Genomic DNA, 230,686 nt, shown 5'->3' with positions numbered 1-230,686 from the left:
TTTCAGAAAATCCTTTGCGGATTTCGGGCGGTGCTGTAGCGATGAAGCGTATTGGAGTGCATCCCGAGAAGTGTGAAACGGTTTTCGGAACAAGATGTGCGTTGAACAAATAGATAGAGCTTTCCAACGACCCAAAATAAACTGGGAATGCTCTATAATACAGGCGGTAATCCCCTATGACGTCTTCCCTCGATAATCTTTTTGGTTCAACGGCAGCAAAGCCGGACGGTTCGGAAGTGCTTGCAGCACTGACCAAAGCCGCAAGTGAGCGCATTCTGATTCTCGACGGGGCCATGGGTACGCAGATCCAGGGCCTGGGCTTTCACGAAGAGCATTTTCGCGGTGAGCGTTTCGGTTCCTGCGATTGCCAGCTTCAGGGCAACAACGATCTTCTCACACTAACCCAGCCAAAGGCGATTGAAGAAATTCATTATGCCTATGCTATGGCCGGGGCCGACATTCTCGAAACCAACACATTCTCATCGACGACCATCGCGCAGGCCGATTACGGTATGGAAGATGCCGTCTATGAGCTGAACCGTGATGGCGCGCGCCTAGCCCGTCGCGCAGCAATCCGTGCGCAACAGAAAGATGGTCGCCGCCGCTTTGTTGCAGGTGCGTTGGGGCCAACAAACCGTACCGCTTCGCTGTCGCCGGATGTCAACAATCCCGGTTATCGTGCCGTCACATTTGACGATCTGCGCATTGCCTATGCCGACCAGATCCGCGGGCTGATCGATGGTGGCTCCGACATTATTCTCATTGAGACGATCTTCGATACGCTGAACGCCAAGGCAGCTGTCTTTGCGGCTGAAGAAGTGTTCATTGAGAAGGGCGTGCATCTGCCGGTGATGATTTCCGGCACGATCACCGATCTTTCGGGCCGCACGCTTTCTGGTCAGACGCCAACGGCGTTCTGGTATTCGCTGCGCCATGCCAAGCCTTTCACCATCGGGCTCAATTGCGCGCTCGGTGCCAATGCAATGCGCGAACATCTCGCGGAAATCGCTGGCATTGCCGATACATTTGTCTGCGCCTATCCGAATGCTGGCCTGCCAAACGAGTTCGGCCAGTATGACGAAAGCCCGGAAGCTATGGCAGCCCAAATCGAGGACTTTGCACGCGAAGGCCTCGTCAATGTGGTGGGCGGTTGCTGTGGTTCGACGCCGGAGCATATCCGTGCAATAGCCGCTGCTGTCGCCAAGCATCCACCGCGCAAGCCGGTCAAGGTGCCGCCGCTGATGCGTCTGTCGGGCCTTGAGCCATTCACGCTGACCAAGGATATTCCTTTCGTCAATGTCGGCGAACGGACGAACGTTACCGGCTCCGCCCGTTTCCGTAAGCTCATTAAGGCTGGCGATTATTCGACAGCGCTTGATGTGGCGCGTGATCAGGTGGAAAACGGCGCACAGATCATCGACATCAACATGGATGAAGGTCTGATCGACAGCCAGAAGATCATGGTTGAATATCTCAACCTGATCGCGGCAGAGCCGGATATCGCGCGCGTTCCGGTAATGATCGACAGCTCCAAGTGGGACGTGATCGAAGCTGGCCTGAAATGCGTTCAGGGCAAGCCGATCGTCAACTCGATTTCGCTCAAAGAAGGCGAAGAAGCCTTCCTGCATCATGCGCGTCTGGTGCGTGCCTATGGTGCTGCAGTTGTCATCATGGCATTTGACGAAACGGGACAGGCCGACACGGAAGAGCGCAAGGTCGAAATCTGTACCCGCGCTTACAAGATTCTGACCGAGCAGGTTGGCTTCCCGCCGGAAGACATCATCTTCGATCCGAATGTCTTTGCGGTCGCGACCGGCATTGACGAGCATAATAATTACGGTGTCGATTTCATCGAAGCCACGCGCAAGATCACCGAAACACTGCCGCACGTCCATATTTCGGGCGGGGTATCAAACCTGTCCTTCTCGTTCCGCGGTAATGAGCCGGTGCGCGAAGCGATGCACGCTGTCTTCCTTTATCATGCCATTCAGGTTGGCATGGATATGGGTATCGTCAATGCCGGCCAGCTGGCGGTCTATGACACGATTGATCCAGAACTGCGTGAAGCCTGCGAAGATGTGGTGCTGAACCGTCGCGATGATGCGACCGAACGGCTGCTCGAAATTGCAGAACGTTTCCGTGACAGCGGCACCAAGGAAGCCAAGGCGCAGGATCTGAGCTGGCGCGAATGGCCGGTTGAAAAGCGGCTTGCTCATGCGCTGGTCAACGGCATTACTGAATATATCGAAGCAGATACCGAAGAAGCGCGTCAGGCGGCTGCGCGTCCGCTGCATGTCATCGAAGGCCCGCTGATGGCTGGTATGAATGTGGTGGGTGATCTGTTCGGCTCAGGTAAAATGTTCTTGCCGCAGGTGGTCAAGTCCGCCCGCGTGATGAAGCAGGCTGTTGCTGTGCTTCTGCCCTACATGGAAGAAGAAAAGCGCCAGAACGGCGGTGAAGGTCGCCAGAGTGCCGGTAAGGTACTGATGGCCACTGTGAAGGGCGACGTTCACGACATCGGCAAAAACATTGTCGGCGTGGTTCTCGCCTGTAACAATTACGAGATCATCGATCTTGGCGTGATGGTGCCGACGCAGAAAATTCTCGATACGGCACGCGCTGAAAATGTCGATGTTATCGGCCTCTCCGGCCTCATCACACCATCGCTCGATGAGATGGTGCATGTGGCTGCTGAAATGGAGCGTGAAGGCTTCAACGTGCCGCTGCTGATCGGTGGCGCTACGACCAGCCGTGTGCATACTGCGGTGAAAATCCATCCGCGTTATGAGCAGGGACAGGCGGTCTACGTGATCGATGCCAGCCGTGCGGTGGGTGTTGTTTCCAATCTGTTGTCGCCTGAAAACAAGGGCGCTTATGTTGATGGCATCCGTGAGGAATATGCCAAGGTTGCGGCGGCTCACGCCCGCAATGAGGCAGAAAAGAAGCGTCTGCCATTGGCTCGTGCGCGTGAAAATGCCCACAAGCTGGACTGGGACGCCTACATACCACCAAAGCCGACATTCCTTGGCACCAAAACATTCGAGAACTACGATCTCGCAGAGATTGCGCGCTATATCGACTGGACGCCATTCTTCCAGACATGGGAGATGAAGGGCCGTTACCCGGCTATTCTTGAAGATGAAAAGCAGGGTGAGGCAGCGCGTCAGCTTTGGGCGGATGCGCAGGCTATGCTCACAAAGATCATCGATGAGAAGTGGTTTGCGCCGCGTGGCATAATCGGCTTCTGGCCTGCCAATACGGTGGGCGACGATATTCGTCTCTTCACCGATGAAAGCCGCAAGGAAGAACTCGCAACTTTCTTCACGCTGCGTCAGCAATTGTCCAAGCGTGATGGTCGTCCGAATGTCGCTATGTCCGATTTTGTTGCGCCAGCCGATAGCGGCAAGCAGGACTATGTCGGTGGCTTCGTCGTCACGGCGGGTATCGAGGAAGTGGCAATTGCCGAACGTTTCGAGCGGGCCAATGACGATTACTCGTCCATTCTCGTGAAGGCACTGGCTGACCGCTTCGCAGAAGCCTTTGCCGAACTGATGCATCAGCGCGTTCGCAACGAGTTCTGGGGCTATGCGCCGGGCGAGGAGCTTACGAATGACGATCTGATCCACGAGCGTTATGCAGGTATCCGTCCGGCACCGGGTTATCCGGCGCAGCCTGACCACACCGAAAAGAAGACCTTGTTCGAACTACTGGATGCTACAGCGCAAACCGGCGTCGAATTGACGGAAAGCTATTCCATGTGGCCGGGTTCGTCCGTGTCTGGCCTTTATATCGGCCATCCGGAAAGCTATTATTTCGGCGTTGCCAAGGTCGAGCGTGATCAGGTCGAAGATTACGCGAACCGCAAGGGCATGAGCGTTGAGGAGGTCGAGCGCTGGCTTGGGCCGATCCTCAACTACATTCCCGGTCAGGCACCGGAGCCGGTTGAAGCTGCTGCATAAATAGTTGCTAAATTACGCTCATATAAAAGCCTCGCATTGCGGGGCTTTTATACTTAATTTACTAAAATTATATTCAATATGAATAAGTATGTGTTTTGTAAAAAGGCCGGATTATCCTGAAATCATTATCGGTGGATGCCCCTGGAATCATGTGTTATGTAATACAGGTGGCTCACGGTTTGGTGGTCGATGATTTGAATTCCCGGATTCCGGCGCCATAGAATCCTTCAAAGTTTATATTTGTTTTTCTGGCAATGTACTGATGCCGGAGTGTGCCTGATTGCTGCGGTTTTCAGAGTAAATATTGCTTCATAGGAACAATGTTGGGATTTATGCAATGAAATGGGAAGATTTATACGAACGAATACAAATATCCGACAACGCAGATAATTCATTTGAACACGTTTGTTCTTATGCGGAAGCAATCGGGTTTCAGTATGTTTCCTACGTTATGTGTGTGCCCTCATTGAACAGTGTCGCGCGGTGGTTGCGTTTTGAAACATTGCCGGAAGGCTGGCGGGAGCATTATGCCGCAAAAAAATATGCCGAAATCGACCCAATCCTTAAGCGCGGGATGAACAGCATAGATCCGCTCGTTTGGTCGGCACGACAGTTTGCCGATGCTCCGCAAATATGGGCGGACGCACAAGGCTTTGGCTTGAGGGCAGGTATTTCTCAGCCGTGCTGGGCCGCGCAGGGTGTCTTTGGCGTACTCACATTCCTTCGCGATAAACCAGCTTTGTCAGATGGCGAAGTTTCGATGCTGCGTCGGCAGTTGCAGATTGTGACCAACCTTCTGCATCTTGCTATGTACGAGCATCTTGATGTTCCGAGCATCAATTGTGTGGCAGAGGTTAATCTCACAGCGCGTGAACGCGAAATCCTGCGCTGGACCAGCGAAGGCAAGACTGCCGAGATCATTGGCACAATTCTCAATATCTCGACCCGGACGGTGAATTTCCATATCAGCAACGTCCTCACCAAACTCGTTGCGGTCAACAAGGTGCAGGCCGTCGCCAAGGCGCGTACTTTCGGCCTTCTTTAGCGCCGATCATTTCTTCGACGGTATGTCTCGAAGGATGCTCCAGCTCTTGTTAGACAAAAGTTTTACCCCTGCAAATTTAGCTTAATACCACAATTTTAGTAGTATTTTCCGTAACTTGGGCGAAAGTCGGGCTTTTCGATTTGGCGCAAGTTTCTTCCTCCATCTGGCTTAAAACAGGCAAGTTTTCGCTCAAGCGTTTCGCAATACGCGATAGCATACTTTTCCTTTTGCCCTGCCTTTCATGACAATGCGCGTCATAGCAAACCAGCGATTTAGCCAGTTGAGCTGGCCTCCCGGAGATATCGACGTGCATCATGCATCCCTGAACAAGAACCTGACGCATCTTCAGCGTCTGGAAGCAGAAGCAATTCATATTTTCCGCGAAGTTGCCGCGACCTTCTCCAACCCGGTTATGCTGTATTCGGTGGGTAAAGATTCCTCTGTCATGCTGCATCTGGCGATGAAGGCGTTTTATCCGGCTCCTCCGCCATTTCCGTTCCTGCATGTCGATACGACCTGGAAGTTCCGCGAGATGATCGAGTTTCGCGATGCGCAGGCCCGCGAAAAGGGCTTTGAGCTGCTGGTTCACATTAATGAAGACGGCGTGCGCGATGGGGTTGGTCCATTCACGCATGGCTCAAACGTCCATACCCATGTTATGAAGACCGTCGGTCTCCGGCAGGCGCTTGATAAATACAAGTTTGATGCCGCCTTTGGCGGTGCGCGTCGCGACGAGGAAAAATCCCGCGCCAAGGAACGCATTTTTTCATTCCGCAATGCTCAGCACGGCTGGGACCCGAAGAACCAGCGCCCGGAAATGTGGAAGGTCTATAATACACGCGTTGCAGCCGGTGAATCGATCCGTGTCTTCCCGCTTTCCAACTGGACCGAACTCGATATCTGGCAGTATATCCTGCAGGAAAATATCCCGATTGTGCCACTCTATTTTGCCGCTCCTCGTCCGGTGGTGGAGCGCGACGGCATGTTGATCAAACTCGATGATGACCGCATGACGTTGCGTCCCGGTGAAAAGGTGGAGGAACGACTGGTGCGCTTCCGCACACTGGGCTGCTACCCGCTGACGGGTGCCATTGAGTCAAGCGCCACAAATCTCTCCGATATTGTCGAAGAAATGCTGATCGCCCGCACCTCCGAGCGGCAGGGCCGTGCCATTGACCGTGATGAAGCGGGCTCGATGGAAAAGAAGAAGCGTGAGGGCTATTTCTGATGAACGCCGTATTGAAGCCCTCTGTAACAAGTGCAGCCGTCAGCGATTTTCTCGCCGATCAGGAACGCAAGACGCTGCTCCGCTTTCTCACCTGCGGTTCGGTCGATGATGGCAAGTCCACGCTGATCGGGCGACTTCTCTATGACACAAAGCTGATCTTTGAGGATCAGCTGGCGACGCTGAAGAACGACAGCCGCAAATTCGGAACCACGGATGACGATTTTGACTTCGCGTTGCTGGTCGATGGTCTAGAAGCCGAACGCGAGCAGGGCATTACTATCGATGTGGCCTATCGCTTCTTCTCAACCCCACGCCGCAAGTTCATCGTGGCCGACACGCCGGGCCATGCGCAATATACGCGCAACATGGCGACAGGTGCTTCGACGGCCGATCTTGCGGTGGTGCTGATCGACGCGCGGCAGGGCGTGCTGACACAGACCCGCCGCCATAGCTTCATCGCTTCGCTGTTGGGCATCCGGCACATTGTCGTGGCCGTCAACAAGATCGATCTGGTTGATTTCTCAAAAGATGCTTTTGATCGTATTGTTGCTGATTATATGAGCTTCGCCAAAGATTTGGGCTTTGCCAGCATTCAAGCAATCCCGCTGTCGGCCCGCTTTGGCGATAATGTCAGTAGCCCCTCATCGCGCATCGGCTGGTATGAAGGCCCCTATCTGCTGGAACATTTGGAAACAGTGCGTCTTGAAGCGGATAGTATCGGCAAACCGTTCCGCTTCCCGGTACAATATGTGAACCGTCCAAACCTCGATTTCCGTGGTTTTGCAGGCACGGTTGCCTCAGGGTCGATTGCTGAAGGCGATACGGTCGTGGTCGCAAAGTCGGGCAAACAATCGAAAGTTAAGCGCATCGCTACCTATGATGGCGACCTGGCCCGCGCAACCGAGGGGCAGGCGGTGACGCTGGTTCTCGAAGACGAGATCGAGGTCTCTCGTGGCAACATGCTGGTGGGTGCAGAGGCGCGCCCGGAAGTGGCGGATCGGTTCAGCGCCAATATTGTATGGTTTGGTGAAGATGCCTTGCAGCCGGGGCGCTCCTATCTGCTGCGCACCGAAACCGACCAGACGCCGGTGACGATCAGCGAGATTAAATATCGCACTGACGTCAATACTTTTGCGCGGGAAGAAGCGACACGGCTCGACCTCAATGAAGTTGGTCTCTGCCATCTTCAGACAGCGGACCAGATCGTTTTCGATCCCTATTCGGACAATCGCGTGACGGGTGCTTTCGTGCTGATTGATCGGCTCACCAATGCAACGGTGGGTGCTGGCATGATCGATCAGGCACTGCGTCAGGCAACGAATGTGCACTTGCAGGCTTTCGATCTCGACAAACAGGCGCGGGCTGCGCAGAAATTCCAGAAGCCGGCTGTGCTTTGGTTCACGGGCCTGTCCGCCTCGGGGAAATCCACCATCGCCAATCGGCTTGAACAGCGGCTTCATGCGCTTGGCAAGCACACCTATCTGCTGGATGGCGATAATGTCCGTCATGGCCTTAACAGTGATCTTGGTTTCTCGGATGAAGACCGTGCCGAGAATATCCGTCGCGTTGGCGAGGTAGCGGGTCTTATGGCCGATGCCGGGCTGATTGCGCTGGTCTCGTTCATTTCGCCGTTCCGTTCCGAACGCGATCGCGTGCGGTCGCGTTTGCCGGAGGGTGAATTCATCGAAATCTTCGTCGATACGCCGATTGAGGAATGCATGGCGCGTGATCCAAAGGGGCTTTATGCGCAGGCTCTACGTGGTGAGATTAAGGCTTTCACAGGCATAGACTCACCCTATGAAGCACCGCTTTCGCCGGAGCTGCATCTCAACACCGCAGGTCGCGACATTGACGAACTCGTCGCGGAAGTGGAAAAGTATCTGGCCGAGCGCGGTATTATCGGCAGCTATGGCAGTGATTCCTGGTCGATTTGAGAAATGACAACAGCAGCCTTCCCTAAAGCCGATCCGAACGGCAAAGCTTTGCTGAGCCTTCTCGAGGATGCAGCCCTTGAGGCTGGTCGCGTCATTATCAAACATTACACGGATGGTTGTGCGGTCCATTCCAAGAAGGATCAATCGCCGGTAACGGAAGCGGATCAGGCGGCAGAAGCGATTATCCTTTCTGCTCTTGCATCGGTTGCACCGGATATTCCGGTGGTGGCCGAGGAAGAAGCGGCCGCAGGCCGTCTGCCTGCACATCTGGGCTGGAAATTCTTTCTGATCGATCCGCTTGATGGTACGCGCGAGTTTCTGCTGCGTAATGGCGATTTCACGGTGAATATCGCACTTATTGAGGATGGAGTGCCGGTGCTGGGCCTTGTCTATGCGCCTGTGCGCAACCTGCTTTATGTGGGGAGCCGTGAGGGTGCACAGGAAGTAGCAACATCTGCCGACCATCAGATTATAAGCAGGCGCCCGATTGCCGCTCGCATTGCACCACCTGAAAAGGTTGTGGTGTGCAGTCGGTCCCATCTGACATCTGAAACCGAGGAGTTCCTGAAACTCAATCATAGTGGCAAATGCGTGTCTGTAGGTTCATCGCTCAAATTTTGCATGATCGCACGTGGGGAGGCGGATCTCTACCCACGCTTTGGCCCGACAATGGAGTGGGATACGGCAGCAGGTGACGCAGTTCTGCGTGCAGCCGGTGGCATGACGACGACTTTCGACGGCAAGCCAATGATCTATGGCGCACGTTCTGACGGAACTGTGAAAGGCTTTGCCAACCCGGATTTCGTTGCGTTCGGTGCTGGGGAAGCGCCTGTTTTTGCGTGAAATAGGGACGCTTTCGCATAGATAAGCCAGCTAAACACACGATCTTACAAAATAGCTTAAAAAAAGCCGCTTGATCCCCTTGCGGCTTGAAAACAGCGGCGCTATAAGCCGCTCACAGCCGGACCACAGAGTCTCGGTTTTGATGGTCACGGAGCGTAGCGCAGCCTGGTAGCGCACCTGATTTGGGATCAGGGGGTCGGAGGTTCGAATCCTCTCGCTCCGACCATTTTCTCCCTTAAAATGATTGCTTAAATGGATTTTTCGAAGACGGACATTCGCATGAATTGGCCGTCATATTCTGCAATTTCGACCAGCCGTTGCCTGTCGAGAATTTCGACCTTGTAAGATCGAAACATCACCAGACCTTCCTCTCGAAGCTCACGCATCATCCGATTAAGGTGAATTGGCGTCAGGCCCAGTGCGTCTGCAAGCTGATACTGGGTCAGTGGGCAATAAAACGAGTCTGCATCACCCATTCCGCATGATTTAACGCGGTCAGACAGCTCCAGCAAAAGATGTGCAGTACGGACAAAAGCACTTCGGCAGCCAATATTTGTCAGATGTTCAATGAGCATGGAGCGTTGTCGTGAAAGCAGCTCAATGAAAATCATGCTCAGGCGCGGGATTTGCCAGATTGTTTCTTCGAGAGATGACAGTGGTATTTCATAAAGCGACATCGGGGTAATCGATTTGATCGTGTTGTAGCTGTAACCGTCGCCGGTTCTCAGTCCCACGAAATCGCACCGCATCGGAAAGTCTATAATTTGACGTTCCCCGCTCGACAGGTCTCGATAAACACAGCCCCATCCCGAACGAACCAGGTGGATACTCCTGATGCTGGCTCCCTGCTCAATAATCACTGCATCGGCGGGATAGCTACTCTCGGAAAGAACGAGAGATTGTAGGGACTGTTTTTCCTGCGCGTTTAATTTGGCCAGAATTGGAGGGGATTCCAATAAACTAACCAGGCCGTCGATCATCAGGGCGGTGGTGTTCTGATTACCACTATGCATTCGCTGCCTATGCCCAACGAAAGTTATAGACTCTATAACCTTCTGTTCCCGAAGTCGTTCTTATGGCGAGTACATTTTTTTATAAAGTGCTAACATAAGTTAATGACACGTTTATTTGATGATAGCAATATTTAGACCAGTGTTCATCGGGATTAGCAATAAAATTCCTAATAAACTAGCGCAGTTTTTGGCATGACTAGTGTTTTGTGTTGAATACAAACCTGAGTAACAGGGGATACTAAGCAATGTTGGAAATGAGAGAACGGTACTCATGGGCATCACCTAGCGGTGTGAGCGATGGATCTGCCATTGTGGCAAATGAACGGATGCAGGGCGGAGAATATGCAGCCGGATTGCCTTTACAGGATGAGCCTCATCTTATGCTTGTCTGTAAAAGCAATCTGGAGCGAGAGTGTATCTTTAACGGGCTCATGATGAATGGGCTTAAACTGCCCGTTGTAAGCTTCGCGTCAGTCGATAGAAACATGCCGCTGAATGGCGCTATTGTTGTGCTCATGCATATCGGTTCCAAACGTTTGGCAGATCCCTTCTTCTCGGATGAAGTGGAAGCGGCAATCAAGGCCTGGGCTCCGATCCCGTTGGTATTGCTGGCAGAGCGGGAGGAGTGGTCGCAGGTTTTGCGCGCGATGGAGATCGGTGCGCGTGGCTATATTCCAACATCAGTCGATATCAAGATCTGCGTTGAAGCCATTCATTTGGCACTTGCGGGTGGGATGTATGTGCCAGCGTCCATGCTGATGAAACCTCCTTCGGAGGACATGAGCGACGATGTACTGGGCGAACTGTTGACCATGCGCGAGATCGAAGTGGTTCATGCGATTCGGGTGGGGAAGTCGAACAAGATCATCGCTTTTGAACTTGGCATGAGCGAAGGCACAGTCAAAGCCCATGTTCATAATATTATGAGAAAGATAGGTGCAGCAAATCGCACCGAAGTCGCCTGTAAGCTTCACAAGATGTACGGCAATAAGTTCAGCGGAGAATAACGTAATCAGCATGCAAATATGTGATTTTTGGGATCTATGAAGCGTCGGACTGACATGATCAGCCGGCGCTTCATAGTTTTCAGGGCGCATAAAATGCACAGCCGGCGGCATATTCAGAAGAAAGGGTAGGGGCAGATTTTCACCTGCCCCTACAGAATGAGAGCGGGTATCCTTTGAGGGGACTCTCATTCTTTTCTGAGCGGAAGGACGCGGCGTAACGGTCTTCCGCTGCTGTCATCTGAGTTGGTTGAATAGTCTGTCGAGCCTTTGGAACGATGGTTTTCGCTCAACAGATATGTGATCCAACTCCATTCAGGGGCGAAGGCTAATGCTGCCGGACGACCCACCAGAGGTGGTGCCAAAGGCGGTGCCCGCTGAGCTGCCACCGAGAAACCCGGTTCCCGACTGCGCCATGGCCGCAGTCTGACCGCCGGAGCCGGAAGTGAAATAGCCCGAACCAATACCGGCGCTTGCGCCGTAATGGCCCATCTTGCCGCCAAGCCCGACGACTGTGCCTTTTCCTTCCGCCCAGCCTGTTGTTGCAGCCTGTCCTGCGGCAGTCGAACCTGCACCAAACGCGAAGCCGCCAGTTACGGCAGAACCTGCGCCACTGGCGCCCCCAAAACTACCATTCCAGTTGACCGTTTGTGCTGCAGCAGGCAAGGCGCCAGCCGCGAGAAGTGCAATAGATGCGATGATGATTTTCTTCACGATGAACTCCTCCTGTTCTGACAAAATCGGGTCAAACCCCTTCTGCCAGGCATATCCCGACGATATACCCCGCTACCCATTCGGTGACGGGTCATTGCATATGAGTAAAAGGCTGTATCGGCGATGTGTGTTCGCGTGGAGCAATCATTGGTTCGTGAATGAGCATCGGTTCAAAAGAGCTTCAAACCGATGCTTTAAGTCGCTCCAGATCTACATAATCGGTCCCGGACAATGCCAGGCCCGGCTATTGCCTTCTGTTGTACGCAGAACGCATCCTTTGGCGCGCAGTTGATCGGAACTCAAGCCAAGTGCCTTTGCCGAGTAAGTACGCTTGCGGCTGGCAATTGGTGGTGATGCCGTCGTTCCGGTTGAGCTTGCGGGGATTGCCGCTGGCTCTTCGTTGGAAACAGACGCCAAAAGCGGTGCCTGCCGTGTTTGCCGTTGTACCGATGCCGAACGGGCTGCAGCGCCCTGTGATGGACAGTAAACGCCCGTCGCATTCAGGGATGCTCTGACTTCCTTGTTGAGGCAGATCAGGTCCAGGGCGGCAGCATTTTGCCCCATTCCGAGAAGTGCTGCCGCATAGGCCCGCCGGTTGCATTCACGCATTTCATATGTTGTGCCAAAGCCCAGGCCCCAGCCTGTTGCGCCGACGCCGGCACTTGTTGAGCCTGCGCAGGAATGTACACCCGCTGCAACAAGTCCCGGCGCAAAGGCAGGTACCGTCGTTTTAATCTTACTTGGCGAGTCGGAGCCGCCTCCAACGGCGATGGCGGTAGCACCGGCCTGCGATGACGAGTTTGTATTGTTGTCCACATTCACAGTTTGAGCGAACGCACCCCCTCCGAAGAGGATAAATGCGCCAGATAAGCAAAGGATACCCAGTTTAGACATAGCCAACCCCTTCGACTTTTATTTCATTTCACATGCTTTGATTATGATAAGGGCGCCATTATCATTTATTTTGTTATTGCCATTTTGCGTGCAAAAAGGATTATTTCTATATTATTGAAAAATAAGATTCTTGAAATATAAATATTGCATGACGTTTTACGTACAATGTGTAAGGTTTTTGTTGTTGATAATCTATATTGTTATCGTTTGTATATTTCGATCTTTGAAACCATTTCCTTAGTTTTGCTTCTAAACCAAAGTTTATGGCATCTTGCTCAAGTTGAACACTCTCGGGCGTTAAATGTGAGATGGTGCAGCGCGCAATCCGGAAACTATGATGAAAATTGCTACATTGGATCAGTGCTTCTGGCTGTTTTGTCATCAAGCGGTTGCTTTCTCTTGCAAAACAGCGAAATTACGAAATTGTTGTTAGAATAATTCCATTGCCGGGAACAAAATGCAGCTTACCCCTCGTCACAACGCAATTCTGGATATCGCCCGCCGACAGGGGCAGGTTCTCGTCGATGATCTTGCGAGCGCGTTCGATGTAACGCCGCAGACTGTGCGCAAGGATCTCAACGATCTTTGCAAGGCGCGTCTGTTGCGCCGTATTCATGGCGGGGCGCTCTATCCGTCCGGTGTCGAAAACATGGAATATGAGGCGCGCCGCCGCATTGCTGCGCATGAAAAGGAACTAATCGGTCGGGCCGCGGCTGAAATGATCCCTGACGGTGCATCGCTGTTCATCAATATAGGCACGACAACTGAGGCCGTCAGTCATGCCCTTATCGACCATAACAACCTCATGGTCATCACCAACAACATCAATGTCGCCAATACCTTACGTGTCTATCCGGAAATCGAGGTCGTCATCGCTGGCGGTGTGGTACGCGCATCCGATGGCGGTATCGTGGGTGAAGCTGCCGTCGATTTCATCCGGCAGTTCAAGGTCGATTACGCAATCATCGGCGCATCGGCGATGGATGAGGATGGTGCGCTGCTCGATTTCGATTTCCGCGAAGTGAAAGTGGCACAGGCGATCATCGCCAATGCGCGCCACGTCATTCTCGTTACCGACTCAACCAAACTTGAACGGACCGCTCCTGTCCGCCTTGGCCATATCTCGCAGGTTCATACCTTTATTACCGACCGCTGCCCATCGCAGCAATTGCGTGAATTATGCCGCGAAAACGAGGTCGAACTGATTGAGACGGCTGAGGACGAACCGAACGAAAAGAAAGAATCATAGTTTCGTTTCATTTTCGTTTCACTTTCGTATGAAATGATTTATATTCGCTTTGGTGGTTGGAGAGGTCTTCAGGTTTAGCCATGGCGCAGCATAAAATTTTTGATATTTTCGTAATCGGTGGCGGCATCAATGGATGCGGCATTGCAAGAGACGCGGTTGGCCGTGGCTTTTCGGTCGGTCTTGCCGAGATGAACGATCTGGCAAGCGGCACCTCGTCGCGTGCCACCAAGCTTATACATGGCGGATTGCGTTATCTGGAGCATTACGAATTTCGTCTGGTGCGCGAAGCGCTGATGGAACGCGAGGTACTTTGGGCCAATGCCCCGCATCTGATTCATCCGATGCGCTTTGTGCTTCCCTTTCACAAAGGTGGCGTGCGCCCTGCCTGGCTGCTGCGTCTTGGCTTGTTCCTTTATGACCACCTCGGTGGCCGCAAGAAACTGCCAGCCACGCGCACGCTTGATATGCGTACCGATCCCTCGAGCGCACCGCTCAAGCCACTTTTTACAAAGGCTTTCGAGTATTCGGATTGCTGGGTGGACGATGCGCGCTTTACTGCGCTGACGGCGCGCGATGCTGCTGATCGTGGCGCGATGATCCGCACCCGCACCAAGGTTATCTCTGCCCGCCGTGACCATGAAGCATGGACGGTAACGCTCGAAAACGTCGATACAGGTCTGCGCGAAGAGTTTCGCTCGCGTCTCCTGGTCAATGCAGCCGGCCCATGGGCTGATAAGGTGCTGGAAGGTGTCGAAGGCGATCGTCAGCTACATAATGTGCGTCTGGTGCAAGGCAGCCATATCGTGGTGCGCAAAAAGTTCTCCGATCCGCGCTCCTATTTCTTCCAGAACAATGACGGGCGCATCATCTTCGCTATTCCTTACGAAGATGATTTTACGCTGATTGGCACCACCGACCAGGATTATAAGGGTGATCCCGCCAAGGTTGCGATCAGCGACAAGGAAACCGATTATCTCTGCGCTGCGGCAAGCGAATATTTCCGCGAGCCGGTGCGGATTGAAGATATTGTCTGGACCTATTCCGGCGTGCGTCCGCTTTATGATGACGGTGCAAGCAAGGCGCAGGAAGCAACCCGCGATTATGTGCTTAAAGAAGATGCGCCGCAGGGAGCTGCACCGCTCATCAATGTGTTTGGTGGTAAGCTGACCACCGCGCGCAGGCTGGCCGAGCATATGCTTGAGAAGATCGAGCATCATCTTGGCAAGAAAGGTGCTCCTTGGACCCATGCCGCGTCTCTGCCAGGTGGTGATTTTGAGGCAACGGCTTTTGACCGGGAACTGGAAAAGCTGAAAGCTGATTATCCGTTCTTGCCACACCTCCATGCCCGTCGCCTGTTCAAGCTCTATGGAACACGCGCACGCATTTTGCTGGGTAAATCCAAATGTTTGGAAGAGCTTGGACGACATTTGGGCAGCGATCTTTATGAGGTGGAAGTGCGCTATCTTATGGAGCATGAATGGGCACATACGGCAGAAGATATTCTCTGGCGCCGCACCAAGCTCGGCCTGCGCATGAATGCGATTGAAGTCTCTTCGCTTGAGACTTTCGTCCAACCTGCCAAAGTCGCGTAACGGCTCGCTTGCAACCGGTCCGATAAAAAGTCATTATCTTTCCAGTGGGCCGTTTCCAGCCTTTCTGGGAGGAAAACATGGGTGCGCCGCAAGACCGGATACACGCAGAACGTATCCATTCCGAGATTGAGACGGGAGGAGCCGCCCGCTCAGCGCTGGTTGCTTCATGGCGCCGTTCTGCGCGTCTTTATGGACTTGATCCCGCAGAAACAGGCTCCGTTCAAACGCTCTCTGATCATGAACTGCGAACCGCACGCCAGCGTATGGAACGGGTGATTAGCATTGCACAAGCCAGCATGGATCGCCTCTATATGGCGGTTGGGGGTGTTGGTTGTTGCGTGCTTTTGGCCGACAGCGAAGGCGTACCAGTCGAGCGTCGGGGGGCAGCAGGTGATGACGACACGTTTTACGATTGGGGTCTGTGGACGGGTGCCGTATGGAGCGAAGCGGTTGAAGGCACCAATGGCATCGGCACCTGCATTGCCGAGCAACGTGCGCTGACCATCCATCGCGACCAGCATTTTCATACACGCAATATTGGGCTTTCCTGCACAGTCGCGCCCATTCATGACCATCAGGGCCGCTTGATGGCGGCACTCGATGTCTCGTCTTGCCGCAGCGATCTGACCGAGGCCTTTGTACAGCTGATTTCGGTCGCGGTGATTGATGCCGCGCGCCGCATTGAGGCTGAGAATTTCCGGCAGGCATTTCCTGATGCGCGTATCGTATTGGCACCAAGTGCCGACCGTACCGGCGGAGCGCTGATTGCTGTCGACAAGGACGACCTTGTGATCGGTGCCACGCGTGCCGCACGCCTTTCGCTCGATCTGACTGATGAAGCACTTCTGACAGCCTTGCCTGCGGCTGATCTTCTCGGCTGGAACGCTGATCCGCGCGAGGATATGGCGGAGTCCGAGAGAGGCGTTATTCTGCGCGCCATTGCGCGCGTGGACGGCAATGTTTCGTCCGCTGCCAAGCTGCTGGGCATCAGCCGGGCCACGCTCCACCGCAAGCTCAACCGCCTCAAGATCATCCGGCCTAATTAAATATATCTCCCGAATTAGGGGCTAATTTTTGGGAAAAGACACGCGCTGCAAGCGGGCTTAAACTGGGTGGCGCGATAAAATCTGAATTCGGTTTTGCAAACTGTCTCATTATTGAGACACATTGATACTGCATACTATAAAGCGCTGGATGACTCCTCCCAAGAGCCGCGCCAAATTATGTTTGAAACGCCGTAGGAGCGGCGTTGTCTTTGGGAGGAATGTCATGAACAAAGTTGAATTTCATCGCTCCGTAAAGCCGGAGTTTGCCAAACGTTATGGCAATTTCATTGGCGGCAAATGGGTTGAACCTAAGTCTGGCCGCTATTTCGACAACACATCGCCGGTCAATGGTCAGGTGCTTTGCGAAGTCGCGCGTTCCGATGCGGCTGATGTCGATGCAGCACTTGATGCAGCCCATGCAGCGAAAGAAGCATGGGGCAAAACCAGCCCGGCAGAACGCGCTGTGATCCTCAACAAGATCGCAGACCGCATTGAAGAAAACCTGCCAAAGCTTGCTGCTGCTGAAACATGGGACAATGGCAAGCCAATCCGCGAAACAACTCATGCCGACCTGCCGCTGGCAATCGACCATTTCCGCTACTTTGCGGGTGCAATCCGCGCACAGGAAGGTGGCATTTCCGAAATCGATCACGACACGGTTGCCTATCACTTCCACGAGCCACTTGGCGTTGTTGGCCAGATCATCCCTTGGAACTTCCCGCTGCTGATGGCTGTGTGGAAGCTGGCACCAGCACTTGCCGCTGGTAACTGCGTGGTGCTGAAGCCTGCAGAACAGACACCTGCTTCCATTCTTGTTCTGATGGAAGTGATTGGCGATCTTTTGCCAGCAGGCGTCATCAACGTGGTCAATGGCTTTGGTCTTGAAGCAGGCAAGCCGCTGGCATCGAGCCCGCGCATTGCCAAGATCGCCTTTACCGGTGAAACGACGACGGGTCGTCTCATTATGCAATATGCCAGCCAGAACCTTATTCCAGTCACGCTGGAACTGGGCGGCAAGTCGCCAAATATCTTCTTCTCCGATGTGACGGCCGAAGATGACGATTTCTTCGACAAGGCTATCGAAGGCTTCGTCATGTTTGCGCTTAATCAGGGCGAAGTCTGTACCTGCCCGAGCCGTGCACTGGTCCATGAAAAGATCTACGACAAGTTCATGGAACGCGCATTGAAGCGCGTTGAGGCTATCGTTCAGGGCGATCCGCTTGATCCGGCAACCATGATCGGTGCGCAGGCATCCAGCGAGCAGCTCGAAAAAATTCTGAGCTATATCGATATCGGCAAGCAGGAAGGCGCGGAAGTGCTGACGGGCGGTGGGCGCAATGAGCTGGCCGGTGATCTGGCAGGTGGCTATTACGTCAAGCCGACAGTGTTCAAGGGCACCAACAAGATGCGGATTTTCCAGGAGGAAATCTTTGGTCCTGTTGTTTCGGTTACGACGTTTAAGGACGATGCCGAAGCGCTCTCGATTGCCAATGACACGCTTTATGGTCTGGGTGCCGGTGTGTGGACGCGTGACGGCACGCGCGCCTACCGCTTCGGTCGCGCCATTCAGGCCGGTCGTGTCTGGACCAATTGCTACCACGCCTATCCGGCCCATGCGGCGTTCGGTGGCTATAAGCAGTCGGGTATCGGTCGTGAAAACCACCTCAAGATGCTCGACCATTACCAGCAGACCAAGAACATGCTGGTGAGCTACAGCCCGAAGAAGCTCGGCTTCTTCTAAAAAACAGGGTGGTCCGTGGCTTTCGAGCCTCGGACTGCCGCTTTCCTTGCAGTTTCATCGATACAGTACGACCTCCATCGCACTTCCGATCAGAGGTCGTTCCCCCGCTGTTTCCTCCCAGGAAAGGGTCGGGTCGGCAGGACTTCGCGCCTGCCAATCCGGCCCATTACAGCGCATCCCAAAAAGTGCGAAGCGGTTTTTTGGGTAAGATGCGCGCAGGAAAAGTGCCGCATCCCAAAAAGTGCGAAGCGGTTTTTGGGTAAGATGCGCGTAAAACAGAAGGATGTTTTCGTAATGGCTAAAACAATGAAGGCTGCCGTGGTTCGCGAATTCGGCAAACCACTGACCATCGACGAAGTGCCTGTCCCAGTGCCCGGCGATGGCCAGATTCAGGTAGCAATTCAGGCTTCTGGCGTATGTCACACCGATCTCCACGCCGCCGAAGGCGACTGGCCGGTAAAACCCAATCCTCCATTCATCCCGGGTCACGAAGGCGTCGGTTTCGTTTCGGCAGTCGGTCGCGGCGTCAAGCATGTGAAAGAAGGCGACCGCGTTGGCATTCCTTGGCTCTACACGGCTTGCGGTCATTGCGTGCATTGCCTTGGTGGTTGGGAAACGCTTTGCGAAGAGCAGCAGAACACCGGCTATTCGGTGAATGGCGGCTTTGCCGATTTTGTAGTGGCTGATCCGAATTTCGTTGGCCACCTGCCAAAAAACATCGAGTTCAATGAAATTGCGCCCGTCCTTTGCGCAGGTGTGACGGTCTATAAGGGACTTAAGGTCACGGACACCAAACCGGGTGACTGGGTGGTGATTTCCGGCATCGGCGGCCTCGGTCATATGGCTGTGCAATATGCCAAGGCCATGGGGCTGAATGTTGCTGCCGTCGATATTGACGACAAGAAACTCGATCTCGCCCGCAAGCTTGGTGCGACAGTCACGGTCAATGCCAAGACGCATAATGATCCGGCAGCCTATATCAAGAAGGAAACTGACGGTGGCGCGCAGGGCGTGCTGGTGACGGCTGTGTCGCCGAAAGCCTTTGAACAGGCGATCGGCATGGCAGCACGCGGCGGGACGATTGCGCTGAACGGTCTTCCGGCTGGCGAGTTTCCGCTGTCGATCTTCAACATGGTGCTGAACGGCGTGACCGTGCGCGGTTCGATTGTCGGCACGCGTCTTGATCTGCAGGAGTCTCTTGATTTCGCAGCGGACGGCAAAGTTAAAGCAACGATCCGCACCGACAAGATCGACAATATCAATGCTATCTTTGACGAAATGCGCGCAGGCCAGATCGAAGGCCGTGTCGTGATGGACCTGACGCAGTAATCGGTCCATACTATTATTAGAGCCGCCGTAGTGATGCGGCGGCTGTTGCGATGGGAGGAGGAACCATGCCGCAAGTCGCTCAACAAGAGCAGGTTACTGCTACCGATGCAGCGCTGGAGCTGATCGCAGAATTGCAGGACGAGTACGGCCCGATCATGTTTCACCAGTCTGGCGGCTGCTGTGATGGCTCATCGCCGATGTGCTATCCGCAGGGAGATCTGCTGCTTTCTGATGCGGATGTGAAGCTGGGTGAAATCGGCGGTGCACCGTTCTATATCAGCGGTTCTCAGTATGAGGCCTGGAAACACACGGAACTCATCATTGATGTCGTGCCGGGGCGCGGCGGTATGTTCTCGCTCGATAATGGCCGCGAGAAGCGCTTTCTCACCCGTTCCAAGATATGTTCCATTTGAAGCATGTTTCCCAAAAGTGGATGCCGGTTTTGGGGATAAAGATAAGCGTAAGAACAATAGCTAAAGCACATCGCGCTTTAGAGCTTTGCGCTTTAGAGCAAAGCAGCTAGTAAATTATGCATATCACTGGGGAGAGAGTGCATAACGGCCATGGCCGCATCCAATAAGAGAGCGACGATCCATGATGTGGCGCGCCTGGCGGGCGTGTCGATCAAGACAGTTTCACGCGTTTACAATGACGAGCCGAATGTCCGCGATACGATCCGTGAGCGGGTGAAAGAGGCGGGTGCTGAATTACGCTATCGCCCCAATGCCGCGGCGCGCAATCTGGTCGAGCGCCGCTCGCATCTCATCGGATTATTCTTTGAAAATCCAAGCCACAGCTATGTCACGGAATTGCAGGTTGGGGCGCTGGATCGTCTGCGAGGCACGCGTTATCGACTGCTGATATTTCCAGTCGAGAACCGTGCGGATATTCGCGGATCGCTGATCGAAACGGCCCATGCTTCCGGCCTTGATGGCATTATCGTAACACCGCCCATGTCGGATGATCCCGAGATTCTGCAGGAGCTGATTGCGTCAGCCATGCCTTTTGCGCGTGTGGCGGGTGATTTCAATGTGCATCCGACTGACAGCGTTGCCATTGATGATGAGGCGGCCACGCTCGATCTGATGAAGTATCTGCTCGATATGGGGCATCGCCGGATTGCGATTGTGATCGGCGATCTGACCCACCGCTCGGCGCAGCAGCGTCTGGCAGGCTATCGCCGTATGCTTGATGAAGCGGGGATTGATCACAATCCCGATTATGAATTTGAAGGCGGCTTCAGCTTTTCAAGCGGTCTGGCTGCAGGCAGAAAACTGCTATCGCTGCAAAACAGGCCGACTGCCATTTTTGCGTCGAATGACGACATGGCGGCTGCTGTTCTGCAGATTGCCTATGATTACAAGATTGATGTGCCGGCCGAACTAACGGTTGTTGGCTTCGATGACAGTGCGATTGCCAGCATGGTGTCGCCACAGATTACGACGGTGCGTCAGCCAATCCGCGAAATGACGCGTGATGCCGTGGATATGCTGCTCCACCAGATTGATACCAACAACACATCGCCGTCGCGCCATATCGAATATAAACTGATTATCCGCCAGTCTTCGGGCAAGGTGTCTTCGGGCAAGGTGGCGGAATAAAGCATGTCTCCCAAAAGCGGGAACCCTGTTTTGAGTTAAAGACATACGTAAAAACATAAGTTTAAAACGGGGCCGGTATTTCCGGCCCCGTTTTATTTCTTACGATGGAAGAACGTCTTCCAGTCCTTTGGTCAGTTCCAAGGCCTGACGTTCAAACATGCGGCGATAGATGCCGCCCGGTTTGCGGATGAGCGCATCGTGATCACCTTCTTCAAGGATTTTGCCCTTGTCGAAGACCAGCAAGCGGTCAAGCGCGCGAACCGTTGAAAGCCGGTGTGCGATGACAAGCGTTGTACGACCGATCATCAGCCGTTCCATCGCCTGCTGGATCAGCACTTCCGATTCTGAATCAAGGCTCGATGTTGCCTCGTCAAGAATAAGAATTGGTGCATCAGCCAGAAATGCCCGGGCAATCGCCACACGCTGACGTTCACCACCCGAAAGCTTCACACCGCGTTCACCAACGAGCGTTGCATAACCCTTCGGCAGACGCATGATGAAGTCATGCGCACTGGCAAGCATGGCTGCATGTTCGATCTCTGCCTGTGTCGCACCGGGGCGAGCATAGGCGATGTTTTCGGCCAGCGTCCGGTGAAACAGGATTGGTTCCTGCTGCACGATAGCAATCTGCGATCTGAGCGAAGCCTGTGTGACTTCGGCAATGTTCTGTCCATCAATCTTGATGGCGCCGCCACTCACATCGTAGAGACGCTGGATGAGCTTGATGAAAGTCGTCTTGCCCGAACCCGAATGACCGACCAGACCAACCCGTTCACCGGCTTCAATCCTGACCGAGAAGTCGCGATAGAGAGCCGTGTCGTGACTGCCATAATGGAAGGTGACGTTCTCAAACGTGATCTCGCCATTTCCGATCTTGATCGCCTTCGCACCTTGCCTGTCGGCAATGCCGTAAGGCTCGGCCTCAATCTGAACCAGCTCCTCCATATCGTTGACCGAACGCTGCAGGTTGCGGATATGCATACCCACATCACGCAGATAGCCCTGCAACATGAAGAATGCCGTCAGAACGAAGGTGATATCACCCGCCGTTGCCTTGCCCTGACTCCAGAGGTAGAGCGCAAAAGCAATGACCACGCCGCGCATCACCAGCAGGTTTACACCCTGAATGAAGCCGTTCAGCGTGCCGATCAGCCATGTGCGGCGCGTACGCGAGCGCCACTTGGTGACGACCTTGGCAAGACGTCCATCTTCACGACCTTCCGCACCGAATGCCTTGACAACAGCGTTGCACGAAATGGCATCGGCCAAAGCGCCGCCCATACGTGTGTCCCAGCTGTTGGCAAGCGTTGCAGCGGGCGCAACAAAGCCCAGCGAAATCACAATCGTACAGACGATGAAAAGCACCGAGCCGATTGCAACCAGCAGGCCCATCATCGGCCAGTACCATGCGAGAAGTGCTACTGAGCCGAAAAGCATGAGGATAGACGGCAATAACGCAATCAGCAGCGTGTCATTGAGCAGGTCAAGCGCCCACATGCCGCGCGAAACCTTACGCACGGTCGATCCGGCAAAAGCATTTGCATGCCAGTCGGTCGAAAACCGCTGTAGCTTGCGAAACGAACTGGCTGCCATGTCACTCATGATCTTCAGCGTGAAGTCGGTGATGACATAGAAGGTCAGCTGACGCGTAATCAGCGCCAGTGCGCCCAGCGCAAGCAGGATAATCAGCGCGTGAATGGCAGCATCCCATGCGCCATCCTGACCGATCGAAAGCGCATCGACCAGCCGCCCTGAATAGAGTGGTGTGAGGACGTCTGCGGCCGTTGCAAGCAGCATGCTGATAATAATCAGCGTCAGCCGCAGAGGCTGACTTCGCCAGTGGCTGAAGGTGTAGCCGAGGACATTGCGGAAAGCAGGTCCCCGGAAATTGATACGAAACCGAGTCATATGAATAATACCAGGCCGCGCGAAGACGGATTCTGGTTCCTTTAAAATCATTTTCATTAAAAGCACGAAGCGGTTTTGCGTCGAACGATGTTTGAAAACGAAGACAAAACAAACAGCTGCTGAGAGCTGCGGCAAATTTGGAAGTTGTTAGGAATATGCCCTTTTAGGGAGGGCGATCAGGCCTTAGCCTGCAACACGGGCCAAAGACCTAAAGCTTGGATGCGCCCGCGTTAACACCGGGCACCGACGGAAATGGATAGACACGCATCTCATACCTCTTGCCAGTGTTTCAGATGGCTGCACAATAAATGAGCAAATCTATTTGCCAAGTGGCAAAATGCAGAAGTTTTATTTCAATCTATTGAGTGTGGCAAAAATGTCAGGCCACACATGTCTCCCAAAAGTGGGAACCGGTTTTGGAATAAGACATGCGTAAAGCAAAAAATTAAAGCGCTCTGCGCTTTAAAGTTTTTTAGGCCATGCGGCGAGCTTGCGCGAAAAATGCGAGATGGTTGCATGTAAAAGCATGGTGAAGGCGGCCAGCACGAACAGGCTTGCGAACATCAGATCGACCTTGGCGCGACCATTGGCGAGCAGCATCAGATAACCAAGACCTTTTGATGCTCCGACCCATTCGCCCACTACAGCCCCAATTGGTGCATAGACGGCAGCAAGACTTAACCCCGAAGCAAGCGACGGGAAAGCTGCGGGAATGCGTACACGAAACAGAATTTGCATGGGCTTGGCGCCAAGGTTTTCGGCGGCATTAATCAGCGTCTGATCCGTCCGTTGCATTCCATCCAGAAAGGTGGAGACGACCGGAAAGAAGATCATCAGAATGGTAACGGCAATTTTCGATGCCGGTCCATAGCCGAGCCAGAGTGTTAAGATCGGAGCGAGTGCAAATATCGGAATCGCCTGACTGAACACCATCACCGGCATGACAAGCCGTTGTGCGAGCGGCGACATCATCAGCCCTATGGCTGTGAGAACGCCAATGGCAGAGCCGAGAAACAGCCCGCCCAGCACCTCGCCAAATGTCACGACTGCATTATCGGCGATCAACTGTGCATTGGTGATGAGTGATTGCACGACGTCGAGCGGGCCGGGCAGGATGAAGCGCGGCATCTGCCAGATGCTCACCACAGCCTGCCAAAGTGCCAGCACAGCAAACGCCGACAGAAACCCGTCGGCGATGCGTTTTTTGCGCGAGCGAGGAGCGATGCGCGTCATGCTCCCTTAAGACCCCCCGAAATACCCATGCTCCAGAAGTTCGCTTCGAGCCTGCTTGCGGTTGCAAAAATCTGGCAGAGCTTTGGCCAGCGCGGGCTGTTTTCGAAATCCGTGCCGATGCGGTCTTTTGCAGCCTGATCAAAAAGCTTTCCAACCGTGTGGCACATCTCCTGATAGTCAGCGCCTGCATAGGTGTCGATCCACTCTTGATAGGGTGTGCCGGTATGTGCGGTGGCTGCCAGATTGACCCCGATTTCGCCATAGCCATGCGCGCAGGGAACAAGCGCGGTCAGCAGGTCGAGGAAATCGCCTGCCTGCCCGCAATCGAGTACGTAGCGCGTATAGGCGAGGTTTTCCGGCTCTTCTTTTGTGTTGTAAAGATCGTCTTCGGTTATGCCTTCGCGTGCGCAGATTCCGACATGCAGCGGCAGTTCTGTGACCGCCAGCCCATGCATAATCTCGGCGCAAAGTCGCGTTTCCTGCAAGCTCCCGGCCTTCACGACACCCAGCGCAAAGGCACGGGCATAGTGATGCAGATAGACGTAGTCCTGCCTGAGATAATGCAGGAACGCTGATTTCGGCAGCGTGCCATCGCCCAGTCCGCGCACAAATTCATGATCGATGTAGGGGGTCCAGTCATCAAGCGTTGCGGCACGCAGGCGGGTGAATAATTCGGATGAATAAAGCGTCTCACTCATGACTTGTCACTTCCTGCGTTGACGTCGATTGCAAATTTCTCGACAGGCAGGATCGAAGGCACGAGACCGTTATCCTTGAGATAGGTTTCGTAACGGCTCCAGCGTCCATAATCGAGGCTTGCGGGTGAGCGCGAGAAACGGGCAACCGTGTCTTTCCAGGCGCGCTGATTCAGCTCGTCTTTGAGTTCAGAACTGTAAGACGCGAACAGGTCGTAGCTTTGCTCTGGATGATTGACGATATATTGCGCGGCTTTTTCGGTGGCTGCCAGAAAGCGCGAAATCCGTTCTTTTTCGTTCGCATCCAGCTTGTTTGAGTTGGCGACATACACCAGCTCGTCATAGACCGGCACGCCCTCCTCCTCGACGAAGAAGCATTTGCCCGCAACCCCTTCAACCGCCATCTGGTTGAGCTCGACATTGCGATAGGCACCCATCACCGCATCAACCTGTTTCGACATCAGCGATGGTGCGAGCGAGAAGTTCACATTGATAAGTTCGACATCTGAAAGCTTTATGTCGTGGTTTTTGAGAATGGTGCCAAGTACCGTTTCTTCAACACCAGCGACCGAGAAGCCGATCTTCTTGCCTTTGAGATCGGCAATCGAATTGACCGAGCCATCGTCACGCACCATCAGGCAGTTGAGCGGAGAATCGACCAGAGTGCCGACACGGATCAGCGGAATATCGGCATGAACATCGAGATGCACCTGCTGCTGATAGGAAATTGCCAGATCAGCCTGTCCAGCCGCAACCATTTTGGGCGGCACAGAGGCGTCTGCGGGCGCGATGATTTCCACATCAAGACCCGCGTCCTTGAAGTAACCGAGCTTGTCGGCCACGATGATCGGCCCATGATCCGGGTTCACATACCAGTCGAGTATGAGTTTGAATTTATCGTTCGCCTGAGCTGCCTGAGCTGACATCAGGGCGAACGAAGCCGTGGCGCTGAAAAGCGCAGCAAAAACCAGTTTTTTCAATGTTTCCTCCGGTTAGAGCGCATCCCGAAAAGTGTGAAGCGGTTTTCGGACAAGATGCGCGTTAAAGCGAATATTAGGTCTACTTTACATAGGGGCGTGTAACTTCGATCCATTGCCGCACGCGGGCTTCCGGATCAGGATTGAGAGTGATGTCGGTGACGACGGATACAATGTCAGCTCCGGCTTTAAAGACACCCGGCGCGCGCTCCACATTCATGCCGCCAATGCCAACAAGCGGAATATCGCCTAGGGTGGCTTTCCATTGGCTGACCCGGTCCAGTCCTTGTTCATGCCATTTCATCTTTTTGAGAATGGTCGGATAGACAGGGCCGAGCGCGATATAGGCTGGCTTTAGCGCTAATGCGCGATCAAGTTCAGCCTCGTCATGGCTGGATACACCGAGCTTCACACCGCTCTCACGGATTGCATCGAGATCGGCTTCATCAAGGTCTTCCTGACCGAGATGTATGAAGTCGCAGCCTTCCTCAATCGCCAGTTTCCAGTAGTCATTGACGATGAGCTGGCAATCATATCGCGCGCAAATTTCGCGAGCTGCACGAATTTCTGCGCGCAGTTCAGCGTCGTTCTTATCCTTGATGCGCAGCTGCACGAGTTTGATGCCAAGCGGCACCATGCGCTCACACCAGCTGGCGCTGTCAAAGATCGGGTAGAACGGATCAAGGGCCATTACAAAAATGCCTTTCCGAGTAATGGAGTGGAGGGGGCAGCCATGTCGCGGGCTTCAATCGGATCGGCTTCATAGGCGATGCGGCCAGCTTCAACTGAAAGTGCAAAAGCGCGGGCGATAGCGGCTGGATCACCTGCTTTGGCAACGGCGGTGTTGATCAGCACGGCATCAAAGCCAAGTTCCATGGCGGTTGCAGCGTGCGATGGGACACCAATCCCGGCGTCGACGACCAGTGGAATATCGGGGAAATGCGCACGCATGGTTTTAAGCGCATAAGGATTGTTGAGGCCGCGACCTGAACCAATCGGCGCGCCCCATGGCATCAACACCTTGCAGCCTGCCTCAATCAGCTTTTCCGCAACCACCAGATCGTCATTCATATAGGGAAAGACCTCAAAACCCTCATCGCAGAGAATACGGGCTGCTTCGACCAGCCCGAAAGGATCGGGCTGCAACGTGTCGTGATCGCCGATGACTTCAAGCTTGATCCAGTTTGTGCCGAAAACGTCACGGGCCATTTTTGCCGTGGTGACTGCTTCGCGTGCGGTATGGCACCCGGCAGTATTGGGCAAAATCGAAACACCAAGATCCTTGATCAGTGTCCAAAAATCCTGACCGGCACGCATATTCCCGCTCTCGCGCCGCAGCGAAACCGTCACGATTTCCGACCTTGATGAGCGGACGCTGTCAGCAAGAATAGAGGGTGATGGATATTGCGCCGTTCCCAATAGTAGGCGGCTTTCAAATGTTTTTCCGTAAAATTCCAGCATCTTAGCCTCCCTGCATCGGCGCGAGCACTTCGATGCGGTCACCTTCACCGATGAGAGTTTCCTCGCGTTCATCGCCTGCAATGAATTCGCCATTGAGCGCGGTTGCCACCACGGCCTCATCAAGTTCGATTTCTGTAAGCAGAGCCAAAAGATTGGCGCTTTTGGTCTCAAAGACCTCGCCATTTAAAACGATGGTCATGCCAGGTTCTCCAGAAGTTCAGGTTGTTGTTCGGTCTCGGTTGCTGCCGCAACCGCCATGCGTGCAACCGCAGGCGAGAGCAGAAAGCCGTGTCGGTAAAGCCCGTTGACATAGATTGTTTGGCCGCGCTTGCGCACACGCGGCAGATTGTCGGGGAAGGCGGGGCGGGCATCGACGCCGGTTTCCAGAATTTCCGCCTCGCCAAATGCTGGATGCAGCGCATAGGCGGCGCTTAACATTTCCAGCGTCGAGCGAACGCTGATGCCGCCTCTCTCATCGCTTTCGATCATGGTTGCCCCGATCATATGAATGCCGTCACCGCGCGGCACGATGTAGAGCGGAATGCGCGGATGCAGCAGACGCACAGGGCGCGAAAGATTGATGTCGCGGGAGCGAACCACCAGCATTTCGCCCTTCACGCCGCGCAGATCCTGCAATTGATCGCGTGCTGCCAGACCGCGCGCATCGACGGTGATATCGGTGTCTATTTTTAAATCTTTCGCATCTTGCCCGAGATGAAAGACGACGCCTTGCTTTTGCAGGTTTTCGGCAAGTTCGATCAGTGTATTGCGTGGATTGAGGTGGCCTTCCTCAGTAAAAAAAAGCCCCTGCCGGAAACGGCCTGCAAGGTCCGGCTCCAGTGCATCAATCTGTTCGGAATCAATTGTGTCGAAGGCTTGCGTGCGACGGGCGAAGCGGCGCAGTTCAGTCGTATCGCGTGTGTGGGAAATGACGAGCGTGCCCTTGCGGTGGACCGTCGAAACATGTCGTTCCCACCAGCCAATCGCTTCTTGCCCCAGCCTTACGACGGGTTCTTCCGCACTCTCGCCTTCGCACCACGGGGCCAGCATTCCGCCTGCAAACCACGAACAGCTGTCGGAGCCGATTGCGGTGCTTTTGGCAATGACAGTGACGGCGTGGCCCTGGTCACTAAATTCTGCAGCGCAGGCAAGGCCTGCAACACCTGCGCCGATGATGGTGACGCGCATTATGCAATCTCCCACAAAGCGTGGAAATGATGCACGGGGCCGTGCCCGCTTCCGACCTGCAACGTGTTAGCGGACCGGATGGCCGCTTGCAGATAGCTGTGCGCTTCACGAAGGGATTGTTCCATCGAAAGCCCCTTGCCGAGACCCGCTGCAATTGCTGACGAAAGCGTGCAGCCAGTCCCATGGGTGTTCTGCGTGTAGATACGCGGCGCTTCCAGCTGGATCATCGGCAGATTGGCACGGATGAGAAGGTCGGTGCAGATGTCGCCCTCAGCGTGCCCGCCTTTCATCAGGACAGCCTTCGCGCCGAGCTTGAGCAAAGCGCGCCCTTGTTCTTCCGCCTCATTATTATTTCGCGCGATGGCACAATCGAGCAGGCAGGCAGCTTCCGGCCGGTTTGGTGTCAGAAGGCATGCAAGCGGGATCAGTTTTTCGCGCAATGTCGAGATTGCGGTTTCGCTCAAAAGCCTGTCGCCGGATTTCGCCACCATCACCGGATCAAGAACCACCGGCCCAGAGAAATGCCCAAGGCCTTTGGCGATTGTCTGAATGGTTTCCGGCACCGACACCATGCCGATCTTGACCGAAGCCACATTGAGATCGCTGAAGACTGCATCAATCTGTGCCGCAACGATTTCAGACGGAACATCGTGGACTGCTGTGACCGCTAATGTGTTCTGTGCGGTGATCGCTGTAATGACGCTTGCACCATAGACGTTCAGTGCTGAAAAGCTCTTTAGATCAGCCTGAATGCCAGCACCGCCGCCGCTGTCGGAGCCAGCAATAGTCACGCAAATAGGCACGGATGCACCATTGCTGCTGCTTGCTTTTGTTCGGGAGAGGCTTTGTCTTAAGTCCATCATGTCGTCTCTCATTCCGAACGGAAAATTGAGACGTCATGAACGGGTTTTGGGGCTTTGCCCCACGGAGGATGAAATCCTCCTAGTTCGCGACGCGCCAAACTCCGTTCCCTACGCAGGTATTACCCGGATCAGGTTCAATGGGTTAACGCGGTCAGCGTCTCTCAGCCTTTTGTGTCGCAAGGTCGGATGGAAAACCGTTTAGCGCTTTTCCTGATCTTGCTTCGAAGGCACCCCAACGAATTTTGTGTCTTAGGCATAGGCCGGAACAGCAGGCCGGTCAAGAGACTGTAAAACGACAAATTGCAGGCGCTAAATTAGGGATTTTGATAATTTGTATATAATTTGTTAAAATTCTAGACTGTAAGCTATCCACCGGATTGCATCGTCCTGCTACAGACAGTTTGATCTGATTCTCCGGGTTAACTCTCGCATGAGAGCGGAAAACATCCAGTCAGGATTTGTCTGATGAGGGACCAATGATGAGGAAGCGGGAAGCCGGTGAGGCTCACTCGGGTGATGCGATGGTGCGCACATCCGACGAGGATTTCCGCATTCTTTTTACAACTCATCCGACACCCATGTGGGTCTATGATCCTGAAACGCTAGCATTCATTGTCATGAATGAAGCGGCCCATGCGCTTTACGGCTATTCTGCAGACGAAATCCCCGGCATGACAGTGCTTGATATCCGTCCGCAGACCGAGCGGGAGCGGATGTTTGCAGCCGTGCGCGACAGAAGCGATCTTGAGCGTCCCGAACGCTGGCAGCATCTCAAAGCCAACGGCGAAACCATCGAGGTTCTCACTTACGGACGCCAGGTCGTCTTCGACGGCAAGCAGGTCATTCTGGCAATCGTTCAAGACATGACCGAACTGGCAGAGGCGACCCGGCAGGCAAGTCATGTGCAGTCTCTGCTTGATGGACTGGTCAACAACATGCCGCTTGGTGTTTTCGTCAAGGATATGCAGGACGAAGGCCGATATGTTCTCTACAATCAGGCAGCGTCCACGATCAGCGGTCACAATATCGACCATGTAGTTGGCTCGATCGACGCCGAAATTTTTCCAAGCGAGGAAGCAAAGCTTCTGACGCAGCAGGATCGGCTGGCAATGCGCCGCGGCGATGTGTTGACGATTGAGCGGGATATTCGTTGTGCTGACGGCACACCGCGTCGGATGCGGATCATCAAACGTCCCATTCCACCTGTTGAAGGCGATAAATCGCGTTACCTGATCGGGCTTGTCGAAGATATTACTGAGCGACGCGAGACTGAACAGCGCATGACGCATATCGCCATGCACGACAGTCTGACGGATCTGCCGAACCGTGCCTATTTCTCGCAATATATTGAAAATATTCTGAAAAAGGGCGACAGTGCTCCGGCGTTTGCGCTGTTCTATCTCGACATCGACCACTTCAAGACCATTAATGACAGCAGGGGCCACCAGATAGGTGATCTGCTGCTCAATCAGGTGGCGACGCGTCTTAAGAACATCACGACTTGCGATCAGTTTCTCGCGCGACTTGGTGGCGATGAATTCGCCATCATCTATCGCAGCGATGCGATTTCGCAGATTGCCATGTTTGCGGACCGCCTTCTTTCAGCTTTTCAGGATCCGTTTGATCTCGGTGATACGACGGAATTCGTGTCTTGCAGTCTTGGTATCGCTCAGGCGCCTCTGCATGGTGAAGATACCGACGTGCTGATGCGCAATGCTGATTTGGCGCTTTATGCCGCCAAGGCGGATGGTCGGCGAACGTTCCGCTTCTACCAACATTCGCTGCGACTGGCTGTTGAGAAACGCCATGCGATGACAACTGATCTGCGGGTGGCCTTGGCCGCGAAGCAGTTCGAGCTGCATTACCAACCGATCTTCAATCTGGAATCAGGTCGTATATCCGGGTTTGAAGCCCTGCTGCGCTGGCGTCATCCATCGCTGGGCATGGTCTCGCCGGTTGAGTTCATTCCGATTGCAGAAGAAGCCGGGCTTATCGGCCCCATCGGCGATTGGGTGCTGAGACAGGCTTGTTGTCAGGCAGCTTCCTGGCCGGATGAGATCAAAGTTTCGGTCAATCTTTCTCCGGTGCAGTTCAATCAGACGACGCTGCTCGATTCCGTCACGGAAGCGCTTGATGAGGCGGCTTTATCTCCAGAACGTCTCGAACTTGAAATCACGGAATCCGTTTTCCTGCAAAACAGCAAACACAATATCGAACTGCTGTTTGAGTTGCGTCGCCTGGGTGTGCGGATCGCCATGGATGATTTTGGCACTGGCTATTCATCGCTCAGCTATCTGCGCTCGTTCCCGTTCGACAAGATCAAGGTTGACCGCAGTTTTGTATCGGGCATCGAAGTCGATACCCGTGATCTCGCGATCATTCAGGCGGTCGCCACGCTGGGCGCTGGTTTTCGGATTGTAACGACTGCTGAAGGCGTGGAAACCACGCAGCAGCTTGAATGCCTGCGCAAGCAGAATTTCGGCGAGGTGCAGGGCTTCCTGATGGGGCGTCCGATGCCTGCAGCTGAGGTGCCCGAATTCATCCAGACCCGCTGCGGATCAATCCTCGCTGTAATGCAGCCGCAGAACGAAATGGCCATCTGAAAATCATTTATGAATAAGGCTTGACCTTCCAACGGTGGGAAGGGTTACTTATGATGCAACTCAGTATCTAGCCCTTTAAAAAGGGGCTGCAGCATCGGCTCAAAAATCGGCAACGATCTTCGGAAAGCACGATGCGCAGAAGAAGGGATTGCCATGAACAAGCCAGTCAAATCCGAAAACACAAGTTTCGCCATTCCCGTCGAGGGTATGAGCTGTGCCTCCTGCGTGTCATCTGTTGAGAAGGCTGTCGCGAAAGTGCCGGGCGTTGACAAGGTGTCTGTCAATCTTGCGACCGAGCGCGCCGATGTGACCTTCAAGGCCGCACCCGACATGCCAGCCGTCATCGATGCGATCCGCAAGGCAGGTTATGACGTGCCGTCGGGAAGTGCCGATCTCGCCATTGAAGGCATGAGCTGTGCTTCCTGTGTGAGCAAGGTTGAAAAGGCATTGAATGCCGTGCCTGGCGTAACCCGCGCCAGCGTTAATCTCGCGACCGAACGCGCTCATGTCGAATTGGCTGGCCAGGTGCCGCTTGGTGATCTTATCAAGGCGGTTGAAACCGCGGGCTATGAAGCGCGTTCTCTTGAAGAGGCACGCAGCGATGCCAAGCAGGAAACGCAATCTGACAAGCGCGATGCGGAAGCGCTTGAGCTGAAAAAGAACGTCATCCTTGCTGCGGTTCTGACCCTGCCGGTTTTCATTCTTGAAATGGGATCGCATATCGTTCCAGCGGTGCACATGTTCGTCATGGACACGATTGGAATGCAGAACAGCTGGTATTTCCAGTTTGTGCTGACAACACTTGTCCTCTTCGGCCCGGGTATGCGCTTTTTCAAGAAAGGCATTCCGGCCCTTCTGCGTGCTGCACCCGACATGAACTCGCTGGTGGTTGTCGGAACAGCCGCCGCATGGGGCTTTTCGGTCGTTGCAACCTTCTGGCCGGATATTCTGCCAGCAGGAACAGTCAACGTCTATTTCGAGGCCGCTGCTGTCATTGTCACGCTGATCCTGATTGGCCGTTATCTGGAAGCTCGTGCCAAGGGCCGAACCTCGGCTGCGATCAGCCGTCTCGTTGGCTTGCAGGCCAAGTCGGCCCGCGTGCTCCGCAATGGCGACGCGATCGACGTGCCGCTTGAAGATGTGCGCGTTGGCGATATCGTTCAGGTGCGTCCGGGCGAGAAAGTCCCCGTCGATGGCGAGGTGATCGAAGGCTCGTCCTTTGTGGATGAATCGATGATTACCGGCGAACCCGTACCCGTTGCCAAGGAAGAGGGCGCGGAAGTCGTCGGCGGCACGATCAACAAAACCGGCGCCTTCACATTCCGCGCAACCAAGGTTGGCCGTGATATGGTCATCTCGCAGATCGTGCGGATGGTCGAAGATGCGCAGGCGGACAAGCTGCCTATTCAGGCCAAGGTCGATAAGGTCACAGGCTGGTTCGTGCCTGCGGTTATGGCTGCTGCGGTCCTTACTTTCATAGCATGGCTGGTTATCGGCGGCACAGCCATGATGGGCTATGCGCTGGTCAATGCTATTGCGGTTGTCATTATCGCCTGCCCATGTGCCATGGGACTGGCAACGCCGACATCGATCATGGTGGGCACGGGGCGCGCTGCAGAATTTGGCGTTCTGTTCCGTCGTGGTGACGCGCTGCAAACGCTGCGTGATGCATCGGTGATTGCGGTCGACAAAACCGGCACGCTGACACAAGGTAAGCCGGCTTTGGCGCATTTCGCTGTTGTCGATGGCATCGATAAGGATGAAGCCCTGGCGCTGGTTGCAGCGGTGGAAGCACGTTCCGAACATCCAATTGCTGATGCGATTGTGACGGCTGCAAAGGAAAAGGGACTGAAGCTTGCCGATGTTTCGGCCTTTGAGTCCGTTCCCGGTTTCGGGCTTAAGGCCAGCGTTTCGGGTCGTGAAGTTGCCATTGGTGCTGATCGCTATATGGCGAAGCTCGGTCTGGATGTAGCGGTGTTTGCGGATGATGCGAGCCGTCTTGGCGATGAAGGCCAGACCCCGCTTTATGCAGCAATCGACGGCAAGCTCGCTGCAATCATCACGGTTGCCGACCCAATGAAGGAAACCACGCCTGCCGCCATTGCTGCCATGCATGAGCAGGGCCTCAAAGTCGCGATGATTACCGGCGACAACCGCCGCACTGCTCAGGCGATTGCCAAGCGCCTTGGCATTGATGAAGTGGTTGCGGAAGTGCTGCCGGACGGCAAGGTCGAAGCTTTGAAGCGCCTTTCGGCTGGGGGCAAGCGCATTGCCTTTGTGGGTGACGGCATCAATGATGCACCAGCTCTGGCTTCCGCAGATGTGGGTATTGCGATTGGCACAGGCACGGATATTGCGATTGAAAGCGCTGATGTTGTGCTGATGTCAGGTGATCTGCGTGGCGTGGTCAATGCGATTGCAATCTCAAAGGCCACAATCCGCAACATCAGCGAAAACCTGTTCTGGGCTTTTGCCTATAACGTGGCGTTGATTCCGGTTGCCGCTGGTATTCTTTATCCGTTTACCGGCACGCTTCTTTCGCCGGTGCTGGCAGCAGGTGCGATGGCGCTTTCTAGCATTTTCGTGCTGAGCAATGCTTTGCGCCTGCGCAGTTTCAAAAGCCCGATGGCCTGATTATAGGGTTATCCTGTCGGCAGTCTTCTCGCTGCCGACAGGCGATATTGCTTTTAAACATTTGCCACTGGATTTTTTATTTTGCCGCCTATGTGGATGAGCAGGCAAGCCGTGTTGCGCAGCAATCAATTTGCTGCGACACTTCTACCAATATGAGGCCTACCCAAATCAGAAATGCATCGAATTCGGTTTAATCCGTGCATCTTTGTTTCAAGTAACAGTCATGCACGGCGGGACTGCAGTCACTACTTGAAGGGGGTAATGTCTTGCTTGTTTCTCTGACGTCTATTCTGTTTTTACTGATTGGTCTTGCGCTCGGCGCAGCCGGTATCTACCTCGCAACATTGGGTGGCAGCTGGGCCTTCATAGCGATTGCTGTTGGCTTTCTGTTGACCGGTTTCTTTCTTCTCAAACGAAGCTCTCTGGCGCTCTGGATTTACGCGCTGGTCATCCTTGGAGCGCTCTGTTGGGCGGTTTATGAAGTTGGCTTCGATTGGTGGCGGCTTGGCTCAACCGGCGGCATCATTGTTCTGCTTGGCCTTTGGCTGCTCACGCCCTGGGTCAGAAAGCCGCTGAATGGCGGTGGCTTGCCACTCACGATAGCGACGCTCGCAGCACTTGTTGTTGCCGGCTATTCGATGACGCAGGACCCAACCAGCATCAATGGCAACCTGCCAACGGAAAAGGTTGCCGCAACGCCTGATCTCGGTGGCAATGTGCCTGATGGTGAATGGCATCAATATGGTCGTACGCCTTACGGACAGCGCTACTCGCCGCTTGCACAGATAACGCCTGAAAATGTCTCCAAACTTCAGGTCGCCTGGCAATACCAGACCGGCGATGTCAAGCAGCCGGAAGATGTGGGTGAAACCACCTATCAGGTGACGCCGCTCAAAATCGGCGACTCGCTCTTCCTTTGCACGCCGCATAACTGGGCTATCGCCCTTGATGCAGCGACCGGCAAGGAAAAGTGGAAGTTCGATCCGAAGGTCGGCTTCAACACCGATCGTCAGCACCAGACCTGCCGTGGCGTCAGCTACTGGAAGGATTCGACCGCAACTGCTGGTGCGAAATGTTCAGAACGCGTTTATCTGCCGACGTCTGACGCCCGTCTGATCGCGCTGGATACGCAAAGCGGCGAGATCTGCACCGATTTCGCCAATGGCGGTACGCTCGATCTCAGCCACGGCATGAAATATAATCCGGCAGGTTACTACTACTCAACCTCGCCACCGGCGGTCGTGGGTGACAAGATCATTGTCGGCGGTGCCGTCAATGATAATTACTCGACTGAAGAACAGTCTGGCGTCATTCGCGCCTTCGATATCCGCACCGGAGAGCTGCTGTGGAACTGGGATTCGGGAAATCCCGATGTCACCACACCTCTGCCGGAAGGCCAGCACTATACGACCAATTCTCCGAACAGCTGGTCGGTATCGAGTGTTGATGAAAAGCTTGGTCTGATCTTCATTCCACTTGGCAATCAGGTGCCGGATCAGCTCGGCATGGGCCGCAGCGAAAATGTCGAAAAATATTCGTCGTCCATCGTGGCGCTGGATGTGAACACCGGGCAGGTGAAGTGGGTTCGCCAGACCGTCCACCACGATCTGTGGGACATGGACGTGCCAGCACAGCCGGTCCTGCTTGACATCAACGGCGTTCCCGCGCTGGTTGGTCCGACCAAGCAGGGCGATCTCTATGTACTCGACCGCCGCACTGGCGAGCCGATTATCCCGATCAGTGAGATGGCAGCACCGACCGGCGCAATCCCGGAAGATCACACATCACCAACGCAACCGATCTCTGATCTGACATTTAGCCCGCCACCGCTTAAGGAAAGCGATATGTGGGGCGTGACATTGTTCGATCAGCTCGCCTGCCGCATTGCGTTCCACAAGCATTTCTATGAGGGACGTTACACGCCGCCTTCGCTCAAAGGCACGATTGTCTATCCGGGCAATTTCGGTGTCTTCAACTGGGGCAGCGTAGCGGTCGATCCTGAGCGTCAGGTGATGTTCGGTATGCCGACCTATCTCGCTTTCACCTCGCGCCTTGTGCCGCGTGCGGATATTCCGCCGCGCGGTCAGGACGAGAAGGGCAGCGAACAGGGTCTGAACCGCAATGATGGCGCGCCTTACGGCGTGTTCATGGGGCCATTCCTGAGCCCGCTGGGCATTCCGTGCCAGTCGCCGCCATGGGGCTATGTCGCGGGTGTCGATCTGCGCACAGGCAAGACGGTCTATAAGCACCGCAATGGTACAATCCGCGATATGGCACCGGTTCCGCTGCCATTCAAGGTTGGCGTGCCGGGCATTGGTGGTCCGATGATTACCGCTGGTGGCGTAGCCTTCCTGGGCGCTGCGGTGGATGATTATCTTCGTGCTTATAATCTCACCAATGGTGAAGTTCTGTGGGAAGCGCGTCTGCCTGCAGGCGGTCAGTCCACACCAATGACCTACACCGTTGGTGATCAGCAATTCGTGCTGATGGTCGCGGGCGGTCATGGTTCGGTCGGCACCAAGCCGGGCGACTATGTGATTGCCTATACGCTGCCGAAATAAAGCACGTCTTTCGGACCGAGATGCGCGTAATACCAAAACTCCATGAGTATGACTCATGGAGTTTTGGTTAAGCCCGAGTGGCAATTGAACTTTTTCAAGGCGTGATGCGTCAGCATCTTGAGCCGCCTTGGTATAAAAGTAATCGACAGCGCACATCAAACAGAAACGCCGGGAAATTCCCGGCGTTTCGCTTTTATGCTCTTATCTCTCAAAGGCGCCCGTCAAATTTTTCCGTGCAGCAATTCGCCTTTGCGCGGGGCCGGACGAACGCCCTTCGGTGCGCTGTGGCTGGCAAGCTCGTGGATGATCGGGCAATCGGGCCGGTTGTCGCCATGGCAATTATGGGCGAGGTGGCGCAGCGTATCGGCCATGTTCTGCAACTGCTTCATCTTGGCTTCGAGGTCTTCGACATGCTGCAATGCGACTTTCTTCACATCGGAAGATGCACGATTGCGGTCGCGCCAGAGGGCAAGCAGTTCCTTGATCTGTTCGACCTGAAATCCAAGATCACGACTTGATCGGATGAAACGCAGCGTTTCGACATCATTTTGCGTATAGACGCGATAGCCCGAGCTGGTTCTGTCGGCAGCCTCGATAAGCCCGATGGTTTCATAATGGCGGATCATTTTCGCCGATATGCCCGATGCTTTGGCGGCTTGCCCGATATTCATCCCATTCCTCGCTGTTTCCTGATTTTACAGGATATAGGAACGGTGAGGCGCTATTCAAAGAGCCTTTTGGGCAAGTATTATACGATTATCAGGCTGAAAAATTTTGATGGTTAGAAATTCCCTCCTGTCAGATAGCTGACAGGAGGGACCGTCTCGAAATATATAATCAGGCAGAGAAATAATTCTGCGTGCCGTGCGCCTCGATAGCCTGTGCAAGGCGTTCCAGCGCATGAACATAGGCTGCCGAGCGAACAGTTACCTTGTGCTGCTTGGCATGGTTCCAGATGGCGCGGCCTTCACGTTCCATGATGGTCTTCAGGCGCTCATGGATTTCTTCAAGCGTCCAGTAATAGCCTTGGCGGTTCTGAACCCATTCAAAATAGGAAACCGTCACGCCGCCAGCATTGGCCAGAATATCCGGCAGAACGATAACGCCCTTTTGCTCGAGAATTTTGTCAGCTTCTGGCGTCACAGGACCGTTTGCCAGCTCAACAATCAACTTGCTCTTGATGGAAGCGGCGTTGTCGACATGGATCATGTTTTCCATGGCGCTTGGCGCAAGCACATCGCAATCAACTGCAAGAAGTTCATCAGCGCTGATCGCTTCATGACCGTTGCTGCCAGCGGTGGAAACAACCGACTTGCCCTGATCCTTGGCTTTCAACAACAGGTCAAGATCAAGACCGTTTGCGCAATAAACAGCACCCGACGAATCCGAAACGGCAACGATCTTATGGCCGTCGCTGGCCATCAGTTTCGCAAAGAACTGACCGGCATTGCCGAAGCCCTGAACGGTGACGCGAAGCTGCGACGCAAGGCCGAGATCATGCGCCAGATGGCGAACGAGATAGAAGCCGCCGCGTGCGGTCGCATCATTACGGCCCAGCGAACCGCCGAGCGCCAGTGGTTTGCCGGTGATAACCGCAGGCGAAGACTGGCCGACGATCTGCGAATATTCGTCTGCCATCCAGCCCATAATCATGGAGTTGGTATAGACGTCCGGTGCCGGAATATCGCGGTCCGGGCCGATAATGCCGGAGAAAGCCTGAATATAGGCGCGCGAAAGGCGCTCAAGTTCTGCCTTGGAAAGCTTGCGAGGGTCGACCTGGATTGCACCCTTGCCGCCGCCGTAAGGCAGGTTCATGACGGCGCATTTGAAGGTCATCCAGAAAGCAAGAGTTTCGACTTCTTCAGCCGTTGATTCGGGATGGTAGCGAATGCCGCCCTTGGTTGGTCCGCGGGTGTCGTCATAACGACAGCGCCATGCAAGAAAGGATTTGCGCGAACCGTCATCCATACGGATCATCAAGCGCACTTTCATCGTTTCACGGGCGTATTTCAGCTTCTCGATAACATCCGGATCGATATTGATGTGGCTTGCAGCCTCGTCCAGACGAACGAGTGCGCTTTCGAGTAGATTCTCCTTAGTCATCAAATCACCTTTCTTGCTTTTATCCCTCTTTAAAGAGGCGTTTATGAACGCTTGAGTAGCGCTTCACGCAATAAAAGAAAAGAGAAAAGGACAACAATATTGTCCTATTATGATAAAAACTATTTGGAAGCTTTCTAATATTATTAGTTACTAATATTAAGGACTTGGCGGTTCCATCTGGTTGTCGTCTCGGACAACCAGAAATATGCCAAACCCAAGCTTGACCAATCAGGCGCTGGTCAGCTCTGCTTTAAAAATCCGCGCTCAACACCTTCCGCGATAATCCGCTGTGCAGCTTCCCAAAGCGTGTCTGATGCGTGGGAAATCGGTGACTTCCGGTCAAGCACCACAGGCGCAGTTACGCCCGGCGTATGCCAGGTGCCGCCACTTGTGAAGAAGTTGTGCAGGAGTGGCTGCAGCCGATCCATCGCACGGGCAAACTGCGCTTCTGCTGTTTTGCGTGCCTCGAACTCATCCCAAAGGGCGCGGAATTCCAGCGCCTGATCTTCGGGCAGAATGCCCAATATCCGGGTGGCTGCCTGCATTTCACGCTCTTCCTGATCAACAATTCCCGCGTCGTCATAGATGAAGGTATCGCCTGCATCGATCTCAACGATGTCATGGATGATCAGCATCTTGAGCACACGAAGCAGATCGACGTTCTCATTCGCATGTTCCTGCAAGACCATTGCCATAAGCACCAGCTCCCAGGTGTGTTCGGCATCGTTTTCGCGGCGCGACGCATCCAGCAGCGGTGTCCGACGAATGACCTGCTTCAGCTTTTCGACTTCAAGAATGAACTGGAACTGTTGCCGCAATCTGGCATTCGGCACGAGACTCGCGAATTCGTTTTCAGGCAGGTCGAGCGGCTTGAGCGGCAGTGTGTCGGTCATTGGCAATCCAGTCGTAGCGTTGGTCGAAACAATCAAATGCCCGGCTACTACTGGCTTGATGCCGATTGAATTGCAACGCCTAATCATCCATGAAACATCATGTCGCGAAATGGTGCCGATGTCGTATTTATGACGTCTTTTGACGCAAGCCTGCTGTCGATATCGTCCGCGACCCAATACAAATATCTACAGAGGTTTTTCATGCGCCACATGGGAGCGTGAACCGTAAGACTGGTGGTTTGTATATGTCCCGCTTTTCGTTAGCTTCTATCGTTGGCAACGCGCTTTCCGGTAACAAGAACTGGAAGCCGCAATGGCCGAATGCCGAACCCAAGGCCGAATATGATGTGATCATTGTCGGCGCTGGCGGGCATGGTCTGGGTGCCGCCTATTATCTGGCCAAGGAACATGGCATCACCAATGTTGCGGTCATCGAAAAAGGCTGGCTTGGCGGCGGCAATACCGGGCGCAACACCACCATTATCCGTTCCAACTATCTCTATGATGAGAGCGCGCATCTATACGAACATGCGATGAAGCTGTGGGAAGGCTTGAGCCAGGACCTCAACTACAATGTCATGTTCTCGCAGCGCGGGGTGATGATGCTGGCGCATACGGTGCATGATGTGCAGAGCTTCAAGCGTCATATCCATGCCAATCGTCTCAATGGCATCGACAATGAATGGCTGTCCAAAGAACAGGCGAAGGAATATTGCCCACCGCTCGATATTTCGGCCAATGCGCGCTATCCGGTTGTGGGTGCTACCTTGCAGCGGCGGGGCGGCGTGGCCCGTCACGATGCGGTTGCATGGGGCTACGCACGCGGTGCGACGGAGCGCGGCGTTGATATCATCCAGAATTGCCCGGTTACGGCCATTCGCCGCGATGCTTCGGGTCGCGTGACAGGCGTTGATACGCCACGCGGTTTCATCAAGGCGAAGAAAGTGGCGGTTTCCGCTGCTGGCAGCACATCCATTGTCATGGATACGGCAGGCGTGCGCATGCCGCTTGAAAGCTTCCCGCTACAGGCGCTGGTGTCCGAGCCGGTCAAGCCGATCTTCCCTTGCGTGGTCATGTCCAACACGGTCCACGCCTATATTAGCCAGTCCGACAAGGGCGAGTTGGTGATCGGTTCCGGTACCGACCAATATGTGTCCTATAGCCAGCGCGGCGGTCTGCCGCTGATCGAGCACACGCTTGCGGCCATCTGCGAAGTCTTCCCGATCTTCACTCGTATGCGGATGCTGCGCAAATGGGGCGGTATCGTTGACGTCACACCGGATCGTTCGCCGATCATTGGCAAGACGCCGGTGCCGGGCCTGTTTGTCAATTGCGGCTGGGGTACGGGTGGCTTCAAGGCGACACCGGGTTCGGCGCATGTCTTTGCGCATACGATTGCCCGTGACGAACCACACTGGATCAACGCACCGTTCACGCTCGAACGCTTCACCACCGGTCGCCTGATCGATGAAGCGGCTGCTGCTGCTGTCGCGCACTAATTTTCTTGAGCATGATCTTTTCCGAAAACCGGTTTCCACTTTTCGGGATCATGCTCTGAGGGAGACAAAAATGCTTCTTATCCGTTGCCCTTATTGTGAGATGGAACGCCCAGAACTGGAGTTCGCCTATGCAGGCGAAGCGCATATCGCGCGTCCAGCCGACCCATCGACGCTTTCCGATGATGAATGGCGTGATTTCCTGTTCACGCGTTCCAATCCACGCGGCACTCATTATGAACGCTGGCGGCATATCAATGGCTGCGGTCGCTTCTTCAATGCGGTGCGCGACACGGTAAGCGACAAGTTTGTCATTACCTACAAGGCTGGTGAATCCCGTCCTGCTTTGGCAGAAACTCCGGCTGCGGAGGCGAAATAATGACCGATATGCGCATTCATAACAAAGGCCGTGTCAATAAGGCCAAGTCCGTGCGGTTCAGCTTCAATGGCAAGACCTATTCTGGCTTTGAAGGTGATACGCTGGCCTCCGCCTTACTTGCCAATGGCGAACATCTGGCCGGTCGATCATTTAAATATCACCGCCCGCGCGGCATTCTTTCTGCCGGTTCCGAAGAGCCGAATGCGCTGATGGGCGTCTCGCGTGGGCCGGGTCGCTACGAGCCGAACACGCGCGCAACGGTTCTCGAACTCTATGACGGTCTCAAAGCCGAAAGCCAGAACCATTGGCCATCATTGAAGCACGATGTTGGCGCGATCAATGATGCGCTCTACATGTTCTTCTCGGCAGGCTTTTACTACAAGACCTTCATGTGGCCCAAAAGCTTCTGGAACAAGGTCTATGAGCCTTTCATCCGTGGCGCTGCCGGTCTTGGTAGGTCGCCATCTGAGCCGGACCCGGACACCTATGCCAGCCGCTATGCTTTCTGCGACGTGCTGATCGCTGGCGGTGGACCTGCCGGTCTGACTGCGGCACTTGAGGCGGCAAAGAGTGGTGCAAAGGTTATTCTCGTTGACGAGCAGGCCGAATTTGGCGGTTCTCTTCTGTCGGAACCAGAGCCGGTCATCAATGGCCGCGCAAGCTGGGACTGGCTCAATGAAACCATAGCGGCCCTTAAAGCCAATCCGAATGTCACGCTTTTGCCGCGCACAACGGCCATTGGCTATTACCATCAAAACATGGTCGGCCTTTGTGAGCGCCTGACCGATCATCAGGCCAAGCCCGCCACCAATGCGCCGCGTGAACGCATGTGGCGTGTGCGCGCAAAACAGGTGGTGCTGGCGCAGGGCGCTATCGAAAAGCCGCTCGTCTTTGCTGGCAATGACCGTCCGGGCGTGATGCTGGCTTCCGCTGCGCGTACCTATCTCAATCGCTATGGTGTCAAAGTAGGCAATCAGGCTGTCGTTGTCACCTCGCATGACAGCGCATGGCTTGCGGCTTTCGATCTAGCGGTTGCAGGCGTCAAGGTTCCAGCCATCATCGATGTGCGTTCAAGCGTTGCCGATAGCCTTATCAATCGTGCAAAAATGCTCGGCATTGAAACACTGACCGGCTGGACTGTGACAGACACCGGCGGGCGCCATCGCGTGTCGTCGGTTCGCGCTAATCCGGTTTCTAACGGCTCGGTCGGTGCGGCGCGCGCGATTGCCTGCGATGTTGTTTTGATGTCTGGCGGCTGGAATCCGAGCGTGCATCTGTTCTCGCACACAAAGGGCTCGCTGGTCTGGGACGAAGCACGTCAGATATATCTGCCGGGCGAACGCACCGAGGAAAGCCGCTGTGCCGGTGCTGGCAATGGCAATTTCGATTTGCAGGCCGCCTTGCGCGAGGGTGCGGAAGCGGGTGCCGCTGCGGCCAAGGATTCCGGGTATAAGACCAAGGCGTCTGAATATGCGGTTGCCGGTGATTTCGTCTGTGATGGTGTGAGCTGTCGCGAATTGCCAACCGATCGCGATCCGGGCAAGGCCAAGGCTTTCATCGATTTCCAGAACGATGTGACTGCCAAGGATATTCGTCTGGCCGTGCGCGAGGGTTTCCATTCCATCGAGCACGTCAAGCGCTATACCACCAATGGCATGGCGACCGATCAGGGCAAGACCTCAAACATCAACGGTCTGGCTGTTGCAGCCGATGCACTCAAGCGTCCAACGCCGCAGGTTGGTCTCACCACTTTCCGTCCGCCTTATACGCCGACGACCTTTGGCGCTTTCTGCGGTTACAATCGCGGCAAACTGTTTGATGTCACGCGCAAGACGCCAATTGACGCTTGGGCTGAACAGCATGGCGCAGCTTTTGAGCCGGTCTCGCTGTGGCGTCGCGCATGGTATTTCCCGAAAACCGGCGAAGACATGCATCAGGCTGTGGCGCGTGAATGCAAGGCAACCCGCCAGTCGCTCGGCATGTTTGATGCTTCCACCCTTGGCAAGATCGAAGTGGTCGGCCCGGATGCCGCGGAATTCATGAACCGCATGTACACCAACCCATGGACGAAGCTTGGTGTCGGGCGCTGCCGTTATGGTCTGTTGCTTGGCGAAGATGGTTTCATCCGCGATGACGGTGTTGTCGGTCGTCTGACGCAGGATCGTTTCCATGTCACGACCACAACCGGCGGTGCCGCGCGTGTTCTCAATATGATGGAAGACTATCTCCAGACCGAATGGCCGGACCTTAAAGTGCGGCTGACCTCGACCACCGAACAGTGGGCCGTGGTCGCGATCAATGGCCCGAATGCGCGCAAGCTCATCGAGCCAATGGTTGAAGGTCTGGATATTTCTGACGAAGCTTTCCCGCATATGTCGGTTGTGGAATGCAAATTCCTAGGCGTGCCAGCGCGTCTGTTCCGCATGAGCTTCACCGGCGAGCTAGGCTATGAAATCAACGTGCCCGCCCGTTACGGTCTGTCGCTGTGGAAAGCGCTTTATGAGGCCGGTCAGCAATATGACATCACGCCTTACGGCACCGAAACCATGCACGTTCTGCGCGCGGAAAAAGGCTATATCATTGTCGGTCAGGATACGGACGGCACCGTAACGCCGGATGATGCAAGCCTCGGCTGGGCCGTCGGCAAGCAGAAGCCGGACTTCGTTGGCAAGCGTTCGCTGGCGCGTCCGGATATGCTCAAATCAGATCGCAAGCATCTTGTGGGTCTTTTGACCAACGATCCAAAGCTGGTGCTGGAAGAAGGTGCGCAGATTGTCGTTGATCCAAAGCAGGCGTTGCCTATGACTATGCTTGGTCATGTCACTTCGTCCTATTGGAGCGAGGCGCTTGGCCGGTCTATCGCTATGGCCGTGGTATCAGGTGGTAAGGATCGTATGGGCGAAACGCTTTATATGCCGATGCCTGATGGCACAGTGCATGAAGCGGTTGTTTCGGGCATGGTCTTCTATGACCCCGAAGGCAAGAAGTTAAACGGATAAGGATTGAACCATGCTTGTTGAGACAAAACCTTATTCGAACCGTAAGGTCGTCATTCCCGGTCGTCTAGAAATCCATGCAGCCGTTGACGCTGCCCGCTTTGTCCTGCGCATTGCTCCGGAAAAACTGGCCTTAGCTGAAAAGGCACTGGGTGCAAAATTCCCGGCTAAGATCGGTGGCCTTACGCGCAATGGCGATATTGCGGTTGCCTGCATCGGACCGGATGAATGGTATATCTGGGCAGATGAAAGCAAGGCGGACGCCATTACACAGGCCTTTGCCAAGCTCTACGAGAGTGAGCCGCACAGCCTGACGGAAGTCAGTCACCGCGAAACCGGCATCGACATTTCCGGGCCCCAAGCCGAATGGCTGTTGAATGCTGCTTCCCCGCTTGAGCTTTCAAAGATGAGCATTCCGGGTGCTGCCCGCACGATCTTCGATCATGCCCAGATCATTCTGCTGAAGTGGGATGCCGATCATTACCGGATCGAAGTGTGGAACTCATTCGCTGATCACGTTTGGACCTTGTTGGAACTGGCCAGTAATGAAGTCGAATTGACGCTCTGATTGATCCCTTATTTCCTTAAAAACGCCGCCCCACCGGGCGGCGTTTTTGCATTAGAGCGCATCCCGAAAAGTGTGAAACGGCTTCGCGGGGAAATCAGTCCACTGGACTGATTTCTTATCCCGCTTCGATCGGAAAAAGATGCGCGTCAAAATAAGAGATTAGAGCGCCGATCTGATCCAATCAGATCGAAATGCGCTCTAATACCCCAATTTCAGCCTTGCCTTCTATAAATCCATATGTGAAGACTATATTTACATAAGAAATTCATGAGGAGGGAATTTCCCGATGTCGGAAAGCGAACTGCCGCTGAGCGGGCTTGTCGTTGTCGATATGAGCCAGTTTCTGTCGGGGCCTTATTGCTCGTTGCGTCTGATGGATCTGGGCGCGCGCGTCATCAAGATTGAACGGCCTGATGGTGGCGATCTTTCGCGCAGACTTTATCTGAGCGACACGGAAATCGGGGGCGATTCCACGATTTTTCATGCGATCAATCGCGGCAAGGATAGCCTCGCGATCGATCTCAAAAATCCCGACGATCTGGCTGCATTGAAGAAGCTTCTCACACAGGCCGATGTGCTGATCCAGAATTTCCGCCCCGGTGTCATCAAGCGGCTTGGTCTTGATTACGAGGCCGCCAAAGAAATCAATCCGCGTCTCGTCTATGCATCGATCAGCGGCTATGGCGAAGAAGGGCCATGGGTCGGACGTCCCGGACAGGATCTGCTGGCGCAGGCGCGCTCGGGCCTCATGTGGCTCAATGGTGATGAGGGGCAGGGACCGGTCCCATTCGGTCTGGCGGTTGCCGATATGCTGGCAGGGGCTGCAGCCGCTCAGGGAATTCTCGCAGCGCTGGTTCGCCGCGGCATCACCAATAAAGGTTCGCATGTCGAGACCAGCCTTCTCGAAGCGCTGGTTGATTTCCAGTTTGAAGTGCTGACCACCCACCTTAACGATGGCCGTCGCCTGCCAAAGCGTTCCGATTTCCGCAGTGCCCACGCCTATCTCGCAGCACCTTACGGTGTCTATCCGGCAGCGGACGGTTATCTCGCAATCGCCATGATGCCGATTGCGAAACTGGCACCACTGCTTGAAACAGATACGCTTGCGCCTTTTATTGCCGATCCGAAAGTTGCTTTCGCAAAACGCGATGAGATTAAGCGGCTGATTGCTGCCCGCATTGCCGAGAAAACCGTCGATGAATGGCTCGCCATTCTGGAACCAGCTGATATCTGGTGCGCCCGCGTTCTCAACTGGGAAGAATTGCTCGCAAGCGAAGGCTTCTCAACCCTCGACATGCTCCAGACAGTGACGCGTGAAGATGATGTTGCCATCACCACCACACGTTCCCCACTGCGCATCAACGGACAGCGCCCGAAGGTCGCACGCGCCGCGCCGCGCATTGGCGAAAACAGCAAAGCAATCCGCGAGGAGTTCGGTCTATGAGCATGATCAAGCTTAAAGGCATGACCTGGAGCCACCCGCGCGGCTATGATCCGATGGTCGCAGGTGCCGAACAATGGCTTGCTGACAAGGGCGTCGAAATTGAGTGGGAAAAGCGGTCGCTACAGGATTTCGAGACCTTTCCGGTTGAGGAACTGGCACGCAATTTCGATATGATCGTAATCGACCATCCACATGTGGGCCAGATCACCAAGGAAGGTTGTCTGCTGCCGCTTGATGTGCCGGGCCGCGAAACGGAACTGAAAGAGCTTGCCGATGGCTCTGTGGGCCAGTCCTTCCCAAGCTATAACTGGCAGGGGCGGCAATGGGCGTTTCCGCTCGATGCAGCAACACAGGTTCAAGCATGGCGTCCGGACCTGATGGACAAGCCAGCTACCTCATGGGGCGAGGTGCTGCGTCTGGCGCGCGCCGGGAAAGTCCTGCTGCCACTGCGCTCGCCGCATTCGCTGATGTGCTTTTATACACTGGTTGCCAATGCCGGAACGCCTTGCGCGGTTGAAGGCGAGCTGATCGCTGTTGAGGATGGTGCGAAAGCTTTTGAGCAACTGCGCGAGGTTGCTTCGCTGGTTAAGCCTGAATGTTTCGGCATGGACCCGATTGCGGTGTTTGAGGAAATGGCAGAGCCAGAATCCGAAATTGCCTGTTCGCCGCTGATTTACGGCTATGTGAATTATGCCATGCCGGGCTTCCGCGATCGCCTGATCCGTTTTGCCGATATTCCATCGGGTCCAGCAGGTGTTGCAGGCTCGGCTCTGGGTGGCACGGGTATTGCGGTTTCAGCCTTCAGCAAGCATCCCGAAGCGGCAATCGACTTCGCCTATTGGATTGCAAGCGGTGAGGTGCAGAAAGGGCTTTACGCGGCGTCCAACGGTCAGCCGGGACATGCGGAAGCATGGGAAGACGATGGGGTAAACAACGCAACATCGGGCTTCTATCGCGACACGCGCGCAACCTTGGAAGGGGCGTGGGTGCGTCCGCGTCACAATGGCTATATGCCGTTTCAGGAAGCGGCTTCCGAGCGTATCAATAAGGGCTTGCTGAACAATGAGAAGGCGGAGGTCGTTGTCGCCGATCTCAACCGGCTTTTCCGCGAAAGCTTTTAATTCAACAAATTGGCTGGCGAAAAACTCGCCAGCCTTTAGGTTTAAATCTTCCAGATGCGCTGCGCATTGTCGGCAAGAAGCAATGCCTTTTCGTCTTCGCTGCATCCTTTAAGCAGTGCATGGGTTGTCGCCACCCATGTGGAAAGCCCGGCGTCGACGTTACTCGCTAAGGTGCAGACAGGCCAATCGCTTCCCCATACAATCCGCTCCCAGCCGAATGACTGAATCACATGTTCGACATAGGGGCGCAGCGTGTCGACGGTCCAGCTTTCCGCGTCGGCATAGGCAACCACGCCAGAGATTTTGGCAACTACATTGTCGCGTTGCGCAATCTCGGTAATCCCCTTTTGCCAGACTTCCAGCGCACCTGATTTGATGTCCGGAACGCCGCAGTGATCAAGCACGAACTGCACGTCGGGGGCGAGATCTGCCAGCGCCAGAACCTTGTCGATCTGGTGCGGGAGTGTGCAGAGATCAAAGGTCAGGCCGGTGCCTTCCAGCCGCTTGATATTCTCCCGAAACAGAGCGCCCTCAGAGACATTATCGGGTACGACATGCAACACACGGCGAAAGCCTTTGATGAAAGGATTGCTGCGGCTCTGTTCCAGATATTCGGCAAATCCCGGTTCTTCCGGGCGGCAAGATGCAATCGCGCCCTTGATATAGCCATTATTTTGACGCGAGATTGCCATAATGTGAGCGGTCTCTGCCACAATTTCAGGGGCAGAAACGTCCACTTCCATGTGTAATGCTGCTTTAATGCCGCAACGTTCGGCCTGCTTCCGATAGGTCTCAAACAGAAAATCGCGGTTCAAAGCTGGTACGTCTCCCAGCCATGGATAGTTGAGCGCGCTTTTGTCTATCAGATGCAGATGGGTATCGATAATCATGAAAACTCTCCTCCGATGTCATACTTTCAAAAAAGAAGAGAGTTTTCAAATAAGAATTATCGGTCTGGATTAATCTGTTGTTCCGATATCGGAACCGACCAGCTTTGAGAGGTCTTTGACGGTCTTTTGCAGCAGGCTGATGGTCTGTGTGATGTCAGGTGCGAACGTCGAATTGACGAGCGTGACATAAGGACAGGTGAGGGCTGCGATGCATGAGCCGTCAGGACCGAGAATCGGTGCAGAGAGGTTGTAGACGCCAGCCACCTGCGCACTTGGCATCATTTCGTAGCCGCGTTCGCGAATCTGATCGAGTCGCTCATAGAAGCTTTCATCGAGATTGCCGCTCTCGCCGTCTTTGACATATTCGGCAATCATCATCTTGCGTTCTTCCGGCGTGCGGAAGGCGAGAAGCACATGGCCGGAACCCGTGTCGAAAAGGCTGATATGCGAACCGACGCGGATCGAAATCCCCCAGTAATCCGGGGCTTCCTGCTGTGCAATCACCACGACAGAACCACGATCAAACACAGCAAGCTGATTGGCCTGCTTCGAGCGATCAGCAAGTTCGCGCATGAAAGGCGTGGCAAAGGAAGCAAGTCTGCGCACCGGCGCATGAAGATGCGCAAGGCCGAACAGCTTGAGCGTCAGCGAGTAACGGTCACCTTCGAGCTTGGTCACGTAACCGCGCTTCACCAGACGATCGAGCATCCGGTAAAACTCGTTGGGGCTGCGGTCGAGGTGCTTGGCAATCTCGGCCTGGCTTAGTCCACCATCGACACTGGCCAGCAGTTCGAGAATATCCAACCCCTTGTCCAGCGCAGGCGCGCGATAACGATCATCTGTTTCCAAACTGGTCCCCTTCGTGAATAGCATACTTCATATACGAACATCGCAAGTGATGAAAGTAGTGAAGCCATCGAAATCGCCTTGACCGATTGTGAATAGTATGTTTGCATATAAATATAGGAAGCACAATCGGGTGCGGACTGGGGAGTTGTCCGTAAAAGCGTCGGCCTGAAGTCAGATTGGAATTTCGGGAAACACGATGATCGGGCTCAAGGAGGTTAGAGCGCCGTATGGGGCGTCCAAAAAAGGGCGCGCGGTGTTCTAGTAGGAGGAGAAGCATGAGGAATTTCACGACATCTGTGCTGGCAGGTTCTGTTCTGCTGGCTGCAGGAATGGTTTCCGCGGGGGCTGCGGAACTTCCGGGTAAATTTGAGGGCGTCACCATCAATGCCAAGCTCATTGGCGGTCAGCAGTATGAAGCGCTGTATTCGCGCATTGCTGAATGGGAAAAGGCGACCGGTGCCAAGGTCAACATCCTGTCCAAGAAGAATCACTTCGAGCTGGACAAGGAAATTAAGTCGGACATCGCTTCGGGTTCGATCAACTGGTGCGTTGGCTCCAACCACTCGTCTTTTGCGCCGCAATATCCTGATCTCTATGCCGATCTGAATGGTTTGCTTCCAAAAGAAGAAATCGAAGGCTTCGTGCCATCGGTGATCAAGGCTTCGACGCTTAACGACAAGCTGATCATGCTGCCACGCGCGCAGTTCGACGTTTCAGCGCTCTATTATCAGAAGAGCCTTTACGAAGACGACGCCAAGAAGACCGCATTCAAGGAAAAATACGGCTACGATCTGGCACCGCCAAAGACCTGGAAAGAAGTTTCCGATCAGGCTGTGTTCTTTGCCGATCCGCCGAATTTCTACGGCACGCAGTTTGCGGGCAAGGAAGAAGCCATCAACGGCCGCTTCTATGAAATGCTGGTCGCTGAAGGCGGCGAATATCTCAAGGACGGCAAACCAGCCTTCAATTCTGAAGCCGGTGTCCGTGCGCTCGACTGGTTCGTCAATCTTTACAAGGCCAAGGCCGTTCCTGCAGGCACCACCAACTATCTCTGGGATGAGCTGGGCGCTGGCTTTGCATCCGGCACCATTGCACTCAATCTGGATTGGCCGGGCTGGGCAACCTATTTCAACGATCCAAAGTCGTCGAAGGTCGCAGGCAATGTCGGCATCGTTCCACCACCGGCAGGTTCTTCCGGCAAGCGCACCGGCTGGTCGGGTCATCACGGCTTCTCAGTCACTGAATCCTGCGGCACGAAAGAAGCTGCTGCTTCGCTCGTTTGGTTCCTAACCAACGAGGATTCGCAGAAGCAGGAATCGGCTGCCGGCACTTTGCCAACCCGTACCGCTGTCTGGGATTATGTCATCGAACAGGCTGCTTCCGATCCGTATAAGAAGGAAGTTCTGTCGGTGTTCCAGGAAACGGCAAAGACCGCTTTCCCGGTTCCGCAGACCCCGTCATGGATCGAAATTTCCAACGCTGTCTATCCTGAACTTCAGGCAGCGATCCTTGGTGACAAGACCTCGCAGCAGGCGCTTGATGATGCAGCCAAGAAGGCAACGCAGATCCTTGAGGATGCTGGCGAACTCTAGGCCTATCGCCTCATTTAAACTGTGACTTCATGGCCCGCTCTGAACGGGGCGGGCCAATTTTGCGCTTAATGACCGCTTCGGAAGAACAATGTTTAAACGAATTTCCCCGCCGGTTTTGCTTTTGCTTCCGGCCTTCATCATCCTAGCAGCGGTGGTCCTGTTTCCCCTCGCGCTTTCGCTTTATTCAAGCTTCACGCCATTCCGGCTGACGCGTCCTGACAGCCTGTTCAACTTCATCGGTCTGCGAAATTATCAGCGCATCATGGGTGATTGGGTGTTCTGGGCTGCATTCATTCGCACGGTGATCTTCCTCACCATCGCGCTCAATCTGGAAATGCTGCTCGGACTTGGTCTGGCGCTGCTCATCAATAAGGCCACCCACGGCCAGCGCGTTTTGCGCACGCTGATGATGTTCCCGATGATGTTTTCGCCGGTTTTGGTTGGCTTCCAGTTCAAATTCATGTTCAACGACAATATCGGTCTTGTGAACAATGCGCTGCAATCGCTGGGTATCACCGACACCGCCATTCCATGGCTGATCGACGGCAATCTGGCGCTGTTTGCCATTCTGATGGCAGAAGTCTGGATGTCGACCTCGGTGTTTGCAATCCTCATTCTGGGTGGTCTTCTGTCCATGCCGCAGGATCCGGTTGAAGCCGCGCGCGTTGATGGTTGCACGCCATGGCAGACATTCCGCTATGTCATCTGGCCTTATCTGATGCCATTTGCCTTCATCGCGATGACCATTCGTTCGCTCGATGTGGCGCGTGCCTATGACATTGTGAAGATCATGACCGATGGTGGTCCGGCACGGCGAACCGAGCTGATCTGGACGCTGGTCGGGCGCACCGCCTATTCGGATGCGCAGATGGGACTGGCCAATGCAATGGCCTATATCGCGATCCTGCTCTCGATCCTCTTCACCGTAATGTTCTTCCGTAAGCTTGCAGCCGCACGCGCGCAAATCGGAGCGGAGTGGTAATCATGGCTTCCAAAACCCTCTCTAATGATCAGCATCGCCTGCTGCGCCGCGTCAAGAAAGTCGCCTACCTCATCGGCCTGTTTCTTGCGATGACGATCATCTGCCTGCCCGGTCTGTGGATCGTGCTGTCCTCGCTGCGTCCGCCGGTTGAAATCATGGCAAAGCCGCCGGTCTGGATACCGCAGGAAATCACGCTCGACGCTTATTATGCAATGTTCTCTGGTGCTGGCGGCGGCGGCATTCCGGTCTGGGATTATTTCCGCAACTCGCTGATTATTTCGGTCACATCCACCATCATCGCGCTGATCGTCGGCATTTCAGGTGGCTATGCCTTTGCGCGCTTCCGCTTCTGGGGCAAGTCGACGACATTCCTCGGTCTTATGCTAACGCGCTCGGTGCCGGGCATCGCCTTGTCGCTGCCGCTCTTCATGCTCTATTCGCGCATCGGCATCATCGACACGCATTTCGGTCTGATCGTCACTTATGTGGCGCTCAATGTGCCATTCACGATCTGGCTGATCGACGGCTTCTTCCGTCAGGTGCCGAAGGATCTGGCGGAAGCAGCCCAGATTGACGGCTGCACGCGCTGGCAGGCTTTCTGGCAGGTGGAGTTTCCGCTGGCCGGTCCCGGCATTGCGACTGCTGGCATTTTCGCCTTCCTCACTTCATGGAACGAATATGCGCTGGCATCCCAGCTCACCCGCTCGGTCAATTCCAAGACCCTTCCTGTCGGTCTTCTCGATTACACCGCTGAATTCACCATCGACTGGCGTGGCATGTGCGCGCTGGCGGTCGTGATGATTATTCCGGCGCTGACCCTCACATTCATCGTTCAGAAGCATCTTGTTGCTGGTCTGACGTTCGGCGCGGTTAAAGGTTGATATTACAATGGCTCAGCTTTCCATTAAAAATCTCGTCAAGCGCTATGGCACAATCGAAGTGGTGCATGGCATCAATCTCGAAATCGCCGACAAGGAATTTGTAGCGCTCGTTGGCCCATCCGGCTGTGGCAAGTCCACGACGCTGCGCATGATCGCAGGTCTTGAAAGCATTTCCGACGGCGCGCTGGAAATCGGCGGCAAGCTGGTCAACGATCTGCCGCCGCGTGATCGCAACATCTCCATGGTGTTCCAGTCCTATGCGCTTTATCCGCATATGTCGGTGCGCGAGAATATGGGCTTTTCGCTCAAAATCGCCAAGCAGCCACAGGCGGAAATCGACCGTCGTGTGAATGAAGCATCCGCCATTCTTGGCCTTGAAGCTCTGATGGAGCGCCGTCCGGCACAGCTTTCGGGCGGTCAGCGCCAGCGCGTTGCCATGGGCCGCGCCATCGTGCGTAATCCGGAAGTGTTTCTGTTCGATGAACCGCTTTCCAACCTCGACGCGAAGCTGCGCACGCAGATGCGTACGGAGATCAAGAAGCTTCATGCCAAGGTGCAGTCTACAGTCGTTTATGTGACGCATGATCAGGTTGAGGCCATGACGCTGGCTGACCGCATCGTCATCATGCGCGATGGCCATATTGAACAGGTCGGAACACCGGATGAAGTGTTCAAGCGTCCGGCCACGCAGTTTGTTGCGGGCTTTATCGGCTCTCCGCCGATGAATATGGCGGAGGCAACCGTGCAGGGTTCGGAACTGGTCTTTGCCAGCGGCGACCGCCTGCCAGTGCCTGCACAGTTCAAGGCCAAGGTTACGGATGGTGCCAAGGTAACATTCGGTCTGCGTCCGGATGATCTTTTCCCGACCGGCCACGGCCTGTCTTCGGGTGATGCCGGTACATCGCATGAGCAGGACCTGCGTGTTTCGATCACCGAGCCGCTTGGCAATGAAACACTGGTTTTTGTCGAGTTCGCCGGTAAGGAATGGGTAGCGCGTATGCTCAACCCGCGCCCTCTCAATTCCGGTGAAGCAATCTCCATGCATTTTGATCTGTCGCAGGCCCATCTGTTTGATGCGGCGAGCGGCAAGAGCTTGGCGGTATAGATATGGCACGCATTGAAAAAGTTGAACTGCGCATGGTTGACCTTCCGCCGAAGGTCAAGCGCACCGATGCGATCCAGAGCTTCGTCAGTCAGGAAACACCAATCGTCACCATCACTGACAGTGATGGTGCAGTGGGTACCGGCTATAGCTACACCATCGGCACTGGCGGCTCGTCCGTCATGCGCTTGTTGAACGACCATCTGGTGCCGCTGATTATCAATGAGGATGCAGATTGCATTGAGGCGATCTGGCGTAAGCTCGAATTTGCGACCCACGCCACAACCATCGGCGCGATTACCGCTTTGGCGCTTGCTGCAATCGATACAGCTCTTTGGGATTTGCGTGCGAAGAAACAAAACCTGCCGCTATGGAAGCTTGCAGGTGGTGCCAAGGATCGCTGTCCGCTTTACACGACCGAAGGCGGCTGGCTGCATATTGAGAAAGAAGCGCTGGTCGAGGATGCTCTAGCCGCCAAAGCCAAGGGGTTCTCCGGCTCCAAGGTCAAGATCGGCAAGCCGCATGGTTCGGAAGATTATGCGCGTCTTTCTGCTGTTCGCGCAGCCGTGGGCGATGGCTTTGAAATCATGACCGATTGCAATCAGGGCTTTACGGTGGATGAAGCGATCCGTCGTGCAGAGCGACTGAAAGAACTTGATCTAGCATGGATCGAAGAGCCGCTTCCGGCGGATGATCTTGATGGCCATATCCGCCTGACCCGTTCAACACCGACACCGATTGCCGTGGGTGAATCGATCTATTCGATCCGCCATTTCCGCGAATATATGCAGAAGGGCGCTTGCTCCATCGTGCAGGTGGATGTGGCGCGTATCGGCGGCATCACCCCTTGGCTGAAAGTGGCACACGCCGCAGAAGCCTTCGACATTCCGGTTTGCCCGCACTTCCTGATGGAACTGCATGTCAGCCTCACCTGTGCCGTGCAGAACGGGCGCTATGTCGAATATATCCCACAGCTTGATGACCTGACCACCAAGGGTATGGAAATTCGTGATGGCCACGCCATTGCGCCATCGGAAGCTGGCGTTGGAATTTCGTGGGATTGGGATGCCGTGCGCGCGCGCTCCGTTTCCGAATTCACCCGCGAGATCGTGAGATCATAATGGCTGAAAGAATGGGCATGGTGATTGGGCTGAAGCCTGAGAAAATTGCAGAATACAAGAAGCTGCACGCGCGCGTGTGGCCGGAAATTCTGGCGCTCATTTCCGAGTGCAACATCACCAATTACACGATTTTTCTCAAAGAGCCGGAAAACCTGCTGTTTGGTACATGGGACTATGTCGGCACCGACTTTGAAGCCGACATGAAGAAGATGGCTGATAATCCTAAAAATCAGGAATGGTGGTCAGTCTGTATGCCATGCCAGAAGCCGCTTGAAACCCGTAAAGAGGGTGAATGGTGGGCGATGATGGAGGAGGTTTTCCATCATGACTGAGGCTTTTGATCCAAAAACCTTGCGCCAGTGGTGGGCCAAACCCACGCAGCCGAAACCCATCGTGATTTTCGGCGCGGGCAGCATTGTCGGCGACGCGCATCTGCCCGCTTATCAAAAGGGCGGTTTTCCGGTTGCGGGCATTTTCGATCCTAATTTTGATAAGGCCAAAGAACTCGCCGACAAATGGAATGTGAAGACTTTTGCCAGCATTGAAGAGGCGTTGGCTGTTGAGGGCGCGATCTTCGATCTGGCAACACCGCCGTCAGCCCATGCTTCGATCCTCGCGCAATTGCCGGAAGGTGCTGCGGTTCTGATCCAGAAGCCGATGGGCAGCGATCTTGCAGCTGCTACGGAAATTCTGAAAACCTGCCGTGCTCGTAATCTCAAAGCTGCGGTGAATTTCCAGCTGCGTTTCGCGCCGATGATGTTGGCACTTTACGATGCTGTGGATCAGGGCTTGCTTGGCGAAGTGGTGGATTTCGACGCATGGCTGGCGCTTGCAACCCCTTGGGGTCTGTGGCCGTTCCTGAAAGGTCTGCCACGTATTGAGATCGCCATGCACTCGATCCATTATCTGGATTTCGTGCGCGGTCTGCTCGGCAATCCGCAAGGCGTTCACGCCAAGACCATTGGCCATCCGAACCATGAAGTCGCACAGACCCGCACGGCTGCAATTCTCGACTATGGCAACCACGTGCGCTGTGCGCTGTCGGTCAATCACGACCATGATTTCGGCCGCAAATTTCAGGCCTGCGAGTTCCGCATTTGTGGCACCGAGGGTGCTGCTTACGTGAAACTCGGCGTCAATCTCGACTATCCACGCGGCGAACCGGACGAGCTTTGGATCAAGCCAAAAGGCGTAGACGACTGGGTGCAGGTGGAGCTTCAAGGCGCATGGTTTCCGGACGCATTCTTAAACCGCATGGCGCAGTTGCAGCGCTTCGCCACTGGTGAAGATGCAGAACTGATCGGCTCGGTTGAAGATGCATGGCACACCATGGCGCTGGTTGAAGCGGCCTATCAGTCAAGCGCTGCGCCTGCCACGCCGCTTGCTGCAAAACCGGAGTTTTGATCATGTCTGAACAGGTAATCTATTTTGAAGATTATGAACTTGAGGCTCAGCGCATAACCTATGGCCGCACGATCACCGAAACGGATTTCGTGGTTCACGCCGGTCATACGGGTGATTTCTTTCCGCACCACATGGATGCGGAATTTGCAAAAACTCTGCCTGGTGGTCAGCGCATTGCACATGGCACGATGATCTTTGCAATCGGCGTCGGCCTGACTGCGACGCTGATTAACCCTGTTGCGTTTTCCTATGGCTATGACCGCCTTCGGTTCGTGCGTCCGGTGCATATCGGCGATACGATCCGCACACGCGTAACGATCAGCGCAAAGGAAGACGACCCGAAGCGGGCAAATATGGGCCGCGTTACCGAGCGGTGCGAAGTGCTTAATCAGCGGGACGAAGTGGTGCTGGCTTGCGATCACATCCTGCTTGTTGAACGGAAGGCATAACTATGACGATACGATTTGATGGAAAAACAGCGCTGATCACAGCGGCTGCTCAGGGCATTGGCCGCGCAAGTGCGCTGGCTTTCGCGGAAGCAGGTGCCAAGGTCTATGCGACCGACATCAACGAAGCGGCGCTCAAGGAACTCGAAGGCGTTTCGGGTATCATCACCCGCAAGCTCAATGTGCTTGACGAAGCCGAAGTCAAGGCGCTCGTGGCCGAGATTGGCCAGATCGATATTCTGTTCAACTGCGCAGGCGTCGTCCATGGCGGTTCGATTTTGGAAATGAAGGACGAAGACCTCGATTTCGCCGTCAATCTCAACGTCAAGGCGATGATCCGCACGATTCAGGCCGTGCTGCCGGGCATGTTGGAGCGCAAGGACGGTGCCATCGTCAACATGGCATCCGTTGCTTCAAGCGTTAAAGGCGTGCCAAACCGCTTTGCTTATGGTGTCACTAAGGCGGCTGTCATCGGTCTGACCAAGGCTGTTGCTGCCGACTATGTTGCCAAGGGCATCCGCTGCAACGCCATCTGCCCCGGTACGGTTGAAAGCCCGTCGCTGCAAGACCGTCTGCGTGCGCAGGGCGATTATGAAGAGCAGCGTGCAGCTTTCATCGCGCGTCAGCCAATTGGCCGTATCGGTCAGCCGGAAGAAATTGCCGACCTCGCGGTCTATCTCGCAGGCGCCACTTACACAACCGGTCAGGCATACAACATCGATGGTGGCTGGACAATTTAAGTTCGCCGCTGCAAATCCCCACAAGGAGTAATCTCATGAAATTTCTTCGCTATGGCGAAACCGGTCAGGAAAAGCCGGGCCTTCTCGATGCCGACGGCAATATCCGTGATCTTTCTGCCCATGTCAGCGATCTGTCGGGTGCCGTTCTCAATCCTGAAGCACTCGCCAAGCTCGGTTCGCTGGACGTCAATGCGCTGCCAAAGGTCGAAGGCAACCCGCGCCTTGGCCCATGCGTTGCAGGTACCGGCAAGTTCATCTGCATCGGCCTCAACTATGCCGATCACGCAGCAGAATCCGGCATGGCTGTACCACCAGAGCCGGTCATCTTCATGAAGGCAACCTCGGCCATCGTCGGCCCGAATGATGATCTGCTGATCCCCCGCGGTTCGGAAAAGACCGACTGGGAAGTCGAACTCGGCATCGTTATCGGCAAGACCGCGAAATATGTCTCGGAAGAGGATGCGCTTGATTATGTTGCTGGCTACTGCACGCTGCATGACGTTTCGGAACGCGCTTTCCAGATCGAACGCGCCGGTCAGTGGACCAAGGGCAAGTCTTGCGACACATTCGGCCCGACCGGCCCATGGCTGGTGACAAAGGACGAAGTTGCTGATCCGCAGGATCTCAAAATGTGGCTCACCGTCAATGGCGAAACCATGCAGGACGGCTCGACCAAGACCATGGTCTATGGTGTGCGTCATCTGGTTTCCTATCTCTCTCAGTTCATGTCACTGCAGCCGGGCGATATCATCTCCACTGGCACGCCTCCGGGCGTTGGCATGGGCATGAAACCACCGCGCTACCTCAAGGCTGGCGATGTTGTCGAACTCGGCATTGAAGGCCTCGGTTCGCAGAAGCAGAACGTGCGCGCGGACGTTTAATTTTCTTGAGCATGATTTCTAAAGCCGGTCTCCATTTTTGGGGATCATGCTCAGATCACGGAATCAAACATGACGAAAATTACTGATCTGCGCGTCTTTGATCTGCGCTTCCCGACTTCGCAAAGTCTGGACGGCTCTGACGCGATGAATCCGGACCCGGACTACTCGGCAGCTTATGTCATCCTCGATACGGATGACGAAGCGCTGAAGGGTCATGGCCTCACCTTCACCATTGGTCGCGGCAATGACATTTGCTGTCAGGCCATTCTCGCTATGCGCCATCTGGTTGTCGGCTCCTCGATGGATGATTTCCTCGCGGCCCCCGGCAAGTTCTGGCGTTACCTGACCGGCGATAGCCAGTTGCGCTGGATCGGCCCGGACAAGGGCGCGATGCATCTCGCCACCGGTGCGGTCGTCAACGCCTTCTGGGACCTCGCTGCAAAGCAGGCGGGCAAGCCGGTATGGCGGCTCGTGGCCGATATGTCGCCGGAAGAAATTGCCGATATCGTCGATTATCGCTATCTCACCGATGCGCTGACCCGCGATGAAGCCGTCGAAATTCTGCGCAAGGCTGAAAGCGGCAAGGCTGAGCGTATAGCTTCGCTCGAAGCCACCGGCTATCCTTGTTACACGACCTCGGCTGGCTGGCTCGGCTACGGCGACGACAAGCTGCGTCGTCTTTGTCAGGAAGCGATTGACGAAGGCTTCAACCACATCAAGATGAAGGTTGGTCGTGATCTTGAAGACGATATCCGCCGCTTGACCATTGCGCGCGAAGTGATCGGTCCGGATCGTTATCTGATGATCGACGCCAATCAGGTGTGGGAAGTCGATCAGGCGATCGAGTGGGTCAACAAGCTTGCTTTCTCGAAGCCTTTCTTCATCGAAGAACCAACCAGTCCGGATGATGTTGCAGGTCATCGTAAAATTCGCGAAGCCATTGGCGATGTGAAGGTTGCGACCGGCGAAATGTGCCAGAACCGCATCATGTTCAAGCAATTCATCGCGGAAGGCGCTATCGACATCGTTCAGATCGACAGCTGCCGCATGGGTGGTCTGAATGAAGTTCTGGCCGTGCTGCTGATTGCTGCGAAATACAACAAGCCAGTCTGGCCACATGCAGGCGGTGTTGGCCTTTGTGAATATGTGCAGCATCTTTCGATGATCGATTATGTTGCCGTTTCCGGCACCATGGACGGTCGTGTGATCGAATATGTTGACCATCTGCACGAGCATTTCATCGAACCATGCATCATCAAGGATGCGGCTTATATGCCGCCATCGCTGCCGGGCTTCTCGATTGAAATGAAGCCACAGTCGATTGCGGAATATACCTTCAAGGGTTGATAAAAAAGCCGCGCTGGAAGCATGTCCAGCGCGGCTTTTGTTTGACGCTTCGTCCGAAGCAAATTTGCTTTACGCTTTTTGGAAATGCCTCAGAGAAAGCGGATCATCAGCGCGCCGGTGAGAAGCAGGACCGCGCCTGCGATGCGTCCCGCAGTGATCTCGCGCACAGCAACGCCCATGAAACCAATGCGGTCTGCGGCCAGTCCGGCCATCAATTGTCCAGCTACAGCAAGGCCCATCACGGCGGCAGCCCCGATACGTGGTGTCAGCAAAACCGATGTCGTGACATAGATGCAGCCGAGCGCACCGCCAGCCACAAACAACCAGCCCGCTGGCACATTGAACGCTGGAATTGCGCCGGTAACACGCGCCGTTACGGCTGCGATCATACCAAGAATGACCGCACCCGATAGAAACGATATTGCAGCGGCGGTGACTGGCGATCCAAGCCCGCGAGCCAGTGCGGCATTGATGGGAGCCTGAATAGCGATACAGGCACCCGAAAGAATGCCAAACAAGGTCCAGAGCATGGAAAATCCTCGCTAAGATGTTGAATAAGTCATGTGATGATAAGCGCAATGCGCTGAAACCCGAAAGATAACATTCCCAATTATCTGCAGGGTGCAGTGGTCGCAGAAGAAGCGCTGCAGATCAATCGCAGCAAGGCGGTACGCCGCAATCTCACTGAAAAGTGAAACTGATCGGTGCGTTGGAAAAGCTTATTTCTGTTCGCCTGCGGAAATCAGATTCTTGCCACGGCGCTTGGCGTCATAGAGCAGAGCATCTGCCGCATAAAGCGCTGCGGTCACATCGGCAGGCGCAACAGTGAAGCTCACAAGGCCCATCGAGAAACTGACATTGAAGCCTTCACGCGCAACGGCATCATCAAGCAAAGCCTTGATTTGCTGTGCTTCTGCAAGGTCGCTGGCCTTGGTGCTGCCCAATCGCAGCACAATGAACTCATCGCCGCCAGGACGCGCGCTGACCTCATCCGGCCGATTGCGCCCGGCAAGCACTTCTCCGATCAGCCGCAGCAATTCGTCGCCTGCAGAGTGACCGCGCTCGTCATTGATCTGTTTGAAACGATCAACGTCGAAATAGAGCAGCGAGAATGTCAGCCCATGATTACGGAGCGCTAAAATGGCCTTCTCGATTTCCAGCTCGATGCCTGTGCGATTGGCAATGCCGGTCAAACCGTCGACAAGCGCCAGCTTGCGGGCATCACGCATGATGCGGCGCATACTCAGGATTTCGACGGCGGTGCTCGCAAGATTGGTGAGTTTCAGTATTTCTTCAGAGGTACAGGGCCGCGATTTTGTATCGAGCGCACAGATTGCACCCAGCGTCGAGCCGTCTGGAGCAATCAGAGGTGCGCCAAGATAAAAGCGGATACCCGGCGCATCTTTCACAAAGGGATTGGCGGCAAAGCGATCATCGGATGTCGCGTCTTCCACCAGAAAGGGCACTTGGCTTTCGATGGTTCGTGAGCAGAAGGTGTTCTCATTGGGCACATCGCCAAAAGTGCAGCCAGCCATGCCAATATGATGCGTGACGCGTTCATCGACCAGAGAGACCGCTGCCATCGGCACACCAAACGTCGACAGGACGAGATTGCAGAGCGCATCCAATGTGCGATCTTGCCCCATCTCGATCGTGTTGTAGGAAGTGAGAACAGCGAGCCGATGTTTGTCGTGTAGAAGCATGGGGCATCATTAAGCAAATTGGAATGTATCAATCAACTATCAAATACACCCAAGAGCGCCATGTGGATACTCCCAACCAACGACTGGTTGAGCTCTAGATTTTATCCCAACGAAGGGTCGTATTTTGTTGCCAGCCGTTTTCATGCAGAAGTGGCGTTTCGCTCTCGAAACATGGCCAGCCGATACAGAGATAGAAACTGAAGCACCAGTGTTCTGGTACCTGAAACAGTCTCTTCATGGCGTCCGGTTCAAGAATCGAAACCATTCCCACGCCAAGACCGAGAGAGCGGGCAGCGAGATTGAGGTTCTGCACAGCCATTGCAGTGCTTTGTTCAAGCGTTGATGCCATGGTCTGACGACCCAGCCCATGGCCCTCCACAGGGTCGGTCTCGGTGAAGACAGCCAGTTGCACAGGGGCGGTGCGAATGGCTTCGAGTTTGAGTTGCTGATATTTGTTGGCACGAGCTTCATCATAGATGCGTGCGGCCTGCCGGTTTGATGCCTCAAACAGACTATAGACGGCTTCACGCTTCTCAGTGCTTTCAACCTGGAAGATTCGCCATGGCCGCGAGTTGCCGACAGATGGCGCATAATGCATCGCCTCGCGCAGCCTTGTGAGCAGTTCTTCTGGTATGGGATCTGTCAGGAAATGCCTTACGTCCCGCCGCCAGCGCATAATATTGAAAAGCGCGTTCTGATCGGCTGGGGAGAATTTCATAAGTCCTCTGAACGCGAGACATCAAATACCAAGGCTATAAGAGCAAAAAAATATGCTTGGGAACATCATCTGGAGAAGAGTGGTGCCCGGAGACGGATTTGAACCGCCGACACGCGGATTTTCAATCCGCTGCTCTACCAACTGAGCTATCCGGGCATCCTGCAGGTGATTTCTCACCGTGTGGCGGTGTTGGTGTCCGCCGGAAGTGGGTGCGTTATAGCATTAAATTTCGCGCTGTCCAGCACCCTATCGCACTTTTTATAAGATTTCTTATAAACTTGCTAAAGCACCGATTTCACTGTGGAAATCTGAGCCAATAAGGCTCAGTTGTCGTTCTCTTCCTCTTCTTCGATGGTTTTTCCCGGGATGACATAGCTTCCCGAAAGCCAACGATTGAGGTCGATACTTTTGCAACGCGGTGAACAGAACGGATAAGTATCGCGCACCGACGGCTTTCCGCATTCAGGGCAGGGACGAGTAGGACGCAATGGCGTTACCCGTGCATCCGGTGCGGTGGATATGTCTTTCTTGTCACTCATGGGATTTTCAGACCTTGCCGCTTTCCCAATTAGCATAGACCGGATAGTCACCATCGGCCAGCAGGCTTACAGTTTCCTGCAATGGCAGGCCCACCACATTGGTATAGGAGCCAACCAGCTTGACCACGAAACTGCCCGCAAGCCCTTGGATGGCATAGCCGCCAGCCTTGCCGCGCCACTCACCGGAAGCGAGATAGGCGTCAATCTGTTTGCGTGACAGGCGCTCGAAACGCAAACGCGTTTCAACGAGCGTCTGGCGCAGATTGCCATTGGGCAGAACAAGGCAAACGCCGGTGAAAACCTTATGCGTACGCCCCGACAGAAGACGCAGGCATTCCCGCGCTTCGTCGGTGATTTCTGCCTTGGGCAGAACCCGTCGTCCCACGGCAACAACCGTGTCAGCCGCCAGAACAAAAGCACCGGAATAATTCTCGTCACTCTTGAGTTGTTCCTGGGCGGCCTTTGCCTTCTCACGCGCAAGACGACGCGCCAGCGAACGCGGATGTTCCGCGCGCTCAGGCGTTTCGTCGATATCAGCCGGCTGAATATGATCCGGCTCAATGCCAGCTTGCCCCAGAAGCTCGATCCTGCGGGGAGAGCCGGAGGCAAGAACCAGCTTATGTTGCGCGATCATAGACACCAGTTTTCCTGAGAAGCGAGTTGAGGCTTACTTGAAGCGGTAGGTAATACGGCCCTTGGTCAGGTCGTAAGGGGTCATTTCGACCAGAACCTTATCGCCAGCGAGAACACGGATGCGGTTCTTGCGCATACGACCAGCAGTGTGGGCGATGATTTCATGGTCGTTTTCGAGCTTCACGCGGAACATTGCATTTGGCAGCAGTTCCGTAACAACGCCTGGAAATTCTAGGACTTCTTCTTTCGGCATACGATACCTGTTTCTTTCTTTGATAAAATGGCCCGAAACCGGGCCGCAGCTTTAAATTTGGCCGGAACCTATATGATTAGGCGGCATTTGTGAACAACCGAATTGGGTGATGTTAATTCGGCGCCAATCTAGCCGTGATTTGGCGCTTTAAGCGGTCTCGCACATCACGATAAGCGTTCATGATCTGCTCGCGACTGCCGGTAACAAGGGTCGGGTCCGGTGTCGGCCAATATTCTACATCGACCGAAAAACCGCGCATTCGTTCAAGCACAGTATGATGCGCAAGCGGGGTCAATGTAATGATAAGGTCGAAATAACCGTCCGCCAGCTCTTCCAGTCCGCGCGGTTGCCGATTGTCGAGCGACAGCCCTTCTTCATTCAGAACCGCATCGACAAAGGGATCGCGCTCGCCGCGTTGCACGCCCGCAGAGGCTATATACATATTGGGTGGCAACAGCTTTCTTGCAAGAAGCTCGGCAATTGGTGAGCGGATCGCGTTCTTGCCGCAGACGAAAAGTACGGAAGTTGGCCGTTTCTGGACCTCTGTTTCTTCCGGTGTGGCGATCACGTCCTCAACACGCATTAAGGATCAGCCCCGCCAGTGCAACACGCAGACGAGCGTGAAAAGCCGCCGAGCGGTTGCAAAATCGACTTCGATCTTGCCGTTCAGTCGTGTTTGCAGAACTTGTGATCCTTCATTGTGCAAGCCACGCCGTCCCATATCTATAGCTTCGATCTTGCTGGGAGTCGCTGAACGGATCGCTTCATAATAACTTTCGCAAACCATGAAATAATCACGCACTACACGGCGAAGTGGCGTTAGCGATAGAATGTGAGTCGCAACCACATCGCCACTTTCCCGCATGATGGAAAAAATCAGGCGCGATTCCATCAAGGAGAGTTTTAGTTTGTATGGCCCACCCATATCGTCTCCGACCGGGTGGAAAGCGTTTTCTTCAATCAGATCAAAAATAGCGACCGCGCGTTCATGCTCGACATCAGGCGTCGAGCGGCCGATGGATTCATCCAGCTCGATGTCGATCAATCGGGCATTAGGAACGCCGGCGGTCATGATCCCTCATAGATTGAGCCGGATGGCGACGGATTGCGCGTGGGCATCAAGGCCTTCTGCGCGGGCGATTTCAATGGCTGCTGGCCCAAGCGCACGCAGCTGGTCGGGACCGAGCTTCAGAAGCGACGTGCGCTTCATGTAATCCAGAACCGAGAGGCCGGACGAGAATCGCGCCGAACGTGCCGTTGGCAGAACGTGGTTGCAGCCGCCGACATAATCGCCGATCACTTCCGGCGTATAGGCTCCGATAAACACCGAGCCAGCATTGCGGATTTTTGGCAAAAGCGCTTCCGGATCGGCGGTCGCGATTTCCAGATGCTCGGCTGCAATGCGGTTGGCCAGCGGAATGGCCGCTTCAAAATCATCAACCAGAATGACCGCGCCAAAATCGCGCCAGCTTGCGGCTGCTGTTTCAGCGCGCGGCAAAGTTTTGAGCTGGCGTTCGACAGCTTCTTCGACAGCCTTTGCGAAAGGCTCGTCATTGGTCATCAGGATAGACTGCGCAGCCGTGTCATGTTCAGCCTGCGCAAGAATGTCTGCGGCCAGCCAGTCTGGATTGTTGTCCTTGTCGGCAATCACCAGCACTTCCGAAGGTCCGGCGATCATGTCGATGCCGACCGTACCGAAAACAATGCGCTTGGCGGCTGCAACATATGCATTGCCCGGGCCAACGATTTTCGCAACCGGCGCAATCGTTTCCGTACCATAGGCCAGAGCTGCGACAGCCTGCGCGCCGCCAACACGATAGATTTCTGAAACACCGGCAAGACGCGCGGCAACCAGAACCAGCGGGTTCAGCTTACCATCGGGCGAGGGAACAACCATCACGATGCGCTCGCAACCGGCAACCTTCGCAGGCACAGCATTCATCAGCACTGAGCTTGGGTAGCTTGCGGTGCCGCCCGGCACATAAAGGCCGACAGCTTCAATCGCCGTCCAGCGTGAACCGAGTTCAACGCCGAGCGCATCGGTGTAGCGGTCATCTTTCGGCAACTGCCGCGCATGATGTTTTTCAATGCGCTCATGAGCGAGCTTCAGCGCTTCAATGGTCGAAGCTGGCGCCTCATCGAAAGCCGCATCAATTTCAGCTTCCGTCACACGGATGCCGGTCTTGTTCAGATCAATACGGTCGAAACGCAGGGAATATTCAATGAGTGCGGAATCGCCTTCACGACGCACACGATCGACGATTTCGCGGGCAGCACGATCCACATCTTCAGAAACTTCGCGCTTGCCCGCAAGGAGAGCTGCAAAGTTCTTTTCAAAATCGGCATCGGCTTGTCTGAGCGTCGTAACCACGCTGGTATTCCTTTAATTTTCAGTCTGGGCGGTGCCCGTCAGGTATGTGAAGCGGTTTCGAGCAGCAATCAGGCGTCATGTCGCGGCAGGGAATTTGTTTCCCATGCAGGCCCCAGGTCCGTTAGCTGCGCTTCAATGCATTCTACATCCAGACGGATAGCCGCATTTGCCGAGAAAGTCAGTTCCAATGTTCCGGCAGGTGCTTCGCCGGGAACAAAGCGAATGGCGAGCAGCGAAAGAACTTCTTCCGTCTTCTGCCGGTCGATGCCGCTGCCTTTGACTGCGGTTACGCGATTGAAATGCAAAGTGGTGCGGCGACGCTGATATTGCGGTTTGCGGAACAGTTTGGGCTTCGACTCTTCCCACGCAAAGCGATTGGCAGTGAGAACGAAGCGTTTATCCGTGGCCAGATATTGCAGGTCTGATACTTTCAGAACCGCATCCTGAAGATGGGCGGACAGGACCTGCAAATCTTCTTCATCCAGCGCCACAAGCTTCAACATTTCCATATCTTACGTTGTTCCCTGCTATTTTCAGATGTTGTAAGTGCCACTTTACATGCCAGCACAAAAAAATCGACAGGCTTTTCAGCCTGTTGATTAATAAGCCCGGAATGAAAGAAAAGCCGGAATGCTTTTGGCAATTCCGGCTTTCAGCTCTTCAGAGCGGTTCCAGTTGATATTGAATCGTTGGAACCGCTCTATTTTTTTGTTTTTACGCATTGTCCTTATGCAAAACCGCTTCGCACTTTTGCTGGAAATGCTTTAACCGCTGATACGCTCAACATTCGCACCGCAACGCGAGAGCTTCTCTTCCAGACGCTCAAAGCCGCGATCAAGGTGATAGACGCGGTTGACGATGGTTTCGCCTTCTGCAGCAAGGCCCGCGATAACAAGTGAAACAGATGCACGCAGATCGGTAGCCATAACCTGTGCGCCCTTGAGGCGTTCCACGCCTTCAACAGTTGCAGTTTGGCCGGAAAGCGAAATCTTCGCACCAAGACGTGCCAGTTCCTGAACATGCATGAAACGGTTTTCGAAAATCGTTTCAGTAATGCGCGAGGTGCCCTTTGCTTTTGTCATCAGGCCCATGAACTGAGCCTGAAGATCTGTCGGGAAGCCAGGGAATGGATCGGTGGTCACATCAACCGGGTGAATGCCGTGTCCATTACGAACAACACGCAGACCGCTATTGGTTTCGGTGATTTCGGCACCAGCCTGACGCAGCGTGTCGAGTGCTGCGGTCAGCTGGCTTGCTTCTGCACCTTCGAGCAGCACATCGCCGCCGGTCATCGCAACAACCATGGCATAGGTGCCGGTTTCGATACGGTCAGGGATGACGCGAACGCGTGCGCCAGAAAGGCTGGTCACGCCCTGAACATGGATCGTTTCGGTGCCTGCACCGGTGATTTTTGCACCCATGGCGTTGAGGCAGTCCGCCAGATTGACCACTTCCGGTTCACGCGCAGGATTTTCAATAATCGTTTCGCCCTTGGCAAGCACGGCTGCCATCAGCATGACGTGGGTTGCGCCGACCGAAACCTTCGGGAAGCGATAGCGTGCGCCGATAAGGCCGCCCTGTGGGGCGCGCGCCTTGGCATAACCGTTTTCGATGTCGATCTGAGCACCGAGCGCCTGAAGGCATTCAAGAAGGAGGTCAACCGGACGCGTGCCGATGGCGCAACCGCCTGGCAGAGAAACGGTTGCTTCGCCCATACGCGCCAGAAGTGGCCCGATGACCCAGAAGCTCGCGCGCATCTTGGAAACCAGCTCATAAGGAGCAACGGTATCGACAATATTGCGGGCTGTGAAATGGATGGTCCGCGAGTAAGCGCCGTTCTGATGTTCACGGCGGCCGTTTACCGAATAATCGACACCATGATTGGAAAGAATGCGGATCAGCTGCTCGACATCGGCGAGGTGCGGCACGTTTTCAAGTGTCAGCGTATCGTCGGTGAGGAGGGAGGCGATCATCAGAGGCAGCGCTGCATTTTTCGCGCCAGAGATAGGAATGACGCCATTGAGCTTGTTGCCGCCGACGATTTTGATGCGATCCATGCTGTTTCACCTTTTGGGCCGAAGCTATTGCCCGGCAATCGATATTTGCAAGTGCCGCGACTCTGAGGCCCGCGGTGCTGCTGTATGAAATGACTGTTCTTACGGCGGAATTACGTCGGTCACGAATCATAGTCGTGCGGCAACGCCAGCAAGATTGAATTGCGCTTTTACCGCAGCTGCTCCCTATCTTCAAGGAAGGCTTTGCCGGCTGCGTTTTCGTTCCGCCTGATATGCTAATCTGGAAAATTGAATCGCACGTTAATCTGTGTCGTCTTTGCCAGCGGTAATACCGGTATTGCGTTCATCGGCATCGCCGGAACGACGCGAACGGGTTTGCGCTTTGCGACGCATCAGATTCGCACGAAGCTCCTCTGCAAGCCGCTTTTTGCGCCTGTCCGCCTGATTTTTCTTCTCGTCGTGGGTGTTATCTTCGCTCATGAGGGGTGTTTACTACGGCAAAATGCGCGGGAAAAGCGCCTTCTGTGGCGGTTGACAAGGGATTTCCACATTATGTGAAAATAATTGCGATTGGTTGCTTGCGATTTGCGTAATGATATGTCAGAAGTCCGCCGCGTTCAAGAGAATGCTGCGGTAGCTCAGTGGTAGAGCACTCCATTGGTAATGGAGAGGTCGAGAGTTCAATCCTCTCTCGCAGCACCAGTCTTCTTCCCAAAATGGGAACAAAAACGCGTCTCCCCACACACAAAAATCAAACTAAAACTTGGCGATCTGATGCGTTCATTCGCGCATTGCTGCAAACGCATTCGAGCGCGTTACACACGAACTTTCTCGCGCAAAGAACTGCGGCATCTCAAATGTCGGGTTGTTTTGGGATAAGCGGACCAAAGCCGCAAATCATTGAAATTAAACAGAAAGCCTGTTGGCTAACTGTTACAATTTCTATCTTATTTTCTTTGAAGAAGAATGGCGCACCCGAAAGGATTCGAACCTCTGACCCCCAGATTCGTAGTCTGGTGCTCTATCCAGCTGAGCTACGGGTGCTTGCCTGTGCCGCGTCTGCTGCGGCGATGGGCGGTTGATAATCGGACAGATTGCTAAATGCAAGCGTCTTCTGAGAAAAAAATGAAGTTCTGTGAAGTTTTCTTGTCAAAGCCCGGATTTCCGGGCTTTTCCTCTGTGTATTAGAGCGTGGAAAACTAACTCATAGCGGGAAAAGCCCGCGTTGCACTCGTATGAAGGCAGTCATGAGCAGGAATCACATGCTGCAACATTCTGATTTCACGCACATTTTTTTGGCTGCGCTGTAAAAAATCAGGCGACTTCGCTCTCAGATCGGCTGCTTCGTCTGTCATTCCAGTTTGGAAGGTCGGGAAGGCGAATCTCGAAATGTGCACCGATCGGACGATCTTCGCGCAATTCGATCGTGCCACCATGCGCACGAACCAGTTCCTGCGCGATTGCCAGGCCAAGACCCGTGCCGTCGCTGCGTGTTGAACCCTTGAAGGCGGTAAAGAGATTGTCGCGCGCCTTTTGCGGCAGGCCGGGGCCGGTATCTTCCACGCCGATGATTGTCGTGGTTCCGATTCTGCCTGCAGAAAGGGTGAGGCGCTTTACGGTGGACACATCGCTGCGCTGGTCGCGCTCCATTGCCTGCACCGAATTCCGGCACAGATTATGAAGCACACGGAAGAGCTGCTCGGAATCGACATTCAGTTCGAAATCACCCGGAATGAGGTTTTCGAACTCGATGCCGCTCTCCTTGTTGAGATTAAGTGTTTCCTGCACATCGAGAATGACAGTGGCAAGCTGTACGCGGCGCGGCGCAGGCGGTGCTTCCTGCGAGCGGCCATAAGCCATCACGCTCTCTGAATAGTTGATGGCGCGGCTCAGCGTGTGAATGAGCTTCGGCGCAAAGCGCTGCACCATCGGGTCTCTGGTATCAGCAAGACGGTCCGACATGAGCTGTGCGGAGGCCAGAATGTTGCGCATGTCATGATTGATCTTGGAAACAGCAAGACCGAGATCGGCCAGATGTTTCTGCTCTTTCAGGGTACGCTGCAGATCACTTTGAATATGCGCGATCTGCCTTTGTGCAATGCCGAACTCATCCTTGCGGTTTTCGGGCACAAGGATTCGCGTCGGATTGTCAGGCGCCGATGCAAAATCGATCATATTGCGATGCATCAGACGGACGGGACGCAGCAGCATCTCATGGATGATGAGATAGATGAGGCTCGCGGCAATGACCGAGATAAGAAGCGAGATGATTGCAACATTGGTTGCATAACTCAGCATGGCATGGCGAAGCGGCGCATCGGAAGTGACGATTTCGATGATGCGTCCTGGATTAGCGGATGGCGGGTTTGAGCCATAAATGCGCAAAGTGCGATTACCACCGTTAAAGAGCGTTCCAAACGCGTCCCAGATCGCTGCAGCTTCACTTATATTATTGAGATCGACCACCTGATCGATATTGCCGGGCATTTCACTCATTGCCAGAAGATGCGATGCGCCCGCTTCACGCAACGCAATTGCCTTGGTGCCGGTCGCAAGCAGCACCTTATCCTGCACTTCGCGCGGAATATTGATGTTGCCGCTGGCAATCAGCACTTCGCTGACAGCATCCACCGTATCAAGGCGCGAACTCATCCAGCGTACGCGCATATTCGCGATGGATGGAACAAAGATCAGCACTTCTGCAATGAGAACGGCAAGTGCGGTGAGAATGAGAAGCTTGCTCGAAAGCCGGTTACGCCAGCGCAGACGCGTAAAATGGATCGGTGAGGTCTTGTCATCCTGTGGTGAAGCCATAGTTGGTGAATGTGTGGCCGCATCCGCGACGACACCAGCCGTATCCATGGTCTTTTCAACAGCCGCCATACGTTAAATCCAAATTGACAGGCTGTCTGGCTGCAATGCGGCCGTGCCCAATCTCAGTAAGCTCACACAATGCGATACATATAAATGTCGTCTTCTATATATGGAGGCGCAAGTTAATTCCAACGGCCTTTGTCTAAATTGATTGAAAGAAGTTGGCCGCAAGCATTACCGAAATTTAACTCGACGTGCTGAATCGGTCTGTGCAAACTCGCAAATGGGAAAATCCGTGACGCTTCGATTGTTGCAATTCCGATGCAACCTATTGGGGCGATCATTATTTTGATACTGTTTGCTGCATATCCTGCGCCCAACCTGAATATGAATGATTTGAATGAGAGGCGCGTTGCCTAAGCGACAATGCCTTGCCGGAGAGTTGAATGAAGTCTTGGAAGCAGATTGTTCTGTGCCTGCTTATCATTATTGCCGCCGGTGGCGGCTGGTACATATATAAAAACAAAGACTCTTCGACACAGACGGCTTCGGGTGAAGCCTCTGGGCAGCAGAAGCATGGTGCGCAATCGGGTGGATCTTCCGGTCGTGCAGCTCCGCTGGTCGTGGTTGAGCCAGCAGGCGAAGAGACAATCAACAATCGTCTGACGGCCATCGGTTCAGCCCGCGCTCTCAGCACGGTTTCTGTCACACCTTATTCGAGCGGCTATATGAATGAGCTGCTCGTTAAGGCTGGCGATGCCATCAAGGCAGGTGATCCGATTGCGATCCTCGACAATGAGACCGAGACGATTGCAGTCAATAAAGCGCAGATCGCACTGAAAGATGCTGAAACCACCCGTCAGCGTATTGCACGGCTGCGCTCCACAAATACCGCAACCGTCGTACAGGAAGTTGAAGCCGATCTGGCCCTGTCCAATGCCAAGCTCGCTCTTGATGATGCGCAGCTTGCGTTGAGCCGCCGTACCGTGCGCGCACCAATTACCGGTATTGTCGGTATTCTCCCGGTAAACGCCGGCAACTATGTCACTGCACAGACATCCATTGCCCGAATTGATGACCGCTCCAAAGTGTTGATCGACATCTGGGTGCCTGAGCGCTTTGCCCCGCAAATCAAGGTCGGCCAGCCGCTTACTGCAGAGTCTACCGCTTTTCCGGGCGTAACGGATAAGGGCGAAATCAACGCTGTCGACAACATGCTTGATGAGGCAAGCCGAACGCTGCATGTGCGCGCCGAAATCAACAATGAACAGGATCGCTTGCGTGCGGGCATGTCATTCTCGGTCACAGTTCTTTTCCCGGGCAACAGTTATCCTTCTGTTGATCCGCTGGCCATTCAGTGGGGCGCAGATGGCTCTTATGTCTGGCGCGTTGAAGAAGGTGTTGCAAAGAAAGTATCCGCGCGCATCGTGCAGCGTAACTCGACCAATATCCTGATCGATGGCGCCGTTAAGGAAGGCGACATGATCGTTACGCAGGGCGTGCAAACCGTACGCGATGATGCGCCGGTGCGTCTGCAGGACGAGCAGGGGACAGCCCGCATTGATCCCGCCGCCAAAAGCCGCGTCGCAGGGTGAGGATAAAGCGTGAGCAATCCTAATTCGAAATCCGGAAACAATGGCGGATCGACGGCGCTTTTCATCCGCCGTCCGGTCTTTGCCTTCGTCATCAACGTTCTGATCATTGTCGCGGGTATGGCGGCCTTCACTGGCGTCGATATTCGTGAATTGCCCGATGTGGATCGTCCTGTCGTTACCATCAGCACCGATTTTAGTGGTGCTTCGGCGGAAACGATCGACCGACAGCTCACGCAGGTTCTCGAAAACGCGGTCGCCCGCGTATCGGGCGTTAAAACGATTTCTTCTTCTTCGTCTTTCGAGCGCAGCCGTGTCACAGTCGAGTTCAACGACGGTGTTGATCTCAATGTCGCTGCCGCCGACATGCGCGACGCGATTTCGCGTGTTGCCAACGACGTGCCAGAAGAAGCCGATCCGTCCCGCATCATCAAAGCCGACTCCAATGCTGATCCGGTAATGCGCCTCGCTGTCACCTCCGACACGATGGCCGTCGACGATATGACGGTACTGGTGGAAGATCAGATCCAGGATGTCCTTTCAGCTGTTCCTGGCGTGGCCGATGTGCAGATCAATGGTGATCGCGACAAGATTTTCCGCATTGATATCAATCAGGCGCGCCTTGCAAGCTACGGCCTGACCATTGCGGATCTTTCCAGCGCACTGTCTTCCATGGGGCTTGATGCGCCTGCAGGCTCGCTGCGCAGTTCAGATCAGTCAATTGTGGTTCGTGCAACGGCCAATCTTGAACGGCCGGAGGATTTTGAAAACGTCTATATCAAAGGCCGCACCCAGATACGCGATGTGGCGACAGTAACGCTTGGTCCGGATGTGGAAAGCTCCGCTGTTCGTTCCAACGGGAAGACAGCAATCGGCCTGGGTATCGTGCGTCAGGCACAGTCGAATACGCTCGATATTTCCGAAGGCGTTCGTGCCGCTGTTGCAAATTTGAAGAAGACCTTGCCACCGGGTGTGGACGTGACCGTCACCAGTGACGATGCCAGCTTCATCAATGGCGCTATCCATGAGGTCGAAATCGCGCTGATTGCTTCGGTCATTATCGTGGTCGTGATTATTTTCATGTTTCTGTGGGATATCCGCGCAACGCTTATCCCCGCTCTGGCCATGCCGGTCGCCCTTATCGGTACGATTGCCGCGATTTATCTGACGGGTTTCTCGGTCAATATTCTCACGCTGCTTGCGCTGGTGCTCGCCACAGGCCTTGTGGTGGATGACGCGATTGTCGTGCTCGAAAATATTGTCCGACGACGCAATCAGGGCATGGGGCCGCGTGCAGCAGCTGTGCTTGGCACGCAGGAAGTGTTCTTTGCGGTTATCGCGACGACATTGACGCTCGTTGCCGTTTTCGTGCCGATTTCCTTCCTGCCGGGGCAGGCGGGTGGTCTCTTCCGAGAATTTGGTTTCGTGCTGGCGATTGCAATTCTGTTGTCATCGATTGTGGCACTGACGCTCTGTCCGATGCTTGCATCGCGCTTCCTCAAGGAAGGTGCGGAGACTACTGAAGGCGGTGGTCACGGCCCGAAGTTCCTGCGCCGCATTGGCAGCGGTTTGGCGAATTTCTATCGCCGGAGCCTCCATGCCTGTCTTTCGGCTCCATATATCGTGGTGCTGGTGGCGGTGCTCTTCGCTGGCGCATCCTATGTCGGTTTCGGTATGCTCAGACAGGAACTGACGCCGACCGAAGATCGTGCTGTAGCGCTTCTTCGCATCAACGGCCCGCAAGGCATCAGCGTAGAATATCTTCAGTCGCAGCTCGACAGAATCGAAGCCGCTATCCAGCCTTTGCGCGATAGCGGTGAGATCCAGACGACTTACGCAATTGCCGGTTCTGGTGGTTCTTCAAACAACGGCTTTGTCGTGCTGACACTTGCACCTTGGAAAGAACGCAGCCGCACGCAGCAGGAAATCATGGCTGACATCACCGCGCGCGTAAGCGGGATTACAGCGGTCCGCATTTTCACTGCTCAGCCGAATAGCCTTGGCATTCGCGGTGCAGGTAACGGCTTGCAGTTTGCCGTTCTTGGCAGTGATTACGCCAAGCTTCGTCCAGCGACTGATGCGATAGTTGCAGCGCTCGAAAAAGATCCGCGTTTTGTGCAGCCGCGCCTATCAGTTGAACCAACGCAACCGCAGCTTTCCGTCGAAATCAACCGCGAACGCGCGTCCGATCTCGGCATCGATATTACCGGTCTTGCCAATGCAGTTCAGTCGGTTCTTGATGGCCGTAAGATCGGCTCGGTTTACGTGGGCGACAGAAGCTTCGACGTGAAGCTTGTTTCGACCACCAATCCGATCAACGATCCGACCGATCTTGAAAACGTCTTCCTCAAGACGACTGACGGTCGCTATGTGCCGATGTCTTCGATTGCAACTGTCGTTGAAAAGGCTGTTCCGCCGCAGTTGAACCGTGAAGAGCGCCTGCGCTCGGTTGCAATCACGACCGACCTTCGCAGCGACTTTGCCTTGGGCGATGCCTATGCTGCAGCGTTGCAAATTGCTGCACCGCTTCTGCCGCCCGGCGCGCATATCATTCCATTGGCAGAAGCCTCGACATTGAGCGAAACCTCAACGGGTATTGCACTCGTCTTCGGCTTTGCGATCATCATTATCATGCTGGTGCTTGCAGCTCAGTTTGAAAGCTTCATCAGTGCGCTGATCGTTATGGCGACGGTGCCTTTGGGCCTCGGCTGTGCTGTGTTTGCGATGATCCTCACCGGCACAAGCCTTAACGTCTATAGCCAGATCGGGCTTGTGCTACTGGTCGGCATCATGGCCAAGAACGGTATTCTGATCGTCGAATTTGCCGATCAGTTGCGCGATAAGGGCATGAATGTTCGTCAGGCCATCGAAGAAGCAGCCAATATCCGGCTGCGCCCGGTCTGTATGACGATGATCTGTTCGGTTCTGGGTGGTGTGCCGCTTGTATTGGCAAGCGGCGCGGGTGCAGAAGCGCGTGTCGCACTCGGCTGGGTTATCGTTGGCGGTCTTGGCCTTGCAACGATTGCCACGCTTTTCGTGACGCCGGTTGCCTATCTTCTGCTCGGACGCTTCACCAAACCAAAGGTTGAAGAAGAAGCACGGCTTGAACGCGAGCTGGTCAGGGCGGTCGCTTTGGAAGAGAAGCTGAAATAAAGCACATCCCGAAAAGTGGGAACCGGTTTTCGGAACGAGATGTGCGGAAAAGGAATAGAGTATTTCTGGATAGAAATACCCGTTAAAAGCCCGGTCGTGAGACCGGGCTTTTCAGAGCAGAATTCCTTAAACTTGGATCAGTTTAAGGTAAAATTATGCTCTGGATTTAAAGAGACAGAGCGACCTTTGGGCGTCCAATAGGACGCCCAGCGCTCTAATTGCCTTGTTTACTTCTTCATCGCGTCCGTTACCTTTGCGGACCATGCACCTTCCGGCTTCTTGGTAATGACAGGATCAGAGCCGCCACCAAGCAGCGTTTCGACGGTGCGGTCGGCAGCAGCTACATCAAGTGTGCCGTCAGAACCGTCAATCAGCTTGGCGATTTCCTTCACCATGCGCTCCTGAACTTCCTGTGTTTGCGCACCGGATGAGTCGTTTTCGAGAATGATCTCGGCTGCTTCATCAGGATGTTCTGACGCATATTGCCAACCCTTCATCGAAGCGCGGACAAAGCGGGCAAGCTTGTCGACCATTGCAGGGTCTTCAAGGCTCTTATCGAGCACGTAAAGCCCGTCTTCAAGCGTGGCTACGCCCTGTTCTTCATAGGGGAATACGACGAGCTGATCCGCCGGAATACCGGCATCAATCACCTGCCAATATTCATTATAGGTCATGGTGGAAATGCAGTCGGCCTGCTTCTGGATCAGTGGATCCACGTTAAAGCCCTGCTTGAGCACGGTCACGCCGTCCTTGCCGCCTTCGGTCGGGATTTTCAGATGGCTCATCCACGACAAGAATGGATACTCATTGCCGCCGAACCAGACGCCAAGCGTGCGGCCCTTGAAGTCTTCCGGCTTGGTTATGTTGGTGTCTTTGCGGCAGGTCAGCATCATGCCGGATTTCTTGAATGGCTGCGCGATGTTGACGAGCGGAACACCCTTTTCGCGGGTGGCGAGCGCAGACGGCATCCAGTCCACCACTACGTCAGCACCACCACCGGCGATCACCTGAGGTGGAGCCACATCCGGGCCACCCGGCTTGATTTCAACGTCGAGATTTTCGGCTTCATAAAAGCCTTTGTCCTTGGCAACGTAGTAGCCCGCGAACTGTCCCTGCGTCACCCATTTGAGCTGCAAGGTCAGCTTATCCGCTGCCATTGCCGAGCTGCTCATGAGCGCCAGCGCCAGTCCGGCTGTTCCAAGGCATAAAGAAATTGCCTTTTTCATTTCAGTTCTCCTCTGGTTCTTTTTTTATTGCGCGCATTTTGCCCGAAAACTGGTTTCCACTTTTCGGAATGCGCTTTGGTCCGCCTTATGTTGGCGGATGCCAAATCGTCAGGCTTAAGCCCTCCTGTAAGAAGGGTGCCAGAATGTCATTCTGCGCTCGATCAGCGCGATCAACCCATACGAGAGCGACCCCGCAAGAGCGGCTACAAAGATTTCGGCCCAGACCATGTCCACATTCATGCGCCCGATTTCCGCGGATATGCGGAAGCCCATGCCGACAATCGGCGTGCCGAAAAACTCGGCGACAATCGCGCCGATCAGCGCCAATGTGGAGTTGATCTTGAGCGCATTGAAGATGAAGGGCATGGCCGCTGGCAGGCGCAGCTTGATGAGCGTCTGCCAGTAGTTCGAACCATAGGTCTGCATCAGATCGCGCTCCATCGAGCCACTTGCCGCAAGTCCCGCAACTGTGTTCACGAGCATCGGGAAGAAGGTCATGATGATGACGACCGCTGCCTTTGACTGCCAGTCGAAGCCAAACCACATCACCATGATGGGAGCCACGCCGACAATCGGAAGGGCAGCAGCAAGATTGCCAAGCGGCAGCAGGCCTTTGCGCAAGAACGGTATGCGATCAGCGATGATCGCCGTAATGAAACCCAGTCCACAGCCCGCGATATAGCCGATGATGACGGCCTTCATGAAGGTTTGCTGGAAGTCGGCCCACAGGATCGGAACCGAACTCGTAATCCGCGCCCATATGACTGACGGGGCTGGCAAGAGCACCTGCGGCACGGCAAACAATCGAACGGTAACTTCCCAAAGGAGAAGCATCGCTATGCCGAAGAGGGCAGGGACGGCAATGTCCAGCAGCTTTTGGGCGTGTGGGTTGCGCGCCTTAAGGCTTGCCACCCAGCCCACAATTGCCCAGGAAACGGCAATCAGCGCGATAATGATTATGACGTTCATCATCATGCAGCTGCCCTTTCTGGTCGCGCACCCATACGTCGGTTGACGATACGTGCGATCAACCCGACAAGTGCCACAAGCAGCCCCGCCATGATGGCTGCTGCGATGAGGGCGGCCCATATCTGAACCGTCTGCCCGTAATAAGAACCCGCCAGCAAACGCGCGCCAAGACCTGCGACCGCTCCGGTTGGCAACTCGCCGACGATAGCCCCCACCAGACTGATAGCGACTGCAATCTGCATCGATGTGAACAGGAACGGCATAGCCGCAGGCCAGCGTAGTTTCCAGAACAACTGATTGCGCGATGCATTGTAAGTCCGCATCAGATCAAGATGCATCATATCTGGTGAGCGCAGGCCTTTGACCATGCCCACCGCAACGGGGAAGAAGGAAAGATAGGTCGATATGATGGCCTTTGGCAGCAGGCCCGAAATACCAATCGCATTCAGCACCACAATAATCATCGGTGCGATGGCGAGGATGGGGATTGTCTGCGACGTGATGATCCACGGCATCAGGCTTTTGTCCAGCGTGCGCGAATGCACAATACCGACCGCGAGCAACACACCAAGCGCCGATCCCAGCACAAAACCGAGCAATGTCGATGAGAGCGTCACCCAGCCATGATAGACAAGGCTGCGCTTGGAGCTTGGTTTCACGTCAAAGACGGTTTTCCAGATTTCTTCTGCGACCTGATGTGGCGCAGGCAGGACCGGGCGATCCTGATGCATCGTATTGGCAACGATTGTCGAGAATGCAATCTCGGTTCCGGCGCGCTCTGCCTGATCGCGCTCAAACGGTGCGTTGAGGAACACGGCCAGCGCATACCATAGCCCAATGATGATGAGCAGAACGGTCGTTACCGGAATAAATTTGTCGCGAAAAAAGGCTGTCATTGCCGCCCCCCTTCACCCGATTGTTGCCCGCGCTGTTTAGTCGTGCCCCATGATTTAATCATGCCCCCCGATTTAATCATGGATATGCCCCAGCCTCAGGCCTTCGCGCACACGATGGGCGATTTTGAGAAACGCTTCCGATTCACGAATATCCAGTGTTCGATCCGGCCCCAGATCGCAGTCGATGATTTCATGAATGCGGCCCGGGCGCGGGCTCATCACGACGATCTTGGTCGAAAGAAAAACGGCTTCCGGGATCGAGTGGGTTACAAAGATGACAGTCTTCTGCGTTGCGGCCCAGAGCTTGAGAAGCTGTTCGTTGAGGTGATCGCGAACGATCTCGTCCAGTGCGCCGAACGGCTCGTCCATCAGCAGCATATCCGGATCGAATGACAGCGCACGGGCAATCGATGCCCGCTGCTGCATTCCACCGGAAAGCTGCCACGGAAACTTCTTGCCGAAGCCCGAAAGGTTCACCAGTGCAAGGTTCTTTTCGATCCGCGCTTTGCGATCGGCCGCGCTATATCCCATCACTTCCAGCGGCAGGCTGATATTGTCTTCAATGGTGCGCCACGGAAATAGTGCCGCCGCCTGAAAGACATAGCCGTAAGAGCGATCAAGCCGCGCCTGTTCAGGCGTCTTGCCGTTAACGGTTACAGAGCCGGATGTGGGCTGTTCAAGATCAGCCACCACACGCATCAAGGTGGTTTTGCCGCAACCAGACGGACCAATGAAAGAAACAAACTCGCCACGATGAATGGCGAGATTGATGTCGGACAGGGCATGAACCGGACCGTCATTGGTTTCAAACACCAGCGACAGGTCTTTAATGTCGATGACTGTCTCAGCAGTCTTCAGGCCCCTTTCCGGGGCAACGCTGTTTTCTGAATTCATGCGCATTTCCCGAAATTGAGCCAGAGCCATGGTTCAGACCCCTATCGGCATATGTTCGGCGCTGCGTTCCACCTTGCGGGGTGCGACGATTTCTTTCCACTGCGACAGGGCCCGGTTGACCGCGCCGTTAGGCTCGCGTTCAATGAAACGTCCATCACCCGGCTGCGCCGTCACATGCCCCTTGTCGAAAGCAAGACGACCGCGCGAGAATGTCTTGACCGGCAGGCCTTTCAGCTCAAAACCTTCAAAGACATTGTAATCAATGGAAGAATGCTGCGTCTTGGCGGAGACCTTCTTGGTCGCCTCCGGGTCCCAGATGATGATATCGGCATCAGCACCCGGCAGGATCGCACCCTTTCGCGGATAGATGTTGAGGATCTTCGCAATATTGGTTGAGGTGACCGCCACGAACTCATTGGGCGTGAGACGACCAGTGCGGACACCACGCGTCCAGAGCACGGGCAGCCGTTCTTCAAGCCCGCCGGTGCCGTTCGGGATTTTGGTGAAATTGCCGATGCCATGGCGCTTTTGTTCGGACGTGAAGGCGCAATGATCGGTTGCAACACATTGCAGACTGCCAGCAGCTAAGCCTGCCCAGAGACTATCCTGATTGACTTTGTCGCGGAATGGCGGCGACATCACGCGGCGCGCAGCATAATCCCAATCGCGATTGTGATATTCACTTTCATCGAGCGTCAAATGCTGGATCAGTGGCTCACCATAAACGCGCATCCCTTTCTGGCGTGCGCGGCGGATTGCTTCATGCGCCTGCTCGCAGGATGTGTGCACCACATAAAGCGGCACACCGGCCTGATCGGCAATCATGATGGCGCGGTTGGTGGCTTCGCCTTCCACTTCCGGCGGGCGTGAATAGGCGTGCGCCTCCGGTCCGTCATTGCCAGCGGCCAGCAGCTTTGCCTGCAATTGCGCAACGATGTCGCCGTTTTCTGCATGAACAAGCGGCATGGCGCCAAGCTCAGCGCAGCGCTGGAACGATGCGAACATCTCGTCATCATTGACCATCAACGCGCCCTTATAGGCCATGAAGTGCTTAAAGGTGTTGATGCCGCGTTTCACCACTTCCGGCATTTCATTGAAAGCGCGTTCGCTCCAGCCGGTGATCGCCATATGGAAAGAATAGTCGGTGCGGGCCTTGCCTGCCTTCTGGAACCATTCCTGCAACGCGTCGAGCAGATTGCCTTCCGGTCCGGGCAGCACGAAATCCACAACCATCGTCGTGCCGCCAGCAAGAGCTGCGGCGGTGCCGGTATCGAAATCGTCGGATGAATAGGTGCCCATGAAGGGCATCTGCAAATGCGTATGCGGATCGATGCCGCCGGGCATGATGTAACAGCCAGAAGCATCAATGGTTTCATCGCCGGTCAGATTATCGCCCACGGCAACAATCTTCTCGCCTTCGATGAGAACGTCGGCTTTAAAGGTGCGGTCTGCCGTAATGACGGTGCCGCCTTTGATGACCTTACTTGCCCCAGAACTAACCATGTTCGCGTTCCCCTTTTTGGTTTTGTTTCGAACATTAAGCAGTATTGGATGGGCTGAATGCTAACTCACAATTTCAGCAGTCTCCAATACGGCATGAAGAAGCACATCAGCGCCAGCCGATGCCCATTCTTTGGAAATATCTTCGTCTTCGTTGTGGCTGAGACCATCCACGCATGGACACATGACCATGGCGGTAGGTGCTACACGATTGATCCAGCAGGCGTCGTGACCGGCGCCTGAAACGATGTTGCGATGGCTGTAACCAAGCCGTTCGGCTGCATTGCGAATAGCCGTGACGCAGCCCTCATCGAACGTGACGGGATCGAAATGTCCGGCCACTTCGATTTCAATGCCGATGCCAAGTTCTTCGGCGATTTTTGGCGCTTCAGTTTCAAATCGCACTTTCATTGCATCGAGGGTTTTTTGATCCGGCGAACGGAAATCGACGGTGAAAACGATCTGGCCTGGAAGCACATTGCGTGAGTTTGGCGATACTTCAATATGGCCCACGCCGCCAACAGCATCAGGCTGATGCGACATGGCGATCTCGTTGACGAGTTGCAGCAGCTTGCTCAAACCAAGGCTCGCATTCTTGCGCATCTTCATCGGCGTCGAGCCAGTATGCGCTTCCTTGCCGGTTAATGTTACCTGCAACCACCACAGTCCCTGGCCATGGGTGACAACGCCAATGTCCTTGTTCTCAATTTCAAGGATCGGGCCTTGCTCAATGTGCAGCTCAAACATGGAATGGATTTTGCGCGTGCCCACCGGCTCGTCGCCCTTCCAACCAATACGCTCCAGCTCATCGATGAATTTCTTGCCTTTGGCGTCGGTGCGTTCATAGGCCCAATCCTGCTCATGCACACCGGCGAAAACGCCGGAAGCGAGCATTGCAGGCGCAAAACGCGTGCCTTCTTCATTGGTCCAATTGACCACGACGACAGGGCGCTTTGTCTTGATACTGGTGTCGTTCAATGTGCGCATGACTTCAAGTCCGCCAAGCACACCGAGCACGCCATCATATTTGCCGCCTGTCGGCTGCGTGTCGAGATGGCTCCCCATATAGACCGGATCAGCATCCGCATCTTCGCCGGGGCGAAGAAAGAACATATTGCCCATCGTGTCGACGGTCATCGACAATCCGGCTTTTTCACACCACGACTGGAAAAGCTGGCGGCCTTCGCTGTCTTCATCGGTCAGCGTCTGGCGGTTATTGCCGCCACGAATACCAGGGCCAATTTTGGCCATATCCATCAAGCTGTCCCATAGCCGATCACCATCGACCTTGAGATTGCTGAAACTGGGATTGCTGCTGAGCGTCATATGCTCTGCCTCCACATTTCAAGCATGCATAAGCTGTGGCATTGCTGCCAGCGCTTCGCATGTTATGTTGTTCCCGCGACCCGGCTCTTTGGCCTCAATCTTCTTGCAGTATTTGCAAAAACTTGACTAGTTGGTCAAAATGCAGGCTAGAAGAGCGTTCGACAGCGGTCAAGCGGTTTTAAGAAATTTTGCTTCGTCAGAAGGTGTTAAATGGTCACAGATGCGACAGCTCCCGCCGAAGCAGGTGCAAACGAGAAGGCGGAAGGTGCGACGCGCATTCAGGCGATCAACCGCAGGCTTATTCTGGATGCAGCGCTTGATGTCTTTTCCGCCTATGGCTTTCGCGGTTCGACAGTTGATCAGATCGCCGAAAAGGCAGGGATGTCGAAGCCAAACCTGCTTTATTATTTTCCGCGCAAGCAGAATATCTATGTGACGGTTCTTGAAGAGACACTCACAGAATGGCTTGGCCCGTTTGAGAGCATCAACCCGCAAGGCGATCCGCTTGAGGAGCTGCGAAACTATATCGCGCAGAAGCTTGAGCTTTCGGCCAAACGGCCAGAAGCATCGCGGCTGTTTGCCAATGAAATTCTGCATGGCGCACCGGCAATTACCGAGTTTCTGAAAGGCCATCTGAAAGATCTGGTCGATGAAAAAGCGCGGGTCATTCATCGCTGGATTGAGGAGAAGCGCATTGCGCCGATTGATCCCTATCACCTGATTTTCACGATCTGGGCGGTGACGCAGCATTATTCCGACTTCTCGGTTCAGGTCGCGGCCATACTTGGCAAACGCACGGAAGAACCGGATTTTTACGAGCAGACGGCGCGCTCCATTGCGGCAATCATTCTTGACGGTGTGCGTGTTCGCGACGATGTTTCGTCATCATGAAAACGATTCTTATTGCAGCAGCCATTGTCCGTGATGAAGCGGGCCGTTTCCTCCTCGTGCGCAAGCGCGGCAGCGAGATTTTTTTCCAGCCTGGTGGCAAGATTGATGCAGGCGAAGCGCCTGAAACAGCCCTTATCCGCGAGATCGAAGAAGAGCTTGGCATTCGCATTGACGAAAGCCAGTTAAGCTATGCTGCGAAAATGTCAGCGCCTGCAGCCAACGAACTTGATTCCACAGTTGAAGCCGAGCTGTTTCATCTCACCCTGAAAGAAGGGCAGGTGCCTGCCGCTTCCAGTGAGATTGAAGAACTGATCTGGCTCAAGGCTGGTGATCAAAGCCGCCCTGTTGCCCTGCTTTCGCAGAGCATTCAGGCGCGGTTTTCGGATGCAGTTTAAGCGCTCTCGACGCGATTTCCTTCGCCATCGAACAGATGGAGATGCTGTGCCGGGAAGCTTACCTGAACAGAACCCTGCGCATGAAGCGCATCGCGATCCAGCGTGAAAATCTTGAACGGCAATCCGTGCAGGCTGAGATGCAGGATAATGCCGAAGCCAGTCGGCTCGACCAGATCGACATCAGCCGTCAGGTCTGCTGAATTCTCGATATGCACATGCTCTGGACGAATGCCTAGCGTGGCGTTCGCGCCATCCTTGAGTTTTACCGGCTGCGGCAGTGCGATGAGCGTGCCGTCCTTGAGTTTCAGACGCGGACCACCATCCTTTTCAAGATAGGTAACATCGAGAAAATTCATGGCGGGTGAGCCGATGAAACCTGCCACGAAGAGATTGGCCGGGCGGTCATAAAGCTCCAGTGGAGAGCCGACCTGTTGCACCACACCACCATGCATGGCGACGATACGGTCGGCCAGAGTCATGGCTTCGATCTGGTCATGTGTCACATAGATGGATGTGGCTTTCAGCTCACCATGCAGCTTCTTGATTTCAGCACGCATCTGCTCGCGCAGGCGGGCGTCAAGGTTGGAAAGCGGCTCGTCAAAGAGGAAGGCCTTGGGCTGACGCACAATGGCGCGGCCCATGGCAACACGCTGACGCTGGCCGCCGGAAAGCGCCTTCGGACGGCGTTCCAGCAAAGGATCAAGGCCGAGCTTGGCGGCGGTCGATTTGATGGCGCTTGCAATCTTTTCTTTAGGCGTTTTGCGCAGCCGCATACTGTAGCTCATATTGTCGGCGACACTCATATGCGGGTAGAGCGCATAGGACTGAAACACCATCGCAATATCGCGGTCTTTGGGTGCGAGTTCGTTGACGCGCTTGCCACTGATCTGCACCTGGCCGCCAGTGATGTCTTCAAGGCCAGCAATCATGCGCAGCAATGTGGATTTGCCACAGCCTGACGGGCCGACCAGCACAATGAATTCGCCATCTTTGATCTCAAGATCAACGCCGTGCAGAACAGCATGTTCGCCATAGCTTTTGCGGACTGACTGAATATCGATGGAAGCCATAGAGAAAAATCCTTTCAGCCTTTGACCGCGCCAGCCGTGAGGCCCTGCACGAGATATCGTTGAATGAGGAAGAAGAAGAGACAGGCCGGGATCAGCGCGAGCACGCCCGCTGCCATCATCTGTCCGAAATCGACCGAGAATTTTGAGACGAAGCTCAAAAGCCCGACCGGGAACGTGGCTGAATCATTGCCGGAAATCAGCATCAGCGCGAACAGAAGCTCGCTCCACGCTGCGGTGAAGACAAAGCCTAGCGTTGCTGCAATACCGGGCAGAGTCAGCGGCAGAATGATCTGGCGGAAAGCCATGAACTGCGTTGCGCCGTCGATCTTGGCGGCTTCTTCGAGATCCTTCGGAATGCCGTCGAAGAACGATTGCATCAGGAAGGTGGCAAAAGGCACATTGAATGCCGAATAGACGATGATGAGGCCGATCAGGCTGTTGGTGAGGCCGAGCGGTGCCATGATCTTGTAGATCGGCGCGATCAGCATCACGAGCGGAAACATCTGCGTCAGCAGCATCAGCGCCACAATCCAGTATTTGGCGCGGAAGTTGAAACGTGAAAGCGCATAGCCGGACAGCGAAGCCAGCAGCGTAACAATAATGGCAGTTGAGCCGGACACGATCAGGCTGTTGCGGAAAAACAGCGGAAACGAGCTGTTATTCAACACATGGCTGAAGTGATCGAACGTCATACGCGATGGCCATAGCCGCACGCCTTCGCTGTAAAGCAGATCATTGGGTGTGACGGAAACCTTCACCAGCCAGAAGATCGGAAACAGTGCAAACAGGACGAATAGCAGAATGGCAATGCGATGCGCGCCAACAAGGAGGATTTTACGGTTGGTCATGGCCTCAATCCTTGTTCAGAAGCGTCTGGCGCAACAGCACGATGAGCATCGAATAGACCATCAGCAGCACAAGCAAGACCATCGCAATCGCCGAGGCATAGCCGAAATCAAGCCGTTTGAAGGCCTGCGTGAAAATATAGCTGGCGACGATCTGGGTCCGGTCGGCAGGGCCACCGCCGGTCATCACAACAATCAGGTCGGCACTGTTGGCAATCCAGACGGTGCGCAGCAAAATGGTGATAGCCATGGTTGGCGCAAGGTAAGGAAGCGTGATTGAGAGAAAACGCTGGACGGGGCCAGCGCCATCGATCGCTGCTGCTTCATAAAGATCGCGCGGAATAGCCTGCAAAGCGGCCAGCATGGTGATGGCAAAGAACGGAATACCCCACCACACACCGGCGGTAATGATACCCCACATGGCCAGATTGGGGTCGGACAGAATGTTGTCTGGTGCGCTCAGAATGCCGATTGCATGTAGCCAATGCGGCAGTGGGCCGATAACCGGATTAAAAAGCCATGCAAAGTTAAGACCTGTGAGGAAAGTCGGCACAGCCCATGGCAGGAAGATCAACGCCTGTGCCAGCCCACGTCCGGCGAATGGCTTGTCGAGCAACAGGGCGAGAATAAGCCCGAACACGAATTGCAGCAGCACCGAGCAACCGGTCCACCAGAGTGTATTTTTTAAGGAACGATAGAAAGCCTGATCGGTCGCAAGTTCGCGGAAATGATCAAGCCCCACATAGCCACCCGAAAACGGGTTGAGCAACTGAATGTCGCGAAAGGCATAGGAGACGCCGAGGATCAGCGGAACCAGCATGACGGCGCCGATGAGGATCAGTGCGGGGGCACTGTAGAGATAAGGTTCGGAGGCGTGCGCAAGTCGCTGCAGAAAACTGCGGCGATCCTGCTTTGGCACGTCGTTGGGCACCGGGGCCTTTATGGAAGCGGTGTCGTTCATCATTTTTCCCTTCGCGGGGCTGCATCATTCGCTTTGCAGGCGTGGCTGTTCCACGCCTGCAAGCTGTTCATGTTGCTATTGCTTTGAAAGGTGCTTCTGCTGTGCCTTGGTCAGATATTCTGCCCACTGGTCGGCCAGCTGATCTGGCGTGATGTCGCCGAGAAGCGCTTCCTGCGAGGTCTTGATGACGAGCGAATCCTTGAAGAATGCAAATTCTTCCAGATAGGTCGGCATGACGGTTGGAACGACATTCTTGTCAGCCAGTTCATCGAACCAGCCCTTGAACTGCTCGCCGCTATAGAACGGATCGTTCTGAGCGGATTTGAGAACCGGCAAGGCACCGGTGCGCTTGTTCCATTCGATGTTGCCTTCCGGGCCTTCAAGCATCGAGATCAGCTTCCAGGAGAGGTCCTTGTTCTGGCTGCCGCTCATCATCGACCAGCCGGCAAAGCCGATGGTTGGGAAGGTCTTGCCAGCCGGGCCCTTTGGCATGATGGCAACGCCGAAATCTTCCGGCTTCATGCGTTCGGCAATGGCGATCAGCGCATCCGGGTCTTGGTTGAGGAAGGCGCAGGTGCCGCTATAGAAACCGGCAACGGTTTCGTTGAAGCCCCAGTTGACGCTGTCCTTCGGTGCAAGGCCGTTCTTGTAGAGATCGACCATCCAGGTGATGCCCTTTTTCCAGCCTTCGCTGTTCATGGTCGAGGTGCCGTCTTCGTTGAAGAACTTATTGTCACCGGCCATGGATGCAGCAAAAATCACCCAGCCATTGAGGCCGCCGGGGCCACCACGCATACAGAACCCGGACTTGCCGGGAAGAGCGGCAATCTTCTTGGAGGCTTCGACAAATTCGTCCATCGTCTTCGGTGGCTCGGACACACCAGCCTCAGACAGCAGCTTCTTGTTGTAGAACATGGCGTTCAGATAGAAGCCGTAAGGCAGCGTATAGGCTGTGTTCTTGACGCTGCGGCCAAGTTCAAGCGCGCGCTCGGTCAGGTCTGGTGTGGTTTCCCACTTTTCAAGATATGGCTCGAGGCTTTCCAGCATCCCGTTATTGGCATAGAGCGAAACCCAGGTGTCGGGCATTTCCATGACGTCAGGAATTTCACCAGCCGAAACCATGGTTGCGAATTTCTGGAAGGATTCGCCCCATGGCAGCGAGATGATCTCGACCTTGGTGCCCGGATTGGCTGCCTCAAACTTGGCAACGATGGATTCAAGCGTCTTAGTGCGCTCCGGGCTGGTGATGACTTCAACAAGCTTCAGAGTGGTATCGGCAAGTGCCGTACCGCTCAAAAGCATGGTTGCGAATGCGGCTGCTATTAGTTTTTTCATTGCAGTTCCCCTTATTGCTCCTCACTAGATTTTCGTTATTCGGTCGATGCTGTGAGCGCTCCTTCAATATCCCGCCACAGCGCTTCCGTTCCTTCCAGTCCGACATGCAGGCGCACGGAGCGCGGGTCGATGCCGAACGTATGTGCTGAATTTGGCTGTGCTTTCTGCTGCAGCACGACTTCGCCTGGCACGATCAGGCTTTCATGTCCGCCCCAGCTCACGCCGAGCTTGAACAGATCGAGATGATTGCAGAATTCGCGAATGTTCACGCCTTCCCGGAAGATGACCGAGAACAGACCGGACGTACCCTTGAGGCCCGCAGGCAGACGATTGGCAAGTGCCGGGTGGCAGACGGTCTCAACCACATCCAGCGCCTGAAGACGCTTTGCAATTTCCAGTGCCGAAGCCTCATGCGCCTTCATGCGCGTCGGCAAGGTGCGCATACCACGCACCAGAAGCCACGCATCAAATGGTGAAAGCTTGCCGCCAAGATATGGATATGTTTCTGCGCGGATTGCATTGATCAGCTCTTTCGAGCCGGTCACGACACCGGCCACGACATCGCTATGGCCGCCAAGATATTTCGATGCCGAATGCACGACAAGATCAACGCCAAGCGACAGCGGGCGTTGGAAGATCGGGCTGGCCCAGCTGTTATCGATGATGCTCAACACGCCATGCTGCTTGGCAATCGTTGCCAAGGCACCGACATCATGGGCTTCCATAACCCAGCTCGTAGGGCTTTCCATATAGAAGAGCTTTGCACCGGGCAGGGCTTTCGCGACCGCTTCTTCGTCGCGGCCGTCGACGTAGTCTACCTGCACCTGCATGCGCTTCATAATGGTGCCGAACAGGCGGAACGCATCTGGATAGACATGGCGCACGGCAACAATGCGATCACCCGGCTTAACAAATGCCAGAACACTTGAGGAGATCGCAGCCATGCCGCTGGCAAACCCCAGCGCGTCTTCGCCGCCTTCAAGTTTCGCCAGCATTTCTTCAAATGCCCGCACGGTCGGGTTCAGGCCGCGCGTGTAGATCGGGCGAACCTTTTCGCCGCGATAGGAGGCTACCATGTCGTCATAGCTTGGGAAGGTGAAAAGCGAAGTCTGCACGATGGGCGGAACCACGGCGTCGTATGCATTGCCTTCATCATGGGCAACCGTAAGCGCTGCGAAATCCAGCGGATCCATCCCGTCGGTCATTTGGACATTTCCTTGATGTCTTCCTCGACAATGTCGAGGATCTTGAGTGTTTCCTGCCGAGCGGCTTCAGGGTCCTGAGCCACGATGGCGTTAAAGAGCGTGCGGTGGAACGGAAAGGTTCGCCGCGCGAAGTCGATCCGCTCGAACGGATGATCCCAGAAGTGCAAGAAGGCTTCGCGCATCTGTTCGAGCAATTGTCTGAAAAGCGGATTATGGGTCGCGTCGTAAATGGCCAGGTGAAACGCCAGATCTTCCGGGCCAGACGTGCCTTCAGCGATATGAACGCGCTCCATCTCATTGAGGTTGCGTTCGATGATGACGAGATCTTCAGCCGTGCGTTTGCGGGCGGCGACCATGCTGGCCTCGGCTTCGATGCCACGGCGTACTTCAAGCGATTGCAGCAAAGCATCACGCAATTGCGCAGGATCGAATGAAAGCGGCATATGAATGGTTGCCGCCGAAACCGGCTTGAGCAGATAGGTGCCGCTGCCTTTACGGGCTTCGATCACACCCAGCGCCTGAAAGTGTCGGATTGCTTCGCGAATGGTGGAGCGCCCCACGGCCAGCGCGGTCATCAATTCACGTTCGGCGGGAAGGCGATCTCCGGCCTGAAGCTGAGCGGTCTGGATATAGGTTGCGAGCGCATCCGTTACCTGCCGGGCGCGATCCATCGGCGGTAGTGGTGCAATCTGCAGCAGCCTGCGATCTTTCATTCCGCCATCTCCCACTGGCTTCGTGCATCGGAATTTGCGGCATTGCTCTGAGTTTTCATTTTTCAGTTATGCGGCAGTTCGAATGACGTCAGGCCGCATCCCCTTATTGGTTCTAAAATTGGTCTGACATCATACTAATATCGACGGGAAATCGGCGTTGTCAAGCGGGTGATGATTAAGGTTTTTACGGGATAGTGGTCGGGGTTTGTGAATTATCCTATTGATATTAAATGCAGAATTTCTGCACCGTCCTGCTTTTATGCCCAGGTAAATGATCTATTTGTGCGTGAATATGCTGTTTGCATGTGTATGCTTTTCCGATTGCGCTTCGGCAAACTTGCTCCTATCAATCGCGGGAAGAGGCAGCGCGTCCCAAAAAGTGCGAAGCAGTTTTTGGATAAGACGCGGTGAAAAAGGCGGCGCGTCCCAAAAAGTGTGAAACGGTTTTTGGATAAGACGCGGTGAAAATGGAGTACGGCATGTTGCGTGCTGTGATTGAGGAGATACCCATGCATCTGAAGGCATCCGAGAAGCGGACGCTTGGCCGTACTGGTCTGACGGTAACCGCGCTTGGTCTGGGAACAGCACCTTTGGGTGGACTTTATGCGCCTGTTTCGCGTGCTGACGCAGACGCATTGCTGGAAGCTGGTTGGGACAGCGGTATTCGCTATTTCGACAGCGCACCGATGTATGGCTATGGCCGTTGCGAACATTTGCTTGGCGATATGCTGCGCGAAAAAAGCGAACGTGCGGTTGTCTCCACCAAGGTCGGACGCCTGATGACCAATGAGCGCGCTGGTCGCACTTTGCCGCCAGCGCCGCCAAAGAATCCACTCGATTCGGGCTGGCATAATGGCCTCAATTTCCGTGAGGTCTTTGACTATAGCTATGACGGCGTCATGCGCAGCTTCGATGACAGCCAACAGCGTCTGGGCTTTCCTGAAATTGATCTTCTCTATGTTCACGACATTGGCCGCGTGACCCATGCCGACAGACACGAGTTTCACTGGAACGCGCTGACCAAGGGTGGTGGTTTCCGTGCGCTGACTGAGTTGCGCGCGGCAGGCAATATCAAGGGCTTCGGTCTTGGTGTGAACGAATGGCAGATCATTCGTGATGCGCTTGAAGAGGCTGATCTTGATTGCTCGCTGTTGGCCGGGCGTTATTCGCTGCTCGATCAGGTGTCGGAAAAAGAATTCCTGCCGCTGGCGCAAAAGCGTGGCATGGCGCTGGTGATTGCTGGTGTGTTCAACTCCGGTATTCTGGCCGCACCGCGCGGCGGCGAACAGAAGTTCGATTATGCCGACGCGCCTGCTGAAATCGTTGCTCGTACCAATCGCCTGCATGATATTTGCGATGCGTATCATGTGCCGCTCGCCGCTGCCGCCATGCAGTTCCCGATGATGCATGAGGCCGTCAGCTCCATTCTGATCGGTGTCCGTTCGCCAGAACAGATCAGGCAGAATGTCGTCTGGTTTGAGCAGTCGATCCCGGATGAATTCTGGAGCACGCTGCGTTCGGAAGGTCTCATTTCCTAATCATGACTTCCAAAATTCTCTGCGTTGGTGCTCTCACCATGGACACCATTCTCCGCCTTGATGAGCTCCCACACGCGGCAGGCAAATATCTGCCGCGTGAAGCGGTCGAAATCGCAGCTGGCATGGCATCAAGTGCAGCGGCTGCGATTGCCCGGCTTGGCGGCAACGTCGCGCTCTGGGCTTCTGCGGGGATTGATTCAGTAGGCGACCGCGCTGTCGCAGAGCTTTCAGCCGAAGGCATCGATTGCGCTTATATCCGGCGGCTGGAAGGCGCACGCACGGCATTTTCTTCGATCCTCGTCGATGCGAATGGCGAACGCATCATCGTGCCGTTTTATGATCGCAGGCTTGCAAGTCCGTCTGATCCGGTGCCGCCGATTGCAGCTGGAACCTATGCGGCTGTTATGACCGATGTGCGCTGGCCATGGGCTGCTGAAACAGCACTAAGTGCTGCGCGCGATGCAGGTATTCCGGCTATTCTGGATGCCGATACCGCACCCGTCGAACTGTTGGAAACGCTGCTACCGCTTGCAACTCATATTGTTGCATCGGAACCAGCCGCAATCAGCGTCACGGGCACGACGGATTTGCGTGAATGTGTCCGTATTCTCAGCAATCGCTATGATGTTTTCACATCTGTCACGGCTGGCGCAGATGGCTGCTATTGGGCGGAAGGTGCTGGCAAGCCTGTTTCCCATGTGGCGGGTTTCAAAGTCGATGCTGTGGATACGCTGGCTGCGGGCGACGTCTTCCACGGTGTTTTTGCGCATGGTCTTGTTGCGGGCAAGGAGATGACTGACATCATCAGCTTTGCCAATGCCGCTGCCGCCATCAAATGCGCGCGCTTTGGTGGACGTGCCGGTTCTCCAAGCCAGGATGAAGTTGTTTCCTTCATCGAAACCGGTATTGTTCCAGCCCGATAAGCTGGGTTTCAATCGTAGACCTTCCTCATCCTGAGCCGGTGTGAAGTGCTGCCTGAAAGGGTGAGGGCAGCGCATGCCGGCGTTCTGGGCCGAGCCAAACTTACCGAACTCCGAGTTCTCCCACGCTCTCCCAAAATCATCCGAATGCACACTGAACACGAATTGACTCTTTACTAACATGTTAGTATGTGCAAACTTAAAGTTCAAACTTGGGAGGAGCCAGTTTTGGCACATAATCATTCTGAGCAGGAGCGCTTCGGGCTCTCTGCAGCGCTTACCACGCCATTCGATGCTGATGGCAAAATCGATGTCAGCCGTGCGCTGAAACATGCTCGCGCGCGCCTCGATAATGGCTGCTCAAGCGTCACCTTGTTTGGCACCACTGGCGAAGGTTCGTCGATTGCCGATGCTGAACGCGCTGCTCTTCTCGATGCATTTATCGCACGCGGCTTCCCGGCTTCCAACATTGTTGTCGGCGTCATGGAAAATTCGGTTGCCGACGCGGTCCTTCAGTCGGCCGATGCGCTGCGTCGCGGTTGCAAGGCCATTCTTCTGGCTCCGCCTTCCTATTTTAAAAACCTCTCCGAAGAAGGTCTGTTCAACTGGTTCTCGTCTGTCTTCAAAGGTTTGGGCGAAGATGCGCGCAGCATCATTCTCTACAATATTCCATCGGTGACAGCGGTTGAATTGTCGGTCGATCTCATCAGTCGTCTTCGTGCTGCTTTTGGTGCCATCATCACCGGCGTGAAGGATTCTTCCGGCACCTGGGCCTATACGGAAAAGCTGCTTGCAGCCCACAAAGATATTGCGATCCTTATCGGCGATGAACGTGATCTTGCTGCCGGTGTACGTCTTGGCGGACAAGGTGCGATTTCAGGCATGGCCAATCTGTTCCCGGATCGTCTTTTGCGCATGGTCAATGACGGTCAGGATGATGCTGAACTTGTTGGTGCCGTGCAGCAGCTGCTGAACTATCCGGTAACGCCTGCGGTCAAGGCCATGGTTGCGCGTCATACGGGTGACAAGGAATGGCGTCGCGTGCGCGCGCCGCTGATTTCACTCAATGACGCGGATTTCGATGCGATTGGTAGTGTATTCGACCGTTTGCATCTGGCAAAAGCGGCTTAATCGCGGCATAAGCCTCGATAACAAAAAAGGGAATGGCTTTGGTGGACGATCACAACGAACCGGTAAAATTGCGGGATAAGGCTTATCAGAGCTTCACCCAGCATTTGCTGGCGCGTGATTTTCATCCGGGCCAGTTCGTTTCGCAGCGCCAGCTCGTCACCATGACGGGCTTGCCGCTGGGTGCGATCCGCGAACTGATCCCGCGCCTTGAAGCGGAAGGTCTAATCAAGACTGTGCCGCAGCGCGGGCTCCAGATCGCCCATATCGATCTTAATTTGATCCGTGAAGCGTTTCAGTTTCGCCTTTTCATCGAAAAGGAGTCGATCGCGATTTTCTGCCAGTCGGCTTCCGATGAATTGCTGCGCTCGCTGCGTGCTGCCCATGAAGATACGCTCAACCGCGCGATGAGCGAAGGCGAAACGCCGGAGCTCGAAGAGCAGGCACAGAATATCGACTGGAGCATGCATGATACGATTGTCGGCTCACTCGATAATGAAATCATCTGGCGTGCCTATCAGACCAATACGATCAAGATGCGTCTGATTAATCAGGAGCGCTTCCGTATCACCGGACGCGTTATCCCGGTCATGCAAGAACATCTTTCTGTGCTGAGTGCAATCGAGACCCGAGACCCGCAGACCGCTATGGATGCCATCGCCGTTCACATCAATAATGCACGGAAGCTGGCTTTGCAGATTTAACAACCGAGACCGGGCAAGAGGAGTTGCCGGGTTGAAGGAATCAATGGGCCAGGAAGGCCTAAGGGGAGGAGCATGTAATGAATCTATTACGTCCAACACGTCGCCAGTTTCTGGCGGGAACAGCGGCCATCGCCGCCTCAGGTGTAACAGGCATCAGCCCATCTTTCGCGCAGTCGGGTGTCGACTGGAAGAAATATGCGGGCACAACGCTCGAAGTTAATCTCATCAAAAGTCCGCGCGGTGAAATCCTTCAGAAATATCAAAAGGAATTCGAAGAGCTGACTGGCATCAAGGTTAATTCCGAACAGATGCCAGAACAGCAGCAGCGCCAGAAGGCCGTGATCGAGCTGACTTCCGGTCGTCCGAGCTTCGACGTCATCCATATCAGCTATCACGTTCAGAAGCGCCAGTTTGAAAAGGGCGGCTGGCTTGCCGATCTCAATCCGTTCCTGAAAGACCCGACGCTGACCGATGCGTCGCTCACCGAAGATGATTTCGCAAGCGCCGGCCTAACCTTCGCTAAGGATGCCAATGGCCGCTTCGGCGCACTGCCATTCTCGGTCGATTACTGGATCATCTACTGGAACAAGGAACTCTTTGCCGCCAAGGGTATCGAATTCCCGAAGACCTTCGAAGAGCTGGTTGCAGCGGCAGAAGCGCTTACCGATCCATCGACAAATACATATGGTTTCGTCGCGCGCGGCATGAAGAATGCCAATGCACCGGTCTATACCAGCCTTCTGCTCGGCTATGGCAAGCAGTCGGTTGATGCGGACGGCGACCTGCAGACGGATTCGGCCGAAGGTATTGAAGCAGCCAAGCTCTATCAGCGTCTGATGACCAAATCGGCACCTCCCGGTGTTGCAGGCTTCAACTGGGCTGAATGCCAGTCGAACTTCCTGCAGGGTCGCGTTGGTATGTGGCTCGACGGTATTGGTTTCGCACCGCCGCTTGAAGATCCGAACAAGTCGCGCGTTGTCGGCAAGGTTGGCTATGGCGTCATGCCAGCAGGCCCGAATGCACAGGCAGCGCCAACGACAGGTGATGGCATCGGCGTGACCGAAGCCTCCCAGAACAAGGAAGCCGCATATCTTTACTGCCAGTGGGCCATTTCCAAGGAAATGGGTGCTCGCCTGTTGCAGTCGGGATCGGGCGTTCCGTTCCGCAAGTCGATCATCGACGATGCAGATGTGCGTAAGGGTGTCACCATGCCGGAAGGCTGGGTTGAAGCTCTCTCGAAATCTGCACCAATCAGCCAGCTCTGCCTGCCGGTCATCGTGCCTGTCACGGAATTCCGCGACATTATCGGTGTTGGCCTCACCAATCTTCTCAATGGTGCAGACGCAGAAGCTGAAATGAAACGCGCGACGGAAGAATTCCGTCCGGTCCTCGCACGGAGCGAAGGAAAATGACATCTGCCGCCCCGATAGGAGCAAAAACGGGAGCTGCTGCAAAAGCAGCTTCCTCCACCAAGGCGGCCACAAACCGTCTGCGGCCGAGCTACTGGCCGTTTGTTCTTCCTGCCTTGATCACTGTCGGGGCGGTGATCGTCTTCCCATGGGTGTTTACACTCTGGATGAGTACCAACCAGTGGCAGCTTGGCGGCGAGCAGAGCTTTGTCGGTTTTGACAATTATCTGCGTCTTGCGACCGATATGCGCTTCTGGGAATCCATGTGGCACACGGTTGTTTACACGGTTCTGTCCGTCGTGGCCCCGATGATATTGGGTACGATTGCAGCGCTGGTGTTTGACAGCAAATTGCCCATGCGTGGGCTGCTGCGCGGCATCTTCGTCATGCCGATGATGGCAACACCGGTTGCGGTCGCGCTGGTTTGGACGATGATGTATCACCCACAGCTGGGTGTGCTGAACTATCTCCTGTCGCTGATCGGCATTCCGCCGCAGGAATGGATCTTCAATCAGAGCACGGTTATCCCGTCGTTGGTTGCTGTTGAAACCTGGCAGTGGACGCCGCTGGTCATGCTGATCGTGCTGGGTGGCCTTGCATCCATGCCGCGCGATCCGTTTGAAAGCGCGGAAATTGATGGCGCCAATGGCTGGCAGAAATTCCGTTACATCACGCTTCCGATGATCCTGCCATTTATCATGGTTGCCATTATCATCCGCTCGATTGATGCGCTGAAAAGCTTCGACATCATCTTTGCAATGACGCAAGGCGGTCCAGGAACGGCATCGGAAACCATCAATATCTATCTCTATAATGTGGCGTTTTCTTACTATGACATTGGTTACGGCTCGGCGATTGCTGTGGTGTTCTTTATTGTCATTATCGCCATGTCGATGATCCTTCTGGCGCTGCGCCAGCGGACCAAGTGGAACAGCTGAGGACAGGTCATGGCAAGCAAGTCTATTCTTTCAAAGCTTGGCACGGCACTCGTGGTGTTCGTCATCGTGTCGCCTGCAATCTTCTTCTTCGTCTGGATGCTGTCGCTTTCGTTGAAGTATGAAATCGACAACGGTGCTTATCCGCCTATCCTGATCCCTGACCGCATAGCATGGTCAAACTATACCGGGATTTTCGAGACCAATGACTTCCTGCTCTATTTCTGGAACAGTCTTCTGGTCACAGGAACCGCGACCTTGCTGGCATTGATTGTCGGCGTTCCGGCAGGCTACGGCATTGCGCGACTGCGTGCCAACAAGTCGGCAATCGTCATCATGATTGCGCGTATGACACCGGGCCTGTCTTACCTGATCCCGCTATTCCTGTTGTTCCAGACGCTCGGCCTTCTCGGCACGCTCTGGCCACAGATCATCATCCATCTGGTCGTCACCGTTCCAATCGTGATTTGGATCATGATCGGCTATTTCGAGACAACACCGATGGAGCTTGAAGAAGCAGCCATTATCGATGGTGCTTCCTCGTGGCAGGTGTTCATGAAGGTGGCACTCCCGATTGCTAAGCCCGGCGTTGTGGTGTCGCTCATCCTTGCGGTGATCTTCTCGTGGAACAATTTCGTTTTCGGCATCGTGCTTGCAAGCCGCGAGACACGCACCCTGCCGGTCGCAGTTTACAACATGCTGTCCTTTGAACAGGTCAGCTGGGGTCCGCTTGCAGCTGCAGCCCTTGTGGTCACATTGCCGGTCCTGTTGCTAACCGTATTCGCACAGCGCCAGATCGTTGCAGGTCTGACAGCAGGCGCCGTCAAATAAGAGTTGAGGTTTAAGATGGCATCTGTATCCATCCGAAATGCAATCAAGAAATATGGCAATGTCGGCGTTCTGCATGGCGTGTCAGTCAATATTGAAGACGGCGAATTTGTCGTACTCGTCGGCCCTTCGGGCTGCGGAAAATCCACGCTCCTGCGCATGATCGCAGGACTTGAGGAAATCAGCGATGGTGAAATCGCCATTGGTCCGCGTGTGGTCAATGACCTGCGCGCCAAGGAACGCGATATCGCCATGGTGTTCCAGAATTATGCGCTCTATCCGCATATGACGGTTGCCGACAATATGGGCTTCGCGCTCATGCTGAAAAACGCGCCGAAAGAAGAACGCGACAGCCGCGTTAATCGTGCAGCCGAAATCCTCGGCCTCAATAAGCTGCTCGACCGCTTTCCGCGCCAGCTTTCCGGCGGTCAGCGTCAGCGTGTAGCCATGGGCCGTGCGATTGTTCGCGATCCACAGGTGTTTCTGTTTGACGAACCGCTGTCCAATCTCGATGCCAAGCTGCGCGTGCAGATGCGCGGCGAGATCAAGGGGCTGCATCAGCGTCTGAAGACCACCACGATTTATGTGACCCACGATCAGATCGAAGCCATGACCATGGCAGACAAGATCGTCGTCATGCGCGATGGTCTGGTGGAGCAGATCGGTGCGCCGCTCGATCTCTATGATCGTCCGGCCAATATGTTTGTCGCGGGCTTTATCGGCTCGCCATCGATGAACTTCGTCAATGGCAAGATCGAGGAAGGTTCGTTTGTGGCAGATGGCGGCTTCCGTATGGCGCTGCCTCAAGGCGATTATGCAAGTCTTTCGGGCAAGGCTGTTTATGGTATGCGCCCTGAGCATATGAAGATTGCCGATAACGGCGTGCCGGTCACAGTTGAAATCGTTGAGCCGACCGGTTCGGAAATCATGGTCATGGGCAAGCTCGGCGACCAGCCAGTCACCTGCCTGTTCCGCGAACGCCTGACAGTACGTCCGGGTGATGTGCTGACCATTGCGGTTGATCCAGCAACGAGCCATGTGTTCGAGCCGGAAAAAGGTATGCGCGTTAGTCGCTAATACCGAACAACACAAAATAAAACGCCGGGGTTTTCCCCGGCATTTCTGTTTTACTCTGCGGCTTCTTTTACAGCCATCGGGTTATTCGGATGGGTCGTCCAGTTGGCATATTGTGCCGGGATAGGTGCCTTGGTGCGCGGATCGAAATCGCCGATCTGCTCCATGGTGATGCAATCTTCGACCGGGCAGACATTGACGCAAAGATTGCAACCAACGCATTCCTCATCGATCACCTCAAAGTGCCGCGCACCATTCACCAGATTGGTGATTGCCTGATGTGAGGTGTCTTCGCAGGCAATATGGCAACGACCGCACTTGATGCAGGAATCCTGATCAATACGTGCCTTGGTGACATAATTGAGGTTGAGATACTGCCAGTCACTGACATGTCCCACGGCCATGCCGCGGAAATCATCAAGCGTCTGATAGCCTTTGCTGTCCATCCAGTCGGAAAGACCATCAATCATTTCTTCAACGACCTTGAAGCCATAAGTCATTGCAGCGGTGCAGACCTGAACGGTGCCGCAGCCGAGCGCGATAAATTCAGCCGCATCGCGCCATGTGGTAATGCCGCCAATGCCTGAAATCGGCAGGCCATAGGTTTCAGGATCGCGTGCAATTTCCGCCACCATGTTCAGCGCAATCGGCTTGACCGCCGGTCCGCAATAACCGCCGTGGCTGCCGCGACCGTCAATGGACGGAACCGGCGACATGCTGTCGAGATCGACCGACACAATGGAATTGATCGTGTTGATCAGCGATACAGCATCGGTGCCATTGGCCTTTGCGCCGCGTGCAGGTTTGCGGATATCGGTGATGTTTGGTGTCAGCTTGGTGATCACCGGCATACGACTATATTGCTTGCACCATTTCACAACCATGCCGACATATTCCGGCACCTGACCGACGGCCGCACCCATGCCGCGTTCGCTCATGCCGTGCGGACAACCGAAGTTCAGTTCGATGCCGTCAGCGCCGGTTTCTTCCACCAGTGGCAGAATGGCTTTCCATGCTTCTTCTTCGCACGGCACCATGATCGATGCGATCAATGCGCGGTCGGGCCAACGCATCTTCACTTCTTTCATTTCACGAAGGTTCACTTCGAGCGGGCGGTCGGTGATCAGCTCGATATTGTTAAGACCAAGCAGACGCCGGTCAGCGCCATGGATAGCGCCATAGCGCGGACCATTAACATTGACCACCGGCGGGCCTTCGGAACCCAGCGTTTTCCAGACCACGCCACCCCAACCAGCCTTGAAAGCACGCTCGACATTGTAAGCTTTGTCAGTCGGCGGAGCCGAAGCCAGCCAGAACGGGTTTGGCGACTTAATGCCGAGGAAGTTCGTTGAAAGATCAGCCATGTTTACTCTCCTCAGCCCTGTTCCTGGCCCAAAGGCACGCTGCGGTCACGAGTAGACGGAGTTGGCGCATGAAGCGCGCCGCCCGACAGCACCGCATCGGCAAAGCCTTCAATCGCTTCGGGACGTTTCGTCAGCGTCGCATGGATCGATTCGGCAGCAACTTTGCCGTCTTCCACGGATGCAACGGTCAGATCCTGTCCACCTGCAACGCAGTCGCCCCCCGCCCAAATGCCCTCAACGGATGTGCGACGTTCATCATCGACGCTGATGCGTCCTTTGGAGAGTCCGATGCCTGAACCTGCAATTGGCTCCGGTTCAAATTTCTGGCCGATAGCCTTGAAGACCTGATCGGCTTCAAGAATGAGATACTCGCCGGTGCCGGAAAGCTTGCCGCTATCGGCATTGGTATATTCAAACACAACCGCATTCACCGTGCCGTCTTCGCTCCGCTCAAGTGCATGTGGCTGCAACCAGTGACGGATCACCACTCCATGAATCTGCGCCAGTTCCTGTTCATAGGCGCTGGCATTCATGCTTTCCTGACCGCGACGATAAACGATTGTCACGTTTTCAGCGCCGAGCTTCTTGGTCTGGATGGCAACGTCCACTGCGGTCATGCCGCCACCGATAACCACAACATTACGGCCAACAGGCAGAGACGCGAGGTCTTTTGCCTGACGTAGATTGGCGATATAATCAACGGCATCGATCACGTTGGGCGCGTCTTCGCCAACAAGTCCCAGATCATTCACGCCGGGCATTCCCATGCCGAGGAACACCGCATCATAGCCGGCCCTGAGCGCTTCAATCGTGATGTCCTGACCGAGTGTCTGGTTATACTCGATGTTGATCGCGCCGATTTTCAGCACAAATTCCAGTTCGCGCTGGGCAAAATTATTGACCGTCTTATAGGCGGCAATACCATATTCATTAAGACCGCCGCCCTTGGGGTGCGCTTCAAAAATCGTCACCCTAGACCCAAGCATCGCAAGGCGGTGCGCCGCAGAAAGACCCGCTGGACCCGCGCCAACAATGGCGATGTGCTTACCGGTATCAGGTGCGCGCTTGAATGGGTGATTGCCGGTTTCCATCAGAACATCGGTGGCATAACGCTGCAATTCGCCAATCTTGACCGGCTTACCTTCCGAAGTTTCGCGAACACACACTTCTTCGCAGAGCGTTTCGGTCGGGCAGACGCGGGCGCACATGCCGCCCAGAATGTTTTCTGAAAGAATGGTCTTTGCCGCACCGATAGCATTGCCGGTATTGATCTGGCGAATGAAACGCGGAATGTCGATGCTGGTCGGACATGCATTCATGCAAGGCGCATCATAGCAATAATAGCAGCGGTCGGATTCAACGAGGGCTTCGTGCTTGTTGAGCGGCGGATGCAGATCATCGAAAACATGCGCATAGTCGGCCTTTTCCAGCCGTGAGCCATGGATATCAGGCCCGTTCGCGTGTCCCGGATTATCAATTGCATCAATAGGCGAATTCTCTGCTGATCTCATCGATCGCATCTCCCATTTTTGCTTGTTAAGGCGCGGGTTCCCTTTGCGCACCTTGAACTCTGTTCCGGGCTGCGATCTTTATCGTCGCGTGATGCCCGTTAATGACAGGATGACAGATTTTTACGGAAGGTCAAATTTTTTATCATCTGGTCAATTTATGACTTTTAGGCACTACAAATGTAGAAAAGGCCCGGCTTTGAAAGCACGGGCCTTTGTAACTTGATGGGAGTATAAAATCAGATTGTCTCTGACTTGATAATATTGTTGTCAGAGGTTTCGTCTGTCTCAGCGCCCGGGAAAGCTTCGGCTTCTTTAGGAAGGGCAGGGCGTGAGCTTAGCACCAGCGCACAGCCAGCGATGATCACGGCAGCACCGACAAACTGGATGAGGGAGAGCTGTTCTTTCAGGAACACCGCACCAACGAGAACCGCAATCACCGTGACTGCAAATTCGACGCTAATGGCTTTTGTTGGTCCGACATTTCCGACCAGTCTGAAATAAAGCACATAGGTGAGGGCGCTCATCACACAGGCCGAGATCAGCAGGTAGATGAAGTCAACAAGTCCCGGCATAGCTGGTACAGGGATGGCAACGATCAGTGGCAAAGTCAGGATGCCGCCAAAGACGAATGCGCCAATGGTGGTTTCCCATGAGCCGGTGCCTGACAGGCGGCGGCTGGCATAATTGCTGCCGAAAGCTGCCGAGAAGCAGGAGAAAAGCACAGCAACACAGCCCATGATAAATTCAGGCGTAACCGCAACTGCCGGGAAGCCGACCAGCAGCACGATGCCGGTGACACCAAGCAGCAGGCCGATCAGGCCGCGTGATGTAATGCGCTCAAGCCCCCAGAGCTGGCTGATGACCATCGAGAAAAGCGGAATGGATGCAACGCAGATCGCGGCCATCGCTGTTCCAATGAGTGGTGTACCGTAGGAAAGGCCGATCAACTGGCCCGCAACGGTGGTTGCACCAACAACGGCAAAGGGTTTCCAGCCAGCGTGAAAATCAAGCTTACGCCCGGAAAGTTTGGCGATTGCAAACAGTGTTCCTGCGGCAATGAAGGAGCGGAAGGCAACCGCACCAACCCAGCCAAAGGCTTCGACCACGCGCAACACCACGAGGAACGATAGCCCCCATGCAATGGCTAGGAAAATATAGGTCGCGGTGTCTCTGGGTTTCATGCCGATAGGCCTTCATCATGCTGCTGGATTATCGACTATCTCATAAGGGCGAAAAGCAAAAACGCTTTCCCATCTATTCTCATACCATCTTGGAATGAAATTATGCCGTTTTTGCAGCGGCATTTTGTGCCGCCGCAGCACCGATATTGGCAAAGAAGCGATCCGCAATCTTGCGTGCGACCGAACCGAGAAGTTTCGACCCAAGTTGCGCGATCTTGCCACCGGCATCGCCACGGATCACGTAGCTCAGGATCGTGTCATTACCATCTTCAGTCAGAGTTACGTCGGTGTCGCCATGCGCAAAGCCGGCAATAGAGCCTTCACCGCGCCCCGAGATCGTATAGGAGGCGGGCGGGTTCATGTTGGAAAGTTCAAGCATTCCGTGGAAACGCACTTTGATCACTCCGAGGCTGACTTTCAGCGCGGCTCGAATTTCTGTTTCAGTCAGACGCTCCAGATCTTCGCAGCCGGGAATGCAGTTTTTCAGCGTTTCGATGTCGTTGAGTGCGTCCCAGACGGCCTGCCGGGGTGCACTAATTCTCTCTTCTCCGACGAGGTCCATGCTTTGACTAAACTCCTGATCAACCTAAATTGATGCATATGCATATATGGAACCACATCAAAAGGAAAATTTCTGTAATTTAACGGATGCATTTCTCGAATAAACTGCTTAATTATCCGCAATTAAATCGATTTGATTGACTGGGAGTACCATCATGGCAAGAGACACGGCGAAGCTTGAAGCAACGGTCGCAAAGCTGAAGAAACATTGGGCGGAATCTGCACCAAAAGACATGCGTGCCGCATTCAAAGCCGATCCGGGCCGTTTTGAGCGCTATTCGCTGTCGCTTGACGATCTGCTGTTTGACTGGTCGAAGGCCCGCGTCAATGATGAGACGGTTGCACTTTTGACTGAACTTGCTGAGGCGGCCGATGTTGAAGGCCGTCGTGCTGCAATGTTTGCAGGTGAGCACATCAACAACACCGAAGATCGCGCTGTTCTGCATGTGGCCCTTCGCGACACCACGTCGAAAGAAGTGCTGGTCGATGGCCACAACGTCCTGCCGGACGTGAAGGAAGTGTTCGACCGTATGGCTGCCTTCTCCGATGGCATCCGCTCCGGCTCCATCAAGGGTGCGACAGGCAAGAAGATCACCGACATCGTCAATATTGGTATCGGCGGTTCCGATCTTGGTCCTGTTATGGCGACGATTGCGCTTTCGCCTTACCATGATGGCCCACGCGCTCATTATGTGTCGAACATCGATGGCGCGCATATTGCCGACACGCTCAATGTGCTTGATCCGGCAACGACGCTGATCATCGTCGCGTCGAAGACCTTCACCACCATCGAGACCATGACCAACGCGCAGACTGCACGCAAATGGATTGCGGATGCGTTGGGCGAAGATGCCGTTGGCGCACATTTTGCTGCCGTCTCAACCGCGCTTGATAAGGTTGCCGCATTCGGTATCGGCGAAGAGCGCGTCTTTGGTTTCTGGGATTGGGTCGGTGGTCGTTATTCGGTCTGGTCGGCGATTGGTCTGCCAGTGATGATCGCTATCGGTGCAGATAATTTCCGCAAGTTCCTTGCGGGCGCGCACTCGATGGACGTGCATTTCCGTGATGCACCGCTGGAAAAGAACCTGCCAATCTGGCTGGGTCTTATCGGCTATTGGCACCGCGCTATCTGCGATTATTCCAGCCGCGCTGTCATTCCTTATGATCAGCGTTTGGCGCGTGTTCCAGCCTATCTCCAGCAGCTCGACATGGAATCGAACGGCAAGAGCGTGACGGTTGACGGCAAGCCTGTTTCCGGCCCAACGGGTCCGGTTGTCTGGGGTGAGCCTGGTACGAATGGCCAGCACGCTTTCTTCCAGCTGCTGCATCAGGGCACCGACACCATTCCGCTCGAATTCATCGTTGCGGCAAAGGGCCATGAAAAGCATCTCGATCATCAGCATGAAATGCTACTCGCTAACTGCCTTGCGCAGTCGGAAGCCTTGATGAAGGGCCGCACGCTTGATGAAGCCCGTGCTCAGCTCGAGTCTAAGAAGTTGCCCGAAGCGGAAGTCGAACGCATTGCACCGCATCGCGTATTCTCCGGCAATCGTCCGTCGCTCACCCTTGTTCACGACAAGCTGGACCCGTTTGCCTTTGGTCGCCTGATCGCTCTTTACGAACATCGCGTGTTCGTGGAAGCGCAGATTTTCGGCATCAATGCGTTTGACCAGTGGGGCGTGGAGCTTGGCAAGGAACTTGCAACCGAGCTTCTTCCAGTTGTTTCGGGTGCTGAGTCTGCCGAAGGCAAAGACGCTTCGACAGTGGGTCTCGTTGCGCATTTGCATGCACGCCGCAAAGCCTGATATTACAAACAGGTGGATAAGGATAAAGCCGGGTTTCACACCCGGCTTTTTTTCCGTCTAGGTATGAAGTGCTGAATGAAAATGGGAACTGAAATGAAGACCGAGATTATCGAGTTTGCCGGCGATGTACCGGGTAACGCCATTGAACTGCGTGTGCTGCGCTTTGCAGGCAAAGACAGCGATGCACCGACCGCCTATCTGCAATCGTCGCTGCATGGCGGTGAATTGCCGGGACAGGCTGCCCTGCATTTTCTCGTTCCGATGCTGAAAAAAGCATCTGAAGAAGGCCGCATTCTCGGCAATATCACGGTTATCCCACAGGCAAATCCGATTGGCTCGAACCAGTGGCAGGCACATCAGCATCTGGGCCGTTTCGAGTTTTTCTCGGCGGTTAATTTCAATCGCGCTTTCCCGCTGCTGCCGGATTTCGACACGTCTGAATTGCCCGGCCCGGACGCGCCGGTAGCGCTTGCACAGCGTTTGAAAAGCACACTTCTGAAGCTTGCTCTCGAAAATGATATTGTGCTCGATCTTCATTGCGATGATGAAAGCGAAAACTACGTCTATATCGCCAAGGAATTTGTGGAAGACATGAAGGATCTGGCCGTGGCGCTCGGCTCGACCGCGATCCTCGCATGGGACACGACAGCGGACGCAGCCTTCGAGGAAGCCTGCGCACATCCTGTTCTTCAATTGCCTGCCGACAAGCGCAACATGAAGCGCCGCTCCGTCACTACGGTTGAATTCCGGGGCTTAAGCGATGTCTATGCTGACATGGGCAAAGGTGATGCCGAAGGCCTTTACAAGTTCCTCGTCCATCGTGGTGTCATTGTCGACGAAAGCGTAAAGCTCGATCTCGACTACAAGGGCCTCATCACGCCGCTTGAAAATGTAGAGATGCTGCGCGCGCCGGAAGGCGGTATGGTGCTTTATCATGTGGTTCCGGGCGATGTGGTGGAAGCGGGTGCAAAGCTTGTGACCGTCGTGACCCGTCCGGGTGAACCGGAAGGCGACATTACGCTGACCTCGCCGCAGGCAGGCCGTATCCTCACCCGCCGCACATTGCGTTATGTCCGCCGTGGTGACGATTTGCTGAAACTGCTCGGCTCAAAGCCATCGGCAGTCAAGAAGCGTTCCGGTGCGTTAGAGGCATGAGTGCATCCCTTTCCTCCGAAAAGTTGAAATCAATCCGTGCCATCCTGTTCGATAAGGATGGCACATTGATCGATTTTGACCGCACATGGTTTACCGTGTCTTGGAACCTCGCACAGCGCACCGCCAATGGCGATGAGCATCGTGCACGCTCGCTGCTCGACGCTGGCGGTTATGACTGGGAAGCATCGCGTTTTCGCGCCAATTCGGTGATTGCTGCCGGTACGGTCGAAGACATCGTTCAGCTCTGGCACCCGGAAATTGACGAGGCTGGTTTCAAAGCCAAAATCGCTGAGTTTGATAGTTATACGGTTGCTGAAGGTGCGCGTTCTGCGGTTGCAATTGAAGGCTTGAAGGAAACCTTGGAAACCCTTCGCGAGATGGGTTTTATCCTTGGCATTGCGACTAACGATTCAGAAGCGGGCGCCCATGCCACAGCCAAGGCGCTGGGGATTGACCATTTGTTTGACGTCGTGATCGGGTATGACACGGCAGAGCGCCCAAAGCCATTTGCAGACCCATTGATCTATTTTGCGAAAAAAGTGGGCCTCGAACCGGGCGCAATCGCCATGGTGGGCGACAATCTGCACGATCTTGAAACGGCACATGCTGCAAAAGCTGGTCTCGGCGTTGGTGTTCTGTCTGGCAACAGCCCACGCGAAGCGCTTGAGCCTCATGCCGATGTGGTGCTTGATTCCATCGCTGACTTGCCAGCTTTGTTCAAATGATCCTGGCTGGATGGTAAAACCCCATCCAGCAGCCATTTTGTCATTTCCGGCCAAAGACTTTGAGAAAATCGCGAGCGGAAAAAGCCGAGATGACCGATTGGCTGGCCGCCAGTGTCGGCTGGTGAATACCAGCGCTGCTCAATTGGCGCGCTGGTATGATAGCTTAAAAAGTGGCTGACGGCGCGCCGCGTTCCCCATGGATCATCTTCCAGTCCGACTGCAAGAACAGGCGTTTTGACCTTGGCCAGAAGCTCAGCTGCGCCAAGCTGCGGATCGTCAAAGAAATAGTTCTTCATCCGGCACCACCGAGCCCAATCGCGGAATACCGATCCGGGGATCGGCTCACCATTCATCCAGCGCGGCATACTAGGTGTGAGGTAGGAGACAGGCACGCCAACGATATTCATGCGTAGCCAGACCCATTTATCGTCCAGAAGATGCACTGCACCCGACATGGTTGCCACCATGCCATAACGTGAGAAAACGTTGGAACAATCAGAAATGCCCAATGCCTGTCCGCCAAACGATTGGCCGATGCCAACCGTCTCATGTCCTGGCGCAACTGCCTGCAAACAGCGGAGTGCGGCAGGAAAATCCTTAACGGCCCAATCCTTGAAACGGATTTCGGGTACTGCTTTGCGGGCACGGCGGGAAGCGGCGACGCCACGATAATCGTAAGTTAGAACCGCGCGCGCACCGTTGGCGATGAGGTGCTTGGCAAAGGCGGAATAAAAGCCTTGCGGCACGGCGGTTGCCGATGAAATCAGCACAAGGGGCTTTCTGCCTTCGCCATGGAACAGCTGCCCACAAAGTGGGAAGCCGTCGCTGGCTTCAAAGGTGACTTCTTCAATCATCGGCCCATTCCCTTTGACACAATGCTCTACCGTCTGCGGCTCAGCAGAGCCGCAGTTTGTCATCCTTAATGATTGAGACTGTTTAGTCTCTCAGTTCACGACGCAGGATTTTGCCGACATTGGTTTTCGGCAGTGCGTCACGGAATTCGACTTCGCGCGGACGCTTATAGTTGGTGAGGCGCTGGGCGCAGAAGGATTTCACGTCTTCTTCCGTCAGGTTCGGATCGCGGCGCACCACGTAGAGTTTCACGACTTCACCTGAATGTTCGTTTGGAATGCCAACGGCTGCCGATTCCACGATGCCGGGATGTTCCGCAGCCACTTCCTCGATTTCATTCGGATAGACGTTGAAGCCGGAAACGAGGATCATGTCCTTCTTGCGGTCAACGATCTTGGTGAAACCGTTTTCGTCCATGAAGCCCATGTCGCCGGTACGGAAGAAACCGTCTGGCATGATAGCGCGGGAAGTTTCATCGGGGCGGTTCCAGTAGCCGAGCATGACCTGAGGGCCACGCACGCAAATCTCGCCCACTTCACCAAGCGGCTGATCCTTGCCGTCATCATCACGAATGACAATATCGGTCGATGGCATCGGAAGACCAATGGTCCCGCTAAACTCGGTCGCATCAAGTGCATTGGCTGAAGCAACAGGCGAGGTTTCGGAAAGGCCATAGCCTTCCGTGATGTGACAACCGGTCATTTGCTGCCAGCGTTCAGCCACAGGGCGCTGCACTGCCATACCGCCACCCAGTGTGAGAATAAGCGGCTTGAAGTTCAATGCTTTGAATTCATCATTGTTCATCAAGCCGTTGAACAGGGTGTTGAGGCCGGGAAAAATATGGAACGGATATTTCTGCAGCTCTTTGACGAATGCAGGAATGTCGCGCGGATTCGGAATGAGGATATTGCGCGCGCCAAGCTTCATGCCGATCATCGCGTTCACGGTCAGCGCGAAGATATGATAGAGCGGCAATGCGCAAACGAAGTTGAGTTCCTTAGGCTTGCCCTTGTTCTGGAAGGCTACATCCATCCAGAGCTGCATCTGCTCAACATTGGCGAGAATATTGGTGTGGCTGAGCATTGCGCCTTTGGAAATGCCTGTGGTGCCGCCGGTGTATTGCAGGAAGGCGAGGTCGGAATTGCCGACCGGAACTGGGTTGAAGGATTTGCCGCGCCCCTGCGCCAACGCATCCTTGAAGCGCACATGGCCCGGAATATTCCATGCTGGCACCAGCTTCTTTACCTTGCGCACCACCAGATTGATGATGTGGCCTTTAAAGCCATGCATATCACCCATCGTGGCAACAATAATGTTCGGTACATGGATGGAAGCCAGTGATTTCTGAACCGTCGCTGCGAAATTTTCGAGCACAACCAATGCTTTTGCACCAGAGTCGTTTAGCTGATGCTGAAGCTCGCGCGGTGTATAAAGCGGGTTGACGTTGACGACGACCAGACCGGCACGAAGAATTGCCGAAATAGTAATCGGATACTGCAGAATATTTGGCATCATGACGGCGACGCGGTCGCCCTTGACCAATCCACGCGACTGAAGCCAGGCAGCAAGCCCGCGCGAGTTTTCGTCCAGATCCTTATAGGATAGATCCTTGCCCATGCAGGTGAATGCCGGTCTGTCTGCAAACTGACGGCACGCATTGGAGATCATGTCGCCAATCGAAGTGGCTTTGCTCAGATCAATCTCATGCGGAACGCTTTTCGGATAGGATTTCAGCCAAATCTTATCCAGTGCAGGTGATGCTTCAGCTGCAGTGCCCACTGCTGGGCTCGACGTGGTTTTGGTTTCTGTTGCCTTTTTTACCATGCCTTCTCCCCGGATTGCTCCGTCCGTTGTTTGAGCAGCAAGCCCGCCACCCTTCTCCCAATGATGCCAGATCCTCAATAAAGGAAAGGCACGCTCCTCAAAAATTAATGTGGTCGACTTTCGTCGTAATCGCAAGAGTTACATTGACGTAAGCGTAAATTAAAATTTGAGAGAACGTCTCTCCCAATAATTACGGAGAGGGGTTCACGATGCGGTGAGGGAATGTCTATTGGAGATACAAAGTGCAGCTTTACGCGACAGGAACCGGTTCGCGGCGCATGGATTTCATCATGGTTTTGATGGTTTTTCCACCATCGCTGACCAGATCAAACCCGCGTTCACTTCTGAGCCATTCATTGAGCAGGCCACCCAATACGGCGAGCAGGATTTGCGCGGCTGAAAGGGAAGTCCATTCGCTGGAAAGCTCTCCGCGCCGTTCTGCAACTTCGAGCAGTCCTGTAAAAAGCGAAAGCACATTCGCGCGTGCTTCTTTTAGATGCTCAACGAGCGGAGCGATCTCGCCGACATATTCACAACGTTGGTGGATGATCGTGAATAGATTCTGCTGCCGCTCATTGGTGATGAACAGTTCAAGTGCTGTCAGGATCGACTGTTCAAGAACATAAAGAGGATTGGGATGGTCACAGGCCGCCGCCTGTAGCATAATCTCTTCATGTGGGAAGCGAGTGCGGTTGATTAGCGCTTGAAAAATGTCGAGCTTGTCGTGAAAATGGAAGTAGATCGCACCGCGTGTCACACCAGCATGACACGCAATCTCCATCAGAGTAGATTGCGTTAAACCGCGTTCCAGAAAGACATGCTCGGCGGCCGTCAGAATAGCATCACGGGTTTCCGCGGCCTCGGCTTTGGTCCTGCGCATTCGGGTTCTTTCGATATTCCAAGGTGAATGAAAACCCCAAAGCCGTATCGGGATTTTACTTCACAATTGGGATAAATCATTCGTGATATGTAACATTAGGTGATTGACTATAACACGGTAATTCGTATTTACAAACATTCGTGTATGTTTATTCGGCCGCACCGTGCGACATCAAGGGCAACTCCCATTATGACCATGAACCGTTCTATTCGGCTTTTTGCGGCAGGAGCCGCATTTTTCATTATTTCAGGACAGTCTGCCTATGCGCAGGCGCCAGGAGGGGCTACGCCACCACCTCCGCCGGTCACTGTTACAGAACTCAAGGCGCAGAACGTTTCAGTCCCTTATGAATATGCCGCTCGAGTGAGCGCATATCGTGATGTTCAGGTGCGTGCTCGCGTTGGCGGCATTCTTTTGCATCGCAACTTTATTGAAGGCACGGAAGTCAAAGCTGGCGACGTGCTTTTCGAGATCGATCCGGCACCATATGAGGCTGAAGCTGCTCGCGCACAGGCGCAGGTTGCGCAGGCTGAGGCTACCTATCAGCAGTCGATCCGCGATGCGGAACGGGCCGAGCAGCTCGTTCAGCAGAAGGTGCAGAGCACAGCCGTCCGTGATACTGCCCTGGCGACGCGAGACCTTAACAAGGCTGCAGTTGCGGCTGCCAAGGCGCAGTTGCGCACGGCAGAACTGAACCTGAGCTATACCAAGGTTACGGCGCCTATCAGCGGCATCACCAGTCTCGAACAGGTTTCCGAAGGCAGTCTGATCGGTACTGATGCTTCGTCGAGCCTGCTGACATCGATCACCCAGATCAATCCGGTTTACGTCAACTTCTCCTTCACGGACTCGGAAGCTGCGGAAATCCGCAAGCTGCGTGAAGCACGCGGAGCGACGGGACAGGATGCGGATCGTCTACGCATCCGGATTCTGTTTGGTGACGGTGATGCCTATGACCATGAAGGCACCATCGACTTCACATCCTCTTCGCTCGATACGGAAACCGGAACGCTTGGCGCCCGTGCTGTCGTTGACAATCCTGATCAGCGCTTGATCCCAGGTCAGTTTGTTCGCGCATCGATCCTTGGCGTAACCATCGACAACGCAATTCTGGTTCCAAAAGCGGCTCTGATGCAAAGCCCGCAAGGCCAGTTCGTCTATGTTGTGAACAAGGAAAACGTTGCGGAAGTTCGGCCAGTTACGGTTTCCCGCGAACTGACGGATGCATGGCTCGTCAGCAAAGGCGTTCAGGCTGGCGACCGTATCATCACCGAAGGTGTGATCAAGGCGGCCCCAGGCAAAACGGTTCAGCCGGTTGAAGCTTCAGCTGAGAAGGCTGCAGGCGAAGCTGGAGCAGAGGCCGGAAAAGAACAGGCGGCAGACAAGCAATGAATAGATTCTTCGTCGACCGTCCGGTTTTCGCGGCGGTCATCTCCATCATCATTGTGCTGGCAGGCCTCATTGCGATGCGGATCCTGCCTGTCGCGCAATATCCCGAGCTGACGCCGCCCCAGGTTGTCGTCAGCGCGACCTATCCGGGCGCAAGTGCTGAAACGGTCACGCAAACCGTTGCGGCACCGCTTGAGCAGCAGATCAATGGCGTCGAGAACATGCTTTATATGCAGTCCTCGAGCCTTGGCAGCGGCACCATGCAGCTGACCGTGACCTTTGCTCTGGGCACCGATCCGGATCAGGCAACGATCAACGTCAACAACCGTGTTCAGCGTGCAACTTCGTCTCTGCCGCAGGAAGTGCAGCGTCTCGGCGTGACCGTCGATAAGCGCTCCAGCACCATTCTCGGCATGGTGGCGATGTTCTCCACCACGGATCGCTATGACCGTACGTATGTTGGTAACTACGCGCTTTTGAACGTCATCGACGACCTCAAGCGCCTTACTGGTGTGGGCGATGTTCAGCTTCTCGGCAACATCGATTATTCGATGCGCGTCTGGCTGCGTCCGGACAAGCTTGCACAGTATAATCTGACACCAACCGATGTTCAGACGGCAATTCAGGAACAGAACGCACAGTTTGCGGCAGGTCGCTTTGGCGATCAGCCTGATCCGCAGGCAGGGCCGTTTACTTACACGGCAACAACGCAAGGCCGTTTGCCGGACGCATCAGCGTTCGAAAACATCATTCTTCGTTCCGACAAGAATGCTGCAACGCTGCGTCTTAAGGACGTTGCCCGTGTGGAACTGGGTACAGAAAGCTATCTGGTAGATAGCGCCCTCAACGGCACTCCGGCTGTTCCGATTGCGATTTATCTGCAACCGGGCGCCAACGCGCTCAACACGATGGAGCTTATTCAGAACCGCATGGCGGAGCTGAAGGCAAGCTTCCCTGAAGGCATCGACTATTCGGTTCCATTCGATACGACCAAGTTCATTAAGGTCTCTGTCGAGGAAGTGATCCATACTTTCATCGAGGCTATCATCCTCGTTGTTCTGGTGGTCTTCATCTTCCTTCAGAACTGGCGTGCAACGCTTATTCCGGTCATCGCGGTTCCGATCTCGATCATCGGTACATTCGCAGGCATGTATGTGCTTGGCTTCTCCATCAACCTGCTGACATTGTTCGGTCTGGTTCTGGCGATCGGTATCGTCGTGGACGACGCCATCGTGGTGTTGGAAAACGTCGAACGTATTATGACGACCGAGAAACTGCCGCCGCGCGAAGCTGCCATCAAGGCAATGAGCGAAGTGACGGGGCCGGTTATCGCGATTGTTCTGGTGCTCTGCGCCGTGTTCATTCCGGTCGCCTTCATGGGCGGTCTGGTCGGCGAAATGTATAAGCAGTTCGCTGTTACGATTGCGATTTCGGTGACGATCTCCGGTATCGTGGCTTTGACGCTGACGCCCGCACTCTGCGCGCTGATCCTGAAGCCCGGCCATCATGAGCCGATGCTGCCATTTCGTATCTTCAACCGCTTCTTCGACAGTTTGACGCGCGGTTATACCAACGGCGTGCGCTTCTTCCTGAAACGCGCTGCTATTGGCTTGCTGATTTTTGCAGGTCTGTTGGGCGGTACATATTATCTCTTTGAGAAAGTACCGGGATCGCTTCTGCCAGACGAAGATCAGGGCTTCCTGTTCAGTGTGGCCATCCTACCGCCAGCGGCATCGCTGGAGCGCACAAGTGCGGTTCTTCATGAGGCCAGCGAAAATATTCGTAAGCATCCCGCGGTAGAAAGCGTGTTTGAAGTCTCCGGCTTCGACCTGCTCTCGGGTGGTCTTAAGACCAGTGCCGGTACGATGTTCATCATGCTCAAGGACTGGAAAGAACGCACGACGCCGGATCTCGACGCGCGCAATCTGCCCGGTGCAATCATGGGTATGAATGCGGGCATTCAGGATGGTCTGGTTCTGGCATTCAACCCACCTCCGATCATGGGTCTCAGCACGACCGGCGGTTTCGAACTTTACGTGCAGGATCGTACGGGTGGCGGTGTTGAATCGCTGACTAATGCGACCAAGCTTCTGACAGATGCCGCGGCCAAGCGCCCGGAACTGACGGGTGTGCGCACAACGTTTGATCCGAACGTGCCGCAGTATGATATCCAGCTTGACCGTGAAAAAGCCAAGGCGATGGGCGTGCCGATCAATTCGGTCTTCACCGCCATGCAGGCGACCTTCGGTAGCGTTTACGTCAACGACTTTACGCTTTATGGCCGCAACTATCAGGTCAATCTGCAGTCGGAAGCCGAGTTCCGCCGCGACCCGAGCGATTTGAAGCATGTGTTTGTGCGCGCCGATTCTGGCAGCATGATCCCGCTGAGCGCACTGGTAACGGTCAAGCGCGTTGTTGGCCCTGATCAGCTTGAACGTTTCAACGCGTTTAATGCGGCTAAGGTCACGGGTAATCCGGCACCGGGTTACACGTCGGGTGACTCGATCAAGGCGATGCAGGAAGTGGCTGCTGAAGTGCTCCCGCAGGGCTATCAGATTGCATGGACTGGCTCTGCCTATCAGGAAGTCACGACAAGCGGCAGCGGTAGTCAGGCTATGATCTTCGGCTTGCTTATGGTGTTCTTGATCCTTGCCGCCCAGTATGAACGCTGGAGCCTGCCACTGGCAGTCATTACCGCTGTGCCTTTCGCGATCTTCGGTGCGTTGCTGGCAACTGATCTGCGTGGTCTGACCAACGACGTCTACTTCCAGATCGGTCTGGTGACGCTCATAGGTCTCGCGGCAAAGAACGCGATTCTGATCGTGGAATTTGCAGTGTTGCAACGCGAAGAGGGTAAGTCAGCCATCGAAGCTGCTGCTGAGGCTGCTCGCCTGCGCTTCCGTCCGATTGTGATGACGTCGCTGGCGTTCATCCTTGGTGTGGTCCCGCTGGCAATCAGCTCTGGTGCAGGTTCGGCAAGCCGTCACTCGATCGGTACCGGCGTTATCGGTGGTATGTTGGCTGCGACCTTCATCGCGACCTTCTTCATTCCGATGTTCTATAGCCTGATCGCACGCAAGCCGCCCAAAAAGCGTCCTGATGATGTAGCTGGAGCGCCAGCGCCTGTGCAGCAGCAGGCAGCACATGGCGACGAGAGCGGTGCGACGCACTAAAAGTGATCAGCCCCGGCATATTCCTACGGATGTGCCGGGGTTAGAGAATAAGAAAAAGCCCCGCTCTCAAGCGGGGCTTTTTGTTGAATGCCGTAAGGCGCCAACGGAGCATCTGATGACTCAAGCGCATCCTATGGCCCATCATTATTTGGAAGCTTATGTGCGAAGTCTACCAAGCGCTATCCGCACCTGTTCGCTACGCTTCGTCAAAATCCATCGCCATCTACAGGCTCGTGACCGACAATCTATCTCGGGATCACCTGACTTTCTTAGAAATGCGTCATTATGCTTTGAGCAATCGCCCAAAGGATAATTGCTGCAGGAACAGTCAGGCACGCCAGAAAAATCCCAAAGAACACATAGGTTGCTTCATTCGGCGACCGCTGGGTCTGTGCAGGAGACTTGTGCCAATGAGTGCTGATGCCTTGGTACATGTATAATTCCTCCTTCTCCTCGATTTTGATTATCGATTAAAAGAAGAATTCTTCAATAACAAATAAACATATGGATTTATTGGGAAAATGTGATATAAGGCGACACGAAATTACATAATAAGACGCGATTTAGCGCTTTAGTTTCCTGAAAATCTAATTCAATATTTTGATTTCAAATAATTTTACTTATGTACTGTAAGTATCGAATGGTCGGAAATTTCAATAATCACTGAAAATTCGCGGTGCTGCGTTCCCGTTGGTGCGACAAAATGGCACGAAATTCTGCGGCATGCGTCGGTCAAAGAGTGGCATGAACGGGCGTAATCCGTAGCACAGATGATTCTGCCACGCGATTCATGCGCAGCTGTTGCAGGTCTTAATCAATAGAAGCTGGTTGGGAAGTAGCGCAGATAGAGCTCTGTGAGTTTGCCCTGCTGCTGTAATGACTGCAACGCACTGTTAAAAGCGATTGCCAGAGCAGCATTCTTTTGAGCGACAGCAATTGTCAGACCTGAGCCAAGATATTGCGGTGCCAGATATGGCCCGTCTGTGAAGACGCAGCAGTCATGAGCCTGATCACTCTCAAGCCAGAATGACAGCGACATGCCGTCATCAAAAGCAGCGGTGATCTCACCTTTTTGCAGTGAAGCTAAGAGAGCAGCTCGGTCGGGAAATGGTTTGGCAACGGCTTGCGGAAAATATGCTTTTAAAAGCTGTTCATGCGCAGAGCCTGCTACAACGCCAATGTCTTTGCCGCGTGTTGAAATCGCCGCAGGTTCGGAAAAGCTATTTGCTTTTTTGGTTATGAAGCGTGCGGGAAAGCGCATATAGGCGCGGGTGAAAACGAATTTCTGCCGGCTTTGTGCATTGACACTCAAGCCTGCGATGATTGCTTCCGCTTCACCACTTTCCAGTTTGGCTTCAAGTTCATTCCAGGGAACAGCCTCGATCTGACATATGTCGCTCAATCCCATCTGACTGCAGAGCGCTTTCGCAAGGTCAATATTGTAGCCTGAAAGCTGTCCGGCTTCGTTAAGTGCATTGAAGGGCGGGAAATCGAGCGTCGTCACGAAGCGCAGCCGATTAAGTCCCTGAAGGGATGGCAAGGCCAGCCTTTCCTTCTGGTTGAAGAAGTCAGGTGCCTTGGGCGCGGGCTGGGCGCCGACGGAGATGCCGCTGGCAAGCCAGCAAGCTGCAACCGCTATGCTCAAAAGGTGCCGTTTCATTGGAGCCTTGTTTAAGCAATATCTGATAATTTCACGTTAATAGAGCCTATGTGGAAAACTATGCAATGAATTTGAATGGGTTGGCATTAGTTTGACCGTAAAGGTCCTGAATATAGTCAAAGTTAAATAATTCTGTTTCAATTTAAAATAGAATGAAATAAATATCTATATAGAGGGGTTATTTTCTAAATACATAATTTAGTTAAATAAATAATCCTCATAGAGAATTATAATAAATATTAGTGAAAAATAAAAATAGTCCATTAGTAGTGCGGGGGTACTATGAGTAACGGATCGATTGCTTCCGATCTGGGGATATGCACGGCCATATCTGCCAGATTGGAGCGACGCGGTGTGTCGCGTGATTGCCTGACGAAAGCCTATGAAGCATCCATCATCAACGGGACAAGCTTTTGCGCCGAAATTTCGCATCAGCGGGGTGTTTCAGAGACGTTGTTGTTTGAAGCAATAGCCGACTATCTCGAATTGACATTCACAGAGGAGGTCCTCTCGTCACGCGTCTTTGTTACGGGTGAAGAGACATCGGCGATTTTTACGGAGCCAGGACAGTTGATGGTGCTCGGAAAGGACGGCACTTCCTATCTTTATCTCGCCCCGACTGAAAGTCGTATTGCAAAACTGCGCGACCATATTCAGCAAACACCAGAACTGCGGGAGCGGATTAGGATTTCCACACCGTCGGTCATCAAGAAGATTCTTCGCCAGCGCCATCAGAAGGATTTGATCGCGCGGGCGCATGGAATGACGCCGCAGCTGTTTTCAGCAGCCCGGGTCCTTGAAACGCCACAGGCTTTCATCATTGCAATGGGGCTTTATGCATTTATTGCAAGTTTCGTGAATTGGCCGTCAAAAACTATTCTATTCCTGCACGTCTGTCTGACATTGTTTTTTTTCGGCTGTGTACTCATCCGCCTCTTCGCAGCGGTTTCAAGCCGTCGTCTGCGTTTTCCAGAAATAGTGCCGTTTAATCGACGCGACTTGCCGGTCTACTCTGTTCTGGTACCGCTCTATCGTGAACAAGCAGTTGTGGGGCAACTAATTGCTTCGCTGGAGAGGCTTAACTGGCCGCGCAGCAAACTCGATATCAAACTTGTCTGCGAGAGAGACGATTTTGATACCATTGGGGAAATCAGGGCGAGGGCTCTTCCATCAAATTATGAGCTGGTTCTTGTTCCAACAGGCGGTCCGCGCACCAAGCCGAAGGCGTTGAACTATGCGCTTCAATTTGCACGCGGCGAAATCATAGCCGTCTTCGATGCAGAGGATCGTCCTCATCCAGATCAGCTGCTTGAGGCATGGCAGGCGTTTCAGCGGGGTGGCGATCAGCTTGCTTGCGTTCAGGCGCCTTTGATTATCGGAAACTTCCGGCAAAACCTGCTCACGCGTATGTTTGCATTTGAATATGCCACACTGTTCCGTGGGTTGTTGCCATGGCTTGCTTCCCAAGGATTGGTTATCCCACTGGGCGGCACATCCAATCACTTCCGCCGTTCATGCCTTGACCAGGTTGGTGGGTGGGACGCCTATAATGTCACCGAGGATGCCGATCTTGGAATGCGGCTCGCTCGCTTTGGTTACGGTATCGATGTTATCACGCGGGGCACCGTCGAAGACGCGCCGGTTGACTATTCGGTCTGGCATAAGCAGCGCACGCGCTGGATCAAAGGCTGGATGCAGACATGGCTCGTTCATGGACGTAATCCATATGCCACCTGGCGCGAGCTTGGCTGGTGGCGCTTCGTCGTCAACCAGATTTACACCTTGGGTATTATCGGTTCGGCGCTTCTGCATCCATTCATGCTGGTGACCGTGCTGGTTCTTGCAGGGTTTATGCTGTTTGGCCCTCTCGATTCCCAAAACCAGTGGCTGTTGCGCATTGATATGATCAATATCATGCTGGCCTACCTGAGTTTCTATGTGCTTGGATCGAAGACTATGGAGCCGACGGAATTAGGCGGTTATGCCTATATTCTCGCCATCCCAGCCTATTGGGTCTTGATCTCAGTTTCGGCATGGCGAGCTCTGTGGCAGCTGGTGTGGAAGCCGCATCTCTGGGAGAAAACACCACACCAGCCAAGCACGTTCTATTTGCCGGAATCGGATGCCGCCGGTGTTTTGGAAGCAAGAAACTCAGCGCCTCGTCCGATAATGGATTGATCTTCGGGGCCGATGGCTTCGAGATCACGCCCTTCATAAGGCAAACTCAGGAGAATGCGCCGGATTGCAGCCAATCTGGCGCGTCTCTTATCGTTGGATCGAATAATCGTCCATGGCGCGTAACCGCTATCTGTGCGCTCGAGCATGACATGCAGCGCTTTGGAATAGTCATCCCAGCGTGAAATGCCCGCAACATCCATCGGTGAGAATTTCCAGCTTTTCAGTGGGCTGTGGCGGCGCTCATGGAAACGCTTGAGCTGCATTTCCTGTCCGATATCCAGCCAGAACTTGAACAGGTGGATACCTTCGGTGACGATCATCCGCTCGAAATCAGGCGTTTCCGTCAGAAACGTTTCAAGTTGCTCGGGCGTACAGAACTGCATGACGCGCTCAACACCTGCACGGTTATACCAGGAACGGTCGAAGGTGACGAATTCACCGGACGTGGGGAAGAGCTGTACGTAGCGCTGAAAATACCATTGACCGCGCTCGGTTTCAGTGGGCTTTGGCAAGGCGACATTGCGCGCAGTTCTGGGGTTCATGAACTGCCGGATGGTGAAGATTGTTCCACCTTTGCCAGCAGCATCCCGCCCTTCAAAGACGCTGATTACCCGTCCACCGGTACTTTGCAGCCAGTATTGCATTTTGACGAGCTCGATTTGAAGCCGCTCCAGCGTTTCCTCATAATCCTTCGATTTCATTTTATCAGGATAAGGATATCCGCCAGATTGCAGAGCCTGGTCATCAATCCAGTCCGGAAGCTTGGGATCGTTGATATCGAACTTGTGGGTGTCGCCTTCGATTTTGATCTTCAGAGGCTTGTCGCCGGATTTTGAATTGTCTTTTTCCGCTTTCTTTTTGTTAGCTGTCTTTGAACTGTCACCCACGGCAAGCTCCTTTGGTTTATATAAAGGCACGTTTACGCAGTGCCCGCCGAACCTAGTGCATGCCGCAGAAATTGGGAAACCGTCTTCGCGGGGAAATCAGTTTACTGGGCTGATTTCTAATCCCGCTACGATCCGGTGACGACATGCGCAAGAACAAGGACTTAAAGCGCATCATTTGGAAATGATAAAATGCGATACGCTTTAATGCATGATATGGGCTGTTTATAAGCCGCGTAAAGGATCGTTGACCCGCTTTCGGGACAATTACATGCGTAAGGTAAATGGCTTGCGCGCTGTCTGAATTGAGAGATTTGAGAATGAGTGAAAGCAGCAACCAACCTTCTCCCGGTTCCGAGCCAGAGGAAACCCTCTTTGCTCCGCTTCTCAGGGTCAAGGGTGTGCTTATTGCCAGCATGGTGTTGGTGGTTTGCATCATGGTGCTGGAGTTGCCCTTGTGGTTTCGCATCCTTTTGATGGTTCTGGTCGTCGTTGGCGCCATCTGGGTCGCAAGCGCCACGCGCGATGACCCTGTTGAGGAAAAGCTGCAGGATGAACATCCCGTCAATGAAATGGCTGGTGTTTCCGGTGAGCGGCTTGCCGATCTTTTGACCGATCCGATGATTGTATTTGATCAGCGTGGAACTGTGCTGTTCGCAAATGCTGCAGCGCTCAGTGCCTTCCAGTCACTTGAAAAAGATACAGGTCTTTATCTGCGGTTTCGTGCTCCGGAAATGCACGCACTTATTCAAGGCGTGATTGCTGACGGTGAGCCGCGCAGCATAGATTATTTCGAGCGTGTGCCGATTGACCGCTGGTATAAGGCGATGGTGAAGGCTCTAAGGGATGCATCGGGCCAACCGGAACTTTTCGTTCTTTTGTTCCGCGATCAAAGCGAAACACGTCGCATCGACCGTATGCGTTCGGACTTTATCGCTAATGCAAGCCACGAGTTGCGCACGCCGCTTGCCTCACTGCTTGGGTTCATCGAGACGCTGCAAGGCCCGGCTCGCAATGACGCAGGCGCACGCGAGCGCTTTCTGGGTATCATGCAGAAGCAGGCCGAGCGCATGTCGCGTCTGATTGACGATCTGCTTTCTCTCTCACGTTTGGAGATGCGCGCGCATTTGGCTGTGAGCGAATGTGTGGATATGACCGCTGTGCTCAATCACGTAGCCGACACGCTGACACCTCTCGCCGCGGGTCTTGATGTCGTCATTGAGCGGCACTTCCCGGATCATCCGGTGAATGTGACTGGCACCAGAGATGAACTTATCCAGGTTTTCCAGAACCTCGTTGAAAATGCCTGTAAGTATGGGCAGGGCGGCAAACGTATCATTCTAAGCCTGGACGAAGAGAGTAGCGAAAATGCCTCGGAAGTTGTAGCTTCGGTGCAGGATTTTGGTCCGGGCATTGCTGCCGAGCATCTCCCGCGTCTGACCGAACGCTTTTACCGCATCGATGTCGAAACAAGCCGCGCTCAAAAGGGAACAGGTCTGGGACTTGCTATCGTCAAGCACATCCTCGCTCGCCATCGCGCCCGCCTTGTTGTACGCTCGCAGCTTGGCGAAGGTTCTACCTTTATGGTCCGTCTGCCCAAGCGGGCGTAGGCAGAGCATCCATGCTTCTTATAGCATTTCCAGCAAAAGTGCGAAGCGGTTTTGCGTCGGATAATGCGTAAAAACAAATAGTTACAGCGGTTCCAACGATTCTTTCTTAACTGGAACCGCTGTAACGGACAGTTGGGAGCCGCCTTGAGGAGAGAGAGCAAAGAAAAAACCCCGGAGCGGAAACTCTGCCGGGGTTTAAATTTATTGGACGCTGGTAAAGGAGATTAGCGCGCGCGACGACGTTCCGCCGTCGGCTGGAAAGCCAGCTTCGAATGATAGCTGCAATACGGGCTGGATTCACCGGATTCACTGCCGCAGAAGTGGAAATCTTCATTGAGTGGATCGCCGATCGGCCACTTGCAGGTGCGCTCGCTGAGCTGCAGAAGTGTCAGCTTGCGGGAGATTGGAACAACGACATCTGACGCTGGGCGTACGACGCGTTCTGTTACGGCATCTGCAACATATTCCATCTGAAGCGCGGTTGCGCCGACGGTCTGCGTGACAGTTGCTGTGCGAATGGTTGTGGTCGCCTGTGGGCGGCTTGCACCATTGCTATGGGTGGTTGCTGCAGGACGCGGGGTCGCTGCAACAGTATTTACTTTTTTACTGCGTGGGGCTGCGGTCGTGGTCTTACCACGACCCGAAAGCTTCAGGCGGTGCACTTTGCCGATCACTGCATTGCGGCTGACGCCGCCAAGCTGCGCTGCGATCTGGCTTGCACTCAAGCCTTCGTTCCATAATTTCTTTAGCAGTTCGACGCGCTCATCTGTCCAGTTCATCGCCCTGGGCTCCAATCAGTTTTCGTTATCCGGAATCCACCAGCGTCCCCGGATTGCTCCAGGCACAAACACTATATCTATCCGGGTGACTAGGTCCGCCGTACGAAATGTAGTTTTTTACTTTAAATAGAAACTACAATACCGAACGACTCCATGACAAGGGATAGCCTTGCCAGGCGGATTCCATTTTTATGGTTTTCCCCAACTTGGGTGCTAAAGACGGTTTTTCTGAGTCAGCTACGCGTATTTCGCGGGTGCATTTCAGAGGGATTTCCCGTCGGGGAAGACATCTGGCGTCTATATATCGACCCGATCTGCAAAATGCCACCCCTGCAACTGCATAGGTGCCATCTTAATCCCGCTCTTTATAATGTGAGCTTCCCGCATGAACTCATGCATAAAGATGCATGATTATCCGGGTGGGCTTTGATTGACATTTTTTTTGCGAGCGCCAATATACGCGCGGGATTAGATATTGCCGCCCTGAGGGCGGTTTTTTATTTCCGCCGGGAGGACCATGCAAAGACATGTGATCCCCGAACCCGCCAGCGAACGATTGCGTTCATGTGCGGGACATCAACACAATGGGAAACGCTGCCTGACCGGCCCTAGCCGGAGGCGCTGCATTTAAAAGGCTAATGGAGGCCTGACTGCAATGACCGACGTTACGACTGTGCAACCGCTCTACGACACTTACAATCGTGCGGCTCTGCGCTTCGAGCGAGGTGAGGGCATCTGGCTTATTACCGAAGGCGGCGACCGTTATCTCGATTTCGCAGCTGGCATCGCGGTTAACTCGCTGGGCCACTCCCATCCGCATCTGGTTAATACGCTTAAAGAGCAGGCTGACAAGCTCTGGCACCTGTCGAACCTCTATGAAGTTCCTGGTCAGGAAAAGCTTGGCAAGCGTCTCGTAGATGCGACTTTTGCAGACAAAGTATTCTTTACCAATTCCGGTGCTGAAGCGCTGGAATGCGCGATCAAGACCGCGCGCCGCTATCATTATGTAAACGGCAATCCTGAGCGCTTTCGCGTCATCACCTTTGAAGGCGCGTTCCACGGCCGTACGCTGGCAACGATCGCTGCTGGCGGTCAGGCTAAGTATCTCGAAGGTTTCGGTCCGAAGGTCGAGGGCTTCGATCAGGTTCCATTCGGCGATGAAGTGGCGCTGCGTGCCGCAATCACCGAAGAAACTGCGGCAATTCTGCTTGAGCCTGTGCAGGGCGAGGGCGGTCTGCGCGGCTTCCCTGAAGAATTCATGCGTCTTCTGCGCAAGATCTGCGACGACAAGGGTCTTCTTCTGATCCTCGATGAAGTGCAGACCGGCGTTGGCCGTACCGGCAAGCTTTTCGCCCATGAATGGTCGGGTATCACGCCAGACATCATGGCAGTCGCAAAGGGTATAGGCGGTGGCTTCCCAATGGGCGCTTGCCTTGCAACAGCAGAAGCTGCCAAGGGCATGGTGGCCGGCGTTCACGGCACGACCTATGGCGGCAACCCGCTTGCTATGGCCGTCGGCAATGCCGTGCTTGATGTCGTGCTGGCTGATGGGTTCCTTGAAAACGTGCAGGAAACCGCGCTGACCATGAAGCAGGGCCTTGCCTCGATCATCGATCGTTTTCCGAACGTCATTTCGGAAGTACGCGGTCGCGGCCTGTTGATGGGCATCAAGTGCGTGGTTCCTAACGTGAACCTTATTCAGGCTCTGCGTGATGAGCATCTGCTCAGCGTTGGCGCTGGCGACAATGTCGTTCGTATCCTGCCTCCGCTGGTGACGACGCCTGAAGAAGCCCGTGAAGCACTGGCACGCATTGAAGCGGCCGTTGAACGGCTTTCCGTCGCAAATCCGATCAGCAAGACGGCATAAAATCATGGCGAACAACGGTATCAAGCACTTCATCGATTTATCGACAGTTCCATCATCGGAACTGCGTGTCATCATGGAAGACGCCAAGGCCCGCAAAGCACGTCTGAAGGCTGGCGAGATCGAAAAGCCTTTCGCTGGCAAGGTTCTGGCGATGATTTTCGAGAAGCCGTCCACCCGTACTCGCGTATCGTTTGACGTCGGTATGCGTCAGCTCGGCGGTGAGACGATCATGCTCACGGGGGCGGAGATGCAGCTCGGTCGCAGCGAGACGATTGCGGACACCGCTAAGGTGCTTTCGCGCTATGTTGACGCGATCATGATCCGCACGACATCGCATGATCGTATGCTGGAATTGGCCGAATACGCGACTGTTCCAGTGATTAATGCACTGACCGACGACACACACCCTTGTCAGATCATGGCTGACGTTCTTACATATGAGGAACATCGCGGCTCGATCAAAGGCAAGACCTTTGCTTGGATGGGGGACGGTAACAACGTCCTGCATTCGCTTGTGGAAGCTGCGGCGCGTTTTGATTTCAACGTCAATATCGCAACGCCGGAAGGCAGCGAGCCGAAGCAGCAATATATTGATTGGGCAAAGGCAAACGGCGCGAAAATCCTGTCCACAGTAGACCCGGACAAGGCAGTGAACGGTGCAGATTGCATCGTCACAGACACCTGGGTTTCGATGGGGCAGGAAGATCACGCTCGCGGCCATAATGTTTTCATGCCCTATCAGGTGAATGCGCATCTGATGGCTAAAGCTGACCCGAAGGCGCTTTTCATGCACTGCCTGCCCGCACATCGCGGCGAGGAAGTGACCGACGAAGTGATCGACGGCCCGCAATCGGTCGTATTCGATGAAGCTGAAAACAGGCTCCACGCCCAGAAGGCCATTCTGGCATGGTGCCTGCAAGGAGCATAATTTGGCTGACAAGACCAGCATTGAGCATAACGAAGAAGAAGTCGTTCAGATCGACCTGAATAACTTCGACTTCGCGGGCGATGACGCCGTTGTGCCCTTCCAGGTGGAAGGGCTCGACGTGCGCGGTCGTGCCGTTCAGTTGGGTGCAAGCATCGACGCTATTCTCAAGCGTCACAATTATCCGGAAACAGTTGCACGCCTGCTGGCAGAAGCGACTGTGCTCACGGTTCTGCTTGGCACGTCTCTGAAATTCGAAGGCAAGTTCATCTTCCAGACCCAGTCCGACGGACCTGTTGACATGCTGGTCGTGGATTTCCGTACACCGCGTTCGGTGCGTGCTTACGCGCGTTTTGATGCCGAGCGCGTCGCGGAAGCGGTGAGCGCAGGCAAGACACGTCCGGAAGAACTGCTTGGCCGTGGCACGCTTGCTTTTACGGTTGACCAGGGTTCCCACACGCAGCGCTATCAGGGCATTGTGGCTCTCGATGGATCGACGCTGGAAGAGATCGCTCGCACCTACTTCCGCCAGTCGGAGCAGATTGCAACCGATATGAAGCTAAGCGTTGCAAAGCTCGTTGAGCGCGGCAGCGACGGCAAACTGGTCGAACGTTGGCGCGCCGGTGGCTTGATGATCCAGTTCTTGCCGGAATCCGAAATTCGTTCACGCATGCCGGACCTTCCGGGTGGCGATGGCGACGAAAACACAGTTGTTCTCGACCTTGAAGACGACGGCTGGGATGAAGCGCGCTCGCTGGTTGGCACGATTGAAAGCTCGGAACTGACCGACCCGCAGGTTGGCTCGGAACGTCTGCTTTATCGTCTGTTCCATGAGCGTGGCGTTCGCATCTATGAGGCGATCCGGGTTGTCGATGATTGCGCTTGTTCGCGCGAGAAGATCGAAGGTGTCTTTTCAAACTTCTCGGCTGAAGAAATTCAGGATAGCGTCGAGGATGGCAAGATTTCGGTTACGTGCGAATTCTGCTCCAAAACCTATGAGTTTGATCCTGCACAGTTTGCGAAATAAACAAGCGCATCCCGAAAAAGCGCGACGCGGTTTTCGGGATATGTGACGAATGAAAAAGGCGCTTCAATAGAAGCGCCTTTTTTAGTTCAGCGTGCGGCGGGCTTCTGGAATATCCAGCGAGAAAGCCGGAATATCGACTTCAAAGGCATTCCCGTCGGAAGCCTGCATTTGATATCGCCCAACCATGACACCGGATGTCGTGCTCAAGGGGCAGCCTGAAGAGTATTGATAAGAGTCGCCGGGATTAAGCGTCGGCTGTTCGCCGATAACGCCTGCGCCCTGTACTTCTTCAATATGGCCATTGCCGTCTGTGATCTGCCAGTAACGCGAGCGCAACTGTACAGTCTGAGATGAATTGTTGGCGATTGTGATCCGGTAGCCCCAGACATAGCGGTTGTCTTCTGGCTCGGACTGGTCTTCGAGATAAAACGGTTCAGCCGTTACTTCGATACCCCGCGTTACCGCTTTGTACATACGCACCCGCCTTTGAATCGCATCAAGTCTACTTGTCTCACCTATCGCTAAAGTTGCGCGGGAGGTCAACGAGTTGATGCCGACAAATGCAGCGCAATTGCCGAAATGTTCCGGCAATTGCGTCGTTTATGCATCGTTTTGCGGTCGAAAGCTGCAAAATTAGTCGATTTTTGTTATCGAGTGGCAGCTAGCGCTTCCAGCACATCCTCAACCAGATCATCCTGATCTTCGAGACCAACAGAGATACGCAACATACCGTCAGAAATGCCGAGTTCCGCGCGGGCTTCGTCTGTGAGGCTCTGATGCGTAGTTGTGGCGGGATGAGTGATGATGCTCTTTGCATCGCCCAGATTGTTGGAAATGCTGAAGACCTGCAGCGCATTTTCAAACTTGAACGCAGCTTCCTTGCCGCCTTCGAGTTCCAGCGCGATCAGCGTCGAGCCGCCGGTCATCTGCTTGGCGATGATATCGGCCTGTGGGTGGTCAGCGCGGCCCGGATAAATGACCTTTTTCACACCTGCCTGACCGGCAAGCGCATCGGCAACGGCTGCAGCCGACTGTGTCTGCTGACGCACGCGAACACCGAGCGTTTCGAGGCCTTTGAGCATGATCCATGCATTAAATGGGCTCATACCCGGGCCGGTATGACGGAAGTAAGGCTGGAGAACTTCTTCAGTCCACTCCTGATCGGAAAGAATGATCCCGCCAAGACAACGGCCCTGACCATCAATATGCTTGGTGGTCGAATAGACGACGATATGCGCGCCGAGCTCCAGCGGTTTCTGATAAAGCGGTGTTGCAAAAACGTTATCAACGATCAGCTTTGCGCCGATTTCGTTGGCAATGTCTGCGACAGCAGCAATGTCGATCACTTCGAGCGTCGGGTTCGACGGGCTTTCGAGCAGCATCACTTTGGTGTTCGGACGAACAGCTGCTTTCCAGTTTTCGATCTTCGAGCCGTCGATAATTGAGAACTCAACGCCATAGCGCGGCAGCAGCGTTTCAATAATGTAACGCGACGATCCAAAGACGGCGCGTGCGCAGATGACGTGTTCTCCAGCCTGTACCTGACAGAGAATGGAGGCGGCGACCGCCGCCATACCGGAGGTGAAGGCGCGCGCATCTTCGGCACCTTCAAGCGCACACATGCGCTTTTCAAACATATCTGTGGTTGGGTTGGCATAACGCGAATAGATGAAACCCGGGTCTTCGCCTGTGAATCGCGCTTCAGCGGCTTCTGCCGTCGGGTAAAGAAAGCCCTGCGTCAGATAGAGGGCTTCGGACAACTCTGCAAAGCCCGAACGCAGCGATCCTGCATGAACGAGCTGAGTTGCCGGGCGTAACTTACGGGTAGTCTTATTCGTCATTTTTTCCAACCTGTCGAAAGCTGGTCGGCCGGGGCCTGGAAATGCCTCGGCGGCCAATAAAAAACCGGCCTCGCGAACACGCAAAAGGCCGGTAACGAACCGCGGCCTTATTTTAGCGAATTCTTTAACGTGGCTGCAAGCCGGCCGGCCAAATCACCACGGAACACTTTTTCCTTATGCCTCTTGGGCAGGGTCGTCAATGCTTGGAAGGTCAGTTTTCAGGAAAAGAGCTGCCGGTGAAAGGTGCTTGGCCTCTGATTCCTGCGGAAAACCCCGAAACCAAGGGCTTTGAGGGTTGGCATCGGTGCTTAGAGCGGTCAATGGTCTTAGACCAATTTTAAGTAATTCACGGAGTTCAGTGGTATGACACAGAGGGAAGCAGGAATTCTGGCAGATGCGGATATTGCCGCGCTGTTTGAAAGCGGTTTGCTCAAATCTGCGCGTCCATTGGATGCCGATCAGATTCAGCCTGCAAGTCTCGACCTGCGATTGGGTGTGAAAGCCTATCGTGTGCGCGCATCCTTCATGCCCGGTCCGGGAACGCCGGTTATAGACAAGCTGGAACGTCTCAAGCTTCACGAGATCGATTTGACCGCAGGCGCGGTGCTTGAAACCGGCTGCGTCTATATCGTGCCATTGCTTGAAAGCTTGTCGCTTTCGCCGGAATTGTCTGCTTCCGCTAACCCGAAAAGCTCGACGGGCCGCCTTGATATTTTCACCCGCGTTATCGCCGATGGTGCGCAGGAGTTCGACAAGGTGCCTGCTGGCTATAATGGCCCGCTTTATCTCGAAGTCAGCCCACGTACTTTCCCGATTGTTGCACGCACTGGCTCGCGCCTGTCACAAATCCGTTTCCGTCAGGGACGTGCCCAGCTGACTGAAGCAGAACTTGCAACATTGCATCAGAACGAAACGTTGGTGGCTGCAGAACAGCCAAATATCTCTGGCGGCGGCATCGCGCTGTCAGTTGATCTGTCGGGTGATAAAGACAAGCTGATCGGCTATCGCGGAAAGCATCACACAGCTGTTGTCGATGTCGATAAGCGAGCTGCCAATGACGTTCTCGACTTCTGGGAGCCGATCTATGATCGTGGGTCGCGTGAACTGGTGCTCGACCCTGATGAATTCTATATCCTCGTTTCGCGCGAAGCGGTGCATGTGCCGCCGCTTTTCGCAGCGGAAATGACGCCTTTCGACCCGCTGGTCGGTGAATTCCGTGTGCATTATGCAGGCTTCTTTGATCCGGGCTTCGGTCACACCGCTGCTGGTGGAACGGGAAGCCGTGCGGTTCTGGAAGTGCGCAGTCATGAAGTCCCGTTCATTCTCGAACATGGCCAGATTGTCGGCCGTCTTGTTTATGAGCATATGTTGAATCGCCCGAAGGCGCTCTATGGCATCGATCTGGGATCGAACTATCAGGCGCAGCAACTTAAGCTCTCCAAGCATTTCAGGTGATTGCGTTCTACCTGATCCCGTTCGTATAAAGTGGGATGTAGTGGAGGACTGCTTAGGTGAGAAATGGGAAGGATGAGGTTCGGGAAATCATGACGGATGTGCCATCGCGCCGTCTGTCCGTGGGCATCGTTGCGTTGCCCGGTTTTACGCTGACGGCCCTCAGCCTGTTTCTCGACCCGTTTCGCCTTGCAGCCGATGATCGTGATAAAAGCCGCCAGATCCGGTGTGCCTGGAAAATCTGCACATTGTCGGGCGATCCAGTCACCTCTAGTTCCGGTATGGTGATTGAGCCGACAGCACCCATCGGTGAGCTGGATGAGTGCGATTATGTGGCAGTTGTCGGCGGTTTGCTTGCGCAGTACCGCCCGCGTCAACAGGCTTTGATTGACCTTATCAAACGTGCCGATAAGCGTGGCAAGACCGTTGTGGGCCTTTGCACAGCAGCCTTTCTGCTGGCTGAGGGCGGCTTGCTTGATGACCGAAACTGTTGTGTCAGCTGGTTCCATCGTGATGATTTTCTCGATCTTTTCGATGGCCATACCGCTGATACGACAAGCCTTTTTCATCGCAGCGGACGGCACTATACCTGTGCGGGTGGCCTGGGCGCGGCATCACTTTCCCTTTCAATCATCCAGAATGAAATCTCCGAGGAGTTGGCCCGTAAAAGCGCGTCCATTCTGATGATCCCCTATGAGCTCGTGCGCTCGGAACAGCCGGCATTGAGTTTCAATGGTGTTCGTTCGCCGATGATCCGCAAGGCGATCCGCATTTTTGAGGAAACACTGGAAGAGCCAGTGCCGATGATCGATGTTGCGCGCAAACTGGGCATCTCGGTGCGTCAGATGGAGCGCGGTTTTCGTATGGCGGTGGGGCGCACTGCATTTGAGGTGCGTGAAGAATTGCGGGTGAAGAAGGCGCGGGAGCTTTTGTCCGAAACCGGGCTGTCGTTGCTGGAAGTGGCAGTCGCCAGCGGCTTTACGGATACGCGCAGTATGAACCGCTCTTTTGTTCGCCAAAAGCAGAAGCCCCCACGGGATTATCGCAAAGAACGCTGAATCTATGAGCTTACTTGCGAATCCTGCGCCGACGACCTATTTTCCGCGGCGAAACTGCCACTTTGGCAGGCGACCAAATACTGGAGATTTGCATGTCTGATGGTGTGAACCGTTTTCTTGGCGATACGCCTGCACGCGTGCTGATCAAGCTTGTGCTGATCTCGCTGGTGGTTGGCGTGGTGATGAGCGCGTTCCACTGGACGCCTTACGATATCCTCTATGGCATCCGTGATTTCGTTCTGCGCCTTTGGAACATGGGCTTCTCTGCCATTGCAGGTTTTGCCGATTATCTCATCCTCGGTGCAGCCGTCGTCATTCCTGCCTTTATTTTGCTCCGTATCCTGAGCTACCGGAAATAATCAGAGCATTTCCTGCGAAAGTGCGAAGCGGTTTTGCGTAGGATAATGCGTAGTAAAAAGCCTTTCGGAAGCGGGAAATGCAAGACAACGACACTTTTAACCTTACCCGGCGTGGGTTTCTGATCCTCGCCGGTGGCGCTCTGGCTTTCGCGGCTTTGCCCGCGGGTTTTGCAAACGCTGCAGCAGACGTTGACCCGACCGAGCTCTTCAATCAGATCCGCAAGTCCAACGGTCTGCCGCTTATGGCAACCAACGGCAAGCTTGAGCAGGCAGCGCTTTATCAGGCACGTCGTATGGCGAGCCATGGCAAGATCGGCCACTCGGTCGGCTGGGGCAATGGGTTTGTTTCGCGGCTCAAACAGGCTGGTATTCGCGGTCCCGCTGCAGAAAATGTTGCCGCTGGACAGCCAAACACACAGGCCGTTTTTGATGCCTGGATGAAATCACCAGGGCATCGCAAGAATATGCTTGATCCGACCTTCGAGCATTATGGCCTTGCATGGGCGACGCCTGAAAACAATCCGCGTCGCCTATACTGGGCGATGATGCTCGGCCTCTGAATATTGTTGAACGCGCTCCTGACATAAGGCTGTCAGGGCTGCGACAATACGGTGGCCGAATTCACTGTCGTTTTGAATGATTCCAGAATAGAGCTTACCGATATTGCGACCGATATTCGAGGAAAGCCAGGGATCAGATGCTGCACGATCAGAGCATTGTTTCCAGACCATTTGAAGTGACCCATCGCATGGTGATGATGATCGCCGTGCCGATGACACTCGCCGCCGTCACTACGCCCTTGCTTGGGCTGGTGGATATGGGTGTGGTCGGTCAGATGGGGCAGGCCGAATTGATTGGTGGCCTCGCTATCGGCGCACTGGTTTTCGATTTTCTGCTGACCATGTTCAGCTTTCTGCGATCCGGCACCACCGGGCTTGTCGCACAGGCGATGGGCGCGGGCGACAAGGCGGAAGAACAGGCCATATTCTGGCGGGCTATCATTATAGCGATTGCTGCTGGCTTGCTGATGATCCTGAGCCTGCCGCTCGTGCTGACTGTTGCGTCTGATTTCATTCACCCGACACCTGCCACTCAGGAAGCGATGGTGACTTATGTGTCAATCCGGATGCTTTCGGCACCGGTGGCGCTTATTAATTATTCCGTTCTGGGTCTGCTGCTCGGACGGGGGCAGGGTATTCTGGGCCTCAGCCTTCAGGTGCTAATTAACGGTATCAATATTATTCTCTGCATTGTGCTCGGGCTGGAACTTGGCTGGGGTGTGGCCGGTGTTGCATGGGCCACGGTGACGGGCGAAACTGTTGCGGCAATCATTGGCCTCACGCTTGTTGCGCGTCACTTCAATCGCACGACAGGACGCAGGCCTGATTGGGCGCGCATCTTTCAGAAAGAAGGTCTTGTGCGGATGGTCGCGCTTAACCGCGACATCATGATCCGCTCCATTCTGCTTTTGACTGCCTTTGCATTCTTCACCCGCGCGGGTTCAGAGCTCGGTCCGGTGACGCTGGCGGCAAACGCGGTTTTGATGAATTTCTTCCTCGTCTGCGGTTTCTTTCTCGATGGTATGGCCGCCGCAGTGGAACAGATCGTAGGCCGCTCGGTCGGGGCGCGCTATAGCCCGGCATTTGTTCGCGGTGCGAAACTTACCTTCGTTTGGGGGCTGGTCATGGCCAGCTTGATTGCATTCACTTTGCTTGTGTTTGGCGATGCGATTATCGACCTTCTGTCGAAGGCTTCCGATGTGCGCGATGAGGCGATCAAATATCTGCCATGGGCGGCATTAACCGGGCTCACCGGCCTGCTCGCATTCCATATGGACGGCGTTTACATCGGCGCAACATGGTCGCGCGATATGCGCAACATGATGTTCTTTTCTCTGATATTCTTTTTGGCTGTGCTTTATGCAGTGAAGCCCGTGATGGGAAATCACGGGCTTTGGCTGGCAATCAATCTGTTCCTATCGATCCGCGGCATCACGCTTCTGGCGTTGCTGCCGCGCAGATACAGAACAGAGTTTTTTAAAGCATGACCCCGAAAAGTGGGAACCAGTTTTCGGGGTCATGTTCAGGAGAAGTTTAGTCAGGCAGACGGCGCGCGGCCCATTCCTTCGTGTCGCGGTCGCGCAGATCAGCAATGCTGGCGACACCTGCGGTTTTGACGGCGTCTGAAAGTCCCCGCACGATTTCGGATGCGAGACCAGGACCTCGATAGATCATGCCGGTGTAAAGCTGAATAAGATCAGCACCCGCCTTGATTTTCGCAAGGGCGGTTTCAGCACTATCAATACCACCGACACCGATCAGCGGCATGTCAGCGCCGACGCGCTCGCGCATACGTGCCAGAATAATTGTTGAACGCTCAAACAGCGGCACGCCCGAAAGGCCACCTGGTTCTTCGCGGTTCTCAGTGCTGTTCAGACCGTTGCGCGAAAGCGTGGTGTTGGAAACGATAATGCCGTCAAGCTTCTGCTCAAGCGCTTCTGCCGCAATATCGTCGAGTTCTTCGTCGCTCAGATCAGGCGCGATCTTGAGGAAAACCGGACGCTTCAGCGTGCACATCTTGCCTTCTTCATCGCGGGCAGCAAGCACACGGGAGAGCAGCTCGCGCAGCGCATCACGGGATTGCAAATTGCGCAGGCCCGGTGTGTTGGGCGAAGAGATGTTCACGGTGAAATACCGCGCCAGCTGATAGAACTTGCGAATACCAGCTACATAATCGCCGATGCGGTCTTCAGCATCCTTGTTGGCACCGATATTAACGCCGACAATGCCGCTTTTGCCAGCGCGCTGCGAAAGGCGCTTGAACGCTGCATCGTGGCCTTCATTGTTGAAGCCAAGACGATTGATCACAGCGCGATCGTCCACGAGACGGAAAATACGCGGGCGCGGATTACCACTCTGCGGACGTGGCGTGATGGTGCCTACTTCGGTAAATCCGAAGCCGATCTTCAAGAGTGCATCAGGAACTTCGGCATTCTTGTCGTAACCGGCTGCCATGCCCACGGGATTTGGAAACTGTAGACCTGCAATCTTAACCGAAAGTGCCGGGTCATGTGGACGGCTGCAGGTGACAATGCCAGTTTTCAGCCCTGCGATGGACAGACCATGCGCTTGCTCGGCGTCGAACGTAAACAATGCACGTCGCCCAAAAAGTTCAAAAAGCCCGCTCATTTGTCCTCAAGCTCCGGGAAGATATGGAGACCATCTTTGTCGAGCAGCAATGGCTCGACCTTAACCACTGCCGATAGTGGCAGCATTGCATAAAGATGCGGAAACAATGCCCCGCCGCGCGAGGTTTCAAATTTCAGCGCATCGCCCAAGGCGGCTGTATCTACGCTTACCAGCAGCAGATCCGTTTGCCCGGCAAAATGTTTGGCGGCTGTTTCGCGCACCTGTTCACTGGTGGAGAAATGGATATAGCCATCGGCAATATCAACGGGTGCCCCGGTAAAATTGCCAGCCTCTTCTGCCTGCGCCCAGAGATCGCGCGGGGCGATCTTGTAGATGGTCGTTTTGGTCATGGCGGCTCTCTAGCCCGAATTGATCAGAAAATCAAAGCATGACTTGTTCGTTTTTCGCGCATAGCTCCCATATGATGGGGGTAGGCTCAAGCGCATCCCGAAAAGTGCAAAGCAGTTTTTGGATAAGATGCGCGAAGAAATAGAGTGCATCCCGAAAAGTGCAAAGCGGTTTTTGGATAAGATGCGCGGAGAAATAGAGTGCATCTCGAAAAGTGTGAAGCGGCTTTCGGACGGGATGCGTTTAAACAGGCTATTAGGGAGACAGAACCATGTCTGGCAAAAACATGCCGTTGTTTCGCACGCTCGCCACGGTTTCACTTCTTGGGACCGGCTTTATTGCCAGCAGTGCTTATGCGCAGGAAAATGGCCGCTATCGCCTTGAAGGCACGGAAACCGGCTATGTGCGGCTCGATACGCGAACGGGTGCGCTTTCAGTCTGCAATGAGCATCAGGGGCAGCTTGTCTGCAAGATGGCAACCGAAGACCGCGAGGCTTATGAGAACGACATTTCCGATCTGCAGGATCGCGTGAAAAGGCTTGAGGATAAGCTTGCAGCAGTTCAGTCGGGTGCTGCATCTGCTATGCCGTCAAAGCTGCCGTCCGATGCAGAGTTCGAACAGTCGCTTGGTTATATGGAACGCTTCATGCGCCGCTTCATGGATGTCGCAAAGAGTTTTGACAGTGAGCCTGAGAAGCCAGCGAATGGTGCACAACAGTAGGCCTGTCGTTATTTAGTAGTGCTTGCGTGTTTTGCCTGAAAATGCTTGCCTTCCCTAGTCTACTTTACCAATAAAGGGGGGTGGCAGGGGAGGAAAGTCCGGCAATGCAGGGCTGGGGAATTATAGGCGTCGCATTTCTGTATCTGTTGATGCTGTTTGCTGTGGCAAGCATCGGCGACAGACGTGCTGCGCGCTGGAGCAGTGCCCCGCGTCCCTATATTTACGCACTCAGTCTTGCCGTTTACTGCACGTCGTGGACCTTCTTCGGCTCGGTCGGTTTATCAGCCCAGCGCGGGCTTGAGTTCTTAGGCATTTATATCGGGCCTATTCTGGTCTTCACGCTTGGCAATCGTCTGCTGCGTCATATTGTGCGGCTTGCTAAGGCCGAACATATCACTTCCATCGCCGATTTTCTGGCAGCGCGCTATGGCAAGAGCTTTGGTGTGGCGTCGCTGGCAACCTGTATCGCAGCGGTAGGGTCCATTCCTTATATCGCGCTACAGCTCAAAGCTGTTTCCGGCAGTGTCGGTCTGGTGATGGAGCATTACGGCTCAGCCTTTGATCCTTCGTCCTTTGTGTTTGGCGATATTTCGCTGCCCGTGGCAGCGGTTCTGGCGGTCTTTGCGATCCTGTTCGGTACGCGCCATACGGATGCGACCGAGCACCAGAATGGGCTTATTCTGGCGGTTGCGCTCGAATCAGTGATCAAACTCTCCGCATTCCTTGCTGTGGGACTAGCCTGCACTTTCTTCGTGTTTGGGTCGCCCGGTGAACTGATAGAGAAGATCTCGCAATCGCCCGCAGCACTTGATGCATTTCACTACGAAACATCCATCGGCACATGGATTGTGCATACGATGCTGAGTGCTGCGGCCATCATTATGCTGCCGCGCCAGTTTCATGTGACGGTTGTGGAAAGCCGCAGCGAAAAAGAACTGCGCACGGCGTCGTGGCTGTTTCCGCTCTATCTGATCTTGATCAATATCTTCGTTTTCCCGATTGCGCTGATTGGCGTGATGACGCTTGGAAATACGGTGAGCGGCGATCTTTATGTACTAGCTTTGCCACTTTCAGCCGGTGCACACTGGCTGGCGTTGATTGCGTTTTTAGGTGGGCTTTCGGCTGCGACCGCGATGGTGATTGTCGCCTGCGTGGCGCTCTCGATCATGATCTCCAACCACCTTGTTCTGCCGCTAATCATCCGCAGATTGGCCGTGCGCCATCCGACAGAGCAGCGTGATCTGACGATGATCATTCTCAATACCCGGCGGCTGACGATTATCGGTATTCTGGCACTGGCCTTCGCCTATTACCGCATGGCGTCAAATAATATTCATCTCGCATCCATTGGCCTCATATCCTTTGCGGCCATTGCGCAATTCGTGCCGTCTTTTATTGGCGGCCTGTTCTGGCGCAATGCCAATGGGCGCGGGGCAATGCTGAGCCTTTCGGCGGGCTTTCTGATCTGGGCCTACACCCTGTTGTTGCCGACGGTTGCGCCTGAAAATGCTGCCATTTTGCGGGATGGATTTCTGGGGTTCACGGCTCTACGCCCAGAAGCGCTGTTTGGCACTGACATGCTACCGCTCACCAATGGCGTGGTCTGGAGCCTGGCCGCTAATACGTTGTTCTATCTTCTTGGCTCGCTGTCGCGTGCCTCGACGCCGCTTGAACGTATTCAGGCCAGTATTTTCCTGCCACGCTATTTTATCGGCACCCCCACGCTCAAGCGTTTCCGCACAACCGTTACCGTTGCCGAACTCAAAGCAACCATGGCCCGTTATCTCGGTGCCGAACGTGTAGAGCGCGCTTTCCTGCGTTTTGAAGGGCGTGAGCAGCGCAGGCTTGATCCGGGCATGACGGTCGACACGCCGCTCATCCGCTACGCAGAACAATTGCTTGGCACGGCCGTCGGCTCTTCGTCGGCACGTCTGGTTCTGTCGTTGCTGCTCAAGCGCAATGATGCATCAGCACGCGATGCGCGGCAGTTACTGGATGATGCTTCCGTTGCTCTGCAACAAAACCGCGATCTTTTGCAGATCGCTCTCGACCAGATGGACCAGGGTATCACGGTTCTCGACAAGGACTTGCGTCTAACCTGCTGGAACCGTCAGTTTCGCAGGCTGTTCGATCTGCCTGATGAAGTGATGCAGGTGGGCATACCGGTCTCTGAGATTGTGGAGCATCTGGCACGCAGCGGCGATCTCGCAGCCAATGCACAGAACGCTGCCATTCGTTCGCTGGCGACATTGCGCAAACCGTGGCGTCTGACGCTGAAATCGACGGGCAAGGTGCTGGAAATCAATTCCAATCCGATGCCAGATGGCGGACTTGTGGCGACTTATACCGATATTACTGATGAGGTCGAGGCGGATATCAGCCGTCAGCGGGCCGCGGAAGTGCTGGAGCAGCGCGTTGCTGACCGTACGGCAGAATTAACCCATGTGAACCAGAAACTCGCCAAGGCGCAGAGCGTCGCCGAAGAAGCCAATCTGGGAAAGACGCGCTTTCTTGCTGCGGCTGGTCACGACATTCTGCAACCGCTCAATGCTGCACGGCTCTACAGCACCGCACTGGCCGAAAAACTCGGCCGCGCAGAAACAAGCCAACTTGCAAGAAACATCGATTCTTCACTTGAATCGGTGGAAGCCATTCTCGGAATGGTCCTCGATATATCGCGACTTGATACGGGTGCGCTGAAGCCTGAAGTTTCGGCCTTCCGGCTCGACCGGCTTTTGAGCCAGATCGCCACTGATTTCACGCCGATGGCACGCAAAAAGGGGCTGAAACTGCGCGTGGTTCCATCGAGTATCGTGGTCAAGACTGATCGCAACATGCTGCGTCGTCTTATCCAGAACCTCGTTTCCAATGCTATCAAATACAGCCGTAAAGGCGGCATTCTCTTAGGCGTCCGTCGTCGCGGTGATTTTGTGGAATTGCAGGTGCTTGATACAGGTATCGGTATCCCGAAGCCGAAGCTTAAACTGGTTTTCCGCGAATTCACGCGCCTTGATGAAGGAATGCGCGAGGCAGAAGGACTGGGGCTTGGTCTTTCGATCGTCGATCGTATCGCACGGATGCTCGAACTGCCGCTGACGGTTTCATCGGACCCGGGCAAGGGTAGCGTTTTCACGCTCTGTCTTCCGATCAGCGATGAAGCAGTCCCGGTTGAGGAAATCGCCAGCCGCAAGGGCGTGAAACGTGCCTCCAGTCTGACGGGGCTTGACGTGCTCTGCATCGACAACGACGCTAATATTTTGGCCGGAATGGAAACCCTGCTCAATGGCTGGGGCTGCAATGTGACAACGCTGCGCGGTGGTGCCGGGCTGAAAGTGTTCTGTGTGGAGCGTGAAGTGGCGCCGGATATTATCGTGGCTGACTATCATCTCGATAATGAGAACGGGCTGGATATGATCGGTTTCACGCGCGAGAATTTCGGACATGAGATTCCGGCTATTCTGCTGACGGCCGATCGTTCCAAGGAAGTTCGCAAACGAGCCGACGACGAGAACGTCACGGTGTTAAACAAGCCGCTGCGTCCCGCAGCTCTGCGCTCGCTTTTATCGAGCGCATTGCATCAGCGCCAATCAGCGGCAGAATGAATTATCAGAGTGGCTCTGAGCTCAACGCATCATTACCGATGCGCGACAGCAGAATGACCGCCTGTGTGCGGCTGTCAACGCCAAGCTTCTGCAAAACAGCGGAGACATGCGCCTTGACGGTGGCTTCCGAAACATTCAGCTCATAGGCGATCTGCTTGTTGAGCAATCCCTCGGCGAGCATGGTGAGAACACGCGTTTGCTGCGGTGTAAGCGTTCTGATCTTGTTAATCAGCGCTTCGATTTCCGGATCATGTGCCTGATCAAGATCGATGTCCGATGGTGTCCAGATGTCGCCGGCAAGAACCGCATGTACGGCTTCACCAATGGCTTCCATACTGGCCGATTTGGATATGAAACCCGATGCGCCGAGTTCGACCGCGTGGCGGATTGTTGCGGCATCGTCGGTTGCTGAAACAATGATGATCGGCAGAGCAGGCTGAAGCGCTTTAAGCGTGACCAGACCGGAAAGGCCCGTGCCTCCGGGCATGGTAAGATCCAGCAGCAGCAGATCAATATCGTCGCGTTCTACGACCAGTTTTTTCGCGGCATCGAAATCGCCGACTTCGATGATTTCAGCCTCTTCAGGCAAACTGGACAGAACCTGCCGCAACGCGCCTCTGAAAAGCGGATGGTCGTCAGCGATGATAAACTGCATAAGCCTCGCACGCCATTTTCTATGTCCTCCCCGAGCGATGCATTATTACATGCAACTCTTTTGTTTTATGCCGATTTTCAATCCGGGCAACCAAAAATAGCGGTATTTGGCCTGAACATATGTCGCATTGCCGCCTTCTGGCCGCATTATGTGCTAATTTCACATATGAACGAGAGCAACCCGGCAAAGATGGGGGCGGCTCTAACGGGAACGAAAAGGCACTTTATGACGCGCAATACGCTTTATCCTGAAATCCAGCCCTTCAAGGAAGAGATGCTGCAGGTTTCGCCTCTGCACCGCATCCATGTCGAGCAATGCGGCAATCCTGATGGCAAACCCGTTATCATGATTCATGGCGGTCCCGGCGGCGGCATCACGCCTGCCATGCGTCGTCTGCACGATCCCGAGAAATATCGTATCATCCTTTTCGATCAGCGCGGTTGCGGACGCTCCACGCCTCATGCTGAACTGCGTGAGAATACCACCTGGGATCTTGTGGCCGATATGGAGCATATCCGCGCTCATCTCGGTCTAGATAAATGGCAGGTATTCGGCGGCTCATGGGGCTCGACACTGGGGTTGGCCTATGCCGAAACTCATCCTGAGCATGTCTCGGAAATCATTCTGCGCGGCATTTTCATGGTGCGCCGGTTTGAAGTCGATTGGATGTACTCCAATGGTGCAAGCATCATCTTCCCGGATCACTTCGAAGCCTATCAGGAGCATATTCCGGAAGATGAACGAGGCGATATGATCGCAGCTTACTACAAGCGTCTGACGGATCGAGATCCGCAGGTGCAGCTTGCCGCGGCTCGTCTGTGGGCGCGCTGGGAAGGATCGGTGTTGTCGATCCAGCCTGATCCGGCGCGTGTCGAAGCCTTCGGCGAAGACCTCTACGCGGTCGCTTTCGCCCGGATCGAATGTCACTATTTCCAGAACCGTGGCTTCCTCGAAAGCGATGACCAGCTTCTTCGGAATGTTGAGCGTATCCGACAGATTCCGGGCGTCATCGTTCATGGACGGTATGATATCTGCACGCCATTCATTAATGCATGGCAACTCAAGAAGATGTGGCCCGAAGCCGATCTGAAGATCGTTGAAGACAGTGGGCATTCCGTTACTGAACCGGGCATCACCCACGAATTGATTGAAGCAACAAAACGCTTTGCAGCATAAGATCAAAAATAAGAGGCGCATTTTCTGCGCCTCTTTCTTTAGCTAGTTTAAAAAAAGACGCCTCTAATTGGTGCTTTTTGAAAGTTCATCTTTTCTTTGAATATTTTCGCCTACAATCTAGCGAGCGAACAATTGTGATCGTGGCTGATCGCAGGAGTTCATCGTAGTGATTTATCTGGCGAAGCTTACCCGCAGCAAAGACGGCCCCGGTTAAGCTCGTGTTTGAGAGGGATACTGGCTAATGTTGAAAGAATTCAGAGAATTTGCTCTCAAGGGCAACATGGTCGATCTGGCCATCGGTGTTATCATCGGCGGGGCATTTGGTGGTCTCGTTAACTCCATCGTCAATGACATCATCATGCCGGTCATTGGTTTGATCACCGGTGGTATCGACTTCTCCAACATGTTCATCCAGCTTGCTGGCGATCCAAAGTCCACGCTCGCTGCTGCTCGTGAAGCTGGCGCGACCATTGCTTATGGTAACTTCGTTACCCTGCTCATCAACTTCCTGATCGTTGCCTGGGTTCTCTTCATCGTGGTCAAGGCGATGAACCGCCTCAAGAAGAAGGAAGAAGCCAAGCCGGAAGCTGCAGCAGAGCTGCCACGCGATGAAGTTCTGCTGGCCGAAATCCGCGATCTTCTGGCAAAGCAGAGCAAAGCCTGATTGCTTTCAGAATAGTTTCTCAAGAGCGGAGCCTTCGGGCTCCGTTTCTCGTTTGATCCATCAATAAGGCTGATCGGATCATCACAAAATACCACATGATTTCATGTGTGCTCCTTGCTAATCAGGTGCAAGCACAACCGGATTTTATGTGGGAACAAATGACGCTTATCGCCAAACTTCGACCTGAAGCAGCCCAGTCACCCGAAAGCGGCATTGTTGCCGTTGCCAATCATGGCCGGGGTAAGCCGGGACTAATTCCGCTGTGGGTTGGAGAGGGCGATCTGCCCACTCCTGATTTCATCCGAGAGGCGGCCCAGAAGGGTATCGCAGATGGTGAAACCTTCTATACGTGGCAGGCTGGCATTCCCGAACTCCGTGAAGCGCTTGCCCGTTATCACGCGCGTCATTTCCCGCAATCCTTCAATCCTGAAAACTTCTATGTCACCGGTTCAGGAATGCACGCCATTGAAATGGCGCTGAAGGCAACCACTGGTGCGGGTGAAGAAGCAATCTATCTTTCGCCTGCCTGGCCTAACTTCGTCGGCGCCGCAGGGCTAGCAGGGGCAGTTCCTGTGCCGGTCGAGCTAGAGTTCGGCGCCAATGGCTGGGTTCTCGATCCTGAGAAGATTGCTGCGGCGATTACACCACGCACCCGCGCCATGTTCATCAATACGCCGTCCAATCCGACTGGCTGGACTGCCGACATTGAGACGCTGCGCTTCATCCTCAATCTGGCCCGTGAGAAGGGTATCTGGATCATTGCCGACGAGATTTACACCCATTTTTATTATGGCGGTGGGCGTGCGCCATCCTTCATGGACATCATGGAGCCGGATGACCGTATCATCTTCGTCAATTCCTTCTCGAAGAACTGGGCGATGACCGGCTGGCGCGTGGGTTGGATGACGGTACATCCGTCCATCGGCCCTGTTGTCGAGAACATGATTCAGTATTCCAATTCCGGTGTGGCGCAGTTCATGCAGCGCGGTGCGGTTGCGGCACTTGACCATGGAGATGACTTCATTGCCATGCAGGTGGAGCGTGCGCGTTCAACGCGGGACCGTCTCTGCGCGACGTTGCAGGAAACTGGCAGGGTGCGTTTGGCGCCGCCACAGGGTGCTTTCTATTTGTTCTTCGGCGTCGAAGGTGTGACGAATTCGGTCCAGGCTGCGATCGATATGGTCGATAATGCAAATGTCGGTCTCGCACCGGGCAGCGCATTTGGTCTGGGCGGTGAGGGCTTCTTCCGTCTTTGCTTCTGTCGCGATCCGCAGCAGGTGGATGAATCTGCAGCAAGGCTGGTACAGTGGATCAATCAGAGATAAGCGGTTAGCTCCGGACAGGGCTTTATCGCCCAAATCAACCCTGCTGCCACTATCTGGCATTAGGGTAATGCGATACATCTCAGATTATGTCCCGATCAGAACGTCTTTTTGAACTCTTGCAGGCATTGCGCCGTCACCGTCGGCCGGTTAGTGGCAAAACGCTTGCCGCGGAAACCGGTGTCAGTATCCGCACGCTGTATCGCGATATTGCAAGTTTGCAGGCGCAGGGGGCAGAGATTGAGGGCGAACCGGGTATTGGTTATGTACTCAAACCCGGCTTTCTGTTGCCTCCATTGATGTTTCGTCCCGAAGAGATCGATGCGCTGGTATTGGGTGCGCGGTGGGTGGCGGAGCGAACCGACCACAAGCTTCAGGATGCTGCAAAAGGCGCACTTGCACGCATAAGCGCTGTCTTGCCCGATGAATTGCGGGCAACGCTTGATACCTCAACGCTCCTTGTCGGTCCGAGTGCAAAGCTGCCGACCGATGGCATCGATACTGCAATTCTTCGCGAAGCGATCAGGACTGAACGCAAAGTACTGCTCGATTATCAGGACGGCAATGGCCAGGTGACAAAGCGCGCAATCTGGCCGTTTGCACTTTCATTTTTTGATGATGCGCGCGTGCTCGTTGCTTGGTGCGAATTGCGTGAAGGCTTCCGGCACTTTCGCACGGACAGAATTGCTGCGGTTGACATTGCGGAACAGCGTTATCCGAAACGCCGTCAGACTCTGTTGCGTGAGTGGCGTGAGACACAAGGAATTAAACCACGCGAATTATGATGCTGCCAAAAACTGGCAGTGTGTTGCTGTAGATCGAGGATGTCACAATTTTACAGAGGACATTTTGATGATCGACAAGAACAGTATCCTGCTTTTCGTCACCGACACAGACGCTAGCATTCGCTTTTATACAAAGCTGCTCGGGCAGGAGCCGGTAGCAGCCAGCCCGACATTTGGTATGTTCATTTTGCCTTCTGGTCTTGGCCTGGGCCTTTGGAAAAAAACTGGCGTTGAACCGGCACCAACCGCCGCAGGCGGGGCGGCGGATCTTGGCTTCCGCGTGAATGAACCGGGAATGGTCGATTCAATGTATGTTGATTGGAAGGCGAAGGGGGCTTCCATCCTCATGCTGCCGACCGACCTTGATTTTGGACGCAGTTTCGTTGCTGCCGATCCGGATGGGCATCGCCTTCGGGTCTACACAGTCGATGATGAATAGCAAAAAGGCCGGTGAAAACCGGCCTTTTTTGATGCTTTATTGCTGAACTTATCAGCCGCCCGCTTTGGAAACCATCAGCGGAATGATGCGGTCTGAATTAGCAGCTTTCGGTGCATCCGGTTCTGCAAATGGGATGCCGAGAGTGTTCCAGACTTCCAACAATGCATCCTTGAGACCATCAATCAGTAGGTCGTCATGCAATGGTGACGGCGTGATGCGCAGGCGCTCGGTGCCGCGTGGCACAGTCGGATAGTTGATTGGCTGAATATAGATGCCATGCACGTCGAGAAGACGGTCGCTGGCTTTCTTGCAAAGTTCCGGATCGCCAACCAGAATTGGTACGATGTGTGTTTCCGAAGACATGACCGGGAACCCGGCAGCCGACAGAACGTCCTTGGCGCGCTGCGCCTGACGCTGCTGGCCATCGCGTTCGACCTGCGAAACCTTCAAGTGACGGATCGCAGCGGTCGCGGAAGCAGCAACCGCTGGCGGAAGCGACGTTGTGAAGATGAAGCCCGGCGCATAAGAACGCACAGCATCGATGATTGCGCGAGAACCGGTGATGTAGCCACCCAGCGCGCCAAATGCCTTGGCAAGCGTGCCTTCGATAATGTCGATGCGATCGGCAAGGCCGTCACGTTCGGTGATGCCACCACCACGGGCGCCATACATGCCAACTGCATGGACCTCATCGATATAGGTCATGGCGTTATATTTGTCGGCGAGGTCTGCAATCTTTTCGATAGGCGCAATGTCGCCATCCATCGAATAAACGGATTCAAACACGATCAGCTTGGCGCGGGAATGGTCCGCAGCTTTCAGAAGCTGTTCGAGGTGCTCGACGTCGTTATGGCGGAAAATCTTCTTTTCTGCACCGGAGCGACGCACGCCTTCGATCATTGAAGCGTGGTTCAATTCGTCAGAAAGGATCAGGCAATTTGGAAGCAGCCGTGCAATTGTCGAGATCGATGCTTCGTTGGAAACAAAACCTGATGTGAAGACGAGACCGGCTTCCTTGCCATGCAGATCGGCAAGTTCTGCTTCCAGCTCTACAAGCGGATGGTTGTTACCCGAAATATTGCGGGTTCCACCTGCGCCGGAGCCTGTATTGTTGGCTGTATCGCACATTGCCTTAATGACATCAGGATGGTGCCCCATGCCAAGATAGTCGTTCGAGCACCAAACGGTGATCTCACGGGCAGTGCCATTGTTACGCCAGGTAGCTCGGGGGAAGCGGCCCACAATGCGTTCAAGATCAGCAAACACGCGGTAACGCTTCTCGGCGTGCAACTGGTCGATCGCTTCTTCAAAAAACCGGCGATAGTCCATTATACGCTCCTTGTTACTGCTCTAGTACCGCTTTTGCTCGATTGCGTCCATGCCGCAATGACGGTCAATTTGCCACGCTTTCGTGAAGCTGCATTGATCAAAATCAAACAAATAGCCGGTTTTCAGTATCTGAACAAAAAAGGCGGGCTATCTGGTCATCAGGCGGTAGATGAATTTTGGTGCCAAATCTCGGCGGCGTACATAGACCCGCGGCATGCCGAATGGATCGTCGGATGCTCGCGCACGGGCATGGACTGTCGTTGTTGCGGTTTCATATCCGGCTTCGCGGCACATCTCGCGATGCACGGCATGATTCCCGCCATAGGGATAAGCGAAGTTGGTCACTTCTGATCCAAGCATGTCCTCGAGCATGGTCTTGGATAGGGCGATCTGCTGTCGGGCTTCGTCTTCCGGTATCTTTTCAAGATTGACGTGATCGATTGTATGCGCGCCGACTTCGTGGCCGAGTGCTGCCCATTCACGCATCTGCGCGACCGACATGCAGGGCGTCAAAGGCACACCCATGGCCTGATCCCAGACATTACTGCCGCCAACCTGATTGGCGACAAAGTAATTGGTTGCCGTGAAGCCAAAATCGGCAAGAACCGGCAGCGCATTCTCATAATTATTGAGAAACCCGTCATCGAAGGTGATGACTGCGACTTTGCCGGTCTTCTCGCCTTTAATATAAGGCATGGCATCGCGCAGTGAGAGGCCTTGATAACCAAGCCTCTTCAGCCAGGCCATCTGGTTTCGAAACTTGTCCGGATGCACCCAAAGCCCGCGAAAAGGAATCTTCTTATGTGGGAGAGGGGCAATCTGATGATAGAGAAGAATCGGAACAGCCATTTGTTTCACTTCGATCTTGCAGAAAAGCGACGCACACGCATCCGGTAGATTGGGCGCAGGATCTCACGCGCAAGCTTATCTGAGAAGGACTTCTTGTGCTGGATGGTCGTCCCGCCAAGCTGTGCGGAGATTTCCTTGACCCCGCCTGGGATCACTGCAAGCGGCTGCAGGCTCGTCACCCAGCGCATTTGTACAGTGGTGTCGACAGGTCGGTCGAACTGTTCTGTCGCTGCAAGCAATTTCTGAGCCGCGTCGAAACTCACAAGCTGCGCCACCATACCAAGCCCGATTGGATTGGGAATAATGATGCGTATCTGGTCGTTGCGAAACACTTCGCGACCATGCTCGCGGTCATCGCGGAAAGTGAAGCGTACGAAACTACCTGGCTCAAAATGATTGGTGACGGCATGGAAGGCGGCGTTAAAAACGTCTGTCAGTTCGATGTCGTCTTCGATGATAAAACCGGCATCGAGTTTCTGATCAACAATGGCCTGCCAAGCTTTGCGATGCGACAGAAAGCACGCGATTTCATTCTTGCTCAATTCAAAAGGATAACGCGGCGCATGAAGTTTGCGGCGGTAAACGCGTTTGATTTCCGTGTCTGCGAGCGCGCGGCTGTCAACAGCGTCAATGACTTCCGTTTTGACAGGCAGTTCACGAATGAGTTTGTCGACTTGCGGTCCGCGATCGGTCGCGCGCGCCAAGTGGATGATAAAGGCCTTGATGTTCATGTAAAACCTGAGCGCGCAAAAAGTAAATTCAGCCGAAGCGGCGTTCTATATCTGCTATGCGCTTAATTTTCGCAAGTCACACTTACTAGCCTACTTTATGAAGATCTCCCGCAGCGATCTTTTCTTCGATCCACTTGCGCTCGGCTGCCCAGTCGTGCCGCTTCCAGCCTTCCCAGCTGAAGCCACAGATTTTGACGTCCCAATCGGGTAAAGAGTATTTACGCAGAACAAGCCAGATACCGAAGAAGCCAGTGCTGGGAAAGACTGTCTTCATGCGGTCAGCGCCAATGCCAAGCTCTTCACAAACAGCGAAATAATCCTGCGAAGGCATAATGCGGATCTTCTTTCCAGCACGACCGAAATAGTCAATTGCCTGATTGGTCCAGTCAGCGCGGCGGCCTTTTAGGCGTGAGAGAAAATTGGGGTGGTGGTGGAACCGCTTGATGATGCTCGGATGAAATGCAAACAGAACTTCTGGGGTATTTCGAACAATCTCAGAATTTATGAAAGTCGGATCTTTGATCCATTGTTCCATCTGCTTGCTCGATGTTGCAAGCATCAACATGTCGGTTTTTGTGCCGCTCATTCCGAGAGAGACGCGCGGTTCATTGAAACGAAGGACAAGATCGGCTGCGTCAATTTCAGAAGACAGATCACGGTCGAGAGGACCGTTCCCGACAATAAATATCGTTTTGTTCATACGTTGGGGAATCTTATTCTGTTAAGCCAGATAAACAGATTTAGTTAAAATCCGAAGATTACAAGTTTCGAACGCCCTCCTAACTCTATGGAGAGGTGTTTTGCCGATCACTTTTATCGCGGGCAGTAAAGAACTGCGTTACTGCGGGTCACTCATTGTGTCAGCGCTGACGTCATTGCAGCCATGCAGTTTATGCACTTCTCAAAACGATTAAAAAGACGGAAGCTTCATATTGGGAGGAAGGTAAAAAGCTCAGCGCTTAGAAGGTGCTGAATATAAGGGGATACCACAATGAACCACCTCCGTACCCAGTTTTCCCGTTGGATGCAGTATCGCGAAAATCTGCGCGAGTTGAGCGGTTGCACTGACCGCGAGCTTTATGATCTCGGTCTGACGCGAGATGACATTCATCGCGTAGCCCGTGAAGCAGCTTTCGCCTGATTACTCAGGCGAAGCGTCTATAAGGCAGCTTCAAACTTCGCCCGGCTTTTTAAAGCGGATGTGAATGTCGTCGCCTGCAAGATCAAAACCGGCATAGTTGCGCTGAAAGGCGATAAGGGCATCATTTACGCCCTTTGAATAATCGTCGTCATGCACTTCGACGTGATGCCGGTAAATGATGCGATCGTCTTTGTAGAATATAACCTGACCTTCCATGATGGCCTCCTCTTAAAGCCTTATGGTGCCTGCTGAGCAAAGCTCACGCACATCGGTATCTTCTATCGAGATAGGCGTTGGCTTGTTGCTTTCAAGCTTTGCCGCTGTCGTTTTCGCCTTTGCAAAGCGCAAGCCATGCTCTTGCGGCATGGGAAAGAAACGCGCCTTTGCGCCAGATCAAGGCCAAGTCCCAATTCACTTCCGCGTCTCTGATCCGATGGATGCGAACGCCGGGATTCTTGCGCTGTTCGGCGATCATTTGCGGCAGAAAGCCAATACCCATGCCTGCCGCCACCAACTCGACAATAAAGTCGATCTGGCTGGAGCGCACGGCGACATGCGGAAACAATCCACGCTGATGACACGCATCCAGAATGATATGATTGAGCGCGAAGCCGCTTTCGAAAAGAATGAAGGGCAGGCTCGCAATGTCCGACAAGGGAATGCCACCATCATCGGTGAAACTGTGATTGGCTGGAAGCAGGGCTACGACCGGTTCGCAGCGGACCTCCTGCCATTCGAAGCTCTCTTCGACGGGCAGAAGCGAGGCGGCAAGTTCCACATCGCCAGCCAGCAAAAGCTCTTCCAGCCGCTTGCTGCCGTGTTCGACAAGCTGAATGTCGATGTCGGGGTAGAGCTTGGTGAAGGCTGCAAAGACCGGAGCAAACAAAACGCTGGAGCCGATGGGTGGCAAGCCAAGTCGCAAAAGCCCGCGCTTAAGTCCGCGCAACTCGCCAAGCTCGGTCAGCATATCATCTTTTTCGGTCAGCATCGCCAATGCGCGGCGGTAGACGATTTCGCCTGCGCTTGTCAGGCGGGGCGGGGTGGCTTCCCTGTCAAGCAAGATCAGCCCGAGTTCTTCTTCGAGCTGGCGCACCGTCTTGCTGACGGTGGATTGGGTGGCATTGATGGTGCGGGCCGCGGCCGAAAAGCCGCCCTGTCGCACCACTTCCACGAAAGCCTGAAAGCCACGTAAGTTCATAAGCTATTCTATTATGGAATAGCTGCAATGAAATCAATTCATTTCTGGAATGGCGACGCAGCCCCTATATTGAATTCACAAACACACGCATTGGAACATGACCATGACCGCCCATAACCTGCTGATCCGCTTTCGCTATGCGCTGCACAACAGCCGTCTGATGCAGATTGCGACCCTGTTCGGCTTCTGGCTGGCGGGTGAGGGTTTTGTCCGTCTGGTTGGTCTGCCGCTACCCGGTGGTATTGTCGGTATGGCGCTGGTTCTGGCGCTGCTCTTAAGTGGTCGCATCAGCCTGTTCAGCATGAAGCGTGGCGCGGAATGGTTTCTGGCGGAAATGCTTTTGTTCTTTGTGCCTGCGGTTCTCGCCGTTCTTGAGCATCAGGAGCTGCTCGGAATGCTCGGGGTGAAGATCATGGCTGTTATTTTGGTTGGCACGCTGACTGTGATGACAGTGACAGCACTTACTGTTGATATGTGCTATCGCCTGAGTGTGCGCTATGCCGCTAAGTAATCCCTATGTGGCGATGCTGTTTTGGTCAGCGGCCACAATCCTCCTTTACCTGGCAGCAAAGCGCGTCTACCGCCGCTTTCCAATGTGGTGGCTGACACCGCTTGCCGTTACACCATTGCTGCTGATGGCGCTTCTCATTGGCATGAATGAAAATTATCGCAGCTACTTTGGCGCAACACATTGGCTTGTGGCTTTGCTTGGCCCTGCGACCGTAGCCTTTGCCATTCCGATCTATCAGCAACGCGCAACCATTCGTCGGTACTGGCCTGTTTTGCTGGTCGGTGTGGTGATGGGCAGTTCGTCGGCGATGCTCTCCGCATGGGGGCTGGCGCACCTTCTTGGCCTCAATGATGCGATCAGCCTCAGTCTGATGCCGCGCTCGATGAGTACGCCTTTTGCCATGACGGTGTCCGGCGATATTGGCGGCACGCCTGACCTGACGGCAATCTTTGTGGTCATCACCGGCGTTTTTGGTGCAGCTCTGGGCGAACTCATGCTCAACTGGCTGCCATTGCGCTCGACGCTCGCACGCGGCGCGCTGTTCGGCATGGGCGCGCATGGTGCAGGCGTCGCCAAGGCGCACCAGATTGGCAGAGAAGAAGGTTCGATCGCTGGCCTCGTGATGGTGCTTGTCGGACTGGTCAATGTTCTGGCTGCGCCTTTCATTGCCCATCTTCTTTGAATCATTGTTTTAGCAGCATATTTTTCTACAAATGCTTATTTAATGAGCAGAACTCTTATATTCACATTTCTGCAACAAACTTAAGCATCGGCGTATTTGCATAACTGTTATGCGTTATTGGTCGTTGTTGAATAAAGAGGCTCAAGGTAAACATTGCTCATCGGGTTCACTCCTCCTCCCAGAACCCGATGACGAATACGGCACTCCTCCTCCCAGCCGTATTCAAGATCAGGCCGCGCATCCTCCTCCCGCGCGGCCTTTTTCTTTTTCTAATCTCCCAAAAACACATTCTGATCTGTTAACAGTGCGTCGCCGCATAGCCCCATGGGCATTTGAGCCGATGTAAACTATCTCTCGGGCAAGTTCACATTTGCGGTGAGTGCCTCTGTCTGAGAGACTTGCCGCCACAAAAGCGGGAGATCGCAATCATGACCAGCGGCATCCATCACCTCACGCTCATTACGCGCAAGGTTCAGGCCAATGTCGATTTCTATGCAGGCTTTTTGGGCCTGCGTATCGTCAAGCAGACTGGCGGCTTTGAAGATGCCGAGCAGTTGCACCTCTTCTATGGTGATCGCTCGGGCACGCCCGGCTCGCTGATCACTTTCCTCGTCTGGGAAGATGGTGCGAAAGGCCGTGTCGGTCATGGTCAGGTCAGCGAAATTGCGCTTGCCATTGATCGTTCTTCTGTTGGCTTCTGGCTGGAGCGGGCATTGCGCTATCATGTGCAGTCCGAAGGTCCGGTGCAAGAGTTTGGCGAGCCAGTGCTGCGCCTGCGCGACCCAGATGGCGTGATCGTCAAGCTGGTCGGTAGCGATCTTGCAGCCAATGACGCATGGGTGTCTGGTGACGTTCCGACAGAACATGCCGTGCGCCGCATCCGTTCGGCCACGATCCTGTCCGAGCAGCCTGAGCAAACTGTCAGCTTCATCGAGCGTTACTTCGGTTTTCATTCTCAGACGAAAGAAGGCACGATAGATCGTCTCGTTTCCGATTCAGGTGATGCAATTGACGTGCGCGACGCAAGTGGTTTCTGGCCGGGTATTCCGGGAACGGGTATTGCCGATCATGTGGCTTTCCGTGCCGCAACAACTGACGATGTGACGACACTGGAGAAAGAGCTTTCAAAGCTTAACTCCAGCGAAGTGAATGTGCATGATCGCAAATACTTCACATCTCTCTATGTCCGCGAGCCGGGCGGAACTCTGTTTGAGTTTGCCACAGACGCGCCCGGGTTCACTGTTGACGAAACGGTGGAGACACTCGGCCAAGCTCTTTTTGTGCCGCCGGGCAACGAGCAGCAGGCTGACGCGATCCGTGCTCGTATGCCTCAATTTGGTCTGCCGGGCGAGGAGCGGGTGATCTATCGCGAATTGCCGTTTGTGCATCGTATTCATCAGCCGGAAAACCCGGATGGCACGACGCTCATTCTTTTGCATGGGACGGGTGGCAATGAAAACGATCTCATGCCGCTTGCTCGTCTTGCCGCGCCTCGTGCAACGCTACTTGGTGTTCGCGGACGTAGCACCGAAGAGGGCATTCAGCGCTGGTTTCGCCGGTTCGACCTGAAACGGTTCGACCAGAACGACATTCGGTTTGAGGCGGAGGCTTTTGAAGCTTTTGTCGAGGGGGCGGTTGCTGCTTACCGCATCGACCCTGAACGAACTGCCTTCATAGGCAATTCCAACGGGGCGAATTTACTTGCGGCTTTCATGCGGCTGCATCCGCATGTCGTGCGTAAGGCTGTATTGCTGCGCGCAACGGATGTTTTGGAAGAGCAGCCAATTGCGGACCTTTCGGACGCTTCTGTCCTGTTACTCAACGGGATAGGTGATCCATTTGGAGATGCATCCGGCAAACTGGAAGCGGCCTTGCGGGCGGATGAGGCTGCAGTAGACGTTCTTTCCGCAGAAGGTGGTCACGGGCTGTCGGATGAAGATGTCCGGCTGACCGGTGAATGGCTGCAGCAAAAGCTCTGACCGTTTGTAAGAGATAAGAAAAAGGGCCGCCGAAGATCTCCGGCGGCCCTTTTGTTGTTTAATCGAGAGGCTTCAAGCCCTTTTCAATCGCCTGTCGTTTTCCTTCAAGGAATGGCGGCAGTGATAAGCTGTCGCCGAGGGTTTCAAGTGGTTCGTCAACTGCGAAGCCAGGACCATCGGTTGCGATTTCAAACAGAACGCCATTGGGTTCGCGGAAGTAGAGCGAGCGGAAATAATAGCGCTCGACCTCACCGCTTGATGGAATACGAAACGTTCTCAGACGATCCACCCATTCCTGCATGGTTTCCTGATCCGGAGTACGGAAAGCAACATGATGCACTGCACCTGCTCCCTGGGCAGCAGGTTCCAGATTAGGCTGCACAGCGATGTGCAACTCAGCACCCGCACCACCGTTACCCATTTCAAAGACATGGACATGGCCTTCGCCATCAGGCGATGCATAGTCGCCGGCTTCACGCATGTTCATCACCTTTTCCAGCACGATTTTTGTCGGTGCCAGATCCGGAACGCTTAGCGTGATCGGGCCAAGGCCACGTATCTGCCGCTCAGCAGGAACCGGGCTTTTCTCCCAGCTATGCGATGCGCCTATGCCGCCATCATCGGTCAAGCGCAGCCGCTGGCCTTCCGGGTCCTCAAAATCGAGAACTGCGCGACCGGCAATCTCGAATATGTCGCCAGTTTCGATACCCTTTCCTTTGAGGTGATTGCGCCACCAATCGAGGCTTGCAACCCCATTCACGCGCAATCCTGTCCGCGAAACACTGTGTGTGCCGCGCCGTTCACGATGGACGGGCCAATCGAAAAAGGTAATGTCAGTCCCCGGAGATGCCAGCCCATCGGCATAGAACAAATGATATGCGCTGGTGTCATCCTGATTGACGGTTTTCTTGACAAGTCGAAGCCCGAGCGTGTCGGTATAGAAGCGACGATTGCCCGGTGCATCAGCAGTAATGGCTGTCAGATGATGCAACCCTGTGAGTTGCGGCTTAAGTTCTGAAGTCATTGTATGTCCTCCTGCGCAAAGGCGGACTTGCCCGCGCTGTTGGTTCAAATATCGGGCGCTTGGGATCTGCAGAAAAGTGGCTGTTGCGGAAACAGTGTGTAACCAAGATGCCGCATCGAGACGATCTTTCCACAGCCCCCACATTTAGGACTTGGCATATCCTCTCAGGTAAAGAATATATTAACCGCGCGCTCCGTGATGGTGAGAGCGCTCTTCGGTTTGTATCTTGTCAGGAGAGTTGGGTTTTGCGGAGCATCATTCGTCGTACTGCCCCGGCATTGCTTGTCTGCCTGACGCTGATCACCGGCTGTGCAAGCCGTCCGGATGGCGTTCTCGTTCCTATTGCTGCAAGTGTTCCCGGCGCATCCAAGGTCGATCTTCTGGTGGCAACTACGCGCGCGCCTTCCGGCAATCCAGGAACGCTATTTTCCGGCGAACGCGATCAGGATATCAGCCTGACGGAGATCATGGTCTCCATCCCGCCTGAAAAGAACCGCAAGGTCGGCGAAGTTCAATGGCCAAAGAAGCTGCCCGCCAATCCGCTCAAGGATTTTGCCACAGTTGAGGTCAAGGCGATCAATACCGAAACTGGTGCGCGTCAGTGGCTGCAGCACAGCCTGCCGAAATCTCGACGTGTGATGGTGTTCGTCCACGGGTTCAACAACACCTATGAGGATTCGGTCTATCGTTTCGCGCAGATCGTTCATGATTCAGGCGCCGAGGTTGCGCCGGTCATCTTCACATGGCCGTCGCGCGGCAGCGTGTTTGACTATAATTACGACAAAGAAAGCACGAATTATTCGCGCGATGCACTTGAAACGACTTTGCGTAAAATCGCCGAAGATCCGCGTGTAAAAGATATCACCGTCATGGCTCATTCCATGGGCAGTTGGTTGACGGTTGAAGCTCTGCGCCAGATGGCGATCCGCGACAAGCGTGTTAATCCGAAGATTAGCGATGTCATTCTCGCGTCCCCTGATCTCGACGTGGATGTGTTCAGCAAACAGTACCGCGCGATGGGCAAGGACCATCCGCGCTTCACGCTTTTCACGTCGCGCGACGATCGAGCCCTGCGCGCTTCCCGCTTCATCTCGGGTAATGTTGATCGCCTCGGACAAATCGACCCGTCGGTAGAGCCATATCGTTCTCAGCTTGAGACGGCGGGGATAACTGTCATCGATCTCACGCAGCTTAAAGCCGGAGACAGCCTCAATCATGGCAAGTTCGCAGCAAGCCCAGAGGTCGTGCAGTTGATAGGCCAGCGTCTCGTCACTGGCCAGACGATCACCGATTCCGATATCGGACTGGGTGAGCGTCTCGGTGCTGTGGCTCTTGGTACGGCGCAAGGTGTTGGCAGTGCTGCATCGCTGGTTGTCAGTGCGCCGATTGCCGTCTTCGATCCAAACACTCGCCGCACCTATAATGAGCAGATCGACAGGTTTGGCAGAACAGTGGGCGGTACGGTCAGCGGTGCAGTTGGTAACTAAGCGCGGGCTCTTTCATATATTCACTAGCAAATGCGCTGTTGTCATATTTGAGGGCGCGCTGTAGGACTGCGACAAAATCTGGTTGTTGGCAGGGAGACCCTCATGCAGATCATCCATACGATTGAAGACTTGCGGTTTTCGCTTGGCGCAGCCCGCAAGAGCGGTAAATCTATCGGCCTCGTGCCAACGATGGGCTATCTGCACAAAGGGCATCTCGAACTTGTTCGCCGCTCGCGCGAGGACAATGACGTCACCGTCGTTTCGATCTTCGTCAATCCGCTGCAATTTGGTACCAATGAAGACCTCGACAAATATCCGCGTGATCTGGAACGCGATGCAAATCTACTCCGCAATGCGGATGTCGATTTCCTCTTCGCGCCCGCCGTATCGGATATGTATCCGCGCCCGATGCAGACAGTGGTTGATGTGCCAGCACTTGGTAACCAGATGGAAGGCGAGGCGCGTCCCGGTCATTTTGCGGGTGTCGCGACCGTTGTAAGCAAGCTTTTCAACATCGTTGGGTCTGACGCCGCTTACTTCGGCGAGAAGGATTTCCAGCAGCTCGTCATCATCCGCCGCATGGTGGACGATATGGCTATCCCGGTGCGGGTCGTTGGTGTTGAGACGGTGCGTGAGGACGATGGGCTCGCTTGTTCATCGCGCAATGTTTATCTGACAGCTGAGCAGCGCGCCGCGGCAATCATCGTGCCAAAAGCGCTGGATGAAGCCGAGCGACTTTACCGTTCGGGCGTAGATGATCCTGAAGCATTGGAAGTAGCTATTCGAGCATTTATTGCGTCAGAACCATTGGCGGCGGTGGAAGTGTTGGCGCTTCGCGATCCGCAGACGCTAGAGCGCCTTGAGACTGTTCAGGGGAGGCCGCTTCTCGTCGCGCTATTTGTACGGTTTGGAAACACAAAGCTGCTCGATAATCGCGTGATTGCACTTGCCGCACAGGAAAAGGCAGCCTGATATGAGCGTCACCGTTAAAAAGAAGCGCCTTTCGCCGAAAGCAGTTCAAGCAATGAAGGGCGAGCGCCCGATTGTCAGCCTCACGGCCTATACGACGCCGATTGCCCGGCTGCTCGATCCGCATTGCGATCTTCTTCTGGTGGGCGATTCCGTTGGCATGGTCCTTTACGGCATGGATTCGACGCTTGCCGTTACGCTCGATATGATGATCGCGCATGGACAGGCAGTGATGCGCGGTGTTGAACATGCCTGTGTAACGGTCGACCTGCCATTTGGCACCTATCAGGAATCGAAGGAACAAGCCTTCCGCAACGCGGCCCGCATCATGCAGGAAACCGGCTGTGACGGTGTGAAGCTTGAAGGCGGCGAGGAAATGGCTGAGACGGTTGAATTCCTCGTCAAGCGTGGCATTCCGGTCTTCGGTCATGTCGGGCTGATGCCGCAGCAGGTGAATACGGTTGGCGGTTTCCGCTCACTTGGTCGTGATGATGAAGAGGCCAACCGCATCCGCCGTGATGCGCGGGCCATTGCAGAAGCTGGTGCGTTCGCGCTGGTCATTGAAGGCACGGTTGAGCCATTGGCGCGCGAAATCACGCAGACCCTGTCAATTCCGACGATTGGCATCGGTGCATCGCCTGCCTGTGACGGTCAGATTCTTGTTTCAGATGACATGCTCGGGCTGTTTCAGGACTTTACGCCGCGTTTCGTCAAACGCTTCACGGAGCTTGCACCGCAAGTGTCGGATGCTGCCAAAGCCTATGCGGACGAAGTGCGTGCCCGATCATTTCCTGGGGCGGAGCATGTTTTTGGCGTAAAGAAGTAACTAAGCTTACGGTCTGACTGCTTTCAAAAATAGATCCTGAACGCCGCGAACCATTTCATCGCGCTCTGTGATGTTTGAGCGGATGATAAAATCATCAACAGCGCCATGCAGCGCATGAAACAGCAGCGTTGCCAGCAAGCGTGTGTTTTCAATTGACCAAGCACCCGCTGTCATACCTTCGCTCAGCAGCTGATCAAGCCGTATGATTGCTGGGTTTTCCTGCATCACATGGCGCATAGGCGGGTGAAAGTCATGAAAAACCAGATCATGCAGTCGATAATTATCGAGATAGCTCGCAATGCCTGTGCTGGCCCAGACTGTGAGACGAGTGTTCCAGTCATTGGCTGGAACACTATTCATTGCGTTATCAAGCCGCTCGCAATAGAAGGCAATGAAGCGCTCGCGTAATGCCACAAGGATATCGTCCTTGCTGCGAAAATGCAGGTAGAATGTGCCCTTGGCGACATCAGCCTTGCGTACAATCTCATCGACGCTGGTAGCCGCGAAACCTTTTTCAAGAAAGATCGTTTCAGCAGCCGACATAAGCTCGCTGCGGCGGATTTCCGCCGGTTTGGTGCGGGGCTTGGTCTTGGCTGCTGGCAAATCCTTTACTCCGGTTTTCAGGCTGCTTCCAGTTTTGCGCGGATTGCAGCTTTGTCAAAAGCAAGTTGGTTGGGTCGAACAACCCGCTCATCAAGCCAGTGCAGGGCGGCATCGATATTTGAGAACGTACCAGCTGGCACGCGGAACAACTTTTCCGCATCCATGCGGCTTGCTTCCTCATACACGGATTCAGGCACAATGCTAATCATGCCCATGACCTGATGGCGGATGCGTTCGGCATTCTGTTGAAACCATTGCTTGATTTCACGCGCTGCACCGTCTGGATGCTGAAGTGCATCCGTGTCGAGAAACCGCCGGATCGCAATGAAGGGCTTTCCTTCATCCAGCCATGCGTTCCAGCTATCGAAGAATGCGCGCAGCTCTTCAATGGTTGATGGGCCTTTGGCAAGCGTGACGATATAGGGCCACTGTTCGGTATCGTGAAACATAGAATCTCGCTTTTGCTGCGGCCTTCGAGTGTCGGTTCAAGCGGCATCCAGAAATTTGTGTTGCACGTCTGGAGGCAGCTGAACCCGGCCGCAAGCACTCATGTCTCGTGGTTATTGGGGCTGACAACCTGAAAGACTTGCACGCACACATTAGCCGGTCTCTCAGGTCGCCAATTTCACTGACTGATAGTCAGTCATTTATAATTTGCATGAAAATATGAATAAAGCAATCATGTTTTTTAAAAGAAGCTGATGCGAGCAGCTGGCAGAGAAGGCGGCCCCGTAAAATCCAAATGAAAGGCCTGCCCGCAGTTCTCAGGCAGGCCTCCCGGGTTTTAGATCACTGGTCGCAAACGTTACTCTGCCAATAGCGATAAAGCGCTTCCACATCGCCATTTGTCAGCGTCTGCATCGCGCCTTTCAGTTGATGGTCAGTCCAGTCCCACCATTGCATTTCCAGAAGCATATTGACGCTGTTCTCATCGAAACGCGGGCGGATGGTGCGGGCAGGGTTGCCGCCAACAATCGCGTAGGGTTCAACATCACGCGTCACCAGTGCGCGCGTGCCAATAATTGAGCCATGGCCGATTTTTACACCCGGCATGATGATCGCTTCAGAGCCAATCCAGACATCATTGCCGATGACCGTATCGCCCGATGGAGCATAACCATTCGCGCTGCCAGTGAATATATCCACTTCTGACATGAAGAAGAATGGGAAGGTGCTGATCCAGTCGTGTCGGTGGCCCTGATTGCCCGCCAAGATGAAGGCTGCACCTGATCCGATTGAGCAGAAGCTGCCAATGATCAGCTTGTCGGCACCTTCATCGGGCAGGAGAAAGCGGGCGCAGTCGTCGAAGCTGTGGCCATGATAATAGCCGGAATAATAGCTGTAGCGCCCGACGACGATGTTTGGATTTGTGACCTGTTTGTCGAGAGTGATGCCCCTGAATGGGCTTTCAAAGTAATTTTTCATGAGAATACTCACTGCATGAGTGCCAGTCTCAAGCGCATCCCGAAAAATGGGAACCGGTTTTCGGAATAGGATGCGCGTGAAACGAAAGGCTCGGCATTTATCCGCCTGCAAATATGCAAACGAAAACCCCGCAAGAAACCAGAGGTTTGCTTGCGTTCATGCTCCTGGTGATTGAGTGCTCAAATCACGGGAGCGCGATGCAGGGGGTACTCGAACATTTTATCATGGTGACAAGCATAGCGCCCATCACGGCGAAAGCCAAGCAGGCAACGAATTAGTTCAGCTTCTCCAGGTTCTTTTCAAAGAAAGTTGCGATTTCAGCATTCATGCGCTGGTGAAGTGCAGTTCTCACGATGCCGGGATTATCAATGCAGAACCCGGCAACGAGCTTTGTAAGTTCTTCCGAGCATGGTGCAAGGAAGGTGAAGTGCCCGGCCTTTTCAATGACTTGCAACTGTGCCTTTGGCAGTTCAGGCGCAAGCGCGACGGCATTTTCTTGCGGCGATAATTCTCCATCCTGATCACCCACATAGATGAGTGTCGGTGCTGTGACTGACTTGAGAGTCTCGGCCCCGAAGATAACGCTCAGTGGTGCCATCAGGACATAAGCGCTGATGCGCGGGTCGGCTTGTGGGGTGAGGTCAGGACGGTCAGTTCTGATCTTACCCTCTGCCTCGCAGACGCTATGATCATCTGGTCGTTTTGCGCAGTAAGCTTCAAATCGTGACAGGTCCGGCTTTGCCCCTGCAAGGATCAGCCCCGTGGTTCCGCCCGCCGAAAAACCGACAAAGCCGATACGGTTCTTGTCGATATGCGGCGCAAGGGCTGCATCGTCCAGCGCTGTGGAAAGGGCTGCTGAAATCTGCATCGGGCGGCCATAGGTCGAACTGACGGCACCCAATCGGCTTGGGTCTTTAAAGTTGTCGCCGGGATGGGTCACACTCACAACGATGTAGCCATTGCGGGCAAGCGATGCGCCCAGATCGTGATGTCCCCACATGCTGCCCATATTGCCATGCGACAGCAGGATCAGAGGAAAGCGGCCTTCTGCCATCGGTGCAGTGGGTGACGCCTGCACCTGATAAGGCCCAATTTTCGTAGCTTCCGTCTTTGCTGCACTGGGATAGAAGACGACTGCTTCCATGGGACGGCTATCGACCGGATCGACAACGGCAAGTTTCTTGAGACCGCTGCCATTGAAATTCTCGGCATTCGCCACGGATACGAGGCATAAAATCGCGGTGACGAGGGCGAATAATCTCAGAAGCATTTCAAAGCACTCCCAATGGCAAATGACACGTAGTCTGTAAATTCGAATTATAAATAACAAAAAGGGAGGCATGAGCCTCCCTTTCTATCTTTATGCTGCACGTTTTACTTTTCAACGAAAGCTTTTTCGATCACGAAATGACCGGCTTCGCTCTGGCTTCCTTCTTCCAGGCCGAGACCTTCCAGAATGACGCGCATATCGGCCAGCATTTCCGGGCTGCCACAAAGCATCATGCGGTCGTCTTGCTCGGAGAATTTCGGAAGGCCGAGATCTTCAAAAATCTTGCCGGAGGTGATGAGATCAGTGAGGCGACCCTTGTTGCGGAATTCTTCACGCGTCACGGTTGGGTAATAGATCAGCTTTTCACGCACCATTTCGCCGAGGAATTCGTCTTCCGGCAATTCCTTGGTGATCAGATCAGCATAGGCCAGTTCGTTCACTTCGCGCACGCCGTGCACGAGGATGATTTTCTTATAGCGCTCATAGGCTTCGAGATCGCGGATGATCGACAGGAACGGCGCAAGGCCCGTACCGGTTGAAAGCAGCCACAGGTTGTCACCTGGAATGAGATTGTCATAAAGCAACGTGCCGACCGGCTTTTTGCCGACGATCAGCTTGTCGCCTTCTTTAAGATGCTGCAGGCGCGAGGTCAGTGGACCATCCTGCACCTTGATTGAGAAAAATTCGAGCTGTTCATCATAGACGCTGGAAGCAATCGAATAAGCGCGCAGCAGTGGTTTGCCGTTCACTTCAAGGCCGATCATGATGAACTGGCCGCTCTGGAAGCGGAGGCCTTGATCGCGCGTGGTGCGGAATGAAAACAGCCTGTCGGTCCAGTGGTGAACGTCAAGAACGGTTTCCTGATAAAAATTGCTGCTCATTGTCGGAACTGTCTCTGTTTCGCTTTTCACGGTATTCGCTTCGAATGAAGCAAACGTCTTTCATCGCAATCAAGGGGATCGCGTCTGGCTGCCTTCAGGGTGGCTTCCGCGGAGGTCGTGATTTGCCGGTATGCTGCACCATGCCCGGCCGACGATTACGGAAATCGGAATAATGCTTCTATGTCCCGACATCAAGAGTTAATCAGGTTGAATGCGTCGCGCAATTAAATCGAATCCAAACGCAGTCTCAAGGAATGCTGTTCCAATCGTGAATACTTCCGAAGCATGGTATGCTCCGGAAGCGGCATTTTCGGTTTCAGCGCATGTCTCGGAAAAGTGGGAACCTGTTTTCCGATAACGACATGCGTGAAAAGGAGAAGATAGAGCGAGCATAAAGGGTTCAATTAACAGCGACCCGCTCTATTTTGAACTGCGAACCAGTGCTATCGCTGCAAAGAGCGCAATGCTCGACATGGCTGCAAAGCCGATAAACAGCCAGAGGGCGGCATTCGATATGCCCGCAAAGCCACCGGGGTTGCTAAGCCCCGCCAGATTGGCAATCATCCCTGCAAGCGCTGCACCCATAGCTGTGGTGAAAAGCTGTACCGTAGTCAGGGATGCCGAAGCCAGATTCTGGTCCGCAGCTTCCGCACGTTTGAAAACGCGGGTGAGCAGATGCGGCCATGTCATGCCGACGCCAAAGCCTATGATTGCCATGGCAAGGCAGATTGGCAGCAGGCTGGTCCAATGTCCGTCGCTGCCTGGCGGAACCAGAATTGCAAGTGTTACCATGCCTGCAATTCCCATGATGGGCGCTGCAAGGATAACCCGGTTAACGCTTTTGCCCGTTACGCCGGATGAGCCGATAGAGCCAAGTGTCCAGCTGCCGCCCATGAGTGCGGCAAGATAACCGGCAACAAGCGGCGACTGATTGTGCAGAACCTGGAAAAACAGCGGCACGAAGACTTCCGAACTCGTGACGGATCCTCCGAGAAAACCCATTGTGAGGTAAAGCGCGCCAAGGCGGTTTAGGCTGAATGTGCCTTTAGGCAGAATCCGCTTTGTCGACTTATGCTCGACCATAACAAGCAGCATAAGCACGGCAAATGCGATGGCTACACCTGCAATATTCCAGACGGCACTTGGTGAAATGCTTGCGGCTGAAATGATCAGAACAGCCGTCGTCAACAAGATCAGCTGCGGCCATGCAAGCCGATCTTTGTTTTCACTGTCGCCCGCGCATTTTGGCAGGATGAGTGTCGCCATGAGGGCAAAAATGCCAATCACCGGAACCAGCGACCAGAAGGCGGCACGCCAGACACCGAGTTCTGCAAAGATACCGCCAATTGCCGGGCCAACGAGTGTTGCCACACCCCACATGCCGGAAACCAGCGCAATGGCGCGTGGCCAGAGCGGTTCGTCAAAGACGATTCGGATCATGGCATAGGAGAGCGCCAGCATCATACCGCCGCCAAGGCCCTGCACGACACGGCCTGCAAGCATGGCTGGCATAGAAGGCGCAAGGCCGCAGGCCAAGGTTCCTGCCGCAAAAATCACCGCTGCAACCAGGTAGGCATTGCGTGGGCCTGCCTGAGACAGAAGTTTCGGGACAAGCGCTGAGCCAAGAATAGACGCTGTAACGAACAGCGCAGTGTTCCAGGCATAATAATCCATGCCGCCAATATCGGCGACCACGGTTGGCAATATGGTTGTGGCAATGAAAACATTGATGGCGTGAAGCGCTACGCCACCGACGAGCGTTAGCGAACGGATCGCATTCTTTCCCGCGAACAATTCTCCCCAGCCTGCGGTAGCCCCTGCTGTTACAGTGGCGGCTGGATTTTCGGTCTGCATTTCTTTCCCTGGTCCTATCCCGCATTTCAGAGGCGGGTTAATGCCCGCTGTCCGCACGCGTTGGCGACCTTATAAAATGCTTTTTCAAACTTCGGAATGGGGCGTGAAGTAAAACAACGCCAATAAAAATCAAAAGGGGTTCAATTTAAGATGAAAAGCCCTATATGAAGCACAGAATTCAAAATCCGCCGCTGCGTTGGAGAAATTTTTCTCAAAACGTCTGTGGCGGATTTGTGTTTCTGTCACAAGGTTCCTATAAGCCTCTCCAAAGCGGCTTTTATAGTGCATCCCGAAAAGTGTGAAACGGTTTTCGGATAAGATGCGCGCCAGAGCAAATAACGTGCCCGCCAGCCAGCTGGACAGGCCATCTCCCCTAACTGACGACCCGGAACGACCATGATCCAGACGCCTTATTATCTGATCGACAAGACCAAGTTGAAGCGCAACATGGAAAAAGTTGCCTATGTGCGCGAGAAGTCCGGCGCGAAAGCCCTGCTGGCGCTCAAGTGCTTTGCTACATGGTCGGTGTTTGATCTGATGAGCGAATATATGGATGGTACGACGTCGTCCTCGCTCAATGAAGTGCGTCTTGGCCATGAGCGATTTGGCGGCGAAACCCATGCCTATAGCGTGGCCTATGCCGATCATGAGATCGACGAAGTCATCAGCCATGCCGACAAGATCATCTTCAATTCGATTGGCCAGCTCGAACGCTTTGCCGACAAGGCGGCGCATATCAAGCGCGGTCTGCGTCTTAATCCGGGCATTTCGTCTTCAAGCTTTGACCTAGCCGATCCGGCGCGTCCCTTCAGCCGCCTTGGCGAATGGGATGTGACAAAGGTCGAAAAGGTCATGGACCGCGTCACTGGCTTCATGATCCATAACAATTGCGAAAACTCCGATTTCGGTCTTTTCGACAAGATGCTGACCGACATCGAAGAAAAGTTCGGCTCGCTTCTTGATCGCGTTGAATGGGTTAGCCTTGGCGGCGGAATCCACTTCACCGGCGACGATTATCCGGTCGATGATTTCTGCGCGCGCCTGAAGGCGTTCTCGGAAAAGTTCGGCGTACAGGTTTATCTGGAGCCGGGCGAAGCCTCGATCACCAAGACCACGACGCTGGAAGTGACGGTTCTCGATACGCTTTATAACGGCAAGAACCTCGCAATCGTAGATAGCTCGATTGAAGCGCATATGCTCGATCTGCTCATCTATCGCGAAAAAGCGAAAATGGCGCCAAACAATGGCGAGCACAGCTACATGATTTGCGGTAAGTCCTGCCTTGCTGGCGATATTTTCGGCGAGTTCACTTTCGATAAGCCGATTGCCATTGGCGACCGCCTCTCATTTGAAGATGCGGCCGGTTATACCATGGTCAAAAAGAACTGGTTTAATGGCGTGAAAATGCCAGCCATTGCCGTGCGCGAACTTGATGGCACGGTCAAATTAGTCCGCGAATTTGATTATGCGGATTTTGAAGGGTCGCTTTCTTAAAGATCCTTTTGCGGTCCTCAGACTGCAAAAAACTCATGTGTTCCGGGTGAGAAGGCAATCGGGACGGTTAACAGATGGCGGGTAACCGCTGGAAGAGGAAGCATCGACAGAAAATGAAGAAGAACGTTCTCATTATCGGCGCCGGGGGCGTGGCACAGGTTGTTGCACATAAATGTGCGCAAAACTCTGACATATTGGGCGATATCCATATTGCGTCCCGCACGGTTGAGAAATGCCGCAAGATTATCGATAGCGTGCATGAAAAGAAGAGCCTCAAGACTGAGGTGAAACTGGAAGCGCATGCTTTGGACGCGCTGGATATTGAAGCCACCAAGGCTCTGATCCAGAAGACAGGCGTTCAGATCGTCATCAATGTCGGCTCGGCCTTCCTCAATATGTCGGTCCTTCGCGCCTGTATCGATACGGGTGTGGCTTACATGGACACGGCGATCCATGAAGATCCGAAGAAGATCTGCGAAACCCCACCGTGGTATGGCAACTACGAATGGAAGAACTTGCAGGAATGCGAAGAGAAAGGCATCACCGCCATTCTCGGCATCGGCTTTGATCCAGGCGTGGTCAATGCCTATGCACGTCTGGCTGCTGACGATTATCTCGATGAAGTCAAATCCATCGACATTGTTGACATCAATGCCGGTTCGCATGGCCGCTGGTTCTCGACCAACTTCGACCCTGAAATCAACTTCCGCGAATTCACCGGCACGGTCTATTCGTGGCAAGGCGGTCAGTGGCAGTCGAACAAGATGTTCGAAGTCGGCCAGACATTCGATCTGCCTGTCGTCGGCCCAAGCAAGGCCTATATGACCGGCCATGATGAAGTGCACTCGCTGTCCAAGAACTACCCGAACGCCGATGTGCGTTTCTGGATGGGCTTTGGCGATCACTACATCAATGTTTTCACGGTGTTGAACAATCTCGGCCTTCTGTCCGAACAGCCGGTCAAGACCGCTGAAGGTCTGGAAGTCGTGCCGCTCAAGGTGGTCAAGGCCGTTCTGCCTGATCCATCGTCGCTTGCACCGGATTACACCGGCAAGACCTGCATTGGCGATTTCGTCAAGGGCACCAAGGACGGCAAAGAGAAGGAAGTCTTCATTTATAACGTTGCCGACCATAAGGAAGCCTATAACGAAGTGGGTAGCCAAGGCATTTCCTACACCGCTGGTGTTCCGCCGGTTGCAGCCGCAATCCTGATCGCTTCGGGCGAATGGGATGTGAAGAAGATGGTCAATGTGGAAGAGCTTAATCCAAAGCCTTTCCTCCATATTCTGAACCAGATCGGTCTGCCATCGCGCATTAAAGACGAAGACGGCGACCGCGCACTCGACTTCGCGTAAGCTTGAATACAATGATAAAAGAAAACCCCGCTTTAGCGGGGTTTTTTGTTTGTCGGACAAGCGGTGCGAGGTGATTGAGATTTTTGTGATGACGAGACGAAAATGGTGTTTCTCGAGAACCGGAGCGGAATGTACTTAAAGCTACATGAGCACCGGAAGTGAAGAGAAGCGCCATTTGCAGTCCGTCAGCGCGTAAATATCAGTCGTCTCGGGGCCATGTGTCGGAAAGTCGATAACCGCCCGGAAAAGGATCACTCGGATCAAGCATAAGCTGCGAAGTCCCCGTCACCCAAGCACGACCCGAAATGATCGGGCTGATGGCGGGCTTGCCCGTAAGGTCTACAGCCTTATCAAGTCGACAATGGAATTCCGTTCCAAGTACAGATTTGCCGATAAATCTTTCACCGACTTTCATCTGGCCCTTAGCGTGCAATACGGCCATGCGCGCTGAACAGCCAGTGCCAGTTGGCGAACGGTCGAGCTTGGCCGGGCGGATCGCCACGGTGTTGACGCCGGTGAGTACGTCGCCATCGCGTGTCACTGGTTCAGTGATCTGGCAGAATGAAATGTGGTTCCAGTCTTTCTCAGGATGGCGGAAACCGAGTTGTTCATTGGCGGCTTTGGTGATCTTAACGCCGATCTCGGCCAGTTCACGCGCCTGACCCGGCTCAATCTTCATGCCGATATGCGTCGCATCGACAATGACAAAACTGTCACCGCCATAAGCAGTATCGACGGTAATTGTGCCAAGTCCTTCAACCTCCAATGAAGCATCCAGACGATCTGCAAAGGACGGCACGTTGCGGACACTGATGCGCTCGGCCTTGCCGTTGCGACATTCCGCCTCCACTTCAATGATTCCGCCGGGCGCTTCCAACACCATGCGGGTTATCGGTTCCTGCATCGGGATGATGCCGCCATCCAGCAGAACAGTGGAGACGCAGATCGAGTTGGAACCAGACATTGGCGGGGTATCCGCGGGCTCCATGATGATGAACCCCATCTGCGCGCGCGGATCTTTGGGTGGGACCAGCAGATTGATATGGCGAAACACGCCGCCACGCGGCTCGTTCAACACGAAGTTGCGCAAGGTCTCGTCGCTGGCAATGAAACGCGACTGCTCCCACACGGTATCGCCAGGAGGAGGAGCCACGCCACCGACAATAACATCACCGACTTCACCTTCTGCGTGACAACCAACAATGTGGATGACTTTGGTACTACGCATGGCTTTCCTCGCAAATTCGCATCGCCACTATTGGTAAATCACGCGGCGTCGCGGTCAACTGAAATACGGACGGAAAAATGCCGTTTTGCGACATGTTGGAAATCGATTTCCACGCATGTCAGCAGTTGAGAATTTACTTCCCAAGATGTGTTGCTTCTTTGTGCAAGTCTGATATCCATTGTGCTCTAATTTTGTGCAAATCGATGCGCAGCCCGCTTGGCTCCGGATCAATTTCTGGAACATACACAACGTTCCCAATAGAAGTTGAATAATCCGAAAAGTTGGGGCGAAGTCGCTTTTAGCGATGAACGCTCTTAGCCGGCATGGGGCGATCGATATTCGTATCACGATGCTAAATTCCTCAGATTGACATGGTCTCTGACGTCATGGCGCGTGTTCTGGCTATGGATTGTCTGGCGGATTGACGGCCCCGGACAGTTCGGGGGAGTAACTTGTGACCAATACAGTTGATGCGGGCTTTCGCGAGCCACAATTGAACAGCGTACAGCGCTGGACCCGGGAAATGTCGACAGCCCTTAAACTGGGCTGGCCGCTGATTCTAACCAATCTTTCGCAAGCGGCATTGACGGCAACTGATGTGATTTTCATCGGGCGACTGGGCAAGGATACGCTTGCCTCGGCGCTGCTTGCGACCAGTTTTTATCATACACTGATGATCTTCTCGATGGGCCTTGTCTCGGCTGTCATGCCGATGATTGCCATCGCGCTCGGCAAGAATCGGCATTCGGTGCGCGATGTTCGCCGTACCGTGCGTCAGGGCATGTGGTCAGCGATCATCATCTCGGTCCCAATCTGGATTGTGCTCTGGCATTGCGAGGAGATTTTCCTCTTCCTCGGTCAGCAGCCGGATATTGCGGCACGCTCAACGGATTTCATGCACACGCTGCAATGGGCGCTGTTGCCATATCTCTTCTACATAGTGCTGCGCTCTTTCTTTGCGGCGATGGAAAAGCCGATGTGGACGCTATTGATTGCGGCTGCTGCCATCGGGTTCAACGCGCTGGCGGGCTGGACATTGATTTTCGGCCATTTTGGCTTCCCGCGTATGGAACTGCATGGTGCGGGTATCGCCACCACGCTGTCGAGCATCATGATGTTCCTTGGCATGGCCATTATCACCGTGCGCCATCACCGTTTCCGCCGCTATCGCTTGTTCGGTCGCTTTTGGCGTCCGGATTGGCCACGCCTGATTGAGCTATGGCGCATCGGTTTTCCGATGGCGCTGACCTTCGTATTTGAAACCTCGATCTTTTACGCAGCCGTCGTCATGATGGGCTATATCGGGCCGACAGCCATGGCAGCCCATGCGGTTGCCATTCAGGTGGCATCGCTCAGCTTCATGGTGCCGCTTGGATTTGGTCAGGTAGCAACCGTGCGTGTTGGTCGTGCTTATGGTCGTGGTGATCCGCAGGCCGTGGCCTATGCAGGTTGGAGCGCCTATGCGCTTGGCGTCGGCTTTATGGCGATCATGGGCCTGCTGATGATTCTCATCCCGCGCCTGTTTATCGGCGTATTTCTCAACCTTAAGGACCCGGAAAACTTCGCCGTTATCGAACTCGCGGTCACGTTCCTGGCGCTTGCTGCACTGTTTCAGATTGTCGATGGCGCGCAAGCGGTTGCAGCGGGCATGTTGCGTGGTCTGCGTGACACGCGTGTTCCGATGTATCTGGCGCTGGTCGGATATTGGGGTGTGGGCCTGCCGTTGGGCGCGCTGCTGGCATTCCAGTTCAAGCTTGGCGGTGCGGGTGTCTGGCTTGGTCTGGCAGCAGGGCTTGCTATTGTTTCGGTGCTGATGACCATGCGCTGGCGTCGATCGCTCAAGCGCATAGGTGCAGTTTAAGGACTGAACCTTAGCCTATTATATTATTCCTTAAACTTGAATCAGTTTAGGGTAAAATTATGATGTAAATATAACGTGTTAGAGCACCCCGCGCCCAAAAGGACGCACGGTGCTCTAGTGCGCATCAAGGGTGCAAAAAAAACCGTACGGTGGAAGCCGTACGGCGTGATCTTTGATGCTGCGGATATCGTTATGTATCCGCTAAAATCAAATGCCCCCTATTATTTCGTAAGTGCAATAATACGGTCGAGCGCTGCACCATAGCCTTTCAATGAAATTTTGAAAGCGACAGCCTGGCTTGGGCTGAGTGCAGTCGCGCTGACGTTCAAACTTGTGCCAGCCTTGAGCGAGGCGACCTGCTTGGCATCAAAACTAACTGGCGCCAGACAGCCCTGCGGCAAGCACGTTGAAAAAGTCAAATGCGGGCCATCAACTTCGTCGATCTTGAGAGTGGAACCTTTTGCGAGATCAAGGCCAAATGGCATCAGAATGACACCTTCGACTTTGCCGCCGTTCACATTGCGCAACTCGACCGTCAGGACGCGCTGACCGGTCTGCGTACTGCTTTGATCCTGGCGGACGGCGCAAACTGTGTTGTCTTTTGCAGACTGGCAGGAAACTGTCCAATCCTCATAGGTTTCCTGCAAAGTGCTGGCCCCACCAGGGAGAGGTGCAGCAATAGCGGGAAGGCTCGAGATTACGGCAAAGCCTATTGTGAGACCGATTTGGCGATAGATTTTCATAAATAGATTCTCTGTTAATGGGCATTTTTTAAAAGGTTTTAACTCGAAATCAAACCTTTCCGATGCCAGTGTACATGACGTTAATTCTTTTACAATAGAAATATATTTGCAGAATAATAAATATAAGTAAATTATGAAATATGAATTATCTAAAAACATTAATTAATATATACTGGTGAATACTTAATTCATCGGGAGTGATGGTTTTTTATGAATACGGTGTGAGCATCAATGTAATTGGTGAATCTCAATATTTTAAAATCAATGCCATTAATTTATAGGCACCGAGTCGTATGTAGCAACATATAGGGTGTAATATTTTTGATAAAAATTGCTATATTTCAATGTAATTCTAAATAGTGTTTAAATTAACACACAATATTCGATAATTTTTAAATTGTAAAAGTTGCAATTGAGATTGTTGAGTTTTCTATTCTATCAGTCATTTGCATTAATTAACTTAAATTTGCTGGAGGTATTTTCAAAATGACTATTAAGGGATTTCTTCTCGGGTCAGTGGCAACTATCGCGGTGGGAACTGCTGCTGCAAATGCAGCTGATGCCGTTGTGGCTCCCGAGCCAGAACATGTAGAATATGTACGCGTATGCGATGCTTATGGAGCAGGCTACTTCTACATCCCGGGAACTGAGACTTGCCTGCGCGTATCTGGTTATGTCCGCTATGATCTGACCGGCGGTGATGATGTTTACGGTCGCGGATTTACAGATCGTGACGGTGCTGCGATTGGTGGCAAAGACTACGAGCGTAAGACCTGGGATAATAAAGCTCGCTTCACGCTGCGCCTTTCGACTGCTTCTGAAACCGAGCTCGGCACTCTCAAGACCTATGCTGAAACGCGATATGATTGGGGTAATGGCACGCCCGGTACGTCCGGTGAACTGCGTTACGGCTATATCGAGCTTGGAGGTCTCCGCGTAGGTCTCGACGAATCTGCATTCGTCACCTTTCCGGGCTATCTCGGCAATGTCATCAACGACGACGTCATCCTTGCAGGTGGCTATCGCACAGGTTTGATCAGCTACACATTCAATGCTGGTAACGGCTTCTCGGCAATTCTGTCGCTTGAACAGGGCAACAACGTCGATACCGATGGCAAGTATGGTTATAATGGCGCCATCAAGGATTATACGCCTCATGTCGTTGGCGGCCTGAAGTATGAGCAGGGTTGGGGTAAGATTGCTGCAGTCGCAGCTTATGACGCCCGCAATGAAGAATGGGCTGGCAAGGTTCGCGCTGACTTAAACATCACCGATCAGTTCTCGATCTGGGCTATGGGCGGATATAAGTCCAACAAGGACCAGTACATGAACGTAACAGATGGTTCGGGTAATGTTCTCGGTCAGGTTCGTGCGATCAGCAGCTTCTACGGTACTTGGGGTGGTGATTGGGCCGTTTGGGGCGGTGCATCCTTCAAGGCAACCGAACAGGCAACCCTCAATGCGCAGGCTGCATATGATGGCAGCAGCACATTTGCAGCAACCGCAAATGTTGCCTACGAGCTGGTTCCTGGCTTTACTGTTACACCAGAAGTTTCCTACACCAAGTGGCAGGATGACAAGTCTTACCTGAAAGGCAAGGATGCTTGGCAGGGTATGGTTCGCTTCCAGCGCTCGTTCTAATACAAAGTATGGCCGCCACATATTGTGGTGGCCATACTTATTTTTGAATTAACACATTAATACTTATCTGTTCTCATATATTTATGAAAAATACATGTGATTTTGAATTTAATATTCGATCAACTACATCACGAGATGCCATTGGATAGCGTAGAAGGACTGCGCTGTTTTAAATTCTGATCTCCAGTCGGAAAATGGCTGCGGCGGGCTTAACTATAATGTTAGGCCCGCCGCTTTTATTTGCGCTGTTATCGCGACAGCTTCATATGACGATTGACGTCCTTGTAAAGCAGATAGCGGAATTTGCCTGGCCCGCCAGCATAGCAAGCCTGCGGGCAGAAGGCGCGCAGCCACATGAAATCGCCCGCTTCTACTTCCACCCAATCTTGATTGAGGCGATAGACGGCTTTGCCTTCCAGCACATAAAGCCCGTGTTCCATGACATGGGTTTCGGCGAAGGGAATGACGCCGCCCGGCTCGAATGTCACGACTGTCACATGCATGTCGTGGCGAAGATCATTCGGATCGATAAAGCGTGTTGTCGCCCATGCGCCATTGGTGTCAGGCATCGGCGTTGGTGCAATGGTCTTCTCGTTGAGGAAAAGCGGCTCCGGCACGTCAAGGCCCTCGACCTTTTCATAAGCCTTGCGCACCCAATGGAAGCGCGCGACGGCGCTTGAATTGTTGCGAAGCGTCCAGCCGCTCTTTGGCGGCAGATAGGCATAGCCGCCTTCGGTCAGCACATGGTCTTTGCCTGAAAGCGTGACGGTGATTTCGCCTTCGACAACGAACAACACACCCTGTGCGCCGTCATCAAGCTCTGTGCGGTCACTGCCGCCGCCGGGCTGCACTTCCATAATATACTGCGAGAAAGTCTCGGCAAAACCCGATAGTGGGCGGGCGATGATCCATAGCCGTGTCTTGTCCCAGAAGGGCAGGAAGCTTGTGACGATATCGCTGAATGTGCCTTTTGGAATAACCGCATAGGCTTCGGTGAACATCGCGCGATCAGTCAGAATTTGCGTCTGTGGCGGCAGGCCACCGGTCGGTGCGTAATAATTACGGCTCATTGTTGCCTCTGATCAATACAGTGTTTCGGGAAGAATATCTTTGAGCCGCAGCAGCGCGATGCGCTCGACCTGTTCGGACGCTGTTTCAAGCTCCGCTTGTTTGCTGTTTTCGACGCGCCGTTTGAAAGCATCGAGAATCTCATGGCGGTTGCGGCCCTTGACCGCGATGATGAACGGGAAGCCGAACTTATTGGTATAGGCGTCGTTGAGTTCGGTGAATGTCTTGCGTTCATCATCCGTCAGAGCATCAAGACCGGCAGATGCCTGCTCAGATGTGGATTCTGGTGTAAGGCGTTTGGCCGCCGCAAGCTTTCCTGCAAGATCGGGATGGGCACGCAACACACCGAGCTTTTCATCGTCTGATGCAGCGCGGAATGCCCGGACCAGAACCGTATGAAGACCGGATGCAGAATCGGCCAGTTCCGTCAGGCCGGTGTCGTAGGCGCGTTCGGCAATCCATGGCGAGTGCTCGAAAATCCCGCCATAGCGTGCAACAAAATCCGCCTTGCTGGCCTTGGATGGCACAACATCGATTTGTTTCGGTTTGTGATGTTCGTGCCAGTGACGCGCAATATCGACGCGCTTGGCAACCCACACCTTGTCATGGCTCTGTACGTAATCAAGGAAGCGTTCAAGTGCTGCCACACGACCTGGACGCCCGACCAGACGGCAATGCAGGCCAATCGACATCATCTTTGGCGCGCCTTCTGCACCCTCGCGATAAAGCACGTCGAATGTGTCTTTGAGGTAGGTGTAGAACTGATCGCCGGAGTTAAAGCCCTGTGGCGTGGCAAAGCGCATGTCATTGGTGTCGAGCGTATAAGGCACGATCAGATGCGGACCCTTTGGCCCCTTAACCCAATAAGGCAGTTCATCGGCATAGGAATCGGCTGAATAGAGGAAACCGCCTTCCTCCATCACCAGCTTCAGCGTGTTATCCGAAGGTTTGCCCTGATAGATGCCGAGTGGGCGCGAGCCGGTAATCTCCGTGTGCAGACGTACCGCTTCGCGAATATGTTCGCGTTCTACCTCTTCGGGTATATCCTTATATTCCCACCAGCGCAGGCCGTGGCTGGCGATTTCCCAATCCGCTTCCTTCATGGCGCTTATGGCTTCGGGATTGCGCTCCATGGCAAGGGTCACGCCATAGACGGTCACCGGCATGTTGCGTCGCGTAAACGCGCGCCACAAACGCCAGAAGCCCGAGCGGGCGCCATATTCGTAAATGGACTCCATATTGAGGTTGCGCTGGCCGTTCCATGCCTGCGCGCCGACGATTTCCGAAAGCAGGCATTCGGATGCCGGATCGCCATCGAGAATGCAGCTTTCGCCGCCTTCCTCATAATTGACGACAAACTGCACAGCGATATTTGCCCCGCCCGGCCATTGTGGGTCTGGAGTGTTGCGGCCATAGCCAACCAGATTGCGCGGATAACTCATATGGAATTCCCTCGGTTTTTGTCTGTTTTGCCTATGATAATAAAGATTTACGCGGACCATTCCCCCTCAAAATTTTGAAAGACATCCAACGATTATCATCTTTCCCAAGACAGGACTTAGGTAAATACTCACAATCGGGAACAAGTGTGGTTCGCAATGGCTTGAATGTCGCGCGAAATAAACCACATAAAAACAAGTGCTTGCAATGGTTCTAACGGTGATGTCGGAAGAATCGTGCAGGCGGCAGGAGTACAAATGGGAAGCCAAGCAAGCGGTCAGGGCCGGTTAACGACGCATGTCCTTGATACGGTCAGTGGTAAACCAGCCGCAAATCTGCGCATCGAATTACGCCGCATCGAGAATCAGCAGGCAGAGATTCTGCGCGAAATCCGCACCAATGCAGATGGTCGCTGTGATGCACCGCTGCTTGCAGGTGATGCGCTACATTCTGGTTCATATGAGTTGCTTTTCCATGTCGGCGAATATTTCGGCAAAAGTGATGATGCGATCCCGTTTCTGGATGTGGTGCCGCTACGCTTTGGTATTTCCGACGAAAAGGCGCATTATCATGTGCCGCTTCTGGTTTCGCCATTTTCTTATTCAACCTATCGCGGGAGCTGAGCGATATGGGTCAAGCAGTCAGACATAATATCCGCTTTCTGCTGAACGGCGAGACAGTTGAGCTCGACCGCGTTTCGCCGACAGAAACCTTGCTCGATTATCTGCGTCTTTCCTGCAAACTGCGCGGCAGCAAGGAAGGCTGCGGCGAGGGCGATTGTGGTGCTTGCACGGTGCTGGTCGGCAAGATTGTTGGTGACGAACTCGTCTATGAAAGCGTGAATGCCTGCATCCGCTTCGTGGGATCGCTGGACAGTTGTCATGTCGTCACCATCGAGCATCTGCGCGGTTCCGACGGTGGCCTGCATCCGGTACAAAAGGCGATGATCGATTTTCACGGCTCGCAATGCGGCTTCTGCACGCCGGGCTTCGTTATGTCGCTTTATGGTCTGTGGATGCGCAATCCAAAGCCTGCGGATGCTCAGATTGAAAAGGCGTTGCAAGGCAATCTTTGCCGCTGCACCGGCTACGAAGCGATCATGCGTGCAGCGCGTGTGATTTCTGACTACGGCACTTTGATGGACGATCCGCTTGCTGTTGAGCGTGCGCATGTCATCAGCCAGTTGACGGAATTGCGTGATGGCGCACGGGTTGAATTGGGTAGTGGTAAAGATCGTCTGGTCGTGCCTGCCAGTCTCGATGATTTTGCCACTGTTTATGCAGCCGAAGCCAAGGCGACAATCGTTGCCGGTTCAACCGATGTCGGCCTTTGGGTTACCAAGATGATGCGCGATATTTCGCCGGTGATCTTTATTGGGCATCTCAATGAACTGCGCACAATGAGCGAAGAAGATGGCGTCATCACCATTGGTGCAGGCGTCACCTATACGGAAGCCTTTTCGTTTTTGGCAAAGCGTATTCCAGCGCTGGGAAGCCTCATCAACCGCATTGGTGGAGAACAGGTACGCAATATGGGCACCATCGGCGGCAACATCGCCAATGGTTCGCCGATTGGCGACACGCCACCGCCATTGATCGCGCTTGATGCAAAGCTCACGCTCCGCAAGGGAACAGAGCGCCGCACCATTCCTCTGCAAGAGTTCTTCATCGCCTATGGCAAGCAGGATCGTCAGCACGGCGAGTTTGTGGAAGCCGTGCATGTGCCGGTGCCGCTTGAAGGCAGTCAGTTTGCCATTCACAAGATTTCCAAACGGTTTGAAGAGGATATCACGGCAACGCTCGGTGCCTTCCATCTGACGCTTGATATGCAAGGCAAAGTCGCATCCATCCGTATCGCCTATGGCGGTATGGCTGCAACGCCCAAGCGGGCATCCAATGTGGAAGCAGCGCTGGTGGGTAAACCTTGGAATGAGGAAAGTGTTGAAGCCGCACTCGAAGCCTATGGTCTCGACTATCAGCCTCTAAGCGATATGCGCGCTACAGCCGATTATCGTTTGCTGGTTGCGAAGAATTTGCTCCGCCGCTTCTATGCTGAAACGCAAGGTGAGAGCGAACCTTTGCGTAAGCCAAACGTTGAAGCTGCATAAGGAGGGTGACATGAACAAGCATCCTGCAAACGCAATCAAAGCCGCCCGCATTAAAGGTGGCGTCGCGACCGATCAGCGTCATGATTCAGCCCACAAGCATGTGACAGGCGAAGCGGTCTATATCGACGATATTCCGGAACCTGAAGGCACGCTGCATATCGGCGTCGGCTTCTCGACGGTCGCCCATGCCAAGATCACTGCTACGGACCTGTCTGCCGTGCGCGCTGCTCCCGGTGTCGTTGATGTGCTGACTTATAAAGATGTGCCGGGCGAAAACGATGTTTCGCCATCGGGGATGCATGACGATCCGATCTTCGCGGTCGATAATGTTCAGTTCCACGGTCAGCCGATTTTTGCGGTTGTTGCCCGCACGCGTGATCAGGCGCGTAGAGCCGCACGCCTTGCCAAGGTCGAATATGAAGAAATGCCGGGCTTGTTCTCGATTTCTGGTCTCGATGGTTACAAGGATAAGCTGGTTTTCACGCCGCTGACGCTCAATCGTGGCGATGCTCGCAAAGCCATTGATGACGCACCGCGCAAGGTCAAAGCGCGTATGAAAGTCGGTGGGCAGGATCACTTCTACCTAGAAGGGCAGGCCTCGCTTGCCATCCCTGGAGAAGATGACGATGTGACCATCTATTGCTCAACGCAGGGGCCAAGTGAAACCCAGCATCTGGTCGCCCATGCGCTTGGCGTGCCGAGCCATTCGGTGACAGTTGAAGTGCGCCGTATGGGCGGCGGCTTTGGTGGCAAGGAAACACAGGCCAATCAATGGGCAGCCATTGCTGCTATCGCAGCCAAGAAGCACAAGCGCGCCGTTAAAGTTCGTCTTGATCGTGATGAGGATATGACCTCCACCGGCAAGCGGCATGATTTCATGATCGATTATGAAGTCGGTTTCGACGATGAGGGCAATATCCTCGGTGTCGATTATATGTTCGCACTGAATGCGGGTTTCTCTGCCGACCTGTCCGGTCCAGTGGGTGACCGCGCTCTGTTTCATTGCGACAATGCCTATTTCTTCCCCGCCGTTCATGCGCAGTCGGCACCGCTTTATACCAATACCGTGTCCAACACTGCATTCCGTGGTTTCGGCGGTCCGCAAGGCATGGTGGGGGCCGAGCGCGTGATCGAGGAAGTGGCTTTTGCTGTCGGCAAAGACCCGCTCGAAATTCGCAAGCTCAATTTCTATGATGCCATGGGCACCGAAGGTGGCACGCGCAATGTGACGCCTTATCACCAGAAGGTGGAAGATTGCATCATTCAGCGTATCGTTTCCGAGCTTGAGGAAAGCGCTGATTACGCGAAGCGCCGCGAGGCAATCCGCGGATTCAACGCCAAAAGCCGCTACGTCAAACGCGGCATGTCACTGACACCAGTGAAATTTGGCATCTCCTTCACCAAGACGGAATCCAATCAGGCCGGTGCATTGGTGCATGTCTATAATGACGGCTCGGTGCATATGAACCATGGCGGCACGGAGATGGGGCAGGGGCTTCATCTGAAAGTGGCGCAGGTTGTAGCCGAAGAATTCCAGATCGATCTTGATCGGGTGAAGATTACCGCAACAACGACCGCGAAAGTTCCAAATACAGCGCCTACGGCGGCCTCGTCCGGTGCTGATTTGAATGGTATGGCCGCACAGGATGCGGCACGTCAGATCAAGAAGCGCCTTCTTCAATTTGCAGCCCAGCAATATCAGGTGCCGGAAGATCAAGTCGTGTTTCTGCCGAACCGTATTCGGGTGGGCAATCAGGAGATCAGCTTCAACGATCTGGTGAAGCAGGCCTATATCGGGCGCGTGCAACTTTCAGCATCGGGTCATTACAAGACACCGAAAATCCACTGGGATCGCGCAAAGGGTAAAGGCCACGCCTTCTATTATTACGCCTATGGCGCGGCTTGCTCGGAAGTTTCCGTTGATACGCTGACAGGTGAATATGTGGTGGAACGCACTGATATCCTTCATGATACCGGGCGGTCGCTCAACCGTGTCATCGATCTCGGCCAGATTGAAGGCGGTTTCGTGCAGGGCATGGGCTGGCTGACTACGGAAGAGCTTGTCTGGGACGACAAAGGCCGACTGCGTACACATGCACCGTCAACCTACAAGATCCCGCTGGCATCAGATCGTCCGAAGATTTTCAATGTGGCGCTGACCGACTGGTCGGAGGCTTATGAGCCAACGATCCACCGCTCCAAGGCCGTGGGTGAACCGCCGCTGCCGCATGGCATGTCAGTGCTTTATGCGCTGTCGGATGCGGTGGCCAGTGTTGCAGATCACAAAATCAGTCCGCGCCTTGATGCGCCAGCAACGCCCGAGCGCGTGCTGATGGCTATCGAGCGTTTACGAAGTCAGAAAGGCTGATGCGATGCTGGGCAGGCGGGACGACATAAGGGCGTTTCTCAATAAACGGCCCGATAGTGTTCTGATCGAAGTCACTGATGTGAAAGGTTCTGCACCGCGTGATGCAGGTGCCTGGATGCTTGTCGCCCGAGACATGATTTTCCGCACTATCGGCGGTGGCCAACTCGAATATATGGCGATTGACCATGCCCGCAAAATCCTGGCTGGCGGCAGAGATTCCCCGATGGATGTGCCTCTTGGCCCCGAAATTGGCCAATGCTGCGGTGGCCGCGTGGGCTTAAGCTTTCGGCGGGTTAACCGAGGACTGGCTGAGGACCTTGTTGCCAAAGTTGATGCCGAAATCGCCACCCGCCCGCATATCTATGTTTTTGGTGCTGGCCATGTGGGCGACGCGTTAGCCTATTCGCTATCGCTGACACCTGTACGGGTTATTTTGGTGGATACGCGTGAAGCGGAGCTTATGGCAGTGGATGCTCCAGGCGTCGAAACCTGTCTTGCCGCTATGCCTGAACAGGTGGTGCGATCGGCACCACCCGGCAGCGCCTTCATTGTGCTGACCCATGACCATGCGCTTGATTTCCTGATTGTGGTAGAGGCGTTGCAGCGCGACGATGCTCTCTATGTTGGCATGATCGGCTCGAAGTCCAAAAAAGCCACTTTCAAAAACTGGTTGAAACGTGAAATCGGTAGCGATGATTTATTTGAAAATCTCGTCTGTCCGGTTGGCGGCTCAGTCGTGAAAGACAAGCGCCCGGAAGTCATTGCCGCATTGGCTGCGGCAGAAGTTTTAACCGCCGTGCTCGTTTCCAACAAAGTTCTACAGCCCGCCTAATTCAATTGATTAGGCGGGCGTTATTTTACAGGATTTCCAGCAAACGTGCGAAGCGGTTGTGTGTTGGATAATGCAATAAAAGCAACGAGTAGAGCTACCTTTGTGCGCCCAAAAGGGCGCACGGCGCTCTAAGCCAGTGCTTCGCGGATCAAGCGCTGGCAGCGTTCCGTCATGAAATCGATGATCAGACGGACCTTCGGGTCCTGAAACCGCTTGTGCGGATAGATCGCAGCAAGCTGAATCGACGCTGGCGGCGTGCTCTCAAGAATTGGAACAAGCCTTCCATCGCGGATATATTCCTTCACTTCAAACAGCGGTTTGTTGATGATTCCGCGCCCGCCAAGCGCCCATTGCGTCAATACGTCGCCATCGTCGGAGTCATAAGGGCCAGTGACTTCGAACTTGCGCAGACCTTCCGACGTTTGCAGCGACCAGTAAAACTCCTTGGAGCCGGGAAACCGCAGCAGAAGGCAATCATACTTGTCGCCCAAAAGCTCTTCCGGCGACTGTGGCGTGCCATGCTTTTCCAGATATTCAGGTGCAGCACAGATCACACGTTCGCAGTTCAGAATACCGCGCATCCGCAAGTTGGAATTTTCCAGAACGCCTAATTTGAAAGCAACATCAACGCTTTCGCTCATGATGTCTATCTCATGGTCAGATAGTCGCAGGCGCACTTCGATGTCCGGATATTTGTCGTGAAACTCCGGAATTCCCGATGCAATCAGCCTCCGACCCAGTCCCAGAGGTGCTGTAATGCGAATCGAACCTTTGGGATTCTTGGCAAGTTCTGCGACAGCTGCTTCGGCTTCATCCACTGCTTCGAGGATCTTTAAAGCACCATCATAAAATATGCGGCCATGCTCGGTTGGCGTCAGCTTGCGTGTCGTTCTGTTGAAGAGACGCACACCAAGATGCTTCTCCAACTCCTTGATTCGATTACTTGCAACAGCTGGCGAAGCACGCTGGTCACGGCCTGCTGCTGACAAATTCCCCAATTCGACAACGCGCACAAAAACGCGCAGATTATCAAGATAAGACATGCGTCCCCTCCACGATTGTCTAGATTTTTTTGAAAGTGATGGTCGTGTTGTGACGTTCCCATTGGTGCAAAGCTTTGGCACATAATAAAGTAACGAACAATGGGGCCGCCGCATTGGGCCAAAAATCAATAATGGATTTTTGGAAAACATGATGCGGCAACAAAACAAGACAGAGTGTCCTTTATGCGTCCTTCTGGACGCGACGCGCTCTGAGAATGGGAGTACCGGATGTATGATCTTGCCGTGGCCTGGGACTGGCTGGGCTTCGCAGTGCGGTGGCTACACGTCATCACCGCGATTGCGTGGATCGGCTCGTCTTTCTATTTCATCGCGCTGGACTTGGGACTTCGTCAGCGTCCGGGCTTACCCGTCGGCGCTTATGGCGAAGAATGGCAGGTCCATGGTGGTGGCTTCTATCATATCCAGAAATATCTGGTTGCCCCCGCCGAGATGCCAGAGCATCTGACATGGTTCAAATGGGAATCCTACGCCACATGGCTTTCGGGCTTCACTTTGCTCTGCATCGTCTATTATGCGGGCGCCGATCTCTATCTGGTTGATCCGAATGTGCTTGATGTATCGGCACCGACGGCAATCGCCATTTCGATCGCTTCGCTGGCATTTGGCTGGATCGCCTATAACACCATCTGCAAGCTGATGCTCGGCAAGAGCGATACGCTTCTGATGGTCATTCTCTACTGCATTCTGGTGGTGATGGCCTGGGGCTATACGCATCTGTTTACGGGTCGTGCAGCTTTCCTGCATCTGGGAGCTTTTACCGCGACAATCATGTCTGCCAACGTGTTCATGGTCATCATTCCGAACCAGAAAATCGTGGTGGCTGATCTGATTGCCGGTCGCAAACCAGACCCGAAATACGGCAAGATCGCCAAGCAGCGCTCAACGCATAACAACTATCTGACTCTGCCGGTTCTGTTCTTGATGCTGTCGAACCACTATCCGCTGGCCTTCGGAACCGAATTCAACTGGATCATCGCATCGCTGGTGTTCCTGATGGGTGTCACAATCCGCCACTGGTTCAACACTCAGCACGCTCGTAAGGGTAGCCCGACTTGGACATGGCTGGTGACGGTTATCCTGTTCATTATCATCATGTGGCTGTCGACCGTGCCGAAAATTCTGACCGGAGAGCCGGAAGAACAAAAGGTTTCATCGCTACAGCAGACTTTCATCTCAGACCCGCACTTTGAAAAAGTGCGGGATACTGTTCTGGGACGTTGTGCGATGTGCCACGCCAAAGAGCCAGGTTGGGAAGGCATCATCGTGCCGCCAAAAGGTGTGGTTCTTGAAACAGATAAAGATATCGCGGCCCATGCGCGCGAAATCTATTTGCAGGCCGGTCGTTCCCATGCCATGCCGCCTGCCAACGTCACCGGGGTAAGTAATGAGGAGCGCAAGCTGCTCGCTTTCTGGTATGAATCCGCGACTTCTGGAGCAAAATAACAATGACCAAACTTCTCATCCGTGGCCGCGTGCTGACTTTTCGTGACGAACCGCAGAGTCTGGATGATGCTCAATCCTATCAATATATCGAAGACGGTGCCGTGCTTGTCGAAAATGGCCGCATTGCGCGCCTGGGCGACTATGCTGATGTGAGCGCTGAAGCAGGCCATGACGTGCAAGTTGCCGACCATCGCCCGCATCTTATTCTGCCGGGTTTCATCGATACACACATCCATTATCCGCAGACACAGGTTGTCGCGTCCTATGCGGCCAATCTCCTTGAATGGCTCAACACCTATACATTCGTGGCAGAGCAGAAATTCGCCGATGAGCAGCACGCGGAATTTATCGCTGAGCGCTTTTTGGACGAATTGATCCGCCATGGCACCACCACCGCCGTCGCTTATTGCTCGGTACACCCGCAGAGCGTCGATGCCTATTTCCGCGCGTCGCAGCATCGCAATATGCGTATGCTTGGCGGTAAGGTGATGATGGATCGCAATGCGCCGCCAGCACTCTGTGATACGGCTCAATCGGGATATGATGACAGCAAGCAGCTGATTGCCCGCTGGCATGGCAAAGATCGCCTTGATTATGTGATTACGCCGCGTTTTGCGATCACGTCAACGCCTGAGCAGCTGGAAGCCAGTCAGGTTCTGGCACGCGAGCATCCTGAATGCTTCATCCAGACACATCTTTCGGAAAATCACGAAGAGATTGAGTTCACAAAATCGCTTTACCCGGATGCGCCCGATTATCTTGGCATTTATGAGCATTATGGTTTGCTGGGCAGCAAGACCTTGCTTGGCCATTCCATCCATCTAGAAGAGCGCGAAGTGAAGGTGATGGCAGAGACCGGCTCGATTGCCGTCTTCTGCCCGACCTCAAACCTGTTTCTCGGTTCAGGCCTTTTCGATCGCGACCGCCTGAAAGCATCGGGCGTGCGTATGTCAGTTGCTACTGATGTTGGCGGCGGCACCAGCTTCTCGATGCTGCGCACGATGGATGAGGGCTACAAGGTGCTGCAATTGCGTGGAAGCCGCCTCAACCCTTTCCAGTCATTCTACATGATGACACTCGGCAACGCCCGCGCGCTGTCGATGGAAGACAAGATCGGCACGCTCGACGAGGGCACGGAAGCCGATATTGTGGTGCTGGATTCTGCCGCGACATCGCCGATGCGCCTGCGCATGGCCGCAGGCGCCACGCTTGAGCAGGAGTTATTCCTGTTGCAAACGGTTGGCGATGATCGAGCGATTGTCGAGACCTACATCGCAGGCAAACCGTTGAAATCGGAACTCGGCTAAAAAATCTCTGGAGGAGGGAGAGGGAGGGCCCGCGGCGGAGAAATCTGCTGCGGGTTCTTCTGTTTTTACAACTCTTCCGGTCGCTTGCCACCCATGGTGCGGGTCAGCTCATCGGCTGTTGAGCGGATCAATGGCCCAAGTTCGTCAAGCTTTTGTCGGGGCAGGCGCACTGCAGGTCCGGAGACAGAAATGCCAGCAATCGCTTCGCCATATTCGTTGAAAATGGGCGCCGCGATGCAGCACATGCCGAGCGTATGTTCTTCGTCGTCAATCGACCAGCCGCGTGTGCGCGTTGCCTGAATGTCTTTCAGCAATGCCGGTAAGGTGTCGAGCGTGCGCTGTGTGAAATGTTCCAGCGTTCTGCCAGAGAGCGTGCGCGCGATTTCTGTGTCCGACCATGTGGACAAAACTGCCTTGCCGATACCCGAGGCGTGGATTGGACCGCGACGACCCGGGCGGAAGAAGGCGCGCATCGGCGCATGGCTTTCAATCTGCGAAATGAACACGACGTCACCGCCGTCCTCAATGCCGATATTCGCGGTTTCGCCGCTCGTTTCCATCAATGATTTAAGATAGGGCCGCGCCAGCGTGCCGAGCTTCCGGAAGCGGCGAAAAGCGTTGCCAATCTCGAAAGCCTTGACGCCAATGGTCCAGTCGCCGGTTTCAACATCATGCGAAACCATGCCGTGATTGGCGAGCGATGAGAGAAGCCGATGAACGGTGGAAGGAGCCATGCCACTGGCATCGGCGAGGTCGGTTAATGTCGAGCCGTCATTCTCGGCAATGAGCGCCAGAAGCTTGAGACTGCGATCTAAAACCTGAACGGACGAGGGCGCGGCATTCTCCGCTGCCTTGCGGCCACGCTTTGCTTTTGCCTGTTCCATGTGCCGCCTCCGATTCCCTGTTTTTTCATCACTACCCCATGATCGTAATCTCGGGAAGTGCGCGGCGATTATCTCCATTCCGTTGAAAATCTTTATTTCCATATAATGGTATGCATTTCCATTTTTTGGGTATAGCTTTTAATTATGGATTAGCTTTCCGCTGGAGGAGATTAACATGGCCAAAATGCGTGCAGTCGATGCAGCCGTACTTGTGCTGGAAAAAGAAGGGATCAATTGCGCATTCGGTGTGCCGGGCGCTGCGATCAACCCATTTTATTCGGCCATGAAGGCACGGGGTTCTATCCGTCACATTCTGGCGCGTCATGTTGAAGGCGCTTCGCACATGGCGGAAGGCTATACCCGCGCAAAGCATGGCAATATTGGCTTGTGCATCGGAACGTCCGGCCCGGCTGGTACAGACATGATTACCGGCCTTTATTCGGCCTCTGCCGATTCAATTCCAATCCTCTGCGTTACAGGCCAAGCCCCCCGCGCGCGCCTCGACAAAGAGGACTTTCAGGCAGTCGATATTGCCAAGATCGCGGCCCCCGTTACCAAATGGGCGGTCACGGTTATGGAGCCAGCACTGGTGCCTTTTGTGTTCCAGAAGGCTTTTCATATCATGAAGTCGGGTCGTCCCGGCCCGGTGCTGATCGATCTGCCGATCGATGTCCAGCTCGCCGAAATCGAGTTTGACATCGATACCTATCAGCCGATGGAAGCATATAAGCCCTCAGCCACCCGCGCACAGGCCGAAAAGGCCATCGCGATGTTGAACGACGCGGAACATCCGTTAATCGTTGCAGGCGGCGGGATCATCAATGCCGATGCTTCCGATCTTCTGGTTGAATTTGCTGAAATCACCGGCATTCCGGTTATCCCGACCCTGATGGGCTGGGGCGTCATCCCTGATGACCACCGCCTGATGGCGGGCATGTGTGGCCTTCAAACCTCGCATCGTTATGGCAATGCAACGCTACTGGCCTCCGACATGGTGATCGGCATCGGAAACCGCTGGGCAAACCGTCATACCGGCAATGTCGATACCTATAAAAAGGATCGCAAATTTATCCATGTCGACATCGAACCAACCCAGATCGGCCGCGTTTTCGCACCGGATTTCGGGATTGTTTCGGATGCTGGCAAAGCCCTGAAACTGCTGCTGGATGTCGCCACCGAATGGAAGTCCGCGGGTAAACTGCGCGACTGGTCTGGCTGGGCGCAGGAATGCGCTGAGCGCAAGAAAACCATGCTGCGCAAGACGCATTTCGATCAGACACCATTGAAGCCCCAACGCGTTTATGAGGAAATGAACAAGGCATTTGGCCGCGACACTTGTTATGTCACGACCATTGGTCTGAGCCAGATTGCCGGTGCGCAGTTCCTGCATGTTTATCGTCCACGCAACTGGATCAATTGCGGGCAGGCAGGCCCATTGGGCTGGACATTGCCGGCAGCACTCGGGGTTCGCGCGGCCGACCCTGATCGTCCGATTGTTGCCCTGTCTGGCGATTATGATTTCCAGTTCATGATTGAGGAACTGGCGGTCGGCGCACAGCACAAGCTGCCTTACATTCATGTCGTCGTGAATAATTCCTATCTCGGCCTGATCCGTCAGGCGCAGCGCGGCTTTAATATGGATTTCGAGGTCAGTCTTGCCTTCGATAACATCAATGCATCGGGTGATGCGGAAAAGGGTTACGGCGTCGATCATGTAGCGGTTGCCGAAGGCCTCGGCTGTAAGGCGATCCGCGTTCGAAGCCCGAACCAGTTCGCTGAAGGTTTTGAACAGGCAAAGGCGCTGATGGAAGAGCATCAGGTGCCGGTTGTCCTCGAGTTCATCCTTGAGCGTGTCACCAATATTTCCATGGGCGCCGATATCGATCAGGTCGTCGAGTTCGAAGAACTGGCCGAGCGTGGCGAAGATGCGCCAACGGCGATTGCCATGCTGCTGGATTAAAAATGAGCAATTGCAGGAAAACTGTGAAGCGGTTTTCCGTTCGCAATTGCGTAGAAAAATAGAGGAGGCGGAAATGCCAAGATTTGCAGCCAATCTCACCATGCTTTTCAACGAAGTGTCGTTTATGGATCGCTTCGCTCTCGCCGCCAAAGCCGGTTTCACAGGGGTGGAATATCTCTTCCCCTATGACTTCAACCGCCATGAGCTGAAAGCCGCGCTCGCCAAGCACAATCTGGCACAGGTGCTGCACAATCTGCCTGCGGGCAACTGGGGTGGGGGCGAGCGCGGTATCGCGGTTCTGCCGGATCGTATCGATGAATTCCGCCGCGGCGTCGCCGACGCGATTGACTATGCGACAGCGCTTAACTGTTCGCAGGTCAATTGCCTTGCAGGCATTGCCCCCCAAGGCGTTGACCCGGATGTGTTGCGCGCAACGTTCGTCAGCAATCTCCGGCTTGCTGCAAAGGAACTTGGTAAGCACGGCATTCGCCTGCTGATCGAGCCAATCAATCACTATGATATTCCGGGCTTTTATCTCAATACGGTCGAGCAGGCCGTTTCGATCATCGACGAGGTGGGCAGCAACAATCTGTTCATTCAATATGATCTTTATCACCAGCAGCGCACGCGCGGCGAACTGATTGCCACTTATGAACGCTACAAGCCGCTGATTGCCCACGTTCAGCTAGCCGATAATCCGGGCCGCAACGAACCGGGCACCGGCGAAATCAACTATCCATATGTGTTCGAAGCGTTGAAAAATGCTGGCTACAAGGGCTGGATCGGTTGCGAATATAAGCCAAAGACAACCACCGAGGAAGGACTTGGCTGGTTCAAACAGGATGAAGCCGAACGGCTTACCGCATAGGGGGAACGGTTATGACAAATATTGGTTTTATCGGGCTTGGCATCATGGGCAAGCCAATGGCGCAGCATTTGCAAAATGCAGGCCATCAGCTCTTTACTTCGAAGCACACGCAACCGCCGCACAAGGATTTGCTGGATGCAGGGCTGAGCGTTCTTGAAACGCCAAAGGCAGTCGCAGCCGAATGCGAGACAATCATTCTCATGTTGCCGGATACCCCACAGGTAGCGGACGTTCTGTTTAGCGAAAATGGTGTTGCCGAAGGTTTGGGCAAAGGCAAGACGCTGATCGACATGAGTTCGATTTCGCCCATTGAAACCAAGGAGTTTGCAAAGAAAGTCCGCGCAACCGGTGCCGAATATATCGATGCGCCTGTGTCTGGCGGCGAGGTTGGTGCGAAAAATGCCAGCCTTTCCATCATGGCAGGCGGTGCGCAGGATGCTTTTGACAAGGCGCTGCCACTGTTGAAACTCATGGGCAAAAATATCACGCTTGTTGGTGATTGCGGCGACGGCCAGACAACCAAGGTCGCCAATCAGATTATTGTCGCGCTCAATATTGAAGCCGTAGCCGAAGCGCTGGTCTTCGCGTCCAAAGCGGGGGCTGATCCAGCCAAGGTGCGCGAGGCACTGATGGGTGGATTCGCGTCATCGCGCATTCTGGAGGTACATGGCGAACGCATGATCAAGCGCACATTCGATCCGGGTTTCCGGATTTCGCTGCACCAGAAGGATTTGAACCTGGCATTGCAGGGCGCAAAGGCTCTCGGCGTTTCGCTTCCAAACACCGCAACCGCTCAGGAATTGTTCAATTCCTGTGCAGCACATGGCGATGATGGTCTCGATCATTCGGGACTGGTGCGCGCGCTGGAGCGCATGGCGAACCATGATGTTGCCTAGTCCCCAAGTTTGATTTCTCTGGAGGGGAGAGGGTGGAGCTGGTTATCTGGAGGGAGGTGGCCGGCTCCATTGCTTTTATATGCGCAGCACGAAATAGTGCTGCTTATCGCTTTCTGACGCGCATCTTATCCGAAAACCGTTTCACACTTTTCGGGATGCGCTCTAAAAACAATAATCAATGTCGGGAATCTCATGACTGCTATCACCGATCCGAAGAAGTTTCTGACCAGTCTGTTCGATGCAGCGGTTGCGGCTGCTGATCCCGAACTGGTTATCCGCGCCAATCTGCCTGCCACGCCCAAGGGCCGGACGATTGTGATTGGTGCAGGCAAAGGCTCGGCACAGATGGCAGCCGCTTTTGAACGCGCATGGGCAGAGCGGCATGAGGGCGAGGACGCACCAATCGAAGGCATTGTCGTCACGCGCTATGGCTATGGCGCACCTTGCAAAACCATCGAGATCATCGAAGCATCGCACCCGGTTCCTGATGATGCCGGACTTGCGGCCTCAAAACGGCTGTTCGATGCAGTGTCCAACCTCACCGAAGATGATCTTGTTGTGGCGCTTATTTCTGGCGGAGGCTCTGCTTTGTTGCCATCGCCGCCTGAAGGTCTGACGCTTGCCGACGAGATTGCGGTCAACAAAGCTTTGCTTGCCTCTGGTGCGCCGATCTCGGCCATGAATGCGGTGCGAAAACACCTGTCGACCATTAAAGGCGGGAGGCTGGCAGCGCACGCACATCCGGCAAAAGTCTTCTCGCTGGTGGTTTCCGATATTCCCGGAGACAATCCTGCCTTTGTCGCGTCTGGCCCGACTGTGCCTGATGAAACGAACCGCGACGAAGCGCTTAAAATTATCGAACGCTACAGACTTGAACTGCCCGATGCCGTGCTTGCGCATATCAAAAGCGAAAAATGCCATGCGCCGAAGCCCGATGATAAAATCTTTGCTGACAACGAAGTGCGGGTGATTGCATCAGCAGCCGTGTCGCTTGAAGCAGCCGTCAAAGAAGCGCAGCGTCATGGGGTCGAGGCGGTGATCCTGTCCGATTCAATGGAAGGTGAAGCACGCGAAGTGGCACATGTTCATGCAGCAATCGCGCGCGAAGTGGCGGATCGTGATCGCCCGTTCAAAAAACCGATTGTGCTGCTTTCCGGTGGTGAGACCACCGTAACCATCCGCGCCAAAGGCGGCAAGGGTGGTCGCAACAGCGAGTTTCTGCTGGCTTTCGCGCTTGATATTGATGGCTATGGGAATATTCACGCACTGGCTGCGGATACGGATGGCATCGATGGTTCGGAAGACAATGCAGGTGCCTTTGCGGATGGGACAACAGTTTCGCGGCTGCAAAAGGCTGGCGAAGATGGCGCTGCACGGCTCAACGCCAATGATGCATGGAGCGCATTTGACGCTATCGGTGATCTGTTCGTGCCGGGGCCAACCGGCACCAATGTCAATGATCTCCGCGCTATTCTGATAACGGGCTAGCTCTCAAGCAAAAGGGGGAGGGGGCGTTAAGTTATAACGACTCAGAATCCGTAATCGGGATTCTGTTATAACGAATCATCCTTCTTTGCGGGAAAGCGGTCATCATCGATCAAAATGCGGTTGGCGGCGCCGTCGAGGTCGTCATACTGGCCATTTTTCAGTGACCATAGAAAGCCCGCAAGGCCCAGAACACCCAGGCCAAGCGCAATAGGAATAAGGAAAAGCAGTCCGCTCATTTGAGCGCTTCCTTAAGAACAACGGCAGGGGCGACAGTGGTTTGCGCCTGCTGTTTTTGTTTTCCTGCCCTCAGCCGCATGGCGTTGCTGACAACCACAATAGAGGACAGCGACATCGAAAGTGCTGCCACCAGCGGTGTCACATAACCGAAAATCGCAATCGGCACAGCAATGATATTATAGCCGATGGAAAGTGCGAAGTTCTGGCTGATTAACCGGCCTGCTTCTTTTGACACGGCAAAAGCCAGCGGCACGGCAGCGAGGCTTTCGCGCAGGAATACGAAATCGGCAGCGTTACGACCAATATCGGCAGCGGTTGCCGGTGCCATAGAAACATGCGCTGCAACAAGGGCAGGGGCGTCGTTGAGGCCGTCGCCGACCATTAGAACTTTACGACCATTGCTGGTCAGTTCCTGCACAAGCTGTGACTTGTCTGCAGGCAGCACTTCACCGCGATAAGTATCGACACCAAGATAACCGGCAAGCTTTTGCACGGCGGGCTGTTTGTCGCCGGAAATGATTTCCAGCTTCAAGCCATTGCGTTTCAGCGCGCCGATGGCGCTCGCTGCATCTTCGCGCGGCTGATCTTCAAAGCGGAAAGTTTGAACCAGCTTGCCATCGATGGAGAGGCAGGTTTCTGGACCATCGGAAGCAGCAGCATTTGCATCGCTGTCCGCCCATTCGCGCTTGCCAAGCCGATAGATTGTGCCGTTCAGTTCGGCTTCAATACCAGCGCCCGGAATTTCCTCAATTCGGGTGAAGGCGGTCATTGGTTTTGCGCCTGAAAACAACGCAAGCGCTCGCGAAAGCGGATGGCGCGAGTAAAGCGAAAGTTCGGACGCGATCTCGAGATTGTTCGGGTTTATCGCATCAAGATCGATCAGGCGAGGCTGACCAAGTGTCAGCGTGCCGGTTTTGTCGAATACGGCCGTGTCTACTTCCGCCATGCGTTCCATGGCAGAGCCGTCCTTGATCATGATGCCGTTTTCAAACAGGCGACGGGCTGCCACCACCTGAACGATTGGCACCGCAAGCGCCAGTGCACAGGGGCAGGTGATGATGAGCGTGCAGATCGCAATATAGATCGAGCGATACCAGTCGCCGCCGGTATAGATCATCCATCCGACAAAGGCTGCAAAGGCAATCGTATGCACCATAGGCACATAGAGTTCGGATGCCCGGTCAGCGAGACGGCGATAAAAAGCGCGGCCACCTTCAGCGACATCCATCAGACGCACCATTTCAGCAAGGAAGGAATCCTTGGCTTCAGCGGTCGCGCGAATGACGAGCGGGGCGGAGAGGTTCATGGTTCCCGCACGAATATCCGAGCCGGGGCCGACAGGCACCGCATCGCTTTCGCCTGATGCAATCGCGCAATCAAGCTCTGAACGGCCGTCTTCGACTTTTGCGTCAACAGGCACACGTTCGCCTGCGGCAAGGATTATCCGCATTCCGGGGCGGATTTCATTGACCGGTAGATAGTTGCGTTCGTCATTATCGCCAATCACCACGGCACCACGCGGGCTTAACTGGGCAAGACCCCGCACAGCAGAGCGTGCGCGTGCGCGCATCAGATAATCGAGCGTGCGGCCAATCAGCAGGAAGAACAACAGCGAGACAGAAGCGTCGAAATAGGCGTGCTGGCCATGGTTCATCGTCTCATAAACGCTCATGCCGAAGGCAAGCGAAATGGCGAGTGCAATCGGCACATCCATGTTCACGCGACGGGTGCGAAGCGCATTCCAGGCGGAAACATAGAAAATCCGGCCCGAATAAATCAGGGTCGGCAGGGCGATCAGACCGGAAATCCAGTGAAACATATCGCGGGTAGCAGCATCCGCACCCGACCAGACAGCAACCGACAACAGCATCACATTGCTCGACGCAAAGGCTGCAACACCAAGCGCGATCAACAGCCGCGTGAAGGTCGGATCTTTGTCTTGCACCATATCGAAAATATGCGCTTCATAACCGAGACGACGCAGCGGATCGACAACATCAGGCGGAGTTTCACCATCCTTCCAGCGGATGGTAACGCGACGCGCTGTCAGGTTGACGCGGACATAGGCAACACCGCTGATTTTGCCGAGCGCATCTTCGATTGTCTTGATGCAAAGGCCGCAGTGAACACCGGGAACCGAGAGATCGAGCTGGCGCAAACCATCGCCGAGCGCACGACTTGCGACCTGCATTTCATCCGGCGAAACGGACTGGATGACGGTAGCTATCTGTGCATTTTCAACGCAGCAACTCATAAGATCCTCCCGTCCTTCACCAGAACACGGATGATGTGGCGATAGGGGTCGTCAAGGCCATAATCTTTACTGGCGTCAGCATTGACTTCCATGATCCACGCGCCTTCGCCAAGCTCAAGCGGTGCTGTCAGAACACCTTCTTCAGCTACAGTGAGCGAGACTTTGGTGTCATGCACGTCGCCAACCGGGCGTTTGAAGTCGACAGTGCCGCCGGTCAAAGTAACAGCCTTGCCTTCACGGTCGGTCAGGCGCCATGTAAATACACCTTCCGCGAAGGTCGGCTGTGACTGCCATTGAAGCGCCGCCTGTTCTTTGCCGGTCTCGGCTTTGTCGTTGAACTCCTGACTTGCGACATAGGTGTTCTTGACAACAAGTCCGCTCCAGCTGCTGACGGCCTTGTAAGCCATCGTGATGTTGACGGCGATAATGACGCCGAAGAATGCAACCATGATACCCAGCATGTGCCAACCGGTGAATGCGCCTGAAGTCTTCGTTTTCACTGACATTATCTGCCCTCCGGAGCCATGAAGGTTGCTTTGTAGCGCGCGTGTTCTGCGCCGTCCGCATCACGCACTTCGATTTCGTAGTCCTTGCGGTTCTCGGTGATTGCGCTATGCGGCATGGTCACGAAAACGCGCAGAGTTTTCAGGCGATCCGGTTCGACCGGAATATCGTAATTGCCATCGGCATCGGGTGTCTCGTCCTGAACCGTAATTTCCGCCCCCGGCAAACCTTCGATCGAAAGCCGGAAAGTACGCGGAACCGGGATCATGTTAAGCAGCTTGACCGTGTAACCGTTGCGGATCGAACCATCGGACAACAACACATATTGCGGCGTCCGGTCGTGCAGCACATTGATGCCGATCCGCTGACGCATGGAAAGCGAGATCACCAGCGTCAGGCCGATAAGCGCCCAGACAATGAAATAGAAGATACTGCGCGGGCGCAGCACTTTCTTCCAGGAAAGCTTCTGCACCTTATCCGAGAACGTATTCGGTGCTTTGTAGACGCGGGCAGGGTCAATTGTTGCAGTGCCATCATTGGTGGCAAGTGCCATATTGAAATTGTAATCGGCAAGCGTCGCATAGGAGATGAGGCCGCGTTCCTTGCCAACCTTGTCCATCACACTGTCGCAGGCATCGATGCAAAGCGCACAGGTGATGCATTCAAGCTGCTGCCCGTCGCGAATATCGATACCCATCGGGCAGGCGGCAACGCAGGCGTTGCAATCCACGCAATCGCCCACGGTTTCGCCCGCGGCAATTGCCTTTTTGGAATGGCGTGAACGCGGTTCGCCGCGCCAGTCATTATAGGTGACGGTGAGCGAATTCTCATCGAGCATTGCTGCCTGAATACGTGGCCAGGGGCACATATAGGTGCAGACCTGTTCGCGCATCAGACCGCCGAAAATATAAGTCGTAGCGGTCAGGATCGCGACGGTCATATAGGCGACGGGCGCGGCATGGCCGGTCACAAAATCCATCAGCAGCGTTGGCGCATCGGCAAAATAGAAGATCCACGCACCACCCGTCAGAACGCCGATCAGCAGCCAGACCGCGTGTTTGGTCACGCGCTTCCAAACCTTGTCGAAGCTCCATGGGGCCTTGTCGAGCTTCATGCGTGCATTGCGGTCGCCTTCGATGGCGCGCTCGACAACCAGATAAAGATCAACCCAGACGGTCTGCGGGCAGGTATAGCCGCACCATGCGCGACCCGCGACAGAGGTTACAAGAAACAGACCAAGGCCCGCCATGATAAGCAGGCCCGCCACGTAGTAGAATTCCTGTGGCCAGATTTCGATGAAGAAGAAATAGAAACGGCGGTTGGCAAGATCGATCAAGACCGCCTGATCCGGCGCATAAGGCCCGCGATCCCAGCGCAACCAAGGCGTCAGATAGTAGATCCCCAATGTGATGAGCATGACGAGCCACTTGAAGCGCCGGAACTGACCCTGAACGCGCTTCGGAAATATCTTCACCCGCGCCGCATAAAGCGACTGGCGGATCTTGGGGGAATTGACTGCCTGAACGTCTATCCGTTCGACATCATCTGACATTTGCCTTGCTCCTGAAGCATGGTGCCGGACAGACAGAAGCTGGCTTACCGGTCATATCACGCTTGCAATGATTGAGAGCGGGGTGGTTATTCGCCGTCCGTTCTGATGCATTTCCAGTTCGGCTGGCCCTGCTTTTCCGTCTAAGCAGGGCCAGTTACTTCTATTCGCGCACAACCCTAAAAACCGGTTCCGACTTTTCGGGATGTGTTTGTGTGTTATTCGCCACCGCCGAGCGAGTGGACGAAGATTGCGAGCTGTTTAACCGTCGCATCACCAAGGCGCGCTTCCCAGGCAGGCATTACGCCATGCTTTGGATGAGAGACCTGGCGGGCAATGGCGTCTTCACCAGAACCATAGAACCAGATCGCGTCGGTGAGGTTTGGTGCGCCGAACTCGCGCATACCCTTGGCATCGCCGCCATGACAGACCGCACAGTTTTCGCTGAAGACCTTCTGGCCTTCTGGAATCATAGCGGGATCATGCGGTGTACCGGAAAGGCTGACCACATAGGCTGCCACTTCACGCACCTGCTGTGGTTCGAGAACATCTGCAAAGGCAGGCATCTCGGAAACACGGGTTTCACTGTCGTCGGGCGAGCGAACACCATGACGAATGGTCGTCAGAATGTCGTCAACCGAGCCACCCCACAGCCAATCGTCATCGTTCAGGTTCGGATAGCCGGGCGCTCCCTGCGCACCAGAGCCATGGCACTGTACGCAATTGACGCGGAACGCTGCGGCACCGCCTGCAATCGCATATTGGCGCAGGTTTTCATCGGCCAGAATCTCATGCACATCCTTGGCCTTGATCTGGTCGATGATACCCTGACGACCGGCAGCAATCTCTGCGTTTTCCTTCCAGAAATCACCGCGGCTCGACCAACCGATCAAGCCGGCCGTTGAGTTGGAAATCAGCGGCCATGCCGGATAGGCGATCACATAGGCAAGAGCCCAGACAATCGTTGCATAGAAGGTCCACAGCCACCAGCGTGGCATTGGATTGTCAAGTTCCCTGATACCGTCCCATTCATGGCCGGTGGTCTCAACGCCACTGACTTCATCAATCTGTTTGTCAGTCATTTTTCTCGTCCTTGAATGGAATTTCTTTCGCTTCATCAGCCTTCTTTTTGCTTCCCGGACGGAAGGCAAAAAGAATGACAAAGACAAAGAAGAGAGCCATGGCAAGCAGGCCCCAGCTATCGGCGAAAGTGCGTAGGGTATTGTAATCCATCGCTAAATCTCCGCTTTATCTTGCTTTGGGGGACTGATCGTAGGTCGAGAAGTCAACGAGAGTGCCGAGCATTTGCAGATAGGCGATCAGCGCGTCCATCTCCGAAATGACCTGCGGGTTGCCGTCAAAATCGCCAAGGCGTGCCTTGGGATAACGACCCTCGATGCCGGACGTATCGGCGTTTGGATCGGCCTGTGCCTGAAGGTCAGCCAGTGCGTTGTCGACCATCTCCTGCGTGTACGGAACGCCGACCGCCACATTGGCCTTCAGATTGGCTGCAATATTATTGGCATCAAGCGGACGGTCCTTAAGGAAGGCATAGCTTGGCATGACCGATTCCGGCACCACGTCACGCGGGCGGACGAGGTGCTGCACGTGCCATTCATTGGAATAACGACCGCCAACGCGCGCAAGGTCAGGCCCTGTGCGTTTTGAGCCCCACTGGAACGAATGGTCGTACATGGATTCAGCCGCCAGAGAGTAATGGCCGTAGCGCTCCACTTCATCGCGGAACGGACGGATCATCTGGCTGTGGCAGAGGTAGCAGCCTTCACGCACGTAGATGTCACGGCCCGCGAGTTCCAACGGTGAATAAGGACGCATCCCTTCCACCTTCTCGATGGTATTTTCGAGATAGAACAACGGTGCGATTTCAACGATGCCACCGACCGTTACCACGGCAAGCGAAGCAATCAGCAGCAGCGTTGCATTTCTCTCCAGCTTGGAGTGTTTTTTGAGGATAGACATAAATCACACTCCTTATTCGGCTGGCTGCATTGTGGCGCCAGCAGCAGGCCGGGCACCGCCCATAGGGGCTTCTTTGCGCAGGTTGCCGCGAATGGTCTGATAGACGTTCCATGCCATGACCAGTCCACCGGCGAGGTAAAGCAGACCGCCTGCAGTACGGATCACATAGTAAGGGAACATGGCGAGCACGGTTTCGGCGAAGGAATAGACGAGGAAACCCTGGTCGTCGTATTCGCGCCACATCAGACCCTGTTGGATACCTGCAACCCACATGGCGGCGGCGTAGAGCACGATGCCAAGTGTTGCGAGCCAGAAGTGCCAGTTGACCATGCGGATCGAGTAGAGGCGTTCGCGGTCCCACAGCTTTGGTGTGAGGTAGTAAACGGCTGCAAAGGTAATCATGCCGTTCCAGCCCAGCGCACCCGCATGAACGTGACCAATGGTCCAGTCGGTGTAGTGAGACAGCGAGTTGACTGCCTTGATCGACAGCATCGGACCTTCAAAGGTCGCCATGCCGTAGAAGGCAATAGCTGCAACCATCAGACGGATGATCGGGTCGGTACGAACCTTGTCCCATGCGCCAGAAAGCGTCATCAGACCGTTGATCATGCCACCCCACGAAGGCATCCAGAGCATGATCGAGAACACCATGCCGAGCGTCTGTGCCCAATCGGGAACAGCGGTATAATGAAGATGGTGTGGGCCAGCCCAGATGTAGAGGAAGATGATCGACCAGAAGTGCACGATCGACAGGCGGTAGGAATAAACCGGACGCTCTGCCTGTTTGGGCACGAAGTAATACATCATCGCAAGGAATGGCACGGTCAGGAAGAACGCAACCGCATTATGCCCATACCACCACTGGGTCACGGCATCCTGTACGCCTGCGAAAGCCGAATAGCTCTTCACGCCGAGGAACGAAACCGGGATCGCCAGATTGTTGATGATGTGCAACATGGCGATTGTGATGATGAAGGACAGGTAGAACCAGTTTGCCACATAGATATGCGGCTCTTTGCGCTTCAATACCGTGCCGAGGAAGACGACGAGATAGGCGACCCAGACGATGGTGAGCCAGATATCGACATACCATTCCGGTTCAGCATATTCGCGGCTCTGGGTAATCCCAAGCAGATAGCCGGTTGCAGCCATCACGATGAAAAGCTGATATCCCCAGAACACGAACCAGGCCAGATCGCCACCGATCAGGCGCGCGCGACAGGTGCGCTGCACGACATAGAACGACGAAGCGATCAGGATATTGCCGCCGAATGCAAAAACAACCGCTGAAGTGTGCAGCGGGCGCAGACGACCGAAGTTCAGATAGGGTTCAAAGTTGAGATCGGGGAAGGCAAGCTGGGCTGCGATAACCACACCGACCAGAAAGCCAACCACACCCCAGAAGACCGTTGCGATCACGCCGTAGCGGATCGGTCCGTCCATGTAAGTGGACTGATCGACCTTCTTTGGCGCAAGGCCGTAATCGGCATTGCGCATCAGTAAGATGGTGAAGATGGCGAGTGTAGCGAACAGAATCCACATATGGGTTCTGAACAACTCATCATGAGAAAATCCGGCCAGAAGCACAGCAAAAAGTGCTCCCAGACCAGACAGGACTGTTCCAGCGGCGTAGTTCATTTAATCCCCTCGCAGCGCAAGTCAGAAGCTGTCTGAGTAACGACAGCTATAGCGATGCCTTTCTATCGGCTCTCTACGAGAGGGTGTCATTGATCTAAATCAAAGAGCTCTAATCGGACCTGCGACGAATTGGGAGTTTTCCGGGAAATCAGGCGATGTCAGTTTCCGGCACCAGATGGATCAGAACGTCCACTTTGCTGATCTTGTAGCCAGCAGGCGGAGCGGGCAGCGGGCCAATGCCGATATCGTCCGTTGCAATGTCGATGATCTGGTCTTCGTCGTGGATGTAGAAATGTGCGTGGTCGCCAGTATCCGTATCGAAATAGGTACGCTCGCCATGCAGGCTTATCTTGCGGATAAGGCCCGCATCGGAAAATTGATTGAGCGTGTTGTAAACCGTTGCAACGGATAGCTTCTCGCCTAGCAGTAATGCTTCTTCATTCAGCATGTCCGGGGTTACGTGCCGGTGTTTCTCAGTGAAAAGCATACATCCTAACGCAATACGCTGACGGGTCGGGCGTAACCCGGCCCGTCTTAAAATCGCTTTGACTGCTGTTGTCTGCTGCTTGGCCCATTCCTTGTCAGAACGAGGGACGGTTTCTGGCAAGAGCTGCGCGGCTTTAGGCCCAGATCGAGGATTAAACAGCATGAACAGTCTCGGCTTCTTTAATCAAAAGCTATGTCTGAAATCTAAATGAATATTCTGACCTTAATTGCAAATGATTTGCAGTTGCATCATACGCCGAAAGCCTGCCCCGTCAACCTGCACAGGCGGGAATTTATGTCGCAGCCTGAGCAGGGATGATGAGGAGGGCGCGCAAGCCACCTTCAGAACGATTATGAAGCTGCACTTCACCGCCCATACGCGTTGCCGCCATCTTCACGATGGCCAGACCCAGGCCGCTGCCATTTTCGCTTCTATTGGCACCGCGATAAAAGCGCTCGGTCACATAAGCCATGTCTTCCGGCGGAATGCCGGGGCCATCATCCTCGACAGTGAAGATGACCTGATCATCGGCCTTTTCGAGACTGCATCGCACAGACCCGCATTGAGGCGAATGATTGACGGCATTCTCGATCAGGTTGCGCATGGCAAGCGTGAAGAGATGCGGATATTGCATCGTCACAAGCGGCAGATTGCCGGGCAGCTCGATCTTCACGCCCCGATGTGCGGCAAGCATACGCATGTCGGTCGAGATCGAAACAAGCAGCTGACAGGCTGGCTCCGGCGATGGTGGCTCCATTTCATCACCAGTCTCAAGGGCTGCAAGGTCCAGCAGCTGATTGACGAGACGGCTAGTGCGATCAACACCCGATGCAATTTGGCGTACTGCATTGAGGCGCATGGCGTCGTCTTTGGCACCCTCGGCGATCTGTGCCTGTGTCTTGAGGCCCGCAAGCGGCGTCTTCAATTCGTGCGCTGCAAAGATTGCAAAATTGCGCTCGCGTTCGCGGGCTTCTTCCACACGATGGAACAGATCATTCAAAGCCGAGACCACCGGGCTGATTTCGGACGGCAACTTCTCTTCTGAAAGCGGGCGCAAATCTCGCGCATCGCGTTTGGATAAAGTGCCGGCGAGACTGCTCAACGGATCAAGCCCGCGACGGACGCAAAGCCAGATCAGGATAGCAAGAATTGGAAGCAGGAGCAGGGCAGGCAGCACCACACCCGTCACCACGTTTTGCACAAGCCGCTCTCGCACTGATAGGCTGTCGCCCACCATCACACGCAGCCCGAGCTTTGTATTCTCAACCGCAAAAACCCGCCAGCGGTCGCCAGCGACAACTGTATCTGAAAAGCCATTGGCCACATCGGTCAGGCGTTCACCCGGTGCGCTTTCGGACCGTCCAACAAGTCTGCCGTCGATTGCCCAGATCTGGCAGAAAAGCTGGCGATCATAATGGGGAAAATCATCCATCGGCTTGAGTGAAAGCTGCCCGCCGTCGCCATCGGGATTAACCTCAACGCGCCGCTCGATCAAAAGCGAATTGACCATACGAGCCGCTTCCATGAGGCGCGCATCCAGCACTTTTTCAAGTCGCGATTGTGTACTCACATGAATCCAGATAACGGCGAACAACCAGACAAGACAGGTGATGCCGATCAATATACCAGTCAGGCGACTGCGAATGGAGTTCATGCCTGCTCCCTCGCAAGCCGGTAGCCGACACCGCGCACTGTCTCGATGAAGCCTGAACCAAGCTTGGATCGCAGATGATGGATATGCACCTCGACCGCGTTGCTTTCGACTTCTTCCTGCCAGCCATAAAGCGCTTCTTCAAGCGATGACTTGGAGATTGTCGCCGTTGGACGTTCCATTAAACTACGCAATATCGAAAATTCTCGGCGGGTCAGGCGGAGCGGCTCGCCATTGAACTGCACCGACATTTCAGCCGGATCAAGCTCCACGCCCTGCCATTCAAGCGTGCTACTTGCGCGCCCTGTGCCGCGCCGAGCAATGGCACGCACACGCGCTGCGAGCTCATGGAGATCAAACGGCTTGCCAACATAATCGTCAGCCCCGGCATCAAGTCCTGCGATACGTTCCGGCACCTGATCGCGCGCGGTCAGCAACAGAACTGGCGTATCATCACGCGCCTGTCGCATGGATTTCAGAATGTCGAGACCGGAGCCATCCGGCAGCATGAGATCAAGCACAACCGCGTTGTAATTCTGCGCAGCAAGGGCGGCCTCGGCATCTCCACAGTTTGCAACGGCATCCACGGTGAATCCGGCTAATCCCAGACCCACGGAAAGTCCGTCGAGCAGGATTGCATCGTCTTCAACCACCAGAATGCGCATGTGTCTTCCTGTTTCCGCCTTGTTTCATCTGTAAGCGGCTTCTCGCTTTGCCAGCTTAAGGCTGCCTTAAGGTGACGACAGCATTTGCTTTTTACAACCTAAACTATTTTGCACGAATCAAATTACCCGGAATAACCCGAATGCGCTTTATCGCGATACTTGCTGCTTTTCTTATGTTTGCTCTTTCACCTGCGCTGGCTGCAAACCCGCTGCCGGTCGATGATGCTTTTCGGTTGAATGTTGCGAAGGATGGCGACAACCGGCTCCTGCTTAACTGGCAGATATCTGACGGCTATTATCTCTATCGCGATCATATCGAAGCCAAAGATGCGAAAGGCGCAGCGCTCACCGTTGATACGCAACCGGGTATCGCCAAGGATGATCCGAATTTCGGACGGCTCGAAGTCTATTACACGCGAGCAAGTGCCAGTGTTCCGGCGGGTAGCGAACCCATTCAGCTGACCTATCAAGGGTGTCAGGAAGACGGTATCTGCTATCGTCCTGAAACCCGCACAATTGATCCGGTAACGCTCGCCGTCAGCTCTCAGATGGGCAAAGCGTTTACGAACGGCTCCGTGTTCACCGCCGCATCAACTCCCGCGGCTGAGAGCAAAGCTTTCGCGCTCGCCCCCGAAAAAGGCATGATCGAAAATCTTCTCGATCAGGGCGGTTCGGCACTGGTGATTGCAGCTTTCCTTGCTTTCGGTGTGCTGCTGGCCTTCACACCTTGCGTGTTTCCAATCTATCCGATTGTCGCAGGAACGCTGGCGCGGGAAGGCGAAAAACTGACGGCGAAACGCGGCTTCGTGCTTTCCAGTACTTATGTGTTCAGCCTCGCACTCGGGTTTGCTGTCGTCGGTGCAATTGCTGGCTGGTCAGGCCAGAATTTGCAAATGGTGCTGCAATCCAAATGGATGGCGCTTGCACTGGCTGGCATCTTCACATTGCTTGCTCTGTCGATGTTCGGCCTGTTCCAGCTACAGCTCCCATCCTCATGGGTCAGTGCAATCTCGGCTAAAACCGGCCAACGCACCGGTTCCAAGCGCTCTGCTGCAATCCTCGGCTTTTCCTCGGTGCTGATTGTCGGGCCATGTGTGACTGCACCTCTTGCTGGTGCGCTGCTCTATATCGCACAGACGGCCAACGTAGCACTCGGAGCCAGCGCGCTCTTCGCGCTTGGCATCGGCAAAGGTCTGCCGTTGATTGCTTTTGCGACGCTGGGTGCTGGCACCTTGCCGCGTGCAGGCGCGTGGATGGAGGCGGTCAAGCAGGTATTCGGCTTTGGTTTTCTCGCAACCGCGATTTTCATGGCTGCACCCTTGCTGCCATCGGGCGTGGATATGGTTTTATGGGCTTTGCTGCTGTTTGGCGTGGCGAGCTTCGCTTTCCTCAAAATCCCGGATCGCAGCGTGGTTGCGCGCACGATTGGTACCGCCGCCTTCGTTTATGGCGTTATTCTGATGCTCGGCGTGGCTTCCGGTGGTCGCGATCCATTGCAACCGCTGGCGGCATTGGTTAACCGTGACGTTAACCATAATTTGGCCGAGCTGCGATTCGCGCCGGTCGAAACGGTTTCTGCCCTTCAGGAAAAGCTGGATGCGGCGCGCGGCGATCAGCCGACGCTGGTCTATTTCACGGCAGATTGGTGCGTCAGCTGTTCCACTGTGGAGCGGCGCGTCCTGCCGGATGCAGGCGTGAAGAAAGCGCTGGGCGGATATCAGCTTATCAAGGCCGATGTCTCGGACCTGAATGCGGGCAATGCCGATCTCATGGCAAAGCTCAAAGTTGCAGGCCCGCCGACCATGGTTTTCTTCAACAATGCCAGCAAGGAACCTGAAGGTACACGCTTGGTTGGCGACGTTTCGTCGGCAACAATTGAACGTTCGGTCGGACTCATTAACGCCGGCCAGAAGCAAGGCTTTTAGGATTGATCATGGCTCGGGGACATTGGGGTTGGGGAAATTGACGACATATAATCAAATTGCAAAGGCAGCGCCGTCTCTGGCGCGGCTGATATTGATTGGCCTTATGCCTTTGGCAGTTGCGGCCTGTACTACGACATCCGACAGGCCTGTCGTTGTTAACATGCCCGAACCAGTGGTCGTCGCACCTGAGCCAGTGGCTGTTGCACCTGTCGTTGAGCCTCTACCGGAGCCGGAAGTTCAGACGGCAAAGAGCGAATATGAAGTGATGTACGGTGCTGTCACCGACGGCGGCAATCACATTGCAGCACTCGATCTCAGTAAAATTGCCGAACGCAATCTTCGCAAGCAGGTCAATTATCAGACCAGCCACCCGGTCGGCACAATCATTGTCGACCCCTATACGCGCTATCTTTATCTCGTGCAGCCCGGTGGCAAGGCCATGCGCTATTCCGTTGGCGTGGGCCGTGCTGGCCTGACCTTCAGCGGCGAGGCGCAGGTTGCTTACAAGGCGCAGTGGCCACGCTGGACACCAACGCAGAATATGATCAAGCGCAATCCTGATCATTATGCGAAATACGCCAATGGTCTGGAAGGCGGCATTCGCAATCCGCTCGGCGCGCGTGCGCTCTATCTTTATCGCGATGGCAAGGACACGCTTTATCGCATCCATGGCACCAACGAACCCTGGTCAATCGGCAAGGCTGCTTCGTCGGGCTGTATCCGTCTTTTCAATCAGGACATTCTCGATCTTCATAAACGCGTATCCAGTGGAAGCCGCGTTGTGGTCCTGAGCAAGACTCAATCTGCACAAGGAGAAAGCTGATGATGAACCGCCGCCAGATGCTCGCTACAACTGTAGCCGGTGCCGCAACGATTGCCATTTCTGGCGGCGAGAGCTTCGCCCAGCGTGTGCCGACAGTGGCCGATGTCCTTTATGACAAGGAAATCCCGGTCCTTGGTAATCCTAACGGCAACGTCACCATTGTTGAATATTTCGACTATCAGTGCCCTTACTGCAAAAAGGGCCATGCTGAGCTGATGAGCGTTGTCGAGAAAGACGGCAATGTGCGTCTGGTGCTCAAAGACTGGATCATTTTTGGTGACAATTCGGCCTATCCGGCGCGTCTGGTGCTGGCGGCAGAAAAGTCGGGAAATTATGTCAAGGCTATGGAAGCCATGATGCTGACGCCCGGTCGTCTGACCAAAGACCAGACCGATGCGGCCTTGAAGAAGGGTGGCCTTGATCCGAAGAAGCTTGAGGCCGATTACAAGGTGGATGCTGCGCGGATCGACGGCATTCTTGCGCGCAACATGGAGCAGGGCGAAGCGTTCAATTTTGGCGGTACGCCGTCCTTCGTTATCGGCACCCGGCTTTACGGAGGCGTGATGAACGAGCGGAGCCTGATCGACGCGATCAAGGAAGCGCGGAAGGCTTAAAGCGGTCGCAAAATTTGAAAGCAAGCAGCGGAGTGTTGTCGGTCTTGTTAAGCGTTAGCTTTCCTTCATAGTAAGAAGGATAACGGACATGAACCTGATGACACGCACGCTGACAAGCAACAATGACACTGATGAAAGCCGCTGGCTAAAAGTGCTGGCGCGCGACAAGGAATCAGATGGCGAATTCGTTTACGCTGTACGCACGACGGGCGTTTATTGCCGCCCATCATGCCCGTCGCGGCGTGGTAAACGCGAAAATGTTCAGTTCTTTATGGTTGCCGAAGATGCAGAGCGGGCTGGCTTTCGCCCTTGTATGCGGTGCAAGCCGCATGTCGATGTAACGCTTGATGCGCAAAACAGTGCGCGCTATGCCGATATGGTTTCCGCCGCTTGCCGCTTCATCGAGAATGCTGATGAAGTCCCTGCACTGGAAGACATTGCTCGAGCCGCAGGGGCAAGTCCGGCTCATTTCCATCGCATTTTCAAAAGCTTCACAGGTCTCACGCCTAAAGCCTATGCCGATGCGCACCGTGCAGAGAAAATGCGCGCCGCACTTAAATCCAGTGATAGCCGCGTGACGGATGCGATCTACGAAGCGGGTTACAATTCTTCCAGCCGCTTCTATGAAGCCTCAGATAAGATACTCGGCATGAAACCAAAGGCTTTTAAATCTGGCGGTGAAAACGAAACCATCCGCTTTGCCATCGGACAATCCACACTTGGCGCCGTTCTGGTAGCGGAAAGCGGCAAGGGGGTCTGCGCCATTCTGATGGGCGATGATCCGCAGGAGCTGATTATCGATCTGGAAAAGCGGTTTCCGAAAGCGCAGCTCGTCGGTGCTGATCGCGACTTCGAGGATCACATTGCTCAGGTGATCGGCTTTGTTGAAAACCCAGGCATCGGATTCAATCTGCCGCTTGATTTAAGAGGCACCGCTTTCCAGCAGCGTGTCTGGCAAGCCTTGCGCGAAATCCCGCTTGGCAAAACTGTAAGCTATAGCGAACTCGCCGAGAGGATCGGTTTGCCAAAATCCACCAGAGCTGTGGCGCAGGCATGTGGTGCCAACAAGATTGCTGTTGCAGTTCCCTGCCATCGCGTTGTGCGCAATGATGGTGGCTTGTCCGGTTATCGCTGGGGCGTTGAACGCAAGCGGGATCTGATCGAAAGAGAGCGCCAGTCATGAAAGAGAAACTGGCCTCTTACGACTGGCAGAAAATTGCAGATGAGCTGGATCAATTCGGCACCGCAACATTGGACCAGCTCTTTTCCAAAGATCAATGCAGTGAGATCGTCGGTCTTTATGACGCGTCCGATGCCTTTCGCTCGACGATTTCAATGGCAAGACATGGTTTTGGGCGTGGTGAGTACAAGTATTTCGCCAACCCGCTGCCTCAAATCATCGGGGCATCCCGCAATGAATTGTATGGACGGTTAAGTCCGATAGCCAATCGCTGGAGCGAACGTCTGAGAAGCGGGATGGAATATCCATCGAACCATGATGAGTATCTCGCAATGTGTCACGCTGCCGGGCAAACGCGCCCGACGCCACTGATCCTGCAATATGTCGAGGGTGATTATAATTGCCTGCATCAGGATCTTTACGGCGATCTGGCTTTTCCGCTTCAGGTGGCCGTACTGTTGTCGCAGCCGGGCGAGGATTTTACGGGCGGTGAATTTGTGCTCACAGAACAGCGTCCGCGTATGCAAAGTAGGGCCGAAGTTGTGCCTTTAAGGCGGGGAGATGCTGTGATTTTTGCGGTAAACGACAGGCCAATTTGTGGTACGCGTGGCGATTATAAGGCGAAAATGCGGCACGGCGTCAGTCGTTTGCGCTCCGGCAAGCGTCATACACTGGGCATTATATTTCATGATGCACGATAAGGGGTTGCAACGTTTCAGTTGATGGCTTCTGATCGCAGCACAAGATCAAAGGAGTCGGAAATGAGCGTGACCATCTACGGTATCAAAGCCTGTGACACCATGAAGAAGGCACGCAGCTGGCTTGACGATCATGGCATTGATTACGCCTTTCACGATTACAAGAAGGACGGCTTGGACGCCGCAACAATTGATCGCTTTCTCAAGGACATAGAGTGGGAAAAGCTGCTCAATCGTGCGGGTACAACCTTCCGCAAGCTACCCGAAGAAGAGCGTCAGAATGTTGACGCTGAAAAGGCCCGAGCTCTGATGCTGGCGCAGCCTTCCATGGTCAAGCGGCCTGTTCTCGAAAAAGATGGAAAGTTGACCGTCGGCTTCAAGCCCGATCAATACGAGACGTTTTTCGAAGCTTGAGCATTGCTGTCGCTGCCATAGATTGACTGGTTAAAACTGACAGTTAGCAGGGCACTCCATCCATGCATAAGCGGATAGACAAGGTTCTTCAGCAATGGTCGGTCAGTTGGCGCGATGCGCTGATTGCCTCTATTGGTGGCGCGGTGGCTTGGCTTATCTGTCAGTGGATGCTCGGCCAGCCGCGCCCCGTATTTGCAATGGTTACGGCCGTTATCTGCCTCGCGCCCAATCTCCCCAATCACGGAAAACAGGCGATTGGCGTCATTACCGGCGTGACGACCGGCGTTGTGGTTGGTGAGCTTTCCCTGCTACTTCCGGAAACGATCCCGGTCCTGCATATGAGCGTTGTCACCTGCATTGCCATGGTGCTTGCAACAACCTTTGGTCTGGCTCCGGCAATCGCCATTCAGTCGGGCGTTTCCGCAATTCTGGTTCTGGCTATGGGACCGCAGGTTGCCGGTATGACGCGCCTCATCGATGTTCTCGTGGGCGCAGGTGTCGGGCTTCTTTTCAGTCAGATACTGGCGACGCCCGATCCGGTGAGGCTCATCGACAGGGCTGTGCGGGGTCTTGTCGACAATATCCTGAAAGGCCTGAAACAGTCCGCGATTGCGCTTGAAAAACAGGATGTTGTCCACGCACAAAGTGCCATCAACCAGTTCACGCAAGCACAACGCGCGGTCAATGCGCTGGGTGATGGCATAGCGCTCGCGCGATCCAATGCGCGCTGGTCGTTGCGTGGAAGGCTCGTCGCGCGCGAAGTTAGTGAAATGGCGGGCCGCTATGATCGTCGCGGCATCCGGCTTTATGCATCGGCACTGTTGTTTGGTGAAGCACTCGGCAATGCGCTGCGCAAAAAGGAAGCCTCGACGCCGGAATGGGTTGCACAGTCATTGCAATCGGTTATCCATAATTGCAATCTGGATGAAGGCGAGACGCCGGAACGCTTGCCGCCGGTGCCGCAGGATATTGATTTCAGCTGGCGTGATACGGCTTTCCGCCTGCAATCGGTGAATGAAACGCTGCTACATTTTCTGCATTCGGCCCAGCCTGACAGTGTGCCTGTACGGCGGCCAAAGCCAAATGCAGATGTGCCAACGGTATGACTTCCGCATTTAGCCATAATCCAACCAGATTGAAGCGGTTTCAAATGCCGGAAAGTTGAACTGAATTCGAGTGATTGATCCCATCAGAAAAATTCAATTGTATGCGTTCGCGCGAAGCGTATTTTCCCCGCCATGAATAAGACACTCCCCCAGACCTATCCGCATCAGATTGCACTCCGTTATGCCTTTGGCGGTTTCCTCGCCATGATCACGGCGATGGGTATTGGTCGCTTCATTTATACGCCAATTCTCCCCGGCATGATGTCAGATGTGGGCTTTAATGCCGCTGATGCGGGGTTCATCGCATCGGCCAACTATGTTGGCTATCTGCTTGGGGCAGTTGTTGGTGGCTATGGTTGGTCCGCGGGGATTGAACGCTTGAGCGTGCTTGTGGGGTTGATTATCAGTGCCGTGCTTTGCGCGCTCATGGCGGTGGTCGATGGTGTATGGCTGTTCTCAATCATTCGCTTTGCGGCAGGTTTTATCAGTGCTGTCACCATGATCCTCGCAACTGCAATCGTGCTGAGCCATATTACGGCTGCAGAGCGGGCAGGGCTCGGTGCATTGCACTTCGGTGGTGTGGGGGCAGGCATTGCACTGTCTGCGGTCCTGGTGGCGGTCATTCGACTGTCCGGTCTCGGCTGGAAAGCAGACTGGATTGGCGCTGCTGTTTTGAGCGTGATCATGGCCGTTTTTGTGGCCTATCTCGTGAAGGAAGGGCCGGTTGGCGGCACGAATGGGAAGCGTGAACCCGCATTGCCAAACGGCTTCGCTTTCAACGCAATTGCACTGGCCTATGGCATTTTCGGCTTTGGCTATGTGATCACGGCGACATTCATCATTGCCATCGTACGTTCCAATGACGGCGGGCCGCTGATGGAAGCGGCGGTCTGGGTCATAACCGGGTTATGTGCGGCGCCGTCAATCTGGCTTTGGTCGCCTGCCATCAGAAAGTTCGGGCTGTTTTCCGCCTTTGCACTCACTGCCGTATTGGAAGCGATTGGCGTTGCCGCAAGTGTGGTGTTGCCCGCACCTTTTGGCCCACTGATTGGTGGTGCATTGCTGGGTTTGACGTTTATGGCGCTGACCGCCTTCGGTCTTCAGGCTGCGCGCGTTCTCGCACCGCATTCGCCAAAGCGCGCGCTGGGGCGCATGACAGTCTGCTTCAGTCTTGGCCAGATTGCAGGGCCATTGGTTGCAGGCTTCATGGCGCAACATTCCGGCTCGTTTACCCTGCCAAGTCTGATCGCCGCTTTTGCATTGATTGTCACGGCTGTCATAGGGCTTGCTGCGGGCAAAGCTGCCAAGTAACCGGAAACCTTACAAAAATTTAACTGGTAAAGAATGAGGGAGAGGCATTTCATAAATGCAGAATTGCATTTTTGGATTTCCCCCGATGTTCGTATCGTTTTTTCCGCGCCCCAAACTGTTTTTTTCGTCGGCACTTCTCTGGACACTTCTGGCCGTGATTGGCTGGTATGATGGGGGAAGCAATCTTGGGCGGTTCATAGGCCTGCCGCCCGCAGCAGCAGATGCGGCGCCAATCATCGGCGCGAGTGTCTTCTGGTCCGCACCATTTTTGTGGTTCTACATTTATTTCGCAGTCGCTGTGTTTGCGTTCTATGCTTTCTGGAGCGCATTCTCACCGCATCGCTGGCAGCGCTGGTCTGTCCTTGGTTCAGCATTGATCCTGTTTACGACCTATTTCGGCGTTCAGGTCAGTGTCGCGATCAATGCCTGGTATGGACCTTTCTACGATATGGTGCAGAAAGGGCTGAGCACACCGGGCGCCGTTTCCGCTGCCGATTTCTATTGGGGTGCAGTGGATTTTGCCGGGATCGCTTTTCTTGCCATCACAGTCGGCGTGGTCAGCTTGTTCTTTGTCAGCCATTATATCTTCCGCTGGCGAACGGCTATGAATGATTATTACATGCTGCACTGGCAGAAGCTGCGCCATATCGAAGGTGCTGCGCAGCGTGTGCAGGAAGATACGATGCGCTTTTCTTCCACGTTGGAACAGCTAGGCGTCAGCCTTGTAAAGTCGATCATGACGCTGATTGCCTTCTTACCGGTGCTGTTCACTTTCTCCGAAAAGGTCAGCGAACTTCCAATAGTTGGCGTAATTCCTCATGCGCTGGTCTGGGCCGCAATCGTTTGGGCAATCTTTGGAACCGGCTTTCTCGCGCTTGTTGGTATCAAGTTACCCGGGCTGGAGTTCAACAATCAGCGGGTGGAAGCAGCCTATCGTAAGGAACTGGTTTATGGCGAAGATCATGCCGATCGCGCTGAGCCTGTTACAATGCGTGAGCTTTTCACAAACGTTCGCCACAACTATTTCCGGCTTTATTTCCACTATGTCTATTTCAACGTGGCGCGTATTTTCTATCTGCAGGCGGACAATATTTTTCCGCTTCTGCTGTTAATACCGTCAATTGTTGCAGGTAAGCTGACGCTCGGTTTGATGAGCCAGATTTCCAATGTATTTGATCAGGTGCGCGGCTCTTTCCAGTATCTCGTCAATTCATGGACGACGATTATTGAGCTTCTGTCGATCTATAAGCGTCTGCGCAGCTTTGAAGCTGCTATCGATGGCGGTCCGCTACCTGTTCTGGATCAGGAAAATCTGGGGCTGTCGGCATAAGGCCGACAGCAAAACGCCGTTCTATGATCTGTTTTGAACAGCGTGGCTGTTAGGCATATCGATGCTGTTGAGATAGTCATTATAGGTCGTGCATTTTACATCCGGCTTGTTGCAGACTTCAGAAACGAGACGCTCCATGGCCCGCCAGTAGGCACCATCATTCATCAGCACGAAATGAAAGCCGAGCTGTAGAGGAATGCGTTCACCATCATATTGCTTGTCGAATGCCGTGCGGAAAGCCTTATAGGCGCGGTCTTCAAATTCGGCTGATTGGGCGGGTGCTTCCTTGCCCTTGGAATGGCGGACGTAGAGATTGTAATCCATGCCAACAATAAGCCGCTGCGATGGTCCCTCCGGGATCAGCGGCAAGCCAAAAGACGCGAACTGTCCGGTTATCTGCGGCAACTCTGGTCCGCGGGTGATGGACGATGCCTGATAGCGAAAACCATTGGCTTTCAATGCATCCTGAACTGGCTTGGATGCGGCAAGATAGGGTGCGCGGAAGCCGTTTATGCCATTGCGGGCTAGCTCCTGCCAGCCCTCGGGCTCGCCTTCAATGCCGTTATTCTTGTAAGCATCGGCAGTAATGCGACGGAATTCCTTGATTTCCTTGTCCCAGTCAGCGGTTGACCAGTCGGTGCCGTCAAAGTGTCCGCAGCCGTGACTTGCGATTTCGTTGCCCTCAAGATGCGCCTGCCAGATATTGCCAAGACGAGCCACAACCTCATCGTGACTGAGTGCAAAGCCGACATTGGATGCACCAGCACGTTTATGTGGGGGCTGATAGTCGCGCCGGTCTTTCTTGGTCATCAGGAAGACGCAGGAGAGAAAATAGGTGAAATGCGCGTTGTTGTTTTTCGCCAGTTCCCGCGAGCGTGTCCAGAGCTTGTTATCATGCGCGCCATCAAACGAAATCAGCACATATTGCGGCTTCGTTGTTTGGGCGATTGTGGGGCTTGCAGCAAGTGCGGAAGCAATAAGCACGGCGGGAGTGATGAGGCGCATGGGGGAATGAACGCAATCTGACTGGAAAAGTTGCCTGTTAGTCACAAAATATGGCGAAGCTCAGACAGAAATGCATATTGTTTCTATCACAGGTCTTACATATGGCGCGAATTCCGACTAAAAGCGCCAGAACATACAAATTAAGATCAACGAATTTTCGAGCGCGGCTCCAGAAGTGCTGCACTCCAATAAAAACGGCAGGTCCATGGCAGACGACAGTTTCATTCGCGAGGTAAACGAGGAACTCCGTTCGGAACGGGCAAAACAGGTTTGGAAAAACTTCGGCCCACTGCTGATCGGCGGTGCGGTTGCGGTTGTTATCGGCACTGCTGCCTGGGTTGGTTATCAGCACTGGACCGATAGCAAAGCTTCTGCTTCCGGTGACAAGTTCCTGGCAGCACTTGATCTCGCCGCTTCCGGGAAGAACGATGAAGCCATTGCAGCGCTCGATGATCTGGAAAAGACCGGTTACGGTTCTTATCCGGTTCTGGCACGTATGCGTGCGGCCTCTGTTCAGGCTGCAAAGGGTGACGCGGCTGCAGCCGTTGCCGCATTTGACGCGGTCGCTGCAGATAGTGCAGTGCCGTCACCGATGCGCGATGTCGCACGCTTGCGCGCAGCCTATCTGCTCGTTGATTCTGGTTCTTATGATGATGTCGCAAAGCGCGTTGAAACGCTTTCGGCAGATGGCAATCCAATGCGTTCCGGCGCGCGTGAAGCGCTGGGCCTTGCTGCTTGGAAGGCAGAGCGTTTCGACGATGCTGCCAAGCTTTATCAGCAGATTGCCAATGACAATCTGGCGCCGGCAAATATCCGCCAGCGCGCCAACACAATGCTTGATCTCATGCGCGGCGCTGGCGTTTCTGTGCCAGAAGCTCAACAGGGCTAATCCGCGTTTATCTTCGGAGTAATACGAACCTATGGGTTTCACTCTCGCCATCGTCGGGCGTCCCAATGTCGGCAAGTCCACACTGTTTAATCGCCTCGTTGGCCGCAAGCTGGCGCTGGTCGATGACTTGCCGGGCGTTACGCGCGACCGGCGCATCCATGATGCAAAGCTTTACGATCTGAAGTTTCAGGTGATCGATACGGCTGGCCTTGAAGAAGCTGCAAACGACAGTCTGGAAGCGCGTATGCGCGCGCAGACCGAAGCCGCTATTCAGGAAGCCGACGCGATCCTGTTTGTGATCGATGCTAAAGCTGGCATTACACCAACCGATGCGACTTTCGCTGAAGTTGTACGTCGTTCAGGCCGTCCGGTCGTTCTGGTTGCCAACAAGTCGGAAGCTCGCGGCGCGCAGTCGGGTCTTTATGATGCTTTCCAGCTTGGTCTTGGTGAGCCTTGCCCGATTTCTGCTGAACATGGCCAGGGTATGCCTGATCTTCGCGATGCTATCGTCGAACTTCTGGGTGAAGAGCGCGTCTTTGCCGATGAGAAGGAAGAGGAAGCTGCTGACGAAGTCTTTACACCAAAGGCTGTTGGCGAGCTGATCGGCGACGATATTGAAGACCCGGATGAAGAAGAAATTCCGGCTTACGACGCTACCAAGCCTTTGCGCATTGCCATTGTCGGACGTCCGAATGCGGGCAAGTCCACGATGATCAACACGATGCTCGGCGAAGACCGTCTTCTGACCGGTCCGGAAGCTGGCATCACACGCGATTCTATTTCGGTTGATTGGGAATGGCGTGGCCGTAAGATCAAGCTTTACGACACGGCTGGTTTGCGCCGCAAATCGCGCGTTCAGGAAAAGCTTGAAAAGCTTTCCGTTGCCGATGGCCTGCGTGCTATTCGCTTTGCCGAAGTGGTTATCATCGTTCTCGATGCGACGATCCCGTTTGAAAAGCAGGATCTGCAGATCGCCGATCTTATTATCCGCGAAGGCCGCGCGCCTATCATCGCGTTTAACAAGTGGGATTTGATCGAAGACCGCCAGATGGTTCTGGCCGATCTTTACGAAAAGACTGCGCGTCTGCTGCCGCAGGTGCGTGGTATTCGCGCTGTGCCGATTTCCGGTGAGCGCGGTCAGGGCCTCGACAAGCTTATGGAAAACCTTGTCGCTACCCACGAAATCTGGAACCGTCGTATTTCGACAGGTCGCCTCAATCGCTGGCTTGCGGGCGTTATTGCGCATCAGCCACCTCCGGCTGTTTCTGGTCGTCGCCTGAAGGTCAAGTATATGACGCAGGTGAAGACCCGTCCTCCGGGCTTCGTCGTGAACTGCTCGCGCCCTGACGCGATGCCACAATCCTATGTGCGCTATCTGGTGAACGGCTTGCGTGAGACATTCGAAATGCCTGGCGTGCCGATCCGCTTGTCGCTGACGACATCGGAGAATCCGTTTGCCGGTCGCGCAAAGAAGAAGAGATAAACAAAAGCCCGGTCGCAAAACCGGGCTTTTATTTTAGCTGCGCTTACGGGTAGCAAGCCCTGCTGATGCGATGCCAAGCACGCATAGAATCGCAATGCCAAGTGAAACATTGGTTGCAGCGTTAAGCGGTGTCCCATCGCCTGCACTCATCAAAGTTCCGGCAATTGCTGATGTGATCGAGAAGGCGATGAGCTGCGTGGTTGTAATCGCTGCTGCTGCCTTGCCGCCTTCGGCTGGATCGTCGGTACTGCTCATGGCTGCAACGCCGAGCAGCGGCCAGGAGATGCCAATTCCGACACCGGCCACACCGAGCGCTATCGTCCATAGCAGCACTGTCGCCATGGATGCATGATCGATGAGGAGTAGGCTGTAGGCGATCAGGCCAACTGTCAGCAGCAAAGGTCCGAGACGAATGGCACGGCGGCGGGTCACTTCTGAATTGATCGATACGGCAAAAAGCTGTGCGATCACCCAGGCGAGCGACAGAACCGCACCCAATAGCCCTGCCAATAGAGGGCTGAGACCGGCGAGTTGCTGGCTGAACAAGGGAATGAAGTTTTCGAGCATGACGCCCGCGCTCAATGCTGCGACGGTCAGGTAAGTCCATTTCAATGAATTGCCTGGCAGATAGGTTATGCGGGGGAGGATCGTGTTTGTGGCGCCGCGTTCGATCGATACGAAGACGATAAGCAAAAGAATGCCGATGGCGACTGCAATCAATGTGGGTAAGCCGATTGGCAGAATAGAGCTGACGCTAATTGCGATGATTGCCAGCAACAGAGGGATAAGTGAAGCAAATGGCACGGGCGCGCGATAGCCGCCGGTTTTTGCCTGTTTGAAGGAACCACGGGCAATGACGGCCAGCAGAAGTGCGGCCACTGCCAGTGCAGCATAGGCCCATCGCCACAAACCAAATTCTGCAAACACGCCACCCAATGACGGGCCGAACAGCGTGCCAAGCCCCCACATTGCGGAAACAACAGCTGTCGCACGCGCCCAGAGCTTTTCAGGAAGGGCAGACCGGATCACAGCATAGCCGAGACCAGCGAGCAGACCACCGCCCAGCCCCTGAACAACGCGGGCCGCAATCAGCAATTCCATTGTAGGGCTGATCGCAGCATCAATCGCTCCGAGAGCAAAGATTGTGAAGGCGATAACATAGGCAGATGCGGCACCCTTCCAGTCGAGTACACGACTTACGAAAAGCGATGCAACAATGGCTGCAATGACGAAGGCCGTTGTGACCCACGCATAATAATTTTGCCCACCAATATCCATAACAATGGAAGGCATCAGAGCTGCCGTGAAATAAAGATTCATTGCATAGAGCAGAATGCCACCCGCCATGACGGAAACAACGGCCAGATGCCGACCTGAAAAGAGATCAGCCCAGTTGGCTGAAGACGCGTCGAGGCTCCCGGCCTCATATGAGAGTCCAGTCATTGTAGTTCTCCATAGTGTAAAGCTTGAGTTAGTTTTCTGGGTGTACGCCCTGAGACAGAACGAGCGTCAGCAATGACACGGTGAGCACGATCAGAGGTGCAATCGCGTGGTCGTATTCGGCATGAAAAAGCGTCGTGAGACAGGCTGCTGCCATGACAAAACTGCCTATTGCAGCACCCAGTTTTCGTGTGGCTGGGTTGATCAACAATGCTGCGGCAGCCAGTTCCAGAGTAGCGGTTATATAGTGAAACCAGTCCGGATAGCCCCAGCGGGCATAGGAGGCCGCGTTCTGGGGTGAAAGCAAGAAATTGCCATAAGCGCCGAACACAAAAAATGCAGCCAGCAAAAAAGCAAGGCCAGTGGTGAAGACGGAGCGGATAGTCATGTTGCGAATTCTCAGATTGGGCGTGACAAAACCCGTCGCCCGAACTGGTATTTTCGGGCGTGACATTTCGTCTGTACTGCTGTTTTAGGTGCATCTGCCGAGGCAGAATGGTATATTAGAGTTGTCACTCTATTTATGTTCGACTCGGTGTCAAGTATAATTAGAATGATCGATCTATTTATGGAGATATGAATGGTTCGCACCGTCAATCCTGAAAAGCACGAAGAAAAGCGGTTGGAGATTCTGGAAGCTGCACATCGCTGTTTTTTGCGCGAAGGATTGCAGGGCGCATCCATTGCAAAAATCTGCAAGGAGGCGGAAATCAGCCCCGGCCATCTCTACCACTACTTCTCCAGCAAGGAGGAAATCGTGGAGCAAATGGCAGATGAATATTTGCGTAAGTTGCATGGAGATTTTGCAAGCCATCCGGAAGGGCAAGACACTGCCACCGTGTTGCTGTCAGAACTCTGGGGCATGAGCGGTTGGAATGAGGTCGATCATTGCCGCATTCTGTTTGAGCTGTTGTCTGAGGCGGGCCGAAGCGAGCGTATCAGGGAAATTCTGCGCAACAATACGGCCAGCATTCGCAGAATGCTGGCCGATACCTTGAAAGCAGGTCAGGCTCGCGGCGAAGTCGATCCATCGCTGGATGTAGGGCATACGAGTGCGATGCTGATTGCGGTGCTGGATGCAGCACCCATGCTGCCTTTGATGGTGCCGGATGTGAGCTTTGAGGAGAGCCGCAAGCTGTTGACCACGATGATCACACGTTTCCTGCGGCCTCAGTAATCTATTTTATCAGGGGTGCAACTGTGCGCCCTTGATCGCTTTGTCGATGTCTTTCTTGGGGCCATGAAGAGCGAGACCTACCAGATCCGGTGTATCGGCATTTTCGGCGCGGAAGACTTCGCGATTGGCAGCATCGTGGCCGGTCGCAAACATCGCACGGACATAGGCTGCACGCGTTAAATCCCGTTGCAGGGATTGCTGCCATGCGCGTTGGAGAATTTCAAGTGATGCCGAGAAAATGACCACCGGCTGACTGAATAGACGGGCATGTTCCCGCCCGAGCGCATCCACATATGGCTCGCCAATGCCATTTGGAACTGCACCCGCAATACCAGAGGCCAGAAAAGCCGTGACATTGAGTTTTTGCCACATTTGCAGATCGCTTTGCACCAGAATGGCAATTTTTGTATCGAAAATCATGGGATGCTCCTTTTAAAAAGCGCATTCCGAAAAGTGTGAAATTGTTTTCGGAAAAGATGCGCGCTCAAAATGGAGCAGGTAGCGTAGCTAACGCGGCAAATCTGGAACGTTTGTGCGCCCACGACGATATTGTGCTGGCGTTAGCCCATAAGCGCGTCGAAACCATCTACCCATATGGCTTTGATCGGCAAAGCCACTCAGCATGGCGGCCTGTGCAGGCGTTTCCTGCTCACGCAATAACCGACGTGCAGCAGCGAGCCGCAATTGCACCAGATAGGCGTGCAGCGAGGTTCCGTAGCGGCGTCGAAAACTGCGCGAAAGGGAGAAGCGATCGGTAGCGCCGACGGCTTCGACCAATTGCTCAAGTCCGATATCTTCTTCAAAATGTGCGCGGAGATAGTCCATCGCGCGAGCAGAAATATCGGATGCGATGATGTCAGGCTTAGGCTCTGCTCGTCCGAGATGCCTGCAAAGAAGTGCAATGATTTGGTCACGGCTTTCTTCAACTGACAGCCGTGGTGCGGCTTCAATAATCAGACTTGTGGTTCGCACCACTGCCTGCGCCAGTTGAGGGTCGTCGGTTAATGTGCTGCGAAACCCGATTGCAGCATCGTTGCCACCCATTTCCTGTCTAATCAGCGATTGCGGCAGATAAAGCATGGAATAGGCAAAGCCATCGTCCTGAATGGCCTGTCCATCATGCAATTCGCCCGGCTCAATGAGCATAATCTTGCCAGTGGTACTTTGACGTCGCTGTCCGCGACAGAAAAAATCCTGCACACCATAATGCGTCACGCCCACCAGCCATTCATCATGGAAATGCATGTCATAGGCATGGCTATGAAACCGCGCACCCAAAGCTTCAAGCCCGGTTGTCTGATCGCGCCGGAGCTGAAAAGCATCGCGCGCGGTATGGCGGGTCTTAACCAAACACGCCACCTTCATCAGCATCGACAGTGATCGATAATGTTATATGACGTGGGCGGGTGAGGGCAAAGAGCACGGATTCGACGATATCGCGACTGGTGGCCGCTTGACCTTTCTGACGGTTGGCCGAAGCTTCCCAACTATCATCCAGTGGCGAAGCGTCTTCGAGATATGGTGGATGAACGACGATGGAACGGACAGGTGTTCCCGCAAGCTTTTGCCGCAGGCCATCCGCGAGTGCTGCCTGCGCGCGCTTTGCGGCATAGAAGGGCACCGAAACAGTCTGTAACGGCGCGTTGGGCAAACCACTGATCGAGCCGATTGTTACGATATCCGGGCTGTTTGAATTATTGAGTGCAGGCAGAAGCCCTTGTGTGAACAGGAATGTTCCTGTGACAGCGGCATTGATGACACCTGCAACTTCCGCCTCTGAATAGTCTTCCTGTCTGTCTTCAAGCCACATCGCGCCGTTGTTTACGAGAATGTCGATTGCAGGATGGCTCGCTTTAATGGCGTCGATGGCAGCCGTAACGCTTGTCATATCAGCGAGATCAACCTGCACGGTATCAACTCTGCGTCCGGTATGTTTTGTAATCTTGTCGGCAGTCTCTTCGAGAGCTTTCATACTACGCCCGCAAAGCACGACATTGCATCCGGCTTCGGCCAGTGAGAAGGCGAGCGCTGCGCCAAGGCCGCGGGCAGCGCCTGTTACAACAGCGGTGGTTCCTTCAAAGCGGGACATAGGCTCTCCAGTCATTTTATATGCGGTGCGTTTTGCGTCGAATTATGTGCGGATAGATAGTGCGAATGGAAGCGCGATGCGAGCTTTGAAAAGTCCCCTCCCACAAGTGTTACAGCAGATAGGCTTCCTCAATAATCGAATCAGTAGTATAGTCCCCTATACTATATCTTCAGCAGCAGGTTCTCATGTCGCACACCATCCACCAGAAGGAAAAGCTCATTGCCCGCGTTCGCCGCATCAAGGGGCAGCTCGAAGGCGTTGAGCGCGCACTGGCTTCGGAAGCAGCCTGTGCCGAAGTGTTGCGGCAGCTTGCATCAGCGCGCGGAGCGCTGACCGGACTAACAGCGGAGGTGATGGAGGATCATCTGCGTGAACATGTTGTCGAAATCGACGACGCTGGTGAACGTCGAAAGGGTGGTGACGAGATGATCGAAGTCATCCGCGCCTATATGAAATAGTAAGGAGCGTCCCATGGCTGGGAACCATCACCACGCACACCATTCAGTTCATAATTTATCGGCGTCGCATGAACACGTCTTTCTCGGCGAAGACCATCATCGAAACGAACGCAAGGTCTGGCTTGTTATTGCTCTGACTGCGACCATGATGGTCGTCGAAATCATTGCGGGCTCGATTTATGGTTCAATGGCTCTCGTGGCTGACGGCTGGCATATGTCCACCCATGCAGGCGCCATGCTGATCACCGCGCTCGCCTATTCCTATTCACGACGTCACGCGCATGATCCGCGTTTCAGCTTCGGCACCGGAAAGCTGGGCGATCTCGCTGGCTTCGCTAGCGCCGTAGTGCTGGCCTTGATTGCCTTGCTGATTGGGTGGGAAAGCTTCCTTCGCCTGACAAACCCGATTGAGATCAGCTTTAATCAGGCAATTGCAGTTGCTGTGGTGGGACTGGTCGTCAATCTCGTGAGTGCATGGCTGCTGAAAGACGATCACGGCCACCACCATGGGCACAGCCATCATCACGAACATGACCATGACCATAATGATGAAACAGGTCATACGCATGAGAAGGTGCGGGATAACAATCTCCGGGCGGCCTATCTGCACGTTCTGGCTGACGCACTGACCTCTGTGCTTGCGATTGCCGCACTTCTGGTTGGCAAAAGCTATGGCTGGCTCTGGGCCGATCCATTGATGGGCGTTGTTGGGGCGCTGGTTATTGCGCGCTGGTCGTGGGGACTGATCCGTGATTCCGGTCAGGTTCTGCTTGATGCTGTTCCAGAAGCGGGGCGCCTCAAGAACGAAATCATGAACCACCTTGAGCGTTCGGGGGATCACATCACCGATCTGCACATCTGGCAGATCGGTCCGGGACATCATGCGGCGATTGTTGCGATTGCCTCGCATAGCCCCAAGTTGCCGTCTGTTTATAAGGAACGCCTCGGTCATATCCATGGATTGTCTCATGTGACTGTCGAAGTGGACGCAGCCTGATCTTTGCATCAAGGGTTGAGTCTGCATCCTTGGTCTGCTAATCCGCCGCCTCCTGAAAATCCCCACCATCAGAGGCAGATCATGACGACAGTGAACCAGAGCCAGTTTGACGGCGTCACACTGGGCATCGACTTCGGCACGACAAACACTGTTTTGTCGCTTGCATCGCCCGATGGTTCGACTGCAGTGCTGAGTGTGCCGAAAGATGGCGTCGATATCACCGGTTATCGCTCGATCCTGTGTTTCTGGCAGGATCGGGAAACCGGCGAACGCACATCGGAAAGCGGGCCGTGGGCGATGGATGCATTTGTGAATGCGCCGCATTCGACCCGTATGCTGCAGTCTTTCAAGACGTTTGCGGCTCAAAAATCTTTCACCGACACACCCGTCTTCGGCAAGCGCTTCAAGTTTGAAGATATTCTCGAGACGTTTCTGGAATCAGTTGCTGCGCGTCTTGGGGATCGGCTGCCTCCGAAGGGCAATCGCGTTGTCATTGGACGCCCCGTCATCTTTGCAGGTGCAACGCCGGACGAAGAGCTGGCCATGCAGCGTTATGAAAAAGCGTTCCGCGCTTTTGGCTTCACAGATATTCACTATGTCTATGAGCCGGTGGCAGCTGCATATTTCTACGCACAGGAACTGAAAGCCGAATCGACTGTTCTCGTTGCTGACTTTGGTGGTGGCACGAGCGACTTCTCCATTGTGCGGTTCGAAGTGGGCGCGGATGGCCTGAGCTTCACGCCACTGAGCCAGACGGGTCTCGGCATTGCGGGCGATACATTCGATTATCGTATCATCGACAATGCCGTATCGCCGCTGCTTGGCAAGAATGGTGAATATAAATCCTTCGGCAAACGCTTGCCGGTGCCCAAGCATTATTATGCAAATTTCGCTCGCTGGAACACATTGTTCCTGATGAATTCGCCCGCAACCATTCGCGCGCTGACCGATCTTGCCAAGAATGCTGTCGATCCGGAGCCCCTCGAACATTTCATTCACCTGATCGAGAATGATTATGGTTATGAGATCTATCGCGCGGTCTCAAATCTCAAAGCCCGTTTGTCATCGGAAAGAATTTCCGAGCTTCACTTCAAGGCGGACGATTTCGAGATCCGCTCAGACATTACCCGCAACGACTTCGATAATTGGATCGCCGATGATGTGGCGAATATCGAGCAGTCGGTCGAACAGGCTGTGGAGAATGCAGGCCTGACGTTTGACGGCATCGACCGCGTGTTCCTGACGGGTGGAACTTCCTTTGTGCCCGCGATCCGTGCCGCGTTTGAGAAGCGTTTCCCCGACGCGATGGTGACAAGCTCGAACCAATTTGATTCGATTGCCAATGGTCTGGCATTGATTGGTCAGAGCACAGACATCGAACGTTGGGCTGTTAAAGCAGCTTAAGGCATGATGGTAATCGGGGTGCCATTTGGCACTTTCGACCAGATTTCGCGCATTTCAGCATTGGTCACGCCGATGCAGCCATCCGTCCAGTCCCAAAGGTGATGCACCGGTGCAAGCAAGCCCCAACCATTGGGCAAGCCGTGGATCATGATATTGCCGCCGGGTGCATAACCGGCCGCATCGGCGGCGTTCTGATCTGCTGCATTCGGATAGGAAACATGCAAGCTCAGATGTGCCATTGAGCGTGGATTGCGCCAGTCGATGACGTAAGCGCCTTCGGGCGTCTTCTGATCACCTTCGCGCGCTTTGTGTCCGCCATCGCCATTCCCACCAAGCGCAATGCGATATGTGCCAATAACGGCGCCATCCCGAAGCAGGGTCATCCGGCGTTCGCCTTTATTGACCTCTATGGCATCGGCTTGTTGTTCGGTGGGAGCAGGCTGCGGTGGTTCACCAGAACCAATGCGCGCCATAACCTTTGTATAGCCAAACAAAGCAACAGCGATGACAACGACAGCGAAGAGGATTTTCTTGATCATATTGCCCGCTTATTTCTGCTCTGTGGCCTGTTCAAGACAGTTTTTCCAGATGTCTTTTAAAAGCACAAGTCTCGCCGCTTCGCATTGTGATGATCGGGATGGGCGGCTAAGCTTACTTGAAGTCCTCAAGAATGCGGAGCCAAGGCCCACTTATGTCGATAATCGCTGAACAAAAATCGGAACGATTTTCCGAAAATTTGCGCAAAAGCGCTGAGCCATTCTGGTCCGAGGCCGTTCAACACCGTTTGGTGCAGGAAATGTTTGATGGCTCTGTTCCGCAGGAAGTTATGAAGCGCTATCTCGTTCAGGATCATCGCTTTATCGATTGCTTCCTGTCGCTCCTGGGTGGCGTACTCGTCAATTGCGATGATATGGATGCCAAGCTGACACTTGGGCGCTTCATCGGCATGATTAGTAATGACGAAAATTCTTATTTTGAACGCGCTTTTGCTGCGCTCGATGTAAGCCATGTTGAACGTTATGATGCACCAGACGCGGAACCAACCGCAGCCTTTAAAGCATTAATGCTGGAAGCTGCGACTTCGGGTTCGTATGCCGCCTGTCTCTCCGTTCTGACGGTTGCAGAATGGCTTTATCTCGATTGGGCGCAAAAGGCTCCCAAGAACCTACCCGAAAGTTTTGTTTTCTCTGAGTGGATTGTTTTACACGACAACCCTTATTTTTCAGATTTTGTTGCTTTTCTGAGATCAGAGCTTGATCGAGTTGGGCCTCAGACGGAAGCAGAATGCCGTAGCTTTTTTCAGCGCGCCGTAGAGCTTGAGAAGGCCTTCTTCGATTCAGCCTATGAATAACTCAGGTTAGTTTCGCAGGCAGTCAATGATTGTTGTCTCACAAACAGGTGTCTGGGCGCGACTTTCTGGATTGTCGCGCCAATGCTTGTACGTGATCCAAAACTCCACGTCCTTATAGGCATAGGTTTTGGCTTGCTTCTGAGTGCGACTCTTATCGAGTGCGTCGGGCGTAATGACCATATGGTGAGCGAGCCGTTTGAACACCCAGGGCTTAGCCCCTTTCTTATGCTCGAACACTTCCAGATGATAGTAAGGGTCATTGTGTGCCGGGTCAGGCACCTGATGAATGTCAGCCCAACGCGTTAACTTCACCGTATCAGCGAGAATGATTGTACGGTCTGGCGTCTGAGCATTCACTATTGGAGCCGCAAAGGTGAGGGCTGCCAGCGCCAATATAAGAACTTTCGATCGCTTTTTGCCCATTATTCAAAATTCCTTCTGCATCCGAGTTAAAGCGCAGGCGTTTCACCCTGCACATATTTGCTATTGAGAAGGCTAAAAAAGCAAATGAAAACAAACAGCCATTCAATGCTGTTAATTCAAAATTAATCAATCTTTTCAAAGGGTAAACAAAGACGCGTTAACGATCCATCAAGGTTAATACTCCATTATTCGCTATAGTTAAGTAATCGTTGCGAGTGGAGTTTGCGGTGCGTTTTGGTTCCATACGAGCGCTGTTTGGCCGGTCGAAGGCCGTAGCCGAGCCGGTATGGCACTATCCGGTCACGGGCTATTGCCCGGAGGATGGTCGCTATTACGCCGTACGCGCAAAACCGCGTCAGGTTCTGCATAAGCCGCATCGTCTCGTGCCGCTGGTTCTGGCGGCAATTACCTATCTCTTCAATTCCAACGCAATCGCCTTTCAGGATATGGCCAGCCTTGTTCCGACGGCTGATGTAGCCGGTCATCGCTGGACCGCGTTTGTTGCCAAAGCTCCCGTCGGATCGCTCCATCAGGCAGAAATGCCCTTTGTCGATGCCACGACCGTCACTGGCAGCATCGCCAGCAGCGGTATCGAAGTTCCGGGTATTGGTCGCGTAGCGCTTTCGGGTGGCAAGAAGACTGCCAAGCTGGGTGTTGACGATCCCAATCCCGATGAAAACCGCATCAATCGCTCCGATAAGACCGGTCGTCTTGTCTCTGTGAAGCCGAAAGCTCCAGCGCGGACTTTCAATGCAGGTAGCATGTTTGAGAAGATCAGCATGATTACTGCCCCTCGTGAGAAGATTGATGCGCGTATGGCTTTCTCCAAGTCCAGTGTCGAGGGCAAGGAGGTCGAAATCGCAATGGCGTTTCATGCGGTCAAACCGCCCAAGCCCAAACCGGACATGCCGGTGCAACTGGCAAAGCTAATCAACAATGATCAGCCCGACGTTCTCGCGTTGGGCTATGCGCCTTCTAAGCCTGACTATGGCAAAACCTCTCCCTTCGAGAGCATTCTGACACCGGAAGCCGATGCAGGCCGCTTCGTGCCGCCAATCAGCGATCAGGATCATGCATGGGCTGCAACGCCTCTGCCTGCAGAATCATTTGGAACCAAAGAGCAGAAGTGCCTCGCCGAAGCGGTTTACTACGAAGCGCGCGGAGAAAACGTCAAAGGGCAGGTGGCAGTTGCTCAGGTAGTGCTCAATCGTGTGCGTAATCCTGCTTATCCCGGCACGATCTGCGGCGTTGTCTATCAAAACCGGAACTGGCTCAATGCCTGCCAGTTTTCCTTCGCCTGTGACGGTCAGAAGCATCGCGTCACGGAAATCCCGCAATGGCGTCTTGCACAGCAGGTGGCAAAGACTGTGACTGCAGGCCAGATCTGGTTGCCGGAAGTTGGTTCATCCACCCATTATCATGCAACCTATGTCAGCCCATTCTGGGCGCCGACCATGAAGAAGATGACCAAAATTGGCCTTCATGTGTTCTATCGCACCTATGGCGGCGGTTGGAGCTGATAACCGACAGCATGGGTGCGATCACTTTCGGACACATTTATTTGTCTGAAGGGTCGCTTGAAACGCGTGCACAATGATGAATCTATGTGCTGACTTTCGCCCAATTCGATTCCAATTTTGAGGCCGAATTGCTGCCTGTTCTCCGACTTTGATCGGAAAATGAGTCGCACCAATAGCTAAATTATTGTATTTCCAAGAGAAAAAACCTTCTGAAGCAACTGCTTGACTGCCTTGACTAGCGGGCGGTGTGTCAATATGTTGCGCGCAACTTGGAAATGGGCTTGTAGCGCCCGCATTTCTTGCAAAAAGGAGCTGCCAATGACGAGCGGCACTGAGCCGGGAAAAACACCCGGTCAAAGCAAGAATGTGGACAGCAAAACTGTTTCCGGGGGGCTGGATCAGCGTTTGAATCGCCTTGAGGTCGAATTGGCCAAAAAAGGTGTACTCAAGACACCGGCTTCCGAGGATGAGCGGTCGGAAACATCCAGTTCCGTCGCGCAGGCCATGAAACTCTCCAGTGAATTTATCGCTGGTATCGTGGTTGGTGCGGTAATTGGTTGGGCTCTTGATCGCTACGCGGGCACGTCGCCATGGGGGTTAATCGTATTTCTCCTTCTAGGCTTCGGTGCAGGCACCCTCAATGTGCTCCGTTCCGCAGGTTATGTCGCCGATCAAGGCAACATTAAGTCTAGCGTGGAAAAGAGCGATAAGGAATAAGTCTTCGCGGACATCACGAAAATGTTCGCGTATAGACATTTGAGACAAAGCGGGCGGTTCGCCCGAGACTGAAACGCCTTAGGGCAGGAACGACAGACGAGGTTAAGTTGGCCAACGATCCGATCCATCAGTTCCAGGTTTCCCGGTTGATTCCTATCGACGTCGGTGGTTTGGACCTGTCGTTTACCAATGTTTCGGCTTTCATGGTCGCAACTGTGGTGCTCGCATCAGGCTTCCTCTACTTCACATCGTCGAGCCGTGGTCTGGTTCCAAGCCGCCTTCAGTCGGTTTCGGAAATGGCGTATGAATTTGTGGCGTCCAGCTTGAGAGATTCAGCTGGTTCAAAGGGCATGAAGTTCTTCCCCTTTGTTTTCTCGCTGTTCATGTTCGTGCTCGTCGCAAACTTCATCGGCCTGTTCCCTTATTTCTACACGGTCACAAGCCAGATCATCGTAACCTTCGCTCTTTCTCTGCTGGTTATCGGTACAGTCATCATCTACGGTTTCTATAAGCATGGTCTCGGCTTCCTCAAGCTGTTCGTACCAAGCGGCGTTCCGGGTATCATCGTGCCGCTGGTTGTTGCCATTGAAATCATTTCGTTCCTCTCGCGCCCAATCAGCCTCTCGGTTCGTCTTTTCGCGAACATGCTGGCAGGCCACATCACGCTCAAGGTTTTCGCAGGCTTCGTTGTCTCGCTGAGCTCGCTTGGTGCACTGGGTGTTGGCGGCGCTATCCTACCTCTCATCATGACGGTCGCGATCACCGCGCTTGAGTTCCTGGTTGCATTCCTCCAGGCCTACGTCTTCACCGTTCTTACCTGCATGTACATCAACGACGCAGTACATCCGGGTCACTAAGGTTCTCGCCGGCGGGTTTCCGCCAGAACAGAAATCCGCACTAATTTGCAATCCAGAAGGAGCTTTAACATGGAAGCGGAAGCAGCAAAGTACATCGGCGCCGGTCTCGCCTGTTTCGGTATGGCCGGTACGGCTCTCGGCCTCGGCAACATTTTCGGTAGCTATCTCTCGGGCGCTCTGCGTAACCCATCCGCTGCTGACAGCCAGTTCGGCCGTCTCGTGTTTGGTTTCGCTGTGACGGAAGCTCTGGGCATCTTCTCGCTGCTCATCGCGCTTCTGCTCCTCTTCGCTGTTTAATCAACAGTCGCAAGAAACTGGCCTGCCGCGATCTGTATCTTGAAATGCAGCGCGGCTGGCCTTTTCATATGAAGTCTGAGTGAGCATATTCCAGAACTTCCAGAGTTATTCTCTGGAAAAGAATATGCTGGATTAAAGGGGAAATCTGGATGTTCGTGTCCACGGCGTTTGCCCAAACCGCCACCGAATCGCAACCGGCACCAGCTGCTGGCGAGCACGGCGCAGCCGATGCTGTGCACACCGAAACCGGGGTCGCGCACGATGCCGGACACGGCAGCGGCGTATTCCCGCCGTTCGATTCCACCCATTATGCATCGCAGCTTCTGTGGCTGGCGATCACTTTCGGCCTTTTCTATCTGTTCCTGTCGCGTGTGGTTCTCCCGCGCATCGGTGGCGTGATTGAAAACCGTCGTGACCGTATCGCGCAGGATCTCGAGCAGGCTGCACGCCTCAAGCAGGATGCAGACAACGCTATTGCTGCCTATGAGCAGGAACTAGCCGCTGCCCGCACCAAGGCTGCTTCGATTGCCGAAGCTGCTCGCGAAAAAGGCAAAGGCGAAGCAGATGCCGAACGTGCTGCTGCTGAAGCTGCACTCGAAGGCAAGCTTGCTGAGGCTGAAGAACGTATCGCCGCAATCAAGGCCAAGGCCATGAGCGATGTCGGTACGATCGCTGAAGAAACCACGTCTGCGATTGTTGAACAGCTCCTGGGTACCAAAGCCGACAAGGCTGATGTAACCGCAGCAGTCAAAACCGCAAACGCCTGAGGAGACGAAAATGGATTCAACATTTTGGGCATTTATTGCTCTTCTTCTCTTCATTGCTCTGATTGTTTACCTGAAGGTTCCAGGTATGATCGGTCGTTCGCTTGATGAGCGTGCCGAGAATATCAAGAAGGAACTGGAAGAAGCCCGCACCCTGCGCGAAGAAGCGCAACAGCTTCTTGCTGAATATCACCGCAAGCGCAAGGAAGCGGAAAAAGAAGCTGGCGACATCGTTGCCGCCGCTGAACGCGAAGCAAAGGCTCTTCTTGAAGATGCCAAGCGTGCGACCGAAGAATATGTCGTTCGCCGCAACAAGCTTGCTGAGCAGAAGATCGCAACTGCTGAAACCGACGCAATCAATGCAGTTCGCGCTTCGGCTGTTGATCTGGCAGTAGCCGCTGCTGGCAAGATCGTTGCCGACAAGGTTGATGCGAAGGTTGCAGGCACTTTGTTCAAGGATGCACTCGGTCAGGTTAAGACCAATCTGAACTAAGTTCGGTCTTTTTAGAGTTTTGAAAACGCCGCCTCAAAAGGGCGGCGTTTTTGTTTTCTGTTCTGTCTTCTGTCTCAAGGAAGCAGTTCTTAATCCGCGTCCGGTTCAGCGAGTTGGCTGAGCGCCAGTTCCCCTTGAGCCTTGACCGTCTGGATGGCGAAATTGCTGCGGATATCTATAACGCCTGGAAGGCGCAATAAAGTACCGGTTAGAAAGCGTTCATAGGCCGCGAGGTCAGCCACAACGACTTGCAACAGGAAGTCGGATTCTCCCGATACAAGATGGCAGGAAAAGACTTCAGGCAGGTTCTGCACTGACGTACGGAATGCTGTCGCTGTTTCCTCATGATGGCGCTCAACACGGATCCCAACAAAGACAGTCAGTCCCAGCCCCACGGCATTGCGGTCGAGTGCCGCATGGTAGCCTTGAATGACGCTAGCTTTTTCGAGGAGTTTGACTCGTCGCAAACATGGGGAAGGGGACAGCCCTATTTTATCGGCAAGCTGAACGTTTGAAAGACGCGCATCGTCTTGCAGTGCAGCGAGTATCTTACGGTCCGTTGCGTCTAGTTTTAATTTTGGCATAAGCCACCATTCTGAAAAGTCATATTGGCAGATTATATCAACTTCGATCCACTCCGCACCATAAAACGCAAGGACACGGACTGCACTTACGAGTTAGCTTCGGAAAGCTCTATCAGCTGTAGCTCATTCATCATATGCAATGAGCCAACCCGATGGCAGCTGCGTGAATTTTAGCTGTTCGGGGCGATATTGATGAGCGAGACGTGGTTATTTGCAAGCGCACTGGCGGCTGCATTTCTTCTTCCTGGGCCGGACATGATTCTGCTTCTACAGACGGGAGCTGCGCAGGGCAGAGGCCATGCACTAGCTGCTGCCGGAGGGCTTGCAACGGCCCGTGCTTGCCACGTCCTGCTCGCTGCATTTGGGTTGGCCGCTCTCCTGCACGCATTTCCAATCGCGTTTCAATTCGTGCGGATCGTGAGTGCCTGTTATCTGGTCTGGATTGCGATCGGCATTTTGCGTCACCCATTGGCGTCCCTCGATACAGCAACCAACGGCATTGAACGACGCTCTTATTTGGCGTCCGCCCGTAAGGGTTTACTCACCAATCTGCTGAACCCAAAAGCTTTGCTTTTCTGCTCGGTTCTATTGCCGCAGTTCGTTCATCCAGACAGAGGCAGTATCATGATGCAGTTTGCATTTCTGGGTGGGATAATGACCATCGTCGGGCTGTCGTTCGATACGATCTATGCCTTTGCAGGATCGTCACTCGGCAACCTGTTCAAGCGATATCCGGTCATACAATCTATTCAGCGTTGGGGCTTTGCGGCTCTGCTTTTTGGCTTTGCAGCCAAACTGGCGACGGTTTAAGCCTTTCATTGATCATGATTTAGACGCTATAGCGCCCTTTGATCGGCGCGAAGGTATAGCGGTGGATGCCGGGCACCGGCCCATCTGTCTCAATAGCCGCTCGATGCTTGGCCGTACCGTAACCAGCGTGTACCTCAAGACCGTATGGTGGATGGGCTAGGCCGGCACGGATCATCATTCGGTCACGCGTAACTTTCGCAACGATGGATGCGGCCGCAATTGAAATGGAACGTTGATCGCCTTTCACCAATGCAGAACCGGGGCAGGGCAAACCGGGCGGCACATCGCGTCCGTCAATCAAGGCATGATCCGGGCTGAGTGTCAGCCCCATCAATGAACGACGCATGGCTTCAAGCGCTGCTTTACGAATGTCACTGGCGTCTATGCTTCGCGCGCTTAGGCTTGCAACAGAAACGGTCAGTGCTTTGGCGAGGATGATTTCGTAAAGCGCGTCGCGTTTGGCGGCTTTCAACCGCTTTGAATCATCTAGCCCTTCTGGCAGGTCATTCGGATCAAGCACCACCGTCGCCGCAACGACCGGACCAGCGAGTGGTCCGCGGCCAGCTTCATCAATGCCTGCAATATGGCGAAGCCCGCGCGACATATGCCTTCTCTCTTCGGAGAAGTCGGGGGCAAGCGGGATTTCAAAGAGGAGCGGAGAATCAGAACTCAAGCGTTTCATTTGGCGGCAATGCTCGCATTGCTTCTGATTCTCCGCAAGGTCCCTGCCGAGGATAGTGGCGTAAAAGCAGGGGCCTTCCGCCTGAAAAAACCAGACGGGGATCAAACTCACAACTGACAACTCATGCACACTTAAAGCCAACAAGACACAGGGCTCTTTCACCTCACTTTGATGATAGGAGCGCCGATATCCAGAAGTAGTGCCGCTTAAAAAAGCGAAAGCTGTTTGCCACCCTTCTCAACAGGCTCAAACAGATCCGTGCGCAGGGGAATACGCTTTGAATTGAAGCCGAGCTTGCGTGCAGCGATCTCGAAGCGACGGCCAATCTGCCAAGCATAAGGGCCTGTTCCACGCATACGCTTGCCCCATTCGGCATCGTAGTCTTTCCCGTCACGCATGGAGCGGACGAGCGACATGACATGGCGGTAGCGATCAGGATAATTGCGCAGCAGCCAGTCTTTGAACAAAGGGGCTACTTCAAGCGGTAAACGGAGCAGTACATAGCCTGCTTCGCGTGCGCCCTGTGCGTAAGCTGCATCCAAAATACGCTCAATCTCATGATCGTTGATGCCGGGTATGATCGGTCCCATCATCACATTCGACGGAATGCCGGCATCGGCGAGCTTGCGAATGGCCTGCAGGCGCAAAGTCGGCGTTGATGCGCGGGGCTCCATTGTGCGCGCAAGATTGGCATCAAGCGTGGTGACTGAAAGCGCTACTTTGGCTAGCCCCTTTTCAGCCATGCGAGACAGGATATCAATATCCCGCACGACCAGAGCTGACTTGGTGACGATGCCGACAGGATGATTGGCAGCCTCCAGCACTTCAAGAATCTCGCGCATTACGCGCCATTTTTTCTCAATGGGCTGATAGGGATCGGTATTGGTGCCAATTGCTATGGTCTTGGCCTGATAGCCGGGTTTTGCCAGTTCGCGCTCCAGCAGGCGTGGTGCATCCGGTTTGGCGAACAGACGTGCCTCGAAATCAAGCCCGGCTGAAAGCCCCATATAGCTATGTGTTGGCCGCGCAAAACAGTAAATGCAACCATGCTCGCAACCGCGATAAGGGTTAATCGAACGGTCGAAGCTGATATCCGGTGAATCATTGCGCGTGATGATGGTGCGGGGCTTCTCAACCTGAACATCCGTCTTGAAAGGTGGCAGGTCTTCAAGTGTCTCCCAGCCATCATCAAATTCGTGTCGTGTGGTTGGTTCGAACCGGCCGCTAGGATTGATGCCTGCACCGCGCCCACGACGTCGCGAGTGGTCAATGCGCAGGCCTGCTTCACCGACAAGCGCGTTGGCATGTTCCGCCCGTCCTGTTCCGAATGCTGCCTTGTCTGCCTGCTGGATAATTTCCATAACCGACTCTCTCGTTTCAGAATCTATTTGTAATCCAACGTCGGGAACAAAGCAAGAACATATAATCCGAAAGCTTTTCGATCACGCGGCCTTGATATAAAAGAAAGCATGTTATCAGTTCTGATTTTCACGCGAAATTCTGAGGGGCTTCTGGCCCAAACACTGTCAGCACTGGTGCCGGCAGTTGTGGAAGGGCTATTGCGTCGTGTTGTCGTTGTGGATAAGGCGTCCACTGACGAGACAAGGTTGGTTGCAGAGGGGGCAGGTTGCTCACTTTACGACGAAACGGATTTGCAGTCGGCTTTTGATGATCTGCGAGCGGACTGGCTTTTGTTGCTGAAACCGGGTGCTATTCTTGCAGACGGTTGGGAAGACGCGGTGCGTCGGCATATGGAAATGAGCCAATCGCCTGCGCGGTTTTCATCGCCTCAGGATTTAGGCCTGATGGGTAAGCTTTTGGGCGCGAAACCTTCACTCGATAATGGGCTTCTGGCGCCCGTCATAACAATTCGACCCGTAGTCGGAGATGGAGGCGTTCCTGGCGCTGTCTTGAAACGACTCAAGCCAATCCGGCTTCCGCATCAGATTTTACCACCAAAAACAACAAAAGGCGGAGCCTGAGGGCTTCGCCTTTTTGTATTCTACCGGCT

Annotated in this window: 210 protein-coding genes, 4 tRNA genes and 2 riboswitches; of the genes, 114 read left to right on the top strand and 100 right to left on the bottom strand. The window is 54.2% G+C overall.

Annotation, left to right across the window (positions count from 1 at the left end; genetic code table 11):
* Positions 1-176 precede the first annotated feature (176 nt).
* From metH to RT142_RS03575, 6 genes are all read left to right on the top strand, one after another.
* Positions 177-3,959, top strand: coding sequence for a methionine synthase (metH, locus tag RT142_RS03600; protein ID WP_313027414.1), 3,783 nt, complete (start codon positions 177-179; stop codon positions 3,957-3,959).
* Between the two features lie 337 nt (positions 3,960-4,296).
* Complete coding sequence (locus RT142_RS03595) at positions 4,297-5,004, top strand: LuxR family transcriptional regulator (RefSeq protein ID WP_313027412.1); 708 nt, start codon at positions 4,297-4,299, stop codon at positions 5,002-5,004.
* A gap of 307 nt (positions 5,005-5,311) precedes the next feature.
* Positions 5,312-6,232, top strand: a complete 921-nt coding sequence (cysD, locus tag RT142_RS03590; RefSeq protein ID WP_105518093.1) for a sulfate adenylyltransferase subunit CysD — start codon at positions 5,312-5,314, stop codon at positions 6,230-6,232.
* Positions 6,232-8,166 carry a sulfate adenylyltransferase subunit CysN gene (gene cysN / locus RT142_RS03585; RefSeq protein ID WP_313027411.1) on the top strand — a complete coding sequence of 645 codons (1,935 nt, stop codon included), beginning with the start codon at positions 6,232-6,234 and terminating at the stop codon, positions 8,164-8,166. Before cysD ends, cysN begins: the two co-directional genes overlap by 1 nt.
* A gap of 3 nt (positions 8,167-8,169) precedes the next feature.
* Positions 8,170-9,009 (top strand): 3'(2'),5'-bisphosphate nucleotidase CysQ, encoded by an 840-nt coding sequence (cysQ, locus tag RT142_RS03580; protein ID WP_313027409.1) that lies wholly within the window; start codon positions 8,170-8,172, stop codon positions 9,007-9,009.
* A gap of 149 nt (positions 9,010-9,158) precedes the next feature.
* Positions 9,159-9,235 (top strand) — tRNA-Pro (locus RT142_RS03575).
* Between the two features lie 22 nt (positions 9,236-9,257).
* On the opposite strand, the gene RT142_RS03570 is transcribed toward RT142_RS03575, so the two are convergent.
* Entirely contained in the window at positions 9,258-10,022 is a 765-nt protein-coding gene (locus tag RT142_RS03570) for a Crp/Fnr family transcriptional regulator (protein ID WP_039859451.1), read from the bottom strand.
* Positions 10,023-10,267: 245 nt separating this feature from the next.
* On the opposite strand from RT142_RS03570, the gene RT142_RS03565 reads away from it, so the two are divergent.
* Positions 10,268-11,029, top strand: coding sequence for a helix-turn-helix transcriptional regulator (locus RT142_RS03565; protein WP_079211432.1), 762 nt, complete (start codon positions 10,268-10,270; stop codon positions 11,027-11,029).
* Between the two features lie 312 nt (positions 11,030-11,341).
* Here the strand turns inward: RT142_RS03565 and RT142_RS03560 are convergent, their stop codons facing one another.
* A complete protein-coding gene (locus tag RT142_RS03560) occupies positions 11,342-11,740 on the bottom strand; it encodes a hypothetical protein (protein ID WP_113158855.1) in 399 nt (132 codons plus the stop codon).
* Between the two features lie 210 nt (positions 11,741-11,950).
* A complete protein-coding gene (locus tag RT142_RS03555) occupies positions 11,951-12,634 on the bottom strand; it encodes a hypothetical protein (protein WP_146112669.1) in 684 nt (227 codons plus the stop codon).
* Positions 12,635-13,091: 457 nt separating this feature from the next.
* Between RT142_RS03555 and RT142_RS03550 the strand changes: the two genes are divergently transcribed.
* From RT142_RS03550 to RT142_RS03520, 7 genes are all read left to right on the top strand, one after another.
* A complete protein-coding gene (locus RT142_RS03550) occupies positions 13,092-13,883 on the top strand; it encodes a DeoR/GlpR family DNA-binding transcription regulator (protein ID WP_007873360.1) in 792 nt (263 codons plus the stop codon).
* 80 nt (positions 13,884-13,963) lie between these two features.
* Positions 13,964-15,475: a glycerol-3-phosphate dehydrogenase gene (glpD, locus tag RT142_RS03545; protein WP_112804634.1), complete on the top strand. Its 1,512-nt coding sequence runs from the start codon at positions 13,964-13,966 to the stop codon at positions 15,473-15,475.
* Positions 15,476-15,552: 77 nt separating this feature from the next.
* A complete protein-coding gene (locus tag RT142_RS03540; protein ID WP_112804635.1) occupies positions 15,553-16,521 on the top strand; it encodes a GAF domain-containing protein in 969 nt (322 codons plus the stop codon).
* A 223-nt stretch (positions 16,522-16,744) separates the two neighbouring features.
* On the top strand, positions 16,745-18,262 hold the full coding sequence (gene adh / locus RT142_RS03535; protein ID WP_064320092.1) for an aldehyde dehydrogenase: 1,518 nt from the start codon (positions 16,745-16,747) through the stop codon (positions 18,260-18,262).
* A 294-nt stretch (positions 18,263-18,556) separates the two neighbouring features.
* Positions 18,557-19,591, top strand: coding sequence for an alcohol dehydrogenase AdhP (adhP, locus tag RT142_RS03530; RefSeq protein ID WP_313027401.1), 1,035 nt, complete (start codon positions 18,557-18,559; stop codon positions 19,589-19,591).
* A 65-nt stretch (positions 19,592-19,656) separates the two neighbouring features.
* Positions 19,657-20,004 carry a DUF779 domain-containing protein gene (locus RT142_RS03525; RefSeq protein ID WP_007873367.1) on the top strand — a complete coding sequence of 116 codons (348 nt, stop codon included), beginning with the start codon at positions 19,657-19,659 and terminating at the stop codon, positions 20,002-20,004.
* A 150-nt stretch (positions 20,005-20,154) separates the two neighbouring features.
* Complete coding sequence (locus RT142_RS03520) at positions 20,155-21,192, top strand: LacI family DNA-binding transcriptional regulator (RefSeq protein WP_112804636.1); 1,038 nt, start codon at positions 20,155-20,157, stop codon at positions 21,190-21,192.
* 99 nt (positions 21,193-21,291) lie between these two features.
* Here the strand turns inward: RT142_RS03520 and RT142_RS03515 are convergent, their stop codons facing one another.
* The 9 genes from RT142_RS03515 to thiD all read right to left on the bottom strand — a co-directional run bounded on the left by RT142_RS03515 (position 21,292) and on the right by thiD (position 29,514).
* The gene (locus RT142_RS03515) at positions 21,292-23,100 is read right to left on the bottom strand and encodes an ABC transporter ATP-binding protein (protein WP_207441593.1); all 1,809 of its coding nucleotides are present in this window, start codon (positions 23,098-23,100) and stop codon (positions 21,292-21,294) included.
* A 462-nt stretch (positions 23,101-23,562) separates the two neighbouring features.
* Positions 23,563-24,333, bottom strand: coding sequence for an ABC transporter permease (locus RT142_RS03510; protein WP_313027397.1), 771 nt, complete (start codon positions 24,331-24,333; stop codon positions 23,563-23,565).
* Positions 24,330-25,031, bottom strand: a complete 702-nt coding sequence (gene tenA / locus RT142_RS03505; protein WP_313027395.1) for a thiaminase II — start codon at positions 25,029-25,031, stop codon at positions 24,330-24,332. The genes RT142_RS03510 and tenA overlap by 4 nt, the downstream gene beginning before the upstream one ends.
* Positions 25,028-26,008 (bottom strand): ABC transporter substrate-binding protein, encoded by a 981-nt coding sequence (locus RT142_RS03500; RefSeq protein WP_313027393.1) that lies wholly within the window; start codon positions 26,006-26,008, stop codon positions 25,028-25,030. Before RT142_RS03500 ends, tenA begins: the two co-directional genes overlap by 4 nt.
* A 79-nt stretch (positions 26,009-26,087) precedes the next feature.
* Positions 26,088-26,696: a thiamine phosphate synthase gene (locus RT142_RS03495; RefSeq protein WP_285537444.1), complete on the bottom strand. Its 609-nt coding sequence runs from the start codon at positions 26,694-26,696 to the stop codon at positions 26,088-26,090.
* On the bottom strand, positions 26,696-27,466 hold the full coding sequence (locus RT142_RS03490; RefSeq protein ID WP_313027389.1) for a thiazole synthase: 771 nt from the start codon (positions 27,464-27,466) through the stop codon (positions 26,696-26,698). The genes RT142_RS03495 and RT142_RS03490 overlap by 1 nt, the downstream gene beginning before the upstream one ends.
* A 1-nt stretch (position 27,467) precedes the next feature.
* Positions 27,468-27,665: a sulfur carrier protein ThiS gene (gene thiS / locus RT142_RS03485; RefSeq protein WP_112804643.1), complete on the bottom strand. Its 198-nt coding sequence runs from the start codon at positions 27,663-27,665 to the stop codon at positions 27,468-27,470.
* Entirely contained in the window at positions 27,662-28,654 is a 993-nt protein-coding gene (gene thiO, locus RT142_RS03480) for a glycine oxidase ThiO (protein ID WP_313027385.1), read from the bottom strand. The genes thiS and thiO overlap by 4 nt, the downstream gene beginning before the upstream one ends.
* Positions 28,654-29,514 carry a bifunctional hydroxymethylpyrimidine kinase/phosphomethylpyrimidine kinase gene (gene thiD / locus RT142_RS03475; RefSeq protein ID WP_113158952.1) on the bottom strand — a complete coding sequence of 287 codons (861 nt, stop codon included), beginning with the start codon at positions 29,512-29,514 and terminating at the stop codon, positions 28,654-28,656. The genes thiO and thiD overlap by 1 nt, the downstream gene beginning before the upstream one ends.
* 91 nt (positions 29,515-29,605) lie before the next feature.
* A riboswitch (TPP riboswitch) is annotated at positions 29,606-29,762 on the bottom strand.
* 234 nt (positions 29,763-29,996) lie between these two features.
* Between thiD and RT142_RS03470 the strand changes: the two genes are divergently transcribed.
* The 3 genes from RT142_RS03470 to RT142_RS03460 all read left to right on the top strand — a co-directional run bounded on the left by RT142_RS03470 (position 29,997) and on the right by RT142_RS03460 (position 37,315).
* Complete coding sequence (locus tag RT142_RS03470) at positions 29,997-32,120, top strand: putative bifunctional diguanylate cyclase/phosphodiesterase (RefSeq protein ID WP_409558561.1); 2,124 nt, start codon at positions 29,997-29,999, stop codon at positions 32,118-32,120.
* A gap of 153 nt (positions 32,121-32,273) precedes the next feature.
* On the top strand, positions 32,274-34,754 hold the full coding sequence (locus RT142_RS03465; protein ID WP_079211442.1) for a heavy metal translocating P-type ATPase: 2,481 nt from the start codon (positions 32,274-32,276) through the stop codon (positions 34,752-34,754).
* Between the two features lie 266 nt (positions 34,755-35,020).
* Complete coding sequence (locus tag RT142_RS03460) at positions 35,021-37,315, top strand: glucose/quinate/shikimate family membrane-bound PQQ-dependent dehydrogenase (RefSeq protein ID WP_112804645.1); 2,295 nt, start codon at positions 35,021-35,023, stop codon at positions 37,313-37,315.
* Between the two features lie 221 nt (positions 37,316-37,536).
* Here the strand turns inward: RT142_RS03460 and cueR are convergent, their stop codons facing one another.
* The 3 genes from cueR to RT142_RS03445 all read right to left on the bottom strand — a co-directional run bounded on the left by cueR (position 37,537) and on the right by RT142_RS03445 (position 40,311).
* Positions 37,537-37,986: a Cu(I)-responsive transcriptional regulator gene (cueR, locus tag RT142_RS03455; protein ID WP_112804646.1), complete on the bottom strand. Its 450-nt coding sequence runs from the start codon at positions 37,984-37,986 to the stop codon at positions 37,537-37,539.
* A gap of 166 nt (positions 37,987-38,152) precedes the next feature.
* Positions 38,153-39,418, bottom strand: a complete 1,266-nt coding sequence (locus RT142_RS03450; protein WP_007873387.1) for a Glu/Leu/Phe/Val family dehydrogenase — start codon at positions 39,416-39,418, stop codon at positions 38,153-38,155.
* A 239-nt stretch (positions 39,419-39,657) separates the two neighbouring features.
* Complete coding sequence (locus RT142_RS03445; protein ID WP_313027380.1) at positions 39,658-40,311, bottom strand: HD domain-containing protein; 654 nt, start codon at positions 40,309-40,311, stop codon at positions 39,658-39,660.
* 245 nt (positions 40,312-40,556) lie between these two features.
* Here RT142_RS03445 and RT142_RS03440 point away from each other — a divergent pair, with 245 nt between their 5' ends.
* The 6 genes from RT142_RS03440 to RT142_RS03415 all read left to right on the top strand — a co-directional run bounded on the left by RT142_RS03440 (position 40,557) and on the right by RT142_RS03415 (position 48,315).
* On the top strand, positions 40,557-41,810 hold the full coding sequence (locus RT142_RS03440) for a sarcosine oxidase subunit beta family protein (protein ID WP_313027377.1): 1,254 nt from the start codon (positions 40,557-40,559) through the stop codon (positions 41,808-41,810).
* Positions 41,811-41,880: 70 nt separating this feature from the next.
* Positions 41,881-42,186 (top strand): sarcosine oxidase subunit delta, encoded by a 306-nt coding sequence (locus RT142_RS03435; protein WP_313027373.1) that lies wholly within the window; start codon positions 41,881-41,883, stop codon positions 42,184-42,186.
* The gene (locus RT142_RS03430; RefSeq protein WP_313027370.1) at positions 42,186-45,185 is read left to right on the top strand and encodes a sarcosine oxidase subunit alpha; all 3,000 of its coding nucleotides are present in this window, start codon (positions 42,186-42,188) and stop codon (positions 45,183-45,185) included. The genes RT142_RS03435 and RT142_RS03430 overlap by 1 nt, the downstream gene beginning before the upstream one ends.
* 10 nt (positions 45,186-45,195) lie before the next feature.
* Positions 45,196-45,750: a sarcosine oxidase subunit gamma gene (locus RT142_RS03425; protein WP_313027367.1), complete on the top strand. Its 555-nt coding sequence runs from the start codon at positions 45,196-45,198 to the stop codon at positions 45,748-45,750.
* 286 nt (positions 45,751-46,036) lie between these two features.
* Positions 46,037-47,194, top strand: a complete 1,158-nt coding sequence (locus RT142_RS03420; RefSeq protein ID WP_007873393.1) for a CaiB/BaiF CoA transferase family protein — start codon at positions 46,037-46,039, stop codon at positions 47,192-47,194.
* Positions 47,191-48,315, top strand: a complete 1,125-nt coding sequence (locus RT142_RS03415) for an extracellular solute-binding protein (protein WP_313027363.1) — start codon at positions 47,191-47,193, stop codon at positions 48,313-48,315. Before RT142_RS03420 ends, RT142_RS03415 begins: the two co-directional genes overlap by 4 nt.
* 41 nt (positions 48,316-48,356) lie before the next feature.
* Here RT142_RS03415 and RT142_RS03410 read toward each other — a convergent pair whose 3' ends face one another.
* Together RT142_RS03410 and RT142_RS03405 are read right to left on the bottom strand one after the other, a co-directional pair.
* Complete coding sequence (locus tag RT142_RS03410; protein WP_113487443.1) at positions 48,357-49,205, bottom strand: amidohydrolase family protein; 849 nt, start codon at positions 49,203-49,205, stop codon at positions 48,357-48,359.
* Between the two features lie 69 nt (positions 49,206-49,274).
* Positions 49,275-50,078 (bottom strand): IclR family transcriptional regulator, encoded by an 804-nt coding sequence (locus tag RT142_RS03405; RefSeq protein ID WP_064320110.1) that lies wholly within the window; start codon positions 50,076-50,078, stop codon positions 49,275-49,277.
* A 251-nt stretch (positions 50,079-50,329) separates the two neighbouring features.
* Between RT142_RS03405 and RT142_RS03400 the strand changes: the two genes are divergently transcribed.
* The 11 genes from RT142_RS03400 (at position 50,330) to RT142_RS03350 (ending at position 60,550) form a co-directional block, all read left to right on the top strand.
* Entirely contained in the window at positions 50,330-51,646 is a 1,317-nt protein-coding gene (locus tag RT142_RS03400; protein WP_112804656.1) for an ABC transporter substrate-binding protein, read from the top strand.
* Between the two features lie 88 nt (positions 51,647-51,734).
* Entirely contained in the window at positions 51,735-52,628 is an 894-nt protein-coding gene (locus tag RT142_RS03395) for a carbohydrate ABC transporter permease (protein ID WP_064320111.1), read from the top strand.
* 2 nt (positions 52,629-52,630) lie between these two features.
* Entirely contained in the window at positions 52,631-53,509 is an 879-nt protein-coding gene (locus RT142_RS03390; RefSeq protein ID WP_064320112.1) for a carbohydrate ABC transporter permease, read from the top strand.
* A gap of 7 nt (positions 53,510-53,516) precedes the next feature.
* The gene (locus RT142_RS03385) at positions 53,517-54,614 is read left to right on the top strand and encodes a sn-glycerol-3-phosphate ABC transporter ATP-binding protein UgpC (protein WP_313027356.1); all 1,098 of its coding nucleotides are present in this window, start codon (positions 53,517-53,519) and stop codon (positions 54,612-54,614) included.
* A 2-nt stretch (positions 54,615-54,616) separates the two neighbouring features.
* Positions 54,617-55,732: a mandelate racemase/muconate lactonizing enzyme family protein gene (locus RT142_RS03380; protein ID WP_313027353.1), complete on the top strand. Its 1,116-nt coding sequence runs from the start codon at positions 54,617-54,619 to the stop codon at positions 55,730-55,732.
* The gene (locus RT142_RS03375) at positions 55,732-56,064 is read left to right on the top strand and encodes an L-rhamnose mutarotase (protein ID WP_064320114.1); all 333 of its coding nucleotides are present in this window, start codon (positions 55,732-55,734) and stop codon (positions 56,062-56,064) included. Before RT142_RS03380 ends, RT142_RS03375 begins: the two co-directional genes overlap by 1 nt.
* On the top strand, positions 56,057-57,136 hold the full coding sequence (locus RT142_RS03370; RefSeq protein ID WP_313027350.1) for a Gfo/Idh/MocA family oxidoreductase: 1,080 nt from the start codon (positions 56,057-56,059) through the stop codon (positions 57,134-57,136). Before RT142_RS03375 ends, RT142_RS03370 begins: the two co-directional genes overlap by 8 nt.
* Before the next feature lie 2 nt (positions 57,137-57,138).
* Entirely contained in the window at positions 57,139-57,585 is a 447-nt protein-coding gene (locus RT142_RS03365) for a MaoC/PaaZ C-terminal domain-containing protein (protein WP_079211455.1), read from the top strand.
* A 2-nt stretch (positions 57,586-57,587) separates the two neighbouring features.
* Positions 57,588-58,322, top strand: a complete 735-nt coding sequence (locus RT142_RS03360) for an SDR family oxidoreductase (RefSeq protein ID WP_113496017.1) — start codon at positions 57,588-57,590, stop codon at positions 58,320-58,322.
* 35 nt (positions 58,323-58,357) lie between these two features.
* On the top strand, positions 58,358-59,203 hold the full coding sequence (locus RT142_RS03355) for a fumarylacetoacetate hydrolase family protein (protein ID WP_313027343.1): 846 nt from the start codon (positions 58,358-58,360) through the stop codon (positions 59,201-59,203).
* Between the two features lie 69 nt (positions 59,204-59,272).
* Entirely contained in the window at positions 59,273-60,550 is a 1,278-nt protein-coding gene (locus RT142_RS03350) for an L-fuconate dehydratase (RefSeq protein ID WP_194779159.1), read from the top strand.
* A gap of 89 nt (positions 60,551-60,639) precedes the next feature.
* On the opposite strand, the gene RT142_RS03345 is transcribed toward RT142_RS03350, so the two are convergent.
* From RT142_RS03345 to RT142_RS03285, 13 genes are all read right to left on the bottom strand, one after another.
* Positions 60,640-61,080 carry a DMT family transporter gene (locus tag RT142_RS03345; protein WP_007873422.1) on the bottom strand — a complete coding sequence of 147 codons (441 nt, stop codon included), beginning with the start codon at positions 61,078-61,080 and terminating at the stop codon, positions 60,640-60,642.
* A gap of 189 nt (positions 61,081-61,269) precedes the next feature.
* On the bottom strand, positions 61,270-62,253 hold the full coding sequence (locus RT142_RS03340; RefSeq protein ID WP_312469550.1) for a sensor domain-containing diguanylate cyclase: 984 nt from the start codon (positions 62,251-62,253) through the stop codon (positions 61,270-61,272).
* A 94-nt stretch (positions 62,254-62,347) separates the two neighbouring features.
* A complete protein-coding gene (gene bluB / locus RT142_RS03335) occupies positions 62,348-62,971 on the bottom strand; it encodes a 5,6-dimethylbenzimidazole synthase (RefSeq protein WP_313027336.1) in 624 nt (207 codons plus the stop codon).
* An 80-nt stretch (positions 62,972-63,051) separates the two neighbouring features.
* Positions 63,052-63,127: transfer RNA gene (locus RT142_RS03330), tRNA-Phe, on the bottom strand.
* Positions 63,128-63,294: 167 nt separating this feature from the next.
* Positions 63,295-63,510, bottom strand: coding sequence for a DNA gyrase inhibitor YacG (gene yacG / locus RT142_RS03325; protein WP_064320120.1), 216 nt, complete (start codon positions 63,508-63,510; stop codon positions 63,295-63,297).
* Positions 63,511-63,517: 7 nt separating this feature from the next.
* The gene (locus RT142_RS03320; RefSeq protein ID WP_064320121.1) at positions 63,518-64,144 is read right to left on the bottom strand and encodes a Maf-like protein; all 627 of its coding nucleotides are present in this window, start codon (positions 64,142-64,144) and stop codon (positions 63,518-63,520) included.
* Positions 64,145-64,177: 33 nt separating this feature from the next.
* Positions 64,178-64,396, bottom strand: coding sequence for a translation initiation factor IF-1 (infA, locus tag RT142_RS03315; protein WP_007873428.1), 219 nt, complete (start codon positions 64,394-64,396; stop codon positions 64,178-64,180).
* A 112-nt stretch (positions 64,397-64,508) separates the two neighbouring features.
* Positions 64,509-64,979 (bottom strand): low molecular weight phosphatase family protein, encoded by a 471-nt coding sequence (locus RT142_RS03310; RefSeq protein ID WP_064320122.1) that lies wholly within the window; start codon positions 64,977-64,979, stop codon positions 64,509-64,511.
* A gap of 6 nt (positions 64,980-64,985) precedes the next feature.
* Positions 64,986-65,468 carry a UPF0262 family protein gene (locus tag RT142_RS03305; RefSeq protein ID WP_313027333.1) on the bottom strand — a complete coding sequence of 161 codons (483 nt, stop codon included), beginning with the start codon at positions 65,466-65,468 and terminating at the stop codon, positions 64,986-64,988.
* Positions 65,469-65,474: 6 nt separating this feature from the next.
* Complete coding sequence (gene hisD / locus RT142_RS03300) at positions 65,475-66,767, bottom strand: histidinol dehydrogenase (protein ID WP_113496014.1); 1,293 nt, start codon at positions 66,765-66,767, stop codon at positions 65,475-65,477.
* 68 nt (positions 66,768-66,835) lie between these two features.
* Entirely contained in the window at positions 66,836-67,276 is a 441-nt protein-coding gene (locus RT142_RS03295) for a DUF2948 family protein (RefSeq protein ID WP_313027330.1), read from the bottom strand.
* 255 nt (positions 67,277-67,531) lie between these two features.
* The gene (gene murA / locus RT142_RS03290) at positions 67,532-68,824 is read right to left on the bottom strand and encodes a UDP-N-acetylglucosamine 1-carboxyvinyltransferase (protein ID WP_007873436.1); all 1,293 of its coding nucleotides are present in this window, start codon (positions 68,822-68,824) and stop codon (positions 67,532-67,534) included.
* A 258-nt stretch (positions 68,825-69,082) separates the two neighbouring features.
* Positions 69,083-69,262 carry a hypothetical protein gene (locus tag RT142_RS03285; protein ID WP_007873438.1) on the bottom strand — a complete coding sequence of 60 codons (180 nt, stop codon included), beginning with the start codon at positions 69,260-69,262 and terminating at the stop codon, positions 69,083-69,085.
* Between the two features lie 147 nt (positions 69,263-69,409).
* Here RT142_RS03285 and RT142_RS03280 point away from each other — a divergent pair.
* A tRNA-Thr gene (locus tag RT142_RS03280) sits at positions 69,410-69,484 on the top strand.
* 265 nt (positions 69,485-69,749) lie between these two features.
* Here RT142_RS03280 and RT142_RS03275 read toward each other — a convergent pair.
* Together RT142_RS03275 and RT142_RS03270 are read right to left on the bottom strand one after the other, a co-directional pair.
* Positions 69,750-69,826 (bottom strand) — tRNA-Arg (locus RT142_RS03275).
* A gap of 270 nt (positions 69,827-70,096) precedes the next feature.
* Positions 70,097-71,665, bottom strand: a complete 1,569-nt coding sequence (locus RT142_RS03270; protein ID WP_007873440.1) for a sensor histidine kinase — start codon at positions 71,663-71,665, stop codon at positions 70,097-70,099.
* A 377-nt stretch (positions 71,666-72,042) separates the two neighbouring features.
* Here RT142_RS03270 and RT142_RS03265 point away from each other — a divergent pair, with 377 nt between their 5' ends.
* Both RT142_RS03265 and RT142_RS03260 read left to right on the top strand, forming a co-directional pair.
* Entirely contained in the window at positions 72,043-73,191 is a 1,149-nt protein-coding gene (locus RT142_RS03265; protein ID WP_064320126.1) for an efflux RND transporter periplasmic adaptor subunit, read from the top strand.
* A gap of 9 nt (positions 73,192-73,200) precedes the next feature.
* Positions 73,201-76,341 carry an efflux RND transporter permease subunit gene (locus RT142_RS03260; RefSeq protein ID WP_313027325.1) on the top strand — a complete coding sequence of 1,047 codons (3,141 nt, stop codon included), beginning with the start codon at positions 73,201-73,203 and terminating at the stop codon, positions 76,339-76,341.
* 227 nt (positions 76,342-76,568) lie between these two features.
* Here RT142_RS03260 and RT142_RS03255 read toward each other — a convergent pair whose 3' ends face one another.
* The 6 genes from RT142_RS03255 to RT142_RS03230 all read right to left on the bottom strand — a co-directional run bounded on the left by RT142_RS03255 (position 76,569) and on the right by RT142_RS03230 (position 83,152).
* Positions 76,569-77,567 (bottom strand): ABC transporter substrate-binding protein, encoded by a 999-nt coding sequence (locus RT142_RS03255; RefSeq protein ID WP_007873445.1) that lies wholly within the window; start codon positions 77,565-77,567, stop codon positions 76,569-76,571.
* A gap of 114 nt (positions 77,568-77,681) precedes the next feature.
* Positions 77,682-78,542: an ABC transporter permease gene (locus RT142_RS03250; RefSeq protein ID WP_112804686.1), complete on the bottom strand. Its 861-nt coding sequence runs from the start codon at positions 78,540-78,542 to the stop codon at positions 77,682-77,684.
* Entirely contained in the window at positions 78,539-79,432 is an 894-nt protein-coding gene (locus RT142_RS03245) for an ABC transporter permease (protein WP_313027320.1), read from the bottom strand. The genes RT142_RS03250 and RT142_RS03245 overlap by 4 nt, the downstream gene beginning before the upstream one ends.
* Before the next feature lie 72 nt (positions 79,433-79,504).
* Entirely contained in the window at positions 79,505-80,326 is an 822-nt protein-coding gene (locus RT142_RS03240) for an ABC transporter ATP-binding protein (RefSeq protein WP_112804690.1), read from the bottom strand.
* A 33-nt stretch (positions 80,327-80,359) separates the two neighbouring features.
* Complete coding sequence (gene hydA, locus RT142_RS03235; protein ID WP_105518137.1) at positions 80,360-81,829, bottom strand: dihydropyrimidinase; 1,470 nt, start codon at positions 81,827-81,829, stop codon at positions 80,360-80,362.
* A 60-nt stretch (positions 81,830-81,889) separates the two neighbouring features.
* Positions 81,890-83,152, bottom strand: a complete 1,263-nt coding sequence (locus RT142_RS03230) for a Zn-dependent hydrolase (protein WP_313027315.1) — start codon at positions 83,150-83,152, stop codon at positions 81,890-81,892.
* A 210-nt stretch (positions 83,153-83,362) separates the two neighbouring features.
* Here RT142_RS03230 and RT142_RS03225 point away from each other — a divergent pair, with 210 nt between their 5' ends.
* Positions 83,363-84,043 carry a TetR family transcriptional regulator C-terminal domain-containing protein gene (locus RT142_RS03225; protein WP_007873454.1) on the top strand — a complete coding sequence of 227 codons (681 nt, stop codon included), beginning with the start codon at positions 83,363-83,365 and terminating at the stop codon, positions 84,041-84,043.
* Positions 84,040-84,438, top strand: a complete 399-nt coding sequence (locus tag RT142_RS03220) for an NUDIX hydrolase (protein WP_112804694.1) — start codon at positions 84,040-84,042, stop codon at positions 84,436-84,438. Before RT142_RS03225 ends, RT142_RS03220 begins: the two co-directional genes overlap by 4 nt.
* On the opposite strand, the gene RT142_RS03215 is transcribed toward RT142_RS03220, so the two are convergent.
* The 6 genes from RT142_RS03215 to RT142_RS03190 form a co-directional block, all read right to left on the bottom strand.
* Entirely contained in the window at positions 84,435-85,508 is a 1,074-nt protein-coding gene (locus tag RT142_RS03215) for an ABC transporter ATP-binding protein (RefSeq protein WP_112804696.1), read from the bottom strand. The two genes, RT142_RS03220 and RT142_RS03215, sit on opposite strands and share 4 nt — an antisense overlap.
* A 14-nt stretch (positions 85,509-85,522) precedes the next feature.
* Positions 85,523-86,356, bottom strand: coding sequence for a carbohydrate ABC transporter permease (locus RT142_RS03210; RefSeq protein WP_007873457.1), 834 nt, complete (start codon positions 86,354-86,356; stop codon positions 85,523-85,525).
* Between the two features lie 4 nt (positions 86,357-86,360).
* Entirely contained in the window at positions 86,361-87,314 is a 954-nt protein-coding gene (locus RT142_RS03205; protein ID WP_064320134.1) for a carbohydrate ABC transporter permease, read from the bottom strand.
* A 75-nt stretch (positions 87,315-87,389) separates the two neighbouring features.
* A complete protein-coding gene (locus tag RT142_RS03200) occupies positions 87,390-88,649 on the bottom strand; it encodes an ABC transporter substrate-binding protein (RefSeq protein WP_007873459.1) in 1,260 nt (419 codons plus the stop codon).
* 35 nt (positions 88,650-88,684) lie between these two features.
* Positions 88,685-89,854 (bottom strand): PLP-dependent transferase, encoded by a 1,170-nt coding sequence (locus tag RT142_RS03195; RefSeq protein ID WP_007873461.1) that lies wholly within the window; start codon positions 89,852-89,854, stop codon positions 88,685-88,687.
* Positions 89,851-90,567 carry a FadR/GntR family transcriptional regulator gene (locus RT142_RS03190; protein WP_064320137.1) on the bottom strand — a complete coding sequence of 239 codons (717 nt, stop codon included), beginning with the start codon at positions 90,565-90,567 and terminating at the stop codon, positions 89,851-89,853. The genes RT142_RS03195 and RT142_RS03190 overlap by 4 nt, the downstream gene beginning before the upstream one ends.
* Before the next feature lie 509 nt (positions 90,568-91,076).
* Between RT142_RS03190 and RT142_RS03185 the strand changes: the two genes are divergently transcribed.
* From RT142_RS03185 to RT142_RS03150, 8 genes are all read left to right on the top strand, one after another.
* A complete protein-coding gene (locus RT142_RS03185) occupies positions 91,077-92,105 on the top strand; it encodes an aldo/keto reductase (protein ID WP_313027306.1) in 1,029 nt (342 codons plus the stop codon).
* 2 nt (positions 92,106-92,107) lie between these two features.
* Positions 92,108-93,028 (top strand): PfkB family carbohydrate kinase, encoded by a 921-nt coding sequence (locus tag RT142_RS03180; RefSeq protein WP_313027304.1) that lies wholly within the window; start codon positions 92,108-92,110, stop codon positions 93,026-93,028.
* Between the two features lie 225 nt (positions 93,029-93,253).
* Positions 93,254-94,156: a dihydrodipicolinate synthase family protein gene (locus tag RT142_RS03175; RefSeq protein ID WP_313027299.1), complete on the top strand. Its 903-nt coding sequence runs from the start codon at positions 93,254-93,256 to the stop codon at positions 94,154-94,156.
* A 41-nt stretch (positions 94,157-94,197) separates the two neighbouring features.
* Positions 94,198-94,857, top strand: coding sequence for a GntR family transcriptional regulator (locus tag RT142_RS03170; protein WP_007873467.1), 660 nt, complete (start codon positions 94,198-94,200; stop codon positions 94,855-94,857).
* 77 nt (positions 94,858-94,934) lie between these two features.
* On the top strand, positions 94,935-96,269 hold the full coding sequence (locus tag RT142_RS03165) for a sugar ABC transporter substrate-binding protein (RefSeq protein ID WP_313027295.1): 1,335 nt from the start codon (positions 94,935-94,937) through the stop codon (positions 96,267-96,269).
* On the top strand, positions 96,266-97,204 hold the full coding sequence (locus RT142_RS03160) for a sugar ABC transporter permease (protein WP_313027293.1): 939 nt from the start codon (positions 96,266-96,268) through the stop codon (positions 97,202-97,204). The genes RT142_RS03165 and RT142_RS03160 overlap by 4 nt, the downstream gene beginning before the upstream one ends.
* A 9-nt stretch (positions 97,205-97,213) precedes the next feature.
* Positions 97,214-98,032: a carbohydrate ABC transporter permease gene (locus tag RT142_RS03155; protein ID WP_007873472.1), complete on the top strand. Its 819-nt coding sequence runs from the start codon at positions 97,214-97,216 to the stop codon at positions 98,030-98,032.
* A gap of 15 nt (positions 98,033-98,047) precedes the next feature.
* Positions 98,048-99,106 carry an ABC transporter ATP-binding protein gene (locus tag RT142_RS03150; RefSeq protein WP_113158886.1) on the top strand — a complete coding sequence of 353 codons (1,059 nt, stop codon included), beginning with the start codon at positions 98,048-98,050 and terminating at the stop codon, positions 99,104-99,106.
* Positions 99,107-99,156: 50 nt separating this feature from the next.
* Here the strand turns inward: RT142_RS03150 and preA are convergent, their stop codons facing one another.
* The 4 genes from preA to RT142_RS03130 all read right to left on the bottom strand — a co-directional run bounded on the left by preA (position 99,157) and on the right by RT142_RS03130 (position 103,721).
* Positions 99,157-100,467, bottom strand: coding sequence for an NAD-dependent dihydropyrimidine dehydrogenase subunit PreA (gene preA / locus RT142_RS03145; protein WP_007873474.1), 1,311 nt, complete (start codon positions 100,465-100,467; stop codon positions 99,157-99,159).
* An 11-nt stretch (positions 100,468-100,478) separates the two neighbouring features.
* The gene (locus RT142_RS03140) at positions 100,479-101,987 is read right to left on the bottom strand and encodes an NAD(P)-dependent oxidoreductase (protein ID WP_313027287.1); all 1,509 of its coding nucleotides are present in this window, start codon (positions 101,985-101,987) and stop codon (positions 100,479-100,481) included.
* A 227-nt stretch (positions 101,988-102,214) separates the two neighbouring features.
* Positions 102,215-103,159 (bottom strand): EamA family transporter, encoded by a 945-nt coding sequence (locus RT142_RS03135; RefSeq protein ID WP_313027285.1) that lies wholly within the window; start codon positions 103,157-103,159, stop codon positions 102,215-102,217.
* 100 nt (positions 103,160-103,259) lie between these two features.
* Complete coding sequence (locus RT142_RS03130) at positions 103,260-103,721, bottom strand: SRPBCC family protein (protein WP_105518147.1); 462 nt, start codon at positions 103,719-103,721, stop codon at positions 103,260-103,262.
* Positions 103,722-103,875: 154 nt separating this feature from the next.
* On the opposite strand from RT142_RS03130, the gene pgi reads away from it, so the two are divergent.
* The 3 genes from pgi to RT142_RS03115 all read left to right on the top strand — a co-directional run bounded on the left by pgi (position 103,876) and on the right by RT142_RS03115 (position 107,405).
* Positions 103,876-105,525 carry a glucose-6-phosphate isomerase gene (gene pgi / locus RT142_RS03125; protein WP_113158887.1) on the top strand — a complete coding sequence of 550 codons (1,650 nt, stop codon included), beginning with the start codon at positions 103,876-103,878 and terminating at the stop codon, positions 105,523-105,525.
* Between the two features lie 93 nt (positions 105,526-105,618).
* Positions 105,619-106,680: a succinylglutamate desuccinylase/aspartoacylase family protein gene (locus RT142_RS03120; RefSeq protein ID WP_313027279.1), complete on the top strand. Its 1,062-nt coding sequence runs from the start codon at positions 105,619-105,621 to the stop codon at positions 106,678-106,680.
* Positions 106,677-107,405, top strand: coding sequence for an HAD family hydrolase (locus tag RT142_RS03115; RefSeq protein ID WP_079211480.1), 729 nt, complete (start codon positions 106,677-106,679; stop codon positions 107,403-107,405). The genes RT142_RS03120 and RT142_RS03115 overlap by 4 nt, the downstream gene beginning before the upstream one ends.
* Here the strand turns inward: RT142_RS03115 and RT142_RS03110 are convergent.
* The 3 genes from RT142_RS03110 to RT142_RS03100 form a co-directional block, all read right to left on the bottom strand.
* Positions 107,351-108,259 carry an esterase gene (locus tag RT142_RS03110; RefSeq protein ID WP_235820850.1) on the bottom strand — a complete coding sequence of 303 codons (909 nt, stop codon included), beginning with the start codon at positions 108,257-108,259 and terminating at the stop codon, positions 107,351-107,353. The genes RT142_RS03115 and RT142_RS03110 overlap by 55 nt on opposite strands.
* 82 nt (positions 108,260-108,341) lie before the next feature.
* Positions 108,342-110,081, bottom strand: coding sequence for a long-chain fatty acid--CoA ligase (locus RT142_RS03105; RefSeq protein ID WP_313027274.1), 1,740 nt, complete (start codon positions 110,079-110,081; stop codon positions 108,342-108,344).
* Between the two features lie 250 nt (positions 110,082-110,331).
* Positions 110,332-110,961 (bottom strand): TetR family transcriptional regulator, encoded by a 630-nt coding sequence (locus RT142_RS03100; RefSeq protein WP_313027271.1) that lies wholly within the window; start codon positions 110,959-110,961, stop codon positions 110,332-110,334.
* A gap of 189 nt (positions 110,962-111,150) precedes the next feature.
* Here RT142_RS03100 and RT142_RS03095 point away from each other — a divergent pair, with 189 nt between their 5' ends.
* Together RT142_RS03095 and RT142_RS03090 are read left to right on the top strand one after the other, a co-directional pair.
* Positions 111,151-112,353, top strand: coding sequence for an efflux RND transporter periplasmic adaptor subunit (locus RT142_RS03095; protein WP_313027268.1), 1,203 nt, complete (start codon positions 111,151-111,153; stop codon positions 112,351-112,353).
* The gene (locus RT142_RS03090; protein ID WP_113495999.1) at positions 112,350-115,523 is read left to right on the top strand and encodes an efflux RND transporter permease subunit; all 3,174 of its coding nucleotides are present in this window, start codon (positions 112,350-112,352) and stop codon (positions 115,521-115,523) included. Before RT142_RS03095 ends, RT142_RS03090 begins: the two co-directional genes overlap by 4 nt.
* Positions 115,524-116,337: 814 nt before the next feature.
* Here the strand turns inward: RT142_RS03090 and RT142_RS03085 are convergent.
* Complete coding sequence (locus RT142_RS03085; protein WP_113158891.1) at positions 116,338-117,183, bottom strand: transporter substrate-binding domain-containing protein; 846 nt, start codon at positions 117,181-117,183, stop codon at positions 116,338-116,340.
* Between the two features lie 282 nt (positions 117,184-117,465).
* Here RT142_RS03085 and RT142_RS03080 point away from each other — a divergent pair, with 282 nt between their 5' ends.
* A complete protein-coding gene (locus tag RT142_RS03080; RefSeq protein ID WP_313027263.1) occupies positions 117,466-119,361 on the top strand; it encodes a glycosyltransferase family 2 protein in 1,896 nt (631 codons plus the stop codon).
* Here RT142_RS03080 and ppk2 read toward each other — a convergent pair.
* Positions 119,289-120,248, bottom strand: coding sequence for a polyphosphate kinase 2 (gene ppk2, locus RT142_RS03075; protein WP_007873498.1), 960 nt, complete (start codon positions 120,246-120,248; stop codon positions 119,289-119,291). The genes RT142_RS03080 and ppk2 overlap by 73 nt on opposite strands.
* Positions 120,249-120,565: 317 nt before the next feature.
* Between ppk2 and RT142_RS03070 the strand changes: the two genes are divergently transcribed.
* A complete protein-coding gene (locus RT142_RS03070) occupies positions 120,566-121,855 on the top strand; it encodes an ATP-binding protein (protein ID WP_194779176.1) in 1,290 nt (429 codons plus the stop codon).
* 224 nt (positions 121,856-122,079) lie between these two features.
* Here the strand turns inward: RT142_RS03070 and RT142_RS03065 are convergent, their stop codons facing one another.
* Positions 122,080-122,634 carry a GcrA family cell cycle regulator gene (locus RT142_RS03065; RefSeq protein WP_007873500.1) on the bottom strand — a complete coding sequence of 185 codons (555 nt, stop codon included), beginning with the start codon at positions 122,632-122,634 and terminating at the stop codon, positions 122,080-122,082.
* A 655-nt stretch (positions 122,635-123,289) separates the two neighbouring features.
* On the opposite strand from RT142_RS03065, the gene RT142_RS03060 reads away from it, so the two are divergent.
* The 3 genes from RT142_RS03060 to RT142_RS03050 are packed head-to-tail and all read left to right on the top strand — an operon-like array spanning position 123,290 to position 126,453.
* Entirely contained in the window at positions 123,290-124,501 is a 1,212-nt protein-coding gene (locus RT142_RS03060; RefSeq protein ID WP_313027257.1) for an aspartate aminotransferase family protein, read from the top strand.
* Between the two features lie 4 nt (positions 124,502-124,505).
* On the top strand, positions 124,506-125,429 hold the full coding sequence (argF, locus tag RT142_RS03055; protein ID WP_313027254.1) for an ornithine carbamoyltransferase: 924 nt from the start codon (positions 124,506-124,508) through the stop codon (positions 125,427-125,429).
* A gap of 1 nt (position 125,430) precedes the next feature.
* Positions 125,431-126,453 (top strand): Hsp33 family molecular chaperone, encoded by a 1,023-nt coding sequence (locus tag RT142_RS03050; RefSeq protein ID WP_064320157.1) that lies wholly within the window; start codon positions 125,431-125,433, stop codon positions 126,451-126,453.
* An 81-nt stretch (positions 126,454-126,534) separates the two neighbouring features.
* On the opposite strand, the gene apaG is transcribed toward RT142_RS03050, so the two are convergent.
* A complete protein-coding gene (apaG, locus tag RT142_RS03045) occupies positions 126,535-126,927 on the bottom strand; it encodes a Co2+/Mg2+ efflux protein ApaG (protein WP_064320158.1) in 393 nt (130 codons plus the stop codon).
* Between the two features lie 173 nt (positions 126,928-127,100).
* Positions 127,101-128,294, bottom strand: coding sequence for an O-succinylhomoserine sulfhydrylase (locus RT142_RS03040; RefSeq protein ID WP_313027250.1), 1,194 nt, complete (start codon positions 128,292-128,294; stop codon positions 127,101-127,103).
* An 89-nt stretch (positions 128,295-128,383) separates the two neighbouring features.
* Positions 128,384-128,464, bottom strand: a riboswitch (SAM riboswitch).
* A 193-nt stretch (positions 128,465-128,657) separates the two neighbouring features.
* On the opposite strand from RT142_RS03040, the gene RT142_RS03035 reads away from it, so the two are divergent.
* The 5 genes from RT142_RS03035 to RT142_RS03015 all read left to right on the top strand — a co-directional run bounded on the left by RT142_RS03035 (position 128,658) and on the right by RT142_RS03015 (position 133,210).
* On the top strand, positions 128,658-129,749 hold the full coding sequence (locus tag RT142_RS03035) for a 2'-deoxycytidine 5'-triphosphate deaminase (RefSeq protein WP_007873506.1): 1,092 nt from the start codon (positions 128,658-128,660) through the stop codon (positions 129,747-129,749).
* A gap of 89 nt (positions 129,750-129,838) precedes the next feature.
* Positions 129,839-130,804 (top strand): GlxA family transcriptional regulator, encoded by a 966-nt coding sequence (locus tag RT142_RS03030; RefSeq protein WP_064320160.1) that lies wholly within the window; start codon positions 129,839-129,841, stop codon positions 130,802-130,804.
* Positions 130,805-130,896: 92 nt separating this feature from the next.
* Entirely contained in the window at positions 130,897-131,163 is a 267-nt protein-coding gene (locus RT142_RS03025) for a DUF6460 domain-containing protein (protein WP_007873508.1), read from the top strand.
* A gap of 77 nt (positions 131,164-131,240) precedes the next feature.
* Positions 131,241-131,723: a CAP domain-containing protein gene (locus tag RT142_RS03020; RefSeq protein ID WP_312469890.1), complete on the top strand. Its 483-nt coding sequence runs from the start codon at positions 131,241-131,243 to the stop codon at positions 131,721-131,723.
* A 137-nt stretch (positions 131,724-131,860) separates the two neighbouring features.
* Positions 131,861-133,210 (top strand): MATE family efflux transporter, encoded by a 1,350-nt coding sequence (locus tag RT142_RS03015; RefSeq protein ID WP_113158897.1) that lies wholly within the window; start codon positions 131,861-131,863, stop codon positions 133,208-133,210.
* 46 nt (positions 133,211-133,256) lie between these two features.
* On the opposite strand, the gene RT142_RS03010 is transcribed toward RT142_RS03015, so the two are convergent.
* Both RT142_RS03010 and RT142_RS03005 read right to left on the bottom strand, forming a co-directional pair.
* Positions 133,257-134,351: a quinone-dependent dihydroorotate dehydrogenase gene (locus RT142_RS03010; RefSeq protein WP_313027244.1), complete on the bottom strand. Its 1,095-nt coding sequence runs from the start codon at positions 134,349-134,351 to the stop codon at positions 133,257-133,259.
* Positions 134,348-134,701, bottom strand: coding sequence for a DUF952 domain-containing protein (locus tag RT142_RS03005; RefSeq protein WP_007873513.1), 354 nt, complete (start codon positions 134,699-134,701; stop codon positions 134,348-134,350). Before RT142_RS03005 ends, RT142_RS03010 begins: the two co-directional genes overlap by 4 nt.
* 269 nt (positions 134,702-134,970) lie before the next feature.
* On the opposite strand from RT142_RS03005, the gene RT142_RS03000 reads away from it, so the two are divergent.
* Positions 134,971-135,420 (top strand): hypothetical protein, encoded by a 450-nt coding sequence (locus tag RT142_RS03000; RefSeq protein WP_064320164.1) that lies wholly within the window; start codon positions 134,971-134,973, stop codon positions 135,418-135,420.
* 104 nt (positions 135,421-135,524) lie between these two features.
* Positions 135,525-139,022: a hybrid sensor histidine kinase/response regulator gene (locus tag RT142_RS02995; protein ID WP_313027241.1), complete on the top strand. Its 3,498-nt coding sequence runs from the start codon at positions 135,525-135,527 to the stop codon at positions 139,020-139,022.
* A gap of 4 nt (positions 139,023-139,026) precedes the next feature.
* On the opposite strand, the gene RT142_RS02990 is transcribed toward RT142_RS02995, so the two are convergent.
* A complete protein-coding gene (locus RT142_RS02990; RefSeq protein WP_079211491.1) occupies positions 139,027-139,677 on the bottom strand; it encodes a response regulator transcription factor in 651 nt (216 codons plus the stop codon).
* 225 nt (positions 139,678-139,902) lie between these two features.
* Between RT142_RS02990 and pip the strand changes: the two genes are divergently transcribed.
* The 5 genes from pip (at position 139,903) to RT142_RS02965 (ending at position 144,063) form a co-directional block, all read left to right on the top strand.
* Positions 139,903-140,853, top strand: coding sequence for a prolyl aminopeptidase (gene pip, locus RT142_RS02985; RefSeq protein ID WP_007873518.1), 951 nt, complete (start codon positions 139,903-139,905; stop codon positions 140,851-140,853).
* 241 nt (positions 140,854-141,094) lie between these two features.
* Complete coding sequence (gene mscL / locus RT142_RS02980) at positions 141,095-141,517, top strand: large conductance mechanosensitive channel protein MscL (RefSeq protein ID WP_007873519.1); 423 nt, start codon at positions 141,095-141,097, stop codon at positions 141,515-141,517.
* Between the two features lie 158 nt (positions 141,518-141,675).
* Positions 141,676-142,842 (top strand): pyridoxal phosphate-dependent aminotransferase, encoded by a 1,167-nt coding sequence (locus RT142_RS02975; RefSeq protein ID WP_113487520.1) that lies wholly within the window; start codon positions 141,676-141,678, stop codon positions 142,840-142,842.
* An 86-nt stretch (positions 142,843-142,928) separates the two neighbouring features.
* Positions 142,929-143,624 carry a helix-turn-helix transcriptional regulator gene (locus RT142_RS02970; protein WP_112808127.1) on the top strand — a complete coding sequence of 232 codons (696 nt, stop codon included), beginning with the start codon at positions 142,929-142,931 and terminating at the stop codon, positions 143,622-143,624.
* Positions 143,625-143,691: 67 nt separating this feature from the next.
* Positions 143,692-144,063, top strand: coding sequence for a VOC family protein (locus RT142_RS02965; protein WP_007873523.1), 372 nt, complete (start codon positions 143,692-143,694; stop codon positions 144,061-144,063).
* A 51-nt stretch (positions 144,064-144,114) separates the two neighbouring features.
* Here the strand turns inward: RT142_RS02965 and hemA are convergent, their stop codons facing one another.
* From hemA to RT142_RS02945, 4 genes are all read right to left on the bottom strand, one after another.
* Positions 144,115-145,392: a 5-aminolevulinate synthase gene (hemA, locus tag RT142_RS02960; protein ID WP_064320171.1), complete on the bottom strand. Its 1,278-nt coding sequence runs from the start codon at positions 145,390-145,392 to the stop codon at positions 144,115-144,117.
* Between the two features lie 147 nt (positions 145,393-145,539).
* Positions 145,540-146,241, bottom strand: a complete 702-nt coding sequence (locus RT142_RS02955) for a polysaccharide deacetylase family protein (RefSeq protein WP_064320172.1) — start codon at positions 146,239-146,241, stop codon at positions 145,540-145,542.
* Between the two features lie 5 nt (positions 146,242-146,246).
* Positions 146,247-146,972: a glycosyltransferase family 25 protein gene (locus tag RT142_RS02950; RefSeq protein WP_113158903.1), complete on the bottom strand. Its 726-nt coding sequence runs from the start codon at positions 146,970-146,972 to the stop codon at positions 146,247-146,249.
* Positions 146,973-147,057: 85 nt separating this feature from the next.
* The gene (locus RT142_RS02945) at positions 147,058-147,672 is read right to left on the bottom strand and encodes a glycosyltransferase family 29 protein (RefSeq protein WP_079211497.1); all 615 of its coding nucleotides are present in this window, start codon (positions 147,670-147,672) and stop codon (positions 147,058-147,060) included.
* A 291-nt stretch (positions 147,673-147,963) separates the two neighbouring features.
* Here RT142_RS02945 and RT142_RS02940 point away from each other — a divergent pair, with 291 nt between their 5' ends.
* On the top strand, positions 147,964-148,113 hold the full coding sequence (locus tag RT142_RS02940; RefSeq protein ID WP_007873528.1) for a DUF1127 domain-containing protein: 150 nt from the start codon (positions 147,964-147,966) through the stop codon (positions 148,111-148,113).
* A gap of 30 nt (positions 148,114-148,143) precedes the next feature.
* Here RT142_RS02940 and RT142_RS02935 read toward each other — a convergent pair whose 3' ends face one another.
* A complete protein-coding gene (locus tag RT142_RS02935) occupies positions 148,144-148,329 on the bottom strand; it encodes a hypothetical protein (protein WP_007873529.1) in 186 nt (61 codons plus the stop codon).
* A 91-nt stretch (positions 148,330-148,420) separates the two neighbouring features.
* Positions 148,421-149,311, bottom strand: a complete 891-nt coding sequence (locus RT142_RS02930) for a LysR substrate-binding domain-containing protein (protein ID WP_064320174.1) — start codon at positions 149,309-149,311, stop codon at positions 148,421-148,423.
* 103 nt (positions 149,312-149,414) lie between these two features.
* Here RT142_RS02930 and RT142_RS02925 point away from each other — a divergent pair, with 103 nt between their 5' ends.
* From RT142_RS02925 to RT142_RS02915, 3 genes are all read left to right on the top strand, one after another.
* Complete coding sequence (locus RT142_RS02925) at positions 149,415-149,822, top strand: CidA/LrgA family protein (protein ID WP_313027230.1); 408 nt, start codon at positions 149,415-149,417, stop codon at positions 149,820-149,822.
* Entirely contained in the window at positions 149,809-150,504 is a 696-nt protein-coding gene (locus RT142_RS02920) for an LrgB family protein (protein WP_007873533.1), read from the top strand. Before RT142_RS02925 ends, RT142_RS02920 begins: the two co-directional genes overlap by 14 nt.
* 428 nt (positions 150,505-150,932) lie before the next feature.
* Positions 150,933-152,483, top strand: coding sequence for a VOC family protein (locus RT142_RS02915; protein ID WP_007873535.1), 1,551 nt, complete (start codon positions 150,933-150,935; stop codon positions 152,481-152,483).
* Between the two features lie 58 nt (positions 152,484-152,541).
* Here RT142_RS02915 and RT142_RS02910 read toward each other — a convergent pair whose 3' ends face one another.
* Entirely contained in the window at positions 152,542-153,507 is a 966-nt protein-coding gene (locus RT142_RS02910; protein WP_112808121.1) for a ring-cleaving dioxygenase, read from the bottom strand.
* A gap of 245 nt (positions 153,508-153,752) precedes the next feature.
* On the opposite strand from RT142_RS02910, the gene RT142_RS02905 reads away from it, so the two are divergent.
* From RT142_RS02905 to panB, 3 genes are all read left to right on the top strand, one after another.
* A complete protein-coding gene (locus RT142_RS02905; RefSeq protein ID WP_007873537.1) occupies positions 153,753-154,994 on the top strand; it encodes an alpha/beta hydrolase in 1,242 nt (413 codons plus the stop codon).
* Between the two features lie 102 nt (positions 154,995-155,096).
* Entirely contained in the window at positions 155,097-155,966 is an 870-nt protein-coding gene (gene panC, locus RT142_RS02900) for a pantoate--beta-alanine ligase (RefSeq protein WP_113158909.1), read from the top strand.
* A 1-nt stretch (position 155,967) separates the two neighbouring features.
* Positions 155,968-156,789, top strand: coding sequence for a 3-methyl-2-oxobutanoate hydroxymethyltransferase (panB, locus tag RT142_RS02895; protein ID WP_313027222.1), 822 nt, complete (start codon positions 155,968-155,970; stop codon positions 156,787-156,789).
* A 6-nt stretch (positions 156,790-156,795) separates the two neighbouring features.
* Here the strand turns inward: panB and RT142_RS02890 are convergent, their stop codons facing one another.
* From RT142_RS02890 to RT142_RS02865, 6 genes are all read right to left on the bottom strand, one after another.
* On the bottom strand, positions 156,796-157,392 hold the full coding sequence (locus RT142_RS02890) for a TetR/AcrR family transcriptional regulator (RefSeq protein WP_113495982.1): 597 nt from the start codon (positions 157,390-157,392) through the stop codon (positions 156,796-156,798).
* 17 nt (positions 157,393-157,409) lie between these two features.
* The gene (locus RT142_RS02885) at positions 157,410-157,841 is read right to left on the bottom strand and encodes a hypothetical protein (protein WP_112808113.1); all 432 of its coding nucleotides are present in this window, start codon (positions 157,839-157,841) and stop codon (positions 157,410-157,412) included.
* Positions 157,842-158,181: 340 nt separating this feature from the next.
* A complete protein-coding gene (gene catB, locus RT142_RS02880) occupies positions 158,182-158,817 on the bottom strand; it encodes a type B chloramphenicol O-acetyltransferase (protein WP_112808111.1) in 636 nt (211 codons plus the stop codon).
* 274 nt (positions 158,818-159,091) lie between these two features.
* A complete protein-coding gene (locus RT142_RS02875) occupies positions 159,092-160,087 on the bottom strand; it encodes an alpha/beta hydrolase family protein (protein WP_112808109.1) in 996 nt (331 codons plus the stop codon).
* A 104-nt stretch (positions 160,088-160,191) separates the two neighbouring features.
* Complete coding sequence (locus RT142_RS02870) at positions 160,192-160,968, bottom strand: ferredoxin--NADP reductase (protein WP_064320183.1); 777 nt, start codon at positions 160,966-160,968, stop codon at positions 160,192-160,194.
* A gap of 420 nt (positions 160,969-161,388) precedes the next feature.
* The gene (locus RT142_RS02865) at positions 161,389-162,822 is read right to left on the bottom strand and encodes an MFS transporter (protein ID WP_313027215.1); all 1,434 of its coding nucleotides are present in this window, start codon (positions 162,820-162,822) and stop codon (positions 161,389-161,391) included.
* 396 nt (positions 162,823-163,218) lie between these two features.
* On the opposite strand from RT142_RS02865, the gene nspC reads away from it, so the two are divergent.
* Entirely contained in the window at positions 163,219-164,316 is a 1,098-nt protein-coding gene (gene nspC / locus RT142_RS02860; protein ID WP_112808105.1) for a carboxynorspermidine decarboxylase, read from the top strand.
* 113 nt (positions 164,317-164,429) lie between these two features.
* Positions 164,430-165,671, top strand: a complete 1,242-nt coding sequence (locus tag RT142_RS02855) for a saccharopine dehydrogenase family protein (RefSeq protein WP_007873548.1) — start codon at positions 164,430-164,432, stop codon at positions 165,669-165,671.
* A gap of 199 nt (positions 165,672-165,870) precedes the next feature.
* Here the strand turns inward: RT142_RS02855 and RT142_RS02850 are convergent, their stop codons facing one another.
* On the bottom strand, positions 165,871-166,899 hold the full coding sequence (locus RT142_RS02850; RefSeq protein ID WP_313027211.1) for a trans-3-hydroxy-L-proline dehydratase: 1,029 nt from the start codon (positions 166,897-166,899) through the stop codon (positions 165,871-165,873).
* A gap of 454 nt (positions 166,900-167,353) precedes the next feature.
* Here RT142_RS02850 and RT142_RS02845 point away from each other — a divergent pair, with 454 nt between their 5' ends.
* Positions 167,354-168,760: an MATE family efflux transporter gene (locus tag RT142_RS02845; protein ID WP_064320187.1), complete on the top strand. Its 1,407-nt coding sequence runs from the start codon at positions 167,354-167,356 to the stop codon at positions 168,758-168,760.
* Between the two features lie 221 nt (positions 168,761-168,981).
* Here the strand turns inward: RT142_RS02845 and RT142_RS02840 are convergent, their stop codons facing one another.
* Positions 168,982-169,503 (bottom strand): invasion associated locus B family protein, encoded by a 522-nt coding sequence (locus RT142_RS02840; protein ID WP_112808101.1) that lies wholly within the window; start codon positions 169,501-169,503, stop codon positions 168,982-168,984.
* Positions 169,504-169,989: 486 nt separating this feature from the next.
* Here RT142_RS02840 and RT142_RS02835 point away from each other — a divergent pair, with 486 nt between their 5' ends.
* Positions 169,990-171,144, top strand: a complete 1,155-nt coding sequence (locus RT142_RS02835; protein WP_313027207.1) for a porin — start codon at positions 169,990-169,992, stop codon at positions 171,142-171,144.
* A 248-nt stretch (positions 171,145-171,392) separates the two neighbouring features.
* Here the strand turns inward: RT142_RS02835 and RT142_RS02830 are convergent, their stop codons facing one another.
* Positions 171,393-172,214, bottom strand: coding sequence for a bifunctional allantoicase/(S)-ureidoglycine aminohydrolase (locus tag RT142_RS02830; RefSeq protein ID WP_313027205.1), 822 nt, complete (start codon positions 172,212-172,214; stop codon positions 171,393-171,395).
* A gap of 12 nt (positions 172,215-172,226) precedes the next feature.
* Entirely contained in the window at positions 172,227-173,654 is a 1,428-nt protein-coding gene (puuE, locus tag RT142_RS02825; protein WP_312469980.1) for an allantoinase PuuE, read from the bottom strand.
* A 255-nt stretch (positions 173,655-173,909) separates the two neighbouring features.
* On the opposite strand from puuE, the gene uraH reads away from it, so the two are divergent.
* Genes uraH through xdhC form a run of 4 tightly spaced genes read left to right on the top strand, consistent with a single transcriptional unit; the run spans position 173,910 to position 178,959 of the window.
* On the top strand, positions 173,910-174,275 hold the full coding sequence (gene uraH, locus RT142_RS02820; protein WP_113495975.1) for a hydroxyisourate hydrolase: 366 nt from the start codon (positions 173,910-173,912) through the stop codon (positions 174,273-174,275).
* A gap of 5 nt (positions 174,276-174,280) precedes the next feature.
* Positions 174,281-175,759, top strand: a complete 1,479-nt coding sequence (xdhA, locus tag RT142_RS02815; protein ID WP_313027199.1) for a xanthine dehydrogenase small subunit — start codon at positions 174,281-174,283, stop codon at positions 175,757-175,759.
* 10 nt (positions 175,760-175,769) lie between these two features.
* Positions 175,770-178,127, top strand: coding sequence for a xanthine dehydrogenase molybdopterin binding subunit (gene xdhB, locus RT142_RS02810; protein WP_313027196.1), 2,358 nt, complete (start codon positions 175,770-175,772; stop codon positions 178,125-178,127).
* Positions 178,128-178,131: 4 nt separating this feature from the next.
* Positions 178,132-178,959: a xanthine dehydrogenase accessory protein XdhC gene (gene xdhC / locus RT142_RS02805; RefSeq protein ID WP_313027194.1), complete on the top strand. Its 828-nt coding sequence runs from the start codon at positions 178,132-178,134 to the stop codon at positions 178,957-178,959.
* Between the two features lie 128 nt (positions 178,960-179,087).
* Here the strand turns inward: xdhC and RT142_RS02800 are convergent, their stop codons facing one another.
* Positions 179,088-180,002, bottom strand: a complete 915-nt coding sequence (locus tag RT142_RS02800) for a LysR family transcriptional regulator (RefSeq protein WP_079211517.1) — start codon at positions 180,000-180,002, stop codon at positions 179,088-179,090.
* A gap of 228 nt (positions 180,003-180,230) precedes the next feature.
* Here RT142_RS02800 and RT142_RS02795 point away from each other — a divergent pair, with 228 nt between their 5' ends.
* Both RT142_RS02795 and guaD read left to right on the top strand, forming a co-directional pair.
* Positions 180,231-181,466 carry a urate hydroxylase PuuD gene (locus RT142_RS02795; protein ID WP_313027191.1) on the top strand — a complete coding sequence of 412 codons (1,236 nt, stop codon included), beginning with the start codon at positions 180,231-180,233 and terminating at the stop codon, positions 181,464-181,466.
* 2 nt (positions 181,467-181,468) lie between these two features.
* Positions 181,469-182,773 carry a guanine deaminase gene (guaD, locus tag RT142_RS02790; protein ID WP_112808087.1) on the top strand — a complete coding sequence of 435 codons (1,305 nt, stop codon included), beginning with the start codon at positions 181,469-181,471 and terminating at the stop codon, positions 182,771-182,773.
* A 65-nt stretch (positions 182,774-182,838) separates the two neighbouring features.
* On the opposite strand, the gene RT142_RS02785 is transcribed toward guaD, so the two are convergent.
* Entirely contained in the window at positions 182,839-183,657 is an 819-nt protein-coding gene (locus tag RT142_RS02785) for an IclR family transcriptional regulator (protein WP_112808085.1), read from the bottom strand.
* A gap of 175 nt (positions 183,658-183,832) precedes the next feature.
* On the opposite strand from RT142_RS02785, the gene gcl reads away from it, so the two are divergent.
* The 4 genes from gcl to RT142_RS02765 all read left to right on the top strand — a co-directional run bounded on the left by gcl (position 183,833) and on the right by RT142_RS02765 (position 188,869).
* Positions 183,833-185,617, top strand: coding sequence for a glyoxylate carboligase (gene gcl, locus RT142_RS02780; RefSeq protein ID WP_064320197.1), 1,785 nt, complete (start codon positions 183,833-183,835; stop codon positions 185,615-185,617).
* A 73-nt stretch (positions 185,618-185,690) separates the two neighbouring features.
* On the top strand, positions 185,691-186,485 hold the full coding sequence (gene hyi, locus RT142_RS02775; protein ID WP_313027184.1) for a hydroxypyruvate isomerase: 795 nt from the start codon (positions 185,691-185,693) through the stop codon (positions 186,483-186,485).
* An 11-nt stretch (positions 186,486-186,496) separates the two neighbouring features.
* Positions 186,497-187,381, top strand: a complete 885-nt coding sequence (locus RT142_RS02770) for a 2-hydroxy-3-oxopropionate reductase (protein WP_007873594.1) — start codon at positions 186,497-186,499, stop codon at positions 187,379-187,381.
* Positions 187,382-187,573: 192 nt separating this feature from the next.
* Entirely contained in the window at positions 187,574-188,869 is a 1,296-nt protein-coding gene (locus RT142_RS02765) for a glycerate kinase (protein ID WP_313027181.1), read from the top strand.
* A 65-nt stretch (positions 188,870-188,934) separates the two neighbouring features.
* On the opposite strand, the gene ccoS is transcribed toward RT142_RS02765, so the two are convergent.
* The 11 genes from ccoS to RT142_RS02710 form a co-directional block, all read right to left on the bottom strand.
* A complete protein-coding gene (gene ccoS / locus RT142_RS02760; protein ID WP_112808079.1) occupies positions 188,935-189,105 on the bottom strand; it encodes a cbb3-type cytochrome oxidase assembly protein CcoS in 171 nt (56 codons plus the stop codon).
* The gene (locus RT142_RS02755; protein WP_207441603.1) at positions 189,102-191,360 is read right to left on the bottom strand and encodes a cation-translocating P-type ATPase; all 2,259 of its coding nucleotides are present in this window, start codon (positions 191,358-191,360) and stop codon (positions 189,102-189,104) included. The genes ccoS and RT142_RS02755 overlap by 4 nt, the downstream gene beginning before the upstream one ends.
* Positions 191,357-191,866: a FixH family protein gene (locus tag RT142_RS02750; protein ID WP_105518187.1), complete on the bottom strand. Its 510-nt coding sequence runs from the start codon at positions 191,864-191,866 to the stop codon at positions 191,357-191,359. Before RT142_RS02750 ends, RT142_RS02755 begins: the two co-directional genes overlap by 4 nt.
* A complete protein-coding gene (gene ccoG / locus RT142_RS02745) occupies positions 191,866-193,416 on the bottom strand; it encodes a cytochrome c oxidase accessory protein CcoG (protein ID WP_064320202.1) in 1,551 nt (516 codons plus the stop codon). The genes RT142_RS02750 and ccoG overlap by 1 nt, the downstream gene beginning before the upstream one ends.
* A gap of 215 nt (positions 193,417-193,631) precedes the next feature.
* On the bottom strand, positions 193,632-194,495 hold the full coding sequence (gene ccoP / locus RT142_RS02740) for a cytochrome-c oxidase, cbb3-type subunit III (protein WP_007873603.1): 864 nt from the start codon (positions 194,493-194,495) through the stop codon (positions 193,632-193,634).
* Positions 194,488-194,646 carry a CcoQ/FixQ family Cbb3-type cytochrome c oxidase assembly chaperone gene (locus tag RT142_RS02735; RefSeq protein ID WP_007873604.1) on the bottom strand — a complete coding sequence of 53 codons (159 nt, stop codon included), beginning with the start codon at positions 194,644-194,646 and terminating at the stop codon, positions 194,488-194,490. The genes ccoP and RT142_RS02735 overlap by 8 nt, the downstream gene beginning before the upstream one ends.
* Positions 194,647-194,661: 15 nt before the next feature.
* Positions 194,662-195,393 carry a cytochrome-c oxidase, cbb3-type subunit II gene (ccoO, locus tag RT142_RS02730; RefSeq protein ID WP_313027170.1) on the bottom strand — a complete coding sequence of 244 codons (732 nt, stop codon included), beginning with the start codon at positions 195,391-195,393 and terminating at the stop codon, positions 194,662-194,664.
* Positions 195,394-195,405: 12 nt separating this feature from the next.
* Positions 195,406-197,031: a cytochrome-c oxidase, cbb3-type subunit I gene (gene ccoN / locus RT142_RS02725; RefSeq protein WP_007873607.1), complete on the bottom strand. Its 1,626-nt coding sequence runs from the start codon at positions 197,029-197,031 to the stop codon at positions 195,406-195,408.
* Between the two features lie 148 nt (positions 197,032-197,179).
* On the bottom strand, positions 197,180-197,680 hold the full coding sequence (gene irrA / locus RT142_RS02720; protein ID WP_313027166.1) for an iron response transcriptional regulator IrrA: 501 nt from the start codon (positions 197,678-197,680) through the stop codon (positions 197,180-197,182).
* 130 nt (positions 197,681-197,810) lie between these two features.
* Positions 197,811-199,172, bottom strand: a complete 1,362-nt coding sequence (locus RT142_RS02715) for an ATP-binding protein (RefSeq protein ID WP_313027162.1) — start codon at positions 199,170-199,172, stop codon at positions 197,811-197,813.
* On the bottom strand, positions 199,169-199,834 hold the full coding sequence (locus RT142_RS02710; RefSeq protein ID WP_313027158.1) for a response regulator: 666 nt from the start codon (positions 199,832-199,834) through the stop codon (positions 199,169-199,171). Before RT142_RS02710 ends, RT142_RS02715 begins: the two co-directional genes overlap by 4 nt.
* A 140-nt stretch (positions 199,835-199,974) precedes the next feature.
* On the opposite strand from RT142_RS02710, the gene dsbD reads away from it, so the two are divergent.
* The 9 genes from dsbD (at position 199,975) to sbmA (ending at position 209,235) form a co-directional block, all read left to right on the top strand.
* Positions 199,975-201,759, top strand: coding sequence for a protein-disulfide reductase DsbD (gene dsbD / locus RT142_RS02705; RefSeq protein ID WP_313027155.1), 1,785 nt, complete (start codon positions 199,975-199,977; stop codon positions 201,757-201,759).
* A 37-nt stretch (positions 201,760-201,796) separates the two neighbouring features.
* On the top strand, positions 201,797-202,582 hold the full coding sequence (locus RT142_RS02700) for a L,D-transpeptidase (protein ID WP_313027151.1): 786 nt from the start codon (positions 201,797-201,799) through the stop codon (positions 202,580-202,582).
* The gene (locus tag RT142_RS02695; protein WP_113495964.1) at positions 202,582-203,196 is read left to right on the top strand and encodes a DsbA family protein; all 615 of its coding nucleotides are present in this window, start codon (positions 202,582-202,584) and stop codon (positions 203,194-203,196) included. The genes RT142_RS02700 and RT142_RS02695 overlap by 1 nt, the downstream gene beginning before the upstream one ends.
* 88 nt (positions 203,197-203,284) lie before the next feature.
* Positions 203,285-204,379, top strand: coding sequence for a bifunctional DNA-binding transcriptional regulator/O6-methylguanine-DNA methyltransferase Ada (ada, locus tag RT142_RS02690; protein WP_313027144.1), 1,095 nt, complete (start codon positions 203,285-203,287; stop codon positions 204,377-204,379).
* The gene (locus RT142_RS02685; protein WP_112808065.1) at positions 204,376-205,077 is read left to right on the top strand and encodes a 2OG-Fe(II) oxygenase; all 702 of its coding nucleotides are present in this window, start codon (positions 204,376-204,378) and stop codon (positions 205,075-205,077) included. Before ada ends, RT142_RS02685 begins: the two co-directional genes overlap by 4 nt.
* A gap of 60 nt (positions 205,078-205,137) precedes the next feature.
* On the top strand, positions 205,138-205,488 hold the full coding sequence (locus RT142_RS02680) for an ArsC family reductase (RefSeq protein ID WP_105519131.1): 351 nt from the start codon (positions 205,138-205,140) through the stop codon (positions 205,486-205,488).
* A 62-nt stretch (positions 205,489-205,550) separates the two neighbouring features.
* The gene (locus RT142_RS02675) at positions 205,551-206,594 is read left to right on the top strand and encodes an FUSC family protein (protein WP_313027139.1); all 1,044 of its coding nucleotides are present in this window, start codon (positions 205,551-205,553) and stop codon (positions 206,592-206,594) included.
* 132 nt (positions 206,595-206,726) lie between these two features.
* Positions 206,727-207,905 (top strand): YbfB/YjiJ family MFS transporter, encoded by a 1,179-nt coding sequence (locus tag RT142_RS02670; protein WP_112808061.1) that lies wholly within the window; start codon positions 206,727-206,729, stop codon positions 207,903-207,905.
* 85 nt (positions 207,906-207,990) lie between these two features.
* Entirely contained in the window at positions 207,991-209,235 is a 1,245-nt protein-coding gene (gene sbmA, locus RT142_RS02665; RefSeq protein ID WP_039859523.1) for a peptide antibiotic transporter SbmA, read from the top strand.
* Between the two features lie 21 nt (positions 209,236-209,256).
* On the opposite strand, the gene RT142_RS02660 is transcribed toward sbmA, so the two are convergent.
* A complete protein-coding gene (locus tag RT142_RS02660; RefSeq protein WP_112808059.1) occupies positions 209,257-210,240 on the bottom strand; it encodes a polysaccharide deacetylase family protein in 984 nt (327 codons plus the stop codon).
* 205 nt (positions 210,241-210,445) lie between these two features.
* On the opposite strand from RT142_RS02660, the gene RT142_RS02655 reads away from it, so the two are divergent.
* Entirely contained in the window at positions 210,446-211,129 is a 684-nt protein-coding gene (locus RT142_RS02655) for a tetratricopeptide repeat protein (RefSeq protein ID WP_112808057.1), read from the top strand.
* A gap of 31 nt (positions 211,130-211,160) precedes the next feature.
* A complete protein-coding gene (der, locus tag RT142_RS02650; RefSeq protein ID WP_064320216.1) occupies positions 211,161-212,612 on the top strand; it encodes a ribosome biogenesis GTPase Der in 1,452 nt (483 codons plus the stop codon).
* A gap of 33 nt (positions 212,613-212,645) precedes the next feature.
* Here der and RT142_RS02645 read toward each other — a convergent pair whose 3' ends face one another.
* Both RT142_RS02645 and RT142_RS02640 read right to left on the bottom strand, forming a co-directional pair.
* Positions 212,646-214,055: an MFS transporter gene (locus tag RT142_RS02645; protein ID WP_207441604.1), complete on the bottom strand. Its 1,410-nt coding sequence runs from the start codon at positions 214,053-214,055 to the stop codon at positions 212,646-212,648.
* Between the two features lie 28 nt (positions 214,056-214,083).
* Positions 214,084-214,440 (bottom strand): DoxX family protein, encoded by a 357-nt coding sequence (locus RT142_RS02640; protein ID WP_112808055.1) that lies wholly within the window; start codon positions 214,438-214,440, stop codon positions 214,084-214,086.
* 192 nt (positions 214,441-214,632) lie between these two features.
* Between RT142_RS02640 and RT142_RS02635 the strand changes: the two genes are divergently transcribed.
* Positions 214,633-215,229 (top strand): TetR/AcrR family transcriptional regulator, encoded by a 597-nt coding sequence (locus RT142_RS02635; RefSeq protein ID WP_079211536.1) that lies wholly within the window; start codon positions 214,633-214,635, stop codon positions 215,227-215,229.
* A 9-nt stretch (positions 215,230-215,238) separates the two neighbouring features.
* Here the strand turns inward: RT142_RS02635 and RT142_RS02630 are convergent, their stop codons facing one another.
* The 3 genes from RT142_RS02630 to RT142_RS02620 all read right to left on the bottom strand — a co-directional run bounded on the left by RT142_RS02630 (position 215,239) and on the right by RT142_RS02620 (position 217,318).
* The gene (locus tag RT142_RS02630; RefSeq protein ID WP_409558559.1) at positions 215,239-215,649 is read right to left on the bottom strand and encodes a DUF2000 family protein; all 411 of its coding nucleotides are present in this window, start codon (positions 215,647-215,649) and stop codon (positions 215,239-215,241) included.
* An 87-nt stretch (positions 215,650-215,736) separates the two neighbouring features.
* Positions 215,737-216,588 (bottom strand): AraC family transcriptional regulator, encoded by an 852-nt coding sequence (locus tag RT142_RS02625; RefSeq protein ID WP_235822275.1) that lies wholly within the window; start codon positions 216,586-216,588, stop codon positions 215,737-215,739.
* On the bottom strand, positions 216,572-217,318 hold the full coding sequence (locus tag RT142_RS02620) for an SDR family oxidoreductase (protein WP_112808053.1): 747 nt from the start codon (positions 217,316-217,318) through the stop codon (positions 216,572-216,574). The genes RT142_RS02625 and RT142_RS02620 overlap by 17 nt, the downstream gene beginning before the upstream one ends.
* A 185-nt stretch (positions 217,319-217,503) precedes the next feature.
* On the opposite strand from RT142_RS02620, the gene RT142_RS02615 reads away from it, so the two are divergent.
* The 3 genes from RT142_RS02615 to RT142_RS02605 all read left to right on the top strand — a co-directional run bounded on the left by RT142_RS02615 (position 217,504) and on the right by RT142_RS02605 (position 220,177).
* Positions 217,504-217,776 (top strand): metal/formaldehyde-sensitive transcriptional repressor, encoded by a 273-nt coding sequence (locus RT142_RS02615; protein WP_007873656.1) that lies wholly within the window; start codon positions 217,504-217,506, stop codon positions 217,774-217,776.
* A 13-nt stretch (positions 217,777-217,789) separates the two neighbouring features.
* A complete protein-coding gene (dmeF, locus tag RT142_RS02610) occupies positions 217,790-218,773 on the top strand; it encodes a CDF family Co(II)/Ni(II) efflux transporter DmeF (RefSeq protein ID WP_313027127.1) in 984 nt (327 codons plus the stop codon).
* 81 nt (positions 218,774-218,854) lie between these two features.
* Positions 218,855-220,177, top strand: a complete 1,323-nt coding sequence (locus tag RT142_RS02605) for an Hsp70 family protein (RefSeq protein ID WP_313027125.1) — start codon at positions 218,855-218,857, stop codon at positions 220,175-220,177.
* Here the strand turns inward: RT142_RS02605 and RT142_RS02600 are convergent.
* Positions 220,174-220,716 carry a murein L,D-transpeptidase family protein gene (locus RT142_RS02600; protein ID WP_200635447.1) on the bottom strand — a complete coding sequence of 181 codons (543 nt, stop codon included), beginning with the start codon at positions 220,714-220,716 and terminating at the stop codon, positions 220,174-220,176. The two genes, RT142_RS02605 and RT142_RS02600, sit on opposite strands and share 4 nt — an antisense overlap.
* Positions 220,717-220,847: 131 nt before the next feature.
* Here RT142_RS02600 and RT142_RS02595 point away from each other — a divergent pair, with 131 nt between their 5' ends.
* Positions 220,848-221,528: a TenA family protein gene (locus RT142_RS02595; RefSeq protein WP_313027121.1), complete on the top strand. Its 681-nt coding sequence runs from the start codon at positions 220,848-220,850 to the stop codon at positions 221,526-221,528.
* Positions 221,529-221,534: 6 nt separating this feature from the next.
* Here RT142_RS02595 and RT142_RS02590 read toward each other — a convergent pair whose 3' ends face one another.
* A complete protein-coding gene (locus RT142_RS02590) occupies positions 221,535-221,951 on the bottom strand; it encodes a DUF5086 family protein (RefSeq protein WP_105518205.1) in 417 nt (138 codons plus the stop codon).
* Positions 221,952-222,178: 227 nt separating this feature from the next.
* Here RT142_RS02590 and RT142_RS02585 point away from each other — a divergent pair, with 227 nt between their 5' ends.
* The 6 genes from RT142_RS02585 to RT142_RS02560 all read left to right on the top strand — a co-directional run bounded on the left by RT142_RS02585 (position 222,179) and on the right by RT142_RS02560 (position 226,599).
* Complete coding sequence (locus RT142_RS02585; protein WP_079211542.1) at positions 222,179-223,471, top strand: cell wall hydrolase; 1,293 nt, start codon at positions 222,179-222,181, stop codon at positions 223,469-223,471.
* A gap of 318 nt (positions 223,472-223,789) precedes the next feature.
* On the top strand, positions 223,790-224,188 hold the full coding sequence (locus tag RT142_RS02580) for an AtpZ/AtpI family protein (protein WP_064320226.1): 399 nt from the start codon (positions 223,790-223,792) through the stop codon (positions 224,186-224,188).
* A gap of 107 nt (positions 224,189-224,295) precedes the next feature.
* The gene (locus RT142_RS02575; protein ID WP_007873664.1) at positions 224,296-225,045 is read left to right on the top strand and encodes a F0F1 ATP synthase subunit A; all 750 of its coding nucleotides are present in this window, start codon (positions 224,296-224,298) and stop codon (positions 225,043-225,045) included.
* Between the two features lie 69 nt (positions 225,046-225,114).
* Complete coding sequence (locus tag RT142_RS02570) at positions 225,115-225,342, top strand: F0F1 ATP synthase subunit C (RefSeq protein ID WP_007632966.1); 228 nt, start codon at positions 225,115-225,117, stop codon at positions 225,340-225,342.
* Between the two features lie 149 nt (positions 225,343-225,491).
* Positions 225,492-226,109, top strand: a complete 618-nt coding sequence (locus tag RT142_RS02565) for a F0F1 ATP synthase subunit B (protein WP_079211543.1) — start codon at positions 225,492-225,494, stop codon at positions 226,107-226,109.
* Between the two features lie 10 nt (positions 226,110-226,119).
* Positions 226,120-226,599, top strand: a complete 480-nt coding sequence (locus RT142_RS02560; protein WP_007873666.1) for a F0F1 ATP synthase subunit B — start codon at positions 226,120-226,122, stop codon at positions 226,597-226,599.
* 89 nt (positions 226,600-226,688) lie between these two features.
* On the opposite strand, the gene RT142_RS02555 is transcribed toward RT142_RS02560, so the two are convergent.
* Complete coding sequence (locus RT142_RS02555) at positions 226,689-227,183, bottom strand: Lrp/AsnC family transcriptional regulator (protein ID WP_313027115.1); 495 nt, start codon at positions 227,181-227,183, stop codon at positions 226,689-226,691.
* A 192-nt stretch (positions 227,184-227,375) separates the two neighbouring features.
* On the opposite strand from RT142_RS02555, the gene RT142_RS02550 reads away from it, so the two are divergent.
* Entirely contained in the window at positions 227,376-227,993 is a 618-nt protein-coding gene (locus RT142_RS02550) for a LysE family translocator (RefSeq protein WP_313027112.1), read from the top strand.
* A 19-nt stretch (positions 227,994-228,012) separates the two neighbouring features.
* Here the strand turns inward: RT142_RS02550 and RT142_RS02545 are convergent, their stop codons facing one another.
* Positions 228,013-228,675, bottom strand: a complete 663-nt coding sequence (locus RT142_RS02545; RefSeq protein ID WP_313027110.1) for a ribonuclease HII — start codon at positions 228,673-228,675, stop codon at positions 228,013-228,015.
* A 206-nt stretch (positions 228,676-228,881) separates the two neighbouring features.
* Complete coding sequence (locus tag RT142_RS02540) at positions 228,882-230,036, bottom strand: PA0069 family radical SAM protein (RefSeq protein ID WP_007873672.1); 1,155 nt, start codon at positions 230,034-230,036, stop codon at positions 228,882-228,884.
* Between the two features lie 108 nt (positions 230,037-230,144).
* Between RT142_RS02540 and RT142_RS02535 the strand changes: the two genes are divergently transcribed.
* The gene (locus RT142_RS02535) at positions 230,145-230,657 is read left to right on the top strand and encodes a hypothetical protein (protein ID WP_007873674.1); all 513 of its coding nucleotides are present in this window, start codon (positions 230,145-230,147) and stop codon (positions 230,655-230,657) included.
* Positions 230,658-230,686: the final 29 nt, after the last annotated feature.

Source organism: Brucella sp., from assembly GCF_032066345.1.
Classification (GTDB): domain Bacteria; phylum Pseudomonadota; class Alphaproteobacteria; order Rhizobiales; family Rhizobiaceae; genus Brucella; species Brucella pseudogrignonensis.
Note: the sequence above shows the minus strand (reverse complement) of the source record. Positions and strands in the feature narration are given on the sequence as shown.

Bases quoted from the DNA above. Each gene is read 5' to 3' on its own strand.
- metH (WP_313027414.1), top strand. From the start codon at position 177: ATGACGTCTTCCCTCGATAATCTTTTTGGTTCAACGGCAGCAAAGCCG.
- RT142_RS03595 (WP_313027412.1), top strand. From the start codon at position 4,297: ATGAAATGGGAAGATTTATACGAACGAATACAAATATCCGACAACGCA.
- cysN (WP_313027411.1), top strand. From the start codon at position 6,232: ATGAACGCCGTATTGAAGCCCTCTGTAACAAGTGCAGCCGTCAGCGAT.
- cysQ (WP_313027409.1), top strand. From the start codon at position 8,170: ATGACAACAGCAGCCTTCCCTAAAGCCGATCCGAACGGCAAAGCTTTG.
- RT142_RS03570 (WP_039859451.1), bottom strand. From the start codon at position 10,022: ATGCATAGTGGTAATCAGAACACCACCGCCCTGATGATCGACGGCCTG.
- RT142_RS03565 (WP_079211432.1), top strand. From the start codon at position 10,268: ATGTTGGAAATGAGAGAACGGTACTCATGGGCATCACCTAGCGGTGTG.
- RT142_RS03555 (WP_146112669.1), bottom strand. From the start codon at position 12,634: ATGTCTAAACTGGGTATCCTTTGCTTATCTGGCGCATTTATCCTCTTC.
- RT142_RS03550 (WP_007873360.1), top strand. From the start codon at position 13,092: ATGCAGCTTACCCCTCGTCACAACGCAATTCTGGATATCGCCCGCCGA.
- glpD (WP_112804634.1), top strand. From the start codon at position 13,964: ATGGCGCAGCATAAAATTTTTGATATTTTCGTAATCGGTGGCGGCATC.
- RT142_RS03540 (WP_112804635.1), top strand. From the start codon at position 15,553: ATGGGTGCGCCGCAAGACCGGATACACGCAGAACGTATCCATTCCGAG.
- adh (WP_064320092.1), top strand. From the start codon at position 16,745: ATGAACAAAGTTGAATTTCATCGCTCCGTAAAGCCGGAGTTTGCCAAA.
- adhP (WP_313027401.1), top strand. From the start codon at position 18,557: ATGGCTAAAACAATGAAGGCTGCCGTGGTTCGCGAATTCGGCAAACCA.
- RT142_RS03525 (WP_007873367.1), top strand. From the start codon at position 19,657: ATGCCGCAAGTCGCTCAACAAGAGCAGGTTACTGCTACCGATGCAGCG.
- RT142_RS03520 (WP_112804636.1), top strand. From the start codon at position 20,155: ATGGCCGCATCCAATAAGAGAGCGACGATCCATGATGTGGCGCGCCTG.
- RT142_RS03515 (WP_207441593.1), bottom strand. From the start codon at position 23,100: ATGACTCGGTTTCGTATCAATTTCCGGGGACCTGCTTTCCGCAATGTC.
- RT142_RS03510 (WP_313027397.1), bottom strand. From the start codon at position 24,333: ATGACGCGCATCGCTCCTCGCTCGCGCAAAAAACGCATCGCCGACGGG.
- tenA (WP_313027395.1), bottom strand. From the start codon at position 25,031: ATGAGTGAGACGCTTTATTCATCCGAATTATTCACCCGCCTGCGTGCC.
- RT142_RS03495 (WP_285537444.1), bottom strand. From the start codon at position 26,696: ATGGCCCTTGATCCGTTCTACCCGATCTTTGACAGCGCCAGCTGGTGT.
- RT142_RS03490 (WP_313027389.1), bottom strand. From the start codon at position 27,466: ATGCTGGAATTTTACGGAAAAACATTTGAAAGCCGCCTACTATTGGGA.
- thiS (WP_112804643.1), bottom strand. From the start codon at position 27,665: ATGACCATCGTTTTAAATGGCGAGGTCTTTGAGACCAAAAGCGCCAAT.
- thiO (WP_313027385.1), bottom strand. From the start codon at position 28,654: ATGCGCGTCACCATCATCGGCGCAGGTGTTGCAGGCCTTGCCTGCGCT.
- thiD (WP_113158952.1), bottom strand. From the start codon at position 29,514: ATGGACTTAAGACAAAGCCTCTCCCGAACAAAAGCAAGCAGCAGCAAT.
- RT142_RS03470 (WP_409558561.1), top strand. From the start codon at position 29,997: ATGAGGAAGCGGGAAGCCGGTGAGGCTCACTCGGGTGATGCGATGGTG.
- RT142_RS03465 (WP_079211442.1), top strand. From the start codon at position 32,274: ATGAACAAGCCAGTCAAATCCGAAAACACAAGTTTCGCCATTCCCGTC.
- cueR (WP_112804646.1), bottom strand. From the start codon at position 37,986: ATGAATATCGGGCAAGCCGCCAAAGCATCGGGCATATCGGCGAAAATG.
- RT142_RS03450 (WP_007873387.1), bottom strand. From the start codon at position 39,418: ATGACTAAGGAGAATCTACTCGAAAGCGCACTCGTTCGTCTGGACGAG.
- RT142_RS03445 (WP_313027380.1), bottom strand. From the start codon at position 40,311: ATGACCGACACACTGCCGCTCAAGCCGCTCGACCTGCCTGAAAACGAA.
- RT142_RS03440 (WP_313027377.1), top strand. From the start codon at position 40,557: ATGTCCCGCTTTTCGTTAGCTTCTATCGTTGGCAACGCGCTTTCCGGT.
- RT142_RS03435 (WP_313027373.1), top strand. From the start codon at position 41,881: ATGCTTCTTATCCGTTGCCCTTATTGTGAGATGGAACGCCCAGAACTG.
- RT142_RS03430 (WP_313027370.1), top strand. From the start codon at position 42,186: ATGACCGATATGCGCATTCATAACAAAGGCCGTGTCAATAAGGCCAAG.
- RT142_RS03425 (WP_313027367.1), top strand. From the start codon at position 45,196: ATGCTTGTTGAGACAAAACCTTATTCGAACCGTAAGGTCGTCATTCCC.
- RT142_RS03420 (WP_007873393.1), top strand. From the start codon at position 46,037: ATGTCGGAAAGCGAACTGCCGCTGAGCGGGCTTGTCGTTGTCGATATG.
- RT142_RS03415 (WP_313027363.1), top strand. From the start codon at position 47,191: ATGAGCATGATCAAGCTTAAAGGCATGACCTGGAGCCACCCGCGCGGC.
- RT142_RS03410 (WP_113487443.1), bottom strand. From the start codon at position 49,205: ATGATTATCGATACCCATCTGCATCTGATAGACAAAAGCGCGCTCAAC.
- RT142_RS03405 (WP_064320110.1), bottom strand. From the start codon at position 50,078: ATGCTATTCACGAAGGGGACCAGTTTGGAAACAGATGATCGTTATCGC.
- RT142_RS03400 (WP_112804656.1), top strand. From the start codon at position 50,330: ATGAGGAATTTCACGACATCTGTGCTGGCAGGTTCTGTTCTGCTGGCT.
- RT142_RS03395 (WP_064320111.1), top strand. From the start codon at position 51,735: ATGTTTAAACGAATTTCCCCGCCGGTTTTGCTTTTGCTTCCGGCCTTC.
- RT142_RS03390 (WP_064320112.1), top strand. From the start codon at position 52,631: ATGGCTTCCAAAACCCTCTCTAATGATCAGCATCGCCTGCTGCGCCGC.
- RT142_RS03385 (WP_313027356.1), top strand. From the start codon at position 53,517: ATGGCTCAGCTTTCCATTAAAAATCTCGTCAAGCGCTATGGCACAATC.
- RT142_RS03380 (WP_313027353.1), top strand. From the start codon at position 54,617: ATGGCACGCATTGAAAAAGTTGAACTGCGCATGGTTGACCTTCCGCCG.
- RT142_RS03375 (WP_064320114.1), top strand. From the start codon at position 55,732: ATGGCTGAAAGAATGGGCATGGTGATTGGGCTGAAGCCTGAGAAAATT.
- RT142_RS03370 (WP_313027350.1), top strand. From the start codon at position 56,057: ATGACTGAGGCTTTTGATCCAAAAACCTTGCGCCAGTGGTGGGCCAAA.
- RT142_RS03365 (WP_079211455.1), top strand. From the start codon at position 57,139: ATGTCTGAACAGGTAATCTATTTTGAAGATTATGAACTTGAGGCTCAG.
- RT142_RS03360 (WP_113496017.1), top strand. From the start codon at position 57,588: ATGACGATACGATTTGATGGAAAAACAGCGCTGATCACAGCGGCTGCT.
- RT142_RS03355 (WP_313027343.1), top strand. From the start codon at position 58,358: ATGAAATTTCTTCGCTATGGCGAAACCGGTCAGGAAAAGCCGGGCCTT.
- RT142_RS03350 (WP_194779159.1), top strand. From the start codon at position 59,273: ATGACGAAAATTACTGATCTGCGCGTCTTTGATCTGCGCTTCCCGACT.
- RT142_RS03345 (WP_007873422.1), bottom strand. From the start codon at position 61,080: ATGCTCTGGACCTTGTTTGGCATTCTTTCGGGTGCCTGTATCGCTATT.
- RT142_RS03340 (WP_312469550.1), bottom strand. From the start codon at position 62,253: ATGCTTCTACACGACAAACATCGGCTCGCTGTTCTCACTTCCTACAAC.
- bluB (WP_313027336.1), bottom strand. From the start codon at position 62,971: ATGAAATTCTCCCCAGCCGATCAGAACGCGCTTTTCAATATTATGCGC.
- yacG (WP_064320120.1), bottom strand. From the start codon at position 63,510: ATGAGTGACAAGAAAGACATATCCACCGCACCGGATGCACGGGTAACG.
- RT142_RS03320 (WP_064320121.1), bottom strand. From the start codon at position 64,144: ATGATCGCGCAACATAAGCTGGTTCTTGCCTCCGGCTCTCCCCGCAGG.
- infA (WP_007873428.1), bottom strand. From the start codon at position 64,396: ATGCCGAAAGAAGAAGTCCTAGAATTTCCAGGCGTTGTTACGGAACTG.
- RT142_RS03310 (WP_064320122.1), bottom strand. From the start codon at position 64,979: ATGCGTGTTGAGGACGTGATCGCCACACCGGAAGAAACAGAGGTCCAG.
- RT142_RS03305 (WP_313027333.1), bottom strand. From the start codon at position 65,468: ATGACCGCCGGCGTTCCTAATGCCCGATTGATCGACATCGAGCTGGAT.
- RT142_RS03295 (WP_313027330.1), bottom strand. From the start codon at position 67,276: ATGGAAATGTTGAAGCTTGTGGCGCTGGATGAAGAAGATTTGCAGGTC.
- murA (WP_007873436.1), bottom strand. From the start codon at position 68,824: ATGGATCGCATCAAAATCGTCGGCGGCAACAAGCTCAATGGCGTCATT.
- RT142_RS03285 (WP_007873438.1), bottom strand. From the start codon at position 69,262: ATGAGCGAAGATAACACCCACGACGAGAAGAAAAATCAGGCGGACAGG.
- RT142_RS03270 (WP_007873440.1), bottom strand. From the start codon at position 71,665: ATGGCGGCTGTTGAAAAGACCATGGATACGGCTGGTGTCGTCGCGGAT.
- RT142_RS03265 (WP_064320126.1), top strand. From the start codon at position 72,043: ATGAAGTCTTGGAAGCAGATTGTTCTGTGCCTGCTTATCATTATTGCC.
- RT142_RS03255 (WP_007873445.1), bottom strand. From the start codon at position 77,567: ATGAAAAAGGCAATTTCTTTATGCCTTGGAACAGCCGGACTGGCGCTG.
- RT142_RS03250 (WP_112804686.1), bottom strand. From the start codon at position 78,542: ATGATGATGAACGTCATAATCATTATCGCGCTGATTGCCGTTTCCTGG.
- RT142_RS03245 (WP_313027320.1), bottom strand. From the start codon at position 79,432: ATGACAGCCTTTTTTCGCGACAAATTTATTCCGGTAACGACCGTTCTG.
- RT142_RS03240 (WP_112804690.1), bottom strand. From the start codon at position 80,326: ATGAATTCAGAAAACAGCGTTGCCCCGGAAAGGGGCCTGAAGACTGCT.
- hydA (WP_105518137.1), bottom strand. From the start codon at position 81,829: ATGGTTAGTTCTGGGGCAAGTAAGGTCATCAAAGGCGGCACCGTCATT.
- RT142_RS03230 (WP_313027315.1), bottom strand. From the start codon at position 83,152: ATGACGCTCAGCAGCAATCCCAGTTTCAGCAATCTCAAGGTCGATGGT.
- RT142_RS03225 (WP_007873454.1), top strand. From the start codon at position 83,363: ATGGTCACAGATGCGACAGCTCCCGCCGAAGCAGGTGCAAACGAGAAG.
- RT142_RS03220 (WP_112804694.1), top strand. From the start codon at position 84,040: ATGAAAACGATTCTTATTGCAGCAGCCATTGTCCGTGATGAAGCGGGC.
- RT142_RS03215 (WP_112804696.1), bottom strand. From the start codon at position 85,508: ATGGCTTCCATCGATATTCAGTCAGTCCGCAAAAGCTATGGCGAACAT.
- RT142_RS03210 (WP_007873457.1), bottom strand. From the start codon at position 86,356: ATGACCAACCGTAAAATCCTCCTTGTTGGCGCGCATCGCATTGCCATT.
- RT142_RS03205 (WP_064320134.1), bottom strand. From the start codon at position 87,314: ATGAACGACACCGCTTCCATAAAGGCCCCGGTGCCCAACGACGTGCCA.
- RT142_RS03200 (WP_007873459.1), bottom strand. From the start codon at position 88,649: ATGAAAAAACTAATAGCAGCCGCATTCGCAACCATGCTTTTGAGCGGT.
- RT142_RS03195 (WP_007873461.1), bottom strand. From the start codon at position 89,854: ATGACCGACGGGATGGATCCGCTGGATTTCGCAGCGCTTACGGTTGCC.
- RT142_RS03190 (WP_064320137.1), bottom strand. From the start codon at position 90,567: ATGAAAGATCGCAGGCTGCTGCAGATTGCACCACTACCGCCGATGGAT.
- RT142_RS03185 (WP_313027306.1), top strand. From the start codon at position 91,077: ATGCATCTGAAGGCATCCGAGAAGCGGACGCTTGGCCGTACTGGTCTG.
- RT142_RS03180 (WP_313027304.1), top strand. From the start codon at position 92,108: ATGACTTCCAAAATTCTCTGCGTTGGTGCTCTCACCATGGACACCATT.
- RT142_RS03165 (WP_313027295.1), top strand. From the start codon at position 94,935: ATGAATCTATTACGTCCAACACGTCGCCAGTTTCTGGCGGGAACAGCG.
- RT142_RS03160 (WP_313027293.1), top strand. From the start codon at position 96,266: ATGACATCTGCCGCCCCGATAGGAGCAAAAACGGGAGCTGCTGCAAAA.
- RT142_RS03155 (WP_007873472.1), top strand. From the start codon at position 97,214: ATGGCAAGCAAGTCTATTCTTTCAAAGCTTGGCACGGCACTCGTGGTG.
- RT142_RS03150 (WP_113158886.1), top strand. From the start codon at position 98,048: ATGGCATCTGTATCCATCCGAAATGCAATCAAGAAATATGGCAATGTC.
- preA (WP_007873474.1), bottom strand. From the start codon at position 100,467: ATGGCTGATCTTTCAACGAACTTCCTCGGCATTAAGTCGCCAAACCCG.
- RT142_RS03140 (WP_313027287.1), bottom strand. From the start codon at position 101,987: ATGCGATCGATGAGATCAGCAGAGAATTCGCCTATTGATGCAATTGAT.
- RT142_RS03135 (WP_313027285.1), bottom strand. From the start codon at position 103,159: ATGAAACCCAGAGACACCGCGACCTATATTTTCCTAGCCATTGCATGG.
- RT142_RS03130 (WP_105518147.1), bottom strand. From the start codon at position 103,721: ATGGACCTCGTCGGAGAAGAGAGAATTAGTGCACCCCGGCAGGCCGTC.
- pgi (WP_113158887.1), top strand. From the start codon at position 103,876: ATGGCAAGAGACACGGCGAAGCTTGAAGCAACGGTCGCAAAGCTGAAG.
- RT142_RS03120 (WP_313027279.1), top strand. From the start codon at position 105,619: ATGAAGACCGAGATTATCGAGTTTGCCGGCGATGTACCGGGTAACGCC.
- RT142_RS03115 (WP_079211480.1), top strand. From the start codon at position 106,677: ATGAGTGCATCCCTTTCCTCCGAAAAGTTGAAATCAATCCGTGCCATC.
- RT142_RS03110 (WP_235820850.1), bottom strand. From the start codon at position 108,259: ATGATTGAAGAAGTCACCTTTGAAGCCAGCGACGGCTTCCCACTTTGT.
- RT142_RS03105 (WP_313027274.1), bottom strand. From the start codon at position 110,081: ATGGTAAAAAAGGCAACAGAAACCAAAACCACGTCGAGCCCAGCAGTG.
- RT142_RS03100 (WP_313027271.1), bottom strand. From the start codon at position 110,961: ATGCGCAGGACCAAAGCCGAGGCCGCGGAAACCCGTGATGCTATTCTG.
- RT142_RS03095 (WP_313027268.1), top strand. From the start codon at position 111,151: ATGACCATGAACCGTTCTATTCGGCTTTTTGCGGCAGGAGCCGCATTT.
- RT142_RS03090 (WP_113495999.1), top strand. From the start codon at position 112,350: ATGAATAGATTCTTCGTCGACCGTCCGGTTTTCGCGGCGGTCATCTCC.
- RT142_RS03085 (WP_113158891.1), bottom strand. From the start codon at position 117,183: ATGAAACGGCACCTTTTGAGCATAGCGGTTGCAGCTTGCTGGCTTGCC.
- RT142_RS03080 (WP_313027263.1), top strand. From the start codon at position 117,466: ATGAGTAACGGATCGATTGCTTCCGATCTGGGGATATGCACGGCCATA.
- RT142_RS03070 (WP_194779176.1), top strand. From the start codon at position 120,566: ATGAGTGAAAGCAGCAACCAACCTTCTCCCGGTTCCGAGCCAGAGGAA.
- RT142_RS03065 (WP_007873500.1), bottom strand. From the start codon at position 122,634: ATGAACTGGACAGATGAGCGCGTCGAACTGCTAAAGAAATTATGGAAC.
- RT142_RS03060 (WP_313027257.1), top strand. From the start codon at position 123,290: ATGACCGACGTTACGACTGTGCAACCGCTCTACGACACTTACAATCGT.
- argF (WP_313027254.1), top strand. From the start codon at position 124,506: ATGGCGAACAACGGTATCAAGCACTTCATCGATTTATCGACAGTTCCA.
- apaG (WP_064320158.1), bottom strand. From the start codon at position 126,927: ATGTACAAAGCGGTAACGCGGGGTATCGAAGTAACGGCTGAACCGTTT.
- RT142_RS03040 (WP_313027250.1), bottom strand. From the start codon at position 128,294: ATGACGAATAAGACTACCCGTAAGTTACGCCCGGCAACTCAGCTCGTT.
- RT142_RS03035 (WP_007873506.1), top strand. From the start codon at position 128,658: ATGACACAGAGGGAAGCAGGAATTCTGGCAGATGCGGATATTGCCGCG.
- RT142_RS03030 (WP_064320160.1), top strand. From the start codon at position 129,839: ATGACGGATGTGCCATCGCGCCGTCTGTCCGTGGGCATCGTTGCGTTG.
- RT142_RS03025 (WP_007873508.1), top strand. From the start codon at position 130,897: ATGTCTGATGGTGTGAACCGTTTTCTTGGCGATACGCCTGCACGCGTG.
- RT142_RS03020 (WP_312469890.1), top strand. From the start codon at position 131,241: ATGCAAGACAACGACACTTTTAACCTTACCCGGCGTGGGTTTCTGATC.
- RT142_RS03015 (WP_113158897.1), top strand. From the start codon at position 131,861: ATGCTGCACGATCAGAGCATTGTTTCCAGACCATTTGAAGTGACCCAT.
- RT142_RS03010 (WP_313027244.1), bottom strand. From the start codon at position 134,351: ATGAGCGGGCTTTTTGAACTTTTTGGGCGACGTGCATTGTTTACGTTC.
- RT142_RS03005 (WP_007873513.1), bottom strand. From the start codon at position 134,701: ATGACCAAAACGACCATCTACAAGATCGCCCCGCGCGATCTCTGGGCG.
- RT142_RS03000 (WP_064320164.1), top strand. From the start codon at position 134,971: ATGTCTGGCAAAAACATGCCGTTGTTTCGCACGCTCGCCACGGTTTCA.
- RT142_RS02995 (WP_313027241.1), top strand. From the start codon at position 135,525: ATGCAGGGCTGGGGAATTATAGGCGTCGCATTTCTGTATCTGTTGATG.
- RT142_RS02990 (WP_079211491.1), bottom strand. From the start codon at position 139,677: ATGCAGTTTATCATCGCTGACGACCATCCGCTTTTCAGAGGCGCGTTG.
- pip (WP_007873518.1), top strand. From the start codon at position 139,903: ATGACGCGCAATACGCTTTATCCTGAAATCCAGCCCTTCAAGGAAGAG.
- mscL (WP_007873519.1), top strand. From the start codon at position 141,095: ATGTTGAAAGAATTCAGAGAATTTGCTCTCAAGGGCAACATGGTCGAT.
- RT142_RS02975 (WP_113487520.1), top strand. From the start codon at position 141,676: ATGACGCTTATCGCCAAACTTCGACCTGAAGCAGCCCAGTCACCCGAA.
- RT142_RS02970 (WP_112808127.1), top strand. From the start codon at position 142,929: ATGTCCCGATCAGAACGTCTTTTTGAACTCTTGCAGGCATTGCGCCGT.
- RT142_RS02965 (WP_007873523.1), top strand. From the start codon at position 143,692: ATGATCGACAAGAACAGTATCCTGCTTTTCGTCACCGACACAGACGCT.
- hemA (WP_064320171.1), bottom strand. From the start codon at position 145,392: ATGGACTATCGCCGGTTTTTTGAAGAAGCGATCGACCAGTTGCACGCC.
- RT142_RS02955 (WP_064320172.1), bottom strand. From the start codon at position 146,241: ATGGCTGTTCCGATTCTTCTCTATCATCAGATTGCCCCTCTCCCACAT.
- RT142_RS02950 (WP_113158903.1), bottom strand. From the start codon at position 146,972: ATGAACATCAAGGCCTTTATCATCCACTTGGCGCGCGCGACCGATCGC.
- RT142_RS02945 (WP_079211497.1), bottom strand. From the start codon at position 147,672: ATGAACAAAACGATATTTATTGTCGGGAACGGTCCTCTCGACCGTGAT.
- RT142_RS02940 (WP_007873528.1), top strand. From the start codon at position 147,964: ATGAACCACCTCCGTACCCAGTTTTCCCGTTGGATGCAGTATCGCGAA.
- RT142_RS02935 (WP_007873529.1), bottom strand. From the start codon at position 148,329: ATGGAAGGTCAGGTTATATTCTACAAAGACGATCGCATCATTTACCGG.
- RT142_RS02930 (WP_064320174.1), bottom strand. From the start codon at position 149,311: ATGAACTTACGTGGCTTTCAGGCTTTCGTGGAAGTGGTGCGACAGGGC.
- RT142_RS02925 (WP_313027230.1), top strand. From the start codon at position 149,415: ATGACCGCCCATAACCTGCTGATCCGCTTTCGCTATGCGCTGCACAAC.
- RT142_RS02920 (WP_007873533.1), top strand. From the start codon at position 149,809: ATGCCGCTAAGTAATCCCTATGTGGCGATGCTGTTTTGGTCAGCGGCC.
- RT142_RS02915 (WP_007873535.1), top strand. From the start codon at position 150,933: ATGACCAGCGGCATCCATCACCTCACGCTCATTACGCGCAAGGTTCAG.
- RT142_RS02910 (WP_112808121.1), bottom strand. From the start codon at position 153,507: ATGACTTCAGAACTTAAGCCGCAACTCACAGGGTTGCATCATCTGACA.
- panC (WP_113158909.1), top strand. From the start codon at position 155,097: ATGCAGATCATCCATACGATTGAAGACTTGCGGTTTTCGCTTGGCGCA.
- panB (WP_313027222.1), top strand. From the start codon at position 155,968: ATGAGCGTCACCGTTAAAAAGAAGCGCCTTTCGCCGAAAGCAGTTCAA.
- RT142_RS02885 (WP_112808113.1), bottom strand. From the start codon at position 157,841: ATGTTTCACGATACCGAACAGTGGCCCTATATCGTCACGCTTGCCAAA.
- catB (WP_112808111.1), bottom strand. From the start codon at position 158,817: ATGAAAAATTACTTTGAAAGCCCATTCAGGGGCATCACTCTCGACAAA.
- RT142_RS02875 (WP_112808109.1), bottom strand. From the start codon at position 160,087: ATGCTTCTGAGATTATTCGCCCTCGTCACCGCGATTTTATGCCTCGTA.
- RT142_RS02870 (WP_064320183.1), bottom strand. From the start codon at position 160,968: ATGAGCAGCAATTTTTATCAGGAAACCGTTCTTGACGTTCACCACTGG.
- RT142_RS02865 (WP_313027215.1), bottom strand. From the start codon at position 162,822: ATGCAGACCGAAAATCCAGCCGCCACTGTAACAGCAGGGGCTACCGCA.
- nspC (WP_112808105.1), top strand. From the start codon at position 163,219: ATGATCCAGACGCCTTATTATCTGATCGACAAGACCAAGTTGAAGCGC.
- RT142_RS02855 (WP_007873548.1), top strand. From the start codon at position 164,430: ATGAAGAAGAACGTTCTCATTATCGGCGCCGGGGGCGTGGCACAGGTT.
- RT142_RS02850 (WP_313027211.1), bottom strand. From the start codon at position 166,899: ATGCGTAGTACCAAAGTCATCCACATTGTTGGTTGTCACGCAGAAGGT.
- RT142_RS02840 (WP_112808101.1), bottom strand. From the start codon at position 169,503: ATGAAAATCTATCGCCAAATCGGTCTCACAATAGGCTTTGCCGTAATC.
- RT142_RS02835 (WP_313027207.1), top strand. From the start codon at position 169,990: ATGACTATTAAGGGATTTCTTCTCGGGTCAGTGGCAACTATCGCGGTG.
- RT142_RS02830 (WP_313027205.1), bottom strand. From the start codon at position 172,214: ATGAGCCGTAATTATTACGCACCGACCGGTGGCCTGCCGCCACAGACG.
- puuE (WP_312469980.1), bottom strand. From the start codon at position 173,654: ATGAGTTATCCGCGCAATCTGGTTGGCTATGGCCGCAACACTCCAGAC.
- uraH (WP_113495975.1), top strand. From the start codon at position 173,910: ATGGGAAGCCAAGCAAGCGGTCAGGGCCGGTTAACGACGCATGTCCTT.
- xdhA (WP_313027199.1), top strand. From the start codon at position 174,281: ATGGGTCAAGCAGTCAGACATAATATCCGCTTTCTGCTGAACGGCGAG.
- xdhB (WP_313027196.1), top strand. From the start codon at position 175,770: ATGAACAAGCATCCTGCAAACGCAATCAAAGCCGCCCGCATTAAAGGT.
- xdhC (WP_313027194.1), top strand. From the start codon at position 178,132: ATGCTGGGCAGGCGGGACGACATAAGGGCGTTTCTCAATAAACGGCCC.
- RT142_RS02800 (WP_079211517.1), bottom strand. From the start codon at position 180,002: ATGTCTTATCTTGATAATCTGCGCGTTTTTGTGCGCGTTGTCGAATTG.
- RT142_RS02795 (WP_313027191.1), top strand. From the start codon at position 180,231: ATGTATGATCTTGCCGTGGCCTGGGACTGGCTGGGCTTCGCAGTGCGG.
- guaD (WP_112808087.1), top strand. From the start codon at position 181,469: ATGACCAAACTTCTCATCCGTGGCCGCGTGCTGACTTTTCGTGACGAA.
- RT142_RS02785 (WP_112808085.1), bottom strand. From the start codon at position 183,657: ATGGAACAGGCAAAAGCAAAGCGTGGCCGCAAGGCAGCGGAGAATGCC.
- gcl (WP_064320197.1), top strand. From the start codon at position 183,833: ATGGCCAAAATGCGTGCAGTCGATGCAGCCGTACTTGTGCTGGAAAAA.
- hyi (WP_313027184.1), top strand. From the start codon at position 185,691: ATGCCAAGATTTGCAGCCAATCTCACCATGCTTTTCAACGAAGTGTCG.
- RT142_RS02770 (WP_007873594.1), top strand. From the start codon at position 186,497: ATGACAAATATTGGTTTTATCGGGCTTGGCATCATGGGCAAGCCAATG.
- RT142_RS02765 (WP_313027181.1), top strand. From the start codon at position 187,574: ATGACTGCTATCACCGATCCGAAGAAGTTTCTGACCAGTCTGTTCGAT.
- ccoS (WP_112808079.1), bottom strand. From the start codon at position 189,105: ATGAGCGGACTGCTTTTCCTTATTCCTATTGCGCTTGGCCTGGGTGTT.
- RT142_RS02755 (WP_207441603.1), bottom strand. From the start codon at position 191,360: ATGAGTTGCTGCGTTGAAAATGCACAGATAGCTACCGTCATCCAGTCC.
- RT142_RS02750 (WP_105518187.1), bottom strand. From the start codon at position 191,866: ATGTCAGTGAAAACGAAGACTTCAGGCGCATTCACCGGTTGGCACATG.
- ccoG (WP_064320202.1), bottom strand. From the start codon at position 193,416: ATGTCAGATGATGTCGAACGGATAGACGTTCAGGCAGTCAATTCCCCC.
- ccoP (WP_007873603.1), bottom strand. From the start codon at position 194,495: ATGACTGACAAACAGATTGATGAAGTCAGTGGCGTTGAGACCACCGGC.
- RT142_RS02735 (WP_007873604.1), bottom strand. From the start codon at position 194,646: ATGGATTACAATACCCTACGCACTTTCGCCGATAGCTGGGGCCTGCTT.
- ccoO (WP_313027170.1), bottom strand. From the start codon at position 195,393: ATGTCTATCCTCAAAAAACACTCCAAGCTGGAGAGAAATGCAACGCTG.
- ccoN (WP_007873607.1), bottom strand. From the start codon at position 197,031: ATGAACTACGCCGCTGGAACAGTCCTGTCTGGTCTGGGAGCACTTTTT.
- irrA (WP_313027166.1), bottom strand. From the start codon at position 197,680: ATGCTGTTTAATCCTCGATCTGGGCCTAAAGCCGCGCAGCTCTTGCCA.
- RT142_RS02715 (WP_313027162.1), bottom strand. From the start codon at position 199,172: ATGAACTCCATTCGCAGTCGCCTGACTGGTATATTGATCGGCATCACC.
- RT142_RS02710 (WP_313027158.1), bottom strand. From the start codon at position 199,834: ATGCGCATTCTGGTGGTTGAAGACGATGCAATCCTGCTCGACGGACTT.
- dsbD (WP_313027155.1), top strand. From the start codon at position 199,975: ATGCGCTTTATCGCGATACTTGCTGCTTTTCTTATGTTTGCTCTTTCA.
- RT142_RS02695 (WP_113495964.1), top strand. From the start codon at position 202,582: ATGATGAACCGCCGCCAGATGCTCGCTACAACTGTAGCCGGTGCCGCA.
- ada (WP_313027144.1), top strand. From the start codon at position 203,285: ATGAACCTGATGACACGCACGCTGACAAGCAACAATGACACTGATGAA.
- RT142_RS02685 (WP_112808065.1), top strand. From the start codon at position 204,376: ATGAAAGAGAAACTGGCCTCTTACGACTGGCAGAAAATTGCAGATGAG.
- RT142_RS02680 (WP_105519131.1), top strand. From the start codon at position 205,138: ATGAGCGTGACCATCTACGGTATCAAAGCCTGTGACACCATGAAGAAG.
- RT142_RS02675 (WP_313027139.1), top strand. From the start codon at position 205,551: ATGCATAAGCGGATAGACAAGGTTCTTCAGCAATGGTCGGTCAGTTGG.
- RT142_RS02670 (WP_112808061.1), top strand. From the start codon at position 206,727: ATGAATAAGACACTCCCCCAGACCTATCCGCATCAGATTGCACTCCGT.
- sbmA (WP_039859523.1), top strand. From the start codon at position 207,991: ATGTTCGTATCGTTTTTTCCGCGCCCCAAACTGTTTTTTTCGTCGGCA.
- RT142_RS02660 (WP_112808059.1), bottom strand. From the start codon at position 210,240: ATGCGCCTCATCACTCCCGCCGTGCTTATTGCTTCCGCACTTGCTGCA.
- RT142_RS02655 (WP_112808057.1), top strand. From the start codon at position 210,446: ATGGCAGACGACAGTTTCATTCGCGAGGTAAACGAGGAACTCCGTTCG.
- der (WP_064320216.1), top strand. From the start codon at position 211,161: ATGGGTTTCACTCTCGCCATCGTCGGGCGTCCCAATGTCGGCAAGTCC.
- RT142_RS02645 (WP_207441604.1), bottom strand. From the start codon at position 214,055: ATGACTGGACTCTCATATGAGGCCGGGAGCCTCGACGCGTCTTCAGCC.
- RT142_RS02640 (WP_112808055.1), bottom strand. From the start codon at position 214,440: ATGACTATCCGCTCCGTCTTCACCACTGGCCTTGCTTTTTTGCTGGCT.
- RT142_RS02635 (WP_079211536.1), top strand. From the start codon at position 214,633: ATGGTTCGCACCGTCAATCCTGAAAAGCACGAAGAAAAGCGGTTGGAG.
- RT142_RS02630 (WP_409558559.1), bottom strand. From the start codon at position 215,649: ATGATTTTCGATACAAAAATTGCCATTCTGGTGCAAAGCGATCTGCAA.
- RT142_RS02620 (WP_112808053.1), bottom strand. From the start codon at position 217,318: ATGTCCCGCTTTGAAGGAACCACCGCTGTTGTAACAGGCGCTGCCCGC.
- RT142_RS02615 (WP_007873656.1), top strand. From the start codon at position 217,504: ATGTCGCACACCATCCACCAGAAGGAAAAGCTCATTGCCCGCGTTCGC.
- dmeF (WP_313027127.1), top strand. From the start codon at position 217,790: ATGGCTGGGAACCATCACCACGCACACCATTCAGTTCATAATTTATCG.
- RT142_RS02605 (WP_313027125.1), top strand. From the start codon at position 218,855: ATGACGACAGTGAACCAGAGCCAGTTTGACGGCGTCACACTGGGCATC.
- RT142_RS02600 (WP_200635447.1), bottom strand. From the start codon at position 220,716: ATGATCAAGAAAATCCTCTTCGCTGTCGTTGTCATCGCTGTTGCTTTG.
- RT142_RS02595 (WP_313027121.1), top strand. From the start codon at position 220,848: ATGCGGAGCCAAGGCCCACTTATGTCGATAATCGCTGAACAAAAATCG.
- RT142_RS02590 (WP_105518205.1), bottom strand. From the start codon at position 221,951: ATGGGCAAAAAGCGATCGAAAGTTCTTATATTGGCGCTGGCAGCCCTC.
- RT142_RS02580 (WP_064320226.1), top strand. From the start codon at position 223,790: ATGACGAGCGGCACTGAGCCGGGAAAAACACCCGGTCAAAGCAAGAAT.
- RT142_RS02570 (WP_007632966.1), top strand. From the start codon at position 225,115: ATGGAAGCGGAAGCAGCAAAGTACATCGGCGCCGGTCTCGCCTGTTTC.
- RT142_RS02565 (WP_079211543.1), top strand. From the start codon at position 225,492: ATGTTCGTGTCCACGGCGTTTGCCCAAACCGCCACCGAATCGCAACCG.
- RT142_RS02560 (WP_007873666.1), top strand. From the start codon at position 226,120: ATGGATTCAACATTTTGGGCATTTATTGCTCTTCTTCTCTTCATTGCT.
- RT142_RS02555 (WP_313027115.1), bottom strand. From the start codon at position 227,183: ATGCCAAAATTAAAACTAGACGCAACGGACCGTAAGATACTCGCTGCA.
- RT142_RS02550 (WP_313027112.1), top strand. From the start codon at position 227,376: ATGAGCGAGACGTGGTTATTTGCAAGCGCACTGGCGGCTGCATTTCTT.
- RT142_RS02545 (WP_313027110.1), bottom strand. From the start codon at position 228,675: ATGAAACGCTTGAGTTCTGATTCTCCGCTCCTCTTTGAAATCCCGCTT.
- RT142_RS02540 (WP_007873672.1), bottom strand. From the start codon at position 230,036: ATGGAAATTATCCAGCAGGCAGACAAGGCAGCATTCGGAACAGGACGG.
- RT142_RS02535 (WP_007873674.1), top strand. From the start codon at position 230,145: ATGTTATCAGTTCTGATTTTCACGCGAAATTCTGAGGGGCTTCTGGCC.